This is a genomic window from Paenirhizobium cremeum, assembly GCF_047553425.1.
Taxonomy (GTDB): Bacteria; Pseudomonadota; Alphaproteobacteria; order Rhizobiales; family Rhizobiaceae; genus Allorhizobium; species Allorhizobium cremeum.
Map to the genome: position 1 here is coordinate 1,112,082 of NZ_CP180217.1, position 222,504 is coordinate 1,334,585.

Consider the following 222,504-nt stretch of genomic DNA (forward strand, 5'->3'; position numbering starts at 1 on the left):
GCGGATGCCGAGCTCGTCGAGTATCGCGCGCACCGCCGTCATCTGCCCCTGACCGCCGTCGATCAGGATCACGTCGGGCCATGCCGGGAAGGGGGCGTCCGCCGAATCCTCGGGAGGAGTCGAGCGGTCCGGTTTGCCTTCTTCCTTGAGGAGGCGCGAGAAGCGCCGTGTCATCACTTCGCGCATCATGCCGAAGTCGTCGCCGGGCGTGATGTCGGTCGAGCGGATGTTGAACTTGCGATACTGACCCTTGACGAAGCCCTCCGGCCCCGCCACCACCATGCCGCCGACGGCATTGGTGCCCATGATGTGGGAGTTGTCGTAGATCTCGATCCGGCGCGGCACATAGGAAAGACCGAAGGTCTCGGCGAAGCCAGCGAGCAGCCGCGATTGCGAGGCTGTCTCCGCCAGCTTGCGGCCGTGGGCCTCGCGCGCATTGGCGTTGACGTGGTCCACCAGATCCTTCTTCTCACCCCGTTGAGGGACGAGGATCGAGACTTTGTGTCCCGCTTTCTCGGTGAGCGCCGCTGCCAGAAGATCTTGTTCCTCGACGGTTTCGGAGAGGAGGATCTGCCGGGGGCAGGGCTTGTCGTCGTAGAACTGCGCGAGAAAGGCGTTGAGCACCTCGGCGCCGGTGAGCTGTGGATCGGCCTTGGGGAAATAGGCGCGGTTGCCCCAGTTCTGTCCGGTGCGGAAGAAGAAGACCTGAATGCAGGAAAGTCCGCCTTCGTGATGGATGGCGAAGACATCCGCTTCCTCGACGCCGGCTGGGTTGATCCCCTGGTGGCTCTGCACATGCGAAAGGCCGGCAAGACGGTCGCGGAACACGGCGGCCCGCTCGAAGTCCAGTTCTTCCGCCGCTTCGTTCATGGCCCGCGCCATGGCTTCCTTGACGTTCTGGCTCTTGCCGGAAAGAAAGTCCTTGGCCTCCTTGACCAGCCCGGCATAGCCCTCGTCGGTGATCTCGTGGGTGCACGGGGCGGAACAGCGCTTGATCTGATAGAGCAGGCACGGCCGCGTGCGCGTCTCGAACACGCTGTCGGTGCAGGTGCGCAAGAGAAACGCCCGCTGCAGCGAATTGATCGTGCGGCCGACCGCGCTCGCGGAAGCGAAGGGGCCGAAATAGTCGCCCTTGCGCGCCCTTGCGCCGCGATGCTTGTAGATCGCGGGAGCACGGCTGTCGCCGGTAATCAGGATATAGGGAAAGCTCTTGTCGTCGCGAAGCAGCACGTTAAAGCGCGGCCGCAAGCGCTTGATGAGATTCGCTTCCAGCAGCAGCGCCTCGACCTCGGTCCGAGTCGTGACGAATTCCATATGGGTGGTCTCACGCACCATGCGCGTCAGCCGGTTGGAATGAAGTCGTCCCTGCGCATAGTTGCTCACGCGCTTCTTCAGGCTGCGCGCCTTGCCGACATAAAGAACGTCGCCATCGGAATTCAGCATGCGATAGACGCCAGGGCCGTTCGGCAACTGCTTGACGAATTCGCCGATCAGTGCGGCACCTGTCAGCCCCTCATGGCTGACTGCGCCCTCGTTCCAGTCGATGACGGCTGTGGCCTGCGGAGCCTCGGGCTCGACGATGGCGTCTTCGTCGTCTTCTTCCGTTTCGTCATAGAGAATGCCGCCATCCGGCAGCTTTCCTCCGGTCATTCATTGATCTCCGTGGCGCCCGGCAAGCGCCAGGCGAGATGTTGTCCGCCATCCAGCGCAATCATTTGGCCGGTGATCGACGGCGTGTCAAAAAGAAAGCGGATCGTCCGCCCGAATTCCTCCAGCCGAGGACCCTGTTCAAGCGGCAGGGCATCGATCTGCGCCTGGAAATCGGCTTCGGTCTGGCGCACGCTCTTGAGGGTCGGACCGGGACCGATGGCGTTGACGCGCACCTTTGGAGCAAAGGCCTGCGCCATGGTGTGAGTCGCCGTCATCAGCGCCGATTTCGATAGTGTATAGGAAAAAAATCTTGGCGTCAGCGCCAGAACCCGCTGGTCGATGATGTTGACGATCAGGCCTTGGGCGTCCGCCGGCAATTGCTGGACAAGCCCGGCGGAAAGAATGGCCGGCGCACGCACATGCAGGTCGAAATGCGCCGCGAAATGCTCCGCCTCGAACCGGTCGGCGCTGTCTTCGAGAAAGACGGAGGCATTGTTGACGAGGAGGCCGATCGGCCCGAGTTCCGCCGACGCCATCCGCATCAGTTCGGTGGTTTCTTTCACATCGCGCAAATCGGCTTTCAGCGCGACGGCCTCGTGCCCTTCGGCGCGCAGCCGTGCGGCAAGAGCCTGCGCCTCCTCAATCGATCCGTTGCCATGGATTGCGATGGCAAAACCATGGCGCGCGAGGTCCTCCGCGATGGCTGCGCCAAGTCTCTTTGCGGAACCGGTTACCAGAGCGGTCTTGAGTATGCTTGCTTTCATTGTGTTCCAACCCGACTGCCTGAGCGGCTGTTGCGCATATATGTCGTTTGCCGCCACGTTGAACAGGGGCGAGGAAATTCTTTTTGTGCAGGCGCCTTAAGAAATACTTGGTTTAACTTAAGTTTAATTCGGAATTAATGGTGTATTGTCGCGTTTAGAATTTGTTATGGTTAACAAATTTTGTGTTGTCGCAAAGCAACATCCCATTTTGGTCACTGCTGCGCCACAATCATTTCATATTTTGGCTCTTTCAATTCCTCATTTCACCGCCATGTATTCCTTCGGAACGGGCAGGGATTTCTAACTATCGTTCTCGCCGCTGTTTGTAAGGATTAAGCGCGGCAGTGAACTGAAAGGAGACTAGTATGCGTACCCTCACTATGATTCTTCTGGCTTCCGCCACGAGCTTTGCTGCTATCCAGGCTGCAAGCGCCGCCGATGCCGTTGACCAGATTCCGGAGGCTCCGGCTGCTTCGGACAACTATGCCGCTCCGGCAGGCAACTGGTCCGGTGCCTATGTGGGCGGTATGGCCACCTACGACTTCGGTCGTTTCGACGGTGCAAATAACCGCGACGCCAAGGCGCTCGGCGGTGCCGTCTACGGTGGTTACAACATGCAGAACGGCCAGCTTGTCTATGGTGCTGAAGCCGATCTCGGTTACAATGGCGAAGACGGCAGTGCCGGCGCCGGCTACAAGGGCACCCAGGGCGTCAACGGCTCGATCCGCGGCCGCGTCGGTTACGACATGAATCCGTTCCTGATCTACGGCACGGCCGGTCTTGCTGTCGCGAACCACGAGCTGAAAAGCGCCACCGACAGCGACGAGCGCATTGCTGCGGGTTACACCGTCGGCGCCGGTGTCGAAGCGATGGTCACCGACAATGTCACCGCTCGCGTCGAGTATCGCTACAGCGACTACCAGAAGCGCGACTTCGACCTCGACGGCACCAACGTTTCCAAGGGCTTCGACGACCACAGCGTCAAGGTCGGTATGGGCGTCAAGTTCTGATCCCTGTCAGGATCGAACTCAGGAAAAGCCGGGCGCAAGCCCGGCTTTTTTGTTGTCTGGAATTCGTTATTCCTCAGGACTGCGGCCGCAGCGCGCCATAGTTTTCGAAGCGCTTGGCGAACTTGATCGGCCATCCGGTCAGTTCGGTATGACCGTTTTCCCATTGGCCGGGAAAACGCAGCATGAGATAGCCGAGCAGGCTTGCCATGGCGAAATGGCCGCCATGCAGCTTCTTGCCGGTCTTCGGCATGTTGTTGTCGAGATGCTCGAGGGAGCGCAGGACTTTTTCCCACTGACGGTCGATGGCGGCCTGACTGACCAGTTCCGGCGGGCGAAAACGCTTCTCGTAGACGATCGCCAGCAGGCAATCGTTGATCCCGTCGCAGAGCGCTTCCAAAACTTCCGCTTCCGTCCGTTTTTCATCCTTCTTGGGATAGAGTTGCTTGCCGGAAATGCGATGCAGGTAGTGCATGATCGCGCGGCTGTCGAAGATGGCTTCGCCTTCGTCGGTAATCAGCGTCGGGATCTTGCCGAGCGGATTGGCATGGATCAGCACTGGCGGGTCGTCGCTGGTATTGACCTTCACCTCTTCGAGATCGATCCCGAGATAGCGGGCGGCCATGCGGACCTTGGACGAATAGGGGGAGGTGGTCGAAAAAAGCAGCTTCATGTCTGATCCATTCTCTTTTGCGGTCTTTACCGCTGAGGCGGTATGGTGATGTTCCGCTGCCGGCAGCTGTTGCGGTCGACTTCGGGGCAGGTGCGGAATTCCAGATCCTTTGTCATGCAGATCTGCACTTCCTCGAACTTGCCGTCCTCGCAGGTGACGGCGATACCGAGCGGCTCCAGCCCGCGATTGGCATCGAGAAACTGCTTTTCCAGTGCCTCAGGAGATATCCTGGTTTCCTGCCCCGCATTTGACAGGGCGGGGGGCGCGTTCACCTTTTCATAGGCGGTGCGGGTGATGGAGAAATAGTCGACCTGGCCCAATCCCGAGCAGGTTCCATGCTTGCGCCATTCATGCCCGATCAGACCCATGCTCGGCATGATGTCGAGCATCGCCCGACCGATGCTCTCCGGCACCCGTTGGGGAGCATCGCTGGCGCAAGATTCCGGGTAGCCGCGTTCGAACTGTGGCCAGAGCCCATGGACGACAAGACCGTAATCCTTCGATGCATGGCACTGGTCGCGATTATTGCCGCCCGGATTGAGCGAACAGAAGGTCGGCGACCACGACAGGGCCAGTACGTAGAAATCGAACCCCGTTCCCTGCGGCAGTCGCGCCGGGGAGGGAGCCGCCGGCGGCAGCATCGTGCTCTCCTGTGGCGCCGGTGACGGGGTGGACGTGCCGGAGGGCTTGAAAGCGGTGTAGGCGAAGGCCGCCAGAGCCAGCAAGGCGAGGGCAATGAAACCTGCATACCGGGACATGGCGTTCGCCGATCGACCCGGCTCAGCGCAGCGAAGCGCAATGGGCGCCGTAGACATGCCAGGGGTCAAGGCCGCTGGCGCAGAACTCGACCGAAGGGCCGACGCCCGCGAAACCCCATGTGCTTTCGATGAGATACCAGAGCTTGCGACGCTGGCCGTCTGTTCCTGTGATTGTCGTCTGGCAGTAGCGCCGCTCGACCCTGTGCGTGTCGTCGGCCGGCTCGAAGCGGCCTTCGCGGATGCTACCGAAATCCTGAACGGCGAGATTGATCTTCAGGAAGTCGCGGTTGTTGCGGGTGAAGCGGGAGCTGACATGGCCGGCCACCTGTTCGCAGGACGGCGTTGCCGCAAGGCTCTCTGTGGCGACGCCGAGGGGCATGAAGCTTGCGAGCGACAGCGCGGCGCGGATCAGCAGACGTTTCGTCATGATGAATCTCCCCAGTGAGCCGCCACAATGTTGAGAAACATCGGTAACGTCAAGGGACCTCGCGGGTGCGTCCCGCCGGTTGTCAGGCCTGCTCCTCGCCCCTCAGCCAGAAGCAGCGCTGCGAGGCGAAGCGGTCCTTGGCCAGCACGCGCTTCAGTTCCGGCAGCGCCGCATGCAGTTCCTCTTTCAGCGTATAGGGCGGGTTGACGATGATGAGGCCGGAGCCGGAAAGGCCGGTCGTTTCGCGGTCGCTGCGGACGGAAAGCTCGGCGCACAGCATCTTCGGGATTTCCAGGTCCTTGAGCGCCTGATGGAAGGCAGCGATCGGCGCGCCTTTCTTGATCGGATACCACAGGCAATAGACGCCCGTCGAAAAACGCCGCCAGGCGCGGGAAAGACCGTCGACCAGCCGCTCATATTCTCCTTCGATCTCGAAGGGGGGATCGACCAGGACGATACCGCGCTTTTCCTTGGGCGGCAGATGGGCGCCGAGCGCCAGCCAACCGTCGAGTTCGGTCACGCGCACCTGATAATCGCCCTCGAAAAGACGCGACAGCGCGCGGCAGTCGTCCGGATGAAGTTCCATGGCGGACAGCCGGTCCTGCGGGCGGAAAAGCACCCGTGCAAGCTTCGGCGAACCGGGATAGAGCCGGATCGGACCGGCCGGATTGAGCGTGCGCACCGCATCGAGATAAGGAGCAAGGAAGGTCGCGACCGCCTCGGGCAGTTCCGCCTCGATGAGGCGGCCGATTCCGTCCTGCCATTCGCCGGTCTTCTGGGCCTCTTCCGACGAGAGATCGTAGAGCCCGATGCCCGCATGCGTATCCAGCAGGCGGAAGGCCTTGTCCTTCTGCTGCAAGTAGACGATCAGGCGCGCCAGAACCGCATGCTTCAGCACGTCGGCGAAATTGCCCGCGTGATAGATGTGGCGATAGTTCATCTGGCATCCTGATGGTTACGATGATTTGTTTGAATGGGCCTTTTGGCACCTTCGAGCTTGCAATATACAAAAGCCATGAACATCGCGAGCCCTATTCGTAAGACCGGTCACACGGTCTGTCCGCACGACTGTCCCTCCGCCTGCGCGCTCAACGTCGACGTCGAGCCGGACGGCCGCATCGGCCGCGTACGCGGGGCACCCGACAACAGCTATACTGCCGGCGTCATCTGCGCCAAGGTCGCCCGTTATGCCGAGCGGCTCTATCATCCGGGCCGGCTTCTGACGCCGAAACGGCGCAAGGGAGCAAAGGGCGCGGGCGACTGGCAGGAAGTTTCCTGGGAGGCTGCCCTCGACGAGATTGCCGATGCTTTCGTCAAGGCGGAAGCGGCGCACGGCTCAGAAGCAATCTGGCCGTATTTCTACGCTGGCACCATGGGGCAGGTGCAGCGCGACTCGATCGAACGGTTGCGCCACGCCAAGCGCTATTCCGGCTTCCTGGGCACGATCTGCACCAACATGGCCTGGACCGGCTATGTCATGGGAACCGGTGCGCTTCGCGGACCAGACCCGCGTGAGATGGCGAAAGCCGATTGCGTCGTCATCTGGGGAACGAATGCGGTGGCCACGCAGGTCAACGTCATGACCCATGCGACCCGCGCCCGAAAGGAACGCGGGGCGAAGATCGTCGTCATCGACATCTACGACAATCCGACGATGAAGCAGGCCGATCTCGGCCTGATCGTCCGTCCGGGCACGGATGCGGCACTGGCCTGTGCGCTGATGCATGTCGCCTTCCGCGACGGTTATGCCGACCGCGAATACATGGCGAAATACGCCGACGATCCCGAAGGTCTCGAGGCGCATCTCGAAAGCCGCACACCGGAATGGGCGGCAGCCATCACTGGCCTTTCCGTCGACGAGATCGAGACGCTGGCGAAGCTGGTGGGAACGACGAGAAGGACCTTCTTCCGCCTCGGTTACGGTTTTGCCCGTCAGCGCAACGGTTCGGTGGCCATGCATGCAGCGCTCTCGGTCTCGACCGTGCTCGGCCTCTGGCAATACGAAGGCGGCGGCGCCTTCCACAACAACGGGGATATCTACCGTCTGAACAAGTCGGAACTGATGGGTACTGCCTATATGGACCCGTCGATCCGAATGCTCGACCAATCGCAGATCGGCCGTCTTCTGACAGGCGATCCGGAAGCGCTGCGCCATGGCGGGCCGGTGACGGCGCTCCTGATCCAGAACACCAATCCGATGAATGTCGCGCCCGAACAGCGGCTGGTGAGACAGGGTTTCCTGCGTGACGACCTCTTCGTCGCCGTCCACGAGCAGTTCATGACGGAAACCGCCGCGGTCGCCGATATCGTGTTGCCGGCCACCATGTTTGTGGAGCATGACGATATCTATCGCGGCGGCGGCCATAGCCACATCCTCCTCGGGCCGAAGCTGGTGGAGCCGCCGGAAACGGTGCGCACCAATCTCTTCGTGATCGAGGAACTGGCGAAGCGTCTCGGCGTGTCCAACTATCCGGGCTTCGGTCTTTCCGAAGAGGAGCATATCGACCGGCTTTTGAAGGCAAGCGGACAGCCCGGCTATGACGAGTTGAAGGCCGGCCGCTGGATCGACTGTCAGCCTGATTTTCGCTCGGCCCATTTCCTCGATGGTTTCGGCCATCCGGATGGCAAGTTCCGCTTCCGGCCGGATTGGGTTGCGGGCAAGTCTCCCAACAAGCCGCCGGCAAACGTCGGCAATCTCGGCCCCGTTGCAGCCTTGCCTGCGCTTCCCGATCATGTCGACCTGATCGAGGTTGCGGACGCCGAACATCCCTTCCGCCTCGCCACGTCTCCCGCGCGCAACTTCCTGAATTCGACCTTCGCCGAAACGCCGACCTCGGTCGAGAAGGAGGGCAGGCCGGAAGTCATGGTCAACCCGCAGGATGCGGAACGGCTTTCGATTGCCGTCGGCGATATTGTTCGCATCGGCAACCGGCGCGGCGAGGTTAGGATACATGCGCGGGTCACCGAAGCGGTGAAACCGGGCGTGCTCGTGGCCGAGGGATTGTGGCCGAACAAGGCGCATCTCGACGGGGAGGGCATCAACGTGCTGACCGGCGCCGATTGCGTAGCGCCCCATGGTGGCGCGGCCTTCCACGACAACAAGGTCTGGCTCGCGAAGGACGGCGAATGAGCCGCTTCGACCGGACGGGCATCGACATCGTCAGCGACGAGACCGTCTGGAAGGGATGGAGCACCCTGCGTCGCGTCGTTTTCGACTATGGGCGCGACGGCGATACGACGCAGCTCGAATGGGAGGTCTTCGATCGGGGCGAGGCTGTTGCCGTGCTCCTGCACGACCCTCACCGGGATGCAGTGGTTCTGGTGCGGCAGTTCAGAATTCCGGTTTATCTCCAGGGAGATGCTCCGTTTCTGCTGGAAGTGCCGGCCGGCTCCATGGCGCATGGCGAGGATCCCGCTGAGACGGTCGTCCGGGAGGCCGAGGAAGAAACCGGCTTTCACATCAAGCGGGTGAGGCGACTGTTCTCGGTCTACATGTCGCCGGGAGCGGTAACGGAGAAAATCCATTTTTTCCATGCCGAGATCAGCCAGGCTGACAAGGTCTCCGAGGGTGGAGGGCTGGACGAGGAGCACGAGGATATCGAACTCGTGGACATCCCGTTCAAAAGCGCCCTTGCCATGATTGAAAGCGGAGAAATCTGCGACGCCAAGACGATCATGCTGCTGCAATGGGCGGCCCTGAACCGCGCGCGGCTTTCCGGGGAAGGCTGATCCTTCTCGCGTGAAAAAAAAGCCGCGAACGCGCAAAGATACGTTCGCGGCCAGACGGACGGCATGGCTGGCCGTCCGCGGGGGGCTGGGATTGTCAGAACTTGCCCTTCAGGCCGAAGGAGATCGAAACGGCCTGGAAATCCGCCCCGGCACCATTGGAGAAGTGCTGGTCTTCGCTTGCTCCGGTCGTGTCGACCATGCGGACGTCACCCTTGGATTCGAAGACCTTCTCGAAATTGCCGGCGACGTAGAACGCAGCATTCTGCGTCAACTCGTAGTTCACCGCGACATTGGCACCGAACATCGGAGCCGCTTCCATGGAATCGTAGAAGCGCAGGTCACGCATCCAGTGATCGTCGATATCCTCGATGCCGAAGCTCAGGCCGCCCTTGAGTCCGCCCGAAATCGTAAAGGCGCCGATCTTGTGCTCCGCATTTGCCGCCAGGAAGGCAACCGGGATCTTCTGCCGGTAGCTGATCGCCCTTTCGCCATCGGCGAAACTGCCCACGGTGTCGTGCAGGGCGGAGGTGCTGTAGATATAGGAGCCGCCGAACGCGCTCCACTTCACGTCGGAATAGCCGAAACCGACCCCGACATCGAGGGTCGTCGCGTCATCGGAGTAGACATCACGATCCACCTCGATCGAGCCGTTGAAATAGTGGTCGAGTTGCGTGTCCGGATGGGTGGAGCGATGCGTCCAGTCATCGATGGAATAGACAAGCCAATCGTAATCGACCATATGGCCGTTGCCGTTGGCGCCGATGTCGACGTTTGCCTTCACGCTCCAGTTTTTGTCGAGATTGGCGGTGGCGCCGAGGCTGTAGAGCATGACGCCCTTGCTTTCCCAGTCGAGCTGGCTGAGCTTGTGCGATCCGTCATAGACATATTCGCCGGCCTTGATATTGGCGAAGCCGATGCCCCCGTAGATGGAGAAACTCTGGTCCGGAGAAGTGAACAGATTGTCGGCCGCCATCGCCGGAGAACAGAAGACAAGACCCGCCAGCAAAGCGGCTTTGGTGCGAAGAAGAGACATGTAATTACCCCCATGCGTCGTGTTCTAATGCCGACGGACACTAAGGTTTTCCTCTTTTTCCTCAACGGGTTGAGCCGTCCATTTCTGGGGGTGCCCCGGGCCAAAAATGGGTTTATTGATCGGAGAAGTGATTTTTGAACTTCGGCGCTGGCCCGGCCGACCTCAGAAACGGCCCTTGAGACCGAACGAGACCGACCACGACTGGAAGTCGGCACCTGCCGCGTCGTCGTAATTCGCCGATGCGGAGCTGGTCGTGCTCTCGACCTTGGTATCGCCCTTGGCGTGATAGACCTTCTGGAAGTCGCCGGCCACGTAGATCGACGCCGACGGCAGAAGCTGGTAGTCGAGCGAGACATTGGCGCCGATCATCGGCGCGGGCTTCATGTCGTCATAGAAGCGCAGGTCGCGCAGCCAGTGATCGTCGATGTCGCTGATGCCGAAGGTGGCGCCGCCCTGTATGCCGCCGGCAAGGGTCAGCGCTCCGATGCGCTGCTCGGCATTGGCGGAAACGAAGGCGACGGGAATCTTCTGCCGGTAAGTGATGCCTTTTTCCCCGTCGGCGAAGTTGCCGACCGTGTCGTGCAGCGCATAGGTCGAATAGATGTAACTGCCGCCATAGGCACTCCACTGCACGTCCGAATAACCGAGGCCGCCGCCGAGCGAAAGCCGTGTCGTATCGGTCTGGTAGAGGGTTCGGTCCGCTTCGATCGTGCCGCTCAGATAGTGATCGAGCCGGGTGTCTGGATGGACGGACTGGTGAGTCCAGTCATCGATGGAATAGACCAGCCAGTCCCTGTCGACCATGTGGCCGTCGCCATCCATGCCGATGTCGAGCTTGCCTTTCAGGCGCCAGTTGTATCCGAGTTCCAACGTTGCCCCCATCTTGGCCGTTGGGACATTCTTGCTCTCCCAGTCGAGCTGGCTGAGCTTGTGGCTTCCGTCATAGACGTATTCCCCGGCCTCCAGGCTGGTGAGGCCGAAGCCGGCAAACGCGCTCACCGAACCGTCGGACGAGGAGTAGAAATTGTCCTGGGCGCGAGCGGGCAGGGCGATGGCCACTACGGCTGACGCAATCAGCGGTAAATGAGAAAAACGAATCGCCATGCCCTGCAACCCCTTGTTGTTCAAGGGGAGCCTGCATCGGAATGGTTAATGATTGGCTAGCGCAGGATATGCCGCGGCATGCCGTTCGATCAGAACGCGAGGGCGTCGGCATCCGCTTCGGCGAGGTTTGCAAGGGATGGCGCGGTGCGCACCATCTCGTATTTAACCTGCGTCACCTTCACGGCCCGGTACCAGTCGACGAGGTCGCCCCAGGGATCGTTGATCTTGGCCAGTCCCGCGATGAAAGCCGCGATGGTTCCCACTTCGGTCTGGCCGGTGACCACGAAGTAGCCGCCCAAGGCCAGGATGCCGGCGTAACCGAGCTGGGTGAGGAAATTCATGAGGAAGTTCATGGTGAACTTGATCTTGTAGACGCCCATATTGAGCGCGAAGATCTGCTCGATCCTCTTGTCCTGCACGCCATCTGTATCGACCGCCGCGCCGCGCTCGACGATGCCGGCGCTCATCTGGCGGGTGACGTCGATCTTGGCTCCGACACGGCGATTGATGGCCGATTGCATCAGCGGCACGAAACCGATCTGCGGACAGAAGACCAGCACGACCACGAGCGCCATCATCGGCTGGAGATAGATGAGATAGCCGGTGACGGTTACAAGGATGCCTGCCTGCAGCAATGGCTCAGAGATGGCGCCGCCGACAAAGCCGCCGATGGGTTCCGCCTCGGCGATGACGATTGAAAGTTCAGCCCCCTCCTTCCCGATGTCGACGGGAGCGGGATGGACCTTGTCGGAGACGAAGACGACACGGCGCAGCCACCGCACCGATCTCTCGCCGATCCAGTTGCGGTAGATGTTGAGCGCGAGTTTTACGGCTCCTTCGGCAAGCACGCAAAGCACATAAAGTGCCACCAGCGTGAGGATGGCGCTGAACGGGTGCCGGTCGGTTGCGTCGTTGACGATCCTGCGCTGGATTTCGAGCGGTACCGTGCCGAGAAGGAACAGGACTACGGACAGGATGGCGATGACAGCCTGATGCGGGCCGCTGACCTGCCAGACGAAGCGATAAAGTGAAGTCGGCACCGCGATTCCCTGCCTTCTCGATCGATGTGCAGGGAATGTTGCGTGCGCGCGCCCGGCATTTCAAGCGTCGAGGTTGCCGCAGGCGTCAGAACGCCGCGATCAGCTTGTCGTCCGGACGGGGCGTATCCTGGGGTTCCCGAACGGCATGGCCGTTTTCCATGCGAACCTTGCCTTCCGCCATCAGCTTCAAGGCGAGCGGATAAAGCCGGTGTTCCACGGTCAGAACCCGCGCAGCGAGGCTGTCCGATGTATCTCCGGTCACGACCGGAACGGCCGCCTGCGCGAGGATCGGGCCTTCGTCCATGCCTTCGGTGACGAAATGCACGGTGCAGCCGGCGATCCGCATGCCTGCGTCGATGGCGCGCTGATGGGTATGCAGGCCCGGAAAGAGTGGCAGCAGGGAAGGGTGGATATTGATGATCCGGCCTTCGAAGCGCTGGATGAAATGGCCGGACAGCAGGCGCATGTAGCCGGCAAGGCAGATGATATCCGGCGACAGGCTTTCAAGCGTCGCAAGGATTGCGGCCTCATGCTCGGCCTTGCCTGCATAGTCCCGGCGCTCGAAGACGAAGGTCGCAATGCCGCGCTCGGCAGCCTTGGCGATCCCGCCCGCCGTGGACTTGTCGGAGATGACTGCGACCACCTCAGCTGGAAAATCCTTCGCCTCGCAAGCGGCTGCAAGCGCCAGCATGTTGGAGCCGCCACCGGAAATGAAGACGACGACGCGTTTGCGCGGCATGGTCATAGGGCAAGGACACCCTGATAGCGCGTGCCGGGCTCGCCCTCGGCGCGTGCGATCATCCGCCCGAGCGGGACAACGGTCTCGCCTTCGGCTTCAAGAATGGCCGAGACGCGGCCGGCATCCGCTGCCGCGACCACGACGATCATGCCGATGCCGCAGTTGAAGGTACGCAGCATCTCGTTCTGTGCGACGCCGCCGGTCTTTGCCAGCCAGGAGAAGACTGCCGGCGGTTTGATGGCGCCAAGGTCGATTTCCGCCGCCAGATGCTTCGGCAGGACGCGCGGAATGTTTTCCGGGAAACCGCCGCCGGTGATGTGTGCCAGCGCCTTGAGCGCACCCGTCTCGCGGATCGCCTTGAGGAGCGGCTTCACATAGATGCGGGTCGGCTCCAGCAGGGCCGCGCCGAGCGTCTTGTCGGCGTCGAAGGGCGCCTTGTCGTCCCAGGACAGGCCGGAAAGGCCAACGATCTTGCGCGCCAGCGAGAAGCCGTTGGAGTGAACGCCGGAGGAAGAGAGACCGAGAATGACGTCGCCTTCCGCGATATCGCCGGCCGGCAGCAGCTTGCCGCGTTCGGCAGCGCCGACGGCAAAGCCCGCAAGGTCGTAGTCGCCGCCCGCATACATGCCGGGCATTTCGGCGGTTTCCCCGCCGATCAGCGCGCATCCTGCCTCGCGGCATCCGGCCGCGATGCCGCCGACGATCGCCGCGCCCTGTTCTGGATCGAGCTTGCCGGTTGCGAAGTAGTCGAGGAAGAGCAGCGGCTCCGCGCCCTGTACCACGAGATCGTTCACACACATGGCGACGAGGTCGATGCCGACAGTATCGTGGATGCCCGCGTCGATGGCGATCTTCAGCTTGGTGCCGACGCCGTCATTGGCCGCAACCAGGATCGGGTCGTTGAAGCCTGCGGCCTTGAGGTCGAACAGGCCGCCGAAGCCGCCGATTTCGCCATCTGCGCCGGGACGGCGCGTCGAGCGAACCGCCGGCTTGATCTTCTCGACCAGCAGGTTTCCGGCATCGATGTCGACGCCGGCGTCGCTATAGGTCAGACCGTTCTTTCCAGACTGGCTCATCCGTGCCTCCGATGGGTATCGATTATGCGGCTGGCAATTGCATGAAGAGGCTCGACATGCAAGCCGCGAGGCCGGATTCGCGATGTTTTCCGGCTGTTTTCGCAAGAGACTGATATGTAGCTGCCCTTCGTTAGCCGGCGTCTCCATCCGGTGGCCATCTTGACCTGCGCTTTGCCCATACCCTAATTCCTATGGGTCGGTCCGTCGCGTATTCGCGCGAAGGGCGAGGCCGGCGCGACGAGAGGAACGCTTCATGGTGCATCATATCAGCGGAACGGGTCTGCGGCGCCAGTTGCTGTTCTGGCTTGCTGCCCTCATCGTCTTTGTCTTTTTCCTGATGACGTTCCGGGCGATTCTCCTGCCCTTCATTGCCGGGATGGCGCTGGCCTATTTTCTCGATCCGGTGGCGGACCGGCTGGAGCGGCTCGGTCTCAGCCGCATGATGGCGACGGTGGTCATCCTCATCGCCTTCGTCTTCGTTTTCGTCCTGTCGCTGATGATTATCATCCCGATCCTGGCGAGTCAGTTCAACCAGTTCATCCAGCATGTTCCGGGCTACGTTTCCGATCTGCAGAATTTCATCGCCACGTCGAATGCCGCCTGGCTGCCGCAATGGCTGAATACCCAGATGGATACCATCAAGGGGAATTTTTCGCGCTATCTCTCGGAAGGGGTAGGTTTCATCGGCACGCTTTTCGGACAGATCTGGAATTCCGGCAAGGCGCTCGTCGATATTGCCTCGCTTCTGGTCGTGACCCCCGTCGTGGCCTTTTATCTGCTCCTCGACTGGGACAGGATGATCGCCAAGGTCGATAGCTGGATCCCTCGTAATCATGTCGCCACCGTCCGCGAGATTGCGACTGAACTCGACAATACCATTGCCGGCTTCGTGCGCGGCCAGGGATCGCTCTGCCTGATTCTCGGCGTCTATTATGCCGTCGGCCTCTCCCTGATCGGGCTGAATTTCGGCCTGCTGATCGGCTTTTTCACCGGCATGATAAGCTTCATTCCCTATGTCGGCTCGACCGTCGGCCTGCTGCTTGCGGCGGGCGTCGCCCTGGTTCAGTTCTGGCCCGATTATGTGCATCTCATCATCGTGGTGGTGTTCTTTTTCTCCGGACAGTTTATCGAAGGCAATATCCTGCAGCCGAAGCTTGTCGGCCAGAGCGTCGGCCTGCATCCCGTCTGGCTGATGTTTGCGCTGTTTGCCTTCGGCGCCCTGTTCGGCTTTGTCGGCGTTTTGGTCGCGGTGCCCGCCGCCGCCGCCATCGGCGTGCTTGTCCGTTTTGCGCTGGCACGGTATCTTGAGAGTGATTTGTATTACGGGCAAACGGCAGCCGGCGGCGAGCCGCCCGTGAAGGACGTTTCAGAGAAGTAGATGAGTGAGATCAAGAAGGTCGCGTCGCGGCGCAGTATCGCCGAACAGCTTCCGCTCGCCTTCGATCACGGCAGGGCGACGGGACGTGACGACCTGCTGGTGTCCGATCGCCTGGAGGCTGCCGTCGCCATCATCGATTCATGGCCCGACTGGCCGTCGCCGGTCGTGGTGCTGATGGGCCCCGAAGGCTCCGGAAAATCGCATCTGGTCGATATCTTCCGCCAGCAGAGCGGGGCTTTGGATATTCATCCGCTGACCGGAACCGATGCCGTGCGCAAGGCGGAGGCAGGACCGGTCGTGTTCGAGGATGCGGACCGGCAGGGTTTCGACGAGGTCGAGCTTTTCCATGTCATCAACAGCGTTCGCGAACACGGCACCAGCCTTCTGATGACCTCCCGCACCTGGCCGCCGTCGTGGAATGTCGCGCTGCCGGACCTGCGTTCGCGCCTGAAGGCCGCGACAATGGTGGAGATCGGCAGTCCCGATGAGGCATTGCTTTCTCAGGTGATGGTGAAATTGTTCGCCGACCGCCAGCTTTACGTCGATGACAAGATTGTGGGTTATATCGTGCAGCGCATGGAGCGGTCTTTTTCCGCCGCGCAGGAGATCGTCGAAAGGATCGACCGGCTGGCGCTGTCACGCCGGACCCGGATCACCCGGGCTCTCGCCGGCGAGGTTCTGAACGAACTCTATGCGGCGAACGGACCGGAGTGATTGTCACAGGACTGTCGTCAAACTGTTATAATCGGCGCGGGTAACCAGAAAGGGATGGAAGACATGGACTCTGTGGTAAGCGACGCAGCCGAGGTTGCACAAGCTGAGGCGACGGCCACGGACGATCTGCTGTCGAGTTCCGATCGCTTCATCAACCGTGAATTTTCGTGGTTGCAGTTCAATCGCCGTGTGCTCGAGGAAACCCTGAACACCGCCCATCCGCTGCTCGAGCGGGTGCGTTTCCTGTCGATTTCGTCCACCAATCTCGACGAGTTCTTCATGGTGCGCGTTGCCGGCCTTGAAGGGCAGGTTCGTCAGGGCATTACCATCAAGAGCCCGGACGGCAAGACGCCGGCTGAACAGCTCGACGAAATCCTCAAGGAAATCGACAATCTGCAGATGGAGCAGCAGGCTTCACTTGCGGTCCTGCAGCAATATCTCGCCAAGGAAGACATCCTGATCGTTCGTCCGGCGGCACTTTCCGCCGAGGATCGGACCTGGCTCGGTAGCGCGTTCGAAGAATCGATCTTTCCCGTGCTGACGCCGCTTTCGATCGATCCCGCCCATCCTTTTCCTTTCATCCCCAATCTCGGTTTTTCGATGGGGCTGCAGCTGGAAAGCAAGCGCAATCGCGAGCCGATGACGGCGCTGCTGCGCTTGCCGCCGACGCTCGACCGCTTCATCCGCCTACCCGACGAGAAGACGACCATCCGCTACATCACGCTGGAAGACGTGGTTGGCATGTTCATCCATCGCCTCTATCCCGGCTACGAGGTGACCGGCTTCGGCACCTTCCGCATCATTCGCGACAGCGATATCGAAGTCGAGGAAGAGGCCGAGGATCTGGTGCGCTTCTTCGAAACGGCGCTCAAGCGCCGCCGCCGGGGTTCGGTGATCCGTATCGAGGTCGATTCCGAGATGCCGGTCTCGCTGCGCCAGTTCGTGGTTCACGAACTGGCCGTGCCCGAAAACCGCGTTGCGGTTCTGCCGGGTCTTCTGGCGCTCAATACGCTCTCCGAAATTGCCAAGGCGCCACGCGACGACCTGCGTTTCGAAGCCTATAACGCCCGCTTCCCGGAGCGCGTGCGCGAGCATGCCGGCGACTGCCTTGCCGCCATCCGCGAAAAGGACATGGTGGTCCACCACCCCTATGAAAGCTTCGACGTCGTCGTGCAGTTCCTGCTGCAGGCCGCCCGCGATCCGGACGTGCTGGCGATCAAGCAGACGCTTTACCGTACGTCGAACGACAGCCCGATCGTGCGTGCCCTGATCGATGCCGCCGAGGCTGGCAAGTCGGTGACCGCCCTGGTCGAGCTCAAGGCCCGCTTCGATGAAGAGGCGAACATCCGCTGGGCGCGCGACCTTGAACGGGCCGGCGTGCAGGTGGTCTTCGGCTTCATCGAACTCAAGACCCACGCCAAGATGTCCATGGTGGTGCGTCGCGAGGACGGCAAGCTCAGGACCTACTGCCATCTCGGCACCGGCAACTATCACCCGGTGACGGCGAAGATCTACACGGACCTTTCCTTCTTCACCTGCAACCCGAAGATCGCCCACGACATGGCGAATGTCTTCAACTTCATCACCGGCTACGGCGAGCCGGAGGAAAGCATGAAGCTCGCGGTCTCGCCCTATACGCTGCGTCCGCGCATCCTGCGGCACATCGAGGAAGAGATCGTCCACGCCCGCAACGGCGCGCCGGCGGCCATCTGGATGAAGATGAACTCGCTTGTGGATCCGGAAATCATCGATGCGCTCTACCGCGCCAGCCGCGCAGGCGTCGAGGTCGACCTGGTCGTTCGCGGCATCTGCTGCCTGCGTCCGCAGGTGCCGGGCCTCTCGGATAATATCCGGGTCAAATCGATCGTCGGCCGCTTCCTGGAGCATAGCCGCATCTTCTGTTTCGGTAACGGCTATGGCCTGCCCTCGGAAAAGGCCCTGGTCTATATCGGCTCGGCGGACATGATGCCGCGCAACCTGGACCGTCGTGTCGAAACGCTGGTGCCGCTGACGAACCCCACCGTGCACGAGCAGGTGCTTTCACAGATTATGCTGGGCAATCTGATTGACAACCAGCAGAGCTACGAGATATTGCCCGACGGGACGTCAAGGCGGATGGAAGTGCGCCCCGGCGAGGAACCTTTTAACGCGCAGCATTATTTCATGACCAATCCGAGCCTGTCTGGACGCGGGGAATCGCTGAAATCTAGTGCGCCGAAACTGATTGCCGGTCTCATATCCGGCCGGAAACGCTAAACTGGTACTTCATGACAAGATCTGAAGCGCAGGGGCGCCTGCCCGGCATTGCCCCTGTTTCCGTTGTCGATATTGGTTCGAACTCGATCCGTCTCGTCGTCTATGAGGGCCTTTCGAGAGCCCCGACGGTGCTTTTCAACGAGAAGGTGCTGTGTGGCCTCGGCAAGGGGCTCGCTTCCAGCGGTCGCATGGACGATGAAGGTGTAACCCGCGCGCTTGCGGCCCTTCGCAGGTTCGGCGCCCTTTCCCGTCAGGCTCGCGCCACCGCCATGTATGTGCTTGCAACGGCTGCTGCCCGCGAGGCGGTCAACGGCCCGGAATTCATTCGCAGGGCGGAAGAAATTCTCGATCACAAGGTGATCGTCCTGACCGGCGAGGAAGAGGCGCGTTACTCCGCCCTCGGCATCGTCAGCGGCTTTCACGATCCCGATGGTATTGCCGGCGACCTCGGCGGCGGATCGCTCGAACTGATCGACGTCAAGGGGCGTGATCTCGGCAAGGGCATTACCCTGCCTCTTGGCGGACTGCGTCTCTCCGAGACCGTCGGCGGCTCCATTTCCAAGGCGAGGGCCCTTGCCCGCAAGCAGATCAAGGGGGCGAAGCTGCTCGAGAAGGGTGCCGGCCGAACCTTCTATGCCGTTGGCGGCACCTGGCGAAACATCGCCAAGCTGCATATGGAACTCCGCGATTATCCTCTGCACATGATGCAGGGCTACGAACTGCCCTACAGCGAGATCGTTTCCTTCCTGGAGGATGTGATTTCCGGGGCCAATTCCCGCGATCCCGCCTGGGCCTCCATCTCGAAGAGCCGCCGCTCGCTTCTTCCGTTCGGTGCCATCGCCATGCGGGAAGTGCTGGATGTCATGAAGCCGGCACGGGTTTCCTTCTCGGCACAGGGTGTTCGCGAAGGCTATCTTTATTCTCTCCTGTCGGAAGAAGATCAGGCGCAGGACCCGCTGCTGGCGGCGGCCGACGAACTTGCGATCCTGCGTGCCCGTTCACCGGAGCACGCCCGCGAGCTGGCCGAATGGACAGGCCGGATGATGCCGTATTTCGACGTTGTCGAAACCGAGGAGGAGGTGCGCTATCGCCGGGCGGCCTGCCTGCTGGCCGACATCAGCTGGCGCGCCCACCCGGACTATCGCGGACTTCAGGCGCTCAACATCATCGCCCATTCCTCGTTCGTCGGTATCACGCATCCGGGCCGCGCCTTCATCGCGCTGACCAACTACTACCGCTTCGAAGGCCTCTACGACGACGGCCGTACCGGTCCGCTGGCGACAATTGCGACCGACCGCCTTCTGGAGCGCGCCAAGCTCCTCGGCGGCATGCTGCGGGTGGTCTATCTCTTCTCCGCCTCGATGCCCGGCATCGTTCACAACCTGACGTTCCGTCGTTCCGAACGTCCGGATCTCGACCTCGAATTCGTCGTGCCGTCGGCCTACCGGGATTTTGCTGGCGAGCGCCTCGACGGCCGGCTCCAGCAGCTTTCCCGGCTCACCGGCAAGCGGATTGCTTTCGTATTCGAATGATCTTTAGCCGCGCGTATGGGCGGTTTCATCGCAGTTACAGTCAACGACAAGTCCGATCCGGACCGCTGCGCAGCCGGCACCCGCAGCCCACCAGTCCTGTCGGTGGGGGGCGGAGACTCTAGCTATGACGTAAACGTAAAAATCCAGCCTGGAATACCAAGTTCGGCTCGAGCGTCTCGTTCATGCTGCGAACCGTACGATTGACGAGACGGAAATAGAGGCCGACGGCAGGAATGCCGCCGGCCTCGTTCATTACTTGGCAGCGAGGAATTCACCGACTTCGAGCAGGACGAACTCGTTGTCGTCGGCCTTGTCCAGCGCGCGACCGGCCGAGAAGGGCAGGTTGTTGTCGTTGCCGACGATGATGTGGGTCGGATCGACCACGTCGACGTTTTCGATGGTGACGAAAGGCATGTCATAAAAGCCTTCGCCGCCGCCCTGGCGCTTCTTGTTGTCCGGATCGGAGATCTTCATCAGATCGATGTAGCCGATCTTGCGGGCGGCCTTGCCGGCGTTTTCGTCCGTCATCTCGATCTTGTAGATGCGCTTGTGCTTGGCCGGAACGGCAAAGCAGGTCGCCTCGGGCTTCTTCGGGTCGGCGCAAGCCTTGTCTGCCGTGCCGGCGCCGTTGTCGCGCTCGATGATGAGAGCGGTGGTGCCGTCGATCATGTTGAAGTCGCCGATGGCCTCGCCGCCTTCAGACAGCGGATAGAGCCACGAGCGGCCGGTCCATGCCTTCGAGGCGTCATCGAGCTCGATGATGCGCAGCGCCGTCAGGCCGTCGGCCTTCTCGACCGAACCGTCCTCAAGGTAAAGCGGGCCCTCGAGCAGGCCGTAGAGCTTGGAGCCGTCCTTCGACATCGCGAGGCCTTCATAGCCGCCCGAGCGCTTCAGGTTGAAGACCGGCATCTTGGCGGTCGGATTGGCCGGAACGACGAGGGTTGCGTTGTCGGGCGATTTCACGTCGGTCTCGCCGGCCTTGGTGGCGATAACCTCGGTCAGCTTGCCGTCCTTGGAGAATTTCAGGATGTAGGGACCGAATTCTTCACCGATCCAGAAGCCGTCGGCGACGGGCTGGATCGACTCGACGTCGAAGTCAGCGCCGGTGAGGTAACGCTGCTCGGCGCCTTCCATGACGATCGGGAAGGGGGCCTTCTTGTCGGGGTCGGACAGGAACACGGTTTCAAGACGCTCGACCTTGCCGGCATCCCAATCGAACTTGAGGTGATGCAGCATTAGCATGGAGTCGCTGGAATTGATCTTCGAGCCGAAACCGTTGTCGGAAAGGCTCCAGAAGGTGCCGTCCTCCATGGCCTTGATCCCGGAAAAACCCTGCACGGCCTGGCCGTCGAAAGGCATGGAAAGGCCGGTCGGGCGAACGCCGTCCTTGCCGGGAATTGTGCCGAGGCCTTCTGCACGCTTGCGGTCGGCGGTGGTGAACTTGCCGGACGTCTTCAGATGGGCGGGGGCATCGGCCGGAGCGGCGATGATCGTGTTGGCCGGAAGGATCGCATGGGAAACGAGCTTGGCCGGGAAGGCGACCTCGTCGGCAAAGGCCGGAGCGGCGAGGAGGAAAAGGGCTACCGATGCAAAGAGATGTTTTTTCATGGCGTCACCATTCGTAGGACGGTTAGAGACGCGGCATGCTTAAGGAGCGCCCATGTCAGCGCGATTTCCGTTCGATGAAGTTTCGGTGACTGTCCTCAGGCGCGAAGCAGCGTCAGCCAGTGGCCGGGCGTCATGCCGTAGCAATTCCTGAAATGGCGGGTGAAATGGCTCTGGTCGGCGAAGCCGGCATCGTAGGCGGCCTCCGCAATCGGCATGCCATCGCGCATCGTGCCTCTGGCCCGCTCCAGTCGCCGCATGGTGAGATAACGATGCGGGCTCGTTCCCGTCACCAGCCGGAACTGGCGGGCAAGCGAATAGCGGTTGAGGTTGGTCAGCGTTTCCAGATCTTCTGAGGAAACCTGCCCGGCACAGTTTTCCCTGAGATAGGCGCAGGCGCGTGCGACGGCCCGTTCCGCCTTGCGCGACACTGTCTGCCGGTTGCCGGCATGGCGTCCCAGGCCGTCTGCGATACGGGCCAGCAGGTCCGAGAGCGCCAGTCCATCCGGAGCATGGTCAAGATCGGCAAGCGCTTCCGCAAGAGCGCTGGCAAGCCGGTTGTCGGAAAGGACCGGGGTCGATACGAATGGCAGGGTCACGGACGGCCGGTCGCAGGCGTCGCGGATCAGTTCCGGAGGAATGTACATCATCCGGTAGCGCAGGCCGTCGTCGGTGCCTGCAGCGCCGTCATGAATCTCGTCCGGGTGGAGAACGATGATGTTTCCGGGCAGGCTGAAGCGCGACTGGCCGCGATAGGAGAAGGTCTGCACCCCGCTGACGGTCAGCCCCAGCGCATAGGTGTCATGCCGATGCGGCGCAAAGCCGTTGCCGGAAAACCGAGCCTCGATGCGCTCGATGCCGTGGGTATCGATACCGGCACGGATCGCGTCGGCCGGTCTGCACGAACGTTCAAGACCTTCACTATCAGGGACTGGTAGCCCGGCAAGCGTATCAAGAAGACCGTTTGCGGAGTGCTGCATGTTCGATACCAAATTCGTCGTTGTCCTGCGCGAGGATCTCGCCGCGTGGCAGAAGCTCAACGTTACCGCCTTTCTGACGAGCGGCATAGTCGCAAGGGAGGAGGGCATTATCGGCGAGCCCTACAGGGACGCCGCGGGCAACATCTACAATGCGCTGTGCATCCAGCCGATCGTGGTGCTCTCCTGCGATCAGGAGACATTGCGCAAGATCCACCAGCGGTCGCTTGAGCGCGAAGTGCCGACTTCGCTCTACATCGAAGAGATGTTTTCAACCGGACATGACGCCGCCAATCGGGCAGTCTTTGCCGAATTTTCGCCCGAGAATGCGAAGGTGGTGGGCATTGCGCTCCGCGCCGACAAGAAGATCGTCGACAAGATCACCAAGGGCGCCCGGATGCATGGATAAGGTCAAACAGGGCGCCGATGCCGAGAGGCAGCAGGGTGATCGCAGCGCTGACGGGCGTCGCGAACCCGAGCACCAGGGAGGTGGCGAGGCTCACCACCAGGTAAAGACCCCAGGCCAGCTTATGCCGGATCATGAGGCCGGCGATGCAGAGGGCGAGATTGACCAGCAGCAGCGAAATGGCGATAGCCGAGGCGAGCGGCGGCGGCACGAAACCGCGTCGTCTCAGGTCGACGGTGGCCAGTGCAAGCACGGCAGTGGCGAGCACAAGCCCGATCAGCTTTCTCGAGGGTAGAATGCCGGACAATCAGGCCTCCAGAGCCAGAACAGCGAAGCTCGCGAGCCAGTGTTCGCCCATATAGTCGCCGGCGACATGGGGCAGTGACGCGGTAAGGTGCCGATCAGCCGCAGCTTGCAGGACGGCACGGCGCCCATCGTCCATAGAGAGCGCACTGGCCAGCGAACGGAAGCACCATGCGCGGCTGAGGTTCAGCCCGTCCAGATGCGCGATCTTCCCGTCGGAGGGGTCCGAAACGCTGGCGGGTGAAAACAGCGTTGCCGGCTGCCCCTCCGCAAGCATCGGCAGGAATCGGCTGAACCAATCGACGAAAGCCTCCGCAGGCAGGAGGCGGCGCACGCATTCTGCCTCCGCCAGCGTCGACGACAGGAAATCGTCGCCCGACGGCTCTCCCCAGGCCGGGCAGTCCCGGTCCTTCCCATACCAGCGAAGGGCCGTTGCGCGCAGAAGATCGACGAACGCAGCGTCGTTGACCGCCTCGCCGTAATCCGCCGCAAGCCGGATCGCGAAGGCCGTGTTGAAATGCGTCCCAACCCGCACCGGATAGGTGGCGAGCGGCAGGAAGCTCTCGAAGCGGCCTGCGATGAGCCGCGAAAGCGGCCGAAGCGTTTCGGCGAAGCCGCGATCCTTCATGACCTCCAGTTCGGCGGCGAGCTTCAGCAGCCAGCCCCAGCCATAGGGACGCTCGAAACCGCGTGAGCCGGACCGTTCGAAGAGTGCGACTTCACCGGCGACAGCGTCTGTGGTCAACCGCCGTTCGAAAAGGCCGAGGATCTCAGGCGCTGACGCGAGATCGGCAAAGCGATTGAGAAGGCGGGCGAGCATCCAGTAGCCGTGCACGCAGGAATGCCAGTCATAGCTGCCGAAGAAGACCGGATGGGTCTCGCGCGGCGAACGCACATCATCGGGGCTGCCGAAGACGAAGCCGGGCTTGTGGGGATACTCCCGCTCGACATGGGAAAGCGCAATACGCGCAAACTTTTCAGCCGTCTGCAGGTTAAGTTCATGCTTCTTCGACATCGCCATCTCCCCTCGCATCGAAGGCATCGCCCCAATCCGCCCGGCGGGCCGCCTTGAAGACCGCGCCGTCGCGGCGGCTGACGGTGATCTCCGAGGCGCTGCCGTCGGCGCGACAGAGCTTAAGCCGTCCGACGCCGCCGGAAATCTTCGGCGGAGCGAGCACTCTTGCTTCAGGCGGTTCGGCGGCATGCCTTGAGGCGGCGATGAAGATGTATTTCTCGTCCTCCCATGGCACCTCTCCCTGCTTGGCGAGGCGATGCACGCGCGAGCGCGCGACGCGGCGGGAGAAATGACACCAGTCCGGCGCCTCGATGGGGCAGGCCGCGGCATGCGGACAGGGCGCCACGACATGGGCGCCGGCCTCCAGCAGCGTGGCGCGCGCCGTCAGGATACGCCGCCAGCCGGCCGGTGTTCCGGGTTCCACGATGACGATGGTATGGCCGGTCAGCGCCCAGAGCCGGGAGACCGCCGTCGGTATGGCGCTCACGGCGATCTCGTCCAGCACATAGGCAAGCGTCACGAGATCGGCGGGCGGCAGCTGCGGGATGGAACCCGTGAGATCGCCGGCAAGCCACTGGCAATCCACCTGTCCGGCCTTCGCCAGCGCATCGCCGACCGAGCGTATCGCGGCACTGGCCTCGACAAGGCTCGCCCGCCTGAGTTCCGGCCAGCAATCGGCCGCGGCCCAAAGCGCAGTGCCGGGACCTGCGCCGACATCGATCAGGCTTTCCGGGGCAAAGGAGGGCGATGCCTCCTCGACCATGGAAAGGGCGGCGCGAACGGCTGCGAAGGTGGCGGGCAGGCGGGTGGCGAGATAGGCCTTGGCGGCCAGCTCGCCATCGATGTGGAACTTGCCGTCGCGCACCTCGCGGCGATAGCGGTCGGAGAGTTTTTCGCTCGCACGCTGTAACCGCTCCAGCGGTTCGCGGGCGAGCATCTGGTCCACAGCGGCTCTGAGCGGAGCGGGGAGTTCCACGGAGGTGACCTCAGTTTCGCGCCGACCATTCGGGGCGCAACATCGACATCATGACCATATCGGCGCGGCTGCCATCGGGAAGCAGTGCGGCCTGCCGTCGGGCGCCTTCCTCGACAAAACCGCTCTTGCGGTAGACGCAAAGCGCCCTGCCATTTCCGCGAACCACCGTCAGCCAGAGGCGGAAAGCTTCCGTTTCGCGAAAGGCGAAATCGATCGTAGCGCTCACCAGCTGCGATCCGCAGCCCCGGTCCGGAACGGCCACCGCGACCCTCTTGAGACAGACATTGCCATCCCGGTTGTCGAGCTCATTGAGGATCGCGAAGCCGACCGGTGATCCGGTCACGTCTTCGCCGATCAGATAGGCGAAGGCTTCGCTTGCCATATACCGCTTGTGCTCGTCCACGCTGTAACGGCCTATGAAGTAGTCATAACCCGGCAGACGTTCGGTTTCCATGATGAAACCGACGTCGTCGGGCGATGCGCGCCGCAGCCGCAGGGCCGGCATCTGCTTAGAATTCCACCGCTTCGACGCGCCTGTCGACGAAGCGCAGCCCGACGCCGCCGGAAATCAGCTTCAGCGCCAGATCGCCGAAAAGGTCGCGACGCCAGCCCTGCAGCGCCGGAACGTCGGCCTTCTCGCCTTCGGCCGCGATCTTTTCCAGGTCTTCGCTGTTGGCGATCACCTTGGAGGCGACGCCATGCTTTTCCGAGGTCAGGCGCAGCAGCACCTTGAGAAGTTCGACTGCGGCCTGCGCTCCCTCCGGGGCGTGGCTGTGCCGCTGGACATGCGGCATATCCGATTTCGGCAATGCCAGCGCCGCATTGACCTGATCGACGATGGCCGCGCCCGATGAGGAGCGTTCCCATCCCTTGGGTATGGTGCGCAGGCGGCCGAGCGCCTCGGTATCCTTGGGCTGTTGCTGGGCGATCTCGTAGATCGCATCGTCCTTCAGAACGCGGGAGCGCGGCACGTTGCGGCCGCGGGCCTCGCGTTCGCGCCATGCGGCAACATATTGCATGACGGCGAGTTCCTGCGGCTTGCGCAGCCGCATTTTCAGCCGCTGCCAGGCATCGTCGGGGTGCAGGTCGTAGGTCTCGCGCGATTCGAGGATGGCCATTTCTTCCGTCAGCCATTCGGCGCGGCCTTCGCGCTCCAACTCGTCTTTCAGCCGCAGATAGACTTCGCGCAGATGCGTGACATCCGCCAGCGCGTATTCGAGCTGTTTGTCGGAAAGGGGGCGCCGGCTCCAGTCGGTGAAGCGCGAGGTCTTGTCGATATGGACGTTCTTCACCTTCTGCACGAGCTGGTCATAGGAGACGCTGTCGCCGAAACCGCACACCATCGCCGCCACCTGGGTGTCGAAGATCGGATGCGGGATCAGGTTGCCGAGGTGGAAGATGATTTCGATGTCCTGCCGGGCGGCATGGAAAACCTTGACCACCGACTCATCCGCCATCAGGGCGAAGAACGGCGCGAGGTCCAGACCCTTGGCCAGCGGATCGACGATCACTTCTAGATCGGGGCTGGCCATCTGGATCAGGCAAAGCTCCGGCCAGAAGGTGGTTTCCCGAAGAAATTCGGTGTCGATGGTTATGAAATCCGATTGGGCGAGCTTGTGGCAGGCTTCCTCTAATGCGGCGGTAGTGTCGATCATTTCGGCTCGGTCATGAAAAAAGGTTGCTAGCCTTAGTTCTCCTTTAGATCGGCGATGTCAATATGATCGGGCTGCTGGGGCCGCGCTTGCGACAGTTGCTCCCCGTTTTCGCCATCTGCGACGCTAAATCGTGAGGCTGGCTTGCTTTCTATTGCGGAGAGCGGCGATGTTGTCGCTGTGGACCCGCTCATAGGGCTCGAAATAGCTGATGCTTCCCTGCATCACATTGGAGGCGACGAAATCGGCAAGGCTGGTCTTGTCGAGATCGGGATCGTCGATCGTTTCCATGAGACGCATGAGGTAATCGCGGTTCGCCTGGATCAGGTCCGGCGCATAACCGCCGCCGGAAATACGTTTCTCCGAGCCGTGGTTCGGCAGTATGTGGCGGATGGGAAGCTGCGCGAGGCGATCCAGTTCCTTGATGTGACGAAGCGTATGTTCCGGCTCGGAAATATAGGTGACCGTGTCCTCCAGCGTATCGCCGGCGAGGAGGACCCCGATATCGGGCAGGAACAGCACCGTTCCGTCGGCGCTGTGGATTTCGAACTGCAGGAGTTCGACTTTTCGCTTGCCGACGTCGAGTTCGAGACGTTCGTTGAAAAGGCTGTTCGGCATGACGACAGGATCGATGGGCGGGTTTTCGGCGGCAAGAGCTGCGGCGTTATCCGCCATCGCCTGCGCCGTCAGCCGGTTGGCGATGATTTCGCAATCGGCAAAGATCGCATTGCCGGCGATGTGATCGGTGTGCCAGTGGCTGAGCACGACGCGAATACGGGAGACGCCGAGTCCTTCCAGATGACGCCTCACCGCCTGGGCATGATCCAGGGAAATATGCGTGTCGTAGACGAGTGCCTCGTTACCGGAAACGATGGCGTAACTGGCGACGCCGAGGCTGTAAGCACCATCGTCCAGCCAGTTTCTGTCAGTCGAATACAGGCGTTTGCCGGAAATACGGCCGTCGTAGTAGGCGTAGATTCCGGGATAGGGCTCAAGGGTGCGGAGCGTGGCAGCAAGGTCGGTCACGGCAGCTTCCTGCGCTGGTGTCGTTGCCAGTTGATGCCAGCGTGGCTTGTCTGCTGTCAAGTCACGGAATAGGGCCATATGGCTGGCCTGGCGGGTCAGACGACTCGCACGTAGCTGGTCATGCCCGTCTTCTGATGTTCGATGATATGGCAATGCAGCACCCAGTCGCCCGGATTGTCGGCGACGACCGCGAGCTGGACCTTTTCGTCGGGCAGCACGAGATAGGTATCTGACACCAGAGGCGAAACCGGCCCCCTGGAAGATGAGATGACCTTGAAATTCATGCCGTGGATGTGGATGGGATGCGCGTGCGGCGTCACGTTTTCCAGATTGAAGAGATAGGTCTTGCCGAGCTTCATCTCGACGAGCGGTGCCATCGGATCGGAGCTGTCGCCGGGATAGGGGACCTTGTTGATGGCCCAGAAGGAATAGCCGAGCGAACCGCAGATGGAATCCTTGGCAGCCTCCTCTGCGGTCGCGCTGAGCACGAGCGGAACCGGGGTCGCGTCGGAGAGATCGGCTTCCACGGGTGCGTTGGGTGCAAGCGGCGCCACGTCGCCGAGGCTCCGCTTCAGCGATGGGCCGACTGAGCGCAGCCGGGCGACCACCTTCGGCGTCGATGGCCGGATGTCCTCGAGTGCTGCGGTTTCGCCTTCCGTCTCCGGCATGCGCACCACGAGATCGAGCCTCTGGCCGGGAGCGACGACCGCCATGTCGAGGAGAATAGGCCGGGGAACCGGCTGCCCGTCGATGGCAGCGATCAGGGCTTCCGCGCCCACCATTTTCAGGTTGTAGATGCGGGTCACATCGGACACCAGAATGCGCAGGCGGACGAGGCCGCCGGCCGGGGCATCATAGCTCGGTTCGATCTGCCAGTTTGCCGTGCGCACCGTGCCGAAGGTGCCGGTCTTGGCCGCATCGCGCGCCTTGAACTGTTCGATGAACTGGCTGTTGCCGCCAAGCCGCCAGTCGCGAAGGTTGAGCGCCACTTCCGCGTCGAAGACCGGATCGTCGGGGTCCTCGACAATGAACATGCCGGCAAGGCCGCGGCCGATCTGTTCGAGCGTGTTGCAATGGGGATGATACCAGAATGTACCGGCATCCGGCGGGGTGAAGGCGTAGTCGAACCCGTCGCCCGGATAGACATAGGGCTGGGTCAGGAAGGGAACGCCATCCACGGCGTTGTCGATCCTAAGCCCGTGCCAGTGAACCGTGCTCGGCTCGTCGAGCCGGTTGTCGAAACGGGCGGCGAAGGGTTTTCCGCGGCGGGCTCGAAGGACGGGCGGAAGGGCATCGGCCGTATCGTCGCCGCCCAGACGATAGCTCATGACCCCCTCGGTCGCCGCCTTGCCGTCGATTTCCGCGCTGCGCCTGTAAGCTTCGAGCTTGAGCGGATCGGCGGCCGCGAGCGCGCTGGTGAGGCGAGGCAGGAACGCCATGCCCGAAGCGTATGCTCCGGCCACGGCCGATGCCTTGAGGAGAGTGCGGCGGGTCAGCAGGGCCATGAGGCGTCTCCGGCAGATGAGGTTTCGCCTCTTTTAAAGTTGAGGTGGAAAATCATCAATATCGGGCTGGCGGCCAAACTGCCGCAGGTCAGTCCTCGTCCTTTTCGGTCGGCGGTGTCGCCAGCTTGTTGAAGAAGGTCGATGTTCTCAAAAGATTGCGAAAACGGCTTCGGCGGCTGCTTGCCGGCACCCCCTCGCGGGCGCTCATGCGCTGCAGCGTGTAGACCATGAAGGCAAAGAGCACGGCGGTCGTGTAGATGAAGAGCGCCCGGGGGCCGAAGTGATCGAGCATGAAGGAAGCGAAAAGCGGGCCGATGACGGCGCCGATGGACCAGAAGAACAGCGTGCCGGCCGATACCAGCGCATGCTGGCCCGGGGCGGCATGGTCGTTGGCGTGGGCCGAGCAGAGGGAATAAAGTGGCATGCCGAAGGCGCCGAAGACGAAGATGCCGACGAAATTCAGCCACTCGTTCGTGCCGGCGACGAAGGCGAGGAAAAGACCGGCCGAGAAGGTTCCGAATGCGGAGATGAGGATGATGAATCGGCGGTCCAGCTTGTCGGAATAATGGCCGAGCGGATATTGCAGCACCACGCCCGCGAAAATGCCGACGCTCATGAAAGTGGCAATCGAGGTGATCGACATACCGATACCGTCGGCATAGATCGGCCCGAGCGAACGGAAGCTGGAATTGGTGAGGCCGACGACGATGCAGCCGACGGTCGCAAGCGGCGAGACTTTCCACAGAACGCGGAGATCGAAGCGCACGGCCTGCGGCGGCGCCGGACTGGACCGGTCGGCAAACGAGATCGGCACCAGCGACAGAGTGAGCGCCATGGAGATGATGGTGAAGAGTTCGAAGCCGCCGATGCCGACCGCCGGGATCATGTATTGCGCGAGCGTCACGGCCCCGAGATCGACGAAGCGGTAAATGGAAAGGGTGCGCGCCCGCGTGCTGTTCGTCACCCGTGCGTTGAGCCAGCTTTCGACGACGGCGAAGAGGCCGGCGAAACAGAGGCCCTGGATGAGCCGCATGGCGAACCAGCTCGTCGGATGGATGAAGAGCAGCATGGAAATGGAGGCCGCCGAGGCGATCGCCGCCAGGGCACTGAATGTCCTGATGTGCCCGATCGACCGGATGATGCGGGTCACGTAAATGCAGCCGATGGCAAAGCCGATATTGTAGCCCGTGCCGATGATGCCGATCATCGACGTGGAGAAGCCTTCCTCAAGCGCGCGAAGCGAGATGAACGTGCCTTGCAGGCCGTTGCCGCCGATCAGGATGCCTGCGGTGATGAGAAGAGGGATGAGGGGCCGGATATCGTTCATGGGACCTGCATGGATGAGCGGCCGCCTTGAGTCGCCGCCGTCACAGGATGCACCTTGTAGAGCAGAGGGTTGTGCTGTTACAGCGGAAATCTCGGCGACATATGCTCCAGCCTTGACAAATCGGACAGTCCGTGCGCTTTTCCGCCCGATTTTTATCGGTTGTCTATGGTCGCCCGCGCGCCTTTTCGGCCGTTACCTTAGTCCAGGAAAGCTCTGAAAAATGCACCGTTACCGCAGCCACACCTGCGCCGCCCTCCGCAAGCCCGATGTCGGCGCAACCGTCCGTCTCTCCGGCTGGGTCCATCGTGTCCGTGACCACGGTGGCGTTCTCTTCATCGATCTGCGCGACCATTACGGCATCACCCAGGTGGTGGCCGATCCCGACAGCCCGGCTTTCAAGCTGGCCGAAGCCGTGCGCGGCGAATGGGTGATCCGCATCGACGGCGTGGTCAAGGCCCGCACCGAGGATACCGTCAACAAGAACATGCCGACCGGCGAAATCGAGCTCTATGCACAGGAGATCGAGGTTCTCTCCGCCGCCAAGGAATTGCCGCTGCCGGTCTTCGGCGAGCCCGATTATCCCGAAGACGTGCGCCTCAAGTACCGCTTCCTCGACCTGCGCCGCGAGACGCTGCACAAAAATATCGTCAAGCGCACCCAGATTATCTCCGCCATGCGTTCCGGCATGGGCGAGGCGGGTTTCGCCGAATACACGACTCCGATCCTGACGGCCTCCTCGCCGGAAGGCGCGCGTGACTTCCTGGTGCCGAGCCGCATTCATCAGGGCAAGTTCTTTGCCCTGCCGCAGGCGCCGCAGCAGTACAAGCAGCTCCTGATGGTTGCCGGTTTCGATCGCTATTTCCAGATCGCTCCGTGCTTCCGTGACGAAGACCCGCGCGCCGACCGTCTGCCGGGCGAGTTCTACCAGCTCGACGTCGAAATGAGCTTCGTCACCCAGGAAGATGTCTGGCAGACGATGGAACCGATGATGACCCGCGTCTTCGAGCAGTTCGCCGAAGGCAAGCCGGTTACCAAGGAATGGCCGCGCATTCCGTATGACGTGGCGATCCGCAAATACGGTTCCGACAAGCCGGATCTCAGAAACCCGATCGTCATGGAATCCGTCACCGAGCATTTTGCCGGTTCGGGCTTCAAGGTCTTCGCCAACATGATCGCCTCCAACCCGAAGGTCGAGGTCTGGGCTATTCCCGCCAAGACCGGCGGCAGTCGCGCCTTCTGCGATCGCATGAATGCCTGGGCCCAGAGCCAGGGCCAGCCGGGCCTCGGCTATATCTTCTGGCGCCAGGAAGGCGCTGTTCTGGAAGGTGCCGGCCCGCTCGCCAAGAACATCGGCGAGGAGCGCACCGAAGCGATCCGCAACCAGCTCGGCCTTGACGAAGGCGACGCCTGCTTCTTCGTCGCCGGCGAGCCGTCCAAGTTCTACAAGTTTGCCGGCGAGGCCCGTAACCGCGCCGCCGACGAGCTCAACCTGATCGATCGCGACCGCTACGAGTTCTGCTGGATCGTCGACTTCCCGTTCTACGAATGGAACGAGGATGAGAAGAAGGTCGACTTCGCGCACAACCCGTTCTCCATGCCGCAGGGTGGCCTCGACGCGCTGAACAGTGAGGACCCGCTGACGATCAAGGCCTATCAGTACGATGCGGTCTGCAACGGCTTCGAAATCGCCTCGGGCTCGATCCGTAACCAGTCTCCGGAACTCATGGTCAAGGCCTTCGAACTGGTCGGTCTTTCCAAGGCCGATGTCGAGGAGCGCTTCGGCGGCATGTACCGCGCGTTCCAGTATGGTGCGCCTCCGCATGGCGGCTGCGCCTTCGGTATCGACCGCATCGTCATGCTGCTTGTCGGCGCCAAGAACCTGCGCGAAATCTCGCTGTTCCCGATGAACCAGCAGGCGCAGGATCTCCTGATGAACGCACCGTCCGAGGCCACGCCGACCCAGCTTCGCGAACTTGCGCTGCGCGTGGTGCCGCAGAAGAAGGATTGATGTGATGGCATTCCGGATTCCTGAGCGAGTCCGGGATATCGCAGTTCACGCCAGCGCCGCGGCCATTGCCGCGGCGTTGTCTTTTTATCTGGCGCGCTGGCTGTTCGGCCATCCGGAACCGATCTTCGCCGCGATCACCGCGATCATCTGCCTTGCATCCGGCATTCCCAATCATTTTCGCCAGACATTGAACATGATGGTGGGCGTGACGATCGGGATACTGGTGGGAGAACTCGCATTCCTGCTGCCGATCCCGTTTCTCGAAATCCGGATATTGCTGTGCGTCTTTCTGGGCGTGCTGATCGGCGCCCTGATAAATCTTGCACCCGTCGTTCCCATTCAAGCCGGCGCTTCGGCCTTGCTGGTGATGGTCATGGGACCCGCGACCGCAGGTCTGGTACGCTTTCTTGACGTCGCAGTGGGAGCGGCAATCGGCGCGGCTTTCGCGCTTGCGCTATTCCTGCATAACCGCGCCGCATCCTCCGATCCGGAAGGTGGCGAGCCATACGAAACGAAAGAGGCTGTCCTGAAGGACGGCCCCTGAGCTTTTCCGAGAGACTGCTTATTCTTCGTTGGCACTGACGGACACGCCGAGCAGTTGCGGAATGGTTTCCGGTGCGCCCATGCCGGCACCCATAATCATGGGGAAGGGGACCGGCTTTTCCGGTGCGGCGCTGATCGTCAGGTTCTGCGGATCGTCGAGATAGGTGTTGACGGCGGTGGAGACCTCGTTCTGCAGCGCGCCGAGCTTGGCCTGGGCGAGCATCATCGGCACCATTGCCTTGACCATCTGGGCCATCTGGTCGCCGGTGGTACCCTGTTCCTTGCCGGCAAAATCGAGGCCCCGCTTGGTGATGCCGTCGTCCTCGAAGCTGATTTCGGCGCTGACGAAAGACATCTGCTGCATGAGGCCGAGCATGGCGAGACCGGCGGCCTGCTGGGCCTGCTCGTTGTTTTCCTGGCCCTGCATCGTGCGGGCGGTTTCCTGAAGCTGCTTGACGAGGTCCATGGTGTAGCCGGAGAGGCTGAATGCCAGGTTCAGACGGCCGATATTGGCGAAATCGAAGCTGTATTCCTCGATGTCGATCGTGCCGCTTTCAAGTTCCCAACTGCCCGAGAAAGAGACGTCGCCCTCAAGGTTCTGAAGGTTCAGCGCGTCGATGGTTTCCTTGCTCTTGGCATCCTCGACAACGGAAAGATCTGCCTTGAGGCCGCTGACGCCGCCTTCGAACGAAAGCGATTTCTCGTCGTCGCCGACCGTTGTGGTGGCGGAAGCCTCGGCCATGGTGAATACCGGCTTGCCGTCGACGCTGACGTCGATCGGGCCGCTATGGGCTTCGTCATAGAGCATCATCGACTTGAGGTCGTTGCCATCGGTGCTGCCGGGCACATGCACGCCTGCAAGGTAGAGATCCTTGACCGAGATTCTGGTTTTTTCTTCGGTGAAATCCACTGCCGGGAAATCGATGCGCTCGATGTAATAGGCGCCGCCGTCTTCCTCGCTGACGCCCTTCAGCGTCAGGTCTCCGAGCGGGACCGATTTTTCCTGCGGGCCGGTCGTCGTGAACTTGGAGCCCTTGAGGGTGACCGCGCTGCCGTTGACCTCCACCGATTCGGCGGAAATCGCGCCGCTACCCGCCGCATAGGCGGCATTGATCTTTTTCAGGAGATCCTGACCGTCCAGCGCCCATGCCGGGCCGGAAAGCGTTGCGAAGGCGGCGCCAGCCAGCAGCAGCCGGGAAGTGCGGGAGAAGGTCATATGTGCATTCCTTTCGGAGAAAACGGCTCTGAGTTACGTCATTCGCGACCAACAGCATGTCTTTATATTGGCAGATTGCGAAACTTCCATCGCTTTTGCCATGACATTTTGACCTAGGTTAAAGGGTGGTGACTTTCGTCACACCTCAGCTAATCCACAACCGGATTGCGCTGATTCCTTGCCGTTTCCGGCCTTCTCGTCTAGTTGAAAGACCATGGGGACAAATCTTACTCCGCCGGATGACGGCGGCGACAACATTCAGCCGGTCGATCTCAAGGCGGCGCTCGAAGAGCGCTACCTCGCCTATGCCTTGTCGACGATCATGCACCGCGCGCTGCCCGACGTGCGCGACGGCCTAAAGCCGGTCCATCGTCGTATCATCCATGCGATGAGCGAGATGGGCATTCGCCCGAACTCGGCCTTCAAGAAATGCGCCCGTATCGTCGGCGACGTCATCGGTAAGTTCCACCCGCATGGCGACCAGTCGGTCTATGACGCGCTGGTGCGTCTCGCGCAGGATTTCTCCCAGCGCTACCCGGTCGTGGACGGACAGGGCAATTTCGGCAACATCGATGGCGATAGCGCCGCTGCCTATCGTTACACCGAAGCGCGCATGACCGATGTCGCGGCGCTGCTGCTCGAGGGCATTGATCAGGATGCCGTCGACTACCGCCCGACCTATAACGAGGAAGACGAGGAGCCGGTCGTTCTTCCCGGCGCCTTCCCGAACCTGCTCGCCAATGGTGCTTCCGGCATCGCCGTCGGCATGGCGACGTCGATCCCGCCGCACAATGCACACGAGATCTGCGACGCGGCCCTTTACCTGATTAAGAACCCTGGCGCACCCGTCGAGGAACTGCTGGCCGATCCGGCCAATCCCCAGAAGGGCGGTATCGAGGGTCCGGACTTCCCGACTGGCGGCATCATCGTCGAGAGCCGCGAAAGCATGCTGGAGACCTACCGCACGGGTCGCGGCGGCTTCCGTGTGCGTGCCCGCTGGGAGACCGAGGATCTCGGTCGCGGTGGTTACCAGATCATCGTCACGCAGATTCCGTTCCAGGTACAGAAGTCGCGGCTCATCGAGAAGATCGCCGAACTGCTGATCGCCAAGCGGCTTCCGCTTCTCGAAGACATCCGCGACGAATCCGCCGAAGACGTTCGCATCGTGCTGGTGCCGAAGAGCCGAACGGTCGACGCGACGCTGCTGATGGAATCGATGTTCAAGCTCACCGAGCTGGAAAGCCGCATTCCGCTCAACATGAACGTGCTGTCGCAGGGCAAGGTGCCCAAGGTGATGGCGCTGAACGAGGTTCTGAGCGAGTGGCTGGAACACCGCAAGGATGTTCTGGTTCGCCGTTCGCGTTTCCGCCTTGCCGCAATCGATCGCCGCCTTGAAATCCTCGGCGGCCTGCTGATCGCCTATCTCAACCTCGACGAAGTCATCCGCATCATCCGCGAGGAGGATGAGCCCAAGCCGGTGATGATCGCCCGTTGGGACCTGACCGACGTTCAGGCCGAGGCGATCCTCAACATGCGGCTGCGCAACCTGCGCAAGCTCGAGGAATTCGAGATCCGCAAGGAACACGAGGAACTCAGCAAGGAAAAGGCCGAGATCGAGGCGCTGCTCGCTTCCGACGAAAAGCAGTGGCAGACGGTCGCGTGGGAGATTGGCGAGGTCAAGAAGAAGTACGCCAAGGCAACCGAACTCGGCCGCCGCCGCACCCAGTTCGCTGACGCGCCGGACGCCGACAGTGAGGCCATCCAGCAGGCGATGATCGAAAAGGAACCGATCACCGTCGTGGTATCCGAGAAGGGCTGGATACGGGCGCTCAAGGGGCACATTTCCGATACGTCGAGCCTGACCTTCAAGGAAGGCGACGGCCTGAAAGTTGCCTTCCCGGCGCAGACCACGGACAAGATCCTGCTGGTCACGACCGGCGGCAAGGTGTTCACGCTTGGCGGCGACAAGTTGCCGGGCGGCCGTGGACACGGCGAACCCCTGCGTATCATGGTCGACATGGAGAACGATCAGGACGTGCTGACCGCCTTCGTGCACGATGGCAGTCGCAAGCTTCTCTTCTCCTCGACCGTGGGCAACGGCTTTATCGTTGCCGAGTCCGATATCGTCGCCAACACCCGCAAGGGCAAGCAGGTGATGAATGTCGGCATGCCGGACGAGGCGAAGCTGGTGGTTCCCGTCTCCGGCGACCATGTGGCCGTTGTCGGCGAGAACCGCAAGCTGCTGGTGTTCCCGCTGGTGCAGGTGCCGGAAATGACGCGTGGCAAGGGCGTTCGCCTGCAGCGTTACAAGGATGGCGGCATCTCGGACATCAAGTGTTTCGCGATCGCCGATGGGTTGACCTGGGAAGACAGCGCCGGCCGCGTCTTCAGCAAGTCGAAGGAGGAACTTGCCGAATGGATGGGCGACCGTGCCGCGGCTGGCCGCACCGTTCCGAAGGGCTTCCCTCGCAGCGGCAAGTTCTCCGGTTGAGCCGTCAGTTTATCGGTTGGGCGTGATCCCTGAGGAAGCGGATTCTGGCGTCCGGTTCCCGTGTCCTTGATCCTGGGCAAGAGCTTGTGCGGTTTATCGGCTAGACTGCCGTCGAAGAAGATGGAGGCTGGCGATGTTGAGCAGGCGAGCGATGCTGACAGGCGGGGCGGGGCTCATCGCTCTCGGAACCGGAGGAACTGTGCTTGCCCTCGGTCTCGGGAGCCGTCGGTATCAGGACTATGCTGAGAGGATTCGCGCGCCGCTCGGCGCCGATCCGCCGCTGGTCGAACTGGTGCGCCATGCGACGCTTGCCGCCAACGGCCATAACACCCAGCCATGGGTTTTCCGCCTTTCCGGCGACCGCATCTCCATCCGTCCGGATTTCTCGCGCCGTACGCCGGCGGTGGATCCTGACGACCATCATCTTTATGTGAGCCTTGGCTGCGCGCTCGAGAATCTTGTGATCGCCGCCGCGTCGGCAGACCGTGTTGCGGAGGTTGCGGTGGTGGACGAAGGGCAAAACGGCGTGGCCGTGACGCTGTCCCGTGGTGCTCCGAGCGACGAGCGGTTGAAGGAAATGGCCCCTGCAATTCCGTTGAGGCAATCGACCCGCAGCGTCTACGACGGCAGGCCGGTTGCCCCGGGGGATCTGGAAAGCCTGGCGAAAAGCGCGGCGGTCGCAGGCGTGGATACCGTTCTCGTCACGCAACGTTCGCAGGTCGACCGGGTGAGAGACCTCGTCATTGCCGGTAACGACGTCCAGATGGCGGATCGCGCTTTTATCCGAGAGCTCAAGGATTGGCTGCGCTTCAGTCCTTATGTCGCGATGCACAGGGGTGACGGCCTGTATTCGCCGGCAAGCGGCAATCCGGCATTGCCGGAATGGCTCGGGCCGGTCGCGTTCGATCTCGCTTTCAGGCCCGGTTCCGAGGCCGACAAATACAAGCGCCACATGGACAGTTCGGCCGGGGTGGCGGTCTTCTCCGCCGCCGCGGAGGGACCGGCCGGCTGGATTGCCGTTGGGCGGGCATGCCAGCGTTTCTGCCTTATGGCGACCGTGCTGGGTCTGAGGACTGCGTTCGTCAACCAGCCGGTCGAGGTCGCGGCGCTGCGAGGGGACCTTTCCGTCCTGGCAGGCCTTGGTGGACGGCGCCCTGATATCGTCCTGCGCTTCGGCTATGCGCCGGCGATGACCTATTCGCCGCGGAGGCCCGTCGAAGCGGTCATAGAAGTCTGAGGTTCGCGGGCTGCAGGCATTCGGTCCATATTCGTGCGAACGATTTTCCCATCGGCGGAACGACCACGATACCGTCGGGAGACCCGGTCCTGCGGAAGCCCGGTCGGGAAGGGGATGATGTCATGTTTTTGCCAGAGCGGCCGCCTGCTCGTCGGGGATGTAGCGTTCCCATCCCTGGTTCGTCAGGTGCTCCTGGGGCAGGAAGCGGGTCTTGTAGTCCATCTTGTTGGAACCGCGCACCCAATAGCCGAGATAGACATGCGGAAGTCCGAGCGCCTTCGCCCGGTTGACATGGTCGAGAACCATCATCGTGCCGAGAGACCGCTTTACCATGGCGGGGTTGAAGAAGGAGTAGACCATGGAGAGCCCGTCGCTCATCAGATCCGACAAGGCGACCGCCACCAGTTCTCCGCGCGGCTGGCCGCCGAGCCCGTCACCGGGCGCGCGCAGCCGATATTCGATGACGCGGGTCTGCACATGCGTATCTTCGACCATGATGGCATAGTCGAGCGCAGACATGTCGGACATGCCGCCTTCCTGATGCCGATGATCCAGGTAGGTACGAAAGAGTGAAAACTGTTCGGTCGAGGGCTGGGCGGGAAAGACGGTCGAGACGATGTCCCGGTTCGTGGCGCTCACCCGCTTGAAGGAACGGCCAGGCTCGAACTCATCGACGAGAATGCGCACCGATATGCAGGCGCGACAGGATTCGCAGGCGGGGCGATAGGCGATGTTCTGCGACCGGCGGAAGCCACCCTGCGTCAGCAGGTCGTTCATCTCGGTCGCACGCGGACCGACGAGATGGGTGAAAACCTTGCGCTCCATTTCCCCCGGCAGGTACGGGCACGGCGCCGGCGCCGTGAGGTAGAATTGCGGGGACGGAGACGTCTGGGTGTTCATCTTGGCGGTCGGATTCCTCTGGCGACCATGGTTTTCATTAGCATGGCGCAAGAATAAAAAACGTCAACTATCCGTCATCAAAGAAGAACACGCCAAACCCTGGAGGATGGCGTGTTCCGCACGTTTTGTTCGGATGAGCGCGTGTTCAGGCGGTACGGACAGCCGCCGTGCCGAGCAAAAGGTCGTGCACAAGCCGCGATTTTTCGATGAACAGGCCGGCCAGCAGAATCAGCGGCGTCAGCACCGAATTCAAAATCCAGAACAGTGCGAGGTGCGCGATCGCGGTGACGAAATCGATCTTGCGGCCATCGAGGCGGACCATGGCAACGCCCATGGCGCGCATTCCCGGCGTTGCCTGGCTCGGTCCCGCAAGGGAGAGACCGAAATAAAGGCCCGCCACGACGAAGAACAGGATCGGATAGAGCAGCCAGCCGAAGCCCAGCGTGATGATGCCGAAAAAGAAGACGAAGATGGCCGCCGGGATCCAGAGAGCCCCAACAAGCAGGTAATCGATCAGGAAAGCGAACACCCGTCGCGACAGCACGCCGCTATAGGCCCGCCAGTCGTCCGGTGCTGCATAGATCGGGTTGGTGTCGAGGCTCATGGTCGGCTCCGTTGTCATTCACCAAAGCATATGGGGACAGACGGCGGAAAAACAATGGCTCCGGCCGTCTGCCCCTGAAAGCCTCAGCCGTTCTTGGCGAGATGCCGCGCCACATCCATGGCGAAATAGGTGAGAATGCCATCGCAGCCCGCACGCTTGAAACAGAGCAGCGTTTCCAGCATGACCTTGTCGCCGTCCAGCCAGCCGTTCAGCGCCGCGGCCTTGATTTGTGCGTATTCCCCGGAAACCTGATAGGCGAAAACCGGCAGGCCGAAGGCCTCCTTCATCCGCCAGCAGATATCGAGGTAGGGAAGGCCGGGCTTGACCATCAGCATGTCTGCGCCTTCCTCGACATCGAGCGCAGCATCGCGGATCGCTTCGGTCCCGTTGGCCGGATCGATGTAGTAGCTCTTCTTGTCGCCCTTCAGCAGCCCGCCGGTCGAGATGGCCTCGCGATAGGGGCCGTAATAGCCCGAGGAAAATTTCGTCGCGTAGGACATGATGCCGACATTCTGGTGCCCGGCGGCATCCAGCCCGCGGCGAATGGCGCCGATGCGCCCGTCCATCATCTCGGAAGGAGCGATGATGTCGGAGCCGGCGTCTGCCTGCAGCACTGCGGCGCGCACCACCTGTTCGACGGTTTCGTCGTTGGCGATTTCGCTGCCGCGCAGGATGCCGTCATGGCCGTGGCTGGTGAAGGGGTCGAGTGCAACGTCGGTGATGACGCCGATATTGGGAACGGCTTTCTTGATTGCAGCCGTGGTGCGGTTGATCAGGTTGTTCGCCTCAAGGATCTGCGATCCCGTCTCGTTGCGCAGTTCCATCTCGATATTCGGAAAGGTCGCCAGCGCCGGAATGCCGAGATCGGCCGCCTCCTTCGCTGCCTCGACAGCCTTATCCACAGACATTCTGTTGACGCCCGGCATGGAGGCGACGGGCTCGACGATGCCTTCGCCGGGAACGACGAAGATCGGCCAGATGAGGTCGTCGACCGTCAGCCGGTTTTCCTGGACCATGCGTCTTGTCCAGTCGGCCTTGCGATTGCGCCGCATGCGGCGGTGCCCGGTGATCTCGTCGACCAGATGTGTCTTGTCCTGCATGGTATTGCCTCGTCTTCCTCTGCAAGGGGGAACCCTGCTGTAATCCAGCAATTGAAAAACCGCAAAGAGGCGCTTCGTCGCGCCATGACTGGCAACGACACGCCCCTTGCGCATATGCTTCGCGCATGGAGCCTGATTCTCAACATGCACCGAAAGGCAGCGTCGCGGAAATCCTGTTCGTGATCTTTTTGAGATTGATCGCGATCGCATGCCTGTGGTTCGGCCTGCAATACTGGGGGATGCTGGTCGGCTATTCGCTGGGCGGGCAGGGACGCTTCGACCTTCTGTCACTGCCGTGGAAGGTCGCGGGCGCCAGTCTCTCGGTCATCTTCCCCGTTGCGGCCCTCGGGCTTTGGCTGACCGTCTCCTGGGGGCCGGTCATCTGGGCGCTGGCGGCCGGAACGCAGATCCTCATGCACGGCCTCTGGTCCGGGGTTTTCGGCGCCAATCCGATCGTGATTGCCATGCATGCTTTGGTCGCGCTGGTCTATGTCGTGTTCCGCCTGGCGCTGTGGCTCGAAAAGCGCCACAAACAGGAGGAGATAAGGCTTGATTTACCGTAATGTCATCGCTCTTGCCGGTAAACTCTTGTTAAGCCTGCGTTTTAAGTAGAATTTTATGTGCATTGGATATGGTCACTCACAAGGCGGGAGAAAAACAAAGCCGCCAGACAAAACAGTGAGGCAGACCGACATGAACACCAAGCTCAAGCCGCAGCAGAACACCCTGGCACCGCAGGACGAGGCGATCCGTTCGCTCTACATGGAATCGCTCCATCTCGTTGAACGCCTGCACCGCCGCCTTCTCGACGTCATCAAGGACGAGTTCGACCGTCAGGGTCGCAGCGACGTCAACGCCGTTCAGGCACTTCTGCTGTTCAACATCGGCAATTCCGAATTGACCGCCGGCGAACTGCGTTCGCGCGGCTACTATCTCGGCTCCAACGTTTCCTACAACGTCAAGAAACTGGTGGATCTCGGCTTCATCAACCATCAGCGCTCGCGCATCGACCGTCGTTCGGTCCGCATCAGCCTGACGGAAAGCGGCCAGGAAATCGCCGAAACCGTTGCCAAGCTCTACGAGCGGCATATCGGCTCGATCCAGAAGGTCGGCGGTATCGGTTCCGACGAGTTCACCCAGATGAACAAGCTGCTGCAGCGTCTGGACCGCTTCTGGAACGACCAGATCTTGTATCGCCTCTAAGCAACGGGTTTGCTTGCCAGCTCTGGCCGGGATGCATTGGTTTGCTTCCCGGTCCACTCCGCTTTAAGGGCCGGATAGCGTGCGAAGATGGCCTCGAAAAGACCGTCTCGGGCGCGTTTGAGACGTCGCCTGTTGAGGAGGGGGCTGAGCGAGCGCAGCGGGATAATATTCTTCTCGCCGATCCCGTCGATGACCACGAATTCGGGTCGGCCGGAGCGGGTTTCGCTATATAGAAACTGCCGCATATGCATGTCGGAGAGCACCACGTGCATCTCCATGCAATCGTCGAAAAGGCGATTGAGCGCTTTCAGGTGCTTGAAGGCCAATGCACCGTTCTCAAACAGTTTTTCAAGCGTCGGGGCAAGTGCGTCGCCGGTACCGCCGATCTTTTCGGTCACGAGCGCTAGCCCGGCTGTCGTCGACACCAGGCCGCAGGGCACCGCAATCGGCGGCGCGCCCCGCAGGTCTTCGTTCCAGCGACGGCTGAGGATCAGGTATTGGGTGAGTTCCCGCCGAAAGCCGCGATAGACACCGAGCGGGTTTGTCCGCTTCATCAGGCTTTCGCCCTTCAGACGGGCATCTCCGGATGTCCTCGCCGGATCTATGATTTTTAGAACCACATCCTGCATGTCCGGGTGCGTGTAGACACGTTTTAGTGATCCGGCCGTCTCGAACTTGCATTCCGCGATATCGAGCCGGCTGCTAAACCTGCCGTGAAAGTCCTTGCGTGCCATGGCGTTCTTCGATCGTAATATTTTGTAACAAAACATAATATGACAGGAATACGACAGTTCGTGCAATAGCCGGAGCCACGAATTGGCCATATTGGTGTGTGAGCGCCGGACATCAAAGGACGGTCATGTATCCGTCGCGGCGCCTCAGGCCTGTATGCCGAAAACAGGCCCTGGCGTCCGTTTGTTAACCATGCCTTGCTAGAGGATGGTTTTCGTTTGAATTGAAAACGGTAGGGAAGATGTCGAAGAAATCCGGAATTGTCGACTTGTCACGCCGCGCCCTGTTGCGCGGTGCCGCAGCAGCAGGCGCAGCCGCCATCGCCGGTCAGGCCGCAGCACAGACGGCCGTCGATGAGTTGATCACCGCTCCGAGGCGCGGCAACTGGGACGACCAGTTCGATGCTCAGGCTTCCCGCGCAACGGCAGCTGTCGTGTCGAACACGCCGATGCTCAGCGCCAGCAATCTCATTAACTTCCAGCAGGCCATTGCCAACTATCAGGCCATCGTCTCCAACGGCGGCTGGCCGCAGGTCAATCCCGCGGTAAAGCTCAAGATCGGCGTCATCGACCCGTCGGTCCAGCAGCTTCGCCAGCGCCTGATGATCTCCGGCGACCTCGACCGCTCGGCCGGCATGTCGAACGCCTTCGACACCTATGTCGATGACGCGGTGAAGCGTTTTCAGGCACGCCACGGTCTGCCGGAGGACGGCGTTCTCGGCGAATTCACCCTGAAGGCCCTCAACGTTTCCGCCGACACCCGCCTGATGCAGCTGAACGTCAATCTGCAGCGCCTCCAGGACATCACCGCCAAGCCGATTGAGTATCGTTACATCGTCGTCAACATTCCCGCGGCCTATGTAGAAGCCGTCGAGGGCGATCGGGTGGCGCTTCGCAATACCGCGATTGTCGGCCGCGACACCCGCCCGTCGCCTCTGGTCAGCTCCAAGGTGTCCGACATCATCCTCAATCCGTACTGGACTGCGCCGCGCTCGATTGTCGAAAAGGACATCGTGCCGCTGATGCGTAAGGACCCGACCTATCTGGCGCGCAACAACATCCGGTTGATCGATGGCAAGGGCAATGAGGTGTCGCCAGAGAGCATCGACTGGTTCGCGCCCAAGGCGCCGAACCTGATGTTCCGCCAGGACCCAGGCAAGATCAATGCGATGTCCTCGACGAAGATCAACTTCCCGAGCCCCGAAGCCGTCTACATGCACGACACGCCGACGCAGGGCCTGTTCAACAAGCTGATGCGCTTCGAGTCCTCGGGCTGTGTGCGCGTCCAGAACGTGCGCGACCTGATTGTCTGGGTGCTGAAGAACACACCCGGCTGGAACCGCCAGGAGATCGAGCGCGTGATCGCAAGCCGCGTCAACACGCCGATCCCGGTTTCGGATGAAATCGGTGTTCACTGGGTCTACCTGACTGCCTGGTCGGCGAAGGACAACGTCGTCCAGTTCCGTGACGACATCTACGGAAAGGACGGAAACGCCCAGTTGGCCCTGCAGACCAACATCGGCGTCGAACAGGTCTCCGGTTCCGTAGAGGACGATATCCTGCCCCAATAAACGGCGCATGCATCCGCCGCCCCATGCTCGAGCGGGGCGGCGGACGCGCGTTAACGATCGCGCAGCATACCGCTATCGGGTGACGAGTTCTAATCGTTAAAAATTCATTAAAATTTTCAGTTGTGTTAACCATCAGCCGAAAATATCATCTGACTGGCCATTTGTTTGAGTTGGAGGCTGGGACCCACGATGGATATGAGTAGCTCGAGCCGGAAAGTCAGCATTCCAGCAGCAGCCCTTCAGGGCAGCCTGAGGGACTATCGGGCGCCGACAGGTCCCGATCTTGTCGGTCGCGTCGACGGTTTCTTCGAATGGCAGGATTTGCGGCGGCGAAACGAAGTGTGGCCATATGCCCGCTCGACGGAAACGGCGCCGGCAACCTTTTGCAAGGTGCGCTCCGATGCGGACCGAAGCTTCCAGGGCATCAATTTCGCTTCCCAGGATTATCTCAGCCTTTCCTCCCATCCGCGCATCAAGCAGGCGGCGATCGAGGCGGTCGAACGTTATGGCGTGCACAGCGCCGGCTCGGCCGCTCTCCTCGGCAATACGGCCAACTCGCTTGAGCTCGAAGCCAAGTTTTCGGATTTCCTCGGGGGCAGGGAGGTCGTGCTCTACCCCACCGGCTGGTCGGCCGGTTTTGCTTCCGTGCAGGGTTTCGTCCGTCCCGACGATCATGTGGTCATGGACGTGCTTGCCCATTCCTGCCTGCAGGAAGGTGCGCGCGCAGCCACCCAGAACATTCATCATTTCGCCCATCTGAATACCGGGGCGGTAATCCGGCGGCTTAGCAAGATCCGTGAGAAATTCCCGGATGCCGGCATCCTCGTGGTCACGGAAAGCCTCTTCTCGATGCATTCCGACGTGCCGGATTTCGCCGGTCTGCGCGAGGCATGCGACACGTATGGGGCGACGCTGCTGATCGACTGCGCCCACGATCTCGGCGCAATGGGCCCGGGCGGTCTCGGCAATCTCGGGGCGACCGGAATGCTTGGCGCTGCCGATGTGCTGATCGGTTCCTTCTCGAAGAGCTTTGCCTCCAACGGAGGTTTCGTTTCGGTAAAGACGCGGAGCGCGGCGGAGTACCTAAAATACTTCAGCGCCACCCAGACTTTTTCCAATGCGCTCTCGCCGGTTCAGGCCGCGGTGGTCGCAACGGCGCTCGATATCATCCGGTCCGAGGAGGGCGACGAACGGCGCCATCGTCTGATGGACAACATTCTCTATCTGCGGCGAACCGTGGAAAATACGGGGCTTCGCGCGCTCGGCGTGCCATCACCCATCGTGCCGGTCTTCGTGGGCAGCGAAGCGCTCGGACGACTGATCGCGCGCCGTCTCCCCGATTTCGGCGGCATCGCCAATCTTGTCGAATATCCGGCTGTTCCGAAGGCGGAATCGCGGTTCCGTTTCCAGGTGATGGCGGATCATACCCATGCCGATGTCGACCGCGTCGTCGTAGCATTGGGGCAGGCGCTCGATGCGGCGCGCACCGATCTCGAGCTCTGCGTGACGACGGATGAAAATCCCTTAAAATCGCCGGGTACCGCCGCCTCGGCCGCAGCTTGAGTGAAAGCTTATATGCTTTTTGTTAGGCGTACATAGCGTCAACATGCCTTTTTTGTCGTCAAACGCCGATGTTAACAGCGTTTAACGATTGAATTTACTGTTTGGAAACACATTTCACACAGAGTTGACGAGCTCTGCGGTTGAAAGGCTGTCGCATGACACTTGTTTCCCGGCTCGAGACAGCCATCGATTGGTTGACGCCGGCGCATCTGAAAGAAGATGTGCACACGCGTAAACGCGTACGCATGTTTCTCATCAGTCATATGTTCGGGCCCATCACCGGCGCGCCGATACCCATAAGCTTGTTCGTCATCGATCCGGCTCCCTCTCCGCAGGTGCCGATCCTGGCGGCCTCGATTTTCGGCTTCTGGCTCTTTCTTCCGCTGATAAAGCTGCTTCCACGCAGCTACGGCGCGCTGGCGCAGCTTTCGATCCTCAACCTGAACTTCGCCATACTCTGGGGTTCATACCACTACGGCGGGGCGAGCTCTCCCTTCCTGATGTGGTATGTCGTCATGCCGATGCTCGCCTTCTTCTATATGGGGGCGACGCTGGTGACGCGTCTCGTGGTGCTGTCCCAGCTCATGCTCGGCCTGTCGATCTTCGTGGCGGCCTATATCTTCCACGGGGAGCGTTTCCCCGACAATATACCGCTCGAAAACATGGTCTATGCAGGCATGGTTTCGGCTTTCAGCGCGACCGTCTATGCCTTCTTCATGGCCAGTTATTATGCCAGCGTCGTCGACAGCCAGTCGGAGCTCATCAAGGAGATCGCCCGCCACGAGAAGACGCTCGAAGAGCTGACCGAGGCCAAGGAGGAGATGGAGCAGGCCAACGCCGCTCTGATAAACGCCAAGAACCTTGCGGAGGCGCGCAACCGCGAACTCGAGGCGACGAGGGCGAGCCTGGAATACAATGCCCTCCATGACGCCCTGACCGGCCTCCCGAACCGGCGCTTCCTCGATCATGTACTGGCGCAATATGCCGAATCCTGCCGGCGAGACGGCAGCGGCATCGCATTGCTGCATGTAGACCTCGACCGCTTCAAGCAGATCAACGATACGCTCGGCCACACAGCGGGCGATAATATGCTGATCTATGTCGCGAAACTCATAAAGTCGGAGGTCGGTGAAGACGATTTCATCGCGCGTGTCGGCGGCGACGAGTTCGTTATCGTCAGTCACGTGACGGAGGAGAACAACGAGGCACTTTCCGCCAAAGCGGACGGACTGATCGAAAAGATACGTCAGCCCGTGCCCTATCAAGGGCATCTCTGCCGCGTCGGGGCCAGCGTCGGCATTGCCGTCGGCATGGGTGAGAAGGTCGATCCGAAGAGCCTGCTGGTCAATTCCGACATCGCGCTTTACCGGGTGAAGCAGCGGGCCAAGGGGCACAGCGAATTCTTCTCCGAGGAAATCCAGCGCGAGATCGTCGACACCAAGCGGACGGCGGACGACATCCTGCGGGGCATAGAGCAGAAGGAATTCATCAGCTTCTACCAGCCGCAATTCGATGCACGCACCCATGAGATCGTCGGTGTCGAGGCGTTGGTCCGCTGGAACCACCCCACCAAGGGGATACTGGCGCCCTCGCATTTCCTCGGCATTGCCGACGACCTGAACGTGCTCGGCACGATCGACGGCATCATTCTCGACCGGGCGATCGCCGATCTGGAGCACTGGAACACCCTCGGCCTCGCCATACCCAAGGTGGCCGTGAACGTGTCGGCCCGGCGCTTGAATGATCGGCAGTTGATCGACAATCTCCGGACGATGAAATTCAGGCCCGGCACCGTCTCGTTCGAACTGGTGGAATCGGTCTTCCTCGATGAGACCGACGAGGCGATATCCTCCAACATAGAGCAGATCAAGGAACTCGGCATCGAAATCGAAATCGACGATTTCGGCACGGGCTACGCGTCCATCGTCAGCCTGCTGAAGCTCAATCCGAAGCGGTTGAAGATTGACCGCCAGTTCGTCGCGCCGGTGCTGATTTCGCTGGAGAAGCGGCGGCTCGTGTCCTCGATCATCGATATGGGCAAATCGCTCGGCATCGAGGTGATCGCCGAAGGCATCGAGACGATGGAACAGGCGCAGATTTTGAAGGAACTCGGTTGCGACGTTTTGCAGGGCTACGCCTTTGCAAAGCCGATGACGTCCGTCGATCTGGAACGGTTCGTCGAGCAGCATCAGTGGCGCCAGGCTTCCTGATTGCCGCCTCCCTTTTCGGAAATTCTCCCGGCTCGCAGCGTCCTATCGCTCTTTGATGCGCAAATGTCGCGTCCCGTATTGCCCTTGACCATTCGTGGCGGTAAGACCCCTTGGCATCAACCCGTCAGGAGCATTCAATCATGTCGAACACAGATGCCTTCTTTTCCCGTCCGCTTGCCGAAACCGATCCGGAAATCTTCGGCGCGATCGAGAAGGAACTGGGTCGCCAACGTCACGAAATCGAGCTGATCGCCTCGGAAAATATCGTATCCCGCGCAGTCCTTGAGGCTCAGGGTTCGATCATGACGAACAAGTATGCCGAGGGTTATCCGGGCAAGCGCTATTATGGCGGCTGCCAGTTCGTGGACATCGCCGAGGAACTGGCGATCGAGCGCGCCAAGAAGCTGTTCGGCGTCAACTTCGCCAACGTCCAGCCGAATTCCGGTTCGCAGATGAACCAGGCCGTTTTCCTCGCTCTGCTGCAGCCGGGCGACACCTTCATGGGCCTCGACCTCAATTCCGGGGGCCACCTGACCCACGGTTCGCCGGTCAACATGTCCGGCAAGTGGTTCAACGTCGTCTCCTACGGCGTGCGCGAAGGTGACAACCTGCTTGACATGGATGCCGTTGCCGAAAAGGCCCGCACCCACAAGCCGAAGCTGATTATCGCAGGCGGCACCGCCTATTCCCGTATCTGGGACTGGAAGCGTTTCCGCGAGATTGCCGACGAAGTCGGCGCCTACCTGATGGTCGATATGGCCCACATTGCGGGCCTCGTCGCCGGTGGCCAGCATCCGTCGCCGTTCCCGCATTGCCATGTCGCGACCACGACCACGCACAAGTCGCTTCGTGGCCCGCGCGGCGGCATGATCTTGACCAATGACGAGGATCTGGCGAAGAAGTTCAACTCGGCCGTCTTCCCCGGCCTGCAGGGTGGACCTCTGATGCATGTCATCGCCGCCAAGGCCGTGGCCCTCGGCGAGGCCCTGCAGCCGGAGTTCAAGGATTATGCGGCCCAGATCGTCAAGAACGCCAAGGCTCTTGCCGAAACCCTGATCGCCGGCGGCGTGGATGTCGTGTCGGGCGGCACCGACAACCATCTGATGCTGGTCGATCTGCGCAAGAAGAACGCGACCGGCAAGCGGGCGGAAGCCGCCCTCGGCCGCGCCTACGTCACCTGCAACAAGAACGGCATCCCGTTCGACCCCGAAAAGCCATTCGTCACCTCCGGCGTTCGTCTCGGCACGCCGGCCGGCACGACCCGCGGCTTCAAGGAGGCCGAATTCAAGGAAATCGGCAATCTCATCATCGAAGTTCTCGATGGCCTGAAGGTTGCGAATTCCGACGAGGGCAACGCCGCAGTCGAGGCGTCCGTCCGGGAAAAGGTGGTCAAGCTGACCGGCCGCTTCCCGATGTATCCTTACATGTAAGGAAGACGCATGCGCTGCCCCTTCTGCGGTTCGGACGATACCCAGGTCAAGGATTCCCGCCCGGCGGAGGATAACACCTCCATCCGCCGGCGGCGTATTTGCCCGGATTGCGGCGGTCGCTTCACGACTTTCGAACGGGTGCAGTTGCGCGAGCTCATGGTTGTCAAGAAAACCGGTCGCAAGGTGCCCTTCGATCGCAACAAGCTCGTGCGCTCGTTCCAGATTGCGCTGCGCAAGCGGCCGGTCGACAACGATCGCATCGAGCGTGCGGTTTCCGGCATCGTCCGTAGGCTGGAAAGCTCCGGCGAGACCGAAATTTCCTCCGAAGAGATCGGTCTGCAGGTTCTCGAGGCGCTGAAGAGCCTCGATGACGTCGGTTTCGTGCGCTATGCATCCGTCTATCGCGACTTTTCCCATGCGGAAGACTTCGAGCAGGTGATCGCGGAGATCAATGCGAAGATTTCCCGCGATAGCGGCATGGAGTGATCCTTGGCCGCCGCGCCGGATGACGAGCGCTACATGGCGGCCGCGATCCGCCTGTCGCAGTGGAACCTCGGCCGCACTTCCACCAATCCTTCCGTGGGTTGCCTGATCGTCAGGGACGGCATCATCGTCGGTCGCGGCGTTACCGCCGAGGGCGGCCGGCCCCATGCCGAACCGCAGGCTCTTGCCGATGCCGGGGAAAGGGCGAGGGGAGCGACGGCTTATGTCACCCTTGAGCCCTGCTCGCATCACGGCAGGACACCGCCCTGCGCCGATGCCCTGATCGCAAGCGGTGTTGCCCGTGTCGTCGTTTCCGTGACGGACCCCGACGAACGGGTGTCGGGACGGGGACTTGCCATGCTTGAGGAGGCGGGCATTGAGGTGGCAAGCGGCGTTCTGGAAGAGGAGGGTCGCAAGGCTCTGTCCGCTTACCTCACCCGTCAGACGAAGGCGCGTCCACAAGTGATTCTGAAACTTGCCGTTTCGCAGGATGGCATGATCGGCCGCGATGGAGCGGGGCAGGTGGCGATCACCGGTCCTCTCGCTCGCGCTCAGGTACAGATGCTTCGCGCGGAGACCGACGCGATCCTCGTCGGGATCGGCACCGCAATTGCCGACGATCCGGAACTGACGGTACGCTTGCCGGGACTTGCGGACCGTTCACCCTTGCGCATCGTCCTCGATCGCAGGCTGGAATTGCCTCTCGGCTCGAAGCTGGTGAGAAGCGCCAGAGAGGTTCCGGTCGTCTCTATTGCCGGCGCGGACGACGACGAAGGCTTCTCCGGCCGGAAAAATGCCCTGCAGTCGGCCGGCGTGGAGGTCCTGCAATCGGAGGATCTCGAAGCGCTTCTGTTTGCGCTTACCGCTCGCGGTATTTCGTCGCTGCTGGTCGAGGGCGGAGCGCGCGTCGCGCGATCCTTTCTCGATCTCGGGCTGGTTGATGAGATCTGGCTCTTTCGGGGCGCCACTGTCGTCGGAACGGGCGGCATTGCGTCTCCGGTGCTTCCGTCGACCGTGCCGCCGGACTTCGTTCTCGCTCGCTCGCTCGCCTTAGGTCCTGACGGCCTGGAGATCTTTCGTCGCTCCGACGTCGAGTGAACCCTGCTCAGCGCCAGAACAGCAGGATAAGAATGATGAGCGGAATCGGAACTCCGAGTAGCCATAGCAATATGCCGCGCCCCATGTGAAATCCTCCTCTGTCAGGGCGGCAGACCGTTTCGATGGCGGCTACCGCTGGTTTGGTGACGGGTGATAAAGGTTTGAGGAAAGCCTTTTGTTCCGGCCGGCGGCCGTCAGGAGGCAGGACGGCGTGCTCTCCCGAGGGGCGGTTTCAGCTAAAAACACTTGCCATCGGCGATGCGCCGTGGTTTGACCCGTCTGACCGGCCGATGGCCGCACTCTCTTTAAAAACCGGGACCGGAATCATGGCAAAGAAGAAATCCGCACCGCATCTTCTGATCGTCGAGGCACGATTCTACGATGACATGGCAGATGCGCTGCTGGACGGCGCGACGGTTGCCTTGAAGGAAGCCGGTGCGACGTATGATATCGTCACCGTTCCGGGCGCCCTCGAAATTCCGCCGGCGATCGCCATGGCACTCGATGCTGCCGATGACGGCGGTGTCGCCTATGACGGTTTCGTTGCGCTCGGCATGGTCATTCGTGGCGAGACCTATCATTTCGATATCGTCGCCAATGAATCCTCGCGTGCTCTCATGGATCTCGCCGTGTCCGAATCGCTTGCGATCGGCAACGGCATCCTGACGGTCGAGAACGACGAGCAGGCCTGGGCCCGCGTTCGTCGTACGGATAAGGACAAGGGCGGCTTTGCCGCCCGCGCGGCGTTGACGATGATCGCGTTGAAGGAAAAACTGGGTAACTGACGAAACATGTCGAAGGAAGAAAACCAGCCGGTAAAATCCGCCAATCAGCGCGGGGCAGCCCGCCTTGCCGCGGTGCAGGCGCTCTACCAGATGGATATTGGCGGCACCGGCGTTCTGGAAGTTGTGGCCGAATACGAGGCGCATCGCCTTGGCCAGGAAATCGATGGCGATACATACCTGAAGGCCGATCCTTCATGGTTCCGTTCCATCGTGGCAGGCGTCGTGCGCGACCAGAAGGTGATCGACCCGATGATCCGCCAGGCGCTGCAGGACGACTGGGCGTTGTCGCGCATCGATAGCACCGTTCGCGCCATTCTTCGTGCCGGCACCTTCGAGCTTTTGGAGCGCAAGGACGTGCCGATTGCGGTGATCGTGACGGAGTATGTCGAAATTGCCCGCGCCTTTTTCGAGGAGGACGAACCCAAGCTCGTCAACGCTGTCCTCGACCGCATCGCCAAGCAGGTGCGCGCTCCGGCGAAGAAATAATCTGAAGGACTGACGGGAATGACCGCTGCGGAGCCTCAAGGGTTGGACGGCCAGTTGCGCTCTGCGAAACGCAATGTCTTCCTCCTGACGGCTGCCCAATCCATCCTGGGTTCGGCCGCACCCCTCAGTTTCTCGGTCGGCGGGCTTGCAGGCTTCCAGCTTCTCGGCGCCGACAAGTCGCTTGCAACCGCACCGCTGACCGGCTTCAACGTCGGTGTGGCGCTGGGGGCGATCGTCGTTGCGGCCGCCTCGCGCATTCTTGGGCGGCGCGAGAGCTTCATGCTCGGCGCGCTGATGGGGGCAACCGGCGGCGCGGTCGCGGCGCTCGCCCTGTTCCGTTCCGATTTCTGGCTTTTTGCTTTCGGCCTGCTGCTGATCGGTCTTTCCGGCGGGTTCACCCAGAAGATCCGTTTCGCCGCCGCCGATGCCTCTCCGAGTTTCTACAAGGGCAAGGCCATCTCCTGGATTCTCGCCGGCGGCATCGTGTCGGCGATTGTCGGACCGCAGCTTGCCATCTGGCTGAAGGACGTGATGGCCCCGGTCACCTTCGCCGGCGCATTCATGGGCCTCGTGCCGCTGATGTTGCTGGCGATCGTGGTTCTGGCTTTCCTGAGATTGCCGGATGCGGCGGGCAAGGTTGGTGAGAATGGCGAGCCTGCCAGACCTCTGCGTGAAATCGTCGCGACGCGGCGTTTCATCACCGGCATGATCTGCGGCATCAGTTCCTATGCCTTGATGACCTTCATGATGACCGGGGCGCCGCTTGCCATGGTCGTCGGTTGCGGCTTTTCATCCGAACTCGCAACGCTCGGCATTCAGTGGCATGTCATCGCCATGTTCGCCCCAAGCTTCTTCACCGGCATGCTGATTTCCCGCTTCGGCACCGAAAGGGTCGTGGCGGCAGGACTCGTGATTTTGATGGCCTGCGCGGTCGTCGCCCATATCGGCGTCGAACTCTGGAATTTCTGGGGCGCGCTCGTGCTGCTCGGCATCGGCTGGAATTTCGGTTTCATCGGCGCAACCGCTATCGTTGCTTCCAGTTACCGCCCGCATGAGGCCGACAAGGTTCAGGGCTTCCACGATATCATCCTGTTTGGCACCGTCGCGCTCTCCTCCTTTTCCTCGGGCAAGGTTTTCACTGCCTTCGGCTGGTCCGTCATGAACCTCGTCGTCTGGCCGGTGACCATTGTCTGCCTCGTTCTGGTGATTGTGCAGATGCGCGCCACCGCTGCCGCAAGGAAGAGTTGAACCCTTTCGGCTGCGACACCGGCGGGACTTGACGTACAGGAAAGCGCAACGCAATCTCGCCCCCAAGCCGGACGACCTCGGAGGAGGGGGCCGAGTCCGGATGTCACCGCCCGCGAGGAGTGAGGCGCGGGCAATACGGGAGGGTATTGCGAATGACAGTTTTACCAGTCGTTATTTTGTGTGGTCTTCTTTCTGTGGCCTATGCGATCTGGGCCACACGTTCCGTGCTGGCGGCCGATCAGGGCAATGCCCGCATGCAGGAGATCGCGGGCTATATCCGCGAAGGCGCTCAGGCTTACCTCGCTCGTCAATACCTGACCATCGCCATCGTGGGTGCCGTTGTCTTCATCGGTGCTTGGGTTCTGCTGTCCGCGACCGCCGCAATCGGTTTCCTGATCGGAGCGGTGCTGTCCGGTGCCGCCGGCTTTATCGGCATGCATGTCTCGGTCCGCGCCAACGTGCGCACCGCTCAGGCCGCATCACAAAGCCTTTCCGCGGGGCTCGACATCGCCTTCAAGTCCGGTGCCATCACCGGCATGCTGGTGGCCGGTCTCGCCCTTCTCGGCGTTTCCATCTATTTCTACGTGCTGACCGCGGTACTCGGCCATCAAAGCGGCTCGCGCGAGGTGATTGACGCGCTGGTCGCGCTCGGTTTCGGCGCATCGCTGATCTCGATCTTCGCCCGTCTTGGCGGCGGCATCTTCACCAAGGGCGCCGACGTCGGCGGCGATCTCGTCGGCAAGGTCGAGGCCGGCATTCCGGAGGACGATCCGCGCAATCCGGCGACCATTGCCGATAACGTCGGCGACAATGTCGGCGACTGCGCCGGAATGGCCGCCGACCTCTTCGAGACCTATGCGGTTTCCGTGGTCGCAACCATGGTTTTGGCCGCGATCTTCTTCGCCGGCACGCCGACGCTCGATATCGCCATGACTTACCCGCTCGCAATCTGCGGCGCCTGCATCGTCACCTCGATCGTCGGCACCTTCTTCGTCAAGCTCGGTACCAGCGGTTCGATCATGGGCGCTCTCTATAAGGGCCTGATCGTCACCGGGGTTCTGTCGATCCTCGGCCTCGGCGCGGCCACCTCGCTCACCGTCGGCTGGGGCTCGATCGGCAATGTCGCCGGTCTCGACATCACCGGCTGGAACCTGTTCATCTGCGGCATTCTCGGCCTTGTCGTGACCGCCCTGATCGTCGTGATTACCGAATTCTACACCGGCACCAACAAGCGGCCGGTCAATTCCATCGCCCAGGCTTCCGTAACCGGCCATGGCACCAACGTCATCCAGGGGCTCGCCGTCTCACTGGAGTCGACTGCGCTTCCGGCGATTGTCATCGTCGGCGGAATCATCGCGACCCATCAGCTTGCCGGCCTGTTCGGCACCGCAATCGCCGTCACCACCATGCTTGGCCTTGCCGGCATGATCGTGGCGCTCGACGCATTCGGTCCGGTCACCGACAATGCAGGCGGCATTGCTGAAATGTCCCATCTGCCGCCGGAAGTGCGCAAGTCCACCGACGCGCTCGACGCGGTTGGTAACACCACCAAGGCGGTGACCAAGGGCTATGCGATCGGTTCGGCAGGCCTCGGCGCGCTCGTGCTCTTCGCCGCCTATTCCAACGACCTACAGTATTTTGCCGCCAACAGCGACAAATACCCGTATTTTTCGGGCATCGGGGATATCTCCTTCAGCCTGTCCAACCCCTATGTCGTGGCCGGGCTGATTTTCGGCGGCCTTATTCCCTATCTCTTCGGTGGCATTGCCATGACCGCGGTCGGCCGTGCTGCTGGATCGATCGTTGAGGAGGTGCGCCGACAGTTCAGGGAAAAAGCCGGCATCATGCAGGGCACGGAGCGGCCGGACTACGGCCGCGCCGTCGACATGCTGACGAAGGCGGCCATTCGCGAGATGATCGTCCCTTCGCTGCTGCCGGTGCTGGCTCCGCTCGTCGTCTATTTCGGTGTGCTGCTGATCTCGGGTTCCAAGGCCTCCGCCTTCGCCGCACTCGGCGCCTCGCTGCTGGGTGTCATCGTCAACGGCCTGTTCGTGGCGATCTCCATGACCTCGGGCGGCGGTGCATGGGATAACGCCAAGAAGAGCTTCGAGGACGGTTTCGTCGACAAGGACGGAGTGAAGCACCTGAAAGGCTCCGACGCCCACAAGGCATCGGTAACCGGCGATACGGTCGGCGACCCCTACAAGGATACTGCCGGCCCGGCCGTCAATCCGGCGATCAAGATCACCAATATCGTCGCCCTGCTGCTGCTTGCGGTGCTGGCAGGCTGACGGCTTTCATTCTGCTGAAACGAAAGAAACCGCGGAACAGGCTTCCGCGGTTTCTTTTTTGTCGGTTCCTGCCGTGCGGTCAGGTGCCACCCAGCATATTCTTGATGCTGTTGGCCGCGCCGCCGCCGCCGGAAAGAATCTGTTGCAGGAAGGTGAGGTCCTTGCCGCCCGTCGGAGTGGTGCGGGAAATCATGTCGAAGACCTTGCCGTCCTTCATCGTGTAGTTCGCGCGCTGCGACACGACGCCGTCCTTGTCAAAGTAGATGGCGAGAATCTGCTGCTCCACCAGCCGCTGCTTCATGAAGGCGACCGAGCGCGTGCGCGTCTGCGATATGTAATAGAAGACTTCGCCGTCAAACGTCGCGGTCGTGGACGGCGTGCCGAGCGACAGGAGCACCTGCTCGCGGCTGGAGCCGACCGGCACGAGGTCGAGCGCGTTCTGGTCTACGACGTAGCCGTTGTGGAAGACCTCCTGGGTGGAGCAACCCGAAAGGCTCGCGACCGCCACAGCAAGGGCGACAGCAGTGCATCCGAGAACGTTCCTGTTCGATCTGAGGTACCGCATTTCCAACCGCAAGTCTCCCATGACTCTAGATATGGACGTTCGAGAAAACGTCCGCAAACCTGTTGCGCATACCATTGTGGCCTTTCCGGGGACAAACGGCCGACTGCGAAAAACTCGCATTCGCTCCGGCGGTCGGAGACCGGCGTCGCCGTGCCGGCGGGTGCAGGCAGGCAGAAACGGCATTGCAATTCACGCCTGCTTCGGTAAACCAGCTTTCGCAATCATGCAACATGAGCATGGGCAGGCGGGCTTGTTCCTGCGGTTCTTTTTGGTGGAATTGAATGGTATTCGGCTTCTTCCGGCAGAAAAAGCATAACCGGCTCATCGTCGAGCGCCAGTATGCGGCGTTGACTTCCGCCGCGCGCACGCCGTTCTTCTATTCCGACCTCGGTGTTCCCGATACCGTAATGGGCCGTTTCGAAATGCTGTCCATCGTCCTGATTCTGTTCTTTCGACGCACCGCGCGTTCGCCGCGCAGCGGCCAGGAAATCGCTCAGGAGATCGTCGATGCCTTCTTTCAGGACGTCGATCATTCGATCCGCGAACTCGGGATCGGCGACCAGGGCGTGCCCAAGCGCATGAAGAAGCTGGCCGGCATGTTCTACGGCCGCCTTGAGTCTTATACAGGCTGTCTCGACAAAGGTGCGCGCGAGGAGTTGGCGGCGGCGCTTCGGCGCAATATATACCCGGAAACGGCAGGAACTGCGCCTTCGATGCAGGGGCTTGCCGACTGGATGATCGAGGCCGAGCGGCATTTGGCCGGTCTTGGCGAGGACGTGATCGAGACCGGATCCGTCCGACTTGTGGTTCCCGGAGGAACGCACTGAGATGACGACGAACAGGAAGGATGCCGCAGGCTTTACGTATCTGGTCAAGGTGGGCCATATCTCGGCCAACCCGGTGCAGGTGCATGTGGAAGCCGATGAGCGCGAATGCGCCTGGCTCGCGCAATTGTGGAAGGTGCTGGCAGTGAACCTGCTGGCGGCGGATCTCCAGATCGCCCGCTGGAAAAAGGACGGTGTCCGCATCAAGGGGCGCGTTAAGGGTGAGATCGTCCAGGCCTGCGTGGTGACGCTCGATCCGGTTACGTCGGTGATCGATCAGGAGATCGACCAGATCTTCGTTCCGGAAGGTTCCAAGCTGGCGCGCATCGTGACCGACGAGGCCGGTGAAATGGTCCTCGATCCGGAAGGTCCGGATCTGCCGGAGACCTTTGCCGGCGATGCCATTGATGCCGGTGCTCTTGTCGCCGAATTCGCCGCCCTTGCCATCGACCCTTATCCCCGCAAGCCGGGCATCGCTTTTGAGGGCCACCGGGAGGGTTCCGCCGAAGACGACCGGCGTCCTTCGCCCTTTGCGGTGTTGAAGGACTGGAAAAAGGACTGAAGCGCCGCGGATTCCCGGCGATTTGGGTTGTGCGTGGCGGCAAAAACGGTATTTTGGCCGAAAATTTCGCCCGGCAGCGAAAAGAAGGATCAGACATAAGTGATCAGAATTTCTCTCGACGTCATGGGAGGCGACTTCGGCCCTGAAGTCGTCATTCCCGGAGCTGCCAAGGCGCTGGAGCGGCATCCCGATACGACGTTCATTCTTTTCGGTCAGCAGGAGCGCTGCATGCCATTGCTGGCGCAGTATCCGAAGCTGAAGGAAAAGTCCGTCTTCCATCATTGCGAGGTGGCGGTCGGCATGGATGAGAAGCCGAGCCAGGCGCTTCGCCGCGGCCGTTATATTTCGAGCATGTGGCGCGCCATCGAGGCCGTGAAGACCGGTCAGGCCGATGTCGTCGTTTCCGCCGGTAACACCGGCGCGCTGATGGCCATGGCCAAGTTCTGCCTGCGCACGATGGCATCCATCGAGCGTCCGGCAATCGCCGCCATCTGGCCGACGCTATCCGGTGAAAGCATCGTGCTCGACGTCGGCGCGACCATCGGCGCGGATGCGCAGCAGCTTCTCGACTTCGCCCTGATGGGTGGCGCCATGGCACGTGCCCTGTTCGAGGTGGATCGTCCGTCCGTCGGCCTGCTCAATGTCGGGGTGGAAGAGATCAAGGGACAGGAAGAGGTCAAGGAGGCCGGGCGGCTTATCCGCGAGGCGGGCCTCGACACCATCGATTATTTCGGCTTCGTCGAGGGCGACGATCTCGGCAAGGGAACGGTGGACGTGGTCGTCACCGAAGGCTTTACCGGCAACATCGCCTTGAAGACCGCGGAAGGAACGGCGCGTCAGATCGCCGAATATCTGCGCTCGGCCATGTCGCGGACCTGGCTTGCGAAGATCGGCTATCTCTTTGCGAAAGGCGCATTCGATCGCCTGCGTGAAAAGATGGACCCGCGAAAGGTGAACGGCGGCGTCTTCCTCGGCCTGAACGGCATCGTCATCAAGAGCCATGGCGGAACGGATGCCGAAGGCTTTGCTGCCGCGATCGATGTCGGCTATGACATGGCCCGCAATGGCCTGACGCAAAAGATAGAAAACGATCTGAAAAGATATCATGCCCGGCACCCCTCAGCGGCCGGTCCCGAAGCGGCATGATCCTAGGGGTAGGAAACTAATATGATCCGTGCAGTTGTTCGCGGCTTCGGGGCATCGCTTCCGAAGCGGGTGATGACCAATCGCGAATTGGAAGACCTTGTCGAAACCTCGGACGAATGGATCGTGCAGCGCACGGGCATTCGTCAGCGTCATATTGCCGGCGAAGGCGAGACGACCGCGTCGCTGGGCGCTGCCGCAGCGAAGGCCGCCTTGGACAATGCCGGCCTTGTCGCTGCCGATATCGACCTCATCATCTGTGCGACCTCCACCCCGGACAACACCTTTCCGGCAACCGCAGTCAATATCCAGAACCGGCTCGGCATCCATCACGGTTTTGCCTTCGACGTCCAGGCCGTCTGTTCGGGCTTCGTCTACGCCATGGCGACGGCCGATCTCTATATTCGCGGCGGCATGGCCAAGCGCGTCCTGGTGATCGGGGCGGAAACCTTCTCCCGCATCCTCGACTGGACGGACCGCACCACCTGCGTGCTCTTCGGTGACGGCGCAGGGGCGCTGGTGCTGGAAGCGGAAGAGGGCGAGGGCCGGACCACCGACCGCGGCGTATTGACCTCTCAGCTCCGCTCGGACGGTACGCACAAGGACAAGCTCTATGTCGACGGCGGTCCTTCGACCACGGGCACGGTCGGCCATCTCCGCATGGAAGGGCGAGAGGTCTTCAAGCACGCGGTCGGTATGATTACCGACGTGATCGAGGCGGCCTTCGACGCCACCGGCACGACCGCCGCGGATCTGGATTGGCTGGTGCCGCACCAGGCCAACCGCCGCATCATCGATGGGTCGGCGAAGAAGCTCGGCATACCGCTGGAAAAGGTTGTCGTCACCGTAGACCTGCATGGTAATACCTCCGCCGCTTCCATTCCGCTGGCGCTTGCCGTTGCCGCCGGAGACGGCCGCATCAAGAAGGGCGATCTCGTCATGCTGGAAGCGATGGGTGGTGGCTTTACCTGGGGTGCGGTGCTGCTGCGCTGGTAGGGCGAGATTCCAAATAAAGGATTTCATACAAGCGCTTGACCGTCACGCCCAAGGGCAATACTCTCACACCGCTTCAACAAGATCATTGATTTAAACGGGCGGGACACATGGCCGGAAAGACAGTGACGCGAGCGGATTTGGCGGAATCGGTCTTTCGCAAAGTTGGCCTCTCACGCACCGAATCGGCGGAACTCGTCGAAACCGTGATCGATGAGATCTGCAACGCCATCGTTCGTGGCGAGACCGTAAAGCTTTCTTCTTTTGCGACCTTCCAGGTGCGCAGCAAGAATGAACGCATCGGCCGCAATCCCAAGACGGGCGAGGAAGTGCCGATTTCGCCGCGTCGGGTGATGACGTTCAAGGCGTCCAACGTGCTGAAGCAGCGGATTCTCCGGGCGCATCTGTCCCGAAAGGCCAAGCAAAAGCCGCAAAGCCCGGTGTCGTGATCGGCTCGGCCGATTGATTGAGGCGTTCTAACCCTGATAGGGCGCTTGAATTTCTCTGCGCAAATCGTTGAAATAGCCGGCGAGTCGCGCCGACGCGCGTGTCATGGAGCATGAACATGCAGTTGGATAAGAGCCCGGATGCCTTCCGCACCATCAGCGAAGTTGCGGACGATCTCGATCTGCCGCAACATGTGCTGCGTTTCTGGGAAACGCGCTTTCCTCAGATCAAGCCGATGAAGCGCGGTGGAGGACGCCGTTATTATCGGCCGGACGATGTCGAACTGCTGAAGGGCATTCGCCATCTGCTTTACGATCAGGGTTATACGATCAAGGGCGTTCAGAAACTTCTGAAGACCAACGGCAACAAGTTCGTGATGGCGGTGGCTACCGGCGATCATGCTACCATGGAAGCGCTGATCGCGGCAAACGCCCAGAAAACGGACGAGCCGAAACTCGGCCCTCCGGACGAGGACCAGGTCGTCGGACGCCCCAAGGCGAAAGTCAGTGGCCGATTCTTCGGATTCGGTGGCGGCGACGACGACATGCCCGAAATCTCGGTCGGAAAGAGTACGGTGGGCAAGGAGGATAGGGCGTTGTTACAGGAAGCGCTTTTCGACCTCCTCGAATGCAAGCGGCTGCTCGATCAGGTCCGCTGAGGCTTCCGTCGCCTGTGCCCCGCATGGGGCTTGCACAAGCTTTACAGCCAACGCCACCGTTTCGGATTGTCGGCCGATTCGATCATCAGCCAGTGAAGGTCGACCTTGTTCACCGGCTTGATCTCGTCGTTTCTGTTGTCGAGAACGAGATCGGCCGTCGGCGTTTTGACGATGACGACCACATGCGCCTCTCCGTTTGGCGTGGTGGCCATTGCCAGGCGTATCGAGCGGGGAGGAAGCCCGCCATCGATCAACTTCTTCCGCTTCGTGACGGCATAGTCCTCGCAGTCCCCTGAACGGGGCGACAGACGCCAGGCATCGTTTCCCTTGTTGTCCTTACCGGGCAGGATCGCCTTGTTTACGCTCCTGTTGACCGAAACCAGCGCACGCTCCACCCGACTGTTCAATTGAGTCCGGTTCGCGCCGCCTTTCGTCCGGCATTCGCGCGGCGTCTCGACACAGAGTTTCACGAAGGCATAAGGCGCAATCGTCGGCGTTTTTTCCTCGAGAAAGGGAGCCGAGAGCCGGCCGCCGGCCTGGGTTTGGCTGGCCGGCCACGAGAAGAAGAACGCGACTGAGGCAATAAGGATGCAGACGGTCATGAGAGGCATCTCACGGCTCCATGGCTGTTTACCCGGCGGAACAGGTGGAACGCGGAGCACCACCAGCTTAGGCTAAAGCATCGACTCCAGAGAATGTCCCCCAATGATCGCAAAATTATGTCGCAGTGCAACATGGTTTTTGCGGCGCACTGGAAACTTGAGCACCGGAAAACGGGAGCAACCGGACGGACAAAACCCGGAGCCCTCCATATCCTTTCGAGAGGCAGGCTGTGTCCGGGTGCGATGTCCGATCATCTTTTATGGGGATACCGCCTTCCAACAGGCCCAATTTCCGGTGCGTTGTCCTTCTTTTTAATCCGGGCCTGCATTTTTCCGCTTGCGCTTCGGAGCCGGAAATCATAATGGGATCAGGCCTTAATGGCAGGTCGGGGCGTAGCGCAGCCCGGTAGCGCACTTGACTGGGGGTCAAGGGGTCGTGGGTTCGAATCCCGCCGCCCCGACCATTAAAATCTTGATTTCCCAGCAAAATATTCTTCAAATCCGGGACTGTCCGCCGACCGGACGCGCTGGCGCGACATTTTCGGTAAATTTTTCCCAATTTTGCCCTATCATTGCTGCGTTGCAGCATTATATGGACATTGTCCGCTGCCGGAGGAGCGCGAGCGCGTCGCACTCGATACGAGGAGTGCGCCTGTTCAAGGCTGTGGCGGGCGATCTTCATGGGAGTGAGAAGCCGAATAATTGAACGGAACCGCATTTCCATGCGTATGAAAATTCCCGTGCCGTTTTCCTATATAACGGCCCAGCAGAAGAAATGGCAAAGGCGCTTGAGCCGCGCCGCAGAGATCGTGACGCCGGTTGCTCCTCCTGTGAGATTGCCGCGTGTTCGCGGTCCTCGTCCGCACCTCACGGAAGTCACTGGCTTCGGCACCAATCCGGGGCATTTGCGGATGCTGGAATATGCGCCGCCGAAGGGATTGAGCCGGCCCGCGCTGGTGGTCGTCCTGCATGGCTGCCTGCAGACCGCCGAGGATTTCGACCGGGGCAGCAACTGGAGCATGCTGGCGCGGGATGGAGGCTTTGTCCTGCTTTATCCGGAGCAGCGTCAGTCCAATAATCCCAACCTGTGCTTCAACTGGTTCCGGCCGAGCGCGGTGGCGCGCGATCGTGGCGAGCTTATGTCGATTCGCCAGATGATCGAGAATGCCTGCGAGCGGCACGGGATCGACCGCGGGCGTATTTTCCTGCAGGGTCTCTCCGCTGGCGGGGCGATGGCGGCCGCCTTGCTCGCCACTTATCCCGATCTCTTTGCGGCCGGACAGATCGTTGCCGGTTTGCCCTTCGGTTCCGCCCGCGATGCCATGACAGCCCTGTCGGTGATGAAATCGGGCGCGAACCGGACACCGCAGGAATGGGGCGACCTCATTCGCGCCGTCACGCCGGAAGTCGCCTGGCGGCCGACGATCTCCATCTGGCACGGCACCGCAGACCGCGTGGTCTCGACAGCCAACGCACGCGCCGCTCTCAGTCAATGGCTTGATCTCTATGGCCTTCGGGACGAGGACGGCAGACCGGTTTCAATCGAGGGCCATCCTGCACGCCTCTGGACGGACAAGGCAGGCAGACCGCTCATCGAGTTCTGCATGATCGATGGCATGGAGCATGGTTTGCCGGTGCTGAAGAAGCCGCGCAAGGTGACGGGCGAGGGGGGGACGCCCTTCATGCTCGAAGGACGACTGAGCGCGCCCCTTCACATGACGCGCACCTTCATGGCGATCCCCTGAGGCAAGCCAGCGGGTCAATGCACGAGAGATGGCGTGGGCGATCGGCCCCGCCATCGGAAGACAATGAACGCGAAACCTCAGTTCTCTTCGATCGAAACGCCGCTGCGGCCGATGTTGAGTTCTATGCCCTTCGGCTTGGTCTCTTCCCGATAGACGTGGTAGCCGAGGCCCATGACGACGACGGCAAGTGCACCGATGATGAGATAAAGACCATTGTTCCGGTTCATGACTGCTCCTGTTTCCATTCGACAGGGCAATAATCCGAACTGCGGAAAATTGTTCCACTCAGTCGTCGTTGGCAGCGTTGAGGTCTTCCGGACGCACTCCGTCATCTTCCTCGTCCCGCGCGGCGAACCGGACACCGGCGCCGCCGGGAGGGCTGTCGCCGTCGGCAAGGAAGAGAATGCCGCATGCTTGCAGCGACTGCTTGAGAGCGTAAAGCGTCGCCTGATCGACATTTGCCGTTTCGCCCGCCTCCGTCTGCAGAATCAGGAAGGCGGATACCCCGCTTTTTTCCGAAAGCTGGTCGACGGTGATACCGAGAAGCGCCCTTGCGGCGCGGATTTGAGCGGGTGTGGTCATAAAATCAATATGGCGAAACCGCGCCCGAAATCAATTGGTTCGAAAGTGGATCAGGAAAGGACTTCGCGGTAGATGGCGAGCGTCTGATCGACCATCGCTCCCACGCCGAAAGCATGACGCCGGCCGTTGGCGCTGCCGGCGAACCGCGCGCGTATTTTGCCGTCGGAAAGCGTTTCCATGGCCGAGGCCAGATGCGCGGGATCATCGTCATTGGCAACAATGATGCCGTTTTCGCCGGGAATGACGACATTGCGCGCTCCGCCGACATCGGTAACGATCATCGGCAATCCGTTGGCCGCCGCCTCCAGCAGGACATAGGACATCGCCTCATAGCGGCTGGGCATCACCAGCACATCGAACGCCTGCATGGCTTCCGCGCCTGTGATTTCCGAGCTGATCGTGACACGGTCGGCAAGATTGGCGGCGTGGACCTCTTTGCGGACTGCCTGTTCCAGTTCGCCATGTCCGACCATGAAAAGTCGGGCATGTGGTACGCGCGCCGCAACTCCGGCAAAGGCCGCGATCATCCGTTCCGGTGCCTTCTGTGCGGAGAGCCGGCCGACGAAGCCGAAGACGAGCGCCTCCTCAGGAAGACCGAAACGCTTGCGGATGGCTTGGCCATCTCCGCTCGGCAGGTCTCCCACGCCGTTGACCACGACACGAAGCAGTTCGTCGGGAATGCCGAGGCCAAGCGCGTGGTCGTATTCGCTTTGCGAAACGCAGATCAGCCGGTCGGTGAAGAAGCGACCGAGAAGTGTCTCCACCTTTCCGAACAGCAGACGGCCCTTGGCGCCCAACGCCGGGTCCATCGTGCGAAAGGCGTGTGGGGTGTAGATGCGAGGCACATGCGGGCCTGGAAGCCGGATGCGGGTCAGCGCACCGGCCTTGGAACTGTGGCCATGGATGATGTCGAACGGGCCTTCCTCCCGTACGACCCGCACCAACGCCTTCCATGCGGAGGCATCTTCCGGTCCGACGGCACGCAGCATCGGGACGGCGATGACACGCTCAAGATCGAGGGCCTTGAGCTCCCGTACGAAGCGTTCCTCCGCCCGCACCGGCGAATAGACCGCGGTCACGCCATGTCCCTGCGCCTTCAACCCGGCGCAAAGGTCGATGAAATGACGGCCGGAACCTCCGCCGCTCGGTTCGAGAACCTGGAGGATTCGCAGCCGGGAATTCGTATCTTGCATGGTCATGGTCCGGCCGGGCGTCGGCTTGTCCGCTGATGACGCCATTCCAGCGCGCCGCAGCCCCAGACGATACCGAGCAGGAGGTAGAAGTGTCGCCAGTGATCGGTGTCGATGACGTTGCCGATCATCATGTGACCGATGACGACGATCCAGGAAATCATCAGGTAGGGCTGCCATGGGCGGTTACGAAGGAGGTAACGGAAGCCGATGGTGACGGTCCACGCCATCATCGAGATGTAGGAGACAAAGCCGAGCCAGCCGTAGCTGGTAAGGGATTTCAGCCAGATATTATGCTCGTCTTCCGGAAAGATCTTGCTGAACACCATCGGGCCGATGCCGAACGGCTGTTCCATGGCGTTCAGGAAGCCGATGCGGTGGCGGGCAAAACGGCCGAGATGCCCGCCGTCATATTCCTTGACCAGCGTCGTGCGGTCGAGGAACAGGTTGCGGACCTGCTCGAACTGCAGCGCTATTGTCACGGCGACAACCAGCGTCGCCACGGCTGCAAGCGACAGCAGCAGTATCTTCAACCGGAAGGCGCCGGTGCGCTCCTTGAGGAGCAGGATCAGCACGAGCGCCATGGCGGAAAACAGGAAGAGCGCCCATGCCGCGCGCGAGAAGGACAGGAAGACACCGAGCGCTATCACCAGAAGACCGGCGATCTTGAAGGGCGCTCCCGCAAGCCGCCCGGTCAAAAGGCCATGGATCAGATAGAGCGAAGGTGCGATCAGGAAGGGGCCGAAGACGTTGGGGTCCTGAAACGCGCCCATGGCGCGGTCATAGCGGGTAAAAGCCTCCGCGCCCGGAAAGGCGTGAAAATAGCCGAGGATACCGAGCAGGGCGGTAATCACGGCTGCGGCGACCCATGCGCGGAAGATCAGCCGCAGCCGCCTGTGGTCGTCCTCGATGATGGCCGCATAGAATACCGAGGTCAGCGCCAGGAAGGTGGAGACGGCGAGATACATCGGCCCATCGGCCAGATCCTTCATCACGGTCAGTGAAAGAATGCCGCCGACATTGAATACCAGCAGGAATGCCAGCAATGGAGCGACGGCCCGTGAGATCCTCAGCCCGAGCAGGAACCAGATCGCGACCTGGACCACCATGACGAGCTCGTAAGGGGCAGGTTCCGAAATGACGAAGCCGGACAGGAAGACGCCGAAGGCGACCATCGCTGAACCGATGATCGCCAGCGCCGCGCGCTGTGGCCTGAAAACGACAGGAGCCTGGACCTCGATCGTACTCAATACGCATTTTCCGTGTTCAGCAGACGGATAGGCGTCAGGAAGAGGATCTTCAGATCGAAGAGCAGCGACCAGTTCTCGATGTAGTAGAGGTCGTAGGCTGTCCGGTATTTGATCTTGTCGTCGCTGTCGATCTCGCCCCGCCAGCCGTTGATCTGCGCCCAGCCGGTGACGCCGGGCTTGACGCGGTGACGGGCGAAATAGCCGTCGACGACGTCCGCATAGACCCGGTCGTGGGTCGCAGCGGAGACGGCATGCGGGCGAGGGCCGACGAGCGAGAGGTCACCCCGCAGCACGTTGAAGAGCTGGGGCAGTTCGTCGATCGACGATTTGCGGATGAAGCGCCCGACTTTGGTCACTCGAGGGTCGCCCTTGGTCACTGCCTTGCGCGCCGAGGGATCGCTCATCTCCGTATACATCGAACGGAATTTCAGGACGTTGATGACTTCGTTGTTGAAGCCATGGCGCTTCTGCATGAAGAAGACCGGCCCCTTGGAGTTCAGCTTGATCGCGATGGCGGTGGCGATGAAGACCGGCCAGAGGAGCGAGAGCGCCACGAGGCTGAAGAAAATGTCGAAGGCGCGTTTTGCAACCGAGTCCCAGTCGCGGATCGGCTTGTCGAGGATGTCGAGCATCGGCACTGCGCCGACATGGGAGTAGGAACGCGGACGGAAGCGAAGGCTGTTGGAATGGGCCGCGAGACGGATATCCGTCGGCAGGACCCAAAGCAGCTTCAGAAGCTGCAGGATGCGCGCCTCGGCGCTGAGGGGCAGGGAGATAATCAGCATGTCGATGCGCGCGAGGCGGGCGAATTCGACGAGTTCGGCAACCGTGCCGAGCTTTGGATAGCCTGCGACCACATCGGGCGAACGGGCGGAACCGCGGTCATCGAAGATGCCGCAGATGCGGATGTCGTTTTCCGGCTGCTGCTCCAGTGCGCGGATCAGGTCCTTGGCGGGCTGACCGCCGCCGACGATGACAGCGCGGCGCTCCATGATGCCGTTGCGGCCCCATTTGCGGATCGCGAAGCCGACCAGATTGCGCTCGACGAGCAGGAAGGCAAGGCCGCAGCCATACCAGATGACCAGCCAGTCGCGGAAATCGAGGCCGTTCTTGCGGAAGAGGAAAAGCCCGAGAGCGACAAGGGTCAGCGCCACCGTCCAGCCGCCGACATATCGGCTTGCGGACCGCAGCGGCGTACGCAGCACGGAAATCTGATAGCTGTCCGCAATCTGAATCAACAGCACCGTGATGGCGGAACCGATCGCGCTCAAGCCCATAATGCTGAAGAAAAGTGCGGCCGGTTGAGCGGCTATGAAATAATGAACCCCGAGGCCGATGGCGAAGAGGCAGAGGAATTCGAGCAGCCTGAGCTGTCCGATGATGATCGTCGGTGAATAGTTGGACTCCTGAAACTGGCTGGCGATCTGCCGGGCCAGCGGATTGATCTCCGCGCTCTCCGAGGCGCCTGGCATGGCATCGCCCATGGCGGCGTTTTCAGAGATCTTCTTGCGCAGCGCGTCGACGTCGAACTGCTCGGACTTTTCCATCTGATTCATTTGAGGATCTCGCCTTGTGTGGCCGCAGCCTAGAGGAAAGGTCCTAAGAAACGTTTGATCGCGAACGGCAAAAACCACCCGTCGCCTTGGAAACTGCCATGTTTTGGCACAGTAATGAGGCTTGCGCCCTCATCCGCGATTTGACAGAAATCAACGTGGCGCCAAGCCGATCATGCGATGGAAAGTCTTGCGGCCGGTGGCTTCCAGAAAGGCATTTTCGCATGGAAAAGAAACACGTTTTCAACCTTGGTTATTTTCTCTTCGCTTTTTCGTTGCTGCTGATTTTCCAGGCATGGATCGGCTATCGCGACTACGCGCAGCTCTCCTATACCGAGATGCTGAATGCGGTGAACGAAGGCAGGGTTGCTGCCGTTACCCTGACCGAGACCACCGTGCAGGGCGAGTTCAAGGAGCCGCAGTCCGGCCGCAAGTATTTCGTGGCGAACCGTGTGGACCCGGCTTTTGCGGAGATCTTCGAGAAGGCGGGGGTCAAGATCACCGGCGCGACTGACGCCAACTGGCTGACCACCTTGCTCTCCTGGGTGCTGCCGGTGGTCGTATTCTTTGCCCTGTGGTCGTTTTTCTTCCGTGGGATTGCCGAGCGCCAGGGCATGGGCGGGTTAATCAACATCGGCAAGTCGAGAGCCAAGATCTATCTGGAGCGCAAGACCGGCGTGACCTTCGACGACGTGGCCGGCATCGACGAGGCAGAGGCCGAACTGGAAGAGATCGTTTCCTTCCTCAAGGACAAGGATCGCTATGGCCGGCTTGGCGCGCGCATCCCGAAGGGCATCCTGCTGGTCGGTCCTCCCGGAACCGGCAAGACGCTGATGGCGCGCGCGGTCGCCGGCGAGGCGGGTGTGCCCTTTTTCTCCATCTCGGGTTCGGAGTTCGTGGAGATGTTCGTCGGCGTGGGTGCTGCCCGCGTGCGCGATCTGTTCGAACAGGCCCGCGCTGCGGCGCCCTGCATCATCTTCATCGATGAGCTCGATGCGCTCGGTCGTGCGCGCAATTCGTTCGGCGGTTTCGGTGGTAATGACGAGAAGGAGCAGACACTCAACCAGTTGCTCGCCGAACTCGATGGCTTCGACCCGCGCGTCGGTATCGTCCTGTTGGCGGCGACCAACCGCCCGGAAATCCTGGACCCGGCCCTGATGCGCGCCGGTCGTTTCGACCGGCAGGTGGTGATCGATCGCCCGGACAGGAAGGGTCGCGTGGCTATCCTCAAGGTGCATATCAAGAACGTCATCATCGACCAGGATGTCGATATCGATGCGATTGCCGGACTGACGCCGGGCTTCACCGGCGCCGACCTCGCCAACCTCATCAATGAGGCAGCGATCCTTGCCACCCGTCGCAGCGCCGGCAAGGTGGCTATGGAGGATTTTGTCGCTGCGGTCGAGCGCGTGATTGCCGGCACGGAGCGGCGCAGCCGCATTCTCAATCCGGAGGAGCGCCGCCGCGTCGCCTATCACGAGATGGGCCATGCACTTGTCGCCTCAGCGTTGAAGACCGCCGATCCCGTGCAGAAGGTCTCGATCATTCCCCGCTCCATCGGGGCGCTCGGTTATACCTTGCAACGGCCGACCGAAGACCGCTTTCTGATTACTTCTGGCGAACTCAGGGAGCGGATGGTCGTCCTGCTGGCTGGTCGTGCAGCGGAAGACCTGATCTTCGGGGAGATTTCGACCGGCGCCGCCGACGACCTCGCCAAGGTGACGGATATCGCCCGGGAGATTGTGACCCGTTTCGGCATGGACGCCTCCGTCGGGCAGGCGGTCCTGGAGCCGCAGCGCAGCCAGTGGTTGGACGATGGCCAGATGCGCATGCGACCGAAGGATTATTCCGAGGCGACAGCGCGTGAGGTGGATCTTGCTGTGCGCTCCATGATCGATGCCGCCTACCAGCAGGCAAAGCATGTGCTGGAGGGGCGCCGTTCGGAACTGGAAAACGGCTCGAAGCTGCTGCTCGAAAAGGAGACATTGACGCCGGTTGATTTTCCGCCGCTGGCGCGCCGCAGCGGTGGCGTTGAGGTGCCGGCAGTTTGACCGGCATGGTTCAATTCAGGAAAGCGGCCTCGAGGCGCTCCCGGTAGAGGTCGGCAATCTGGTCGGCCATGGTGGATGCGGAAAACTTGGCTTTGAAAGCCGCCGCATCCGGCATGGTCGCGTGGCGCCAGCCGGGCGTGGTGATGGCTTTTGTCATGACGCGCGCCAGATCTTCTGCGTTGCCCGGTTCCACAAGCGCCTCGCTCTCCGGTCCGAGCGCTTCCGGTACACCACCGACCCTCGACGCGATCACGGATTTTCCGGCGGCGAGGGCTTCGAGCACGATATAGGGCATCGCTTCGGCGCGGGAGGGCACGACGACGATGTCGGACATGGCAAAGGCTTCCTTAACCGGCATGGCCGGCAGAAGGCCGATACGCCGGCCAAGCCCGCGCTGTTGCATCATGGCGTCGTATTTGTCGCGATCAGGACCGTCGCCGATGATGAGAGCGCTGAGCGGATGGCCGACGAGGCGCTCGGTGCGGGCGAAGGCGTCGATGAAGACATCCGGTCCCTTGAGATCGCGCAGCATGCCGGCATAGAGGAAATGCACGCCGTCGGAGCGCGGCGGAATGCGCACGAAATCGCGGTCGTTGATGCCATTATAGACCATCCTGTCGGCGCAGCGCGGCCGTCCGATCTTGCGGACATAGGTCTGTCGCTCATAGTCACAAACGAAGACGAGTGCGTCCGTCATGTGTTCGAGCATGCGTTCGGCGGCAAACACGCCGCGGCCCGCAATCGACCTGGGGTCGAAATGCAGGCTGCCCCCATGGGGCGAATAGAAGCGGGCAACGCGATACCTCTTGACCCGCAAGGCTGAGCCGATGATGCGTGCGACCGCGCCGCCCTTGGCGCCATGGCCGTGCAACACATTCGGCTGCAAGCTCCTTATTTCCTTGTAACTGGCGTAAAGCGCCGAGATGTCGCTGAGCCCGATCGAGCGCTGGATCGGCATGCGCGTCAGGCCGAGCGACAGATAGGGACGGATCTGCTCGAACATCCGGTCCTCGTGTTCGCTGCCGGTCGAACTGTCGCACAGGATGCCGACGTCGTGCCCGGCGCGCGCATGCTGTTCCGCAAGGTCGCGCACATGGCGGAAGATACCGCCTATGGGAGACCGGAAACAGTGCACGATGCGAAGGGGAATGGCTTGTGGCATCGATCAGAAGAGCCGTTCGCGAACGTAGATTGTGTCGCCGGCAAGAATGGGATCGGTGATCGGCACGCGGCCGGTCAGGATCTCTCCGTTGATTTTGCGGGTAACGTCGACATCGCGCTGGTTGGCCCGAGTCGAGAACCCGCCTGAAACCGCAATCGCATTGAGGACGGTCATTCCGGGAACATAGGCATACTGGCCCGGCTGACCGACTTCGCCCATGACGAAGATCGAGCGATAGCGGTCGATCTCGATCGAGACGTCGGGGTCGCGCAGGTAGCCGCCGCGAAGCTTCTGCGCGATCACGCCTTCCAGCTGGGGCAGGGTGGCGCCGCGGGCCGCCACCTGTCCGATGAGCGGAAAGGCGATATAGCCGGCCTGGTCGACGGTATAGGTATTTGTCAGGCTCGCCTGTTCGAAAACGGTGATCCTCAGTCGATCGCCGCTGTCGAGCCGGTAGGGTTGGATCGTGGCTTCATGGAAGACCTTGGGAGCCGGTTTATAGCTCGCGCAACCATTGAGCATGGCAAGAGCCAGCGCGGCGAGCAGCCAGACCATTCCTTTTACACCAGACGATGACATGCGCCGACGCGCCCCCGGTAGCGAATTCCGATGGTTCCGTTATCATTCCATTAGGGTTAACGCGAGGTAAAGAACGATATTGTCACGGGAGGCCGTAGGATAATTTCCGCCGGTCCAAGAATACTGCAGTTAACGCTTGGGTTACCATGTTCCTTTACTATCCGGCCGGATTCGTACCGGGAGTATGGCATGTCGAGCTTGGGCAACGGACAGCAGGACGTGGATATCGATCTCGCGCAGCTCTTTCGGGCCGTGTGGCACAAGCGCCTGCGTATTCTGGCAGTCACCGCGCTGGCAGGCGGCCTGGCCTTTGCCGGAGCGAACCTCATTTCGCCGAGCTATCGCGGCGAGGCGCGCATCCTCATCGAGCCCCGCCAGCCGACCTTCTCTGCGACCGAAAGGGCGGGTACGACGACCGAGCCTGTTCTCGACGAATTGAACATCGTCAGCCAGGTGCAGCTCCTGCAGTCTGTCGATCTGATCAAGCAGGTCGTGCGCGATCTGAAACTCTACGAACTGGAGGAGTTCGATCCGGACACCAATCCGTCCGTGGTCTCCCATCTCCTGGTCCTCGTCGGACTGAAGAAAAACCCGCTGGATCTCGCGCCCAAAGAGCGGGTGCTCAAGACATTCCAGGAGAAGCTTCAGGTCTATCAGGTTGAGAAATCGCGCGTCATCGGTATCGAGTTCACCTCCGAGGACCCCAAGCTCGCCGCCGCAGTGCCGAATGAGATTGCCAAGGTCTACAGCGCCATCCAGAGCGGCGCCAAGCTGGACAGCAACTCCGAAGCCGCACGCTGGCTGGAACCGGAAATCGCCAACCTGCGCGAAAAGGTGCAGGAGGCCGAAAAGAAGGTCGCCGACTATCGTGCTTCGGCGGGCCTGCTGCCGCTCAGCGAAACGTCGACCTTTTCCGCCCAGCAACTGAGCGACATTTCTGCCGAACTGGCGCGGGTCCGCGGTGAGCGGGCCAATGCCGAGGCAAAAGCGGAAGACGTGCGCGCGGCGCTGAAGGCCGGCCGTTCGACGGAAACGCTCGAGGCCGTTGCAAGCTCGGAGGCAATCCAGAGACTGAAAGGCACGGAATCGGAAATTCGCGCACAGATTTCCGATCTTTCGACCACCTTGCTGGAAGGGCATCCCCAGATGAAGGCGCTGCGCGCCCAGCTCGCCGGCATTCGCGAACAGATTGCCGCCGAATCCGCAAAGGTGGCAGCCGGACTGGAGAACGCGGCTGCCGTTTCCCGCGCCCGGGAGACGCAGCTCATCCAGCAGCTCAACACCGTCAAAGCCGAGTCGGCACGCGCCGGCGAGGACGAGGTCGGCCTGAAGGCCCTGGAACGCGAAGCCGCCGCCCAGCGCCAGTTGCTCGAAACCTATCTTGCCCGTTATCGTGAGGCGACGACCCGCATGGCCAAGGATGCGAGCCCGGCGGATGCCCGCTTGATCTCGCAGGCGGTCGAGCCGACGGAACCGAACTTCCCGAAGGTCCTGCCGATCACCGTCGTGGCGACACTCGCCGCTTTCATCCTGAGTGCGGTCGTCGTCATGCTGTCTGAACTCTTCAGCGGCCGGGCGCTGCGGCCGGTCGAAGGCGGCCTTCCTGCAATATCGCCCCATCAGGCGGAAATGGTGGGCATGGCGGCGGTCCCCTCGACGGGTGAGCCCGTTGTCCAGCCCCGGGCAGCTGCCGTCGAACGTTTGACCGAAACGCCGGTGCCGCAGCCGTCCGCAACAGGGTTTCGCGCGGATCTGCCGGCCAGCCTGCTTTCCGTTGCTCCCGACGAGGAACTGGCCGAGGAGATGGAACAGGCGCTCGATTTCGCCGAGGAAGAACCGGCGGATGAATTCTCGATCGAAGCCGTCGCCCGCTATCTGGTCGACGAACATGTGCGGATCGCACTGGCTATCTCTCCCTCCGGTGACGAAGGCTCGACCGCGACCGTGATGCTCGCCCGCGAGGTGGCGGAACGGGGCGTGAAGGTGGTGCTGATCGATATGACTGGTTCGGCATGTCCGACCTGGCTCATGGCATCTCGCCGGGATCTGCCGGGTATTACCGATCTCCTGTGCGGCACGGCTCCCTTCTTCGAAACGATCCACCCTGACCGCCTCTCGGATGCGGACATCGTGCCCCAGGGCAATGCGGATGTGCGGCAGGCCATGCGCGGAGCCGATCGTCTGTCGATGATTACCGATGCGCTGTCGGAGGCCTACGATCTGGTGCTGGTCGAATGCGGTCCGGCCGATGTCCAGGGCATCGCCCGCCTCAGCAGGAGCGGCGAGCATGAAATCATCCTGTCGGCACCCGACCCGGACATGACGGAACTCGCCCGCATCATGGAAGCCTTCGAGAAGGTCGGTTATACCGATCTCGTGCTGATGACCGGCAAGGGGACGGCTCCGGAGGGGCAGGGCAAGCGCGACGCTGCCTGACTTGCGGACCCTAATCGTCCGTGCCGGTTGCCTGGGCCGGCACGTTGTCGGCATGGGCCCGCAGTCTCTGGATGAACGAGTAAAGCTGCGGATTGCCCTTGATGACAGCCTTGGTGCGCACCACGCCACGCTGGGCGAAGGCGGCCAGATGGCCGGCCGCGCTGATCGGCAGCAATATATCGTGTTGCACCGTTTCGACCGTGCACCAGCGGCGCTTGTAATCCTGATCTCCAAGGCCGAAGTCGAAAAGGGCGGCTCCTTCCTCGCAGCTGCGTTCGATCATCAGCCAGAACAGCAGTTCGCCGGGACTTGCCTCCGGCACGAGACTTTCATCGATCGATCCGAACTGGCAGATCACATGATCGCCCTTGCGTGAAAGCCCGGCAATGGCGGCAATCCTGCCCCGATAATCGCCCTTGAGGCGAAGCGCATGCAGTTCCAGCGGTGTGTCGAGACTGCTGCCGTCGACCTCGAGCAGCATGTGAAAGAACGCTTGCGTCTCCGGCGCCTGAAAGGTGTTGGGCAAGCCAAGCGCCTTGAAACGGATGGCCTTCTGCTCGAAGAAGAGATTAAGGAGTGCATTCTTTTCCGTCAGCGATCGGGCGACGAAATGCTCGAAACCGCCGACCGCCTCGATCTTGCGCACCTGTCCGCGGAATTTCTTGCGTCGGCGCTTGGCGTTCAATTGCGCAAGCGTTTTTTGAAAATCCCCCGTCAGCGGCAGTTGGAAGGCGTGGTTCTGGTTCTCGATGGCGGGCAGGGCCGCAAACGGGCTTCTTTCGCCGCGCCATTCGAGCGGAATATTTTGCAGGTTGACGAGATCCGCCTTGCCGGCGAGCAGGGCGGTGATCGCTTCGGCCACTTGAGCGACATCGCTTGCGCCGGCTCCCGCCCGGAATTCGGCGGAGAACAGGCCGCTATTGATGTTGTTGTACCGGGCGGCGATGAACTGTGCGGTCCGCACCATGTTGGCGCGAACGATTTCGAGCGGCAGGATGAATGCTGCTTTTGCGCCGCGACGGCCCCTGATGATGGCGAGCGGATTGCGATGGGTCTTCGTCCAGGCATGGCACCAGTCATAACTCTGGTGAAGGGAGTTGAGCGGATCGACGTCGAGCGCGCGCCATTCCTTCTCCAGCGGCTCCATGCTCTCGTGCAATGTGATGTCGAGGGCGCTTGCGGCTGCCATCGTCCCGGCGTGCGAAAACTCCGCATGGTCCATGCGGCTCAGGCGGTCTATGGCCGCAAGGCTTTGAAATTCGACCGGCGATGTCTGCACAGCACTCTCCCGTCCGACGAGACTGGGGGGAGACTAGCCGAAGCGCACAGAAAAACGGTTAGCAAACCTGTGTCGCCGGAGCTTTTCCGCAGAGTGCGGTTATCGGTCGGTTAACCGCCGCGTTTGCCGTCATTTGCGGACGGGACCGGCCATCCATTTGATAATCAGCATGGCCGGCAGGATCCACAGGAGGCCGGACAGGAGGAAATAGAGGAGATGGACCCACCATGGCGAGGTGGCAAGCAGGCTGGAGGCTATCGTGGTGGCGACGAGCGCATAGACGACGACGAGGATGATGATGATGATCGTGCCAATGAATGAGCGCAACCGGGCCGGCATCGTCTGTCCTTTGTGTGTTCTTGCAGGTGGAGCCCTGAGGGATGTTCCCACCCACGGGTCTCAGGTCTTGTTTTGCATGGCCAAGTGATGCAAATCAACAGCATAAACGAGGATGGCGGAATGACTGACGCGACAAGCACCACTGAGATCCAGATACGTGAGGCGATGGAACGCGGCGGGCGAAACCGGCGTGCAATCCGCATATGGTTCGGAGTCGTGCTCGTCACGCTTTTTTGTCTCGTGCTGGTGGGGGGAGCCACACGGCTAACCGGTTCCGGCCTTTCCATCACCGAATGGAAACCCATTCATGGCGTCATCCCCCCGCTTTCGGCCGAGGAATGGCAGGAGGAATTCGCGCTCTACCAGCGTATTCCGCAGTACCAGCAGATCAACAAGGGCATGACGGTCGACGAGTTCAAGTCGATCTTCTGGTGGGAGTGGGCGCATCGCCTGCTGGCCCGCAGCATCGGTGTGATCTTCGCCTTGCCGCTTTTCTATTTCTGGCTGACGGGCAGGATCGAGCGTCGCCTCCGCTGGCCGCTGGTCGGACTGCTCGCGCTTGGCGGCTTCCAGGGCTTCATCGGCTGGTGGATGGTGTCGTCGGGGCTGACCAAGCTGACCAGCGTTTCCCAGTACCGGCTGGCGACGCACCTCGTGATTGCCTGTCTGATCTTCTCCGCCTGCATGTGGATCATGCGTGGTCTGTCGCCGCATAGCGGTGATGCTCCGCCAACACCCACGTCCCGACGCTGGGCGGCTGGCCTTGCATTTCTCGCGCTGTTTCAGATCTATCTCGGCGCTCTGGTGGCCGGCCTCGACGCCGGTCTTGCCTACAACACATGGCCGCTGATGGACGGAGCGGTTGTCCCGTCGGACCTCTTCATTCAGCAACCCTGGTGGATCAACCTGTTCGAGAATCCCAAGACAGTTCAGTATATCCACCGCCTCGGAGCCTATGCGTTGCTGGCCGTTGCGCTGTGGCACATGATCCAGTCGCTCCAGGCCGCACCGCAATCGACCCATGCCCGCCGCAGCGTCGTGCTCTTTGCCCTGATCGTTATCCAGGCGGCCATCGGCATAACCACGCTGCTCCTGCAGGTGCCGTTAGACGCGGCCCTTGCGCACCAGGGCGGCGCGCTCGTCGTCCTCGGCTTTGCCATTGCCCACTGGCGCGGGTTCTATGGCGAATACGCGCCAGAGACGGCGGTCGTCCTGCGCAACTGAGTGTTTCCATCCCATTTCCAACCTCGCCGGAAGGCGGGCGGAAAACTTCCGCCCGCCTTTTTCGTTCGCGCATTTTTTCCCGCTTGACGCTGTCTGCAATTAATGTCACTAATAATGACATGAATACATCAAGAGTGACAAAATATGAGAGCCCGTTGCGGGCGGAGCAGGCCCACGCGACCCGCGAGAAGATCCTTGCGGGCGTGCGGACGATGCTGGAGGCCGACCCCGACAATGCCCTCGGGTTCGACGAGCTGGCGGAGGTGAGCGGTGTGAACCGCCGCACCATCTTCCGGCATTTCCCGACCAAGGAGGATCTGCTGTCGGCCTTCTGGCAGAGCGCCAACGCCTCGCTCGGTGTGCGCTTCTGGCCGGAAAGCGAGCGGGATCTGGTGGAGTTGCCGCCGGACCTTTTCGCTTCGCTGGACGGCATCGAGGGCATCGTGCGCGCCTCCCATGCGAGCGGCGCCGGCCGGCAGATGCGCCTGCAGGCGAACGGCGAGCGGCAAGCCGCATTCCGCAAAAGCCTCTCGGATGTGACGGACAATCTGGACCCCGAACGGGCAAGGCAGCTCGAAGCGACGGTCCAGCTTCTTTTCAGCGCCACCGCCTGGCAGACCATGAAGGATTACTGGGGTCTGTCGGGAATGGAGGCTGGAAAAGCGGCCGCATGGGCGATCGGTGCCCTGCTCGATGCGGCGAGACGGGAAGGGCGCCTGTCGAAGGACGAACGGTTGGAGGAAGACGGGAATGAATGACAATTTTTCAGCGAAAGTGCATCCGGCCGCAAGCGCCGGAAAGATGTGGGTGATGGGCGACGAGGTGATGAAGCGCGGCAGGCTGGAAGGCACCGGCTTCAATGTCATCGACGTGGCCGTGCCGCCGGGCAGCGGTACGCCGCCGCACACCCATGCCTCACCGGAGATCTTTCGCATCCTGCAGGGCACGGTGACGATCTGGGCCCTGATCGACGGCAAGCCGACCGAGACCGAGGCCGTACCCGGCGACGTGGTGACCATTCCGGCCCATGCGCCGCACGCCTATCGCAACGCCTCGCAGGCGCCGGCGCTGATGATGTCGGTCGTCGACGACCGGATGATGGAATTTTTCGAGGCTGCTGCCAGCCACGAGCCGCCGGCCGGTCCGCCGACGCCCGAGGCGATCGGTCGCATCATGGCGCTCACCGAGACTTACGGCATCCATATTCTGGCAGCATAACTCCCGCACCGTTTCCGGCAGAAGGGCGGCGGGCGGCCATCCTTCCGGCGGAAACCATCAGGTCCATGTTCTGGACGGCTGCGCCGGAAGCGCCTTTGCCCAGATCATCGAGAGCGGATCTTGAGAGTGCGACCTTAGCCGAACCTGTAGCCGGAATAGGGCTTGCCGCGGAATTCACCACGGAAAATGTGTTGGCCGGCGTCCTGACCGGCGGCTCCGGCTACAACGAACAGGGGCACGAGGTGGTCGTGGTCCGGAACGTGGCAGGCCTGTGCGTCCGGGTTTCGTTCCCAGGTCGCAAGTGTTGCCGCCCGCTGGTCCGAGTCCTCGATCGCGACCACATCGCTTAGCCAGTCGTCGAAGCGGATGGCCTGCTGCTTGTGCTCGGGATTGTCGTGGAAGAACATCCGCATGTTGTGGTAGCTCATACCGGAACCGACGATCAGTACGCCTTCGTCCCGCAGCGGTTCCAGTGCTTTGCCTATCGCGACGTGACTCGGAACGTCGAGCGTGTTCTTGAGCGACATCATTACGACAGGCACGTCGGCATCGGGATAGGCGACCATCAGCGGGATGAAGACACCGTGGTCGTAGCCGCGCCTGTCATCCTCCGCAGCCGGAATGCCCGCGGCTTCGAGAAGCTGCTTTGCCCGGTGCGCCACATCGGGAGCGCCCGGGGCGGGGTAGGTGAGCTGGTAGGTTTCCGGCGGAAAGCCGTAATAGTCATAGAGCATCCCGGGACGGGGCGCCGAACTCAGGGTTGGCAGCGGTTCCCCCTCCCAATGTCCGGAAACCATTAGAATGGCCTTCGGGGTGCGGCCGACATCCTTCGGAAGCGACTTCAGGAAGTCTGCAAGATCGGCCCACGGCTTCTTGCCGTCCGGTCCTGCCGGAAACTGCATGAAGGGCCAGGGGCCTCCGCCATGGGGAATGAAATAGACTGGAAAACGGGTGTCGCTCATGTCGCGCCTCATCTTTTGATGAGCCGGAACATAGCAAGATCATCAAGTGCAAACGATCCGTCTATCAGGCGACGAATCGTTCACTTAGAGTGAACGACAAAGCTGCCGTTCGCCAATTCTTGCGAACGTTGAGCCCGTCGTTCAGGCGGAAAGCATCAGGTCCATGTTTTGGACGGCTGCGCCGGAAGCACCCTTGCCCAGATTATCGAGAACCGCGACGAGGTTGACGTGCGGACCGCCCTGCGTGCCGAACACGAAGAGCTTCATCGTGTCCTGATCGGTCAGCTCTTCGGCATCGATGCGGGCCAGCTTTGCGCTGTCCGCGAGCGAAACCACATTGACGATGTCCTGGCCGGCATAGTGCGCGACGAGGGCGGCATGGATCGTTTCGATCGTCGTGCCGTCCTTCAGGTCGTCGAGGAAAAGCGGTACCTGTACGATCATGCCCTGCGCAAAACGACCGACCGACGGCGAAAAAAGCGGCGCGCGATCGAGCAGGCCGTGGGTCTTCATCTCCGGCACATGCTTGTGCTTCAGCGTCAGCCCGTAAAGGAAGTTGTTGGCCGTGATGGCATCGGGCCGGCTCTGGTCTTCCATCTGGGCGATCATCTGCTTGCCGCCGCCGGTATAGCCCGAGACCGCATTGACCGTGACCGGATAGCCGTCCGGCAGGATGCCTGAGGCACGAAGCGGCCGGATAAGGCCGATCGCGCCGGTCGGATAGCAGCCGGGATTGGCGACGAAACGGGCGGAACGGATCTTTTCCCTCTGGGCCTTGTCCATTTCGGCAAAGCCGTAGGCCCAATCGGAAGCGACGCGGAAAGCCGTCGAGGTGTCGATGATCCGGACCTTATTGTTGCCGGAAACCATCTGCACCGCTTCCCGCGAGGCGTCGTCGGGCAGGCAGAGAATGGCGATGTCGGCGCTGTTCAGCAGGTCTTCGCGCATTGCCTGATTGCGCCGCTCCTCTTCCGGGATGGACAGCAGTTCAACGTCGCGGCGGCCGGCCATGCGGGTGCGGATCTGCAGTCCCGTGGTGCCGTGTTCGCCGTCGATGAAGATCTTCGCTGTCATTTTATCGTCCCCTGTCAGGAGGTTGGTGGAAATTGCGGAATCTGTTTCGGAGAATGCTGAATCAATGTGTCAGGTGCGTGTCGCGAGTTTCTCGGCGCGCAGGCCGAGCATATACATCGCGACCGTCGCGCCCGCAATGGCGGTGATATCGGCGTGGTCATAGGCAGGCGCCACCTCGACGATATCGGAACCGCGAATGTCGAGCGCGCCGAGCTTGCGCAGAACCGAAAGCATCTTGGCCGAGGATGGGCCGCCGGCTACCGGCGTACCTGTCCCGGGGGCGAATGCCGGGTCGAGGCAGTCGATATCGAAGGTGAGATAGCAGGGCTTTCTGCCGACGTGGGCGAGGATGCGGTCAGCGATCGTCTGCGCGCTGAGGTCTTCCACTTCGTAGCCGTGCAGGATGCGGATGCCGAAGTCCTCCGGCGCATGCGTCCGGATGCCGATCTGGATCGAATGGCTCGGATCGATCACGCCTTCACGCACGGCGCGGCAGACGAAGGAGCCGTGATCGATCCGCTTGCCATCGTCGTCCCAGGTGTCCTGATGGGCGTCGAAATGCACGAGTGCCAGCGATCCGTGCTTGGCCGCATGGGCCTTGAGAAGCGGCCAGGTGACGAAGTGGTCGCCGCCGAGACCGAGCAGGTAGGCGCCGGAAGCAATGATCTTCGCGGCCTCCTTCTCGATCATGCCGGGCGTCTTCTGGTGGTTGCCGTAGTCGAGCAGCACATCGCCGTAATCGATGACGGCCATCTTCTCGAAAAGGTCGCGAGAAAACGGGTATTGCGGGTCGTTGTCGAAGATCGCGGATGCGCGCCGGATCGCCTGCGGTCCGAAGCGGGCGCCCGGCCGGTTGGAGACGGCAGCGTCGAAGGGAATGCCGAGGACTGCGGCATCGACGTTCTTCAGCGACTTCGAGAATTTGCGACGCATGAAGGAGAGCGCGCCCGCATAGGTCGGATCTGTCGCGGCGCCGCGAACGGCTTTTGCTGTAAAGGCATTGTCGATGGATTTGCTCGCCATATCTCTCGTCTTCGTCTCTTGCCTGGAATCTGCCTGAACATAGGCGACGGCCTGCAATCAGCAAAACCGAAATGCTGGCCGGATCGCCCAAAACGAAAAAGGCGGAGCCGAAGCCCCGCCTTGATTTCCGTTTCCGGATATCCAGCGATTAACGCTTGGAGAACTGGAACGAACGACGGGCCTTGGCCTTGCCGTACTTCTTGCGTTCGACCACGCGGCTGTCGCGGGTCAGGAAGCCGCCCTTCTTCAGGACCGAGCGCAGGCCCGGCTCGAAGTAGGTGAGGGCCTTGGACAGGCCGTGGCGAACGGCGCCGGCCTGGCCGGAGAGACCACCGCCGGTGACGGTCGCAACGATGTCGAACTGACCGGTGCGGGCAGCCGCGACGATCGGCTGCTGCAGGATCATCTGCAGAACCGGACGGGCGAAATAGGTCGTGAAGTCACGGCCGTTGACGACGATCTTGCCGGAGCCCGGCTTGACCCATACGCGGGCGACAGCGTTCTTGCGCTTGCCGGTGGCGTAGGAGCGGCCGAGGGAATCGACCTTGCGGACATGCGCCGGAGCGGCGGCCTGCTCGGTGGTGCCGAGGTCCTTCAGGGAAGAGAGGTCAGCCATTATCAGGCGCTCCTTACGTTCTTGCTGTTCAGCTTGGCCACGTCGAGGGCAACCGGCTGCTGGGCTTCATGGGGATGGTTGGAACCGGCGTAAACGCGCAGGTTCTTCATCTGGCGACGGCCGAGCGGGCCGCGCGGGATCATGCGCTCGACGGCCTTCTCGATGACGCGCTCCGGGAAGCGGCCTTCGATGATCTGGCGAGCCGTACGCTCCTTGATGCCGCCCGGATAACCGGTGTGCCAGTAGTACTTCTTGTCGGCATACTTCTTGCCGGTGAAGGCGACCTTCTCGGCATTGATGACGATGACGTTGTCGCCGTCGTCGACATGGGGGGTGTAGGTGGCCTTATGCTTGCCGCGCAGGCGCATGGCGATGAGGGAGGCGAGGCGACCGACAACGAGGCCTTCGGCATCGATGATGATCCACTTCTTCTCCACCTCAGCAGGCTTCTGAACGAAGGTAGACATGGTGTTATCTTTCCGTTTTGGACCCTTGCGCCGTGAGGCGGGCGGGCGTTTCTTGTTGCTTGGTTTCATGCATGTGGTGCACGAAAAAAGAATGCGGTCCGAAGGGGCCGCAAACCTGGGCGCTGTATAAGCTGCGGCTGTACCATGGTCAATAGCCGTGCTTTCTGGATGATGTCAAAAAAAATCAGTAAAAACAATTAGTTGATTATGTGGTATTATTTTACCGCATTTTTGAGCGGTCCCGACAGCTTGGAAATCGCCTGTTTGGGGCTTGCTTAGCCGCGTGGCGGGATCGAATAGGTTGCTGTGGCCTGTGCGATCGGTTCAGGGCCGCCGTCCTGGCTCAGAAGCGCGTCGATGACGGCCAGCCGTTTGCCGAGTTTCAGGATGCGGCACCGACAGATGATCGGTTGAGGCTTTGGCAGGCGCAGGAAATTGATGTTGAGGCTGGTGGTCACGGCGAGCGCCACCGGTCCGATATGGGCGAGCACCGCGGCATAGGCGCAGACATCGGCGAGCGCGAACATGGCCGGGCCTGAGACCGTGCCGCCGGGGCGCAGATGCCGCTCAGACGGGTCGAAGGTCATTGTCACTGCGCCGGGTTCCACAGCCGTTACCGTGAACACGCGTCCATCCGTGTGGATCTGCGGAAAATCCGTCTCCAGAAAACGGTTGATTTCCGCGGCGGTCATGATCGGCTGCATGTTGGATTGTTCCTCCCTTTGTCCAAAGCCTCGATTTTCGATGGCGGAGCCGGCGGCATTTATGGCAGGCTTCCACGCATATGAAAACGAGAAGCCGGGAGGTTTGTCATGGCGGAAGTGGTGTCTTTCAAGAAGGTTGCGGGTGAGGCGGCGGAGGGGCCGGTATTGTCGGCGCTGGCGAACGGTGTGATGCGCCTGACGCTTAACAATCCGCCCGCCAATGCCCTGTCCATCGCCACGATGGAGGCCCTGATGGTTGCGCTGGAGACGGCGGGCAGCGATCCGGACGTGCGGGTCGTCGTTCTTGCCGCCTCCGGCAAGCTCTTTTCGGCCGGTCATGACCTGAAGGAAATGACGACGCACCGGGCAGACCCGGATCGCGGCCGGGCTTTCTTTGAAAAGACCATGCGGCTCTGCGCCGACCTCATGCTGAAGATCGCGCATCTGCCGAAGCCGGTGATCGCCGAGGTCGATGGACTGGCGACGGCTGCCGGCTGCCAGCTTGTGGCCTCCTGTGATCTCGCCATTTGCACCGATACCTCCACCTTCTGCACGCCGGGCGTGAACATCGGCCTTTTTTGCTCGACGCCGATGGTTGCCGTCAGTCGCGCTGCCCATCGCAAGCAGGCCATGGAAATGCTGCTGACGGGCGAAACCATCGATGCCTCCACCGCCAAGGATTTCGGCCTCGTCAACCGGATCGTGCCGAGGCAGTACCTCGCCCAGGTCGTTGACAAATATGCCTCCGTCATCGCTTCCAAGTCGCCGTTGACCCTGAAGATCGGCAAGGAGGCATTCTACCGCCAGATCGATATGTCGCTGGAAGAAGCCTACGACTATGCGGCTCGCGTAATGGTCGACAACATGCTGGCGCGCGATGCCGCCGAAGGCATCGGCGCCTTCCTCGACAAGCGGCATCCGACCTGGACCGGCGAGTGACGATTTCCCGGCGAGAACGCCATTTGGTGGATGGGGCCAATTGTTGTCCCATTCATCAATTATATATCAAAAAGATCATGATGCGAACGAATGCAACCTTAAGGTTATACTAATATTGACGCGAACAAAAAGGGTACATATGTTAAACGAACAGCGTTTAACATATGAGGATTGATATCCACTCATGCAGATCGACCGCCGTGTCTCATTGATTACCCTGGGAGTTGCAGATGTGGGGCGCAGCACCGCCTTTTATGAAAGCCTCGGCTGGATACGCTCGTCAGCGTCGCAGGAGACCATCACTTTTATTAGGCTGAAGGGCGTTGCTCTTGCCCTTTTCTCCCGTGCCTCGCTCGCGGAGGATGCAGGCGTCGAAGACACTTCGCCGGGCTTTTCCGGTGTCACGCTTGCGCATAATGTCGCCAGCCCCGCAGAGGTCGACGCCGTGATGGAATTTGCAGTTTCCTGCGGCGCCAGCCTGGTGAAAAAGCCTGAAAAAGTGTTTTGGGGCGGCTATCGCGGTTACTTCGCCGACCCCGATGGGCACCTCTGGGAAGTCGCCCACAATCCGTTCGCGCCGCTCGATGAAGACGGTCACATCGTCTTGCCGGAGTGAGATCGAGGGGAACCGGCAAATCGCTCGCATTTTTCCGATCATGGAGAGCTGTCATTAAGTGAATGCAAATATATTGGGCGCGGGAGAGACAGCGGATCGTTAGAAGGCCGTTTACGGCCGGAGGAGGTTTCCATGACGCATGTTTCCTATCCTGCAGCCTATCTCGCCGATATTCTTCATTCAGCAAAGAACATAGCCATCGTCGGCGCTTCGACGAGGGATGACCGTCCGAGCCACTGGATTGCCGGCTTCCTGCTCGGCAAGGGCTATCGGGTTTTCCCCGTCAATCCGAATCACGCCGGAGAAACGATACTTGGACAGCGGGTCTACGGGCGGCTTGCGGATATTCCCGTCGATATCGACATCGTCGATGTTTTCCGCCGTGCCGATCAGTTCGCAGCGGTCATCGATGAAGTGTTGAGGCTTCCAAACTTGCCTCGTGCAATCTGGGGACAGCTTGGCGTTCGCGACGACGAGGCCGCCGCCAGGGCGCAAGCCGCCGGCATAAAGGTCGTGATGGATCATGCGCTGGTGACTGAATACCCGCTGGTCTACGAACTGGCGCACGCGCCGCGGTCGCGCCCGGCGGCCTGAAGCATGCCGCGCAAAGTGCCGACCGGATTGCTCCAGCCGCAGCGATAAACCAGAGAGTTGAGACACTGCGGGCGTATCCGGAAGATCGCGGCACCCTTGGGCGTCGAGGATCAGAAGCGGATCCAGGGGCGGCGCAGGATGAAGCCGTTGCTGTCGTCCACCGGCTTGCAGGCGAGGACCGGGCAACGGGGATTGTCGCGCGTCGGCACATAGGCGCGCGCCGCATAGTCATGCTGTTCGCACTGGTTGTTGTCGCGGACATAGCGATCGTAAAGCGTCATGCCGGCCACCCGTTTCGACGGATAGCGCAGGATCACCGCCCCCTGGCTCAATACGGCTGCGCGAGCCGCTTCGCAGCTCATGGATAGCGAGTTATAGCGCGAGATCGCCAGCGCCGGCGATGCGATCGTCGAGGCCACCATGGCCAGTAGAACAAGCTTTTTCATCGCTCTGTCTTCCTTGCTCGGGAATGGATGGAAGGGCTTTCGTCGTTTGTGGCCATTCCGTCTTGTAGCCGGTTGCGGCCACCCCATCTATTCGTTGTTACCGATTATAGCCGACTTCGACGGACGTCGCCATGAACGAGGATGAAATGACAATCGATCACGACCGCTATGACGATGCCTACCTTGCCGGAATCCTGAAGGACACGAAGACGATAGCCCTGGTGGGGGCTTCGCCCAAACCCGATCGGCCGAGCTACGGCGTCATGCGGTTTCTGCTTTCGCGGGGGTATCGGGTGATCCCGGTCAATCCGGGGCAGAAGGGCAAGGAAATCCTCGGCCAGAAGACGGTTGCGCGGCTCGCTGACATCGATGAAGCGATCGACATGGTCGATGTGTTTCGCGCGTCGGAATATCTCGACGGAGTGATCGACGATGTGCTGGCGCTTGAAACGCGTCCGAAAGCGGTGTGGTCCCAGCTTGGCGTGAGGGATGACCGCGCAGCGGTCAAGGCGGAGGCGGAGGGGATCAAGGTCGTGATGAACCGCTGCCCGGCCATCGAAATTCCCCGCCTCAGCCTCTGAAAACCGACCGGAGCGCAATGTCGGCGGACTACGCGATCAGGAAATCCGGGTTGGCGCGAAGCGCATTGAGAGATTCGGCATTGCCGCAGTAGTGGGCGAAGGTCTCGGCTGCGGTGCCGCGCGCCAGATCCTTGCGACATTCGCTCTTGGATGCGCAGTGCGAGCAGGTGATCTGCATGTCGCGGAATTCGTTGCGCAACCGCAGTTCCACCTCGCTCGGATCGATATTCAGGGCACGCATCATTACCACCATTTCATCGGCGGCGTGCGGACCTGCCTTGGCAAGCTCGATCAATTGGTCCGGCGAGATGCCGCAGTCGTGAGCGATGCTGCGGATGGTGGAATCGTCGAGCGATGCGATCATGTCGGCTTCGGCCGCGCTTTCCCAGCTTCTGGAAAACCACTCGGTCAGCCGCGAAAAGACGGTTCTCGTTGCGTCAGTCACTGCAGTGTCCATGGGAATACCTCCATTTTGCATTAATCCTGAGCCGCCGGCCGCATGACCGCATTGACTTCGATCAATCTTGAGGGATGGCCGGTCGCGAGGCGGCGAAAAACCCGGCTGACAACCGGCGGCCAGACGCTATGATCCGCCCGACCAATCAAGGGAGGTTTCAACCATGACGACGAACAATCCGGGTTTTGCCACGCTGGCGGTTCATGCCGGGGCCCAGCCGGACCCGGCGACCGGGGCGCGAATCACGCCGATCTACCAGACCACTGCCTATGTCTTCAACGACGCCGACCACGCGGCGGCGCTGTTCGGACTGAAGCAGTTCGGTAACATCTATACCCGCATCATGAACCCGACCCAGGCGGTGCTGGAAGAGCGCATCGCCGCTCTGGAAGGCGGTACGGCGGCGCTCGCCGTCGCCTCGGGTCACGCGGCTCAGATGCTGATCTTCCACACGCTGATGCAGCCCGGCAATAATTTCGTGGCTGCAAGGAAGCTCTACGGCGGATCGATCAACCAGTTCGGCCATGCCTTCCAGAATTTCGGCTGGCAGGTCCGCTGGGCCGATCCCGCCGATCCCGCGGACTTCGCCGCGCAGATCGACGAGAACACCCGTGCGATCTTCATCGAAAGCCTTGCCAATCCTGGCGGCACCTTTGTCGATATCGCCGCGATTGCCGATGTCGCCCGCCGTCATGGCCTGCCGCTGATCGTCGACAACACGATGGCGAGCCCCTATCTCGTCCGGCCGCTCGAACACGGGGCGGATATCGTCGTCCACTCGGCCACGAAGTTCCTCGGCGGGCACGGCAATTCGATGGGTGGAGTCATCGTCGATGGCGGCACCTTCGACTGGTCGCAGTCCGACAAGTTCCCGATGCTTTCAAAGCCGCGCTCGGAATATTCCGGTATCGTGCTGCATCAGGCCTTCGGCAATTTTGCCTTCGCTATCGCCTGCCGCGTGCTCGGGCTTCGCGATCTCGGGCCGGCGATTGCCCCGATGAACGCCTTCCTGATCCTGACCGGCATCGAGACGCTGCCGCTGCGCATGCAGCGTCATTGCGAAAACGCCCTGCGGGTCGCCACATGGCTGAAGCAGCATCCGAAGGTGGCCTGGGTGAATTATGCCGGCCTGCCCGATGATCCGAACCATGCCCTGCAGCAGCGTTATTCGCCGAAGGGCGGCGGTGCGGTCTTCACCTTTGGTGTAAAGGGCGGCTATGCGGCCGGCAAGGCGCTTGTCGAGGGGCTGCAACTCTTCTCGCATCTGGCCAATATCGGCGATACGCGCTCGCTGGTGATCCATCCGGCTTCCACCACCCATGCCCAGCTTTCCGAGGAACAGCAGATTGCGGCCGGTGCCGGGCCGGATGTCGTGCGCCTGTCGGTCGGCATCGAGGACGCCGAGGACATTATCGGCGATCTCGACCAGTCGCTCGCCAGGGTCTGACCAAGGTAACCGCGCCGTGGCCTTGAGGCTGCGGCGCATCGGAGAACCAATGACGAATTTTCTGACATTCGATCTCGCAGGAATCGAGCCGGAGGAGGGTGCTCCCGCCCCCGACCGTCTGATTTCCGGCGATCCCCGTTTCACCACCTGGAACATCGAGGAGCGAGAGGGTTCGCTTTATGCCGGAATCTGGCAGGCGACGCCGGGCAAGTGGCGGATTTCCTACGACGAGTGGGAATATTTCAACGTCCTCGAAGGTCATTCGATCGTGACCGAGGATGGCGGCGAACCGGTCCATCTCAGGGCGGGCGACCGGATGATCCTGAGACCGGGCTTCAGCGGAACCTGGGAAGTCGTTGAAACGACTCGCAAGGACTACGTCATCAAACTCTGAAGTCGAGCCGGGATGGGAGCGCCGTCAGCGCAGCAGCATAGCGAGCAGCGGCGCCGCGAGGACGTTGACGAGGCCGACCAGGACCATCACCAGGCCGGCAATGGAGCCTTCCTCCGAGCCGATCTGGTGAGCCTTCGCGACGCCTGCGCCGTGGGCGCCCATGCCAAACAGGGCTCCGCGGGCAAGTGTCGAGCGGATCGGCAGGAAGCGCAGCAGGGTTTCGCCCAGCGCCGCACCGCAGACCCCCGTGACGACCACGAAGATGGCGGTCAGATCCGGTACGCCGCCGATATCCTGCGAGATGGTCATGGCAAAGGGCGTGCTGATCGAACGCGGCAGAAGGCTGAGACGCAATGCGCCGTCGATGCTGAGCAGGCTGGCAAGCGCCCAGGCCGTCAGCATCGCCGTCGCGCTGCCGACAACGACGCCGAAGGCCAGCACCGGCCAGTAGCGCCGGATCGTATGGCGTTCCTCGAAGATCGGGATCGCGAAGGCCACGGTTACCGGACCGAGCATGGCAACCAGCCAGTGGGTGGCGTGGATATATTCCGCATAATTGGCCCGCAGCAGCAGGGCGAGCGTAATCAGCGCCATCGGCGTCACGATCAGCGGCGAAAGCCAGCTTTGCTGCCAGCGCCGGTAGATCGCCTTCGAGACGATATAGAAGAAGATCGTGGCCGCCGACCAGAAGGCGGTCATCAGGGTGGGATTACCGACGAAGGGCACGGTCGCCTCCATGGGCGAGCATGAGGCGATAGCCGATATCGACGGCGATCGCGGTGGAAGCCATGACGGCAATCGTGCCGCCCAGAATGACCGCAAGAACCTTGAGGCCGAGAAGCCCGATGAACTCCTGGTGGTCGAGGACAGCAAGAACCGCCGGAACGAAGAACAACAGCATTTCCGCCAGCAGCCAGCGGGCGCCATCACGCATGCTGGACGGACGCAGTCGGCCGCTTGCCAAAAGCAACAATACCATCGCCATGCCGATGACGCCGCCGGGGATCGGTAGCGCTAGCAGGCGGGCGACGGTTTCTCCGGCCAGCCAGAAAGCCGCGATGATGGCGATCTGCACCAGCCGGTTTGAGTGCATCTGGCGGCGTATGAGCAGGGCGATGTTACGGGATGACATTTTCAGCACCTTGTGTGGTCGCTGGAAATATAGGCGTGATCGTACTATGAACAAAATGAATTGATGTCATAGAAAAAAGTCCGAATTGGAATACTTATGGAAATTCGAACGCTCCGCGCCTTCGTCGAGGTCATCCGTCAGGGCGGTTTTTCCCAGGCCGCCCGAACGGTGTTCATCACCCAGTCGGCGGTGAGCAAGGCCGTTCGACAGCTTGAGGAGGAGCTTGGTTTCGCGCTGATCGACCGGACAGGTCATAAGGTTGCGTTGACGGATGCGGGCGAGATCGTGTTTCGCCGCGCCCAGACCATGCTGACGCAGCGGGAGGATCTCCTTGCCGAACTCTCGGAGTTGCGCGGTTTGCGCCGCGGGCGCCTGCAGCTTGGCCTTCCGCCGATCGGCAGCGATGCCCTGTTCGCACCTCTCTTCGCCATCTACCGCAGCCGGCATCCGGAGGTGGAAATACAACTGGTCGAGCATGGCAGCCGCAAACTGGAGGAACTGGTCATGGCGGGGGAGGTGGAACTCGGCGCTTCGCTGCTGCCGGTCCCGGATCGTTTCGAATGGCAGGAGGTGACGCGCGAGCCGCTGCACGTCCTCATTCCGGAAGATCATCCACTTGCAAAACGGGAGGGCGTCGCCCTTCACGACCTCCAGTCCATGCCGTTCGTCCTGTTCGATGTGGGGTTCGCTCTCAACCCGATCATTCTGGATGCCTGCCGGGAGGCCGGGTTCGATCCGGTCATCGCGGCCCGCAGCGGTCAGATCAATTTCATTGTCGAACTGGTGGGGGCAGGGCTCGGGATAGGGTTTCTGCCGAGGATGATTGCAGAACGCCGCGTGCGCCCCGGCGTCACCCATGTTCCCGTGCATTCGCCGCGAATGGACTGGCACATGGCCTGGGTCTGGCGGCGCGGCGGCTATCTGTCTTTCGCGGCCAAGGCGTGGCTGGATCTTGCCCGCTCCGCAAAGGTTCCGCCGGCACCCTGAAGCCGGGGTCGCTTATATCCTGTTCCCGGTGTCCGTCCACACCTGTTCATGGCTTCGTGTCGGGTGCCTTGAAGCGAGCGGCAAAGTCCCGGGAGGCAATAACGGCCAGTGCCTCGCGGATCTCGCGCGATTGCCGTTCGCCGTAGATTTCATCGAAACGGTCTTGCGCCTTGCGCCACAGAACAGTCGCTTCCTGCTGTTTGGTTCGACCGCTCTCGGTCAGCCGCACCCGCTTGGCACGCCGATCGGCTGCGTCTGCCACAAGCTCCACATAGCCGTCGCGGATCAGGGGCTTCAGGGTGTGGCCGAGGGCCGACAAATCCATGACAAGTGCTTCGGCCAGTGTTTTCAGCGTCGGCTCTTCCGAACGGGCAATCTGCGACAACAGGGAGAATTGGGTTCCCTTGAGGCCGCTTTGCGAAATCATATCGTCATAGAGCTGCCCGAGCTGCCGGGCGGCGCGTCTTATCGCGCTGTTGGTGCAATGCATCCAGACCTCTTCATCTTTCTTCATCGTTTCGTTCTTCCTCGTTTCGTGCTGAGCGGCATCGGACTCCTATGCTCACCCGGTCCGGATGAAAAGTTTCTGCCGACACCTCTTGCATTGCGGGAGCATTGCCTCAATATAGTGGCATATGCCAGTAAATGAAACGGAGATCGACATGGCACGCAATGAAACATCGCCGGGCACCGCGCTCGTTACCGGCGCCTCTTCCGGAATTGGCGCGACCTATGCCCGCAAGCTTGCTCTGCGTGGCTATGACCTGATCCTTGTTGCACGCGATGCCGCACGGCTTGGCGCGCTGGCCCAGGAGTTGCAAGAGAGCGCCGGCATTTCCGCCGCCGTCCTGACCGCGGATCTGGAGAAGGCCGGGGATGTCGCCCGGGTCGAGGCGCGGCTACGCGAGGACGAGAATATCGCGCTGTTCGTCAATAATGCCGGCATTGGTCCGAGCGGTCCGCTTCTTTCCGGCGAGACCGCCTATCTCGACCGGATGATCGCGGTCAACGTGACCGCCGCAAACCGGCTGGCCATTGCCGCCGCCCAGGCTTTCGTTGCGCGGGGTAGGGGAAGCCTTATCAATATCGCTTCGGTGGTCGCCATCATGCCGGAATTGTTCAATGGCACATATAGCGGCAGCAAGGCGTTCGTTCTCGCCCTGACTCAGTCCTTGGCCAGCGAACTCAAGGATCATCCGGTTCGTATCCAGGCCGTGCTGCCGGGTCTTACGCGCACGGAGATTTTCGATAGGGCGGGCGGCAGCGTCGAAGCGCTCAATCCTGACATGGTCATGGAGGTGGATGACATGGTGGAGGCCGCACTGGCCGGTTTCGATGACGGCGAACTGGTTACCATCCCCTCGCTGGAAGATGCAGGATTGCTGGCGGCGCTTGGCGCTGCGCGTTCCGCGCTCGGGCCGCATCTTTCGAAGCGTCGGCCCGCTCCGCGCTATCGGGTAACCAACTGAGATCTTGCATCGATCATGATGCGGGTATATGCCCGCATCATGATCGTTTCTTCCTGTTATTGCATCAAGCTCCGGAATGCCTCGCGCCGACTGACTGCGATCTATGACGCAGCGCTGGCTTCGCTTGGAATCAATGTAACCCAATTCAGCCAGTTGCGACGCATCCGGCGTCAGCAGCCGGTTTCTTTGACCGACCTTGCGAGGCAGTCGGATCTGGATCGCTCGACCGTTGGCCGCAACGCTAAGGTTTTGGAGCGAATGGGACTGGTGGCCGCTGTCCCTGTGACGGATCATCGGGAAACTGCTTTGGCGCTGTCGGAACGGGGCGAGGCCTTGTTGAAGGATGCCATGCCGATCTGGGAAGAGGTTCAGGCTCGTATCGAGAACAGGCTCGAAGCGGATGGCCTCGACCGTATTCTCGCCGCCATCGAAGACCTTGAATAAAGCAATTCATTAATTCCCTAATTTCCTGAACGAATATGTGTGGGCATATACCCGCATATATCCGCCGCCGGCAACCAACTGTAGGAGAGCGACCTTGATTTCCGCCAAACTTGCCCGTTACCTCGCGGCGCGCGGTATCCACTATGGATGGGTTGTTGCCGGGATTACCTTCATCACCATGCTTGCGACCGCGGGCGCCATGGGGTCGGCCGGGGTGCTGATCGCGCCGCTTAGCCGTGAATTCGGCTGGACAACGGAGGAAATCTCCTCTGCCATGGCAATCCGGCTGGCGTTCTTCGGGTTGCTTGGTCCATTCGCTGCTGCCCTGATGAATCATTTCGGTATGCGCGCGGTGATCGGGGTGGCCCTTACATTGATCGGCGGGGGTATTCTCCTTTCCTTCGGTATGAAGGAGCTTTGGCAGATGGTCGTGCTGTGGGGTGTTGTCGTCGGGTTCGGCACCGGCATGACGGCACTCGTTCTCGGTGCAACCGTCGCGACCCGATGGTTCCAGGCGCGCCGGGGTGTCATCGTTGGCCTGATGACGGTGAGCAATGCGACCGGCCAGCTTGTTTTCCTGCCGCTGCTGGCAAGTCTAACGGAGGCCTATGGCTGGCGTGTCGCCCTGTCGCTGAACGTCGCCGTACTGATGCTCGCGATGATGATTGTGCTGGCGCTGATGCGCAACTATCCCGCCGACCTTGGCCTGGCGCCTTATGGCAGCCGTGAACTGCAGCCCGCGCCGATCCGCTCGGCGCGCCTTTCCTCACTCCTGATCGCGCCGATTGTTGCCCTGCGGGAAGCATCGGTGAAGCCGGCCTTCTGGATCCTGTTCTTCACCTTCTTCGTCTGCGGTCTCTCCACTAACGGCCTGATTCAGACTCACTGGATTTCGATCTGCGGCGATTATGGCGTGGCTGCGGTCAGTGCCGCCGGCATGCTGGCGCTGATCGGGATCTTCGACTTCATCGGCACGCTCGGTGCCGGCTGGCTGTCCGACCGTTTCGACAATCGCTGGCTGCTCTTCTGGTTCTACGGCCTGCGCGGCCTTTCGCTGATCTTCCTGTCTGCCTCGGGCTTCGACTATGTGACGCTTTCGATCTTTGCCGTCTTTTACGGTCTGGACTGGGTTGCCACGGTGCCGCCGACGGTCAAACTAACGGTGGAGAACTTTGGTCGCGACAAGGCCAACATCGTGTTCGGCTGGATCTTCGCTGCCCATCAGCTTGGCGCTGCAACTGCCACTTTCGGGGCAGGCTATATCAGGACGGATTACGAGACCTTCCTGCCGGCCGTCTACATCGCCGGTTTCATGTGCCTGTTGGCGGCCCTGTCGGTTCTTGCAATCGGGCGCGGCGTCCGCCGAACTGTGGTCGTTCAGCCGGCGGAATGATCGCGGCAAACCTCGCCTACCAGGCGAGGTCCAGCTGCTCCAGTCCATGGAAGTGATAGACGTCCTTCACCCGTAGCGGAGCAGTGATCCGCATACCGGGCAGCCGCTGAAACAGCAGCGGCAGTACGATGTTAAGCTCGAGACGCGCCAGCGGCGCGCCGATACAGAAATGGATGCCCGCGCCGAAGGAGAGGTTCGGCGCCTCGTCGCGCTCCGGCCGGAAGGTCAAGGGTTCCGTGAATTTCTCGGGATCGAGATTGGCGGCGGCAAGGATCATGCTCACCTTGTCGCCGCGCTTGAACGACACCCCGTCGATTTCAGCCGGCTCCAGACAATAGCGCTGGAAAATATGTACCGGAGCGCAGATGCGGAGTGTTTCCTCGACGGTTCTCTCGGTCGCCTTCTCGTCGCGGAACATCTCGGCAGGCGAAAGACCGCTTTCGAGGATGACGCGCACGGAATTGCCGATCTGGTGTACCGTCGCCTCATGGCCGGCATTCAGCAGGACGATGGTGGTCGAGATGAGCTCGTCCTCGGTCAGATACTGGCCCTTGTGCTCGGTGTGGATCATGTGGCTAAGCAGGTCGTCCTGCGGATTGGCGCGGCGCTCCGCGATCATGCCTCGCACGTACTCGGCGAACTCCTTGGCGGAGCGATTGGCCGCGTCCTCGTCGGCACGGGTGCGCTTGAACATGTACATGCCCACATAGTCGTGGGACCACTTGAGCAATTGGGGGCCCATGTCCTCGGGAATGCCGATCATGCGGGCGATCATGGTCACCGGAATGATGTCGGCGAAGGAGGAGAGCAGTTCTGTCTTGCCATCCTTTTCGAAGGCGTCGATCAGCCGGTTGGCAAGCTCCTCGATCTCCGGTTTCATCTTCTCGACGTGCCGGGAAACGAAGGCGCGGTTGACCAGCGTTCTAAGCCGGGTGTGTTCCGGCGGTTCCAGTTCCAGAAGGGAATGCGCTTCCGCGGCGTCGAAATGGCGCGTGTGGTCGGCAGGCTCGGGCATGCCGAGTTCCTCGCGGGTCGCGATGTGCAGGATCTGGCGGCCGAAACGCCGGTCCCGCAACAGCGCGTTGACTGTGTCGTAGCCGGTCACGAACCACTGCTTCTGCTCCACCCAGTAGAAGGTCGGACATTCGGCATGCAGCGCCGCGTAGACCCGGTTCGGATCGGAGTAGAAAGCCGGATTGCGGCCGTCGAGGCTGACGCGGCGTGAAGCCTTGTCGATGGAAAGGAAGGAAAGATCGGTCATGGGTGGGTTCTCTATCCAATCCGCATCGTTGCCGGAAGAGGATTGTTCAGGAACGGTAGAGATCCTGCTGTGAGGATGCCATCGTCTGCAGGCGGCGCAGCGCCGCGACTTGTCTGTCCGCCTGTTCGTCGATGGCCTGTGGCGTCGATGAGGGAACGCAGAGCACCTTCTCGCCCGTCAGGACCGCCGTACGGTTCCGTCCCCTGGCCTTTGCCTTGTAGAGGGCGCGGTCCGCGCCGCTCATCAGCCGGTCGAGATCCGTTTCTGTGGCAGGCAGCGTGGCGATGCCGATACTCACGGTGACACGCAGGATCTGTCCCCCGAAAGCGATCGGCTTTTCGGCGACGGTGCGCCGAATGGCTTCCGCCACCAGCACGGCGTCATGCATGCCGGCAAGATCGAGGAGGGCTGCGAATTCTTCGCCGCCGCTTCGACCGAAACAGGCATTGGCCGGCATGAGCGACCGGCAGGATTGGGTGAACGCCACCAGAACCGCGTCCCCGGCCTGATGGCCGCGACTGTCGTTGATCTTCTTGAAGTGATCGAGATCGAAAACCAGCAGTGCGACCTCGCGCTTCATGTCGCCGGCGCGGGCGCGAATGATTTCGAACCGGTCGATCAGGCCCCGCCGGTTCAGTGCGCCGGTCAGCGGGTCGGTTATCGCAAGCAGCCGCAACCGGTCCTCGGAACGGTCCATCAGAAGCTTGGCGATAATGGCGATGGAGCCCACGAAGCCGATGATGCCGGCGATCCCCACCAGGGCGCTGATCGAAACGTCCTTGAAGTTGGCGGGCTGCTGCAGGACGACGGCAACGGCGAAACCGAGATTGAACAGCGCCTGCGTCATCCAGATGCCGATCAGTGCGATACGGTGGCGGCCGGTGCCGAACCGCGCCGTTGCCACCGTTGCCGCCATCAGGCTGAAGCCGACCGCTGTTGCGACGTCGTACAAAGCCATTCGATGGGCGAAGCTGTCGCGCACCACGGGGAGAAGGTTGCCGGCGACCCAGATGAGGCTGGGGATGGCGGCGAAGGAGGCAAGGGGACGCTCGTCGAGGCAGCGCAATCCGGACAGCCATAGACCGAAGGCTGAAAGCGCGATGAAGTTTGCGGCCTGGATCGAAACGAAATCGGGGATCTGTCCGCGAAAGCTGACCAGCGCGATGCCAAGCGCATGCGCGGCAAACCCCAGCCCGAACATCAGATAGTGCTTTTCACCGCGGGACCGCAGCCACGCCACAAGCAGCAGCATTGCCAGCGTGCCGGCTTCTGTCGCCCAGAGGAGGAACGCCGTTTTGACATCGAGCACAGGGGTCGATCCTGAATTGGTTTTTCGAGAATATGACTTCAAAGTGATGAAGACAGGTTAATCAGTTCCTACGAAAACGGCGATGCCGTGGCCGTCCCCAGTTTTTCTGCCCCTGTATTGAACGTTACCGAACGTTCACCATATGAGCCGTTTCTTGTGAAGTGGTTCCCCAGGCGTTCGGAAAGATTAGGTAATTTGCCGCAAAAGCCTTACGCCGGCGGTTAAGACCGGCGCTTGACGATTAAGGATATCCAAACCTCGCGTCTTGAAGTCGAGGGTGCGGACACTCTATGTAGGGATTGACAGATATTACGTGATTCCCGCCGCGCATCGAGTGTTCGGGGAACAGGCTGACAAAGGACGGACATGAGAAATCCAGTTGATACCGCCATGGCTCTGGTGCCGATGGTCGTGGAACAGACCAATCGCGGCGAACGCTCCTACGACATCTTTTCCCGCCTGCTGAAGGAACGCATTATCTTCCTCACGGGTCCGGTCGAAGACACCATGGCTTCGCTCGTCTGCGCGCAATTGCTGTTTCTCGAGGCCGAGAACCCGAAGAAGGAAATCGCCCTCTACATCAATTCGCCGGGTGGCGTCGTGACTGCCGGCATGGCGATCTACGACACCATGCAGTTCATTCGCCCTGCCGTGTCGACACTCTGCGTCGGCCAGGCTGCTTCCATGGGCTCGCTTTTGCTCGCCGCCGGCGAGAAGGGCATGCGCTTTGCAACGCCGAACGCGCGCATCATGGTGCACCAGCCTTCGGGTGGTTTCCAGGGCCAGGCGTCCGACATCGAACGCCACGCTCGTGACATCATCAAGATGAAGCGTCGCCTGAACGAAGTTTACGTAAAGCATACCGGCCGCACCTATGAAGAAGTCGAGCAGACGCTCGATCGCGACCACTTCATGGAGGCCGGAGAGGCGAAGGACTGGGGTCTGATCGACAAGATCCTGACGTCGCGCCAGGAAATCGAAGGTACGCCGGCAGCCTGATGCTCCGTTGCCATATGGTCACGACGCTAAATGAAGTGAAGCGCTCGTGATCACGTAAGGGGTTTAATCTGGCTGCGAAAGCGCTAATAGTAACTATTAAGGCTGTGTTGAATTTTTATGACATAGTCTGCGGTCTGTAGGGGTTTCGTTGCCGCCGGTCTGATTTGTGGATCGAATGGACCGGCTAGTACCTCTCCGGATCGGATAAGGCCCGGGGCCGAAGGGCGATCCGCGCCGGGCGTAGAGAGTGACCGCCCTCCGTCGAGGCGGAGGAGCGGCGTGCTGGAAGGATGAAGATATGAGCAAGGTCAGCGGTAGCAACGGCGGTGACTCCAAGAATACCCTTTATTGTTCCTTCTGCGGCAAGAGCCAGCACGAGGTCCGCAAGCTGATTGCCGGCCCGACGGTATTCATCTGTGATGAATGCGTCGAATTGTGCATGGACATCATCCGCGAGGAGAACAAGAGCTCCATGGTGAAGTCCCGTGACGGCGTTCCCACGCCGCAGGACATCATCAAGATCCTCGACGAATATGTGATCGGTCAGAAGCAGGCCAAGAAGATCCTCTCCGTCGCGGTGCACAACCATTACAAGCGCCTGTCGCACGCTTCGAAGGGTGGTGACGTCGAGCTTGCGAAGTCGAACATCCTGCTCGTCGGGCCGACCGGCTGCGGCAAGACCTATCTTGCCCAGACGCTGGCCCGCATCATCGACGTTCCCTTCACCATGGCGGACGCCACGACGCTGACCGAAGCCGGCTATGTCGGTGAGGACGTCGAGAACATCATCCTGAAGCTCCTGCAGGCTGCCGACTACAATGTCGAGCGCGCTCAGCGCGGCATCGTCTATATCGACGAAGTCGACAAGATTTCCCGCAAGTCGGACAACCCCTCCATCACCCGCGACGTGTCGGGCGAGGGCGTGCAGCAGGCGCTCTTGAAGATCATGGAAGGTACGGTTGCTTCGGTTCCGCCGCAGGGTGGCCGCAAGCATCCGCAGCAGGAATTCCTGCAGGTCGATACGACGAACATCCTGTTCATCTGCGGCGGCGCATTCGCAGGTCTCGACAAGATCATCTCCGCCCGCGGCGAGAAGACTTCGATCGGCTTCGGCGCGACCGTCGCTGCCCCGGACGACCGGCGCGTCGGCGAGGTGCTGCGCGAACTGGAACCTGAGGATCTCGTCAAGTTCGGTCTGATCCCGGAATTCATCGGCCGTCTGCCGGTTCTAGCGACGCTGGAAGACCTCGATGAGGACGCTCTCATCCAGATCCTGTCCGAGCCGAAGAACGCATTGGTCAAGCAGTACCAGCGCCTGTTCGAGATGGAAGACGTGGAGCTGACCTTCCACGAGGATGCGCTTCGCGGCATCGCCCGCAAGGCGATCGTCCGCAAGACCGGCGCCCGCGGCCTGCGCTCGATCATGGAGAAGATCCTGCTCGACACCATGTTCGAACTGCCGGAACTCGAAGGTGTGCGCGAAGTCGTCATTTCGGACGATGTCGTCAACGGCAATTCGCGTCCGCTCTACATTTACGCCGATCGCCAGGAAGAAAAGGCCAACGCTTCGGCCTGACCCGCGGCCCGCGCAAGAATGAAGATGAAGGCTCGCCCTTGTGGCGGGCCTTTTTCGTTGCGCAGACCCTTTTCCAGTGTTGTTTTAGACCAATGACGCTGCCGCTACCGTAAATCGTCAAAACGCAGTTTTCGCCGGCCACGGCTTGGGTTAGAAAAGAACGAAGTGCTTCGCTCGCGGTCGACACCGCGGATCGGATCGCGGGACTGGCCGCTTGTCTCGCTTCAGACCAGGCAAACGGGTTATTTGTAGGTTCGGGCATCTGCCTGTAATATCGCTGTCACAATGCCGGTGGCGGTACAGGCATGTCAGGCTTGAATTCGCGTTCTGAGAACTCCATTTCTTGGAGGAGCAAGAAATATGCCTGTCGCCTTCGGGGTAGGGCATTAGGTTCCGGGTCCGCCCCGGGACGTCGGAAAGGAAGTGAAATGTCGAAAACGTCTGCAGCAAACGAGAGCAATATCTATCCCGTATTGCCTCTGCGCGACATCGTGGTTTTTCCACACATGATCGTGCCTCTGTTCGTCGGGCGCGAGAAGTCCATTCGCGCTCTGGAAGAGGTCATGGGCTCCGACAAGCAGATCATGCTGGCGACCCAGATCAATGCCGGTGATGACGATCCGGCTCCGTCGGCCATCTACGAGGTCGGCACGGTTGCCAACGTTCTCCAGCTTCTCAAGCTGCCGGACGGCACCGTCAAGGTGCTGATCGAAGGCCGGGCGCGCGCCCGGATCGATGGCTATACCGCACGCGAAGAGTTCTACGAAGCGACGGCCCATGTTCTCGCCGAACCGGCCGAAGACGCCGTCGAGATCGAGGCGCTCTCCCGCTCGGTCGTCTCCGAGTTCGAGAACTACGTCAAGCTGAACAAGAAGATCTCGCCGGAAGTCGTTGGCGCCGCGAGCCAGATCGAGGACTACTCGAAGCTGGCCGATACGGTCGCTTCGCACCTGTCGATCAAGATCACCGAGAAGCAGGAGATGCTCGAGACCGTCAGCGTCAAGCAGCGTCTCGAAAAGGCTCTCGGCTTCATGGAGGGCGAAATTTCCGTCCTTCAGGTCGAAAAGCGCATCCGCTCGCGCGTCAAGCGCCAGATGGAGAAGACCCAGCGCGAGTATTACCTGAACGAACAGATGAAGGCGATCCAGAAGGAGCTCGGCGACGGCGAGGATGGCCGCGACGAGATGGCCGAACTGGAAGAGCGCATCTCCAAGACCAAGCTTTCCAAGGAAGCCAAGGAAAAGGCCGAGGCCGAACTGAAGAAGCTGCGCCACATGAGCCCCATGTCGGCGGAAGCGACGGTCGTTCGCAACTACCTCGACTGGCTGCTGGGCCTGCCCTGGGGCAAGAAGTCCAAGGTCAAGGTGGACCTGAACGCCGCCGAGAAGATCCTCGACGAGGATCATTTCGGTCTCGACAAGGTCAAGGAACGCATTGTCGAATATCTCGCCGTCCAGGCTCGTGCGACCAAGATCAAGGGCCCGATTCTGTGCCTCGTCGGCCCTCCGGGCGTCGGCAAGACCTCGCTTGCGAAGTCGATCGCCAAGGCGACCGGCCGAGAATATGTGCGCATGGCGCTCGGCGGCGTTCGTGACGAAGCCGAGATCCGCGGCCACCGCCGCACCTATATCGGCTCGATGCCCGGCAAGATCGTGCAGTCGATGAAGAAGGCGAAGAAGTCCAACCCGCTCTTCCTGCTCGACGAGATCGACAAGATGGGCATGGACTTCCGCGGCGACCCGTCCTCGGCCCTGCTCGAGGTGCTGGATCCGGAACAGAACTCCACCTTCATGGACCACTATCTCGAGGTGGAATACGACCTGTCCAACGTGATGTTCGTCACCACGGCCAACACGCTCAACATTCCGGGTCCCCTGATGGACCGCATGGAGATCATCCGCATCGCCGGTTACACGGAAGATGAAAAGCGGGAGATCGCCAAGCGGCACCTGCTGCCCAAGGCGATCAAGGAGCATGCGCTGCGGCCGGAAGAGTTTTCGGTCTCCGACGATGCTCTGATGGCCGTGATCCAGCAGTATACCCGCGAGGCCGGTGTCCGTTCCTTCGAGCGCGAACTGATGAAGCTCGCCCGCAAGGCGGTCACCGAGATCATCAAGGGCAAGGTGAAGTCCGTCGCCGTGACCGCCGAGAACATACACGACTATCTCGGTGTGCCGCGCTTCCGTCATGGTGAAGCCGAAGGCGAGGATCAGGTCGGTATCGTTACCGGTCTGGCCTGGACCGAGGTCGGCGGCGAACTGCTGACGATCGAAGGCGTGATGATGCCGGGCAAGGGCCGCATGACGGTCACCGGCAACCTGAAGGACGTCATGAAGGAGTCGATTTCGGCTGCCGCCTCCTATGTCCGCTCGCGGGCCGTGGATTTCGGCATCGAACCCCCGCGGTTCGACAAGAGCGACATCCACGTGCACGTTCCGGAAGGCGCGACGCCGAAGGACGGTCCGTCCGCCGGTATCGCCATGGCAACGGCAATCGTCTCGGTGATGACCGGCATTCCGGTGTCCAAGGATGTCGCCATGACGGGTGAGGTCACGCTGCGCGGTCGCGTTCTGCCGATCGGCGGTCTCAAGGAAAAGCTGCTTGCGGCTCTCCGCGGCGGCATCAAGAAAGTTCTGATCCCGGAAGAAAACGCCAAGGATCTGGCGGACATTCCGGACAACGTGAAGAACAATCTGGAGATCGTTCCCGTCTCGCGCATGGGCGAGGTTATCAGGCATGCCCTGGTCCGCGTACCTGAACCGATTGAATGGGACGGAACGGTTGAAACTCCTGCAATCGGCACTGTGGAAGGTGCCGACGATGCGGGCGCTTCCATGGCACATTGAGGCTCTTTTGCCTTAATCTTGCCAAATTGGCACATCGAACGGAAAAAGGCTGGCAAAAATGCCAGCCTTTTTTGTGCAAACTCCCTGAAACGTCTTGTTTTCCGGGCAATTGCGGTGCTTTTCAGTTGCGTAGGGCAGATGCTTACGTATTCTCCGCCCGACTTATCCATTGAGTCGTTTCATACCAGTCAGAAAGGGTGGAAACATGAACAAGAACGAACTCGTATCCGCGGTCGCCGAAAAGGCCGGCCTCACCAAGGCCGATGCAGCTTCCGCCGTTGACGCCGTTTTCGAAACGGTTCAGGCCGAGCTGAAGAACGGCGGCGATGTTCGCCTCGCTGGCTTCGGTGCTTTCACCGTCGCTCGTCGCGAAGCCTCCAAGGGCCGCAACCCGTCGACCGGCGCTGAAGTCGATATCCCGGCTCGCAACGTTCCGAAGTTCACGGCCGGCAAGGGCCTGAAGGACGCTGTCAACAGCTGATCGGCTGGCTGTCGTTCGGCCCCAGGGCGGAACGCATAGCTCTGCAAATTAAGCCCGGCCTCGGCCGGGCTTTTCTTTTGTGTCTTGCCGGCTGTTACGACTTGCCTTGCCGATCCATTCGCCGGCGTCTCGGGGGAGGGGCGGGCGTCCCGACAAAGTGAGTCAACTGTCATGTGCGTGTCATGCACGTGACGCAAAAGCCTTCTGTTCCTTTCTCATGGAAACAGGAGGTTTCCCGATGACGTATTCTATTTCCCGCGCCGCGCTGACGGCCGCGCTGCTGGCTTCGGTCGCGGCGCCGGCCGCTGCCGACCAGGTCTTCAATCGTATTGCGTCCTTCCCCGTTGCCACCAACCTGCCGGCCGACAAGGACAAGCTTTCGACCACCTCGGCCGAGATCATCACCGCCTCGGAAGACGGTAACACACTGATCTATTCGGACAGCCCGCTCGGCGCGATCGGTTTTGTCGACATCACCGACGCCAAGGCTCCGAAGGCCGGCAGCGCCCTGATGATGGACGGCGAGCCGACCTCCGTCGCCGTCGTCGGTGCCAAGGCGCTGGTTGCCGTCAACACCTCCGAGAACAAGCAGAAACCTTCCGGCAAGCTCGCCATCGTCGACGTCGCCTCCATGAAGATCGATGCGACCTGTGATCTCGGCGGCCAGCCGGACTCCGTTGCGATCTCTCCGGACAAGACGTTTGCCGCCATCGCCATCGAGAACGAGCGTGACGAAGAGCTCGACGAGGGCAAGCTGCCGCAGATGCCGGCCGGCGATCTCGCAATCGTCTCCCTGAAGGACGGCGTTGCCGATTGCACTTCCATCAAGCACGTCGCCCTGACCGGGCTTGCCGAAATTGCGCCGGAGGACCCGGAGCCCGAATTCGTCTCGATCAACAGCCTCGGCGAAATCGGCCTGACGCTCCAGGAAAACAACCATATCGTCATCGTCGACGGCAAAACCGGCGAAGTGAAGAATCACTTCTCCGCCGGCAAGGTCGATCTCGCCGGTATCGATACCAAGTCCGATGGCGCGTTGAAGTTCACCGGCAAGAAGGAAGGCGTCCTGCGCGAGCCCGACGCCCTGAAGTGGCTGGACGACAATCGTTTCGTCGTTGCCAATGAAGGCGATTACGAAGGCGGTTCGCGCAGTTTCACCATCTTCGACAAGACCGGCAAGGTTCTTTACGAATCCGGCCCCTCGCTGGAACTCGCCATCGCCCGGATCGGTCATTTCCCGGACAAGCGCGCCAAGTCCAAGGGCGTCGAACTCGAAGGTTTGGAAGCCGCAACCTTCAACGGTCAGAAATACTTCTTCGTACTTTCCGAACGTGCTTCGATCGTAGGCGTCTACAAGGACACCGGCGCGGAGCCGGAACTCGTTCAGCTTCTGCCGTCCGGCGTCTCTCCGGAAGGCGCGGTTGCCATTCCCGGCCGTAACCTGTTCGCGACCGCCAATGAGGTTGATCTCGGTGAAGACGGTGGCCCGCGTTCGCACGTCATGGTTTATGAGCTTGCCGAGGGCACGCCGGCCTATCCGATGATCCGCTCCGAAATCGTCGACGGTGCACCCATCGGCTGGGGCGCGCTCTCCGGTCTTGTGGGCGATGCCGAGAAGGCCGGCACGCTTTATGCGGTCAATGACAGCTTCTATTCCATGCAGCCGACGATCTTCACGATCGATGCGACGCAGAAGCCTGCCGTCATCACCTCTGCCCTGCCGGTGACTCGCGGCGGCGCGGCGGCCCAGAAACTCGACATCGAAGGCATCACGCTGGACGGCAAGGGCGGCTTCTGGCTCGCTTCCGAAGGCGATCCGGCAAAGCTCATCGGTCACGGCATCTACAACGTCGACGCCAAGGGCGAAATCAAGTCCGAAATCGGCTTCCCGGTCGAACTGCTTGCGGGCCAGACCCGCTTCGGCCTCGAAGGCATCACTTCGATCGGCGAGGGCGACGACCTGACGCTGTGGATGGCCGTTCAGCGTGAATGGAAGGATGATGAGAAGGGCACCGTCAAGCTCGTCTCCTACAACCCGAAGGCCAAGGAGTGGGGCGCCGTCAGCTATCCGCTCGACAAGTCGGAAGCCGGCTGGGTCGGTCTTTCGGAAATCACCGCCCATGGCGACTACGTTTATGTGGTCGAACGTGACAACCAGGTGGGCGACAACGCCAAGCTCAAGAAGCTCTACCGCGTCGCCATCGCCGACCTGAAGCCTGCTAAGCTCGGCGACAAGCTGCCGCTGGTGAAGAAGGAAGAAGTCCACGACTTCATCCCGGACCTGATGAGCGCCACCAACGGCTACGTCGTCGACAAGCTGGAAGGCTTCACCTTCGATGCCGCCGGCAAGGCCTTCGCCGTGACCGACAATGATGGCGTCGATGACAGCTCGGGCGAGACCCTGTTCTTCCCCGTCGATCTGAAGGTCATCAACTGATCCTTCGTCCTTTCGGGACGACGCGGTCCGAGGCCGGGCGAGAAATCGCCCGGCCTTCCCCCGTTTTATCGGCGTGTTCGGCGAAGAAATTCGGCGACAGGCCCGATCAGGCGGTCGGGAGCCGAAACATGGGGTGCATGCCCCGTGTCGAGTGTTACGACTTCCGCACCCGGCACCAGTTCCTGCATGCGCCGTTGCAGGTAGATGAACACCGACTGGTCATCGGTCGCCTCGACATAAAGGCGCGGGATGCGGCCGAAGCGTTCGCTGGTGAGGAGAGGGGCCGCTGCCCGCCCGCCTTCCGGCTGCGGCGTAAGCCTGGCGGCAGCCGAAAGCGCGGCCTCGCGCGGCAGATCGTTGAGAAAATGCCGGGCTGCGGCCTCGGCCGGAACGGTGCTGACAAGCCCGTCTTTCGACCATACGAGGTGGGGCGAGATGCCGCCCGCCTCCGGATGCGCGGGGAGTGCCTGTTTCACGACCTCACCGTATCCCATGCCCGAAGGCAGCATCATGCCCGCCACATAGACGATCCCGGTGATCGCTTCCGGTATGGCCTCGCCCAGAGCCGAAGCTGCAACGCCGCCGCCGGAATGGGCGATCACCGCCACACGTGCACCGGCGGCACCGACGAGCGAACGCAGATGCGAGACATAGAGATCGAGATTGACCGCTTCCGGCGGCGTGTCGTCCACCCCGTTGCCCGGCAGATCGACCGCGATTGGCTCGAAGCCCGATGCTTCGAGTAGGGGCGAAAACCCTTCCCATACCCATGAGCCCTGCCAGGCCCCGTGAATCAGGAGAACGGGAAGCCTTCGGCTCATGCGCGGACAGCCGGCGTCGGCGCATAGGTGCGTTGGTACATGGCTTTCAGGTGGTCTTCCACCGTCGTGGCTGCATATTTCGGCTGCTCGCCCGGCCCGAGGCAGTTCGGCAGGCATTCGACCATGTGATCGGGATGGCCAACGAAGAAGAACGGGATGGAATAGCGCTCCCTGCCGCTTTCGTTGACCACGCGGTGCAGCGTCGAGCGATAGCGGTCGTTGGTCCAGCGCGAGATCATATCGCCGAGATTGACGACGAAGGTGCCGGGGATGGGATCGGCATGGACCCAGCTGTTACTTGCCGCATCATGCACCTGCAGTCCACCGGCGTCGTCCTGCATCAGCAGCGTCAGCCCGCCGAAATCCGTATGGGCGCCTGCACCCTTTTCATTGGGGGCGGCATCCTTCGGCTGGGGCGGATAGTGCAGCAGGCGCAAGGTCGCGAGCGGCTCTCGGACGAAGGCATCGAAGTGATTCTCCGGCAGGCCGAGCGATAGCGCCATGCCGCGCATGAGCCGCTCGCCGAGGTCCGTCATGGCTGCGAAATAGGCCATCATCACCGGCCGGAAGCCCGGCTGGTCGGCTGGCCATTGGTTCGGTCCACGATTGAACCGTTTGGCCACGACCCGCGGGTCGTCCATAGGAAGGTCCGGTCCGATGTAGAAGCCCTCCTTGAGATCGGCGGGGGCGCCGGCCTCAAGCGTCTGGCCGCGCATATGTTCGTAACCCCGGTTGCAGAAGGAGTGCGCCTTGTCGACGGCGAGTTTTTCCTCAATCGGCCGCTCGAAGAAGGCCTTCGCTTCCGCAAAGGCGGCATCGATCAGTCCTTGGGGAATGCCGTGGCCGGCGCAGTAAAAGAAGCCCTTGTCCAGGCAGGCCCGCCGCAGGGCTTCGCCGACGGCGGCGCGCGTCTCGGGCAAGGATGAAGAAAGGCCGGAAACGTCGATGATGGGAAGCGTGGCGGCCTCGACCGAACGCGCACCGAGTGACGATGCATTCATGATGTTCTTCCTGTTCCGTTCATGCGAGCGGCGGCGCTCACCAGAAAAGGGAGGCTAGTGCAACGCATCGATGCCTGGCAACGACGAATTTGACTATAAAATAGATAGGACCAGAAATTGCCTATGAATTGCGCAGAAGAGAAGCCGCCGTTGCGGACAACACAACATGCCTTGTGGGGGCGTCAGGCCGTGGGCTAGATTGAAGCGTGTCACTCTTTTGCGAGACAGCCGACTTGGAAGCAGACCTTTATCCCCCGGTAAAACGTTATCTTGAAGGCTTGGGCTTCGAGGTGAAAGGGGAGATAAGAAGCTGCGATATCGTGGCGATTTCACAGGATGTGACGGAGCTCGTGGTGATCGGGGAGCTGAAACGGAGCTTCACATTGGAACTCGTCCTGCAGGCGGTGGAGCGCACCGCCGTTTGCGATGAGGTCTGGCTTGCGGTGGAAGCCTCAAAAAAGGGTCGCGGTCGGGAAAGTGATGCACGCGTAAAGAAGCTGTGCCGTTTCCTGGGATTCGGCTTGCTCACCGTTGCCGCCACCGGTCGGGTGGATGTGATCGTGGAGCCGGGACCATGGAAGCCCCGGAGCAACAGGAAGCGTCGTTCGCGCATCGTCGAAGAGTTCCGTCGCCGCAGGGGCGATCCCATGGCCGGTGGTTCGACACGCATGCCGCAGATGACGGCCTATCGTCAGCAGGCTCTCGTCATTGCCGAAGCTCTCTCGGAAGGGCCGTCGCGCCCCCGCGACCTCAGGCCGATCGCTCCCGATGCCGCCAGGATATTGCTGTCCAACGTCTACGGTTGGTTCGACCGAATCGATCGCGGACTGTATGGCTTGAACGCGGTCGGCCATGCGGCGCTCGCCACATGGTCCGATAAGATCCCGCGGGAAAAGGGAAAATCCTCCGAAGCCGCCTGACCAAGGGGCACTGATTCCCCGGCTCTCCATCTCCGTCGGAGGCTGCGGGCGTCGATTTCACCATCTCTGGTGCACGTGCGGCGCGATCAGTCGATCGTACACGTCACGGGCAGCGGCCATGATATCGGCGGAAAGGGCCGGCAGACCGGAAGCAGCGGCATTGGCGCGCGCCTGCTCGCCATTGCGCGCTCCGGGAATGACCACCGTCACGGCCTCGTTCATCAGGATCCAGCGCAAGGCAAAGGCGGCCATGCTGGCGCCGGCCGGCACGAGCTTCCGGATATCCTCGACGGCCGCAAGTCCGGTCTCCAACGGCACGCCGGCAAAGGTTTCTCCGACGTCGAAGGCCTCGCCGTGGCGGTTGAAGTTGCGATGATCCTCGCTTGCGAAAGTAGTCTCGCGGGTGATCTTTCCGGACAACAGGCCGCTTGCCAGCGGAACGCGGGCGATCACGGCGATATTCCGCCGGCTTGCCTCCTTCAGGAAGAGATCCGCGGGCCGCTGCCGGAAGAGATTGAAGATGATCTGGACGGAGACCACGCCCGGATATTCGATGGCCTTGAGCGCCTCCTCGACCTTCTCCACGCTGACGCCGTAATGGGCGATCTTGCCCGCACGCTTGATGTCTTCCAGTCCCTCGAAGACTTCGGGCCGATAGTATACATCGGTCGGAGGGCAGTGAAGCTGCACGAGATCCAGGCGTTCCACCGCGAGGTTCTTCAGCGACCGATCGATGAAGGCCTCGAGATTCGCTTTTGTATATCCATCGGCGACATGCGGATTGAGTCGTCGACCGGCCTTGCTGGCCACCATTGGACGTTTTCCGCCGCGCGCCTTGAGCACATCAGCGATGATCCTCTCCGAACGGCCGCCTCCATAGACGTCCGCCGTATCGATGAAGGTGACGCCGGCATCGAGCGCCGCATTGAGTGCTGCCCGGCCTTCGGCTTCCGGGACGTCTCCCCATGACCCACCGATCTGCCAGGCTCCGAACCCGATGTCGCTGACGGTAAAGCCGGTCCTTCCGAACGCATGCTGACGCATAACCATGCCCTCCTGTCTGTTGCATTGTTGCGATTGGAGGTAGCAAGCACCGCCGGAGGTGGCAAGAAGAAGTGGGTGTGGCGCGCAAACGCTCGAATCGCATGGCCGCGATTCTTCTCGGGTGCAGGTGGATCGACAGGCGGCCAGGCGACCGACGGCGACGCAAACCGCATCGCAAACAAATCAGTCGCTGCAGCTCTTTATCGAGATTGTGTGGAAATGGTGGGCGATGAGAGACTCGAACTCCCGACATCCTCGGTGTAAACGAGGCGCTCTACCAACTGAGCTAATCGCCCTTTCGCTGAGCGGGTCAGGCCCGCCGCGTCGGTGGCCGTGATCTATGCGGATCGCGGAAAAACCGCAAGAGTGTTTATGAAGTTTTTTTGTTTTTTTTGCCGCTGCCGCAGAGGAGGGGGATGAAAAACCCGGGAATCCCGCGCTTTTTACGGCGCGCTTCAGAGGGGGTGTTTTTTCCGTCCACAGCCGGGCGGATTGCCGGCGCGGATAAAATTCGATCTGTCATGGATTTGTCTTCGATCCCGCTTGACACCAATAACCGAACCCCTTAGTTAGCCGCTCATCGAACGGGCAAGGCCGGTTCGGGAAGGGCGGAGACGCCTTTCAAGAAATGCGCGGGTGTAGCTCAGTCGGTTAGAGTGCCGGCCTGTCACGCCGGAGGTCGCGGGTTCGAGCCCCGTCACTCGCGCCATTCTTGGAAATCATCTTTCTTGCTGTCGCGGAAACGTCGCCGGTAAGGTCGGATCGGTCAACTTCCGGTCCATCTATGCGCGGGTGTAGCTCAGTCGGTTAGAGTGCCGGCCTGTCACGCCGGAGGTCGCGGGTTCGAGCCCCGTCACTCGCGCCATTTTCGTTTTCCTTCATAACTTTATGTTGCTTCGCAATGGCGCTCTATGGACTTTGTTGCGTTGCCGCTTTACACCTCGGTAAACTGCGTGATGTATCGAGTGAAAAGCCGGCGCTCGGGCTTGCACAAGCAGGCAGGCTGCGCTAACGACGGCTCGTTGCAACTCTTCTTTCGGCTTGTCGGCCCAGCGCCAAAAATGCCGCCCGGCATTCGAGACAAGCAGGGATGGATATGATGACTGAACTGCTCAGTTCCTACATTCCGATCGCTATTTTCATCGGTATTGCCCTCGTGATCGGCCTGGCGCTTCTGATCGCGCCGTTCGCCGTCGCCTTCAAGGCGCCCGACTCGGAAAAGCTGTCGGCTTACGAATGCGGCTTCAATGCTTTCGACGACGCCCGCATGAAGTTCGATATCCGGTTTTATCTGGTGTCGATCCTCTTCATCATCTTCGATCTCGAAGTCGCCTTTCTGTTCCCCTGGGCAGTCTCGTTCGGCGATCTCGGCTGGTTCGGCTTCTGGTCGATGATGGTGTTCCTTGGTGTGCTCACCATCGGCTTTATCTATGAATGGAAGAAGGGGGCGCTCGAATGGGAGTAGTCCAGTCCAACACGACGCTCGTCGCGCCTCAGGCCAAAGGGATCATCGATCCCAATACCGGCAAGCCGGTCGGCAGTGACGATGCTTTCTTTGGCGAGATCAACAACGAACTCGCCGACAAGGGCTTTCTCGTCACGTCGACGGACGAACTGATTAACTGGGCCCGTACGGGTTCGCTGATGTGGATGACCTTCGGTCTTGCCTGTTGCGCCGTTGAGATGATGCAGCTCTCCATGCCGCGTTACGACGTCGAGCGCTTCGGTTTTGCGCCGCGCGCCAGCCCGCGTCAGTCCGACGTGATGATTGTTGCCGGCACGCTGACCAACAAGATGGCGCCCGCGCTCCGCAAGGTCTACGATCAGATGCCCGAGCCGCGCTACGTCATCTCGATGGGTTCCTGCGCCAATGGCGGCGGCTACTATCACTATTCCTACTCGGTGGTGCGCGGCTGCGATCGCGTCGTGCCTGTCGATATTTATGTTCCCGGCTGTCCCCCCACGGCAGAGGCGCTGCTTTACGGCGTGCTTCTGCTGCAGAAGAAGATCCGCCGCACTGGAACGATCGAGCGCTAAGCCAAGGGACGCGACAAGATGAGTGAAGCCCTGAACGAGCTTGCATCCTACCTTTCCGAGGTGCGCGGTGCGCTCATTGTCTCTTCGGAGATCCGCTTCGGAGAACTGAACCTGACGGCGACGCCCGAAAACGTGATCGCGCTTCTGACCTTCCTGCGCGACGACGTGCAGTGCGGTTTCGTCAATCTGATCGACATCTGCGGCGTGGACTATCCGGAGCGGGAAGATCGCTTCGACGTGGTCTATCACCTGCAGTCGCCGCGCCAGAACTTGCGCATCCGCGTCAAGGTTGCGACCGGCGAAGACAAGCCGGTGCCGTCTGCCTGTTCGGTCTTCCCCGGCGCCGATTGGTTCGAGCGCGAAACCTGGGACATGTACGGCGTGCTCTTCACCGACCACCCGGATCTGCGCCGCATCCTCACGGACTACGGTTTCGAAGGGCATCCGTTGCGCAAGGACTTCCCGACCACCGGTTTTGTCGAAGTTCGTTATGACGACAACGCCAAGCGCGTCGTCTACGAACCTGTCGAACTGAAGCAGGAATTCCGGAATTTCGACTTCCTCTCGCCCTGGGAAGGCACGGATTACGTGCTGCCCGGCGATGAGAAGGCGGCTCAGTGAGAAAGCGGAAGGTTTGTTGCTATGACTGAACATAACGTCCGCAACTTCAATATCAATTTCGGTCCGCAGCACCCGGCTGCCCACGGCGTTTTGCGTCTTGTGCTGGAGCTTGACGGCGAAATCGTGGAGCGCGTCGATCCCCATATCGGGCTGCTTCACCGCGGCACCGAAAAGCTGATCGAGACCAAGACCTATCTGCAGGCTGTTCCCTATTTCGATCGCCTCGACTACGTGGCGCCGATGAACCAGGAACATGCCTATGCGCTGGCGGTCGAAAAGCTTCTGGGTGTGGAGATTCCGATCCGCGGGCAGTTGATCCGCGTTCTCTATTCGGAAATCGGCCGTATCCTGTCGCACCTCCTGAACGTGACGACGCAGGCGATGGACGTCGGTGCCTTGACGCCGCCGCTCTGGGGCTTCGAGGAACGCGAAAAGCTGATGGTCTTCTATGAGCGCGCCTGCGGCGCGCGCATGCATGCGGCCTATTTCCGGCCCGGCGGCGTCCATCAGGACCTGCCGCATCAGTTGGTCGAGGATATCGGCAATTGGTGCGATCCCTTCCTGAAGACGCTCGATGACATCGATGAGCTTCTGACCGGCAACCGCATCTTCAAGCAGCGTAACGTCGATATCGGCGTTGTGGCTCTGGAAGACGCCTGGGCCTGGGGTTTCTCGGGCGTGATGGTCCGTGGGTCCGGCGCTGCCTGGGACCTGCGCCGGGCACAGCCCTACGAGTGCTATTCCGAACTCGATTTCGAAATCCCGATCGGCAAGAACGGCGATTGCTTCGACCGTTACCTGATCCGCATGATCGAAATGCGGGAATCGGTGAAGATCATGAAGCAGTGCGTCAATCGTCTCTTGGGCGATGCGAAGACCGGTCCGGTCTCGTCGCTGGACGGCAAGGTCGTTCCGCCGAAGCGTGGCGAGATGAAGCGGTCGATGGAAGCGCTCATCCACCACTTCAAGCTCTATACCGAAGGCTATCACGTGCCGGAAGGCGAGGTTTACGCAGCCGTCGAAGCGCCGAAGGGCGAGTTCGGCGTCTACCTCGTGTCGGACGGCACCAACAAGCCGTATCGTTGCAAGATTCGCGCTCCGGGTTACGCTCACCTGCAGGCCATGGATTTCATCTGTCGCGGACATCAGCTTGCTGACGTCTCGGCGATCCTCGGCTCGCTGGATATCGTGTTCGGAGAGGTTGACCGCTGATGAAGGTGTGGCTGCTCACGGTCCTCGCCCTGGCCGGCGGCGTTCAGGCGCAGGCCCAGGAAGAGACCGTTTCTTCGAGCAGTTCGAGCACCAGCATGGCGGAGCTCATCAGGCAGGGCTACGAGATCAAGGCTTCCACCAGCAGCGGTTCGAAGCTGATTGTGTTCCTGCAGAAAGACAAGACGGCCTATGCCTGTGAATTTGCGTCCCTGACGCGTTCGCGGTGTGGATCCATAAACTGAGACAAGGGGCGAGGAAGTATGTCCGTTCGTCGACTAGCCGAAGAGCAATTCCAGCCGGCAGGCTTTTCCTTCAATGAGGAAAATGCGGCCTGGGCTGAGGCAACCATCCGCAAGTATCCCGAGGGACGTCAGCAGTCGGCAGTCATCCCGCTTCTGATGCGGGCGCAGGAGCAGGACGGCTGGGTGACGCGAGCGGCGATCGAATACGTCGCCGAGAAGCTTTCCATGCCCTATATCCGGGTGCTTGAGGTCGCGACCTTCTACACCCAGTTCCAGCTCAAGCCGGTTGGCACGCGCGCCCATGTGCAGGTCTGTGGCACCACGCCGTGCATGCTGCGCGGCGCCGAAGATCTCATCAAGGTGTGCAAGAGCAAGATCCACGCCGAACCCTTCGAGCGCAATGCCGACGGCACGCTCTCCTGGGAAGAGGTCGAGTGTCAGGGCGCCTGCGTGAACGCGCCGATGGTGATGATCTTCAAGGACAGCTACGAAGACCTGACGCCGACCCAGCTAGAGCACATCATCGACCGTTTCCAGGCCGGCAAGGGTTCCGACATCAAGCCGGGTCCGCAGATCGATCGTTTCTATTCCGCTCCGGCCGGCGGTCTCACGGCCCTGACTGACGGCGATGCCAAGCCGGCCGCGAAGCGGAAGGCCGCGCCGGTGGAAGCCGAAGCGGTGGCTGTCCCGCCGTCGAATGCGGCCAAGCCGATAACGTCGGCCGATGAGACCAATCCGGCCATCAAGAGCCCGGCCGACGGCGAAACGGCTCTCCCGGACGCAAGCCCCAAGGCTAAGCCTGCGAAGGCCGAAAATGTTGCCGCAGGCCAGCCCTCGCTGGACGATAAGAACCGCCCAGCCGGTATCGAGAAGCCCGAGACCCCTGATGATCTCAAGATGATTTCCGGCGTCGGTCCGAAGATCGAAGGTATTCTGAACGGCATCGGCATCTATACCTTTGCCCAGATCGCTGGCTGGAAGAAGGCCGAACGCGAATGGGTCGATAGTTACCTGAAGTTCTCCGGCCGCATCGAGCGTGACGACTGGGTCAAGCAGGCCAAGGCGCTCGCCAAGGGTGGCGAAGCCGAATACATCAAAGTTTTCGGCAAGAAGCCGCGGTAAAGGGGGTAGGACATGTTGAAGGATCAGGATCGTATCTTCACCAACATCTACGGCCTCAAGGACAAGTCGCTGAAAGGCGCCATGAGCCGTGGCCACTGGGATGGAACCAAGCAGATCCTCGAAAAGGGTCGCGACTGGATCATCAACGAGATCAAGGCTTCCGGTCTGCGCGGGCGCGGCGGCGCTGGCTTCCCGACAGGTCTCAAGTGGTCGTTCATGCCGAAGGAATCCGACGGCCGTCCGCATTATCTCGTCGTCAACGCCGACGAATCCGAGCCTGGCACCTGCAAGGATCGCGATATCCTGCGTCACGATCCGCATACGCTGATCGAAGGCTGCGTGATCGCTTCCTTCGCCATGGGTGCCAATCACGCCTTCATTTACGTTCGCGGCGAGTTCATGCGCGAGCGTGAAGCCCTCCAGGCGGCCATCGACGAATGCTACGAGGCAGGCCTGCTCGGCAAGAACAACAAGCTCGGCTACGATATCGACGTCATCGTCCATCATGGCGCCGGCGCCTACATCTGCGGCGAGGAAACCGCACTGCTCGAGAGCCTTGAGGGTAAGAAGGGTCAGCCGCGCCTCAAGCCTCCGTTCCCGGCGAATATGGGTCTCTACGGCTGCCCGACCACGGTCAACAACGTCGAATCGATCGCCGTTACCCCGACGATCCTGCGTCGCGGTGCAGGCTGGTTCTCTTCGTTCGGCCGCCCGAACAACGTCGGCACCAAGCTTTTCATGATCTCGGGTCACGTCAACACGCCGTGCACCGTCGAGGAAAGCATGGGCATTTCATTCCGTGAAATGATCGAGAAGCATGGCGGCGGCATCCGCGGCGGCTGGGACAATCTCCTTGCCGTCATCCCCGGCGGCGCATCCTGCCCGGTCGTCAAGGGCGAGGACATGATGGACGTCACGCTCGATTTCGACGGCCTTCGCGACGTGAAGTCGTCCTTCGGCACCGGCGGCATGATCGTCATGGACAAGTCGACCGACATCATCAAGGCCATCTGGCGCATCGCGGCCTTCTTCAAGCATGAGAGCTGCGGCCAGTGCACGCCGTGCCGTGAAGGCACCGGCTGGATGATGCGCGTCATGGAGCGCATGGTGAAGGGTAACGCGCAGAAGCGCGAAATCGACATGCTGTTCCAGGTGACCAAGCAGGTCGAGGGTCACACCATCTGTGCGCTCGGCGATGCAGCGGCATGGCCGATCCAGGGTCTCATCCGGAATTTCCGTCCGGAGATCGAGGCCCGCATCGATCAGTACACCCGCAACGCCATGGCGCATGGCGTTGTCATGGAAGCGGCCGAATAAGGAAGGGCGGCAATGGCCAAGGCATCGGACAAGACTGGAGAAGGGAATGCCGCAGATCCGGCTGACTTCAGCCGTGTCGCCGATGTTCTCAAGGACATGCCGCATGTTCCGCTGCATCCGCTGATGGCCCATCCGGCTGCGGCGCTTGCGGCCGCAACCGCAATCGGTTTCGGTCTGGCCACGCACATGACGAGCGTGTTCCTCGGCTCCCTTCAGGGGGCGGTGGAGGCGACCAACAAGCTGGCTCGCAAGCTTGAGGAGGAAAAGCTTGCCGGCGAGGCGGAGCCAGCCGCTCCTTCCGAGCCAACCGGCGCTGTCGCAGAGGCTGTCGAGCCCGCTGCGGTGGCACGGAAGACCCGTAAGGCTCCGGTCAAGCAGGTTGAGGCGAAAGCGGCTCCCGCTCCGAAGGCACGCAAGGTGGCGGCCGAGGTGGCGAAGGCTGAAAAGCCTGAAACCGTCGAGCCGGTCGCGAAGGCGCCGAAGGCAGGACGGTCCACCAGCAAGGCTGACGATCTGAAGAAGATCGAAGGCATCGGCCCGAAGCTGGAGCAGGTCCTGAACGAAAAGGGCATTCGCCGCTTCGCGCAACTGGCGGCGCTCGATGTCGCGGCGCTTGATGCGCTGGACAGGGAAATCGGCCTGGGTGGCCGGGCGGTGCGCGATGACTGGTCGGGCCAGGCGCGCAAGCTCGCAGGCGCAAAGAATTGAGGGTTGCGGGACACCCTTCGTGAGGGTGTCTCGAAGTCCGGAGAGAATGAGCAATATCCGGCTCCGGAAAATGGAGCGGGAAAGGAAATAAACGGCGGGACGCCAGTCGAGATTGGATGGTCCCGCTTGCCGGAGCGAAAGCTGCGGTGCAATGCGCACTATGCGTGAGGCAGGAAGGCGAATATGGCAAAGCTGAAAGTCGACGGTAAAGAGATCGAGGTCCCGGATCATTTCACGCTGTTGCAGGCGTGCGAGGAAGCCGGCGCCGAGGTTCCGCGCTTTTGTTTTCATGAGCGGCTGTCGGTCGCCGGCAACTGCCGTATGTGCCTCGTCGAGGTGAAGGGCGGTCCGCCGAAGCCGGCTGCATCCTGCGCCATGGGCGTGCGCGATATCCGCGGCGGCCCGAACGGCGAACTGCCGGAAGTCTTCACCAACACGCCGATGGTCAAGAAGGCCCGCGAAGGCGTGATGGAATTCCTGCTGATCAACCATCCGCTGGATTGCCCGATCTGCGACCAGGGCGGCGAATGCGACCTGCAGGACCAGGCCATGGCCTTCGGTATCGACTCGTCGCGCTACGCGGAAAACAAGCGCGCGGTCGAGGACAAGTATATTGGCCCGCTGGTCAAGACCGTGATGAACCGCTGCATTCATTGCACGCGCTGCGTTCGCTTCACCACGGAGGTCGCCGGCATCGCCGAACTCGGTCTGATCGGTCGCGGCGAGGATGCCGAAATCACCACCTATCTCGAGCAGGCCATGACATCGGAGTTGCAGGGCAACGTCGTCGACCTTTGCCCGGTCGGAGCGCTGACTTCGAAGCCCTTCGCCTTCACGGCCCGTCCGTGGGAACTCAACAAGACCGAATCGATCGACGTCATGGACGCGCTCGGTTCGGCGATCCGCGTCGATACCCGTGGCCGCGAAGTCATGCGCATCCTGCCGCGTGTCAACGAGGCCATCAATGAAGAGTGGATCTCCGACAAGAGCCGCTTCATTTGGGACGGTCTGAAGACCCAGCGTCTCGATCGCCCCTATGTTCGCCGAGACGGTCGCCTGCAGCCGGCCACCTGGGCAGAAGCCTTCGCCGCCATCAAGTCGGCCGTGGCAGCCACGTCCGGCTCGAAGATCGGCGCCATCGCCGGCGATCTCGCCTCCGTCGAGGAAATGTATGCGCTGAAGGCACTCCTCAACGCGCTCGGTTCGGTCAATACCGACTGTCGCCAGGATGGGACGGCAGTCGATCCGTCGCTCGGTCGCGCAAGCTACCTCTTCAACGCAACGATCGAAGGCATTGAAGCTGCCGACGCGATCCTCATCGTCGGTGCCAACCCGCGCTACGAGGCTGCGGTGCTCAACGCCCGCATCCGCAAGCGCTGGCGCCGCGGCGGCCTGCCGATCGGCGTGATCGGCGAAGGCGGCGAACTGCGTTACCCTTACGAATATCTCGGTGCGGGCACCGAGACGCTGGCAGACCTCGTCGCCGGCAAGAACGGCTTCGTCGAAAAGCTGAAGGCAGCCAAGACGCCGCTCATCATCGTAGGGCAGGGGGCTCTGACGGGCGCTGAGGGCTCGGCTGTTCTCGCCAATGTCGCGAAGCTTGCTGAAGCTGTCGGCGCGCTGAGCGAGGAGTGGAACGGCTTTGCCATGCTCCACACCGCCGCTTCCCGTGTCGGTGGTCTCGATCTCGGCTTCGTTCCGGGCGAAGGCGGGCTCGCCGCAGCCGACATGCTCGCTTCCGCCGACGTGCTCTTCCTTCTCGGCGCCGACGAACTCGATTTCACCCGCAAGGCTGCGAAGTTCACCGTCTATATCGGCAGCCACGGCGACAACGGCGCGCACCATGCCGATGTCATCCTTCCGGGCGCGACCTATACCGAAAAGTCGGGCACCTGGGTCAACACCGAAGGACGTGTGCAGATGGGCAACCGCGCAGGCTTCGCGCCGGGCGATGCCCGCGAGGACTGGGCGATCATCCGCGCGCTTTCCGACGTGCTCGGCAAGAAGCTTCCCTTCGATTCGCTGACTGCGCTTCGTGCAAAGCTCTATGCGGAATACCCGCACTTCGCCGGTCTCGACGAGATCGTTCCGGGTGCCGGCGACGAAATTGCCGCAATTGCGAAAAAAGCCGGGCAGATGGCCAAATCCGTGTTTGCGTCGCCGGTCAAAGACTTCTATTTGACGAACCCGATTGCACGTGCGTCGGCCGTCATGGCCGAGTGCTCGGCATTGGCCCGCAACAACTTCAAGGCTGCGGCAGAGTAAGGGCAGGGGATCATGGACAACTTCGTTTCCACTTATGTCTGGCCGGCGGCCATCATGATCGGCCAGTCGCTGCTGCTCCTGGTCTGCCTGCTGGTGTTCATTGCATATATCCTGCTCGCCGACCGCAAGATCTGGGCGGCCGTTCAGCTGCGTCGCGGCCCGAACGTCGTCGGTCCCTGGGGGCTGTTCCAGTCCTTCGCCGACCTTCTGAAGTTCGTGTTCAAGGAGCCGGTCATTCCGGCGGGCTCCAACAAGGGTGTCTTCCTTCTTGCACCGCTCGTCGCCGTGACGCTGGCTCTGGCCACCTGGGCCGTGGTCCCGCTCGCGGACGGCTGGGTGATCGCCAACATCAATGTCGGCATTCTCTACGTCTTCGCGATTTCCTCGCTCGAAGTCTATGGCATCATCATGGGCGGCTGGGCTTCGAATTCGAAATATCCGTTCCTTGGCGCGCTTCGTTCGGCGGCACAGATGGTGTCCTATGAGGTCTCGATCGGTTTCGTCATCGTCACCGTTCTGCTCTGCGTCGGTTCGCTCAATCTCTCGGACATCGTCTACGCGCAGAAGGACGGTCTCGGCACCATGCTCGGACTGCCGAACTCCTTCCTCGACTGGCATTGGCTGGCGCTCTTCCCGATGTTCGTCGTGTTCTTCATTTCGGCGCTCGCCGAGACGAACCGTCCGCCCTTCGACCTGCCGGAAGCGGAATCGGAACTGGTGGCCGGTTTCATGGTCGAATACGGCTCTACCCCGTACATGATGTTCATGCTCGGCGAATATGCCGCCATCGTGCTGATGTGCTCGCTGACCACCATCCTGTTCCTCGGAGGCTGGCTGCCGCCGGTCGACGTATGGTTCCTGAACTGGGTCCCGGGCGTCATCTGGTTCGTGCTGAAGGCTTCGCTGGTGTTCTTCATGTTCGCCATGGTCAAGGCCTTCGTGCCGCGCTACCGCTACGACCAGCTCATGCGTCTCGGCTGGAAGGTCTTCCTTCCGCTGTCGCTCGCCATGGTGGTCATCGTTGCATTCGTGCTGAAGCTGATGGGATGGGCATGATGATGAGCAATGCGGCATTGTTCGGCGCGGTGCTCGGTTTGGCCGTAGCCATTTTTGCGAACCTAGTTGTGTTTCCATGGGTGGCACGGGCGAGGGAAAAGCGTTTCGCTGAGTTTTATTCGGCAATGCCTGCCGATAAGTCACTGGCACGAAGGAAGTGGAGCTTATTAGCTCTCAAATTGCAGTATCGCGTCGTGATGCCGCTCCTCTTCGCAGGGATCGGATACATGTTTGGAAATAAGCTCCTGGGAGCGAATTGATGGCAAGTCTCGTACAATCAATAAATTCGCTCTTCCTGAAAGAGTTCGTCGGCGCTTTCTTCCTGTCGATGCGCTACTTCTTCCGCCAGAAGGCGACCATCAACTATCCTTTCGAAAAGGGTCCGGTCTCTCCGCGTTTTCGCGGCGAGCATGCGCTGCGTCGCTATCCGAACGGTGAGGAACGCTGCATCGCCTGCAAGCTTTGCGAGGCGATCTGTCCCGCCCAGGCGATCACCATCGAAGCCGGCCCGCGCCGCAATGACGGCACCCGCCGCACGGTGCGTTACGACATCGACATGGTGAAGTGCATCTATTGCGGTTTCTGCCAGGAAGCCTGCCCGGTCGATGCAATCGTCGAAGGGCCGAACTTCGAGTTCGCGACCGAAACCCGCGAAGAGCTTTACTTCGACAAGCAGCGGCTGCTGGATAACGGCGATCGCTGGGAACGGGAAATCGCGCGCAATATCGCGCTGGATGCACCCTACCGCTGACAGGCGGAATGACGACGCCTTGGCGGGAACCCGATGGGGCGCCGCCACGGCACAGATTTTAAACGGAGCGCGCCGGTGGGGATGCCGGTGGCGCTTTATCGGGCGAAGGGCAGGGGCCCTCGTCCGGGGGAAGATGAAAAGGCACCAACATGGGTCTTCAGGCTCTCTTTTTCTATCTCTTCGCCTTTGTCGCGGTGGCTTCCGCGTTCATGGTCATTTCGGCACGGAACCCGGTTCACTCGGTGCTGTTCCTGATCCTGACCTTCGTGAACGCTTCGGGGCTCTTCCTGCTGACGGGGGCTGAGTTCCTCGCCATGATCCTGCTGGTCGTTTATGTCGGCGCGGTCGCGGTTCTCTTCCTTTTCGTGGTGATGATGCTCGACATCGATTTCGCCGAATTGCGGTCGGGTGTGCTGAAATATGCTCCGATTGGTTCGCTGATCGGACTGGTTGTCGCAGCCGAACTGGTCATCGTGATCGGCGGTACCGCGATTTCGCCGGCAGCCAAGGAAGCGATCACCATGCCGATCCCGGCACTGACGGAGCGCACCAACACCGCCGCGCTCGGCGACGTGCTCTACACCAATTACGTTTATTTCTTCCAGATCGCCGGCCTGGTGCTGCTGGTGGCCATGATCGGCGCCATCGTGCTGACGCTTCGCCACCGCGAAAACATCAAGCGGCAGGATATCTCCCGCCAGGTTGCCCGCACGCCTGAGACCGCCGTCAAGGTGGTCAAGGTCAAGCCGGGTCAGGGCGTCTGAGGCAAGAGAGGTCAAGGAAACAATATTATGGAAATCGGTCTTTCCCACTACCTGACGGTCAGTGCCATCCTCTTCACGCTCGGCGTCTTCGGCATCTTCCTGAACCGCAAGAACGTCATCATCATCCTGATGTCGGTCGAGCTTATCCTGCTCGCGGTCAACATCAACATGGTGGCCTTCTCCTCCTTCCTGAACGACATGGTCGGCCAGGTCTTCGCCCTGTTCATCCTGACGGTGGCGGCCGCGGAAGCCGCGATCGGCCTCGCAATCCTCGTCGTCTTCTATCGCAACCGCGGCTCGATCGCCGTTGAAGACATCAACATGATGAAGGGCTGATACGGCTATGCTTCTCTATAAGGCTATCGTCTTTCTTCCGCTGATCGGAGCGATCATCGCCGGTCTGTTCGGCCGCCAGATCGGCGCCAAGGCTTCGGAATACATTACCAGCGGCCTGATGGTGATCGTCGCGATCCTGTCATGGACCGTCTTTTTCAACGTGGCGCTTGCCCATGGCGAAGGCCATGAGGTCATCAAGGTTTCGGTGCTGCGCTGGATCCAATCCGGCGGCATCGACGTCGAATGGTCGCTGCGTATCGACACGCTGACCGCCGTCATGCTGGTCGTCGTCAACACGGTGTCGACGCTGGTGCACATCTATTCGATGGGCTACATGCACCACGATCCGCATCGGCCGCGCTTCTTCTCCTATCTGTCGCTCTTCACCTTCGCCATGCTGATGCTGGTGACCTCCGACAACCTGCTGCAGATGTTCTTCGGCTGGGAAGGCGTGGGTCTCGCCTCGTACCTGCTGATCGGCTTCTGGTTCAAGAAGCCCTCGGCCAATGCAGCCGCGATGAAGGCCTTCATCGTCAACCGCGTCGGCGACTTCGGCTTCATCCTCGGCATTTCGGGTGTCTTCGTGCTGTTCGGCTCGATCAATTTCGAGACCATCTTCGCAGCCGCGCAGACCTATCTGCCGCATGAGGGTGCGGAAGCCGGCGAAGCCGTCATCAATCTCTTCGGCATGAACCTCGACAAGGGACACGCCATCACTGCCATCTGCCTGCTGCTCTTCATGGGCGCCATGGGTAAGTCGGCCCAGTTCCTGCTGCACACCTGGCTGCCGGACGCGATGGAGGGCCCGACTCCGGTTTCGGCGCTTATCCATGCCGCAACCATGGTCACCGCCGGTGTCTTCCTCGTCGCCCGCATGTCGCCGCTCTTCGAACTGTCGCCGGATGCGTTGACTGTCGTCACCCTGATCGGTGCGATCACCGCCTTCTTCGCTGCAACCGTTGGTCTCGTGCAGAACGACATCAAGCGCGTCATCGCCTATTCGACCTGCTCGCAGCTCGGCTATATGTTCGTGGCGCTCGGGGTAGGAGCCTATGGTGCGGCCGTGTTCCACCTGTTCACGCACGCCTTCTTCAAGGCTCTCCTGTTCCTTTGCGCCGGCTCGGTTATCCACGCCGTCGATGGCGAGCAGGACATGCGTTACATGGGCGGCCTGCGCCCGCACATCAAGGTGACCTTCCTGATGATGCTGATCGGTACGCTCGCCATCACCGGCGTCGGCATTCCGTTCACGCCGGTCGGCTTCGCCGGGTTCTTCTCGAAGGACGTCATCATCGAGGCGACTTACGCTTCGCATTCCCCGCTCTCGGGTTTCGCCTTCACCCTTCTGGTGGTCGCTGCCCTGTTCACCAGCTTCTATTCCTGGCGTCTGATGTTCTTGACCTTCTTCGGCAAGCCGCGCGCTTCCGCCGACGTCATGCATCATGTGCATGAATCGCCGCAGGTCATGCTGGTGCCGCTCTACATTCTGGCAGTCGGTGCGGTTCTCGCGGGCTGGATCTTCGAAGGCCGCTTCTATGGCGAGGAGTATCTTGAATTCTGGAAGGGCGCGCTGTTCACCGCGGAACACAACGAACTCCTGCACGAGTTCCACCACGTGCCGGCCTGGGTTGCTCTCAGCCCGTTCATCGCGATGGTTCTTGGCTTCGTGACCGCCTGGTACATGTACATCAAGTCGCCTTCGACGCCGAAGAAACTGGCCGAACAGCATCGTGTTCTCTACCAGTTCCTGCTCAACAAGTGGTACTTCGACGAACTCTACGACTTCCTCTTCGTTCGCTCCGCCAAGGCTCTTGGCCGCTTCCTCTGGAAGAAGGGTGACATCGGGATCATCGACACCTATGGCCCGAACGGCGTTGCAGCCGGCGTCGCCGACGTAACCCAGAAGGTCGTCCGCCTGCAGTCGGGTTACCTCTATCACTATGCCTTTGCGATGCTGATCGGTATCGCAGCCCTCGTTACCTGGATGATGCTCGGGAGTTCCTTCTGATGACCGATTGGCCCATTCTCTCGACGGTCACCTTTCTGCCGCTCGTCGGCGTTGTGCTCCTCCTCCTGACACGTCAGGATTCTGCCCAGGGTCGCCGCAATATCCTCAATGTGTCGCTGCTGACGACGGTGTTCACCTTCGTGGTGTCGCTCTTCGTCTGGATCGGGTTCGACAATTCGAACCCGGGTTTCCAGATGGTCGAAAAGCATGAATGGCTTAACACCGGCATCGCCTATCATGTCGGCGTCGACGGCATTTCGATGCTCTTCGTCATCCTGACCACGCTGCTGATGCCCTTCTGCATCCTCGCAAGCTGGCTCTCGGTCGAAAAGCGCATCAAGGAATACATGATTGCCTTCCTGCTGCTCGAAACGCTGATGATCGGCGTCTTCGTTTCGCTGGATATCGTTCTCTTCTATGTGTTCTTCGAAGCAGGCCTAATCCCGATGTTCATCATCATCGGTGTCTGGGGCGGCAAGGATCGCGTCTACGCATCCTACAAGTTCTTCCTCTACACGCTGCTCGGCTCGGTGCTGATGCTGCTCGCCATCATGGCGATGTACTGGGATGCCGGCACGACCGACATCACGCAGCTCCTCAGCCATAAGTTCCCGGCCGGCATGCAGACATGGCTTTGGCTGGCCTTCTTTGCGTCTTTCGCCGTGAAGATGCCGATGTGGCCGGTTCATACCTGGCTTCCGGATGCGCACGTTCAGGCCCCGACCGCAGGCTCGATGATCCTGGCCGGCATTCTCCTGAAGCTCGGCGGCTACGGCCTGTTGCGCTTCTCTGTGCCGATGTTCCCGCTGGCTTCGGATTATTTCGCGCCGCTGGTCTTCACCCTGTCGGTCATCGCCATCGTCTACACCTCGCTGGTGGCGCTGATGCAGGAGGACATGAAGAAGGTCATCGCCTACTCCTCCGTGGCGCATATGGGCTATGTGACCATGGGCACCTTTGCGGTCAACACCCAGGGCGTTCAGGGCGCGATCTTCCAGATGATTAGCCACGGCTTCGTCTCCGCCGCGCTGTTCTTCTGCGTCGGCGTGATCTACGACCGTCTCCATACCCGTGACATCGCGGCCTATGGCGGGCTCGTCAACAACATGCCGAAATATGCCGTCGCCTTCATGATCTTCACCATGGCGAATGTCGGTCTTCCGGGAACCTCCGGTTTCATCGGCGAATTCCTGACCCTGATCGGCGTCTTCCGCGCCAACACCTGGGTCGCCCTCTTCGCCGCCACCGGGGTCATCCTTTCGGCCGGCTATTCGCTCTGGCTCTATCGCCGGGTCGTGTTTGGTGCGCTCGAAAAAGACAGCCTCAAGGCGATGCTGGATCTCTCGCTCCGCGAGAAACTCATCCTCTACCCGCTGATCGCGCTCACCATCTTCTTCGGCGTCTATCCGGCTCCGATCTTCGATGCGACGGCTGCGTCGGTGGAGCTTCTGGTGAACAACTATTCCACGGCTATCGAGGCGGCACGTAACGTGGCGCTTGCAGTGAACTGACGACAGGATCCCTTGGACATGACCGCTGAAACACTCCTTGCAAGTCTGCATCTGGTCACGCCGGAACTGATCCTCGCGGTTGGTGCGCTGGCGTTGCTGATGATCGGCGTCTTCGCTGGCGAAAAGTCGGCGACGACGGTAACGGGCCTTGCCGTGGCATTGCTCATCATCTCCGGTGTCTGGCTGGTCTTGGTGCCGGCAGAAGGTTCCGCCTTCGGCGGCGCCTATGTCGCAGACGGCTATGCCCGTTTCATGAAGGTGCTGGCGCTGATCGGCTCGATTACTGCGATGATTATGGCTGTCGGCCATGCGCGCTTCGATCATCTCGACAAGTTCGAATTCCCGGTTCTCCTGGTGCTCGCGACCCTCGGCGTCATGCTGATGATCTCGGCCAACAACTTGATTTCGCTCTATCTGTCGCTCGAACTGCAGTCGCTGGCGCTTTACGTGGTCGCCGCCATCAACCGGGACAGCCTGCGCTCGACGGAAGCCGGCCTGAAGTATTTCGTTCTCGGCGCCCTGTCCTCCGGCATGCTGCTCTACGGCATGTCGCTGATCTACGGCTTCACCGGCAATATCGGCTTCGTGGAAATCGCCGGGGTGCTGGCGGGCGGTGGCGCTTCGCTCGGCGTTATCTTCGGCCTCGTGTTCCTGCTCGCGGGCCTGGCATTCAAGATTTCCGCCGTGCCGTTCCACATGTGGACGCCGGATGTCTATGAAGGCGCACCGACTCCGGTGACGGCATTCCTCGCCGCGGCGCCCAAGGTCGGTGCCATGGCGATCCTGGTGCGCATCGTGATCGATGCCTTCCAGCCGATCTTCGACCAGTGGCAGCAGATCATCGTTTTCATCTCGATTGCGTCCATGCTGCTCGGCTCCTTCGCCGCCATCGGCCAGCGCAACATCAAGCGACTGATGGCCTATTCGTCGATCGGTCACATGGGTTATGCGTTGGTTGGCCTTGCTGCCGGCAATGACACCGGCGTCAGCGGTGTCGTTATCTACATGATGATCTACCTTGTCATGACGCTCGGCACCTTCGCCTGCATCATGGCGATGCGCCGCAAGGAAGGCGGCAATGTCGAGAATATCGAAGATCTTGCGGGCCTTTCCACCACCAAGCCGTTCATGGCCGTTGTGATGACCGCGCTCATGTTCTCGCTGGCCGGCATCCCGCCGCTTGCGGGCTTCTTCGGAAAGTATTTCGTCTTCATCGCCGCCATCGAGGCCAAGCTCTATGCGCTTGCCATCATCGGCGTGCTCGCTTCGGTCGTCGGTTGCTATTACTACCTTCGCGTCGTGAAGGTGATGTGGTTCGACGAGGCCAAGGGCGAATTCACTCGCATCGCCGGCGAGCTTCGCCTCGTCTTCGGTCTCTCCGGTCTGTTCGTCGTCGGCTATGTTCTCTTCGGCGGTCCGCTCGGCACGGCCGCGGAAGCGGCAGCCAAGACGCTCTTTAATTGAGCGTGGTCGGTAACGGAGGCCGGATCTCGCTCGACGATTTCCGGCATGAGGCCCTCGGCGCCGTCGCGTCGACCAATACGGAATGTCTCGCCCGCGCTCGCGCGGGCGATTTCGGTTTTCTCTGGATCACGGCCGAAAGCCAGACCGGTGGCCGCGGGCGCCGCGGGCGTCCCTGGATGTCTGAACCCGGCAACCTCTATGCGTCGCTGCTCCTGATCGATCCGGCGCCGGTCGAGCGACTGCCTTCACTGCCGCTTGCCGTTGCTCTTGCCGTGCATGGGGCGATCCGCCATGTGCTGCCTGCGGGTGCGCTGCCGCTCGAGGTCAAGTGGCCGAACGACATACTCATTGGCCGGCAGAAGACCTGCGGCATTCTGCTGGAAGGCGAGCGTCTTGCCGATGGCCGGCAGGCGTTGGTGATCGGCATCGGCATCAATATCGCCAACAAGCCGGATGCGCCGGCCTATCCGGTGACCTGCCTTGCGGAACATGGCGCTGCCGTCGCGCCAGAAGTCCTGTTTGCCCATCTCTTCTCGGAAATGGCGGAGGTTCTCTCCATCTGGGACAGGGGCAGGGGGATCGGCGAGATTGTCGAATTGTGGCGCAAGGTCGCTTGTGGCATCGGTGAAAAAATTACGGTGAACCTGCCGGACCGTTCGATTTCCGGCCATTTTGCCGGAATCGATGATAAGGGAATGTTGATCCTCGACCGTGGCCCAGAGGGGCGCATGGCGATCGCCGCCGGCGATGTTTTTTTCGGGTGAGATGGAACTAGAAGAGTAATGGCGAAGAACGAAGAATTGGTATTTCTGCCCCTGGGCGGTGTTGGCGAAATCGGCATGAACCTGGCGCTCTACGGCTACGGCACGCCGTCGAACCGGCAGTGGATCATGGTCGATTGCGGCGTCACCTTTCCCGGTCCGGAACTGCCCGGTGTCGATCTCGTCCTGCCCGATGTCGGCTATATCGAAGCCGAGAAGAAGAACCTCAAGGCGATCATCATCACCCACGCCCATGAAGACCACTACGGTGGCCTGAACGACATCTGGCCCGGTCTCAACGTCCCGGTCTATGCCTCCGGCTTTACCGCCGGCATGCTGGAGGCCAAGCGCGACTACGAAGGCACGCGCGCCGAAATCCCGGTGACGCCGTTCAAGGCGGGCGATGTCATCAATGTCGGCCCGTTCTCCATCGAAGCCATCGGCGTCAACCATTCCATTCCCGAACCGATGTCGCTGGTGATCCGAACCCCGCTCGGCAATGTCGTCCATACCGGCGACTGGAAGATCGATCACAATCCGTCGCTCGGTCCGCTAACGGATGAGGCCCGGTTCCGCGCCATCGGCGACGAGGGGGTTCTTGCCCTGCTGTGCGACAGCACCAACTCCATGCGCGATGGCGTCTCCCCATCGGAAGAGGAAGTGTCCGAGGGCCTGCGCAAGATCATCGAGACCGCCGAGGGCCGGGTGGCCATCACCACCTTTTCATCCAATGTCGGCCGTATCCGGTCCATCGCCCAGGCTGCGGAAGCTGCCGGTCGCGAGGTGCTGCTGCTCGGCAGTTCTTTGAAGCGGGTCGTCGCGGTCGCGGACGATCTGGGGCTGATGGAGGGTCTCAAGCCCTTCATCGCGGAGGACGAGTTCGGTTTCATTCCCCGCGACAAGATCGTCATTATCCTGACCGGCAGCCAGGGCGAGGCCCGCGCCGCGCTGGCCAAGATAGCCCGCGACGAGATGCGCCATGTGGCTCTGACGGCAGGCGATACCGTCGTCTTCTCCTCGCGCACCATTCCCGGCAACGAAAAGGCCATTCTCGAGATCAAGAACGGTCTGGTGGAGCAGGGCATCCACATCGTCACCGACAGCGAGGCGCTTGTGCATGTATCCGGCCATCCGCGTCGCAACGAACTCCAGCAGATGTATGAATGGACGAGGCCGCAGATCCTCGTGCCCGTCCACGGCGAGGCCGCGCACCTGATGGCCCAGATGGAACTCGGCCTTCAGTCCGGCATCAAGACCGTGCCGCGTGTGCGCAACGGCGATATCCTGCGCCTCGCTCCCGGACCGGCGGAGGTCATCGATCAGGCGCCCTTCGGCCGCGTCTACAAGGATGGAAAGCTGGTCGGCGATCTCGATGAGATGGGCATATCCAACCGGCGAAAGCTCTCCTATGTCGGCCATGTGGCGGTCAACGTGCTGCTCGACAGCCGTTACGAGTTCATGGGCGATCCCGACGTCGTTCCTTTCGGCTTGCCGGAATACGACGACGAGGGCGAGGCCATGGAGGACACGCTTTATGATGCCGTTCTCGGTGCCGTCGAAAGTATTCCGAGGGCGCGCCGCAAGGACCTCGAAACCCTGCGCGAAGCGGTCCGCCGCGCTGTCCGCGCCGCCGCCAACGAGGCCTGGGGCAAGAAGCCTGTTGTCACCGTATTCGTGACCAAAGTCTGAGTGACGGGCGGCCGCGCGCTGGTATAGGTTCGCGCCGCTCACTTTCAGGAGATTGCCATGCTCGGACGAGTAAACCACGTCGCCATCGCCGTACCGGATCTCGGAGCCGCGACCGCATCCTACAGGGACACGCTCGGCGCCAGGGTCTCGGAACCGCAGTCCCTGCCGGAACACGGCGTGACGGTTGTCTTCGTCGAACTGCCGAATACCAAGATCGAATTGCTGGAGCCTCTGGGCGCGGACTCCCCGATTGCAGCCTTCCTCGCCAAGAACCCGGCCGGCGGCATGCATCACATCTGCTACGAGGTCGAGGACATCCTGGCGGCCCGGGACAAGCTGGCAAGCGGCGGCGCCCGCGTTCTGGGCAGTGGCGAACCGAAGACCGGCGCTCACGGCAAGCCGGTTCTGTTCCTGCATCCCAAGGACTTCCACGGCACCCTGATCGAGCTTGAACAGGTCTGAAGTCAGCCGTTCCGTTTGCCCGCCGGCCGGAGCTGGCTTATATCTTGCCTGTTGCCGGCGGACATGATGCGCCCCGGCTGAAAACGGGAATCATATCGATGCAATTCGTTTCGGCCTTCGCCGTCTACTTCGTCATCTGGTGGATTACGCTCTTTGCCATCCTGCCGATCGGCATGAAGACACAGGCCGAGGTCGAAGAGGTGGTTCCCGGCAGCGTCGAAAGCGCGCCGGCGCGCTTCCGGGGCGGCAGGGTCGTCTTCTGGACGACGCTCGTGTCGGGCCTGATCTTTGGTGGCTGGTATGCCGCATCGACCTGGTTCGGGATCGGCATCGACAGCCTACCGAACATCGTACCCAAATTCGATTGACCCGATTGAGGCCCGGCATCCGGCGCAGTCGAGCCGCGATGTCGCGCAAAGGCAAAAAAAAACAAGGTCCGAAGACCTTGTTCTAATTTTCGCGTGATCCTTCACCAATTAAGGGGCAGCGAACAAGCGCGCCTAAGATCTGATCCTCCCAAGACTTGACCGCGAAATAGACAAGAATTTAAGCTCCTTGCCTCTTTTGTGAGCTAAACTAGCCCAAGAAGTGCGCCTTGTCACCACATTTTTTGCAAATTTGCTACAGTTACCAAAAAAAATCCCCAACCGCGTAAATGTCGCAGCTTCGACATAAAACGCGTGCTTCGCCATCGTCTCCACAGTGCCGCAAATGTGTTCGGGCGAGGCTCCCCGACACCGGTGGACGCCTTGCCGGATGCGGGTTTTCTTCGCGAAAGGAAACCGCTATGTACGCTTCGGGAAGCACCCTCGTAATCGCTGATTCCGCCGATCTGGCGGGAAAACCAACGTCTGGAACCCTGTTATGCGTCTGTCGCGCTACTTCTTGCCGATCCTGAAGGAAAATCCGAAGGAAGCCGAAATCGTCTCCCACCGTCTCATGCTGCGTGCCGGCATGATCCGCCAGCAGTCCCAGGGCATCTATTCCTGGCTTCCGCTCGGCAAGCGCGTGCTCGACAAGGTCAACGGCATTATCCGCGAGGAACAGAACAGGGCCGGCGCCATCGAGATCCTGATGCCGACGCTGCAATCTGCCGAACTCTGGCAGGAAAGCGGTCGTTACGACGACTATGGCAAGGAAATGCTGCGCATCAAGGACCGGCAGGAGCGCCCCATGCTCTACGGTCCGACCAACGAGGAAATGGTGACCGACATCTTCCGGTCCTACGTCAAGTCCTACAAGGATCTGCCGCTCAACCTCTATCATATCCAGCTGAAGTTCCGCGACGAGATCCGCCCGCGTTTCGGCACCATGCGTTCGCGCGAATTCATGATGAAGGATGCCTATTCCTTCGACCTGACGATGGACGAAGCGGTTCATTCCTACAACAAGATGTTCGCCGCCTATCTCCGCACCTTCTCAAGGCTCGGTCTGCGGGCGATCCCGATGCGCGCCGATACCGGCCCGATCGGCGGCAATCACAGCCACGAATTCATCATTCTCGCCGATACCGGCGAATCGGAAGTCTTCTGCCACAAGAATTTCGTCAATTTCGACATTCCCTCGGAAGACACCGATTTCGACGATGTCGCCGGTCTGAAGAAGATCTTCGACCAGTGGACCTCGGTGTATGCCGCGACGTCGGAAATGCACGACGAGGCCGCATTCAATGCCATTCCCGAGACCGATCGCCTCTCTGCGCGCGGTATCGAGGTCGGCCACATCTTCTACTTCGGCACAAAATATTCCGAGCCGATGGGCGCCAAGGTGCAGGGTCCCGACGGCAAGGAACACACTGTCCACATGGGATCCTATGGCATCGGCCCGACCCGCCTTGTTCCCGCCATCATCGAAGCATCGCATGACGAGAACGGAATCATCTGGCCGGCCTCGGTCGCTCCGTTCGACGCGGTGGTTATCAACATGAAAGCCGGTGACGAACAGTGCGACGCGGCCTGCGAGCGGCTCTACCAGGCGCTTTCCAATGCCGGCAAGGATGTGCTCTATGACGACACGGACGACCGCGCGGGCACGAAGTTCGCCACAGCCGACTTGATCGGTGTGCCGACCCAGGTGATCGCCGGCCCGCGCTCGGTCGCCAATGGCGAAATCGAGCTCAAGGATCGCAAGACCGGTGCGCGCGAGACGATGACGGTCGAGGCGGCCATCAACAAACTGGTCGGCTGACGGCCGGGGCGAGGAGACCAAATGAAGAGTGCAGTCGCCGGCAACGCGACGGAAGCGGCCGAGCAGGGATCTGTCGGCCGGCCGTTCTCCGCCTTCGAGCGAATGGTTGCCTGGCGCTACCTGCGCGCCCGCCGGAAGGAGGCCTTCATTTCGGTGATCGCCGGCTTCTCTTTTGTCGGCATCATGCTCGGCGTCGCGACGCTCATCATCGTCATGGCGGTGATGAACGGTTTTCGGACAGAGCTGATCTCCCGCATCCTCGGCATCAACGGTCACATGATCGTGCAGCCTGTGGATGGCCCACTCGAGAATTATGCCGATCTCGCCCAGAAATTTTCCGCCATTCCGGGCGTGACCATGGCTCTGCCGCTGGTCGAGGGACAGACGCTCGCCTCCGGCCGCGCGGGCGCCGGAACTGGCGCGCTCGTGCGCGGCATCCGGCCGGACGACCTGACCAAGCTTTCCGAGGTTTCCGGCAATATCCGCCAGGGCGATCTGGTTGGTTTCGCTGCCGGGCAGGGCGTCCTGATCGGCTCGCGCATGGCCTCGGAACTCGGCGTCGGGGCAGGCGACACGATCACGCTCGTCTCCCCGGAAGGCGATGTCACCCCGCTCGGGGTCAACCCACGGGTCAAGTCCTATCCGATTTCCGGCGTCTTCGAGATCGGCATGTCGGAATACGACTCCTCGATCATCTACATGCCGCTCGAGGAATCCCAGCTTTATTTCAATGCCGAAGGCATCGTTCAGTCGATCGAGCTGTTCGTGTCCGATCCGGATGCCATCGACGAACTGCGCCCGAAGATCGAGGAGGCCGCCGGTCGCCAGATTTTCATCACCGACTGGCGCCAGCGCAACCAGACCTTCTTCTCCGCCCTGCAGGTGGAGCGCAATGTGATGTTCATGATCCTGACGCTGATCGTGCTCGTCGCCGCGCTCAACATCATCTCGGGCCTCATCATGCTGGTGAAGGACAAGTCCAGCGACATCGCCATCCTGCGCACCATGGGGGCGACGTCCAGTGCGGTGATGCGGATTTTCTTCATGACGGGAGCCGCCATCGGTACGGCGGGTACTTTTGCCGGCGTGCTGCTCGGTGTGCTCGTCTGTCTCAATATCGAATCCATCAGGCAGTTCTTTTCCTGGGTCTCCGGCACGGTCCTCTTCGATCCGGAGCTCTATTTCCTCAGCCAGCTGCCGGCCGACATGAATGTCGGCGAGACGGTTTCCGTCGTCGTCATGGCGCTCAGCCTTTCCTTCCTGGCGACGATCTTCCCGGCCTGGCGCGCCTCGCGCCTCGATCCGGTCCAGGCCCTCCGCTACGAATAAGGAAACGTCCGATGGCCTCCAAGACTGTTCTTTCGCTTTCCGGCATCGACCGCCATTACGGCCAGGGGGACACCCTGCTCGGCATCCTGAAAGGGGCGGATTTCAATCTTCGTAGCGGCGAGACCGTGGCCCTGGTGGCGCCGTCTGGAACCGGCAAGTCTACGCTCCTGCATGTGGCGGGTCTGCTCGAACATCCTGATGCGGGCGAGGTCACCATCGGCGGCGTTGCCTGCCAGGGGCTCTCCGATGACCGCCGCACGGCGATCCGCCGCAATTCGGTCGGCTTCGTCTACCAGTTCCATCACCTCCTGCCGGAATTCTCCGCCCTGGAGAATATCATGATGCCGCAACTGATCGCGGGACTTTCGAAGCAGGAGGCGCGCGAACGCGCGTCGCAGCTCCTCGATTACATGCGTATCGGTCACAGGGCCGATCACCGGCCGGCCGAATTATCCGGCGGCGAGCAGCAGCGCGTGGCGATTGCCCGCGCGGTGGCCAACGCACCGTTGGTCCTGCTGGCCGACGAGCCCACCGGCAATCTCGATCCGGAGACGGCATCCTACGTCTTCTCAGCGCTGGAGGCGCTGGTGCGCCAGTCGGGGCTCGCCGCCCTGATCGCCACGCACAATCATGAACTGGCGGCTCGGATGGACCGCTGCGTGACCCTGATCGACGGAAAGGTCGCGGATTACAGCGCCTGACGCAGGCCCCGCCGCCGGCTCGCTCTCTCTCTTTTTACATGGACCCGGCCTGATCGATCGGTCACGGCCCCGCGTGGCCGCAGATCTCTTCCTTTACGTCGCTGAGCGACCGTCATGACGTCGGCCGTCTTCCGGAACTCTGTTCCTGTTGCATTCGGCCGTCAGCTTTTTTTTGGTTGACATGTGAACATATGTGGAACAAAATAAAAACATAAAGAGTAGGAGAGAGCCATGACTGAAATTCTTCGTGATGTCGCCGCATTCGCCTCCATTACTATGTTCGTCGCCAGCATGTCGGTGTTTCTGATGGCGCTTTGACCATCGCACCATTTCTGTAGAGATCGCCGAGGCTTCGCCGAACCGGTCTGGACTTCACGGCTCGGTCGGTCGAAAATCGGACCGAGTCTTGGTAAGTTGAGGATCGGACAGAGATGGGTGATATGGCCGCCGCGGAAGCAGGTACGGGCGTCGTAAAAGGCGGTCCTGGCTTCGTCCACCTGAGGGTGCATTCGGCCTATTCCCTGCTCGAAGGCGCTCTGCCGCTCAAGAAGATCCTGGGCAAGGCCGTCTCGGATGACCAGCCCGCCATCGCGATCACGGACACCAACAATCTCTTCGTTGCGCTCGAATTTTCGCAAAAAGCGGTCGGGGACGGCATTCAGCCGATCATCGGCTGCCAGTTGTCGATCGACATGGAGGATGCCGACGGCGAAAAGCGCGTCGGTCATGGCGCAGGCTATCCGGCCATCGTGTTGCTTGCGGCCGACTCCGAAGGCGCGGAACGTCTCGTCGATCTTGTGAGTCGCGCCTATCTCGGCGGGGATTCAAGCCAGGCGGTACATATATCGGTCTCCTGGCTGGACGAGCTTGGGACCGGCGGCCTGATAGCCCTGACGGGCGCCGCCAAGGGGCCGGTGGATATGGCCTTGAAGGATGGGCATCGGCCATTGGCGGAAGCGCGGCTTTCGACTCTGAAGCGGCTGTTCGGCGACCGGCTTTATGTCGAATTGCAGCGCCATGGCGACTATGATCGCGGTCACGAGCGTCGCATGGTGTCGCTTGCCTACGCGCACGATCTTCCGCTCGTGGCAACGAACGAGGCCTTCTTTCCGACCCGGGCCGATTACGAGGCGCACGACGCCCTGATGGCGGTTGCCCATAACGCGATCGTGTCGGACGATAGCCGTTTCCGCCTGACGCCGGATCACTACCTCAAGAGCCGCAAGGAGATGTGCGAACTGTTCGCCGATCTGCCGGAGGCGCTCGACAATACGATCGAGATTGCCCGGCGATGCTCGTTCATCCTCGATACGCGCAAGCCCATCCTGCCGCGCTTCGCCGGTGTCGGCTCCGATGCGGAGGAGGCCGAAAGGGCAGAGGCCGAGGAGTTGCGGCGCCAGGCGGTCGAAGGCCTCGAACACCGCCTGTCCGCGCTCGGCATGGCCGCCGGCTTCGAGGAAAAGGATTATCGCGAACGGCTTGAGTTCGAGCTCTCGATCATCGAGCGCATGAAGTTTCCGGGTTACTTCCTGATCGTTTCGGACTTCATCAAATGGGCGAAGCAGCATGACATTCCGGTCGGCCCCGGCCGTGGTTCGGGCGCGGGGTCGCTCGTTGCCTATGCGCTGACCATTACCGACGTCGATCCGCTGCGCTTTTCGCTGCTGTTCGAGCGCTTCCTCAATCCCGAACGCGTCTCGATGCCGGACTTCGATATCGATTTCTGCCAGGACCGCCGCGAAGAAGTGATCCGCTACGTGCAGCGGAAATACGGGCGCGAGCAGGTGGCGCAGATCATTACCTTCGGTTCGTTGCAGGCGCGCGCCGCGCTTCGCGACGTCGGCCGCGTGCTCGAAATGCCCTACGGTCAGGTCGACAAGATCTGCAAGCTCGTGCCCAACAATCCGGCGAACCCGACGCCGCTTTCCAAGGCGATCGAGGAGGAGCCGAAGCTGCAGGAGGCTGCCGCCGAGGAACCGGTCGTTGCCCGCCTCCTCGACATCGCGCAGAAGATCGAGGGTCTTTATCGCCACGCTTCGACCCATGCAGCCGGCATCGTGATCGGCGACCGGCCGCTGTCGAAACTCGTGCCGATGTATCGCGATCCGCGTTCCGACATGCCGGTCACCCAGTTCAACATGAAGTGGGTCGAACAGGCGGGCCTGGTCAAGTTCGACTTCCTCGGCCTGAAGACGCTGACGGTTCTGAAAACGGCCGTCGATTTCGTCCGCCGCCGCGGCATCGAGGTCGATCTCTCGGCGATCCCGCTCGATGACAAGAAGACCTACGAGATGCTGTCGCGCGGCGAGACGGTCGGCGTGTTCCAGGTGGAAAGTGCCGGCATGCGCAAGGCGCTGATCGGCATGCGCCCCGACTGCATCGAGGACATCATCGCGCTCGTGGCGCTCTACCGTCCGGGACCGATGGAGAACATCCCGGTCTATAACGCCCGCAAGCACGGCGAGGAGGAGATCGAGTCCGTCCATCCGAAGATCGATTACCTGCTCAAGGAAACGCAGGGCGTTATCGTCTACCAGGAACAGGTCATGCAGATCGCCCAGGTGCTGTCGGGCTATTCGCTCGGCGAAGCCGACCTTCTGCGCCGCGCCATGGGCAAGAAGATTAAGGAGGAGATGGACAAGCAGCGCGCCCGCTTCGTCGACGGCGCCGTCGAGAACGGCGTGTCGAAGAACCAGGCGGATGTCATCTTCGACCTGCTCGCGAAGTTTGCGAACTACGGTTTCAACAAGTCGCATGCCGCCGCCTACGCCATCGTTTCCTACCAGACGGCCTATCTCAAGGCGCATTATCCGGTGGAATTCCTCGCCGCGACCATGACTTACGATATGGCCAACAGCGAGAAGCTGAACGACTTCAGGCAGGATGCAGGCCGGCTCGGCATTGCCGTCATCCCGCCATCGGTGCAGACGTCCTACCGTCGTTTCGAGGTCGGCGAGAACCGGATCTATTACGCCCTGGCCGCCATCAAGGGGGTCGGTGATTCCGCCGCGGAGCACATCGTCGAGGTCAGGGGCGACAAGCCCTTTGCTTCCATCGAGGATTTCTGCCTGCGCATCGATCCGAAGCAAATCAACCGGCGCGTCTTCGAAAGCCTGATATCGGCAGGCGCCTTCGATTGTTTCGGTCATGACCGCGCCCAACTGGTCAACGGTCTCGACCGCATCCTCGGTTATGCCCAGCGCGCCCAGGAGAATGCTGTCAGCGGCCAGTCCGACATGTTCGGTTCAGGTGGCGCGAGCGGACCGGAGCGCATCTCGTTTCCGGCCTACAATGCCTGGCTGCCCTCGGAAAAGTTGCTGCGCGAATTCCAGGTCCTGGGTTTCTATCTGACGGCCCACCCGCTCGATTCCTATCGGTCGCTGCTCGAGAAGATGCGCGTGCAGACCTTCGCCGATTTCTCCCAGTCCGTGCGTCAGGGCGCGACGGCGGGACGGCTGGCGGGGACTGTCATCTCCCGCCAGGAGCGCAAGACCCGCACCGGTAACAAGATGGGCATTGTCACGCTGTCGGATTCTTCCGGTCAGTACGAAGCCGTGCTTTTCTCCGAGGGGTTGAATCAGTACCGGGATCTTCTCGAGGCGGGCAAATCGCTGGTCATCACGGTCCAGGCCGACGAACGCCCAGAGGGTATCGGTCTGCGCATCCAGACGGCGCAGTCGCTCGAGGAAAAATCCGTGCAGATGCAGAAGACGCTGCGTGTCTATGTGCGCGACAGCGGACCACTGAAGACGGTAGCGGCGCATCTCAACACGCGCGGCGACGGCCTCGTCTCCTTTATTGTCATCAAGGAGGACGGCAAGCGGGAGATCGAGGTTGAACTGAACGAGAAATACCGGATATCCCCGGAGATCGCGGCGGCCATGCGGGCCGCCCCCGGCGTGGTGGATGTCGAACTGGTCTGACCGATAGCCGGGGGCCCATACGGACACGCAAGGGTCCCGACGGGCACGGTCAGCCGGCCTCCGAGTCCTTTCCGACTTTCACGACGATCTGTCTTTTCCGTGCGGGTCGCTACCTCAACCTTTTCGGGCGAGATGGGTGATCGTGATGAAATCGGTTCCTGGGCCGGTTTCCGGGCTGATACCGTTGTCGGAAATGGTGATCGAACTGCCTTCGCTCAGCATTTCCTCGATGCGCCGACGGATGTCGTCGGGAATCTGGATGCGATCGAGGGCGCTCGCCGCATCGTGGATGGCGGTATCGCCGGCGGGAGCCGTGATGCCGAGACGCTTCATCATTTTCGGCGGCAGATCGTTTTCGAGCGTGACCGCATGCCATTCCGCCTTGCCCGAGAGCCGGTTGACGTCGGTCGCCTCGATGAAATGCGTACCGAGCGCGATTTCGGGATCGCTGATACCGATGGGAGCCTCGAAGACGGGCTTGAAATCCCGCCGCACCATGATCTGGCCCCTGGGCGGCTCGCCGCGGCCGGCGCTTTTGTAGAGCGCCTCGACGAATTCCGGCGTGATGAGTTCGCCCCTCGTCGAAAGTCCTTTCCAGCGCTTGAAGCCATTGACCGCCGAGATCGTCAGTTCGCCGATATGGCCGTCCGGCAGGCCTGCATCGAAACCGAGTTCGCGCAGAAGCGTCTGGGCGTCGAGAACCGTTTCGCGCATGCCGCGGCGCGTGATGAGTATCCGCAGCGGCGAGGATTGCTCTTCCAGTACGACCTTGGCGGACGCGCCGGCTTTTGGCAGAACGTCAGCCATCGCCACCTGCACGGGTTTTAGCGAGGCGTCGATGGTGGTCGGCCGCAGCTCTGCATCCGACAGAAGCATGCCGTCCGGGGCGGGTATGCGCGGTGAAAACAGCGTTCGGTGGCTGATGCTCACGGGTTGCACGGGTTCGTCGGTGATGATGACATGCGCGCCCCGCTCGGTCATGGAGAACAGCGCCTTGGCGAAGGCGGCAGGCAGGCGCACGCAGCCATGGGATGCGGGATAATTCGGCACGCTGTTCGATTCATGCAGCGCCACGCCGGACCAGGTGATGCGCTGCATCCACGGCATCGGCGCGTTCGAATAGAGGTTGGATTCGTGATATTTGCGCTTCTCGAGGATCGAGAAGATGCCGGATGGGGTCGTATGCCCTTGCTTCCCGGTCGAGACCCTCGACGTCGCCACGACCTGTCCGCCGTCATAGACGACGAGCGACTGATCGCTCTTGGAAACGAAGATCTGCAGGGTGCCGCCATTTCCCGCCAGGGCCGGAGAGGTGAGCGCGGTCGCACAAAGAAGGCCGATGGAAACGGCAAGGGACTTGAACATACGAAACGATCCCATACGCAATACAGTTCCGGCTAAAATAATTGCCGAAGTTTAAGGAAAGTTTGAAGGGGTCGCGGCCATCACAACCTTGTGTTCCGGCACGCCGCTGGCGCGCTCATCCTGCCCGGGGGTCTGCAAGATCGGCTCGCGACAACTCGATCTTCCCGTCGAAACGCATTGTTCGGGCGAATGAGCTGAGCCGTTCTACTGCAATGCTTAATTTGGTGCGGTTTTTCTATGCCGGGCGGCCGGCGACAGGAGCTGGGGGCTTGCGAGAACAAGAAGAAGCGCGGCAAGCGGCATGGAGAAGCCGTAGCCGAGATGCTTGAAGCCCAGGGCGCCGACGAGGCCTCCGAGGAAGAACATCGCGACCACGCGCAGCAGGATCCTGAGCTTGCGCATATCGGGCTGAACGCGCGGCAGCGCCGATTGCCGGCCGAAAAGACGGTAGGTGAGCTTGCCGAGTTCGATCCCGATGTCGGTTACCATGCCGGTCATATGCGTGGTGCGGATGCGGGCGCCCGAAATTTTTGTGATCGTGGCGTTCTGCAGGCCCATGATGAAGCAAAGCAGGGCCGTCACCCATATCCCGGCCTGCGGAATATGGCCGATCACCGGGCCGATGGCCCCGAAATTCAAAAGCAGGACGGCCTCGAATGCAATCGGATAGGCATATTGCTTGCGCCGGGCATTCCTCCGCCCCCAGTTGATGAGGATCGCCGAACCGCCGGCACCCGCCGTGAAGCTGAAAAGCATTATCAGCCCGGCGCCGACCAGCGTGAAAAGGCCGAGCGCCAGATTGTCGGCAACCGCCGAGATAACCCCGGACATGTGCGAGGTATATTGCCCGATCGCGAGAAAACCGCCGGCATTGGTTGCGCCCGCCACGAAAGCCAGCAAGGCTCCGAGGAGAAGATCGCTCGGCCCGGTGCGGCTATGGGCGGTGACGGTTCTGAAAATGCGAATTGGCAGGTGGCGATGCGGTGGCTGGCTCATGGGATCAGGTTGCCGACTCAGGCTTGTCGATGAAATGCGGAAGATCGCTGCCAAGATATACGACGGCGGCCCGTGCAGGAAATTCAAGTTTTGCCGTTTGTCATCCGTACAACGAAATGGAAGCGTTTTCCCGAGCCGGTGCCGATGTGCGTCAAGGCTGTGCGGCAAGCCCCATGCCGTTGCCGGCAGGCAGAGCTGGCATTACTTGTTGCCGCGGTCGAAGGTGTAGCCTGTCTGCACCGTGCCTTTTCCGAACTTGTCGCGAAGCTTGTCCATGGCGGCTTCCGCCTTGGCGCGTCGGCCGGCCTGTGCGTCGATCAGGTCGGGCGGGTCGGCGGTCGCGGCATCGGTAAGGTCCGTCACGCCGATGCCGATCAGGCGGTAGCGCGTGCCATCCGTTTCCTTTTCGAGCAGTGAGAGGCCGGTCCGGAAAATTCTGTCGGCAAGCTGTGTCGGATCGTCCAGCCGCCGGTTGCGCGTCCGGCCTTTGAAATCCGCTGTCTTGAGTTTCAACACAACGGTCTGGCCGGCAATCCCGCTTTTCTTCAGTCGCCAGGCGACCTTCTCGGACAAGGAGCGCAGGTGAACGACAAGATCGTCGTGGCGCCAGATATCTTCGAAGAACGTCGTCTCGGCCGAAACGCTCTTGGCTGGCTCGTTGAGATGGACCTCACGGTCGTCGATGCCGCGCGAGAGGCGGGAAAGCCTTTGGCCGATGGTGCCGTAGCGGCGCATCAGATCGGTTTCGTCCATCTCCTGCAACTGGCCGATGGTGCGGATGCCGTCCTTCTCCAGCGTCGCGGCAAAGGCTTTTCCGACGCCCCAGATCGTGGTGACGGGTCTCGGGGCTAGGAAGGAGAGCGCCTCTTCCTGGCCGATCACCGAGAAGCCACGCGGTTTCTGCAGGTCGGAAGCGACCTTGGCCAGGAACTTGCAATAGGAAAGGCCGATGGAAACGGTGATGCCGATTTCCCGCTCGACCTTGCGGGCGAAACGGGCGAGCACGCGCGCCGGCGGATCGTGATGCAGCCGCTCCGTACCCTTGAGTTCAAGGAAGGCCTCATCAATCGAGAGCGGCTGGACGAGCGGCGTCAGCTCCTCCATCATTGAGCGGATCTGTCGCCCCACACGGACATACTTCTCCATGTCCGGCTTGATGACCACCGCCTGCGGGCAGGCTTCCAGTGCCTTGAACATCGGCATGGCCGAGCGGACGCCATGGATACGCGCAATGTAGCAGCAGGTGGAAACGACGCCGCGCTTGCCGCCGCCGACGATGACGGGCTTGTCCGCAAGCTCTGGATTGTCGCGCTTTTCCACCGACGCATAAAACGCATCGCAGTCGATATGGGCAAGTGTCAGCCGATAGAGTTCCCGGTGGTAGAGAAGCCGCGGACTGCCGCAGGCTTTGCAACGCCTCAATCCTTCCGGCTGCCCGCGCAGGCAGTCGCGACAGAAGCCCGGAAAATCTGCATTGTCGGTCATCATTGCGAGAACAAAGGTTGAACATCGAAAGATTAGGCGCTAGCCTCCATCCTGACAAGTGAGGAGAGCGGTCTATGCAGCGGGATTTCTTCGCCCGAGCTTTGACACCGGATTTCTGGCCGGATTTCGAAAAGGTGATGGGACCCCAGGGGGCATGCTATGGCTGCTGGTGCACATATTTCCGGATGCCCGCGCCCGAGCGTCAGAAGGCCTCGGCCGATGAGAAGAAGGCTTTCATTCGCGCTCGGGTTGGACGGGAGCCGCCTCCCGGTATCATCGGCTACATCGATGGAGAACCCTTCGGATGGGTGCAGGTCGGGCCGAGGGCGGATGTACCGAACTGGAATTCACCGAGAACCGTGTCCCGCCCGCTGGAGGAGGCGGATGCGAAAGATCCCCGGGTATGGGCCGTTAGCTGCTTCATGATGACCAGCAAGAGGAGGGGGCAGGGTCTGAGCCATGCCTTGCTCGGCGCTGCCGTCGACTTCGCCAGGAAGAGCGGCGCCCGTCTTTTGGAGGCCTGTCCCATGCAGCGGGCCAAGCAGTCGAAATCGGTCAGTCTGTTTGTCGGGCCGGCCAATATCTTCGCAGCCGCAGGCTTTCGGGAGGTGGCCCTGCGTAAGGCCGGACGTCCGCTGATGCGGCTCGTGCTTGCCGACCCGGATCAGCCGGCGATGTGAGCGGCGACGAGGCTGCCTGCTTCCGCCCAGTCGCGCGCCTTGCGGACATGCTCGCCGGCGGCGGGGGCGAATTTGTGGATCTCGACCGGAGGGGGAAGATGGACGAGAAGGCATTCAGGCACATGCTCGCCGACAGAATGCAGATTGGACACCATGTCGTCGATGAAGGCGAGGGGGAGGGTTCGTCTTTTGTGAAGGCGTTCGACCAGGGGGCCCTTGGCTTCATCTGCCGCAATCATGGGATAGCGAAGGTCAAATCGGTCGAGCAGCCGTCTGCGGGCGGCGGCGTGTTTCGGCGGCATGGCGGTGAGAAACACGAGATCGGCCTGCCGGCTGATCCGGCCGAGCGCCCCGACGGCTTCGGCAAACGGCGTTTGCCACGCTTCCTGGTCGGCAAAGAAGGCCTCGATCAGGGCGGTTACCACATCGTTCTCGAGAACGGTGTCATCAGCGGCGCTGACAATGTTGCCATGCAGCCGGAAGGAGCGGGGGATGAGGCGATGCCCACGGCTCTCGAGAAAGGTCTGGAAGGGGGTGACGAACTCAAGCACGACGTCGTCCACGTCGCAGACGACGAGCGGGCGGTCGGTGAGCGCTATGCCGTCGAGATCCGGTGCCATTCAGTATTCTCCCGAGCCGAGGGTTGGGCCGGTATAGTGCTGCGAGGCGCGGACCACGTCCTCCGGTGCCGTTCCCGTCGCTTCGCAGAAGGCGAGCAGCGTCGGTTCATGCGTCATCAGGAAATCCAGCATGCCGGCAAGGAAGGCCGGGTCCTTGATCGACTGGCGCAACTGATCGGGCCGCGTTCCGGACAGCGCAAGGAAACGCCCGAGCATGTCCGGTTCGCCCGCGAGCCATGTCAGCACCGAGACTGCCGTTTCTTCGGCGGGAACGCCTATATTACTGTTTTTCATCGTTGCTTTCCGTATTGCCCCGGCGAGTTACCTATTTCTCAACCAAATCACCTTAGCATGTCGGGATACGGAAAGTGCAGACTGCTATCGGGAATTGACCGCCGGCGGGGCGCTGGAAGGGATCGAAGGACTGGTTTATGCCCAAGAAGGTAATGATTGTCGAAGACAACGAGCTGAACATGAAGCTCTTCCGCGATCTTATCGAGGCCTCCGGTTACGAGACGATCCAGACCCGCAACGGCATGGAAGCGCTCGATCTCGCCCGCAAGCACCGGCCCGACCTGATCCTGATGGACATCCAGCTTCCGGAGGTTTCGGGGCTTGAGGTCACGAAATGGCTGAAAGAGGACCCGGAACTGCATGTGATCCCGGTCATTGCGGTCACGGCCTTTGCCATGAAAGGTGACGAGGAGCGCATTCGTCAGGGCGGTTGCGAGGCCTATGTCTCGAAGCCCATCTCGGTGCCGAAGTTCATTGAGACGATCAAGACCTATCTCGGTGACGCTTGAGGGGATGGTGAAGGATGACTGCGAGAATTCTTGTCGTCGATGACATCCCCGCCAACGTGAAATTGTTGGAGGCGCGGCTTCTTGCCGAATATTTCGACGTGCTGACCGCCGACAATGGACGCGACGCCCTCGATATCTGCGAGCGCACTCAGGTCGACGTCATTCTTCTCGATATCATGATGCCGGAAATGGACGGCTTCGAAGTCTGTGAACGGTTGAAGGCCAGCCCCCGAACCGCGCATATTCCGGTCGTCATGGTAACTGCGCTCGACCAGCCCTCCGATCGTGTGCGCGGCCTGAAGGCGGGCGCTGACGATTTCCTGACGAAACCCGTCAACGACCTGCAACTCATCTCCCGCGTCAAGAGCCTGGTGCGGCTGAAGACGCTCAGCGACGAACTCAGGATGCGTGCGGAAACCGCGCACGACATCGGCATGTTCGACCCCGTCCGCTTGAGTGACGGCCGGCTGGAAGAACAGGCGCAGATCCTGCTGGTCGACAGCCGCGCCGCCTCCCAGGAACGCATCATCAAGACCCTGAAGCCGATCGCGGTCGTCAGCGCGATGTCCGATCCCCAGGCTGCGGTCTTCGAAGCGGCGGAGAATTCCTTCGATCTGGTGATCGTCAACGGCAATCTGGAGGACTACGATCCGTTGCGCCTTTGCTCGCAACTGCGGTCCCTGGAGCGCACCCGCTTCATTCCGCTGTTGCTGATTACCGAGCATGGCGACGAACCTACGGTTATCCGGGCGCTCGATCTGGGCATCAACGACTATATCATGCGCCCCCTGGACCCGAACGAACTTGTCGCGCGCTGCCTGACGCAGATCCGCCGGAAGCGTTTCAATGACAGGCTGCGAAACAGCGTCAAGCAGACGATCGAGCTTGCCGTCACCGACGGGCTGACGGGCCTTCACAACCGTCGTTATCTCGACAATCACCTCAAGATGCTTTTTGCACGGGCCAAGGCGCGTGGCCGTCCGCTTTCCATCTGCATGACCGATATCGACCGCTTCAAGCAGGTCAATGACGGTTATGGCCACGATGCGGGGGACGAGGTGTTGAAGGAGTTTGCCTCCCGCATCCGTTCAACCGTCCGCGGTGCCGATCTCGCCTGTCGTTACGGCGGAGAAGAGTTCGTGGTGGTCATGCCAGACACGCCGCCGGATATTGCCGCGATGATCGCCGAGCGTTTGCGCGGCATCATCGAATCCAGGTCCTTCGCCCTGAAGTCGGCTGAAGGAAGCCTCGACGTTACGGCATCCATGGGCATCGCCTCGCTGGGGCAGGGGATCGAGACGCCCGAACAACTGCTGAAGCAGGCCGACCGCGCGCTCTATCAGGCCAAGGCTGGCGGCCGCAATCGCGTCGTAACGTCGGCAGCCGCCTGAGAACCAGCCTCGCACTCCAATTTAAGCGGTTTCGATCCGTCGAGGGCTGTCAACCTCCCGTATTGGGGGATTGCGTCCGCGTTTTCCTTGAACCACTATCTTGAAAAGCAATGTGTCGCGCGATTTCCAGCCTTGGTCATCGCAAGGAAAATGACGCCGGTACAGTATCCGATGCCGACTCGATAAGCTCGCTTACTGGTTGTTTTTAAATTTCAGCTTTCTCGTAAGTCTTTCTCACGATTTTTTATGCATTTCGGAGTTTCTCCGGCATTTATTTGTGCTGGGAAATCGGTGCCATGTATCTGTATGGCGCTTCGAAACTGTGTCGTCGTGGCACGACAATGCGTTTTTTCTCAGATTTGCCCGAAAGTATTTTGGCTGAATATCGATGTGATCGGGAATATACCTATGTATTCGCCTTAATAAGAATAGTGCCGTTAGTGATGATTTTAACCATAGCGGTAACTCCAATTTAAAAGAGTTAAGAAAATGTTGATTTTTCGTCCGATTTGGAGGAAGTTGTCCTTAACAAGGAAAACGCCTCTGAAGAGGCAAGCGATACCCCATGATGCTCAGGTCCGCCGCATCTCCTGGGTCGTGGGGTCGGTCGGTTGACATGCAATATCAAAACGGTTCCTCGTGCCGTTTTTGCATGTTGACCGGCCCCCAATACGAAAGGCACCGCAGCCGATGAGGCGCGGTGCCTTTTTTGTTGGGCCGGATTTATTCCGGGGCAAATCTCGCGTGCCGGGCAGGCCCAGTTCATGTCCCGGTCCTGAAACGAAAAAAGCGCGTTGTCAGACAACGCGCCCGTTCCGCTGAAACCTGTCGGATCAAGTCTTACTTGATCTTGGTTTCCTTGAATTCGACGTGCTTCTTCGCGACCGGGTCGTACTTCGTCTTCGTCATTTTTTCCGTCATCGTACGGCTGTTCTTCGTGGTGACGTAAAAGAAGCCCGTGTCGGCCGTCGACAGCAGCTTGATCTTGATGGTTGTAGCCTTGGCCATGGTCGTCCTGCCTTTAATAAACGAAGCCGTGGACGACCGAGGTCCACGGCAAATCTGGCGCGAAACTACAAATCGCGCCCGAAAAGTCAAGTCCGTTTGGGTTTAAAAAACAATCTGCCCAGAGAAACAAGTACATAGAGAGCGAAGAAGCCTGCAATCGACCAGGCGAATCCGTGACTGCCCGAAATATCGATGGCAACGCCGATGGCTTGAGGCCCCGCAACCGTTCCAACCGCATAGCAGAAGACGAAAGCCGCATTGGCGGCCGCGAGGTCGGAGCCGGTGAGTCGCGAACCCAGGTGGCTGAGGCCGACCGTGTAGAGACCCGAGACGCTGCCGCCCCAGAAGAACAGGACGACGGCCATCAGCAGCCAGCTCTGTGACAGCCAGGGAAGCGCCAGCGAACCGGCAAGACCGACTGCGGCCATGACGCCGAGCAGGACGCGGCGATCCTTCATATGGTCGGACAGCATGCCGAGCGGGATCTGGAAGACCATGTTGCCGATACCCATCACCGTTAGCAGTAGCGCGGCTTGCGACTCGGTGAAGCCGGACCGCGTTGCGTAGATGGGAAACAGTGAAAGGCCGCCGGCTTCCACCGCGCCAAAGACGAAGACGGCTGCCGTCGCAGTGGGTACGAGGAAAATGTAGCGGAAAAAATGCCGCTCCGGCTTTGCGTCAAGGGCAGGGCTTTCCCCGCGCGCGATGAAGATCGGAACCGCCGCAGCCAGGATCGCGACGGCGGCCACCATGAACGGCAGCACGCCCTCGCTGCCGATCAGCGAGAAGAGCAGGGGACCGGTGGCGAAGCCGACAGAGAGGACCGTGGCATAGATGCCGAGCACGAGGCCTCGCCGTCGTGGAGGTGCCGCGGCATTAATCCAGAATTCGGAGAGGATGAAGAGCGTGGTAGTTGCGCCATGAAAGGCAAGCCGCAACGGAAACCACATCCAGAACTGTTCGGCGTAATAGAAGCCGAGGCCGCTCAGCGCCGAGATGAGAACCGCCCAGAGCATGGTCTTGGCGACGCCATAGCTGTGGGCAAGCTTCATGGTCACCGGTGCGGCGGCCATGGCCGCGATGCCCGCCATGGCGGAATTGAGCCCGATCATCGTGGACGAAATCCCGCGCTTTTCGAGAATGATCGAAAGCAGCGGCAGTCCGAGACCGATGGCGATGCCGACCGAGGAAATGGAGACAACAGCAGCGATAAGAGAGGGCCAGTGGATCTCTTCGCGATGGCAGTTGTCGCCGTTGGACGGCTTTGTCATGAGGTGGCCCTTAAATCGTATCGTGGAAGAATCGCCCACGCCGGGAGAAGTAGAACGGTCCGTCGCTTCCAAAAGGTAAAGACGGATCGTCTTTCATCTGCAGTTTGACATCTTCCAGGATCGTCCTGGTGATGGCTGGCATGTTCAGACCGGAAACATCGTGCATGTCAAGCCATTGCAGGTCATGCAGCTCGGCGGAATCGCGGATTGCGCTAGGGTCCACCTCGGCTTCGTCGCAGAACGTCAGGAAAAAGCGGGTATCGAACCGCCGGATATTGCCGGGCGGCGTGATGGCGCGCGCCACATAACGAAGGGTGCCGAGGTCGGCGCTGAAACGGCCATGCCTGTTGCCGCCTTCATCGATGCGCCCGATGACGAGCCCGGTCTCTTCGTCGAGTTCCCGCAGCGCCGCCAGCGCCAGCGCGCGGCATCGATCGGCAAGCCGGGGATCGGAGGCTCCCCCCGCAAGCCTTGTCAGGACTGCAGGCTGCAGGTCGCGCAGGAAGGGCAGGTTGCGATCCTGTCGGTCGCGCCGGCCGCCGGGAAAGACGTAGAGGTCCGGCATGAAGGCGTGTTTGCTGCCGCGCCTGCCGACGAGAACCCGGGGGCGGCTGCCGGCCCGGTCGATGAGGATCAGCGAGGCGGCATCCCTCGGACGCAGCCTCGCATTAGAGGCCGAAGCCTTGTCCTGTGCCTCGAAGGGATGCGATGTCATGAACCGGTCTTCTGGCCAAATTCTCCCGGCTCGCCGGCATCGTCTCCGAACCCATGCATTCGCAGCGCCCATTGCAGGCCGATGACTCCGCCTTTGATCGGCTGGATCGTCAGAAGCGACGTGATGATGGCAATCGGCACCCAGATCGCCAAGTGCACCCAGTCGGATGCAGGAAAGACGAGATCGGTCATCATGAAACCGCCGAGCAGAACGTGGCCGAGCACGATGATGACGAGATAGGGCGGCAGGTCGTCGGCGCGATGGTGGAATATCTCCTCGCCGCAGGCCGCGCAGGTATCGACTGGTTTCAGATAGGCGCGGAACAACTTGCCGCTACCGCAGGCCGGGCATGTGTTGAGAAGGCCGCGCCTGATCGACTGCCAGAGCGGGCGTTCGGGCCGTGCCTCTTCGCCGAAGCGCATCGCCTCCTGCGTGTTTCCTGCCGTCATCCTCTCTCCCTCCATTTATTACCTCCGTGGCCGGTTGGGCCGTGTACCGGGCTTCCTCGCGGCGGCGCGCCGCGTCGATTTATGGAAGGAGCGGACCGCAACGGGCATGGGCCGGCCTTCGCTCAGCATTTCAAAGCGCAGGGCGCCGGCCAGAGGAATGGCCTCCACCAGCCTTACCTCGACGGCATCTCCGAGGCGGTAGCCGAGGCCCGTCCTCTCGCCGGAAAGCGCCTGATGCGCTTCGTCGTAGATGTAGTAGTCACGCCCGAGCGTCGAGACGGGAATGAAACCGTCCGCACCGAACTGCGGCAGGGCGATGAAAAGACCGGCCTTGGTGACGCCCGAGACCTGGCCTGCGAACTCGTCGCCGATCCGGCCGGCGAGATGATGGGCGATCAGGCGGTTGATGGTGTCCCGCTCGGCCGCCATCGCACGCCGTTCGAAGGTCGAAATCTCCGCCGCGATATCGTCGAGAGCTGCCTCTTCTTCGGGTGTGATGCCGCCTTCGCCGAGGCCGAGCGACCCTACCAGCGCCCGATGCACGATCAGGTCGGCGTAGCGACGGATCGGCGAGGTGAAATGGGCGTATTTCATCAGGTTCAGGCCGAAATGGCCGATATTTTCCGGGCTGTAGATCGCCTGGCTCTGGGAGCGCAGCACCATCTCGTTGACCATCGTCTGGTGCGGCGTGTCGAGCGCTCTCGCAAGGATGCCGTTGAACGAGTTGGAGCGCAGGTTGCCCTTGGCGAGCGACAAGCCGATCGTGCCGAGAAACTCGCGCAGCGCCTCCTGCTTGGAGAGCGCCGGCGCGTCGTGGACGCGGTAGACCAGCGGCTGACGTTTTTTCTCCAGCGTCTCGGCGGCGGCGACGTTCGCCTGGATCATCATCTCCTCGATCAGCTTGTGGGCATCGAGTCTGTCCGGCACATGCACCCGGTCGACGGTGCCGTCTTCCTTAAGGATGATCTTGCGTTCCGGCATGTCGAGTTCCAGCGGCTGGCGGCGATCGCGCCCACGCTTCAGGATCGCGTAGGCGTGCCACAGCGGCTTGAGGATCGGTTCCAGCAGCGGTCCCGTCTTGTCGTCGGGCTTGCCGTCGATGGCAGCCTGCGCCTGCTGGTAGGACAGCTTGGCGGCGCTCTTCATCATGATCCGGTGGAAGGTATGCCCCGCTTTGCGTCCTTCCTTCGAGAACACCATGCGGACGGCAAGCGCCGGCCGGTCGACGCCTTCGCGCAGCGAGCAGAGATCGTTGGAAATCCGCTCCGGCAGCATCGGTACGACCCGATCAGGGAAGTAGACCGAGTTGCCGCGCTTCAGCGCCTCCCGGTCGAGCGCCGATTTCGGCCGTACGTACCAGGAAACGTCGGCGATCGCGACCGTGACGATCACGCCGTCCGGATTGTCGGGCGAGGGGTCAGGCTCCGCATAGACCGCGTCGTCGTGGTCCTTGGCGTCCGCCGGGTCGATGGTAATCAGCGGCAGGTCGCGCCAGTCCTCGCGATGCGACATGGTCGCGGGGTTGGCAGCCTCGGCTTCGGCAATGACCGATTGCGGGAGGATATATGGAATGCCGTGCGCATGTATGGCGATCATCGAAATCGCCTTTTCAGTGGCGACCGAACCGATCACCGAGAGCACGCGGGCGCGGGTCAGGCCGAAACGGCCGGAACGCAGGACTTCCACTTCGACGAGGTCGCCATCCTTGGCGTCGCCGAGATCGGCCCCGTCGATCTGCAGTTCCTCGCCGCGCCGGTCGATCGGCATAAGCCGTCCGCCGTTCGTGCCCGGCATCTCGCGATAGACGCCGAGCAGGGCGTTGCGGTGCTTGTCGAGGACCTTGATGATCCGGGCCGTGTAGGCGGGACCTGCCCGATCCTTTGACGGGAATATCTTGGCGAGCACCCGGTCTCCGAGGCCGCCGACCGGCGCCTTGCCCTTGGCGCGGTCGGTGCTCGACTGGCGAATGGCGACGGCCGGCGCGACGCCCAGTTCTTCGTTCCATTCAGCCGGGCGACCGATCAGCTCGCCGTCCTTGTCGCGCGTGGTGATGTCGAGAACGGTGACGGGCGGCAGCGCTCCGGGACGGGCTAGCGACTTGCGGCTTTTCTGCAGAAGGCCGTCGTCTTCCATTGCGCGCAGCAGGTCCTTGAGCTCGACGCGCGCCTCTCCCTTCAGGCCGAACGCCTTGGCGATCTCGCGCTTGGAAGCGCGGTCGGGATTGTCGGCGATGAATTCCAGCAACACTTCACGCGGCGGCACGGCCCCATGGATGATGGGTTGCTTGCCGTTCTTGGCCACGCCGGCTGCCTTCTCCGCGCGCCGCTCCCGCCGGTTGCGGGGAGCGGTGTCAGTGTCGGGATCGCGCGGTGGTCTTTTCAATTTCAGCTCTTCTTCGTCTTCGGTGCCGCCTTCGCCTTGGGCTTGGCGGCGGATTTCTTCTTGGGCGCGGCCTCGTCGGCATCCGCAGCCTTGGCCTTCGCTGCCTTGGCGGGAGCCTTCTTGGCCTTGGCCGGCTTGCCGCCGTCCTTGGCGGCCCGCTCGGCAATCAGCGCAAGCGCCTCTTCCATCGTCACGGACTGTGGGTCCTTGCCCTTCGGCAGCGTGGCGTTGACCTTGCCCCAGTTAATATAGGGACCATAGCGGCCATCGCGAACAGTAATTGCACCGCCATCCGGATGTTCGCCGATTTCTTTGAGCGCGGCAGGTGTGCCCCGCCCGCGGGCGCCGGCCCCCTTGCTCTGCTTTTCGGCGAGAACGGTGACGGCGCGGTTGAGGCCGATCGACAGAACGTCCTCGATGCTTTCCAGATTGGCGTAGGTGCCGTCATGCAGCACGAAGGGTCCGTAGCGGCCGAGACCGGCCGAAATCATCTTGCCGGTTTCCGGATGCGCTCCGACGTCGCGGGGCAGGGACAAGAGCGCCAGCGCCTTCTCGAAATCGACGGTCGCCGGCGTCCAGCCCTTGGGCAGCGACGAGCGCTTCGCATCCTTCCCGTCGCCACGCTGGACATAAGGTCCGAAACGGCCGCTCCGAAGCGTGATTTCTTCGTCCGTAACGGGGTCCTTGCCGAGCGCCTTCGGTTCGTTCGCGCCCGCGGCCTCGGCCTCCCCGCCGTTTTCGGAGGAAAGCTGACGGGTATAGTTGCACTCCGGATAGTTCGAGCAGCCGACGAAGGCGCCGTACTTGCCGAGCTTCAGCGACAACTGGCCGGTGCCGCAGACCTGGCATATGCGCGGATCGGAACCGTCCTCGCGCTTCGGGAAGACGAGCGGCGCCAGGGCCTCGTTCAGCGCATCGAGCACATTGGTGACGCGCAGTTCCTTGGTGTCCTCGATCTGGGCGAAGAAATCCTGCCAGAAGTCGCGCAGCACCTGTTTCCAGTCGAGTTCGCCGGCGGAAATCTTGTCGAGTTTTTCCTCGAGATCGGCGGTGAAATCGTATTCCACATACTTGGTGAAGAAGCTTTCGAGGAAAGCCGTCACCAGCCGGCCCTTGGCCTGCGGAATGAGCTTGCGCTTGTCGATCGTCACATAGTCGCGGTCGCGCAACGTGGCGAGCGTCGCCGCATAGGTCGAAGGGCGGCCGATGCCGAGCTCTTCCATCTTCTTGATGAGCGAGGCTTCCGAATAGCGCGGCGGCGGTTCGGTGAAGTGCTGGCTGGCGTTGACCTTCTGCTTGGCCAGCGCCTCGCGGGCGTTGATCTCGGGCAGGCGGCCGTCCTCGTCGTCGTCTCCGCCTTCGCCGTCTTCCCGCTGGTCCACATAGGCCGCGATGAAGCCGTCGAAACGGATGACAGAGCCGACGGCGCGAAGGCCGGCCTTCTCGCCGTCGCGGGTAGCAAGGATCTCGACCGTGGTCCGCTCGATCTCCGCCGATGCCATCTGGCTGGCGATGCCGCGCTTCCAGATGAGATCGTAGAGCTTCAGCTGGTCGGCGTCGAGGAAGCGGCGCACCTGATCGGGCGACCGGTTGAAATCGGTCGGACGGATGGCTTCGTGGGCTTCCTGTGCGTTCTTCGCCTTGGTGGAATAGAAGCGAGGCTTGTCCGGTATGTAACGCGCGCCGAACTGTTCGGCGACGGCGGCGCGGGCGGCATCGATGGCTTCGGGCGCCATCTGCACGCCATCCGTACGCATGTAGGTGATGAGACCCACCGTCTCCCCGCCGATGTCTATGCCTTCATAGAGCTTCTGGGCGACCTGCATGGTGCGCGAAGCGGAGAAACCGAGCTTCGACGATGCTGCCTGCTGCAGGGTCGACGTGGTAAAGGGCGGGCCGGGATTGCGCTTGACCGGCTTGGCCTCGACGCTGTCGACGGCGTAGCGAGCGCCCTCCAGCATCTCCTTGATCCGGCCGGCATCTGTGCCGTTGGTAATGGAGTTGCGCTGGATGCGCTTGCCGTCGGCGGAAACGAGCTTCGCTTCGAACTCGTCGCCGCGGGGCGTTTTCAGGAGCGCCGAAATGTTCCAGTACTCTTCCGCGACGAAGAGCTCGATCTCGTTTTCGCGGTCGCAGACGAGGCGAAGCGCCACCGACTGGACGCGGCCTGCGGATCGGGCGCCGGGCAGTTTGCGCCACAAAACAGGGGACAGGTTGAAGCCGACGAGATAGTCGAGGGCGCGGCGGGCGAGATAGGCATCGACCAAGGGTATGTCGATGTCACGAGGATGCGCCATCGCGTCGAGAACGGCCTTCTTGGTGATCGCGTTGAAGACGACGCGCTTCACCGGCTTGTCGCCCAGAACCCGTTTCTTCTTCAGCAGGTCGAGCACATGCCAGGAGATCGCTTCTCCCTCGCGATCCGGGTCGGTTGCAAGAATGAGGCCGTCGGACGATTTGACCGCGTCGGCAATGTCCTTCATGCGTTTCTGTGAGGCGCTGTCTACCTCCCAGAGCATTTCGAAATCTTCCTCGGGTCGAACGGAACCGTCCTTCGCCGGCAAGTCGCGCACGTGGCCGAACGAGGCCAGCACCTTGTATCCGGAGCCGAGATACTTGTTGATCGTCTTGGCCTTGGCGGGAGATTCTACGACTACGACATTCATTGTTTTTCTCTGCACCTCGATCAGTGCTTCCAATCCGGCGGCGTTCTTGCAGCCTGGCTTCGGGAACCCGTCCCGAAACCGGTTCCCCGAAATGGACAGGGATTCGGTCGCGGTCAAGGGGTAACGGACATTTTCTGCAGTATGCAACGCAATACAACCTATTGGAGATTAACTTGTGATTGCAATTTAGGATAAATGGGCTATCGTTTTCCGCAGATGTTTTGAGGGGGTGTTCGGTCGGCTCCGGACACAAATTGCGAGCTATGGAATGGTTTCGAAAATAAACGGTGCGGGCCGCGCGGACACGCGGGAGAACATAGCCTATATCAGGCAGATGCTCGGTGAGTTGCGCTCGGTCGCCGAGAGCGAGGGCGCGGAAATGCTCTGCTATCTCATCGAAATGGCTTATGTCGAGGCGGGCGACGTGCAGGCCGGCCGCCGTTCGCTGTCAATCCATCATGGAAATGGAAACAAGGCCACCGGCATGCCGGTGTAGGCGCCCGGCGATGTCGAGTTCGAGAAGCACCAGATAAACGGACTGCGCGGGCAATCCCGTGTGGCGGATGATGTCGTCCACCTCCACCGGTGTCGGCCCGAGCGCATCTATGATCCGTGTCCGGTCGGTTTCGCTGGGCGGCGGCGTCATCGGTCGCTCATGTTCTCCGCCGTCCGGTTCGTTTGCTTCCGGTTGGGAGAAGAGGTCGATCGCCGAAATCGGAGCGAGCGCTTCCAGGACATCCCCGGCGCGGGTCGTCACCGTGGCACCATCCTTCAGCAAACCGTTGGTGCCCTCGCAGCGCGGGTCGAGCGGCGAGCCGGGGACGGCAAAGACCAGCCGGCCGAACTCGCCGGCGAGCCTCGCCGTAATCAACGAGCCCGACCGGGCGGCGGCCTCGATCACGACAACGCCGAGCGAGACACCGGCAATCAGCCGGTTGCGACGGGGAAAGTCCCGCGCCCGGGCCTCCCAGCCGAAGGGCATTTCCGAAATCGCAAGACCTCGGCCGTCGCAGATTTCCCGGAAGAGATCGAGGTTTTCGGGAGGGTAGGGCTGGTCGAGGCCGCCGGCCATGGCGGCAATCGTTCCGGTATCGAGACTGGCGCGATGGGCGGCCGTATCTATGCCGCGGGCCAGGCCGGATATGATGGAATATCCGGTACGCCCGATCTCACGGGCCATCATGGCTGCAAATTTAGCACCGCTGATCGAGGCATTGCGTGAGCCGACGATACCGACGCTCGGCAGTGTCGCCGTCGCAAGATCGCCTTTAACGGCCAGCAGAGGAGGCGCCCCGTCGATCTGCCGCAATGCGGGAGGATAGTCGGGTTCGCCGATGCCGAGAAAGCGGGCGCCGAAACGTGCCGCAGTCTCGAGTTCCCTGAGAGCTTCGCTTTCGGAGGCGATCCGGATCGCGCGGGTCGATCCCCCGCGTCGGGAGAGTTCCGGCAGGGCTTCGATGGCGGTTTCCGCCGAACCGAAATGATTGATGAGGTCGCGGAAGGTGGCCGGGCCGACATTGTCGCTGCGAATCAGCCGAAGCCAGGCGATCCTTTGCCGGTCGGTGAGCGCAATCCCTTTTCGTCTTGCGCCGCCTGCCGGCATGCAGTCATCCCTTCTGCCCGATCTTGCTTTCCGTCCCGGCGATCAGCCGCTCGATATTCGGTTTGTGCCGCCAGTAGGTGATGACGGTCATGGCCGAGGTGACGAGAGAAGCTTCATGTGCGCCTAGTATCCACAGGACAACCGGAATGACAAGGGTTGCAACCAGAGCGGATAGTGAAGAGTAGCGGGAGAGATAGGCGATCGACAGCCAGACGATGGCGAACACCACGACCATCAGCGGCGCGACCCCGAGCAGGGTGCCGATATAGGTTGCGACACCCTTGCCGCCCTTGAAGCCGAGCCAGACCGGGAAGAGATGGCCGATGAAGGCGGCGAAGCCTGCCAGCAACCCGGCATTCTGGCCGAACACGGCCTGCGCGATCACGGCGGCGGCCGTCGCCTTCAGTGCGTCGAGCAGGAGCGTCGCGGCGGCAAGTTTCTTGTTGCCGGTTCTGAGCACATTGGTCGCGCCAATATTGCCCGAGCCGATCGAGCGCAGGTCGCCGAGGCCGGCCATGCGCGTCAGCACAAGGCCGAAGGGAATGGAGCCTAAGAGATAGCCGAGGCTGAGCACGGCGATGAGCGCCGGCCAGCCGATGGCGAGATAGTTCACTTCGGGCACGATTTTTCTCCCCCTTCGCTTACATCGTTAGAGCGAATGCACGCACTTGCCGGCGACATAGGTCGCAACCGCCCGGCCCGAGAAACGGGCGTCCTCGAACGGCGTGTTCTTGGAGCGCGACAGGAGCAGGTCCTTCGCCACCAGCCACGGCTCATCGAGATCGACGAGGGCGATGTCGGCATTGGCGCCGGGCTTCAGCGTACCCGCGTCGAGCCCGAAAATCTGAGCGGGACGGGTCGACATGGCGTCGATCAACCGCATCAGCGGAACCTGGCCATTGTGATGGAGGCGCAGTGCCGCAGACAGCATGGTCTCGAGCCCGATGGCGCCATCTTCCGCCTCCCCGAAGGGCAGACGCTTGGTATCGACACCCTGCGGATCATGCGACGAGACGATAATGTCGATCTTGCCTTCGGCCAGTGCCTGAACCATGCCCATCCGGTCATCCTCGGAACGAAGCGGCGGATAGAGCTTGAAGAAGGTGCGGTATTCGCCGATGTCGTTTTCGTTGAGTGTCAGATGATTGATGGAGACTGCGCAGGTGACGTTCGCGCCGCGCTTGCGGGCCGCCTCGATGGCCTCGACCGATTCCGGCACGGAGATCTGCGCCGCATGGTAATTCGCCCGGCTCAGGCCGGCGATCCTGAGATCGCGTTCCAGCGGAATGATCTCGGTTTCCTTCGGCACGCCCGACAGTCCGAGCCAGCTCGCCAGAAGTCCTTCGTTCATCACGCCGTTCGCCGCGAGATATTTCTCCCGCGTTTCGAGCGCGATGATGGCGCCGAACTCCCGCGAATAGGTCATGGCTCGGCGCAGCACCTGCGTATCGTACAGGCCGTGGCGGCCATTGGTGAAGACGACGGCGCCGGCTTCCCGCAAAAGGCCCATCTCCGTCATCTCGTTGCTGGTGAGCCCCTTGGTCAGGGCCGCTGCCGGATAGACGTTGACGACGGCCTTGTCGCGAGCGGTCTTGCGGACGAATTCCACCAGCGCGATGTCGTCGATCACGGGATCGGTCTCGGGCATCATGATGAAGGAGGTGACGCCGCCGGCGGCGGCCGCGCGGCTGGCCGATGCGATGGTTTCGCGGTGTTCCGAGCCCGGCTCTCCGACGAAGACGCGGGCGTCGACAAGACCCGGAATGGCGGTGAGGCCGGCGCAGTCGCGGACGTCCGCACCGGTGGGGATGCCCTGGTTCTGCGCGTCGTTGCTCGCTGCCGCGATGCGGCCGTCTGCATCGACGATGATCGTGCCGGTTTCGTCGAGATCGCGCGAAGGATCGACGATCCGGACATTCTTCAAGACGAGAGGCCTGCTCATGCGCCCATTCCTTCCGTGCGCGGACCCTGGTTCTGGGAAACGAGCAGCGCTTCCATGACGGCCATGCGGACGGCGACGCCCATTTCGACCTGTTGTTCGATCACGCTCTGGGGGCCATCCGCGACTTCCGAGGCGATCTCGACCCCGCGGTTCATGGGGCCGGGATGCATGACCAGCGCATCTTCCTTCGCCGCCTTAAGTTTCTCGGCGTCGAGGCCGTAGAAATGGAAGTATTCGCGCACCGAAGGCACGAAGGCGCCGGACATGCGTTCGCGCTGCAGGCGCAGCATCATCACGACGTCTGCGTCCTTCAGGCCTTCTTTCATGTCGTGATAGACCTCGACCCCCATGTCGGCGATCCCGGTGGGCAGCAGGGTTGCAGGAGCGACGACCCTAACCCTGGCGCCCATGGCGTTCAGCAGCAGAATGTTGGAGCGCGCGACCCGCGAATGCAGCACGTCGCCGCAGATGGCAACGATGATGCGGGAGAGCTTGCCCTTGGCGCGCCGGATGGTCAGCGCGTCGAGCAGCGCCTGCGTCGGATGCTCGTGCTGTCCGTCACCGGCGTTCACCACCGAGCAGGCGACCTTCTGGGCAAGGAGCGCTGCAGCGCCGCCCGAGGAATGCCTGACCACCAGAACATCCGGCCGCATGGCGTTGAGCGTCATCGCCGTATCGATCAGGGTCTCGCCCTTTTTGACGGAGGAATTGCCGACCGACATGTTCATCACGTCGGCGCCGAGGCGTTTTCCTGCCAGCTCGAACGAGGACTGCGTCCGGGTAGAGGCTTCGAAGAAGAGATTGATCTGGGTAAGGCCGCGGAGCGTGGAAGTCTTTTTCTCGCGCTGGCGGCTGATTTTGACGGCTTCGTCGGCCTTGTCGAGCAGATAGGTTATATCCTGTTCGGTAAGGCCCTTGATGCCAAGAAGATGGCGGTGGGGAAAGAAGACCATGGACGTCCTCCTGAGATGTCACGCGGTCTATAAAGATTGCCGGGCCAGGGGGCAAGCATATGCTATGTGGATAGTGAAGCCCTCCCCATGTTAAACGAGCGCTTTTCCGCTAGAAGATCGGCATGACCCCAATGAACCGGACTGAAGAAAAACTCGCTGCCCTGAACCAGCCGAAGCCCTGGTCCGGTGTGAATGCCTATCGTTCCGATCCGCTGCTCGTCGATCTGACGGCCGGTTTGCCGCGCAGCCTTCGCGAGGAATATGACGTCATCGGCAAATATGTGACCTCGCATGAGGCGCAGGAACTCGCCCGCATGGCAAACCAGAGCCCGCCGGTGCTGCGCACCCATGGCGTGCGCGGCGAGCGGCTCGACGTGGTCGAGTTCCACCCCGCCTGGCATGCGCTGATGCGGCGCTCCATGTCCGTCGGCCTGCATTCCTCCGTCTGGGAAAACCTGCCGGATGCCCGCGGCCACGAACACAAGGCCCGCGCCACCCGCTTCTTTCTCACCGCCCAGCTCGAAACCGGCCATCTCGGAGCGTTGACGACCACCAGCGCATCGGTTGCCGCTCTCGTGGCCGCGCCGCATATACAAAAGGAATGGGCACCGAAGATCCTGTCACGGAAGTATGATTCGTCGAACAAGCCACCGTTGCAGAAGACGGCCGTGACGCTCGGCATCGGCATGACGGAAAAGCAGGCCGGCACCGATGTGCGGGCGATATCTACTTCCGGCGAACGGGTGGGCGAGGGGATCTATCGCCTTTCCGGTCACAAGTGGTTCATGTCCGCGCCGATGAGCGACGGCTTCGTCATGCTGGGCCAGACCAAGGATGGCATGGGGTGCTTCCTCGTGCCGCGTCTGCTGGAGGACGGTTCCTCCAACGGGCTCGAATTCCAGCGACTGAAGGACAAGATCGGCAACCGTTCGAATGCAACGGCGGAAGTCGAGTTCTCGGATGCGTTCGGCTATCTGCTTGGCACGCCGGGCGATGGTATCCGCACCATTCTCGACATGGTGACGCTGACCCGGCTCGACTGCGCACTGGCCTCGGCCGGCATCATGCGCGCCTCGATGGCGGAAGCCGTGCATCATGTCCGGGGGCGTTCGGCCTTTGGCAAGAAACTGATCGATCAGCCGATCATGACGCGCGTGCTGGCCGATATGGCTCTTGACGTCGCCGCCGCTACGACGCTTGCCTTCAAGCTTGCCGACACCTTCGACCGCGCCCGGGAAAACCCTGTTGACGCGGCTTATGCCCGCGTCATGACGCCGGTGGTGAAATACTGGATCTGCAAGATCGCGCCGGCGCTGATCTACGAGGCGATGGAATGCATCGGCGGCAGCGGATACATTGAGGAACGGCCGATCGCCCGTCATTATCGGGAGGCACCGGCGGCGGCGCTCTGGGAAGGCTCGGGCAATGTCATGGCGCTGGACGTCCTGCGCGTTCTCGAGCGTGGCAAGGATCTGATCGACACGCTCTTTGCGGGCTTCGAGCGGGATCTCGGCCCCTCCGGCAAGAAGACCGTCGAAGTCCTGCGCGCGGCGACCGCTCTTGCCGAACGCGACGAAGGGGCGGCACGCCTGCTGATCGAACAGATGGCGCTGGTTGCTTCGGCGGCCGAACTCTACCGGCTGGGCGCCGGCAAGATCGCCGACGCCTTCCTCGAATCACGGCTCGCGGGCGGCTGGCGTCATACCTACGGCGTGCTCGATGCCCGTTTCGACGCGCGCTACGTCCTCGATCTTCTCTACCCGGCAGCGACCTGATCGCCTTCCAGGCCAACTGAGCGTTCTGATCTTGAGTCCATGGTAAGCCGGGGGTAGTCTCCCCGGTGTCGATGCGTATGCGCCGTGTCCGGCCCCCGTCGCGCGCCTTTTCCCCCGATGATCCGATCGCAATCGCCTGTTGCCGTGCCGGCGAAGGAGACATTCATGAATCATGTTCTGAACGAAGGCGAATATCGCCTTGAAAACATTGCTGCCCGCCGCGACGATCTCGTCATGATCTCCGGCTGCTCCGGCGGGGGCAAGTCGACATTGCTCGAAGAATTGTCGCGGCGCGGCTTTGCCACATGCGAGGAACCGGGGCGACAGGTGGTCCGCGAACAGCTTTTCATCGACGGTGACGCGCTGCCATGGACGAACCTTTCCCTCTTTGTCGAACTGACCGTCTCGCGTTCGATCAATTTCATGACGGAAGCGAGCCGCAGGGGAGGGCGAACCTTCTTCGATCGCGGGATCGTCGATCAGATTGCCGGGTTGGAACAGGCTGGGCATGCCGTTCCCCCGACATACCTCCGGGCAGTGGAAAGCCTGCGCTACCGTCGCCCGGTCTTTCTGCTGCCGCCATGGCCGGAGATCTACAGGAACGATGCCGAGCGGCGCCACGATCTCACCGCCGCCATTGAGGCATTTCACCATCTGGAGAATGCCTACCGTCGCTTCGGCTACGATCTGGTCGAGGTGCCGAGAATGGATGTCAGGCAACGGGCGGACTTCATTCTTTCCATGCTCCCGTAACGGGAAGGAGGGTGCGAGTTCGCCATGCCCACACTCTGCTTTCCCCTGTAACGACCGGTGGATTTCCGGCTTTCCTGATGGACGCTCTTGCGTTATCCCCAGGCGCCGTTAACCTTAACAAATGGTTTACGTTGCGTCGCTCCGGTTAAGGGGTCAGTTTCCGGACAGGGACAGGCCGGACCAGCGGGGCGCGACAGAGCGGAATGACAAGAGTGACTTTGGTTTTGGTCATGATGGCGTTTTTCGCGGTGCTTGCGCTGGATATCGCCGTTCCGGCCATGGTTCTGAGCGCAATGGCTCTGCTGCGGTGGACCGTGTGCTACTGGCCGTCGCCACGGCTGTATGAGGAGAGGGCGGCATGAAGACCTTCCTGATTCTGTGGGCTGCCCCCATCGTTCTGCTCGGTAGCTGGTACGGGCTTTCCTACTACGACATGAGCTTCGGTATCTTTATGCTCACCCGGCAGGCGCATGATCTTGTCTTCCAGGTCTACGGCCAGATCCTCGGCATTCCGCCGGAAACCATTCCGCCGCTGGTCGCGCGCGCCATCGCCTTCGACAGCCTGCTGGTTTTCGCCATTATCGGCTTTCGTCGCCGCAGGAAGATCCTCGCATGGTGGAAGGCGCGTCAGGTCTCTTCAGCTCGTGAGGATTTGCGCAGTGTCGACAACCTGTCGAGTGCGCCCTGAAGGATGAAGCTTGCTGCAGCCGAGTCGATCCGCTCGCTGCGCTTGGCCCTGGAAACGTCCATTTCCAGAAGCGCCCGTTCCGCTGCCACCGTCGATAGCCGTTCGTCCCAGTAGACGAAGGGAATATCGGTCTTTTCCGACATCGAACGCACGAAGGCGCGAGTGGCCTGGACGCGCGGTCCGGCCGAGCCGTCCATGTTCATCGGCAGTCCGATGACAAAGGCGGCGATCTTTTCCCTGACGGCGAAATCGATCAGGATTTCCGCGTCCTTCGTGAATTTTGTCCGCTTGATTACAGGACGTGGGCTTGCGAAACGAAGACCGATATCCGACATGGCAAGACCGATGGTCTTGGTCCCGAGATCCAGTCCGGCGACCGGTCGTCCGGGTGGAAGGGTTTCGGCGAGTTCCTCGATTGTCAGTGTCGTCATCGCCTTTTCCTTGCCGCGCGCCGCGGTCGCTACTTTCCGTCACGGCCATATGCCATATTTTTATCCGACGAAACAATTTCGCCTTCCTGTCCCCCAAAGGAGAATTCCATGAAAATCACCTGGCTCGGCCATTCCGCCTTCCGTCTGGATACGGCCAAGGCAAGCATCCTCATCGATCCGTTCCTCACGGGAAACCCGGGTTTCGCCGGTCTCGACCTCAAGGATGCAACGGCTGGCGTCACCCATATCCTTCTGACCCACGGTCATGGGGACCATGTCGGTGATGCCATTCGTCTGGCCAATGAAACCGGCGCAACCGTGCTCGCCAATGCCGACCTTGCCGCCTGGCTCGGTTCCAAGGGCGTTTCGAAGATCGAGGCGGGCAATACCGGCGGCACGGTCGCCTTCGACGGCTTTACCGTGACCTTCACCAATGCTCTGCATTCCTCCGCCCAGATCACCGAGGACGGCGTTTCCCACGCGCTCGGCAATGCCAACGGCCTGATGCTGCACATCGATGACGAGCCCTCGCTGCTGCACATGGGCGATACCGACATCTTCTCGGACATGAAGCTCATCAACGAACTGCACCAGCCGGATATCGGTCTCGTGCCGATCGGCGACCGCTTCACCATGGGTGGCGCCGTTGCTGCGCTCGCCTGCCAGCGCTTCTTCGATTTCCACACGGCAATTCCCTGCCACTACGGTTCCTTCCCGATCATCGACCGGACGCCGGAGAAATTCGTGGCCGGCATGGAGGGAACGAAGACGAAGGTGGAGACGCCGAAGCCCGGCCATAGCCTTGAAGTCTGAGAAATCCCCGTTGCGCCATGGCCTGCCGGCCATTATAGCGAAGGAAACATAAGACCTGGAGAATACCGATGTCCGTTGATCTCAAGACCGTCAAGCGTGTGGCACATCTGGCCCGCATCGCCCTCAACGAGGAAGAAGCACAGCGCATGATGGGAGAGCTCAACGGCATCCTCGGCTTCGTCGAACAGCTTTCCGAGGTTGACGTGACGGGCGTCGAACCGATGACGTCGGTGACTCCCATGGCGATGAAGAAGCGCTCCGACGTGGTGAACGACGGCGACAAGGCCGAGGACATCGTCGCCAACGCGCCGGAAACGGATCGCAACTTCTTCCTGGTGCCGAAGGTCGTCGAATAGGCCTTTGCGCTTCGCGACAACCGCATCCGCCCTGCATTCCATCTCTGGCCGCTTCCCGAGCGCCGCTATTTTGAAGTGAACCGACATCATGAGCGAACTGACCAGCCTCACCATTGCCGAAGCCCGCGCCAAGCTGGCCGCGAAGGAGATCAAGGCCCTCGAACTGACCGAGGCCTACATTCAGGCGATCGAGGCGGCCAATGACGTCATCAATGCCTATGTCACCGTCACGCCGGAAAAGGCGCGCGAGATGGCCAAGGCTTCCGACGAACGCATTGCGGCCGGCAAGGCTGGCGCGCTGGAAGGCATTCCGCTCGGCATCAAGGATCTTTTTGCCACCAGGGATATCCACACCCAGGCCTGCTCCGACATCCTGAACCGTTTCAAGCCGAAATACGAATCGACCGTGACCCAGAACCTCTGGGATGACGGCGCGGTCATGCTCGGCAAGCTCAACATGGACGAGTTCGCCATGGGCTCTTCCAACGAGACCTCTCACTACGGGCCGGTGGTCAATCCGTGGAGGGCGAAGGACTCGAACGAGAAGCTGGTTCCCGGCGGCTCGTCCGGCGGTTCGGCCGCTGCCGTTGCAGCACAGCTCTGCGCCGGCGCCACTGCAACCGACACAGGCGGTTCGATCCGCCAGCCGGCCGCCTTTACCGGCACCGTCGGCATCAAGCCGACCTATGGCCGCTGCTCGCGTTGGGGCGTCGTTGCCTTCGCATCCTCGCTCGACCAGGCCGGCCCGCTCGCCCGTGACGTGCGCGATGCCGCGATCCTGCTGAAATCCATGGCCTCGACCGATGCCAAGGACACGACGTCCGTCGACCTGCCGGTGCCGGATTACGAAGCCGCTCTCGGCCAGTCGTTGAAGGGCATGAAGATCGGTATCCCGAAGGAATACCGCGTCGAGGGCATGCCGGACGAGATCGAGACGCTCTGGCAGCAGGGCATCGCTTGGCTGAAGGAGGCCGGTGCCGAGATCGTCGATATCTCCCTGCCGCACACCAAATACGCGCTTCCCGCCTATTACATCGTCGCTCCCGCCGAGGCCTCTTCGAACCTGGCGCGTTACGACGGCGTGCGCTACGGCCTGCGTGTCGACGGCAAGGATATTGCCGACATGTACGAGAAGACCCGCGCCGAAGGCTTCGGCACCGAGGTCAAGCGCCGCATCATGATCGGCACCTATGTGCTTTCGGCCGGCTACTACGATGCCTATTACCTGCAGGCCCAGAAGGTCCGCACGCTCATCAAGCGCGACTTCGAACTTGCCTTCCATGCGGGTGTCGACGCGATCCTGACGCCGGCAACCCCGTCTTCCGCCTTTGCCATCGGCGACAAGGAACTCGCCGCCGATCCGGTGAAGATGTATCTGAACGACATCTTCACGGTAACGGTCAACATGGCGGGTCTGCCGGGCCTTTCCGTTCCGGCCGGTCTCGACTCGAAGGGCCTGCCGCTCGGCCTCCAACTCATCGGAAAGCCTTTCGAGGAAGAAACGCTGTTCCGGACTGCTCACGTCATCGAACAGGCGGCCGGAAAGTTCAGCCCGGCCAAGTGGTGGTAATCGACCGATCCTCCGTTCTGAAAGAATTGCGGCGCCGGAAGGCGCCGCTTTGGTTTCGTCACCTGTTGTCGGGCTGTGACCTGACCAGCACGAGACCACGTTCGGTGATGCGGTAGGGTTTGCCGCCTTGCGACTTGATCGCCTTCTTCTGCTTGAGCTTGCGAAAGGCGATGACGTCGAGGCCGCTGAACACCCAGCCTTCGCGGGTGAAGAGCTGGATCTTCTCGATTCTGCGGTTGTCGTCCCGGATAAGTTCTATGCGCCCGCCCTGAGCGAGCAGGTGCAGGATGCGCTGTTCGGCGCGGGAAATGTCCATGGTCGTGTGATTCCGTAAAGGCGCTCTTTCGCGAGCGCACACAAAAACGATCCGGCGCCATCAGGCGTCGGGGCTTCGTTTTCGGGCCCTTGCGCGCGTATCGGCAGCGATCGCGGGCAGGGCCTTTACCGGGACTCGGACGAACCGAACATCAACACTCCATAAGTTGCATCGTGAAGATGCTTATCGGGATGGCGCAGGTCAAGCCGGTCGGCTTCCGTGGCGCTTCTTTTCCGCTTCTGCGGCTCGCCGGCCACACTATTCGTGACATTAATACATTGAATGATTAGCTAATTAACTAAATAGAGAAATCCAAGATTGCAGGGAGGGGTGGCGACGCCGCCGGGTTGCGGACTGGAAAATCCCGCGTTGCAATGCTCTACTGAGTGAGGAAGGGTGGGACGTGGATGTTTACGATACGCAATGCACGCCGCGACGAGGCCGATCTCCTGGCGCTGATCGGATTTCGGGCCTGGGAGAAGGCGATGATCCCTGTCGGCGAGAGCAGGGCCATGGTCGATAACGCCCGAACGGCCTTCCTGAATTTCACCCGCTCCGAATGGCTGACCATTTCCGTCATTGAGAAGAGCGGAGTTCCCGCCGGCTGGGCCGCGCGCGAGGAACTGGACGAGAATATCACGGATCTGTGGATCGATCCGGAACATCAGCGTCAGGGGCTGGGCTCTGCGCTTCTGGAGGAGGTGGAGCGCGAGATCGTGCGCCAGGGGTTCGCCCGGGCAAGCCTTCAGACCCATGCGAGGAATCAGGAAGCTGTCGATTTCTTCGAGAAGCATGGCTATGCCGTGCACTGGCTGACAACCGCCTACAATCCGAAGCTCGATCGCGACGTTCAATCGGTCGGCATGTCCAAGCAACTCGTGGCCGTCGAGCCGCGCGGATACGGACAGGAGTTTTAGCTGCGGCCCAGCAATCGATGCAGGGCTTCCGCCGCCGCGCCGCTTTCGCGGGCGACAAGCGCGACGGACAGGGCGAACATCTGCAGGATGAAGAATGCCGGCAGGGCTACCGGAAACGGCGATTTGCGCGTCTTGTGGCGAAGCAGTCTCTGGGCGAGCAGCGCCCCGATGCCGCCACCGAGAAAGGCGAGCGCGAGCAGTGTCGTTTCCCGCACTCGCCAGTCGCCGGTGCCGGCCGCCCGCTTGTCCCACCAATAGATGCAGAATACGGCGCCATTGTAGAGCGCGGCGACGGCAAGCAATATCGGGATCGTTTCGTTGGTCATCCGTCGATGCTGCCTGAGGCCGATTAATGTTCGGTGTGTCCGGGCCGGCTTCATCTGTTCCCCGCAGGCCGGAGAAGCCTTGCGCCACCGCCACATTTGTTCTACCTCACGGGCTTGAAAACTCCACATGACACGAGCATCCGATGACCCTAGTTGACACGCGCACGCCCGATCCGAAACGCCTCATTCCCGGTGCCACCGGCGACTGGGAAGTGATCGTTGGCATGGAGGTCCACGCCCAGGTGACGAGCAATTCGAAGCTCTTCTCCGGCGCCTCGACCACCTTCGGCAATGCGCCGAATTCCAACGTGTCGCTGGTGGATGCAGCCATGCCCGGTATGCTGCCCGTCATCAACGAGGAATGCGTCAAGCAGGCGGTTCGCACCGGCCTTGGCCTCAAGGCGCAGATCAACAAGCGTTCGATCTTCGACCGCAAGAACTACTTCTATCCGGACCTGCCGCAGGGCTACCAGATCTCCCAGTTCAAGGACCCGATCGTCGGCGAGGGCAAGATCACCATTTCGCTCGGACCGGACCGTCAGGGCCAGTTCGAGGACATCGAGATCGGCATCGAGCGCCTGCATCTGGAACAGGATGCCGGAAAGTCGATGCACGACCAGCATCCGACCATGTCCTATGTCGACCTCAACCGCTCGGGCGTCGCGCTGATGGAAATCGTGTCCAAGCCCGACATGCGCTCCTCGGACGAGGCCAAGGCCTACATGACCAAGCTCCGCTCGATCGTCCGCTACCTCGGCACCTGCGACGGCAACATGGACGAAGGCTCCATGCGTGCCGACGTCAACGTCTCCGTGCGCAAGCCGGGCGGCGAGTTCGGTACGCGCTGCGAGATCAAGAACGTCAACTCCATCCGCTTCATCGGTCAGGCCATCGAATACGAGGCGCGCCGCCAGATCGCCATCCTGGAAGACGGCGGTGTGATCGAGCAGGAGACCCGCCTCTTCGATCCCAACAAGGGCGAGACGCGCTCCATGCGCTCCAAGGAGGATGCGCACGATTATCGCTACTTCCCCGATCCGGATCTGCTGCCGCTCGAATTCGACGACGCCTTCATCGAGGAACTGAAGAAGGATCTCCCGGAACTGCCCGACGACAAGAAGGCCCGTTTCGTGCGCGAACTCGGCCTGTCGATCTACGATGCCTCCGTTCTGGTCTCGGAAAAGGCGATCGCCGACTATTTCGAGGAAGTCGCGGCCGGCCGTGACGGCAAGACGGCTGCGAACTGGGTCATCAACGACCTGCTCGGAGCGCTGAACCGTACCGGCAAGAGCATCGAGGAAACGCCGGTATCTCCGGCCCAACTCGGCGCGATCATCGACCTCATCAAGGCCGAGACCATCTCCGGCAAGATCGCCAAGGATCTCTTCGAGATCGTGTTGGCCGAGGGCGGCGATCCTGTCGAGATCGTGGAAACCCGCGGCATGAAGCAGGTGACCGATACCGGCGCCATCGAAAAGGCCGTCGACGAGATCATTGCCGCCAACCCGGATCAGGTCGAGAAGGTCAAGGCCAAGCCGACGCTCGCCGGCTGGTTCGTCGGACAGGTGATGAAGGCGACCGGCGGCAAGGCCAACCCGCAGGCCGTGCAGGCGCTGGTCAAGGTCAAGCTCGGCATCGAGGAGTAATCCCTTGTATTTCGTTCGCACCGCGAGCGAGCGTGACGTCGGGCAGGTGAGAACCCTGCTCGACGAAACTTTTCATGTGACCTACGATCCGTTCTACGGTGCCGACAGGGTGCGGCAGATGGTCGATGGCTGGCATTCCGCAAACGCCATTCGCGCGCGCATCGGCAAGCCTGGGGCGGAATTTCTCGTCGCCGATAGCGGCCGGGAGATCGGCGGCCTCGGCTATGCCGCCATGTATCCCAAGATGGCGAAGACCGTCATGCTGCATCAGCTCTATGTTCGGCCGTCCTGTCAGAACGAGGGGATCGGCCGCGACATCTTCGCGGAGTTGGAGACCTGCTTTCCCGAAGCTGAGATCATGCGGGTCGAGGTGGCGTTGCCGAATGTCCGGGCAATGTCCTTCTACGAGCGTCTCGGCTTTTCCGAGGTCGACCGCATGGAGGAGTGGGGCGCACCGAATTCCGGCCTGCCAGCGATCATCATGGAAAAACGGCTGGAGTTCTGATCCAGCCCGCACGACTGTTTTCCGGTGGCGCCTAGGGGCTTCGCGGGCGAAAATTGTCGTGCAAAATCCGTTGTCGTCACACAACCGTCCCGTAGCGCTCTATAGCTTCGCGAAAAACGGACGGGAAAGGAAGACCGCATGCAGGCGCCGGATATCACGATCAGGGAAGCAGATAGGCATGATGTGGCCGCCATTGCCGCCATCCTGGCGGCAGATACCCTCGGTGGCCATGGGGACACGACGGACCCGGCCGCGCTTCCGGGCTATCTTGCCGCCTTCGACCGCATTGCCGCTTCCCCCTGCGAGACGCTCTATGTCGCCGAGCGGAACGGGGAGGTTGTCGCGACCTGCCAGACGCTGGCCACCACCACGCTGTCCGGCCGCGGCGGTACGTCGATGATCGTCGAAACGGTCTTCACTCGCCCGGATTGCCGGGGGCAGGGCATCGGGGCGATGATGATCCATCACTGCGTCGATCGGGCAAGACGTCAGGGCATGCGCCGCGTGCAACTGACCTCCAATGCGGCGCGCAAGGATGCCCATCGTTTCTACGAACGGCTTGGTTTTACCCAGAGCCATCTCGGCTTCAAACTGCAGCTGAAATGACCTTTCGTGCCTCGCGAATCACTAGACAACGGCGCTGCAAGGCTGCATAAGCGGAAGACGTTTTTAGCAAGCGCCTTGCCCGTCGGCAAAGCCCAAGGAAAAGACATGAAGCAGCTTCTGTTGGAACTTTTCACCTGGTGGAACGGTCAGACCATGGGAACGCGTTTCTTCACCTGGCGCCATGGCAAGCGCGTCGGCGAAGACGAGTTGGGAAATGTCTACTACGAGGGTGGTACCACGTCTTTCGGCCTTCCGCGCCGCTGGGTCATCTACAAGGGCTATGCCGACGCTTCCAAGATTCCGACCGGTTGGCATGGTTGGATGCACTACCGCACCGACGTGCCGCCGACCAAGGAAGACTACAAGGCTCGTGAATGGCAGAAGCCGCACCGTCCGAACCAGACCGGCACCGCTCTTGCCTATCGTCCGCCGGGCTCTCTCGCCGTCCCGGGCGAGCGTCCGCGTGTCACCGGCGACTATGACGCCTGGACGCCCGGCAACTGACACCCGATTTGGCCACAATTGGACTCTAGGGCCAAGGTTACGTGGCCCTTTTTCTTTATGGGTCGTCGGAAAACGAGAAGCGGGAGATTGGTGGATATGAAGCGTTCCGGGTTGGGCTCGGCCACTGGTGTCATCTGCGCGGCGGTCATGGCCGTCGGCGTCGTTGCTCTGGTCGGAAACGAGCCCGCGAGAGCGGCCCGCATCACCAATCCCGTGGCTGAATTCGCCGGCATCGACAAGATTACCGGACGCATCACGTCCTTCGACGTCTATATCGACGAGACCGTGCAGTTCGGTGCCCTTCAGGTCACGCCCAAGGTCTGTTATTCGCGCGACGAGACCGAGGCGCAGAAGATCGATGCCTTCGTCGAGGTCGATGAAATCACCCTGGACCGCAAGATACGCCGCATCTTTTCCGGCTGGATGTTCGCCGACAGTCCGGCGCTCAACGCCGTCGAACACGCGATCTATGACGTCTGGCTGACCGGCTGCAAGCAGGCTTCGGACGTTCCGGCACCGCCAAAGACCAACTGAGCAGTTGCCCGAGGCCGGATTGGCGCGCTGGTACCGTCAGAAGGGCAGGGTCTCCGACTGCATCGCCTTGTCCAGCAGTTTCAGATAGTCTTCCTTCGGCACATCGATCGCGCCGAATGTCTTCAGGTGTTCGGTGGTGAACTGGGTATCGAGCAGGGTAAATCCACGCGCCTTCAATCGCTCGACCAGATAGACCAGGCAAATCTTCGAGGCATTCGTCCGGCGTGAGAACATGCTCTCGCCGAAAAAGGCCGAGCCCAGGGATACGCCGTAGAGGCCTCCGACCAGTTCATCGCCTTCAAAGGCTTCGACCGAATGGGCATGGCCCAGCCGATGGAGTGCGCCATAGAGTTCGCGGATTGTCTGGTTGATCCATGTGCTTGGGCGGTCTTCGACCTCCTCCGCGCATTTGGCGATCACGGTGTCGAAGGCCGTGTCGAAGCGGATGTCGAAGGGTTTCTGGCGGATGGCCTTGGCGAGGCTTTTGGAAACATGGAACTGCTCCAGCGGCAGGATGCCGCGCAGTTCCGGCTCGACCCAGAAGATCTCCGGATCGTCGGCCGCGTCCGACATGGGGAAGAGGCCGATGGAATAGGCGCGCAGCAGAAGTTCGGGGGTTATCCTCTGATCCCTGCTGCGGCGCCCTGCCATTCTTCTTTCACCTCATGCGGAGGTCCTGGCCAGATAATCTTCCAGCCAGTGGATGTCGTAATCGCCGTTCGCGATGTCCTGGTTGGCCACCAGGTCCTGGAAGAGCGGCAATGTGGTCTTGATTCCGTCCACGACGAATTCGTCGAGCACACGGCGCAGACGCATCATGCATTCGACACGGGTCCGTCCATGCACGATCAGCTTGCCGATCAGGCTGTCGTAATAGGGCGGAATCTTGTAGCCGGCATAGGCGCCGGAATCGACGCGAACGCCGAGCCCGCCGGGAGCATGGAAATGCGTGATCGTGCCCGGTGAAGGGACGAACGTGCGCGGGTCCTCGGCGTTGATGCGGCACTCGATCGCATGGCCGGAGAAGGTGATCTCGTCCTGCGTGACGGAGAGGCCCGCGCCGGAGGCGACGCGGATCTGCTCATGCACCAGGTCGATGCCGGTGATGGCCTCGGTGATCGGATGTTCCACCTGCAGGCGGGTGTTCATTTCGATGAAATAGAACTCGCCGTTTTCATAGAGGAACTCGATCGTGCCGGCGCCCCGGTACTTCATCTTCTTCATGGCGTCGGCGCAGATCTTGCCGATCTTCATGCGTTGCTCGACGTTGAGCGCCGGGGAATTCGCCTCTTCCCAGACCTTCTGGTGGCGGCGCTGCAGCGAGCAGTCGCGTTCGCCCAGATGGATCGCATTGCCTTCGCCGTCACCGACCACCTGGACTTCGATATGACGCGGCTTGCCGAGGTATTTCTCCATGTAGACCGCTGGGTTGCCGAAGGCTGCAGCCGCTTCCGTCCGTGCCGTATTGAAGGCCTCTTCCAGCTCGCCCTCGGTCTTGGCGACCTTCATGCCGCGGCCGCCGCCGCCTGCGGTTGCCTTGATGAGGACCGGGAAGCCGATCTTGCGGGCGGTTTCCAGGACATTTTCCGGCGTGACCTCGCCATCGGAGCCTGGAACGACGGGAATACCGAGTTCCACGGCCGTCTGCTTGGCCGTGATCTTGTCACCCATCAGGCGGATATGTTCGGCAGTCGGCCCGATGAAGGTGATGCCATGGGCTTCTAGGATGTCGGCGAACTTGGCGTTCTCGGACAGGAAGCCGTAGCCGGGATGCACGGCGTCAGCGCCGGTGATTTCGCAGGCTGCGACGATCTGATGGATGTTCAGATAGCTGTCGCGCGACGGTGGCGGGCCAATGCACACGCTTTCGTCGGCCAGGCGGACATGCATCGCATCGGCGTCGGCCGTGGAGTGAACGGCAACGGTGGCGATGCCGAGTTCCTTGCAGGCACGCAGGACGCGCAGCGCGATTTCGCCGCGATTGGCTATGAGGATCTTGGAAATGGTGCTCATCGGCTTACTCGACGACGACCAGCGGCTCGCCATATTCGACCGGGCGACCATCTTCCACGAGGATCTCTACGACCTTGCCGGAGCGCGGTGCAGGGATCTGGTTCATGGTCTTCATGGCTTCGATAATCAGGAGGGTCTGGCCTTCCTTGACGATCGAGCCGACTTCGACGAAGGGACGGGCACCTGGTGCCGGGGCGAGATAGGCGGTGCCCACCATCGGAGCCGTCACGGCATTGGCAAGGTTGCGGGCCGGTTCGGCGACAGCTGCAGCTGTGGCAGCCGCAACGGGGGCGGCAGCCGGAGCCGCGACTTGGTACGACGGCATCTGCGGCATTGCCATCATCTGCGGTGCTGCCCGCGATACGCGGATGCGCAGGTCTTCCTGCTCGACTTCGATCTCGCTGAGATCCGTCTCGTTGAGGATGTTGGCCAGATCACGGATCAGAGCCTGATCGATTCCCGATTTCTTTTCAGCCATGGAATGGGGTCCTGTATTCTTGTTATTGCGTGATGTTCTTCAGCGCGTGCAGCGCCAGGATATAGCTATGGGGGCCGAAGCCGCAGATCATGCCCTTCGCGGCGGGCGCTATCATCGATTTATGGCGGAATTCCTCGCGCGCATGGATGTTGGAGATATGGACCTCCACCACCGGTATCGAAACGGCCCGGATCGCATCGTGGAGCGCGATCGATGTGTGGCCGTAGGCGCCGGGATTGATGGCGATGCCTGCGGCCTTGTCTCCGGCTTCGTGAATCCAGTCGACGAGTACGCCTTCATGGTTCGATTGCCGGAAATCGACGGCGAAGCCGAGTTCATTTCCGGCCGTCTTGCAGTCCGTCTCGATATCGGCAAGCGTCTTGCCGCCGTAGATCCCGGGCTCCCGCTTGCCGAGGGCATTGAGATTAGGGCCGTTCAGGACGTAAATGATCTTGCTCATAAGCGGTTCCGTCGACTTTCAACCGCCTCCTATAGACTGGCAGACCCGCAAGGGAAAGCCCCTTCCGGGCAAACGACGGAGCGTTCCCCCGGAAAACACGGGATGCAAGCGGAGAAGGCGGCGTTGACGCCCGTCAGCAGGTGGCCTTGCCGCAGGTGCGGACATTGGCAAGCTTCTGTTCGATCGCCTCGGAGCCGATGGCGCCGAACACGGCCTCGTTGCCGACGATGTAGGACGGTGTGCCGGTGATGCCGAGGCTGGTGGCCAGCTGGTAGGCTTCTTTCACCTGGTCGTCATTGGGGCTTGCCGCCATCTTTGCGCGGATCTGCTCCTCGCTCACGCCGAGCGAGGCGGCGACATCGAGGGCGGCCTGTTCGTCCGCGCGTCCCTTGCCACCGAGGAGAGCGCGGTGGAAGTCGCCGTATTTTTCAGGCGCGATCTGGCGGAAAGCGTAGGAGACCTTGTGCGCGGCAAGCGAATCCGGTCCGAGAATCGGGAATTCCTTGAGCACGAAACGCACATTCTTGTCCTTCGACAGGATGTCGTCCATGTCGGACAGCGCCCGCTTGCAGTAACCGCAGTTGTAGTCGAAGAACTCGACCACAGTCACGTCGCCCTTCGGATTGCCGAGCGAGATGTCATGCTCGGAGGAGAACAGCGCATCCTTGTTGTCGCCGACGGCGGCCGAGGCCTGCTGCTGGCGCGCCTCGTACTGCTTCTTTTCGAGAGCGTCCTGCACGTCCAGCATGATTTCCGGATTGGCGATCAGGTATTCCTTGATGAATTCGCCGATTTCCTTCTTCTCGGCGTCATCGAGTGCGAGCGCGGCTGTCGGCAGTATCGCCGGCAGGATGACGAGCGCCGTCGCGGCGAGCTTCCTGAACGTCAGGGTCATGTCTTTCCTCTTGATCCTTTTCCGCCGCAGCGGTGTCTGGCTGTCGGAGCGCTTGTCGGGGGAGCGCTGCGTTGTGCAATAGCGTAGCGGCGGCCCATGGCAAGGGAAATCGGAAAAATGGCCGCAGCGTCGCGCTCTCGCCATTGTGAACACCGGAATAATGCGGCAAATGTCTGGCGCGCAGAAGAAAGAGTTGAAGACGTGATTTCCATTTCCAGACGCAGTGCAGTCGAACCCTTCCATGCCATGGATGTCCTTGCCGAGGCGACAAGACGGCGCCAGGCCGGTGCGCCTGTCATCTCCATGGCTGTCGGCCAGCCGGGCCATCCGGCGCCCCAGACAGCGCTGGCCGCGGCCCGCGAGGCGCTTGCCCACGGACGTATCGGCTACACGGACGCGCTCGGCCTCCTCGAACTCAGGGAAAAGCTGGCCGGTTACTACCGGCGTCGCCACGGCGTCTCGCTCGATCCCTCCCGGATCGCCGTCACGACGGGGTCCTCGGCGGGCTTCAATCTCGCCTTTCTGACGCTCTTCGACGCGGGCGATGCGGTCGCGATCGCAAGGCCCGGCTATCCTGCCTATCGGGCCATCCTTTCGGCGCTTGGCCTCAAGGTGGTGGAAGTTCCGGTCAATGCCGGCACCGGCTTCACTCTGACGCCGGAAAGCCTGGAGGCGGCCCAGAGGGAAGCCGGGCTGCGCCTCAAGGGCGTTCTGCTCGCAAGCCCTGCCAACCCCACGGGCACGGTGACCAGCCCCGCGCAATTGCGCGCGGTCTACGATTATTGCAAGGGGCAGGGTATCAGCCTGATCTCCGACGAGATCTATCACGGCCTCACCTATGCCGGCGAAGAAGCGACGGCGCTCGAATTCGGCAATGAGGCCATCATCATCAACTCCTTCTCGAAATATTACTGCATGACCGGTTGGCGGATCGGCTGGATGGTCCTTCCGGAAGAGGCAGTCAGGCCGATGGAGTGCCTGGCGCAAAGCCTCTATATCTCCGCGCCGGAGCTCTCTCAGGTGGCCGCGATTGCCGCCCTGGAGGCCGGGGAGGAATTGGAGCATTACAAGGCGAGTTGTGCCGCAAATCGCGAGTTTCTGCTGAAGCGCCTGCCCGAACTCGGCATGCCCTTGCTTTCGCCGATGGATGGCGCCTTCTACGCTTACGTCGACGTGTCCCGCTTCACCAATGACAGCATGGCTTTTGCGCGCCGTATGCTGGCGGAAATCGATGTAGCGGCGACGCCCGGCATGGATTTCGACCCCCTCGACGGCCATCTTGCGCTGCGCATGTCCTATGCCGGAACCATGACTGAAATGGTCGAGGCCACCGACCGTATCGCCCGCTGGATTGCCTAAAAGAGTCAGCATTCAAGGCGTTACCGCCGTTTCCGGACTCATTTTGTGAGGCTGTTTTGCTAGCACAAGCCTGAATAAAGAAAAGGCCCCGCATTGCGGGGCCTTTTTTGTTCTGTTCATTCGCCGACGTCGGCTCAGAAGAAGCCGCGCTTCTGCCACCAGCCGCCCTTTTTCGGCTTCGGCGGCTCTTCGCCATCTTCGGACGACTTTTGGGACGTTACGACCGGTTCGGAGGAGGTCAGGTTCGATCCGCGATTGGCGCGAGCCGGCTTGGCTTCATCCGGGATCTCGGCCGTCTCCGCGGCGTCTTCCTGGGGCTCTTCCGCCGCTTCTACCGGAACATCCGCGGTGGCTTCCTGCTCTTCCACGATTTCCGGCAAGGGAGCGGGCGTTTCCGCCGCAATGACCGGCTCCTCGACAGGGGAGGCGGTGACCTTGGCCTTGCGGCTCCGGCGCGGCTTCGGCGCCACCGGCTCCTCGGCGGATTCGACTGCCGCCATGGCAGCGGGCTCCTCGGCCGCGCTCTGCTCGGCGATGTCCTCGATCAGTGCGGCTTCGGTGTCGGAATCGTCGGCCTCGCCTTCGTCATCCGTTTCGCCGGATGCCTCGGCGCCTTCCTCGCCCGGACGGTTGCGACGACCGCCGCGCTTGCCGCGACGGCGGCGCTTGCGCTTCTGGCTATCGTCACCGGAGGTTTCGCCATTGGCGTCGGTGGCCTCGACGGCTGCGTCGGACGCACCTTCCTCGTCGCCTTCATCCTCGGCGCCATCGCCTTCGTCGGAAAGGCCGTCCTCATCGCCATCGCCGGCCGATGCCGCAAGGTTTCCCTGGCCCTGGCCGTTCTTGTTACGGCGGCGGCGACGGCGCTTGCGCTTGCGGCCGCCCTGCTGCTCTTCGCCGTTCCCGTTGGTCGAGGGCTGCGCTGCCGAAGCGGCTGCAACGACTTCCTCTTCCTCTTCGTCCTCCGGTTCCGGCACGTATTCGTCTTCCTCCGGCTCCGGCAGAAGCTGCATCAGGCTTTCGATCCTGACCGGATTGGCGACGGCTTCGCCGCGGTCGATGGCGAAATGCTGGTGCCCGACCGATTCGTCGGAATCGATGGTGATCGTCACCCCGAACCGGCGCTCGTAATCGACGATCGTGCCGCGCTTCTGGTTGAGCAGGTAGAGAGCGGTTTCCGGCGTCGTGCGCACGGTAATGTCGTGGGTCGTGCTTTTGAGCAGGAACTCCTCGACACCGCGGAGCACATGCAGGGCAACCGACGACTGGGAGCGGATGAGACCGGTGCCGCCGCAATGCGGGCAAAGCTGGGTCGTCGATTCGAGAACCGAAGCGCGGATACGCTGGCGCGACATTTCGAGCAGGCCGAAATGCGAGATCCGGCCGACCTGAATGCGGGCGCGGTCGTTCTTGAGGCAGTCCTTGAGCTTCTTCTCGACGGCGCGGTTGTTGCGCTTTTCTTCCATGTCGATGAAGTCGATGACGATCAGACCGGCAAGGTCGCGCAGGCGAAGCTGCCGCGCCACTTCTTCCGCCGCTTCAAGATTCGTCTGCAGCGCGGTGTCTTCGATCGAGTATTCCCGCGTCGAGCGGCCGGAGTTGACGTCGATCGCAACCAGCGCTTCGGTCTGGTTGATGATGATGTAACCGCCGGATTTCAGTGTCACCTGCGGCTGCAGCATGCGGTCGAGCTGGGCTTCGATGCCGGAGCGCGAGAAGATCGGGTGAAGATCGCGATAGGGCTGAACCACCTTGGCATGGCTCGGCATCAGCATCTTCATGAAGTCTTTCGCTTCGCGATAGCCTTCCTCGCCGGCGACGATGATCTCGCTGATATCCTTGTTGTAGAGGTCGCGAATCGAACGCTTGATGAGCGATCCTTCTTCATAGACGAGGCAGGGAGCCGTCGAATTGAGCGTCAGGGTACGGACGTTTTCCCAAAGACGCATCAGATATTCGAAGTCGCGCTTGATCTCGACGCGGGTACGGTTTGCGCCGGCGGTGCGGAGAATGACGCCCATGCCCTGCGGCACGTCCAGCTCGCGGGCGATTTCCTTGAGGCGCTTGCGGTCCTGCGGATTGGTGATCTTGCGGGAAATGCCACCGCCGCGTGCCGTGTTCGGCATCAGCACGGAATAACGGCCGGCCAACGACAGGTAGGTGGTCAGCGCCGCACCCTTGTTGCCGCGCTCTTCCTTGGCGACCTGCACCAGCAGGATCTGCCGGCGCTTGATGACTTCCTGAATGCGGTATTGCTTGCGCGGCTTGCGTATGACGCGGTCCGGAACCTCTTCCATCGCGTCTTCGGCGCCGACGGATTCGATCTCTTCCTTCTCCTCGACGTGATCGTCGTCATCGTCGTCGAAATCGTCGTCGCGGCCCCGGCGGCCATCCGCATCCTCGGAGATTTCGTCCATGTCGACCATCGCCGCCATGGTGTCGCTGCCGCCTTCGTCTTCGGAGGCGGCTTCGGCAGCCTGCGCTTCCGGCTCGGCAGTCTTCTTGGCGCGCGGCTTGCGGGTGCGCTTCGGCTTCGCCTTGGGCTCCGGCGCTTCCTCGGCAACGGCTTCCGCCGCAACCTCTTCCGTCTTGATGTCGGACTGTTCGTTATCGGCGGCCGTAGCGGCTTCTATCGTTTCGATGACCGAAGCAATGCCGGTATCGGGCTGGTCCTGGGTGGAAAGATCGACCGGAGCCGGCAAAGGCTCGTCGCCCTCGACGTCGTTTTCCTTGCGATGCTCCTCTGCCTCGGCGTGGAGGAGGGCCTGCCTGTCGGCGAGCGGGATCTGGTAGTAGTCCGGATGGATTTCTGCAAAGGCCAGGAAGCCGTGGCGATTGCCGCCGTAATCGACAAAGGCCGCCTGGAGCGAGGGTTCGACCCGGGTCACCTTGGCGAGATAGATATTGCCTCTGATCTGCTTCTTGTGTTGTGACTCGAAATCGAATTCTTCAATGCGGTTACCGCGTACGACAACAACGCGCGTCTCTTCTTCGTGAGACGCGTCTATTAACATTTTGTCTGCCATTTAAGCTGTGCTCCTCGGCGCTGCCGAAAAGGAGATCACCCGCTCGCTGTACTATGGTGCGGATGGTGCTTTGCGGGCTTTGCGCCGGATATAAAGGTCTCCGTCCGGAGGAGTGTGCTGCGAGCAATTGAACGGCTTTCGGGAGACTGAGGTGTCCCGGCTCGCCCAATTTGTTCAATCCCTGCTGCAACGACATTAATGACCGAACGAAAACGACAATGACATAGGCCCCTCGGGACCGGATGAGTGCTCTGGTGAAGAGCTTTTGGTGGAAACCACCTGTTACAGGTGCCGGCCGGGCCGGCGTGTTGAACCAGTTTCAGGACAAAAGTGCAGAAACGGCGGATGAATGTCCGGCTAACCAGGCGCCAAGTCCTTGCAAGGTTGGCAGCCGCTGCGGCGATTCTATCCCGTGGGCACTCTTAACCCTCATGTGCGTTGTATGTTTTCTCTGTCACAATAGCAAGGGGAAACGGAATTATGCCATAATATCGATTGATTAGCGGGCAAGACTGCCAACCGGTCGATTCTATACCTGGATACGGCCACGCGCATTGCTGGGGACAATGGCGGCGGACGGTCGGAAACCCGGTTGAACGCCGGTCGATTTTGATGGTTTACAAGGTTGTGGCGGATCGCGGCGGCATGGTGATCCGCGGCGATCGTGACGGGGAAACGGATTGTCAGTCATTCGAACCTTTGCAGGCCGGTTCCTGCCCGCTTTCGGTCCAGGTCGGGCCGGGTTCCTCAGGGGCTTACGGCTGGCTGCCGTCGTGGCGCTTTTTGCCGGTGCCGGGGCCGATGCGATGGCCGTACAGGCCGGGCAGGGCGATCCTTTGCTCGCCTATGCCGCACGCATTGCCGGCGACCGTGCCCGCACCCGAATCGTCATCGATTTCGATCGCAAGCCCGATGTCGAGGTTCGCTATATGGCGAAGCCGGACAGGATCGTGGTCGACATGCCGGCAACCGCGTTTACTTTCCCGAATGCGGACCTGAAACCGACCGGCCTTTTCCGCGATATCCGTTTCGGCGCGATGGATGCGAATTCCGCGCGTCTGGTGCTGACGGCTGAGCGACCGGCGAAGCTTGCGGCCGCGGAGATCAAGGAAGACGAGGGCGGCAACGGTTACCGGTTGGTGCTCGACGCGGAAATGGTGTCGCAACCGGATTTCGATGCTCTCGTCGCCTCCCAGTCCTGGGCGGTCGGGGCAACGGCCAAGGCGGACCTGCGCGGCGATCGCGTCGCGGCTCCCGATCCTGCGGAAGATGACGATTTCGTGATCGCGATCGACGCGGGACACGGCGGCATCGATGCGGGGGCCGCCGGCGCAGAGACGAAGACGCCCGAAAAGGAGATCACGCTTGCCTTCGCAAGGGCGCTGGCGGAGCGGCTGAAGAACGAAAAGGGGATCAAGGCGTTTCTGACACGCGAGGGCGACGAGTTTCTGTCGCTGTCGGAGCGCGTCACCATCGCCCGCCAGCATAAGGCCGATCTGCTGATTTCCTTTCATGCCGACACGCTGCGCCAGAGCGGCATTCGCGGCGCCACGGTCTACACGATTTCCGATACGGCTTCCGACCACATGGCCGCGGCGCTGGCGGAGCGAGAAAACCTCTCCGATGCGGTCGCCGGCGTCGATCTGACGAGTGAGCCGACCGAGGTCACCGATATCCTGCTCGATTTGACGCGGCGCGAGACACAGGCGTTCTCCGTCTCGCTGGCGAATGCCGTCATCGGCTCTTTCGAGGGGCAGGTGCAGCTTATCAACAATCCGCATCGCTCCGCCGGTTTCAGGGTTTTGCAGGCTCACGATGTCCCCTCGATCCTGCTGGAACTCGGGTTTCTTTCCAACAAGGATGATGAGAAGTTGTTGCTCGATCCCCAGTGGCGCGAGAAGATCGCGACATTGCTGGCCGATGCGATCAGGCGCTATCGGGCGCCGGTCGTCGCCAATGGCGGCTAGGTCCGCCATCCTGTGGGTGAAACGGGGGGAAGGGGATGCGGCCCTATTTTCCTCACAATCGGGCCGTTACTCGCAAATGAAGCGGCGATTGCCTTGATGCGCAGGAATCAATGCTTGTCGCTGTGTCTTGCCAAGCTGGGCACGACGTGCAAAACGCCACGGCATGTGCGATGCTTGCCATTGCGCTCCGAACCGAAGTCATCGCGGTAGCTCGAATATGATCAGACTGATTGGATATTTCTTCGGACTGGCATCCGTTCTCGCCCTTGGCGTCGCGGCTGCCGCTGCCATTTATCTGGCCGGCGTGACGAAGGATCTTCCCGACTATGAAGTCCTGTCGAGCTATGCGCCACCGGTGACAACGCGATTCCATGCCGGTAACGGCGCCCTCATGGCGGAATATGCGCGCGAGCGGCGGCTGTTCTTGCCGATCCAGGCGATTCCGGACCGCGTCAAGGCGGCCTTCCTTTCCGCCGAGGACAAGAACTTCTACAATCACCCGGGCGTCGACATCTACGGTCTCGGTCGCGCCATCCTCGTCAACCTGCAGAATTTCGGCTCAGGCCGCCGCCCCGTTGGCGCTTCGACGATCACCCAGCAGGTCGCCAAGAACTTCCTCCTGTCGGCGGACCAGACGATCGACCGCAAGGTGAAGGAAGCCATTCTGTCCTTCCGCATCGAGCAGACCTATTCGAAGGACAAGATCCTCGAACTTTATCTGAACGAGATCTTCTTCGGCATGAATGCCTACGGCATCGCCGGCGCGGCTCTGACCTATTTCGACAAGTCGGTGACGGAGCTGACGATCGCCGAAACCGCCTATCTCGCCTCCCTGCCCAAGGGACCGTCCAACTATCATCCGTTCCGCCACACCGAAGCCGCTCTCGAGCGCCGCAACTGGGTCATCGATCGCATGGTGGAGAACGGTTTCGTCTCCCATGACGACGGCGAGGAAGCCAAGAAGCAGCCGCTCGGCGTCACGCTGCGCCGTTCCGGCTCTTACCTGTTTGCCTCGGATTATTTCTCCGAGGAAGTGCGCCGCCAGATCATCGAGAAATACGGCGACAAGGCGCTCTACGAGGGCGGTCTGTCGGTGCGGACCTCGCTCGATCCGAAAATTCAGATCGCCGCACGCAAGGCGTTGCAGGACGGTCTGCTGAGCTATGACGAACGGCGCGGTTATCGCGGCCCCGTCAAGACTATCGATATGGCCGGCGACTGGGGCGTGGAACTGTCCAAGATCGATGGCCTGAGCGATGTCCCGGAATGGAAACTCGCCGTCGTCCTCGAGACTTCCGCGTCGCGGGTCGACATCGGCCTGCAGCCGGCCAAGGCGGCCGACGGCAAGGTTGGAGCCGACCGCCAGACGGGCCGTATTGCCGCCGAGGACATGGACTGGGCCTATCGCTCGGCAACCGGCGACCGCAAGACGGCCAAGTCGCCGGAAGGTGTCCTGAAACCGGGCGACGTCGTTTATGTCGAAGCTCTCGGGGATGCCAAGCCGGGCAGCTATCGGCTGCGCCAGCCGCCGAAAGTTCAGGGCGGACTTGTCGCCATGGATCCCCATACCGGCCGCGTGCTCGCCATGGTCGGCGGCTTCTCCTATGCCCAGTCGGAATTCAACCGCGCGACCCAGGCCATGCGTCAGCCGGGCTCCTCCTTCAAGCCGTTCGTCTATGCCGCCGCGCTGGACAATGGCTATACTCCGGCTTCCGTTATCATGGACGCGCCGATCGAGTTCGTGTCCGGCGGCCAGGTCTGGAGACCGCAGAACTACGGTGGCGGTTCTGCCGGCCCCTCGACGCTTCGTCTCGGCATCGAGAAGTCGCGTAACCTGATGACGGTTCGCCTTGCCAATGACATGGGCATGAACCTCGTTGCTGAATATGCGGAGCGCTTCGGCATCTACGACAAGATGAACCCGGTTCTCGCCATGTCGCTCGGTTCCGGCGAAACGACGGTGCTGCGCATGGTGTCGGCCTATGCCGTGCTGGCCAACGGCGGCAAGCAGATCAAGCCGACGCTCATCGACCGTATCCAGGACCGCTACGGCAAGACGATCTTCCGTCACGAAGAGCGCACCTGCGAGGGCTGCAATGCGGACGAGTGGCAGAACCAGGAAGAGCCGACCGTTGTCGATAACCGCGAGCAGGTCCTCGATCCGATGACCGCCTATCAGATTACCTCCATCATGGAGGGCGTCATTCAGCGGGGCACGGCTGCCGGCAAGATCAAGCTCGACCGTCCGGTGGCCGGCAAGACCGGAACGACCAACGACGAAAAGGACGCCTGGTTCGTCGGGTATACTCCGGATCTGGTGGCTGGCCTTTATATCGGCTTCGACAATCCTGCACCGCTCGGCCGTGGCGCGACCGGCGGCTCGATGTCCGCTCCGATTTTCAACGAATTCATGCAGGTAGCCGTCGCCGGCACGCCGCCGGGCATGTTCCACATTCCGGAAGGCATGAGCCTTATCCCGATCAACCGGAAGACCGGGATGCTGGCCGCGGAAGGCGATCCCGACACCATCGTCGAAGCCTTCAAGCCGGGCACCGGCCCCGCCGACACCTTCTCCGTCATCGGCATGGACGGTTATGTCGCGCCGGAAGAGATCCTCAGGGATTCGCCACAGGCCAACCAGGCCGTAACCTCCGGTTCCGGCGGCCTGTTCTGATCCGTCTCCAGATCCTGAATGCCGAGGCCGCCTCTTTACATCGGGGGCGGCCGACACTATTCACCCCTCAGCAATTCGATCCGAGGTGAAATCAAGCGAAATGCGTGCAGAAATCGAGAATGTAGTCGACGAAATCAAGCAGGCCATAAGCCTGCTGAGGAGGCATCTTTGACTGGGACCAGGCGATAAGACGACTGGACTGGTTGAACAACAAGGCAGAGGACCCGAACCTCTGGAACGATGCCCAGGAAGCGCAGAAGCTCATGCGCGAGCGCCAACAGCTCGATGAGAGCATCGCAGGCGTGAAACGTCTTGAACAGCAGATGAAGGACAACATCGAGCTGATCGAGATGGGCGAGGAAGAGGGTGACGAATCGATTGTCACCGAGGCCGAGCAGGCGCTGAAGGCGTTGAAGGCTGAATCCGGCCGCCTGCAGGTCGAGGCCATGCTATCCGGCGAAGCCGACGGCAACGACACCTATCTGGAAGTTCATTCCGGCGCCGGTGGCACGGAGTCCCAGGACTGGGCCAACATGCTGCTGCGCATGTACATCCGCTGGGCGGAAAAGCAGGGCTTCAAGGTCGAGGTGCTGGAAGTGCATGACGGCGAAGAAGCCGGCATCAAGTCCGCGACGATCCTCATCAAGGGCCACAATGCCTATGGCTGGGCGAAGACCGAGTCCGGTGTTCATCGTCTCGTGCGCATCTCACCTTATGACTCGAACGCGCGTCGGCACACGTCCTTCTCGTCGGTCTGGGTCTATCCGGTCGTCGATGACTCGATCACCATCGAGATCAACGAAAGCGATTGCCGCATCGATACCTATCGTTCGTCGGGCGCCGGCGGTCAGCACGTCAACACGACCGATTCGGCGGTGCGTATCACGCACATTCCGACCGGTATTGTTGTCGCCTGCCAACAGGAGCGTTCGCAGCACAAGAACCGCGCCAAGGCCTGGGAAATGCTGCGTGCCCGCATGTACGAGGCCGAATTGATGAAGCGGGAAGCGGCCGCCAATGCCGAAGCCGCGTCCAAGACGGATATCGGCTGGGGTCACCAGATCCGCTCCTACGTTCTGCAGCCCTATCAGCTCGTCAAGGACCTGCGCACCGGCGTCGAAAGCACCGATCCGGATACCGTGCTGAACGGCGATCTGAACGAATTCATGGAAGCTGCCCTTGCGCACCGCATCAGTGGCAAGGCCGATGCCGTCGCCGACGTTGACTGACGGGGATGTGTTGCCTAACGAAGATAAGGGACGGCGGGGTTTGGGCCCCGCCGTTTCCGTTTATGGCCGTTCTTCCGCAGGCCTTGTCGTCTCGGCTTCCGTGGCCGGGCTCCTGAGCGTAACGGTCGCGAGCAGCAATACCGTAAGGGAACATGTTGCGATGGTTGCGACCATCGGCAGCGCCGTGCCGTCGAAGAACAGGCTCGCGATGCCGATCACGCTCGACGCCGTGACGAATTGCAGCGTGCCCATCAGGGCTGATGCCGTCCCGGCGATGCGGCCATGAGCCTCGAGTGCGAGGACGGCCGATGTCGGAATAACCATGCCGAGAAAACCGTAGGCCACGAAAAGCAGGGCCGCCATCAGCGGAAGGCTGCCGAAGCCGAATTCGAACATCACGAAGAGCAGTGTCGCCGCAAGCGCAAAACCGCTGACCGCGAATCGGATCAGTCGCTGCAGGCCGAAACGGCGGGACAGGCGGCCGTTCATCTGCGAGGCGCTGATGAAGGAGATGGCATTCAGCGAGAACAGCACGCTGTAATATCCCGGCGTCAGGCCGTAATGCTCGATCAGGATGAAGGACGAGTTGGCCACATAGATCATGTAGCTCGACATGCCGAAGGAGGCGATCAGAACGAGGCCGAGATAATAGGGGTCGCGCAGCAGGACGCCGTAGGAGGAAAGCGCACTGCCGAGACTGCTCTCGCTGCGGGCTTCTGGCGAGCGTGTTTCCGGCAGAAGCAGAGCGGCAAGGATCATGCCCAGCGCCGCGGTTGCGACCATGACCCAAAAAATGATGCGCCAGCTGCCGAAAGCCGTAATCATGCTGCCGGCGAGCGGTGCCAGGATGGGAGATACGCTGAAGACCAGCATCAGCCGCGACATCAGATGGGCGGCGGCGACGCCGGTGAAGAGGTCGCGGACAATCGCCCGGCAAAGGACGGTGCCGGCACAGGCGCCGACGCCCTGCAGGGCCCGGAAACCGATCAGCCACTCGACCGATGGCGAGAGCGCGCAGCCGATTGCGCCGATGGCGAAGAGTGAAAGGCCGAAGAATAGCGGCTTCTTGCGGCCGATCATGTCGGAAACCGGTCCGTAGACGAGTTGCGACAGTCCCATCGCGACGAAGAAGGAAATGAGGCTCGCCTGCACGGCTCCACTGTCAGCATTGAGACCGACGCCGATTTCCGGCAGTGACGGCAGATACATGTCGATTGCGAAAAGCCCGATCGCCGTCAGCAATCCAAGGACGATGGGGAGTGAGGCCGGGTGTTGAGTGGAGGGAGGGGATTTCTGGAGCATGAAAAAACCTTTGCGTCGCCGGGGCATTTGCCGCGGAGGGGGAGAAGGACGGAAAAGTGTTTGACAATGGGCGCGGAAAGGCCGCGCAATGAAGTGAACTTTTATGTAAAAAATATTGGACACAATTGTCCAATTAGTCAAGCCCCTCTATGGTGAGGCATGGATCAGATGCATCACGCCCCGAATCTCCCGCAAAGCATGGACACAGGCAGCCGCACCAAGCGTGATGCCATCATAGATGCCGCTGCCGCGATCTTTTCCGAAAGCGGCTATTCGGGCGCGAGCATCGATGCGATCGCTGCCCGCGCGAATGTGTCCCGCCAGACGGTTTACAATCAGATCGGTGACAAGGAAAAAGTCTTCCGGGCGGTCGTGACGGATATCACCCAGCGTTCCAGCGCGGGTTTCTTCGCCGTTCTCGAGACTTTTCCCGATACGCCGAAGGATCTTGAGGCCGATCTTTGCGCCTTCGCCACCCGTCTCCTGAAGGTTGCCGTGTGCGAGCCGAGCGGGCGATGGCTGTTGCGCCTGCTGTCACTCGAAGGCGCGCGCCATCCCGAGCTTTTCACCACATGGCGTGAATACGGGCCGGGCCGTAAGCATCCGGCAATGGCCGCCCGCTTCGCTCAGCTCGCCCATGGCGGTTATCTCGATGTCGAGGACCCGTCGCTGGCCGCCCGCCAATTCATGGCGCTGGTGATGTCGGATGTGCGCGCCGACCTGCAGCTCGGCATCCCGATACCGGAGAGCGAACTGGCCGGATTGGCGAAAAACGCCGTCCATACCTTCCTCAGGGCTTTCGGCAAACGTTGAGGCGGTCCTCACGACGTGACCTCCCGGTCAGTTCGTCTCGCGCTCGACCCTGATATCGCCGAATTCGTCGATCAGCACGGTCCAGCCTTCCGGCTCCAACTGCTGGGGATCGGTCTTCAGATAGACCGTCGCGAAGAGGCCGGGCTGGCGAGTGACGCCGGTCGAATCCTCCGGCCGGATATCGGTGACATAGGCTTTGATCGCCGAAAACTCCTCCAGTTCCACGCTTTCCAGCACCTTCGGCCCGCTATCGGTCAGGAGGATCTGCTGCAGGTAGATCTTCGCCGTCCGGTCCGGCTGGCGAATGGCGACGAGTTTGTAGTAGCCGCGCTGTGGCTCTGCCTTTTCGGAGGTCTGCGGCGCCGGCTGTTCTTCCGGCGCAGGCGAGGTCGCGCCATTGCCGCCAACGTCGGGTGCGCTCTCGATCTCCGCGTCGCCTTCCCAGAAGCCACCGCTGATGACGAAGGTGGCGGTCACCGGCAGCTGGTCGATATCGTCCGCCTTCGCGCCGGTGCTGGAGAGGAGCAGGGCCGCAAGCCCGATTCGGAGAAACTGGGAACGGGGCATGGGATCTCCCTCAGTTCGAAAACTGTTCGGCGAGGATGCGGTCGGACCACGATCTGTCTGGATCGGACAGGATGCGGGCGGTGGTGTCCTGGGACTGGGCGATCTGCACGCGCACGACCGACTTCACTTCCGTATGATCGGCAACGGCATTGACCGGCCGCTTCTCGGCCTCCAGCACGATGATATCGACGCTCACCTTGTTCGGCAGCAGCGCGCCGCGCCAGCGGCGGGGACGAAAGGCGCTGACCGGGGTGAGCGCCAGAAGCGGCGCTTCCAGCGGCAGGATGGGGCCATGGGCGGAAAGATTGTATGCGGTCGAACCGGCAGGCGTCGCCACCATCACGCCGTCGCAGATCAGCTCCTCCAGTCGCACCTGGCCGTCGATGATGACCTTCAGCTTGGCGGCCTGGTAGGATTGGCGCAGCAGGGAGACTTCGTTGATCGCGAGCGCGATCGACGTCGTCCCGTCGGCATTGGTCGTCGTCATTTTCAGGGGATGGAAGTCGTTCTCGACCGCCGCGGCGATCCGCTCGCACAGGTTTTCGGTCGAATAGTCGTTCATCAGGAAACCGACCGAGCCGCGGTTCATGCCGTAGACAAGCTTGCCGGAATTCATCGTCTCGTGCAGCGTTTGCAGCATGAAGCCGTCGCCGCCGAGCGCCACGACGACATCGGCTTGCCTCGGTTCGACATTGCCGTAGAGGCGAATCAACTCCTCGCGGGAGGCCTGGGCCTCGTCGGTATTGGAGGCAAGGAAGGAAAGCGAGCGGAACGAGCGAGACATGGACGGCCCTTTGAATGTGCGCCTGTCGTACATGATAAAGGCCGGCAGCGACAAGGCGTTTCGCGCCGTCGGCGGTTCCGTCCATCCGGGCCGCGGCGCCGGACGCATCGTCGCGCCCGTTCACCATGCCGCCTAACCATCACGAGAATTTTTCCTTTACCGCGGATCGATTTGCCCTTATTGACGGCCATCAATGCCCTTGTAGCTCAGTTGGTAGAGCACCTGATTTGTAATCAGGGGGTCGCGGGTTCGAACCCTGCCGGGGGCACCAAAAATCTCTGAACAATTCAATTGGTTGTTGTCGTTGTGTGAAATTGCCTTCGATCGAAGGCCTCATGTTGCATTCGTTTCCTTGGTTATCCGGTAAACGCTTGCAGTTCCGGCAAATCCCTGCGACATGGTTTGCAGCATGGAGCCTTCATATAGTGGCGCGACGACCCAATCCTGTCGCGCATCCGAGGCGTGTATGAGCCAGAATATCACCTTCACCGGTTTTGAACCAGCACTCCCACCTGACGAGATCAGCATCAATGCATCAGTTCACCGTCAATGGAGCACGATACTTGAGCTTTGGCGGCGGGGATATCACGCGGAGACATCGATCGAGCAGCTGGAGACCTATCTGGAATTCCACCGCGTACAGATATTTGAGAACAGGACCTCGGACGGAAAGTATGATTGGCCGCGCGACTGGTTGGCGGCGAAGAGCTATCACGACAGCCAGACTGACTTCGTGCGCAATCGCCGCGCCTTCAATGACGGCCTTCGTACTATGTGGACTGAGTGGTACGAGCGCAGTGTTGGTTCGCTTTTGCAGCTATCTATGGAGGCTCTCCGGAGCATGATCCTCGTTAATGGCGCTGCAATTCTCGCATGTCTGACACTACTTTCAGGCCAGATAGAGAAGCCGAGCGCATCAGCCGTGCTCGCCGCGAAAATAATGCTCTTCTGCGCAATTTTCAGCATGTGCTTGATAGCTGGAGGACATTTGATTGCGTCTATGAGAATGCTCGACGTTACCAGTCGCGTAAGGGGCGCGCTTGTTGGCCACATCCGTCATCGACGGCTCTATGCGATCAGTCGCTATCTTCGTAGGTATTTGGATCCCACCACAGAGTGGGCTAATGGTCTTATCTATGCATCGATTTTTGTGTTCGCATTCAGCTCGCTAATCTGTGCGCTGATCGTGGTTTTCGGCTCAGCCAAGTAGCCCAGACGGGCCAGGTTCAAATCCAAGTGGTTTTCCATATAAAGACGCCCACAGGGTGACACCCCGCACTTCTGAGGTGGGGCTCCGTCAGCCTGTCGAACGCCCGCCTGCATGCCTGCTATTGCTCGGAAGAGAGAGTTGTCGCAACTGGTGAAACGTAATCCCCAACCCAGATGCCATGGGAGCAATCGCGCGGTTTGGTCCGAGGATCTTCCCGCGCCGTATCACCTGATGCTCATTTCAAGCACCGTTGACCAAAACTGGTTCGTACTTTCTCCCGCTAGTGGACCTGTTCCATCATTTGTCCTCAGATTCACGCCTCGTTTTCGTGACTGCGCTCCGGATTATTCTCCCGCCGCGCGCTGGACAGCCGGGCTTCGCGCCGATAAGCCGGCGGAAGACCAAACAGGAGAAATGCCATGGAAGTCAGGGATTCAAACGGAACGGTGCTCAACGAGGGCGACAACGTCACGCTCATCAAGGATCTCAAGGTCAAGGGCACGTCCGAGACGCTGAAGCGCGGCACCATGATCAAGGGCATCCACCTGACCGACGATCCGGCCGAAGTCGAATGCCGCCATGCCAAGATCAAGGGTCTGGTGTTGCGCACCGAGTTCCTCAAGAAGGCCTGACGGCCGGGTTCCGGCTTTCTTATCAACAGAAAATTGCGTTTCGGCAGTGAATCGCAATTTACAGGCGGCATTCTTGGGCGTTTAGTGAAGCACGGCATTTTATGACGGAGCTTCATGATGATCTTCGGAATGACGCCTTTCACCCTCTTTCACGTATTGTTGAGCCTCGTCGGCATTGCGACGGGGCTTGTCGTTCTGCGTGGCTGGCTGACATCGAACCGCATGTCCCGCTGGACGTCGGCGTTTCTCATCAGCACCCTGGCTACCGTGCTAACCGGCTTTCTATTCCCGTTCACCGGTTTTACGCCGGCAATCGGGGTAGGCGTTATCGTGATCGTGACGCTCGTTGCGGCAATCGTCGCGCTCTACCGGTTTCATCTGGCCGGTCGCTGGCGTGTCATCTTCGTCGTCTGTTCGACGATTTCGCTTTATTTCAACGTCTTCGTCCTTGTCGCGCAGGCCTTCGCCAAGGTTCCGGCGCTGAATGCACTGGCGCCCACAGGCTCGGAGCCGCCGTTTGCCGCCGCGCAGGGCCTTGTGCTCCTTGCCTTTCTTGCCGCCGGCTATCTGGCGGTCACTCGTTTCCATCCGGCGGCGGCCTGACCTCCTGGCGGGCAGGGTAGGTCAGTCTTCCTCCTTGTCCGCCCGGACGGCTTCATGCATCTCCCGGATGAAGTCGGGCAGGGCGCTTTGCACCCGGTTCCAGCTTGGCATGAAGGGCGTGCTGTTCGGATTGTCGAGAAAGGCGTTGCCGGCCTCGACGAGATTTGCGGCAAACAGTTCGACAGCCAGTTCCTCGCGGTGCCGGTCGGTGGTCAGCCCGTTCATTCGAGCGTCGTTGTGGTAGATTTCCACGAGATCGAGGGCATTGCGGAAATAAGTCGCTTTCAGCGTGCGCAGGCTCTCCTGGCTGAAGACGACCCCATCGGTGGCAAGCTTGCGCAGAAGCGCTTTGGCGATGTCGGTCGACATGCGCGAGAGCCCGGCGGAGGCATCTTCCGCCGAAAGAGGCTGGTGCTTGTGATCGTAGCTGTCTGCGATGTCGACCTGGCAGATGGCGTTGTTCGAAAAGCTGCGCCAGAGTTCGGACAGTACGCCGATTTCGAGCCCCCAGTCCGAGGGGATGCGAATATCCGGAAGAAGATGCGTGCGCATGGCGAATTCGCCGGCGAGCGGATAACGGAAAGCCTTGAGATAGTCGATATAGGGATGATGTCCGATCACCCGTTCGAGGCTGAGGAGCAGCGGCGTGACGAGCAGTCGTGTCACCCGTCCGCTCAGCGAATGATCGGCAATGCGCGGATAGTAGCCCTTCGAAAAGACGTAAGGGAAACTCGGATTGGTGACGGGGTAGACAAGCCGGGCCAGCATCTCGCGGGAATAGGTGACGATATCGGCATCGTGCAGCGCGACGACCCCGGAATTGCGGGCACCGAGCACATATCCCATGCAATACCAGACATTGCGGCCCTTGCCCGGCTGGTCTGGAGCGAGATCGGCTTCGGCCAATTGCGCGTCGATCGCGCGAAGCCGCGGGCCGTCGTGCCAGAGAATCGAATGGACTTGCGGCAGGCGGGAAAAATAGCTCTTGGCGTGGGCAAACTGTTCGCGGTCGGCCTGGTCGAGGCCGATCACGACTTCCGAGATATAGGGAACCTGCGAAATCTCGCTGACGATATGGTCGAGGGCCGGCGCCTCGAGTTCGGAATAGAGGGAGGGGATGACCAGGGTGACGGGACGATTGGCCGCGTAGATCGCGAGTTCCCGTTCCATGCGTTCGATCGAGCGCTCACGCAGATTATGCAGGGTGGCAACCACCCCGTTCTGATGGAAATCCGCCATATCTAATCCTTTCTGAAAAAGGCACGGTTGCGGCCGTGCGTCTAAAACCCCGTTTCAACGAGTTGGTGGATCATGTGGTTCCAGCCTGCGGGACCCGCCTTGGGCGAGCGCAGGATGAAGCCGCGTCTTTCCCGTTCCGTGACGGGAAGTGCTTCATGTGATGGATTGGCGATGATGACACCGATATCCGCCGCTTCGAGCATGGCAAGGTCGTTCGGCGCGTCGCCGAGCGCGATCGAATGGGCGTCTTCGTCGCTGACCTGCCGGTAATGGGCGACAATGGTGGCCATGCGTTCGGCTTTCGATGTGTCCGGCATCAGGGTTAGGAAGCGACCGCCCTGAACCGCCCGATACCCCGCGGTCTCGACGAGCCGGGTGAACGCGGCCTTCTGGCGGGCGTCTCCGGAAAAAAGCCCCGGCTCCGAAAAACGGCGCTGCCGCGCCAGCCGCGCTGCGGAAAGCGGCAGACCGGTTTTGCGGGCCACCTCTTCGTCGCTCCAGTCGCCGAACCCGTTGAAGAGGCCGGTGAGGTCTTCAGGCAGGTCATGAAGAAACGCCCGCAAGGATTCGTAATGATTCGCGGCCTCGGCTTCATGACCGGGCAGGTTGGCGATCCCGGCGCCGTTCTCGACGATCATCGGATGGTCTATGCCGATCGCCTCCGCGATCGGGCGCATTTCCGCTTCCGTCTTGCTGCTCGCAAGAATGAGCGGAATCCCCCGTTCGGCCAGCAGGCGAAGTGCGGGTCTCGCCGGCTCGAAGGAATAACTGTCGTGGTCGAGCAGCGTTCCGTCGAGGTCGGTGAAGACGACGATCATGCCTTCCGCTTCATAAGGTGCTGGCGGGTGGCATAGAGTGCTATCGCCGCCGCGTTCGATACGTTGAGCGATTTGATCGCGCCCGGCATGTCGAGACGGGCAAGCGCGCTGACGGTATCGCGGGTTTTCTGGCGAAGGCCCTTGCCTTCGGAGCCGAGCACCAGCGCGATCCGGTCGCCGGAAAGGGTTTCCTCCATCGGGGCAGGCCCTTCCGAATCAAGGCCGACGGAGAAGAAACCGAGCTTGTGCAGTTCTTCCAGCGCATCGGCAAGATTGGTGATCTGGATATAGGGAATGAGCTCCAGCGCGCCCGAGGCCGATTTCGCCAGTACGCCGGATTCCGTCGGGCTGTGCCGCATCGTGGTGATGACCGCGCCGGCACCGAAGGCGACGGCCGAACGCATGATGGCGCCGACATTGTGCGGATCGGTCACTTGGTCGAGAACCAGAAGAAGAGGACTGTCCTTCAGCGCCTCCAGCCTGCGGACTGGCAGGGGGCGCGTCTCCAGCATCACGCCCTGGTGGATGGCATCGGGCCCGAGCATCTTGTCGAGATCCTGGGGGCTGACGATTTCCACAGGAAAGCCGAGTTCCTCGACCGGTCCGATATCCAGTCGCGCCAGCGCGTTCTGCGTGACCGAGAGCTTGATTAGCTTGCGCTCGGGATTGTCGATCGCTGCCCGCACAGTGTGCAGGCCGTAAAGCTGCACCTGGTCCGGCGAAAGCTGCGGCGGCGTCCAGTCGCCGGCCGCCTTGCGGCGTTTCGGCTGCAAAGGGGTTGGAATTTCGCCCCTTTCGCGCTTGGCGTCGCGCACCTGGCGGCGCAGGGTTGCATAGTGGCTGTCGCGGGCGGATTTGTCGTTTTTCGGATCTTTTGCCATGCGTCCTTATAACGGCAGGAGATCGCGGGCGATAGACCCGCGCCGGCGACGCCCGTCCACAGGCCCGATGAAAAAATTCGAAAATTTTCGTCCTTCATCGTGTTGACATGAGCGGGAAGGGCGGTCATATACCCGCCGCAGATCACGGGGCAAACGCCTCGCAGATCTCGACTGAAAAGCTTGGTCGCTGATCCGGACGAAAAACTGGAGAGATGCCCGAGTGGTTAAAGGGGACGGACTGTAAATCCGTTGGCTTCGCCTACGTTGGTTCAAATCCAACTCTCTCCACCATTCGTTCTCGGATCGAACACCGCGGGTATAGCTCAATGGTAGAGCAGCAGCCTTCCAAGCTGAATACGCGGGTTCGATTCCCGCTACCCGCTCCAGTTCCCTCATTTCGCTAAGTTGTTGTTTTTCTGGCGCCTGCCAGTGCATCGCCCCATGGCGATCTTTGTCTCGGGCACGCGCATCGCCGCAGCTTCCCGGTGATTCGATGGCGCCTCCAAGCGAAAACAATTAAGTCTTGCGCAATTCCCGCGAAAGCCTTAAACGGCGGGACCAAACCGGTTCGCCGGGGCAACCCATTTCGATCATAGGAAGCATTCAAATGGCAAAGAGTAAGTTTGAGCGCACGAAGCCGCACGTTAACATTGGCACGATCGGCCACGTTGACCATGGCAAGACGTCTCTGACGGCAGCGATCACGAAGTTTTTCGGTGAGTTCAAGGCCTATGACCAGATTGACGCGGCTCCGGAAGAAAAGGCGCGCGGCATCACGATCTCGACGGCGCACGTTGAGTACGAGACGGCCAACCGTCACTACGCCCACGTTGACTGCCCCGGCCACGCCGACTACGTCAAGAACATGATTACGGGTGCTGCGCAGATGGACGGCGCGATCCTGGTATGCTCGGCAGCCGACGGTCCGATGCCGCAGACCCGCGAGCACATCCTGCTGGCCCGTCAGGTCGGCGTTCCGGCGATCGTGGTGTTCCTGAACAAGGTCGACCAGGTCGACGACGCGGAACTTCTGGAGCTTGTCGAGCTTGAAGTTCGCGAACTTCTGTCGTCCTACGACTTCCCGGGCGACGACATCCCGGTCATCAAGGGCTCTGCTCTTGCTGCTCTGGAAGACTCGAACAAGGAAATCGGCGAGAACGCGATCCGCGCGCTGATGGAAGCCGTCGACGCCTACATCCCGACGCCGGAACGCCCGATCGACCAGCCGTTCCTGATGCCGATCGAAGACGTGTTCTCGATCTCTGGCCGTGGTACGGTTGTGACGGGCCGCGTCGAGCGCGGTATCATCAAGGTCGGTGAAGAAGTCGAGATCGTCGGCATCCGTCCGACCATCAAGTCGACCTGCACGGGCGTTGAAATGTTCCGCAAGCTTCTGGACCAGGGCCAGGCCGGCGACAACATCGGCGCGCTGCTTCGCGGTGTGGACCGCAACGGCGTCGAGCGTGGCCAGATCCTGTGCAAGCCGGGCTCTGTGAAGCCGCACAAGAAGTTCAAGGCCGAAGCCTACATCCTGACGAAGGAAGAAGGCGGCCGTCATACGCCGTTCTTCACGAACTACCGTCCGCAGTTCTACTTCCGCACGACGGACGTGACGGGCATCGTGACGCTTCCGGAAGGCACGGAAATGGTCATGCCGGGCGACAACGTGACCGTTGACGTCGAGCTGATCGTTCCGATCGCGATGGAAGAAAAGCTGCGCTTCGCGATCCGCGAAGGCGGCCGCACCGTCGGCGCCGGCATCGTCGCCTCCATCATCGAGTGATGATGGACGGGGGCGATGGCGTAAGCTGCCGACGGCACTAGAACTGTTCAAATGGCGCGCAAGCGCGATTTGAACGTCGGCGCCGGCATCGTCGCCTCCATCATCGAGTAATTGCTGTCCTTCACGGGATTGCAGGAAACCCCGCTGGAAACAGCGGGGTTTTTCGTTTGAGGGTAGATTGAGAGGGGCGAGGTGAACTATGAGCGAAGTGGTAATCAGCCGATTTTCGGAAGGGGACGTGCAGGGCGTGGTCGATGTCATTCTGCCGATCCAGCGTGAGGAGTTCGGCATTCCGATCACCGCCGCCGATCAGCCTGACCTGCGCGATATTCCCGGCTTCTATCAGGTCGGAAGCGGCGATTTCTGGGTCGCCAAGGTCGCGGGCACCGTGGTTGGTACGATTGGCCTCAAGGACATTGGCGAGGGGCAGGCGGCGCTTCGCAAGATGTTCGTCGCCGAGGCATGGCGCGGCCGGGAGTTCGGCGTGGCGGCGGCGCTGCTGAAGGGGCTGCTCGCCGAGGCGACGGCCAGAGGCATCAGAGAGGTCTATCTGGGGACGACGGCGAAGTTTCTCGCGGCGCACCGCTTCTACGAAAAGAACGGGTTCGTCGAGGTCGGCGCCGATACCCTGCCGGACCGTTTTCCACGCATGGCCGTGGATACCAAATTCTACAGGATTACGTTGACTTAGGCTATTGCGCCTGAACTCCGCCTCCTGCATCGGTGGAAAGGGCGTGGCGGTCGGCCTCCGGAAACGGCGCGTGACGAAAATTCGCCGCAGGCGATTGGGAAAAAACAAAAACCTGCTTGCCATTCTCGTCGAGGCACCTTAAAGAGCGCCAAGCTCGCAAGCGGCGGTGCGGAATCGCAGCTTGTGGGGAACGGCTTAGGGGTATAGCTCAGTTGGTAGAGCGGCGGTCTCCAAAACCGCAGGTCGGGGGTTCGAGCCCCTCTGCCCCTGCCATGTCCGGTTCGGCGCTAGCATTTCAGCGACGATAGGCTCCGGGCGGGTATTGGCCAAAATGTCGCTAAAGGTCGAATTCCCTCTTGTTAAATTGGGAATCGGCCTTTATGTAGGGTTCAAACAGACACGCGGTGCGTGGGGCTGATTAGTTCGGCTTTACGCGCCGTAAATGCGTGGGCATTAAATGGCATCCAAGGCAAATCCATTCGCGTTTCTGCAGCAGGTGCGCTCCGAGACGTCCAAGGTGACGTGGCCGTCGCGCCGCGAAACCATGATTTCGACCGCTATGGTTCTAGCCATGGTCGTTTTTGCCTCGCTGTTTTTCTTTGCCGCCGACCAGTTGATCGGTTGGCTGCTCAGACTCGTTCTGAGCCTCGGCAATTAATTTAGGGCGGAGACGAACATGGCGGCGCGTTGGTATATCGTCCACGCTTATTCCAATTTTGAAAAGAAGGTGGCGGAATCCATCGAGGAGAAGGCTAGGCAGAAGGGCCTTGAGCATCTCTTTGAAAAGATCCTGGTGCCGACCGAGAAGGTGGTTGAGGTCCGTCGCGGCCGCAAGGTGGACAGCGAGCGCAAGTTCTTCCCCGGCTATGTGCTGGTGCGGGCGAACCTGACGGACGAAGCCTACCATCTGATCAAGAATACTCCGAAGGTGACGGGTTTCCTCGGTTCCGACAATAAGCCGGTTCCGATTCCGGATTATGAAGCCGAGCGCATTCTTGGCCAGGTCCAGGAAGGTGTCGAGCGGCCCAAGTCGTCCGTTTCCTTCGAGATCGGCGAACAGGTCCGCGTTTCCGACGGTCCTTTTGCCTCGTTCAACGGCATTGTTCAGGATGTCGACGAAGAGCGGTCGCGTCTCAAGGTCGAGGTTTCGATCTTCGGTCGTGCGACCCCCGTCGAGCTGGAATACGGTCAGGTCGAAAAGGTCTGATCGGAAGAGGGGAGGTAACTCCCCGATCCGCGTGGGAGGATGGCGGCCTGAAGCCGGGTCGTCCAGACGTACCACGCAACCGCAGCCGCCGGCATTGCCGGCATAGGTGGGCCGGGTAACCGGTCCGAGTAGAAAGGCAGAGAGAAATGGCTAAGAAAGTTGCAGGCCAGCTCAAGCTGCAGGTCAAGGCAGGATCGGCTAACCCGTCCCCGCCGATTGGTCCTGCGCTCGGTCAGCGTGGCATTAACATCATGGAATTCTGCAAGGCGTTCAATGCCGCCACGCAGGAAATGGAAAAGGGTATGCCGATCCCGGTCGTCATCACCTATTACCAGGACAAGTCCTTCACCTTCGCAATGAAGCAGCCGCCGGTTACCTACTGGCTGAAGAAGGAAGCAAAGATCACCTCCGGCTCCAAGACGCCGGGCAAGGGTGCGAAGGTCGGTACCATCACCAAGGCTCAGGTCCGTGCGATCGCCGAAGGCAAGATGAAAGACCTGAACGCTGCCGACATCGAAGGCGCAATGGCAATGGTCGAGGGCTCTGCCCGCTCCATGGGCCTGGAAGTGGTAGGTTGATCATGGCTAAGCTCGCAAAGCGCATTCAGAAGATCCGCGAAGGCGTTGATCCGACCAAGCTCGTTGCCCTGACCGACGCTATCGTCATGGTCAAGGAACGCGCCGTCGCCAAGTTCGACGAAACCATCGAAATCGCCATGAACCTCGGCGTCGATCCGCGTCATGCCGACCAGATGGTCCGTGGCGTTGTCAATCTGCCGAACGGCACCGGCCGTGACGTTCGCGTCGCCGTTTTCGCCCGCGGCGCCAAGGCTGACGAAGCCAAGGCCGCCGGTGCGGATATCGTTGGCGCCGAAGACCTGGTCGAAATCGTTCAGGGCGGCAAAATCGACTTCGATCGCTGCATCGCCACCCCGGACATGATGCCGCTCGTCGGTCGTCTCGGTAAGGTTCTCGGCCCGCGCGGCATGATGCCGAACCCGAAGGTCGGCACGGTCACCATGGACGTCACGGGCGCCGTCAAGGCATCCAAGGGCGGCGCCGTCGAGTTCCGTGTCGAAAAGGCCGGTATCATTCATGCCGGTATCGGCAAGGCTTCCTTCGACGCCAAGGCGCTCGAAGAAAACATCAAGGCCTTCGCTGACGCCGTCATCAAGGCGAAGCCGGCTGGCGCCAAGGGTAACTACGTCAAGCGCGTGGCTATCTCCTCGACCATGGGTCCGGGCGTCAAGATCGACCCGGCCACGGTTACGGCCTGATTTTTCTCCGGAATCCCTCGGGATTCCGGACTTAAAGAATTCCCGGTCCTTCGGGGCCGGGAGTATCCGGGGAAACCCGGATTTCCTGTCCGAGATTGCTGGTGGCTTCGGCCTTAATATATGCCGGCATGAGACGGGTAAGACCCGAGATTTTTCTAAGGCGCGTCAGGCGCCGCTGAAGTGTCGGTTCGAGCCTAGTGTGCCTTGTGCCTGGAGCCTTCGGGTGACAGTGCGAGGGGACAGGATCCTCAAGCGTCGCTTGGGATCTGACGAGTTTGGATCCCTTGAGGCAAAAGGCAAACCCGATGGGGCCTGCAGGATTGCGGTCCCGTCAACTGGAGACAGACAGTGGAAAGAGCGGAAAAGCGCGAATTCGTCACGGAGCTGAACGAAGTCTTCAAGGCTTCCGGTTCGGTTGTCGTGGCCCACTATGCTGGTGTCACGGTTGCGCAGATGAACGATTTTCGTTCGAAGATGCGCGCTGCTGGCGGCACCGTCAAAGTCGCGAAGAACCGCCTGGCCAAAATCGCTCTTCAGGGCACGGAGTCGGAAGGGATGAGCAATCTCTTCAAGGGACAGACGCTGATTGCATTCAGCAATGACCCGATCACGGCTCCCAAGGTCGTCATGGAATTCGCTAAGACCAACGACAAGCTCGTTGTCCTCGGCGGTGCCATGGGTTCGACCACGCTGAACGCTGAAGGCGTCAAGTCGCTTGCGACCCTGCCTTCGCTGGACGAACTGCGTGCAAAGCTGCTGGGTATGATTCAGACCCCGGCTACCCGCATTGCAGGCGTTGTCCAGGCTCCGGCCGGTCAGCTGGCTCGCGTTTTCGCGGCCTATGCCAAGAAGGACGAAGCCGCTTAAGGCGGTTTTTCGCTGTTCATAACCAAACCAGTTCGAACCGAACACAAAAGGAACTAGTAAAATGGCTGATCTCGCAAAGATCGTAGAAGACCTCTCTGCTCTCACCGTGCTGGAAGCTGCTGAGCTTTCCAAGCTGCTCGAAGAAAAGTGGGGCGTTTCGGCTGCTGCTCCGGTAGCTGTTGCTGCCGTTGCTGCCGGCGGCGGTGCTGCTGCTGCTGCTGAAGAAGAAAAGACCGAGTTCGACGTTATCCTCGTTGACGCTGGCGCCAACAAGATCAACGTCATCAAGGAAGTCCGCGGCATCACCGGCCTCGGCCTCAAGGAAGCCAAGGACCTGGTCGAAGGCGCTCCGAAGGCTGTCAAGGAAGGCGTGTCCAAGGGCGAAGCTGCTGACCTCAAGAAGAAGCTTGAGGAAGCCGGCGCCAAGGTCGACGTCAAGTAATATCGGAAATGGCGGTTGGGAGAGGGCGGTTTCGCTCTCTCCCCTGCTGCTTGTTCCTCTGAAACTATTACCCAAAAGCCGGTAAAACGGCTTTTGGGTAATGGGTTCTTCAAGAGGATGGTCTCCCCCGAACTCTCCGGCAATCCGGCCGCAGTTTTCGGAACGCGAGACGAGATTGAACAATCCATTGATTGACGGAGCCGCCTGGCCAGCGCGTTCCGTCCGTTGCAGGCCCGGTTGCAAATTGACAAGGAGCGACGATGGCTCAGACCCTTTCGTTTAATGGTCGCAGGCGCGTACGCAAGTTTTTCGGAAAAATCCCTGAAGTCGCCGAGATGCCGAACCTGATCGAGGTTCAGAAGGCGTCTTATGATCAGTTCCTCATGGTCGACGAGCCGCAGGGCGGCCGGCCCGACGAGGGACTGCAAGCCGTTTTCAAGTCCGTATTCCCGATTACCGACTTTTCGGGCGCCTCCATGCTCGAATTCGTCTCTTACGAATTCGAACCGCCGAAGTTCGACGTTGACGAGTGCCGTCAGCGCGACCTGACCTATGCCGCGCCGCTGAAGGTGACCCTGCGCCTGATCGTGTTTGATATCGACGAGGATACCGGTGCCCGTTCGATCAAGGACATCAAGGAACAGTCGGTCTACATGGGCGACATGCCGCTGATGACCAACAACGGTACCTTCATCGTCAACGGTACCGAACGCGTCATCGTGTCCCAGATGCACCGCTCTCCGGGCGTGTTCTTCGACCACGACAAGGGCAAGAGCCATTCCTCGGGCAAGCTGCTGTTTGCCGCCCGCGTCATTCCTTATCGCGGTTCCTGGCTCGACATCGAATTCGACGCCAAGGACATCGTTCACGCCCGTATCGACCGTCGCCGCAAGATCCCCGTGACCTCGCTGCTGATGGCGCTCGGCATGGACGGTGAGGAAATCCTCTCGACCTTCTATACCAAGTCGACCTATGTCCGCGACGGCAAGGGCTGGCGCATTCCCTTCCAGCCGGAAACGCTGAAGGGCGCCAAGACCATTTCCGAAATGGTTGACGCCGACACCGGCGAAGTCGTGGTCGAGGCCGGCAAGAAGCTGACCCCGCGCCTGCTGCGCCAGTTGACTGACAAGGGCCTGAAGGCCTTGAAGGCCACCGACGACGACCTCTATGGCAACTATCTCGCCGAGGACATGGTCAACATGTCGACCGGTGAGATCTACATGGAAGCCGGCGACGAAATCGACGAGAAGAGCCTGCCGGTTCTGCTCGATGCGGGCTTCGATGAAATCCCGGTTCTCGGCATCGACCACATCAATGTCGGCGCCTACATCCGCAACACGCTTGCTGCGGACAAGAACGAGAACCGCCAGGACGCGCTGTTCGATATCTACCGCGTCATGCGTCCGGGCGAGCCGCCGACCATGGAATCCGCGGAAGCCATGTTCAACTCGCTGTTCTTCGACGCAGAGCGTTACGATCTTTCGGCCGTCGGCCGTGTCAAGATGAACATGCGTCTCGACCTCAGCGTCGAGGACACGGTTCGCATCCTGCGCAAGGAAGACATCCTGGCCGTGGTCAAGATGCTGGTCGAGTTGCGCGACGGCAAGGGCGAGATCGACGACATCGACAACCTCGGCAACCGTCGTGTCCGTTCCGTCGGCGAACTGATGGAAAACCAGTATCGCCTCGGCCTGCTGCGCATGGAGCGCGCGATCAAGGAACGCATGTCCTCGATCGAGATCGACACCGTCATGCCGCAGGACCTGATCAACGCCAAGCCGGCTGCCGCCGCAGTCCGCGAGTTCTTCGGTTCCTCGCAGCTGTCGCAGTTCATGGACCAGGTGAACCCGCTCTCGGAAATCACCCACAAGCGCCGTCTTTCGGCTCTTGGCCCGGGTGGTCTGACCCGCGAGCGCGCCGGCTTCGAAGTCCGCGACGTTCACCCGACCCATTACGGCCGTATTTGCCCGATCGAGACGCCTGAGGGACCGAACATCGGTCTTATCAACTCGCTCGCCACCTTCGCCCGCGTCAACAAGTACGGCTTCATCGAAAGCCCGTACCGCAAGATCGTGGACGGCAAGGTAACGACGGACGTTGTCTATCTTTCGGCCATGGAAGAAGCGAAGTACTACGTCGCGCAGGCCAACTCCGAGCTCACCTCCGACGGCCAGTTCGTCGAAGAGTTCGTCGTTTGCCGTCATGCCGGCGAAGTTATGCTTGCTCCGCGTGACAACATCAACCTGATGGACGTTTCGCCGAAGCAGCTCGTCTCCGTCGCGGCCGCTCTCATTCCGTTCCTGGAAAACGACGACGCCAACCGCGCTCTCATGGGCTCGAACATGCAGCGTCAGGCCGTGCCGCTCCTGCGGGCGGAAGCTCCGTTCGTCGGTACCGGCATGGAACCGATCGTCGCGCGCGATTCCGGCGCGGCCATCGCGGCCCGCCGCGGCGGTGTGGTCGACCAGATCGATGCGACCCGTATCGTTATCCGCGCCACGGAGGATCTCGATCCCTCGAAGTCCGGCGTCGATATCTATCGTCTGATGAAGTTCCAGCGTTCGAACCAGAACACCTGCGTCAACCAGCGTCCGCTGGTGTCCGTCGGTGACGTCATCAACAAGGGTGACATCATCGCCGACGGTCCGTCGACCGATCTGGGCGACCTGGCGCTCGGCCGCAACGCGCTCGTCGCGTTCATGCCGTGGAACGGCTACAACTACGAAGACTCGATCCTGCTCTCCGAGCGCATCGTAGCCGACGACGTGTTCACCTCCATTCACATCGAGGAATTCGAAGTGATGGCCCGTGACACGAAGCTTGGTCCGGAAGAAATCACCCGCGATATTCCGAACGTTTCGGAAGAGGCGCTGAAGAATCTCGACGAAGCCGGCATCGTCTACATCGGTGCGGAAGTTCAGCCGGGCGACATTCTCGTCGGCAAGATCACGCCGAAGGGCGAAAGCCCGATGACGCCGGAAGAAAAGCTTCTGCGTGCCATCTTCGGCGAAAAGGCGTCCGACGTGCGCGACACGTCCATGCGCATGCCGCCGGGCACCTTCGGCACGGTCGTGGAAGTCCGCGTGTTCAACCGCCATGGCGTCGAAAAGGACGAACGTGCGATGGCGATCGAGCGCGAGGAGATCGAGCGTCTCGCCAAGGACCGTGACGACGAACAGGCGATCCTCGACCGTAACGTCTACGGCCGCCTGCTCGACATGCTGCGCGGGCAGGTATCGGTTGCCGGTCCGAAAGGCTTCAAGAAGGGCGTCGAGCTTTCGAACGCCGTCGTTTCGGAATATCCGCGCTCGCAGTGGTGGATGTTCGCCGTCGAGGACGAAAAGGTCCAGGGCGAGATCGAAGCGCTTCGCAGCCAGTACGACGAATCGAAGTCGCGTCTCGAACAGCGCTTCATGGACAAGGTCGAGAAGGTCCAGCGCGGTGACGAAATGCCTCCGGGCGTGATGAAGATGGTCAAGGTCTTCATCGCCGTTAAGCGCAAGATCCAGCCGGGTGACAAGATGGCCGGCCGTCACGGCAACAAGGGCGTGGTTTCGCGCATCCTGCCGATCGAGGACATGCCGTTCCTCGAGGACGGTACCCATGTCGACGTGGTGCTGAACCCGCTCGGCGTGCCGTCGCGCATGAACGTCGGCCAGATCCTCGAGACGCACCTCGCCTGGGCTTGCGCCGGCATGGGCAAGCGCATCGGCCAGATGCTCGAGGAGTACAAGCAGTCGAACGACATCACCGAGCTCAAGAAGGAGCTGACGGAAGTCTATGCGAGCCAGGCGAAGGACGAGGTCTCCTTGTTCGACGACGAGTCGCTGGTCCGTCTTGCCGAGCAGTCGAAGCGCGGTGTTTCGATTGCGACGCCGGTCTTCGACGGTGCGCATGAGCCCGACGTCGCGTCCATGCTGACGCGCGCCGGCCTGCATTCGTCGGGTCAGTCGGTGCTGTACGATGGTCGTACCGGCGAGCCCTTCGACCGTAAGGTGACCGTGGGCTACATGTACATGATCAAGCTCAACCACCTGGTCGACGACAAGATCCACGCCCGTTCGATCGGTCCTTACTCGCTCGTTACCCAGCAGCCGCTGGGCGGCAAGGCGCAGTTCGGCGGTCAGCGCTTCGGGGAAATGGAAGTCTGGGCACTGGAAGCCTACGGCGCCGCCTACACCCTGCAGGAAATGCTGACGGTGAAGTCGGACGACGTGGCCGGCCGCACCAAGGTCTACGAAGCGATCGTCCGTGGCGACGATACCTTCGAGGCCGGCATTCCGGAGAGCTTCAACGTTCTCGTCAAGGAAATGCGGTCGCTGGGTCTCAGCGTCGAGCTTGAGAACTCCAAGGTCGAGAACTCGCCCGAGGCCAGCCTGCCCGACGCGGCGGAGTGACGTTTTGACAAGGCGTGCGCTGTCATGAGGCAGCGCACGTATCCCGCCCCGGCAGGATCGTCTTTCGGCCAGGGCAGGGAGTTTCGCCGCATTTCGCGGTTATTGTCATTCTAAGGCCTGATGCGGTGGCCCGGGAATTCGCCGCTTTCAGTGCCAAGCAAGGGCACATCGCCCGTTAAGGAGATAGGCATGAACCAAGAGGTCATGAACCTTTTCAACCCGCAGGTGCCGGCACAGCACTTCGATTCCATCCGGATCTCGATCGCGAGCCCGGAAAAGATCCTGTCTTGGTCCTATGGCGAGATCAAGAAGCCCGAGACCATCAACTACCGCACGTTCAAGCCCGAGCGTGACGGCCTGTTCTGCGCGCGCATCTTCGGACCGATCAAGGACTACGAGTGCCTGTGCGGCAAGTACAAGCGCATGAAGTACAAGGGCATCATCTGCGAAAAGTGCGGCGTCGAAGTCACGCTGTCGCGCGTTCGCCGCGAGCGCATGGGCCACATCGAGCTTGCAGCGCCCGTCGCCCACATCTGGTTCCTGAAGTCGCTTCCCTCGCGCATTTCGACGCTGCTCGACATGACGCTGAAGGATGTCGAGCGCGTTCTCTATTTCGAGAATTACATCGTGACCGAGCCGGGCCTGACCTCGCTCAAGGAAAACCAGCTTCTCAGCGAAGAAGAATACATGATGGCCGTCGACGAGTTCGGCGAGGACCAGTTCACCGCCATGATCGGTGCTGAAGCCATCTATGAAATGCTCGCTTCGATGAACCTCGAGAAGATCGCCGGCGATCTGCGCTCCGAGCTTGCCGACACGACGTCGGATCTCAAGCAGAAGAAGCTGATGAAGCGCCTGAAGATCGTCGAGAACTTCATGGAATCCGGCAACCGTCCGGAATGGATGATTATGAAGGTCGTCCCGGTCATCCCGCCGGACCTGCGCCCGCTGGTTCCGCTCGATGGCGGCCGTTTCGCGACGTCGGACCTGAACGATCTCTATCGCCGCGTCATCAACCGTAACAACCGTCTGAAGCGCCTGATCGAACTGCGCGCTCCGGGCATCATCATCCGCAACGAAAAGCGCATGCTGCAGGAATCTGTGGACGCGCTCTTCGACAACGGCCGCCGTGGCCGCGTCATCACCGGCGCCAATAAGCGTCCGCTGAAGTCGCTGTCCGACATGCTCAAGGGCAAGCAGGGCCGCTTCCGCCAGAACCTGCTCGGCAAGCGCGTCGACTATTCCGGCCGTTCGGTCATCGTGACCGGTCCGGAGCTGAAGCTGCACCAGTGCGGCCTGCCGAAGAAGATGGCGCTCGAACTGTTCAAGCCGTTCATCTATGCCCGCCTCGACGCCAAGGGTTACTCCTCGACCGTCAAGCAGGCCAAGAAGCTGGTCGAAAAGGAAAAGCCGGAAGTCTGGGATATCCTCGACGAGGTCATCCGCGAGCATCCGGTTCTCCTGAACCGCGCGCCGACGCTGCACCGCCTGGGCATCCAGGCCTTCGAACCGACCCTGGTCGAAGGCAAGGCCATCCAGCTGCATCCGCTCGTCTGCACGGCCTTCAACGCCGACTTCGACGGCGACCAGATGGCCGTTCACGTGCCGCTGTCGCTCGAAGCCCAGCTTGAAGCCCGCGTGCTGATGATGTCGACGAACAACATCCTGCATCCGGCAAACGGTGCACCGATCATCGTTCCGTCGCAGGACATGGTTCTCGGCCTCTATTATCTGTCGATCATGAACCAGAACGAGCCGGGCGAGGGCATGGCCTTCTCCGACATGGGCGAACTGCACCATGCTCTGGAAAACAAGGTCGTCACGCTGCACGCCAAGATCAAGGGCCGCTTCAAGACCGTGGACGCCGAAGGCAACCCGGTTTCGAAGATCTACGACACCACTCCGGGTCGTCTGATTATCGGTGAGCTGCTGCCGAAGAACGTCAACGTTCCCTTCGACATCTGCAATCAGGAAATGACCAAGAAGAACATCTCCAAGATGATCGACACGGTCTATCGTCATTGCGGCCAGAAGGACACGGTCATCTTCTGCGACCGCATCATGCAGCTCGGTTTCGCTCACGCCTGCCGCGCCGGCATTTCGTTCGGCAAGGACGACATGGTCATTCCGGACACCAAGGTTAAGATCGTCGGCGATACCGAAGCCCTGGTGAAGGAATACGAACAGCAGTACAACGACGGCCTGATCACCCAGGGCGAGAAGTACAACAAGGTCGTTGACGCCTGGGGCAAGGCAACCGAAAAGGTCGCTGAAGAAATGATGGCCCGCATTAAGGCCGTCGAATTCGATCCGGAAACGGGTCGCCAGAAGCCGATGAACTCGATCTACATGATGTCCCACTCGGGTGCCCGTGGTTCTCCGAACCAGATGCGCCAGCTGGGCGGCATGCGTGGCCTCATGGCCAAGCCGTCGGGTGAAATCATCGAGACGCCGATCATCTCGAACTTCAAGGAAGGCCTGACCGTGAACGAGTACTTCAACTCGACTCACGGCGCCCGTAAGGGTCTGGCAGATACCGCCCTGAAGACTGCGAACTCGGGTTACCTGACCCGTCGTCTCGTCGACGTGGCCCAGGACTGCATCGTCAACTCGCCGGATTGCGGCACCGACAAGGGCCTCACCATGACGGCGATCGTCGATGCCGGTCAGGTCGTGGCGTCGCTCGGCGCCCGCATCCTCGGCCGCACCGCGCTCGACAACATCGACAACCCGATTACCGGCGAACGCATTGTCGATGCTGGCCGGATGATCGTCGAGGCCGATGTCGCCGAGATCGAGAAGGCGGGTATCCAGTCGGTTCGTATCCGTTCGGCACTGACCTGCGAAATCCAGACGGGCGTCTGCTCGGTCTGCTACGGCCGCGACCTGGCTCGTGGTACGCCGGTCAACATGGGCGAAGCCGTCGGCGTTATCGCCGCGCAGTCGATCGGTGAACCGGGCACGCAGCTCACCATGCGTACCTTCCACCTTGGCGGTACCGCCAACGTGGTCGACCAGTCGTTCCTTGAAGCATCGTACGAAGGTACGATCGCGATCAAGAACCGCAACCTGTTGCGCAATTCCGAGGGCAATCTCATTGCCATGGGCCGCAACATGGCGATCACCATCCTGGACGAACGCGGTGTCGAGCGCTCGTCGCAGCGTGTCGCCTACGGTTCGAAGGTCTTCGTGGATGACGGCGACAAGGTTCGTCGCGGTCAGCGTCTCGCAGAGTGGGATGCCTACACCCGTCCGATGATGACGGAAGTCGAGGGTATCGTGCACTTCGAGGATGTCGTCGACGGTCTCTCCGTTTCGGAAGCGACCGACGAGTCGACCGGCATCACCAAGCGTCAGGTCATCGACTGGCGTTCGACCCCGCGTGGTTCGGACCTCAAGCCGGCCATCGTCATCAAGGATGCCGCTGGCAATGTGCTGAAGCTTGCCCGTGGCGGCGAAGCCCGGTTCCAGCTCTCGGTCGACGCGATCCTGTCGGTCGAACCCGGCCAGAAGGTCTCCCAGGGTGACGTTCTGGCCCGTTCGCCGCTCGAAAGCGCCAAGACCAAGGACATCACCGGTGGTCTGCCGCGCGTTGCCGAACTGTTCGAGGCTCGCCGTCCGAAGGATCACGCCATCATCGCAGAGATCGATGGTACGATCCGCCTCGGCCGCGACTACAAGAACAAGCGTCGCGTCATCATCGAGCCGGCGGAAGACGGTGTCGAGCCTGTCGAGTACCTGATCCCGAAGGGCAAGCCCTTCCACCTTCAGGACGGCGACTATATCGAAAAGGGTGATTACATCCTCGACGGTAACCCGGCTCCGCACGACATCCTGGCGATCAAGGGCGTCGAGGCACTCGCCTCGTACCTGGTCAACGAAATCCAGGAAGTCTACCGACTGCAGGGCGTTGTCATCAACGACAAGCACATCGAGGTGATCGTTCGCCAGATGCTGCAGAAGGTCGAGATCACCGAGTCCGGCGACAGCCAGTACATCGTGGGCGACAATGTCGACCGCATCGAACTGGACGAGGTCAACGAGCGCCTGATCGAGGAAGGCAAGAAGCCGGCTTACGGCGAGCCCGTTCTCCTCGGCATCACCAAGGCCTCGCTGCAGACCCCGTCGTTCATTTCGGCCGCATCCTTCCAGGAAACCACCAAGGTTCTCACGGAAGCTGCGATCGCCGGCAAGACCGACACGCTGCAGGGCCTGAAGGAAAACGTCATTGTCGGCCGTCTGATCCCGGCCGGTACGGGCGGCACCATGACCCAGATCCGCCGCATCGCGACGGCTCGCGACGACCTCATTCTCGAGGAACGCCGCAAGGGTACGGGTGCGGATATCGCCACTCCGATGCTGCAGGATCTCGCTTCGGCCGAGAACGCTCCGGCTGCGGAATAAGGCAATACGGGCGGTGCGATTTTGTCGCACCGCGCAGTTGACGATTGAAAGGCGTCCGGGCCCTCCGGGCGCCTTTTTTCATTGCACCCCATATCTGCCGGATCTAAGCATTGATCGAGCGCAAAGCTGCGATTTAGAATTATTCTAATATGTTCTCCGTTCACAACGAACGGAGGCTATGATGAAAAAGCTACTGACTTCGGTCGCAGTGTTGCTTCTTGCAACCTCGGCATTTTCCGCCGATCCGGTCCCGGCGGATCTCAGGGAAACTGCGCTTGCGACTTTCAAACCCTTGCCGTCCACCACGCCGGCGGTGGCCAATAATGCGATAACGCCCGAGAAGATCGCACTCGGCAAGGCGCTGTTCTTCGACCCGCGCATGTCGGCGTCAGGCGTCTTTTCCTGCAATTCCTGCCATAACCTTGCGACAGGCGGCGACGACAACTTGGAGACGTCAATCGGCCACGGTTGGCAGAAGGGACCACGCAACGCACCGACCGCGCTCAACGCCGTCTTCAATATCGCGCAGTTCTGGGACGGCCGTGCCGAAGACCTGAAGGCGCAGGCCAAGGGGCCGGTACAGGCCGGCGTCGAAATGGCGAATACGCCGGGCCAGGTCGTGGCGACGCTGAAATCGATGCCGCAATATGTCGCGTGGTTCAAGGCGGCCTTCCCCGGAGAGGAGGACCCTGTGACCTTCGACAATTTTGCCAAGGCGATCGAGGCCTTCGAAGCGACATTGATTACGCCGGCACCCTTTGACGCCTGGCTGAACGGGGACGACGGCGCCATCAGTACCGAGCAGAAACAGGGTCTGGCGCTCTTCATGGACAAGGGGTGCTCGTCCTGCCATTCGGGCATCAATGTCGGCGGGGAGGGCTATTTCCCCTTCGGCCTGATCGAAAAGCCCGGTGCGGACGTGCTGCCCGAAAATGACAAGGGCCGCTTCGCCGTCACCAATACGGCTGACGATTCCTACGTCTTCCGTGCGGCGCCGCTGCGCAACGTCGCCCTGACCGCACCCTATTTCCATTCCGGCAAGGTCTGGAACCTCAGGCAGGCGGTCGCCGTCATGGGCACCGCGCAATTGGGTGAGGAATTGAACGACGAGGAAGTCACCCTGATCGTTGCCTTCCTCGACTCGTTGACCGGCAAGATGCCGGAAGTCACCTATCCGGTGCTGCCGGCGGAAACGGATACCACGCCGAAGCCGAGCGGCGAGGTGGACAGGAAATAGGCGGAAGCTCAGTACAAAAAGAGGAGGGCCGCCGGCTCCCGGCAGCCCTCCTTGTCTTGTTGCCGGATGGAATTAGTTGAAGCGGATGATTGCCACTTCGCCCTCGAGCGCGCCCTGATAGGCGGAGGCATGGGGCTCTTCGTCCGGCGGCGCGGTCACCATGCCGATCTGGTCGAGATCGGCTTCGAGGAAACCTTCTTCCGCCAGCGCGTTGAGAGCGGCGCGCACTGCGGAATCATCGTCGGCCGCCGTCAGCATGATATGCAGGTCGATGCCTTCGCCGCCTTCGGTTTCATAGGCCTTGGCGATGATGATGAACACCATCGGATCGTCGAAATTGTTGTCGTTATCGGGCGTGGTGATCATGGTGTCGGTCTTTTCCGGCCTGGTTGATTCCCTCGGATTCGAATCGAGGGGAAGGAGAGGGGGCGCGCCGTACGGCTTTGGCCAATATCTAGGGTGTTTCAGGCGATTGCCCAAGCCAATTTATTGCAGGCGGTCCGTTTTTGGTGCAGAAGAGGACCCGGCCGGCCGCCAGGGCCCGCGATCCGGCATTAATTTGCGATAAAGACTTGACGGAACCGGGTGAAAACAGTAGTACGCCCGCCATCGGAGCCTATGTGAGGTTAGGCTTTTCGGAACGTCTCGTTCTGAAGTTCGCCTCAAACAGGGTCCTTTTCGCACGTTGACGTACACAAATGCTGCACGCAAGACGCGCTTGACGTGCGTCCTCTGCCTTTTGTGGTCCATCCGCGAAAAGCGGGTCGGGCCACATTTTGCGCATGACGAAAATTGTGCGATCGCTGCCGGCAACGGCTAAACAGGGTCCGCGAGGGCTTGAGAGACAAGATTTTGCAAGGGATGGGTATATGCCTACCGTAAACCAGCTTATCCGCAAGCCGCGTCAGGCACAGGTAAAGCGCAACAAGGTTCCTGCTCTGCAGGAAAATCCGCAGAAGCGCGGCGTTTGCACCCGCGTCTACACCACGACCCCGAAGAAGCCGAACTCGGCTCTGCGTAAGGTCGCCAAGATCCGCCTGACCAATGGCTTCGAAGTCATCGGCTACATCCCGGGCGAAGGCCACAACCTGCAGGAACACTCCGTCGTCATGATCCGTGGCGGCCGTGTAAAGGACTTGCCGGGTGTGCGTTACCACATCATCCGCGGCGTTCTCGATACCCAGGGTGTCAAGAACCGCAAGCAGCGCCGTTCGAAGTACGGTGCAAAGCGTCCGAAGTAATTCGGATTTTTGATTTTTTTCCGGCGCTGCGCGAGGTTCTCCGCGTGATAAAGCGTCCTAACTGTTGAGAGACAAACCAGTATGTCCCGTCGCCATAGTGCAGAGAAGCGTGAGATCAACCCGGATCCGAAGTTCGGCGATCTCGTTGTCACCAAGTTCATGAACGCCATCATGCTTCACGGCAAGAAGTCCGTGGCTGAAAGCATCGTTTACGGTGCGTTTGATGCCGTTCAGGGCAAGCTGAAGCAGGAGCCGCTCGGCGTGTTCCATCAGGCGCTCGATAACATCGCGCCGCACGTCGAAGTTCGTTCCCGCCGCGTCGGTGGTGCAACCTATCAGGTTCCGGTTGACGTACGTCCGGAGCGTCGCCAGGCTCTTGCAATCCGTTGGCTGATCGCTGCCGCCCGCAAGCGCAACGAGACCACCATGATCGATCGCCTCTGCGGCGAACTCATGGATGCCGCCAACAACCGTGGCTCCGCCGTCAAGAAGCGTGAAGACACGCACAAGATGGCCGACGCGAACCGCGCCTTCTCGCATTACCGCTGGTAATCCAACGATCGAATATTGAAAGGCAGTCCGTATGGCTCGCGAATATAAAATCGAAGACTACCGCAATTTCGGCATCATGGCCCACATCGATGCCGGCAAGACCACGACCACCGAGCGTATCCTTTACTACACCGGTAAGTCTCACAAGATCGGCGAAGTGCACGACGGCGCTGCTACCATGGACTGGATGGAGCAGGAGCAGGAACGCGGCATCACCATCACGTCCGCTGCCACCACGACCTTCTGGAAGGGTCGCGACGGCAAGACCCGCCGCTTCAACATCATCGACACCCCCGGCCACGTTGACTTCACCATCGAAGTCGAGCGTTCGCTGCGCGTGCTCGACGGTGCGATTGCTCTGCTCGACGCCAACGCCGGCGTTGAGCCGCAGACGGAAACCGTCTGGCGTCAGGCCGAGAAGTATCATGTTCCGCGCATGATCTTCTGCAACAAGATGGACAAGACCGGTGCGGACTTCTACCGCTCCGTCGAGATGATTAAGACCCGCCTCGGCGCCACCGCCGTCGTCATGCAGCTGCCGATCGGCGCTGAAAGCGACTTCAAGGGCGTTGTCGACCTGATCGAGATGAACGCACTGATCTGGCGCGACGAGTCTCTCGGCGCCCAGTGGGATGTCGTCGAGATCCCGGCTGACCTGAAGGAAAAGGCTGAAGAATATCGCGAAAAGCTGATCGAGACGGTTGTCGAGATCGACGAAGAAGCGATGGAAGCCTATCTGAACGGCGACATGCCTGACAACGACAAGATCCGCGAACTCGTTCGTCGCGGCACGATCGACGTCAAGTTCCACCCGATGTTCTGCGGTACCGCCTTCAAGAACAAGGGCGTTCAGCCGCTGCTCGACGCCGTCGTCGACTATCTGCCGTCGCCGCTCGACATTCCGGCGATCAAGGGCATCGACGCCAAGACGGAAGCCGAAATCGAGCGTCACGCTGATGACAACGAGCCGCTTTCCATGCTCGCGTTCAAGATCATGAACGACCCCTTCGTCGGTTCGCTGACCTTCGCCCGTATCTACTCGGGCAAGCTCGAAAAGGGCGCTTCGGTCATGAACACGGTCAAGGACAAGCGCGAGCGCGTCGGCCGCATGCTGCAGATGCACTCCAACAGCCGTGAAGACATCGAAGAAGCCTTCGCAGGCGACATCGTTGCTCTCGCCGGCCTCAAGGAAACCACGACGGGTGACACGCTCTGCGATCCGCTGAAGCCGGTTATCCTTGAGCGCATGGAATTCCCGGAGCCGGTTATCCAGATCGCGATCGAACCGAAGTCCAAGGGCGACCAGGAAAAGATGGGCCTCGCGCTCAACCGCCTGGCGGCCGAAGACCCGTCCTTCCGCGTCAAGACCGACCAGGAATCCGGCCAGACCATCATTGCCGGCATGGGCGAACTTCACCTCGACATCATCGTCGACCGCATGCGTCGCGAGTTCAAGGTTGAAGCCAACGTCGGTGCTCCGCAGGTTGCCTACCGCGAAACCATCACGCGCCAGACGGAAAAGGACTACACCCACAAGAAGCAGTCGGGTGGTACCGGTCAGTTCGCTCGCGTCAAGATCATCTTCGAACCGAACCCGGAAGGCGACGACTTCAAGTTCGAATCGAAGATCGTCGGCGGTGCCGTTCCGAAGGAATACATCCCGGGCGTTCAGAAGGGTATCGAAAGCGTCCTGTCTTCGGGTCCGCTGGCTGGCTTCCCGATGCTCGGCGTCAAGGCGACGCTGGTTGACGGTGCCTTCCACGATGTTGACTCGTCGGTTCTGGCCTTCGAAATCGCTTCCCGCGCATGCTTCCGTGAAGCTGCCCGCGAAGCCGGTGCCCAGCTCCTCGAGCCGATGATGAAGGTCGAAGTCGTCACGCCGGAAGACTATGTCGGTGACGTGATCGGCGACCTCAACTCCCGCCGTGGTCAGATCCAAGGTCAGGAAAGCCGCGGCATCGCCGTGGTCATCAACGCCCACGTGCCGCTGGCGAACATGTTCAAGTACGTCGATAACCTGCGCTCGATGTCGCAGGGTCGCGCCCAGTACTCGATGGTGTTCGACCACTATGCGCCTGTGCCGTCCAACGTGGCCCAGGAAATCCAGGCGAAGTATTCCGGTCAGAAGTGACCGGAATACGTTAGGACCTCGCAATAACAACGGAATTCTTCCCTCAAGGGAAAACAGGAAAACGGAGAGCCGAAAATGGCAAAGAGTAAGTTTGAGCGCACGAAGCCGCACGTTAACATTGGCACGATCGGCCACGTTGACCATGGCAAGACGTCTCTGACGGCAGCGATCACGAAGTTTTTCGGTGAGTTCAAGGCCTATGACCAGATTGACGCGGCTCCGGAAGAAAAGGCCCGCGGCATCACGATCTCGACGGCGCACGTTGAGTACGAGACGGCCAACCGTCACTACGCCCACGTTGACTGCCCCGGCCACGCCGACTACGTCAAGAACATGATTACGGGTGCTGCGCAGATGGACGGCGCGATCCTGGTATGCTCGGCAGCCGACGGCCCGATGCCGCAGACCCGCGAGCACATCCTGCTGGCCCGTCAGGTCGGCGTTCCGGCGATCGTGGTGTTCCTGAACAAGGTCGACCAGGTCGACGACGCGGAACTTCTGGAGCTTGTCGAGCTTGAAGTTCGCGAACTTCTGTCGTCCTACGACTTCCCGGGCGACGACATCCCGGTCATCAAGGGCTCTGCTCTTGCTGCTCTGGAAGACTCGAACAAGGAAATCGGCGAGAACGCGATCCGCGCGCTGATGGAAGCCGTCGACGCCTACATCCCGACGCCGGAACGCCCGATCGACCAGCCGTTCCTGATGCCGATCGAAGACGTGTTCTCGATCTCTGGCCGTGGTACGGTTGTGACGGGCCGCGTCGAGCGCGGTATCATCAAGGTCGGTGAAGAAGTCGAGATCGTCGGCATCCGTCCGACCATCAAGTCGACCTGCACGGGCGTTGAAATGTTCCGCAAGCTTCTGGACCAGGGCCAGGCCGGCGACAACATCGGCGCGCTGCTTCGCGGTGTGGACCGCAACGGCGTCGAGCGTGGCCAGATCCTGTGCAAGCCGGGCTCTGTGAAGCCGCACAAGAAGTTCAAGGCCGAAGCCTACATCCTGACGAAGGAAGAAGGCGGCCGTCATACGCCGTTCTTCACGAACTACCGTCCGCAGTTCTACTTCCGCACGACGGACGTGACGGGCATCGTGACGCTTCCGGAAGGCACGGAAATGGTCATGCCGGGCGACAACGTGACCGTTGACGTCGAGCTGATCGTTCCGATCGCGATGGAAGAAAAGCTGCGCTTCGCGATCCGCGAAGGCGGCCGCACCGTCGGCGCCGGTATCGTCGCCTCCATCATCGAGTGATTGAATGCGGAGCGGCGGGAAATCGCCGCTCCGTTTCTCAATATTCGGTTGACGAATCTCCGCCGGCATTGTATGTGCCGGCCACGAAGAAAACGGACGGTGTTATCGTCGTCCGTTTTTCGCTGCGTTGAGTCGATCTCGCGAAGATCGAGACCTGGCAGGTTTCTGAGAATAGCAAGTGACAGGGGCGCCCCCGCGGTGTCCCTGTGATTTTTGATAATCCGGGGCCGGCCAGTAATTGGTAATTCACTGTCTCTGCGTATGCGGGACGCAAGAAAACGAACAAGGACAAGTCGAATGAACGGCCAGAATATCCGCATCCGCCTGAAGGCGTTTGATCACCGGGTTCTCGATGCCTCCACGCGGGAGATTGTTTCGACCGCAAAGCGCACCGGTGCAAGCGTTCGCGGCCCGGTACCGCTTCCGACTCGCATTGAAAAATTTACTGTTAACCGTTCGCCTCACGTCGACAAGAAGAGCCGCGAACAGTTCGAGATGCGCACCCATAAGCGTCTTCTCGATATCGTTGATCCGACCCCGCAGACCGTTGACGCTCTGATGAAGCTCGATCTGGCCGCCGGCGTAGACGTCGAGATCAAGCTTTAAGAAGGAATTCCGGCGAGAGCCGAAATAACAAGGAAGGTACGTGGCAAGACCTGCCAACGACTTCTCGAAACGGGAAACCTGATGGTCCGGAAGGGCCTGAACGGAATCCTTAAACAAAGAGGCAAGGGAAGGGGCTTTCGGGCTCTGACTCGACTCTCAAGAGGAATGAACCAATGCGTTCAGGTGTGATTGCACAGAAAGTGGGAATGACCCGCGTCTACAACGACGCCGGCGAGCATATCCCGGTAACAGTTCTGCGGCTGGATAACGTACAGGTCGTTGCCCAGCGCACCGTCGAGAAGAACGGCTATACGGCCGTGCAGCTCGGCGCCGGTCAGGCGAAGGTCAAGAATACTTCGAAGGCCATGCGCGGCAACTTCGCTGCTGCCAGCGTTGAGCCGAAGGCGAAGCTCGTCGAGTTTCGCGTATCGGAAGACAATCTGATCGATGTCGGCTCCCAGCTTACCGCAAGCCATTTTGCGGCTGGCCAGCTGGTTGACGTCACCGGCACGACGATCGGTAAGGGTTTTGCCGGTGCGATGAAGCGCCACAATTTCGGTGGTCTGCGCGCAACCCACGGCGTTTCGGTTTCGCACCGTTCGCACGGTTCGACCGGTAACAACCAGGATCCGGGCAAGGTCTGGAAGGGCAAGCGCATGGCTGGCCACATGGGCCAGACCCGCGTCACTACTCAGAATCTCGAAGTCGTTTCGACCGATGAAGATCGTGGTCTGATCCTTGTGAAGGGCGCTGTTCCCGGTTCGAAGGGTTCCTGGATCATCGTGCGCGACGCCGTGAAGTCGGCGAAGTAAGGAGCCAAACCAATGGAATTGAACGTCAAGACCCTCGAGGGCAAGGACGCCGGCAAGGTTTCTCTGTCGGATGCGATTTTCGGCCTTGAGCCGCGCGAAGACATTATTGCCCGTGTGATCCGTTGGCAGCTGGCAAACAAGCGCCAGGGCACCCACAAGATCAAGACCCGTGGCGAAGTCTCCCGCACCGGCTCCAAGATGTACAAGCAGAAGGGTACGGGCCGCGCTCGTCACCATTCGGCTCGCGCTCCGCAGTTCCGCGGCGGTGGCAAGGCTCATGGCCCGGTTGTCCGCAGCCATGCCCACGACCTGCCGAAGAAGGTTCGCGCTCTCGCTCTGCGTCACGCGCTCTCGGCCAAGCTGAAGTCTGAGGACCTCATCATCGTCGACCAGCTCGTCGCTGCGGAAGCAAAGACCAAGGCGCTGATCGGCAGCTTCGCTTCGCTCGGCCTCACCAATGCTCTCCTGATCGGCGGCGCCGAGATCGATGGCAATTTCAAGCTCGCTGCCGCAAACATCCCGAACGTCGATGTTCTGCCGGTTCAGGGCATCAACGTTTACGACATCCTGCGTCGCGGCAAGCTCGTGCTTTCCAAGGCTGCGGTTGAAGCTCTGGAGGAGCGGTTCAAATGACTGATCTTCGCCACTACGACGTGATCGTCTCTCCGTCGATCACTGAAAAGTCGACCCTGGTATCCGAACAGAACCAGGTCGTCTTCAACGTCGCCAAGGGTGCGACCAAGCCTGAAATCAAGGCTGCGGTCGAAGCGCTCTTCGGTGTCAAGGTCACCGCCGTGAACACGCTGCTGCGCAAGGGCAAGATCAAGCGTTTCCGCGGCTTCGCCGGCAAGCAGAAGGACGTCAAGAAGGCGATCGTAACGCTCGCCGAAGGTCAGTCCATCGACGTGTCGACGGGCGTCTGAGGTAGGGAACAAGAAAATGGCATTGAAAAGTTTCAATCCGATCACTCCGAGCCAGCGTCAGCTCGTCATCGTCGACCGTTCGGGCCTTTACAAGGGCAAGCCGGTCAAGGCGCTGACGGAAGGTCTCTCGAAGAGCGGCGGCCGTAACAACCTCGGTCGCATCACTGCTCGCTTTATCGGCGGCGGTCACAAGCGCTCCTACCGTCTCGTTGACTTCAAGCGTCGCAAGTTCGATGTCGAAGGCACCGTTGAGCGTCTGGAATACGACCCGAACCGCACTGCCTTCATCGCGCTGGTCACCTATGCCGATGGCGAACAGGCCTACATCCTCGCTCCGCAGCGCCTTGCTGCCGGCGATAAGGTCATCGCCTCCGAAAAGGCCGTCGATGTGAAGCCCGGCAACACCATGCCGCTGCAGTACATCCCGGTCGGCTCGATCGTTCACAACGTCGAGATGAAGCCGGGCAAGGGTGGTCAGATCGCCCGTTCGGCCGGTACCTACGTACAGCTCGTCGGCCGCGATGCCGGCATGGCGATCCTGCGCCTGAACTCGGGTGAACAGCGCCTCGTGCCGGGCTCCTGCCTGGCCACCGTCGGTGCCGTATCCAACCCGGATCACGCCAACATCAACGACGGCAAGGCCGGTCGTACCCGCTGGCGCGGCAAGACCCCGCATAACCGCGGCGTCGTCATGAACCCGGTCGACCACCCGCACGGCGGTGGTGAAGGCCGCACCTCCGGTGGCCGTCATCCGGTTTCCCCGTGGGGCAAGCCGACGAAGGGCAAGCGCACCCGTTCGAACAAGTCGACCGACAAGTTCATCATGCGCTCGCGCCACCTGAAGAAGAAGTAAGAGAGGTTAGTCAGAAATGGCTCGTTCAGTATGGAAAGGCCCGTTCGTCGACGGCTATCTTCTCAAGAAGGCTGAGAAGGTTCGTGAAGGCGGTCGTAACGAAGTAATCAAGATGTGGAGCCGTCGCTCCACCATCCTGCCGCAGTTCGTCGGTCTCACCTTCGGTGTCTACAACGGCAGCAAGCATGTTCCGGTCAGCGTCAACGAAGACATGGTCGGACACAAGTTCGGTGAATTCGCTCCCACCCGGACCTACTACGGTCACGGTGCGGACAAGAAGGCGAAGAGGAAGTAATCATGGGCAAGGCAAAAGCCGAACGCCGGCTGAAGGACAACGAGGCGCAGGCCGTTGCGCGCACGCTCCGCGTCAGCCCCCAGAAGCTCAACCTGGTTGCCGCGCTGATCCGCGGCAAGAAGGTCGACCGCGCTCTGGCCGATCTCGAATTCTCGCGCAAGCGCATCGCCGGCTCCGTCAAGAAGACGCTGGAATCGGCAATCGCAAACGCCGAGAACAACCACGACCTCGACGTTGACCAGCTCATCGTGGCGGAAGCCTATGTCGGCAAGTCGATCGTCATGAAGCGTTTCCACGCTCGTGGCCGCGGCCGCGCATCGCGCATCGAAAAGCCGTTCTCGCACCTCACCATCGTGGTGCGCGAAGTCGAAGCCAAAGGGGAGGCCGCATAATGGGTCAGAAAATCAATCCGATCGGTTTCCGTCTGGGCATCAACCGCACGTGGGACAGCCGCTGGTTCGCCGATAACGCCGAATACGGCAAGCTGCTTCACGAGGATCTGAAGATCCGCGCTTACCTGATGGAAGAGCTGAAGCAGGCTGGCATCGCCAAGGTGGTCATCGAGCGTCCGCACAAGAAGTGCCGCGTCACGATCCATTCGGCTCGTCCGGGTCTCATCATCGGCAAGAAGGGCGCAGACATCGAGAAGCTCCGCAAGAAGCTTTCCGAAATGACGAGCTCCGAAACGCACCTCAACATCGTTGAAGTGCGCAAGCCGGAAGTCGATGCAACCCTGGTTGCCCAGTCGATCGCCCAGCAGCTCGAGCGCCGTATCGCTTTCCGTCGCGCGATGAAGCGCGCCGTTCAGTCGGCCATGCGTCTTGGCGCCGAAGGCATCAAGATCACCTGCGCCGGCCGTCTCGGCGGTGCGGAAATCGCTCGTACCGAATGGTACCGCGAAGGCCGCGTTCCGCTGCACACGCTGCGTGCGGACATCGACTACGGTACGGCTGAAGCCGAAACCGCTTACGGTATCTGCGGCGTGAAGGTCTGGATCTTCAAGGGCGAAATCCTTGAGCACGATCCGATGGCTTCCGAGCGTCGTGCACTTGAGGGTGACGCGCAGGGTCCGGCAAGCCGTGAACGTGGCGAACGTCGCCGCGAGAACGCTTGATTGTCGCTGGCGAAAGATAAGTTCGGAGAAACAAGAAAATGTTGCAGCCAAAGCGTACAAAATACCGCAAGCAGTTCAAGGGCCGCATCAAGGGTGTTGCCAAGGGCGGTTTCGACCTGGCATTCGGCGAGTTCGGTCTTAAGTCTCTTGAGCCGAACCGCGTCAACGCTCGCGAAATCGAAGCTGCTCGTCGTGCAATCACGCGTTACATGAAGCGCGCCGGTCGCGTCTGGATCCGGGTATTCCCCGATGTTCCGGTAACGGCAAAGCCTACCGAAGTCCGTATGGGTAAGGGTAAGGGCTCCGTCGAATACTGGGCATGCAAGGTCAAGCCCGGCCGCATGATGTTCGAGATCGACGGTGTTTCCGAGGAGATCGCCCGCGAGGCGCTTCGTCTCGGCTCGGCCAAGCTCTCGGTCAAGACGCGCTTCGTACAGCGCATTGCAGAGTAAGGATCAAGCCCATGAAAGCCGCAGACGTTCGCGCCATGAGCGCCGATCAGTTGAATGACGAGCTTGCCAAGCTGAAGAAGGAGCAGTTCAACCTGCGCTTCCAGAAGGCGACTGGCCAGCTCGAGAAGTCGTCGCGAATCAACGAAGTCCGCAAGGATATCGCCCGCGTCAAAACCATCGCCCGCCAGAAGGCGGCAGAAGCCAAGGCCTAAGGACCAGAAGAACATGCCTAAACGCATTCTGCAGGGCGTTGTCGTCAGCGACAAGAACGAAAAGACTGTCGTTGTACGTGTCGAGCGCCGTTTTGCTCATCCGCTGCTTCAGAAGACCGTTCGCCGGTCGAAGAAGTACAAGGCGCACGACGAGAACAACCAGTACAAGGTAGGTGACGTGGTTTCCATCGAGGAATGCGCACCGATCTCCAAGGACAAGCGCTGGACGGTTATTGCCGCCCAGGCTTAATTTTCACAGAGTTTTGCGCGAGGGCTTGAACCTTGCGCAAAAACCTGTATGAAGCAGGCCATTGGCGCAGGAACGCTCCGGCAACGGGCGTTCTTTTGCTTTGAGCGCACGGAAGGTCCCTTGAGGGGAAACCACCCTGGCAACATCTTTCCGCGCGACAATCGAAATTTATCATAAGCCGGGATAGGGGGCCGCTGTGCCCAACCGTTCCGGTTACAACAAGAAGGCGACCTGACATGATTCAGATGCAGACTAACCTCGACGTGGCGGATAATTCCGGCGCACGTCGTGTCATGTGCATCAAGGTGCTGGGCGGCTCCAAGCGCAAGTACGCTTCGATCGGCGACATCATCGTCGTCTCGATCAAGGAAGCCATTCCGCGCGGCCGCGTCAAGAAGGGCGATGTAATGAAGGCGGTTGTTGTGCGTACCGCCAAGGACATCCGTCGTCCCGACGGCAGCGTCATCCGCTTCGATAACAACGCTGCCGTTCTTATCGACAACAAGAAAGAGCCGATCGGCACCCGTATCTTCGGACCGGTTCCGCGCGAACTTCGCGCCAAGAACCACATGAAGATCATCTCGCTGGCTCCGGAAGTTCTGTAAGGGAGCGACGACGATGCAAAAGATTCGTAAGGGCGACAAGGTCGTCGTACTGACCGGCAAGGACAAGGGTCGTTCCGGTGAAGTTATCCAGGTTATGCCGAAGGAAGACCGTGCGGTCGTCCGTGGCATCAACGTCGTGAAGCGCCACCAGCGCCAGACGCAGAACCAGGAAGCCGGCATCATCAGCAAGGAAGCTTCGATTCATCTGTCGAACCTCGCGATTGCTGACAAGGACGGCAAGCCGACCCGCGTCGGTTTCAAGGTTGTCGATGGCAAGAAGGTTCGTGTGGCCAAGCGTTCGGGAGATGTGATCGATGGCTGAGGCAAAGTATGAGCCGCGGCTCAAGAAGGACTACGTTTCCCGGATTCGCGCCGCTATGCAGGAGAAGTTCTCCTACGCTAACGAGATGCAGATCCCCAAGCTGGAAAAGATCGTGATCAACATGGGTGTGGGCGAAGCCACCGGCGACTCGAAGAAGCCGACCGTTGCTGCCGCCGACCTGGCTGCCATTGCTGGTCAGAAGCCGGTCATCACCCGTGCGCGCAACTCCATCGCTGGCTTTAAGGTCCGCGAAGGCATGCCGATCGGTGCAAAGGTCACCCTGCGTGGCGCCCGGATGTATGAATTTCTGGATCGCCTGGTCAACATCGCGCTGCCGCGCGTTCGCGACTTCCGTGGCCTGAACCCGAAGAGCTTTGACGGCCGTGGCAACTTCGCCATGGGCATCAAGGAGCACATTGTGTTCCCTGAGATCAACTACGACAAGGTTGATCAGATGTGGGGCATGGACATCATCGTTTGCACGACGGCAAACACGGACGACGAAGCACGGGCTCTTCTGAAAGAGTTCAACTTCCCGTTCCGTCAGTAACCGTAACGACGAGCGTAGAAGAGGAACTTCGATATGGCGAAGACAAGCGCAGTTGAAAAGAACAAGCGCCGCCGCAAGACAGTTGCCCAGCAGGCCGCCAAGCGCGCCGCGCTGAAGGCAACGATCATGAACCAGTCTCTTCCGATTGAAGAGCGGTTCAAGGCAACCCTGAAGCTGGCAGACCTGCCGCGCGATGGCTCCAAGACCCGCATTCGCAACCGTTGCGAAGTGACCGGTCGTCCGCGTGCGTTCTACCGCAAGCTCAAGATGTCGCGTATCGCGCTTCGCGAGCTGGGCAACCTCGGCAAGGTGCCGGGCGTTGTGAAGTCGAGCTGGTAAGGAGACGGGCAAATGACGATGACTGATCCGTTGGGCGATATGCTCACCCGTATCCGTAACGGCGCCGCCCGCCGCAAGAGCTCGGTATCCACTCCGGCCTCCAAGCTGCGTGCACGCGTTCTCGATGTCCTGCAGGCCGAGGGTTATATCCGCGGCTACTCCCAGGTCGATTATGGCAATGGCAAGTCCGAGCTGCAGATCGAACTGAAGTACTACGAAGGTGCTTCGGTCATCCGCGAGATCGGCCGTGTCTCCAAGCCGGGCCGCCGGGTCTATGTCTCGGTGAAGTCCATCCCGCAGGTCGCGAACGGCCTCGGCATCACCATCCTTTCGACTCCGAAGGGTGTGATGGCCGATCACCAGGCTCGCGAACAGAACGTTGGTGGTGAGGTTCTCTGCTCCGTCTTCTAAGACAGGGCAGGGATCTCCAGAACGAACAGACAGGATTAAACAATGTCTCGTATCGGTAAGAAGCCCGTTCCGGTTCCTGCAGGGATCACGGCCACCGTTGATGGCCAGAAGGTTACTGCCAAGGGCCCGAAGGGCGAACTTTTCTTCGTCGCAAATGACGAGATCTCCGTGAAGCTCGAAGACAACGCCGTTGTCGTCCAGCCGCGCAACGCTACCAAGGATGCTCGTTCCAAGTGGGGCATGTCCCGCACCATGGTCGAGAACATCTTCAAGGGCGTCAAGGACGGTTACGAGCGCAAGCTCGAAATCAACGGCGTCGGTTACCGTGCCGCCATGCAGGGCAAGAACCTGCAGCTCGCGCTCGGCTTCAGCCACGACGTGGTTTATGAGCCGCCGGTCGGCATCACCATCGCCGTTCCGAAGCCGACGGAAATCGTGGTTTCCGGCATCAACAAGCAGCAGGTCGGTCAGGTCGCTGCCGAGATCCGCGAATATCGCGGCCCCGAGCCCTACAAGGGCAAGGGCGTCAAGTATGCCGAAGAGCGGATTGTCCGCAAAGAAGGCAAGAAGAAGTAAGGAACGCGCGAAATGGCAAGCAGGAAAGAAGCACTTGTACGTCGTGCCAATCGCGTACGGCGTCAGATCAAGGCGGTGGCCAATGGCCGTCCGCGTCTGTCGGTACATCGCTCGTCGAAGAACATCTACGCTCAGGTCATCGACGATGTCGCTGGTCGTACGCTCGCTGCCGCATCGACCCTCGATACGGATCTGCGTTCTTCGCTGAAGACCGGTGCGGACGTTGCAGCCGCAGCAGCCGTCGGCAAGCTCGTTGCAGAGCGCGCCGCCAAGGCTGGCGTCAAGGAAGTTGTATTCGACCGTGGCGCCTTCATCTATCACGGCCGTATCAAGGCCCTGGCGGAAGCAGCTCGCGAAGGCGGCCTGAACTTCTGATCTCGAATATCCGTCCGGGCCTGCCCGGGCGGATTTCCGGCGTTTGCCGGTTTCCCGGATTTCGCTGCTGACCCCGGAAAAGGGGCAGGGCGGAATTTTTCGTAATCTGCCGATTGCACCCGGAAAAGAAAAA

At 61.1% G+C, this 222,504-nt stretch carries 221 protein-coding genes and 8 tRNA genes (1 of these 229 cut by a window edge); 143 read left to right on the top strand and 86 right to left on the bottom strand.

Annotated elements, in window-relative coordinates; translation table 11 throughout:
* Both uvrC and ACLBKR_RS05515 read right to left on the bottom strand, forming a co-directional pair.
* A protein-coding gene (uvrC, locus tag ACLBKR_RS05510) for an excinuclease ABC subunit UvrC (protein WP_113338724.1) crosses the window boundary here: on the bottom strand, positions 1-1,650 show its 5' portion. It extends 378 nt beyond the left edge of the window; only the first 1,650 of its 2,028 coding nucleotides appear in the window; the start codon lies at positions 1,648-1,650; its stop codon lies beyond the left edge, outside the window.
* A complete protein-coding gene (locus tag ACLBKR_RS05515; protein WP_414900932.1) occupies positions 1,647-2,414 on the bottom strand; it encodes an SDR family oxidoreductase in 768 nt (255 codons plus the stop codon). Before ACLBKR_RS05515 ends, uvrC begins: the two co-directional genes overlap by 4 nt.
* Before the next feature lie 365 nt (positions 2,415-2,779).
* Here ACLBKR_RS05515 and ACLBKR_RS05520 point away from each other — a divergent pair, with 365 nt between their 5' ends.
* A complete protein-coding gene (locus ACLBKR_RS05520) occupies positions 2,780-3,424 on the top strand; it encodes an outer membrane protein (protein ID WP_112827255.1) in 645 nt (214 codons plus the stop codon).
* A 73-nt stretch (positions 3,425-3,497) separates the two neighbouring features.
* On the opposite strand, the gene ACLBKR_RS05525 is transcribed toward ACLBKR_RS05520, so the two are convergent.
* The 4 genes from ACLBKR_RS05525 to ACLBKR_RS05540 form a co-directional block, all read right to left on the bottom strand.
* Positions 3,498-4,094, bottom strand: coding sequence for a glutathione S-transferase (locus tag ACLBKR_RS05525; protein ID WP_414900935.1), 597 nt, complete (start codon positions 4,092-4,094; stop codon positions 3,498-3,500).
* Between the two features lie 26 nt (positions 4,095-4,120).
* Complete coding sequence (locus ACLBKR_RS05530; RefSeq protein WP_414900937.1) at positions 4,121-4,852, bottom strand: ribonuclease T2 family protein; 732 nt, start codon at positions 4,850-4,852, stop codon at positions 4,121-4,123.
* A gap of 22 nt (positions 4,853-4,874) precedes the next feature.
* Positions 4,875-5,279: a hypothetical protein gene (locus tag ACLBKR_RS05535; protein ID WP_112827252.1), complete on the bottom strand. Its 405-nt coding sequence runs from the start codon at positions 5,277-5,279 to the stop codon at positions 4,875-4,877.
* An 82-nt stretch (positions 5,280-5,361) separates the two neighbouring features.
* Positions 5,362-6,219 (bottom strand): 23S rRNA (adenine(2030)-N(6))-methyltransferase RlmJ, encoded by an 858-nt coding sequence (locus tag ACLBKR_RS05540; protein WP_112827251.1) that lies wholly within the window; start codon positions 6,217-6,219, stop codon positions 5,362-5,364.
* A 75-nt stretch (positions 6,220-6,294) separates the two neighbouring features.
* Here ACLBKR_RS05540 and ACLBKR_RS05545 point away from each other — a divergent pair, with 75 nt between their 5' ends.
* Both ACLBKR_RS05545 and ACLBKR_RS05550 read left to right on the top strand, forming a co-directional pair.
* A complete protein-coding gene (locus tag ACLBKR_RS05545) occupies positions 6,295-8,409 on the top strand; it encodes a molybdopterin-containing oxidoreductase family protein (RefSeq protein ID WP_414900940.1) in 2,115 nt (704 codons plus the stop codon).
* The gene (locus tag ACLBKR_RS05550; RefSeq protein WP_113437956.1) at positions 8,406-9,008 is read left to right on the top strand and encodes an NUDIX domain-containing protein; all 603 of its coding nucleotides are present in this window, start codon (positions 8,406-8,408) and stop codon (positions 9,006-9,008) included. The genes ACLBKR_RS05545 and ACLBKR_RS05550 overlap by 4 nt, the downstream gene beginning before the upstream one ends.
* Before the next feature lie 94 nt (positions 9,009-9,102).
* On the opposite strand, the gene ACLBKR_RS05555 is transcribed toward ACLBKR_RS05550, so the two are convergent.
* The 5 genes from ACLBKR_RS05555 to purM all read right to left on the bottom strand — a co-directional run bounded on the left by ACLBKR_RS05555 (position 9,103) and on the right by purM (position 14,000).
* On the bottom strand, positions 9,103-10,041 hold the full coding sequence (locus tag ACLBKR_RS05555) for an omptin family outer membrane protease (RefSeq protein ID WP_113426029.1): 939 nt from the start codon (positions 10,039-10,041) through the stop codon (positions 9,103-9,105).
* Positions 10,042-10,203: 162 nt separating this feature from the next.
* Positions 10,204-11,145 (bottom strand): omptin family outer membrane protease, encoded by a 942-nt coding sequence (locus ACLBKR_RS05560; RefSeq protein ID WP_113444146.1) that lies wholly within the window; start codon positions 11,143-11,145, stop codon positions 10,204-10,206.
* Positions 11,146-11,234: 89 nt separating this feature from the next.
* Entirely contained in the window at positions 11,235-12,185 is a 951-nt protein-coding gene (locus tag ACLBKR_RS05565) for an ABC transporter ATP-binding protein (protein WP_414900942.1), read from the bottom strand.
* Between the two features lie 85 nt (positions 12,186-12,270).
* Positions 12,271-12,930, bottom strand: a complete 660-nt coding sequence (gene purN / locus ACLBKR_RS05570) for a phosphoribosylglycinamide formyltransferase (protein ID WP_113437958.1) — start codon at positions 12,928-12,930, stop codon at positions 12,271-12,273.
* Complete coding sequence (purM, locus tag ACLBKR_RS05575; RefSeq protein WP_113444079.1) at positions 12,927-14,000, bottom strand: phosphoribosylformylglycinamidine cyclo-ligase; 1,074 nt, start codon at positions 13,998-14,000, stop codon at positions 12,927-12,929. Before purM ends, purN begins: the two co-directional genes overlap by 4 nt.
* Positions 14,001-14,253: 253 nt before the next feature.
* Here purM and ACLBKR_RS05580 point away from each other — a divergent pair, with 253 nt between their 5' ends.
* The 4 genes from ACLBKR_RS05580 to ppx all read left to right on the top strand — a co-directional run bounded on the left by ACLBKR_RS05580 (position 14,254) and on the right by ppx (position 19,880).
* Positions 14,254-15,378 (top strand): AI-2E family transporter, encoded by a 1,125-nt coding sequence (locus ACLBKR_RS05580; RefSeq protein ID WP_112827243.1) that lies wholly within the window; start codon positions 14,254-14,256, stop codon positions 15,376-15,378.
* Entirely contained in the window at positions 15,379-16,092 is a 714-nt protein-coding gene (gene hdaA, locus ACLBKR_RS05585; protein WP_112827242.1) for a DnaA regulatory inactivator HdaA, read from the top strand.
* A 63-nt stretch (positions 16,093-16,155) separates the two neighbouring features.
* Positions 16,156-18,348, top strand: a complete 2,193-nt coding sequence (locus ACLBKR_RS05590; RefSeq protein ID WP_112827465.1) for an RNA degradosome polyphosphate kinase — start codon at positions 16,156-16,158, stop codon at positions 18,346-18,348.
* A gap of 11 nt (positions 18,349-18,359) precedes the next feature.
* Positions 18,360-19,880, top strand: a complete 1,521-nt coding sequence (ppx, locus tag ACLBKR_RS05595) for an exopolyphosphatase (protein WP_113338736.1) — start codon at positions 18,360-18,362, stop codon at positions 19,878-19,880.
* A gap of 252 nt (positions 19,881-20,132) precedes the next feature.
* On the opposite strand, the gene ACLBKR_RS05600 is transcribed toward ppx, so the two are convergent.
* Both ACLBKR_RS05600 and ACLBKR_RS05605 read right to left on the bottom strand, forming a co-directional pair.
* The gene (locus tag ACLBKR_RS05600) at positions 20,133-21,488 is read right to left on the bottom strand and encodes an esterase-like activity of phytase family protein (protein ID WP_113338737.1); all 1,356 of its coding nucleotides are present in this window, start codon (positions 21,486-21,488) and stop codon (positions 20,133-20,135) included.
* A gap of 95 nt (positions 21,489-21,583) precedes the next feature.
* Complete coding sequence (locus tag ACLBKR_RS05605; RefSeq protein WP_113338738.1) at positions 21,584-22,465, bottom strand: AraC family transcriptional regulator; 882 nt, start codon at positions 22,463-22,465, stop codon at positions 21,584-21,586.
* Between ACLBKR_RS05605 and ACLBKR_RS05610 the strand changes: the two genes are divergently transcribed.
* Positions 22,464-22,871 (top strand): DUF2000 family protein, encoded by a 408-nt coding sequence (locus tag ACLBKR_RS05610; RefSeq protein ID WP_112827238.1) that lies wholly within the window; start codon positions 22,464-22,466, stop codon positions 22,869-22,871. The two genes, ACLBKR_RS05605 and ACLBKR_RS05610, sit on opposite strands and share 2 nt — an antisense overlap.
* Here the strand turns inward: ACLBKR_RS05610 and ACLBKR_RS05615 are convergent.
* The 8 genes from ACLBKR_RS05615 to ACLBKR_RS05650 all read right to left on the bottom strand — a co-directional run bounded on the left by ACLBKR_RS05615 (position 22,843) and on the right by ACLBKR_RS05650 (position 30,672).
* Complete coding sequence (locus ACLBKR_RS05615; RefSeq protein WP_113338739.1) at positions 22,843-23,175, bottom strand: hypothetical protein; 333 nt, start codon at positions 23,173-23,175, stop codon at positions 22,843-22,845. The two genes, ACLBKR_RS05610 and ACLBKR_RS05615, sit on opposite strands and share 29 nt — an antisense overlap.
* Positions 23,176-24,192, bottom strand: coding sequence for a DUF2891 domain-containing protein (locus ACLBKR_RS05620; RefSeq protein WP_113338740.1), 1,017 nt, complete (start codon positions 24,190-24,192; stop codon positions 23,176-23,178).
* Positions 24,170-25,162 (bottom strand): small ribosomal subunit Rsm22 family protein, encoded by a 993-nt coding sequence (locus tag ACLBKR_RS05625; protein ID WP_113486707.1) that lies wholly within the window; start codon positions 25,160-25,162, stop codon positions 24,170-24,172. The genes ACLBKR_RS05620 and ACLBKR_RS05625 overlap by 23 nt, the downstream gene beginning before the upstream one ends.
* A 10-nt stretch (positions 25,163-25,172) precedes the next feature.
* A complete protein-coding gene (locus tag ACLBKR_RS05630) occupies positions 25,173-25,667 on the bottom strand; it encodes a GNAT family N-acetyltransferase (protein ID WP_113486709.1) in 495 nt (164 codons plus the stop codon).
* A gap of 4 nt (positions 25,668-25,671) precedes the next feature.
* Complete coding sequence (rnd, locus tag ACLBKR_RS05635; protein ID WP_113486711.1) at positions 25,672-26,817, bottom strand: ribonuclease D; 1,146 nt, start codon at positions 26,815-26,817, stop codon at positions 25,672-25,674.
* Between the two features lie 123 nt (positions 26,818-26,940).
* A complete protein-coding gene (locus tag ACLBKR_RS05640; RefSeq protein ID WP_414900950.1) occupies positions 26,941-27,840 on the bottom strand; it encodes an MBL fold metallo-hydrolase in 900 nt (299 codons plus the stop codon).
* A 95-nt stretch (positions 27,841-27,935) separates the two neighbouring features.
* The gene (locus tag ACLBKR_RS05645; RefSeq protein WP_113486715.1) at positions 27,936-29,345 is read right to left on the bottom strand and encodes a multicopper oxidase family protein; all 1,410 of its coding nucleotides are present in this window, start codon (positions 29,343-29,345) and stop codon (positions 27,936-27,938) included.
* An 88-nt stretch (positions 29,346-29,433) separates the two neighbouring features.
* Complete coding sequence (locus ACLBKR_RS05650; RefSeq protein ID WP_113338745.1) at positions 29,434-30,672, bottom strand: MFS transporter; 1,239 nt, start codon at positions 30,670-30,672, stop codon at positions 29,434-29,436.
* Positions 30,673-30,892: 220 nt separating this feature from the next.
* On the opposite strand from ACLBKR_RS05650, the gene aspS reads away from it, so the two are divergent.
* A complete protein-coding gene (aspS, locus tag ACLBKR_RS05655; protein WP_414900953.1) occupies positions 30,893-32,680 on the top strand; it encodes an aspartate--tRNA ligase in 1,788 nt (595 codons plus the stop codon).
* A 4-nt stretch (positions 32,681-32,684) separates the two neighbouring features.
* Entirely contained in the window at positions 32,685-33,224 is a 540-nt protein-coding gene (locus ACLBKR_RS05660) for an FUSC family protein (protein ID WP_113448754.1), read from the top strand.
* 18 nt (positions 33,225-33,242) lie between these two features.
* Here ACLBKR_RS05660 and ACLBKR_RS05665 read toward each other — a convergent pair whose 3' ends face one another.
* Positions 33,243-34,439, bottom strand: coding sequence for a hypothetical protein (locus ACLBKR_RS05665; RefSeq protein WP_113444073.1), 1,197 nt, complete (start codon positions 34,437-34,439; stop codon positions 33,243-33,245).
* Positions 34,440-34,653: 214 nt separating this feature from the next.
* On the opposite strand from ACLBKR_RS05665, the gene parC reads away from it, so the two are divergent.
* Positions 34,654-36,930, top strand: a complete 2,277-nt coding sequence (gene parC / locus ACLBKR_RS05670) for a DNA topoisomerase IV subunit A (RefSeq protein WP_113448753.1) — start codon at positions 34,654-34,656, stop codon at positions 36,928-36,930.
* 133 nt (positions 36,931-37,063) lie between these two features.
* The gene (locus tag ACLBKR_RS05675; protein ID WP_414900956.1) at positions 37,064-38,167 is read left to right on the top strand and encodes an Acg family FMN-binding oxidoreductase; all 1,104 of its coding nucleotides are present in this window, start codon (positions 37,064-37,066) and stop codon (positions 38,165-38,167) included.
* A gap of 120 nt (positions 38,168-38,287) precedes the next feature.
* Here the strand turns inward: ACLBKR_RS05675 and ACLBKR_RS05680 are convergent, their stop codons facing one another.
* The 3 genes from ACLBKR_RS05680 to hemB form a co-directional block, all read right to left on the bottom strand.
* Positions 38,288-39,067 (bottom strand): arginyltransferase, encoded by a 780-nt coding sequence (locus tag ACLBKR_RS05680; RefSeq protein ID WP_112827225.1) that lies wholly within the window; start codon positions 39,065-39,067, stop codon positions 38,288-38,290.
* Positions 39,068-39,212: 145 nt separating this feature from the next.
* Entirely contained in the window at positions 39,213-39,671 is a 459-nt protein-coding gene (locus ACLBKR_RS05685; RefSeq protein ID WP_113448752.1) for an RDD family protein, read from the bottom strand.
* Positions 39,672-39,754: 83 nt separating this feature from the next.
* Positions 39,755-40,771, bottom strand: coding sequence for a porphobilinogen synthase (hemB, locus tag ACLBKR_RS05690; RefSeq protein ID WP_112827223.1), 1,017 nt, complete (start codon positions 40,769-40,771; stop codon positions 39,755-39,757).
* A 125-nt stretch (positions 40,772-40,896) separates the two neighbouring features.
* On the opposite strand from hemB, the gene ACLBKR_RS05695 reads away from it, so the two are divergent.
* On the top strand, positions 40,897-41,334 hold the full coding sequence (locus ACLBKR_RS05695; protein WP_112827222.1) for a DUF6163 family protein: 438 nt from the start codon (positions 40,897-40,899) through the stop codon (positions 41,332-41,334).
* 130 nt (positions 41,335-41,464) lie between these two features.
* Positions 41,465-41,974 carry a transcriptional regulator LdtR gene (ldtR, locus tag ACLBKR_RS05700; protein WP_112827463.1) on the top strand — a complete coding sequence of 170 codons (510 nt, stop codon included), beginning with the start codon at positions 41,465-41,467 and terminating at the stop codon, positions 41,972-41,974.
* Here the strand turns inward: ldtR and ACLBKR_RS05705 are convergent.
* Positions 41,971-42,774, bottom strand: a complete 804-nt coding sequence (locus ACLBKR_RS05705) for a YrbL family protein (protein ID WP_162757768.1) — start codon at positions 42,772-42,774, stop codon at positions 41,971-41,973. The genes ldtR and ACLBKR_RS05705 overlap by 4 nt on opposite strands.
* A 173-nt stretch (positions 42,775-42,947) precedes the next feature.
* Between ACLBKR_RS05705 and ACLBKR_RS05710 the strand changes: the two genes are divergently transcribed.
* The 10 genes from ACLBKR_RS05710 (at position 42,948) to ACLBKR_RS05755 (ending at position 55,870) form a co-directional block, all read left to right on the top strand.
* Positions 42,948-44,276: a L,D-transpeptidase family protein gene (locus tag ACLBKR_RS05710; protein ID WP_112827220.1), complete on the top strand. Its 1,329-nt coding sequence runs from the start codon at positions 42,948-42,950 to the stop codon at positions 44,274-44,276.
* Between the two features lie 189 nt (positions 44,277-44,465).
* On the top strand, positions 44,466-45,839 hold the full coding sequence (locus ACLBKR_RS05715; RefSeq protein ID WP_414900961.1) for an aminotransferase class I/II-fold pyridoxal phosphate-dependent enzyme: 1,374 nt from the start codon (positions 44,466-44,468) through the stop codon (positions 45,837-45,839).
* Positions 45,840-46,084: 245 nt separating this feature from the next.
* A complete protein-coding gene (locus ACLBKR_RS05720; protein ID WP_414900963.1) occupies positions 46,085-48,049 on the top strand; it encodes a putative bifunctional diguanylate cyclase/phosphodiesterase in 1,965 nt (654 codons plus the stop codon).
* Positions 48,050-48,189: 140 nt separating this feature from the next.
* Positions 48,190-49,479, top strand: a complete 1,290-nt coding sequence (gene glyA / locus ACLBKR_RS05725) for a serine hydroxymethyltransferase (protein WP_113338750.1) — start codon at positions 48,190-48,192, stop codon at positions 49,477-49,479.
* A gap of 9 nt (positions 49,480-49,488) precedes the next feature.
* Positions 49,489-49,965, top strand: coding sequence for a transcriptional regulator NrdR (gene nrdR / locus ACLBKR_RS05730; protein WP_112827217.1), 477 nt, complete (start codon positions 49,489-49,491; stop codon positions 49,963-49,965).
* Between the two features lie 33 nt (positions 49,966-49,998).
* Complete coding sequence (gene ribD / locus ACLBKR_RS05735) at positions 49,999-51,060, top strand: bifunctional diaminohydroxyphosphoribosylaminopyrimidine deaminase/5-amino-6-(5-phosphoribosylamino)uracil reductase RibD (RefSeq protein WP_162748262.1); 1,062 nt, start codon at positions 49,999-50,001, stop codon at positions 51,058-51,060.
* A 326-nt stretch (positions 51,061-51,386) separates the two neighbouring features.
* The gene (gene ribH / locus ACLBKR_RS05740) at positions 51,387-51,845 is read left to right on the top strand and encodes a 6,7-dimethyl-8-ribityllumazine synthase (protein WP_112827215.1); all 459 of its coding nucleotides are present in this window, start codon (positions 51,387-51,389) and stop codon (positions 51,843-51,845) included.
* Positions 51,846-51,851: 6 nt separating this feature from the next.
* Positions 51,852-52,331 (top strand): transcription antitermination factor NusB, encoded by a 480-nt coding sequence (gene nusB / locus ACLBKR_RS05745; protein ID WP_112827214.1) that lies wholly within the window; start codon positions 51,852-51,854, stop codon positions 52,329-52,331.
* A gap of 18 nt (positions 52,332-52,349) precedes the next feature.
* Positions 52,350-53,579 carry an MFS transporter gene (locus ACLBKR_RS05750; RefSeq protein WP_112827213.1) on the top strand — a complete coding sequence of 410 codons (1,230 nt, stop codon included), beginning with the start codon at positions 52,350-52,352 and terminating at the stop codon, positions 53,577-53,579.
* Between the two features lie 152 nt (positions 53,580-53,731).
* Entirely contained in the window at positions 53,732-55,870 is a 2,139-nt protein-coding gene (locus ACLBKR_RS05755) for a sodium-translocating pyrophosphatase (protein ID WP_414900968.1), read from the top strand.
* A 79-nt stretch (positions 55,871-55,949) separates the two neighbouring features.
* Here ACLBKR_RS05755 and ACLBKR_RS05760 read toward each other — a convergent pair whose 3' ends face one another.
* Complete coding sequence (locus tag ACLBKR_RS05760; protein WP_112827211.1) at positions 55,950-56,447, bottom strand: outer membrane protein assembly factor BamE; 498 nt, start codon at positions 56,445-56,447, stop codon at positions 55,950-55,952.
* 269 nt (positions 56,448-56,716) lie between these two features.
* On the opposite strand from ACLBKR_RS05760, the gene ACLBKR_RS05765 reads away from it, so the two are divergent.
* The 6 genes from ACLBKR_RS05765 (at position 56,717) to ACLBKR_RS05790 (ending at position 61,062) form a co-directional block, all read left to right on the top strand.
* The gene (locus ACLBKR_RS05765; RefSeq protein WP_113456940.1) at positions 56,717-57,262 is read left to right on the top strand and encodes a ubiquinol-cytochrome C chaperone family protein; all 546 of its coding nucleotides are present in this window, start codon (positions 56,717-56,719) and stop codon (positions 57,260-57,262) included.
* A gap of 1 nt (position 57,263) precedes the next feature.
* A complete protein-coding gene (locus tag ACLBKR_RS05770) occupies positions 57,264-57,821 on the top strand; it encodes a DUF177 domain-containing protein (protein WP_113426002.1) in 558 nt (185 codons plus the stop codon).
* Positions 57,822-57,920: 99 nt separating this feature from the next.
* A complete protein-coding gene (plsX, locus tag ACLBKR_RS05775) occupies positions 57,921-58,967 on the top strand; it encodes a phosphate acyltransferase PlsX (RefSeq protein ID WP_112827208.1) in 1,047 nt (348 codons plus the stop codon).
* A gap of 21 nt (positions 58,968-58,988) precedes the next feature.
* Positions 58,989-59,960 (top strand): beta-ketoacyl-ACP synthase III, encoded by a 972-nt coding sequence (locus ACLBKR_RS05780; RefSeq protein WP_112827207.1) that lies wholly within the window; start codon positions 58,989-58,991, stop codon positions 59,958-59,960.
* Positions 59,961-60,067: 107 nt separating this feature from the next.
* Positions 60,068-60,406 carry an integration host factor subunit alpha gene (locus ACLBKR_RS05785; protein ID WP_112827206.1) on the top strand — a complete coding sequence of 113 codons (339 nt, stop codon included), beginning with the start codon at positions 60,068-60,070 and terminating at the stop codon, positions 60,404-60,406.
* Positions 60,407-60,528: 122 nt separating this feature from the next.
* On the top strand, positions 60,529-61,062 hold the full coding sequence (locus ACLBKR_RS05790) for a MerR family transcriptional regulator (RefSeq protein WP_113338833.1): 534 nt from the start codon (positions 60,529-60,531) through the stop codon (positions 61,060-61,062).
* Between the two features lie 41 nt (positions 61,063-61,103).
* Here the strand turns inward: ACLBKR_RS05790 and ACLBKR_RS05795 are convergent, their stop codons facing one another.
* Positions 61,104-61,673, bottom strand: coding sequence for a transglutaminase-like cysteine peptidase (locus ACLBKR_RS05795; protein ID WP_112827205.1), 570 nt, complete (start codon positions 61,671-61,673; stop codon positions 61,104-61,106).
* A 378-nt stretch (positions 61,674-62,051) separates the two neighbouring features.
* Between ACLBKR_RS05795 and ACLBKR_RS05800 the strand changes: the two genes are divergently transcribed.
* Together ACLBKR_RS05800 and ACLBKR_RS05805 are read left to right on the top strand one after the other, a co-directional pair.
* Positions 62,052-62,128: transfer RNA gene (locus ACLBKR_RS05800), tRNA-Pro, on the top strand.
* Positions 62,129-62,386: 258 nt separating this feature from the next.
* Positions 62,387-63,409 carry an alpha/beta hydrolase family esterase gene (locus tag ACLBKR_RS05805; RefSeq protein WP_113338756.1) on the top strand — a complete coding sequence of 341 codons (1,023 nt, stop codon included), beginning with the start codon at positions 62,387-62,389 and terminating at the stop codon, positions 63,407-63,409.
* Positions 63,410-63,486: 77 nt separating this feature from the next.
* On the opposite strand, the gene ACLBKR_RS05810 is transcribed toward ACLBKR_RS05805, so the two are convergent.
* The 5 genes from ACLBKR_RS05810 to ACLBKR_RS05830 are packed head-to-tail and all read right to left on the bottom strand — an operon-like array spanning position 63,487 to position 67,987.
* Entirely contained in the window at positions 63,487-63,636 is a 150-nt protein-coding gene (locus ACLBKR_RS05810; RefSeq protein ID WP_414900973.1) for a hypothetical protein, read from the bottom strand.
* 58 nt (positions 63,637-63,694) lie between these two features.
* Complete coding sequence (locus ACLBKR_RS05815; RefSeq protein ID WP_112827203.1) at positions 63,695-63,991, bottom strand: helix-turn-helix domain-containing protein; 297 nt, start codon at positions 63,989-63,991, stop codon at positions 63,695-63,697.
* A gap of 50 nt (positions 63,992-64,041) precedes the next feature.
* Entirely contained in the window at positions 64,042-65,184 is a 1,143-nt protein-coding gene (locus ACLBKR_RS05820) for a glycosyltransferase (protein ID WP_414900975.1), read from the bottom strand.
* 2 nt (positions 65,185-65,186) lie between these two features.
* Positions 65,187-66,431, bottom strand: a complete 1,245-nt coding sequence (locus ACLBKR_RS05825) for an O-antigen ligase family protein (RefSeq protein ID WP_112827201.1) — start codon at positions 66,429-66,431, stop codon at positions 65,187-65,189.
* Positions 66,428-67,987: an undecaprenyl-phosphate glucose phosphotransferase gene (locus tag ACLBKR_RS05830; protein WP_112827200.1), complete on the bottom strand. Its 1,560-nt coding sequence runs from the start codon at positions 67,985-67,987 to the stop codon at positions 66,428-66,430. Before ACLBKR_RS05830 ends, ACLBKR_RS05825 begins: the two co-directional genes overlap by 4 nt.
* A gap of 221 nt (positions 67,988-68,208) precedes the next feature.
* On the opposite strand from ACLBKR_RS05830, the gene ftsH reads away from it, so the two are divergent.
* Complete coding sequence (ftsH, locus tag ACLBKR_RS05835; protein ID WP_113448745.1) at positions 68,209-70,035, top strand: ATP-dependent zinc metalloprotease FtsH; 1,827 nt, start codon at positions 68,209-68,211, stop codon at positions 70,033-70,035.
* Between the two features lie 10 nt (positions 70,036-70,045).
* On the opposite strand, the gene ACLBKR_RS05840 is transcribed toward ftsH, so the two are convergent.
* Both ACLBKR_RS05840 and ACLBKR_RS05845 read right to left on the bottom strand, forming a co-directional pair.
* Positions 70,046-71,197 (bottom strand): glycosyltransferase family 4 protein, encoded by a 1,152-nt coding sequence (locus ACLBKR_RS05840; RefSeq protein WP_113448744.1) that lies wholly within the window; start codon positions 71,195-71,197, stop codon positions 70,046-70,048.
* Positions 71,198-71,200: 3 nt separating this feature from the next.
* Positions 71,201-71,752, bottom strand: a complete 552-nt coding sequence (locus ACLBKR_RS05845) for a polysaccharide biosynthesis/export family protein (RefSeq protein ID WP_414900978.1) — start codon at positions 71,750-71,752, stop codon at positions 71,201-71,203.
* Between the two features lie 213 nt (positions 71,753-71,965).
* On the opposite strand from ACLBKR_RS05845, the gene ACLBKR_RS05850 reads away from it, so the two are divergent.
* Positions 71,966-74,212, top strand: coding sequence for an exopolysaccharide transport family protein (locus tag ACLBKR_RS05850; RefSeq protein ID WP_113448742.1), 2,247 nt, complete (start codon positions 71,966-71,968; stop codon positions 74,210-74,212).
* Positions 74,213-74,222: 10 nt separating this feature from the next.
* On the opposite strand, the gene ACLBKR_RS05855 is transcribed toward ACLBKR_RS05850, so the two are convergent.
* Together ACLBKR_RS05855 and ACLBKR_RS05860 are read right to left on the bottom strand one after the other, a co-directional pair.
* The gene (locus ACLBKR_RS05855) at positions 74,223-75,491 is read right to left on the bottom strand and encodes a GNAT family N-acetyltransferase (RefSeq protein WP_414900981.1); all 1,269 of its coding nucleotides are present in this window, start codon (positions 75,489-75,491) and stop codon (positions 74,223-74,225) included.
* 129 nt (positions 75,492-75,620) lie between these two features.
* Positions 75,621-75,830: a DUF2842 domain-containing protein gene (locus ACLBKR_RS05860; RefSeq protein ID WP_112827195.1), complete on the bottom strand. Its 210-nt coding sequence runs from the start codon at positions 75,828-75,830 to the stop codon at positions 75,621-75,623.
* A gap of 120 nt (positions 75,831-75,950) precedes the next feature.
* On the opposite strand from ACLBKR_RS05860, the gene ACLBKR_RS05865 reads away from it, so the two are divergent.
* The 3 genes from ACLBKR_RS05865 to ACLBKR_RS05875 all read left to right on the top strand — a co-directional run bounded on the left by ACLBKR_RS05865 (position 75,951) and on the right by ACLBKR_RS05875 (position 78,272).
* Positions 75,951-77,054 carry a COX15/CtaA family protein gene (locus ACLBKR_RS05865; RefSeq protein ID WP_113486739.1) on the top strand — a complete coding sequence of 368 codons (1,104 nt, stop codon included), beginning with the start codon at positions 75,951-75,953 and terminating at the stop codon, positions 77,052-77,054.
* A 134-nt stretch (positions 77,055-77,188) separates the two neighbouring features.
* Positions 77,189-77,812 carry a TetR/AcrR family transcriptional regulator gene (locus tag ACLBKR_RS05870; RefSeq protein ID WP_162759185.1) on the top strand — a complete coding sequence of 208 codons (624 nt, stop codon included), beginning with the start codon at positions 77,189-77,191 and terminating at the stop codon, positions 77,810-77,812.
* Entirely contained in the window at positions 77,805-78,272 is a 468-nt protein-coding gene (locus ACLBKR_RS05875) for a cupin domain-containing protein (protein ID WP_162708121.1), read from the top strand. Before ACLBKR_RS05870 ends, ACLBKR_RS05875 begins: the two co-directional genes overlap by 8 nt.
* A gap of 134 nt (positions 78,273-78,406) precedes the next feature.
* Here ACLBKR_RS05875 and ACLBKR_RS05880 read toward each other — a convergent pair whose 3' ends face one another.
* From ACLBKR_RS05880 to ACLBKR_RS05905, 6 genes are all read right to left on the bottom strand, one after another.
* The gene (locus ACLBKR_RS05880) at positions 78,407-79,234 is read right to left on the bottom strand and encodes a DODA-type extradiol aromatic ring-opening family dioxygenase (RefSeq protein ID WP_113486745.1); all 828 of its coding nucleotides are present in this window, start codon (positions 79,232-79,234) and stop codon (positions 78,407-78,409) included.
* Positions 79,235-79,375: 141 nt separating this feature from the next.
* Complete coding sequence (argC, locus tag ACLBKR_RS05885) at positions 79,376-80,308, bottom strand: N-acetyl-gamma-glutamyl-phosphate reductase (RefSeq protein WP_113486747.1); 933 nt, start codon at positions 80,306-80,308, stop codon at positions 79,376-79,378.
* Positions 80,309-80,377: 69 nt separating this feature from the next.
* Positions 80,378-81,331, bottom strand: coding sequence for an agmatinase (speB, locus tag ACLBKR_RS05890; protein ID WP_113486749.1), 954 nt, complete (start codon positions 81,329-81,331; stop codon positions 80,378-80,380).
* Positions 81,332-81,479: 148 nt separating this feature from the next.
* The gene (gene rpsI, locus ACLBKR_RS05895) at positions 81,480-81,947 is read right to left on the bottom strand and encodes a 30S ribosomal protein S9 (RefSeq protein ID WP_113437973.1); all 468 of its coding nucleotides are present in this window, start codon (positions 81,945-81,947) and stop codon (positions 81,480-81,482) included.
* A 2-nt stretch (positions 81,948-81,949) separates the two neighbouring features.
* Complete coding sequence (gene rplM, locus ACLBKR_RS05900; protein ID WP_112827186.1) at positions 81,950-82,414, bottom strand: 50S ribosomal protein L13; 465 nt, start codon at positions 82,412-82,414, stop codon at positions 81,950-81,952.
* A 275-nt stretch (positions 82,415-82,689) separates the two neighbouring features.
* On the bottom strand, positions 82,690-83,118 hold the full coding sequence (locus tag ACLBKR_RS05905; protein WP_113448733.1) for a PaaI family thioesterase: 429 nt from the start codon (positions 83,116-83,118) through the stop codon (positions 82,690-82,692).
* A gap of 108 nt (positions 83,119-83,226) precedes the next feature.
* On the opposite strand from ACLBKR_RS05905, the gene ACLBKR_RS05910 reads away from it, so the two are divergent.
* The 3 genes from ACLBKR_RS05910 to ACLBKR_RS05920 all read left to right on the top strand — a co-directional run bounded on the left by ACLBKR_RS05910 (position 83,227) and on the right by ACLBKR_RS05920 (position 85,267).
* A complete protein-coding gene (locus tag ACLBKR_RS05910) occupies positions 83,227-84,057 on the top strand; it encodes an enoyl-CoA hydratase (RefSeq protein ID WP_113486751.1) in 831 nt (276 codons plus the stop codon).
* Between the two features lie 184 nt (positions 84,058-84,241).
* Complete coding sequence (locus tag ACLBKR_RS05915) at positions 84,242-84,673, top strand: VOC family protein (RefSeq protein WP_113444057.1); 432 nt, start codon at positions 84,242-84,244, stop codon at positions 84,671-84,673.
* A 132-nt stretch (positions 84,674-84,805) separates the two neighbouring features.
* Positions 84,806-85,267, top strand: a complete 462-nt coding sequence (locus tag ACLBKR_RS05920) for a CoA-binding protein (protein ID WP_113486753.1) — start codon at positions 84,806-84,808, stop codon at positions 85,265-85,267.
* A 110-nt stretch (positions 85,268-85,377) separates the two neighbouring features.
* On the opposite strand, the gene ACLBKR_RS05925 is transcribed toward ACLBKR_RS05920, so the two are convergent.
* Positions 85,378-85,713 carry a hypothetical protein gene (locus tag ACLBKR_RS05925; protein WP_113486755.1) on the bottom strand — a complete coding sequence of 112 codons (336 nt, stop codon included), beginning with the start codon at positions 85,711-85,713 and terminating at the stop codon, positions 85,378-85,380.
* A 152-nt stretch (positions 85,714-85,865) separates the two neighbouring features.
* Here ACLBKR_RS05925 and ACLBKR_RS05930 point away from each other — a divergent pair, with 152 nt between their 5' ends.
* Entirely contained in the window at positions 85,866-86,294 is a 429-nt protein-coding gene (locus ACLBKR_RS05930) for a CoA-binding protein (protein WP_113448829.1), read from the top strand.
* A 28-nt stretch (positions 86,295-86,322) separates the two neighbouring features.
* Here ACLBKR_RS05930 and ACLBKR_RS05935 read toward each other — a convergent pair whose 3' ends face one another.
* Complete coding sequence (locus ACLBKR_RS05935) at positions 86,323-86,751, bottom strand: DUF6455 family protein (RefSeq protein WP_113425992.1); 429 nt, start codon at positions 86,749-86,751, stop codon at positions 86,323-86,325.
* A gap of 163 nt (positions 86,752-86,914) precedes the next feature.
* Between ACLBKR_RS05935 and ACLBKR_RS05940 the strand changes: the two genes are divergently transcribed.
* Together ACLBKR_RS05940 and ACLBKR_RS05945 are read left to right on the top strand one after the other, a co-directional pair.
* Entirely contained in the window at positions 86,915-88,198 is a 1,284-nt protein-coding gene (locus ACLBKR_RS05940; protein ID WP_112827179.1) for an O-acetylhomoserine aminocarboxypropyltransferase, read from the top strand.
* Between the two features lie 49 nt (positions 88,199-88,247).
* The gene (locus tag ACLBKR_RS05945) at positions 88,248-88,592 is read left to right on the top strand and encodes a cupin domain-containing protein (RefSeq protein ID WP_113425991.1); all 345 of its coding nucleotides are present in this window, start codon (positions 88,248-88,250) and stop codon (positions 88,590-88,592) included.
* 24 nt (positions 88,593-88,616) lie between these two features.
* On the opposite strand, the gene ACLBKR_RS05950 is transcribed toward ACLBKR_RS05945, so the two are convergent.
* Positions 88,617-89,330 (bottom strand): LrgB family protein, encoded by a 714-nt coding sequence (locus ACLBKR_RS05950; protein WP_113438986.1) that lies wholly within the window; start codon positions 89,328-89,330, stop codon positions 88,617-88,619.
* Positions 89,302-89,724: a CidA/LrgA family protein gene (locus ACLBKR_RS05955; RefSeq protein ID WP_113438985.1), complete on the bottom strand. Its 423-nt coding sequence runs from the start codon at positions 89,722-89,724 to the stop codon at positions 89,302-89,304. Before ACLBKR_RS05955 ends, ACLBKR_RS05950 begins: the two co-directional genes overlap by 29 nt.
* A 96-nt stretch (positions 89,725-89,820) precedes the next feature.
* On the opposite strand from ACLBKR_RS05955, the gene ACLBKR_RS05960 reads away from it, so the two are divergent.
* On the top strand, positions 89,821-90,711 hold the full coding sequence (locus ACLBKR_RS05960; protein ID WP_113425988.1) for a LysR family transcriptional regulator: 891 nt from the start codon (positions 89,821-89,823) through the stop codon (positions 90,709-90,711).
* 46 nt (positions 90,712-90,757) lie between these two features.
* On the opposite strand, the gene ACLBKR_RS05965 is transcribed toward ACLBKR_RS05960, so the two are convergent.
* Positions 90,758-91,225, bottom strand: coding sequence for a MarR family winged helix-turn-helix transcriptional regulator (locus tag ACLBKR_RS05965; protein ID WP_113486758.1), 468 nt, complete (start codon positions 91,223-91,225; stop codon positions 90,758-90,760).
* A gap of 148 nt (positions 91,226-91,373) precedes the next feature.
* On the opposite strand from ACLBKR_RS05965, the gene ACLBKR_RS05970 reads away from it, so the two are divergent.
* From ACLBKR_RS05970 to ACLBKR_RS05980, 3 genes are all read left to right on the top strand, one after another.
* Positions 91,374-92,180 (top strand): SDR family NAD(P)-dependent oxidoreductase, encoded by an 807-nt coding sequence (locus ACLBKR_RS05970; protein WP_112827173.1) that lies wholly within the window; start codon positions 91,374-91,376, stop codon positions 92,178-92,180.
* Positions 92,181-92,222: 42 nt separating this feature from the next.
* A complete protein-coding gene (locus tag ACLBKR_RS05975; RefSeq protein WP_113486806.1) occupies positions 92,223-92,624 on the top strand; it encodes a MarR family transcriptional regulator in 402 nt (133 codons plus the stop codon).
* 94 nt (positions 92,625-92,718) lie between these two features.
* A complete protein-coding gene (locus tag ACLBKR_RS05980) occupies positions 92,719-94,017 on the top strand; it encodes an MFS transporter (protein WP_113486760.1) in 1,299 nt (432 codons plus the stop codon).
* Between the two features lie 16 nt (positions 94,018-94,033).
* Here the strand turns inward: ACLBKR_RS05980 and ACLBKR_RS05985 are convergent, their stop codons facing one another.
* Both ACLBKR_RS05985 and ACLBKR_RS05990 read right to left on the bottom strand, forming a co-directional pair.
* Complete coding sequence (locus tag ACLBKR_RS05985) at positions 94,034-95,278, bottom strand: cytochrome P450 (protein ID WP_113486762.1); 1,245 nt, start codon at positions 95,276-95,278, stop codon at positions 94,034-94,036.
* 46 nt (positions 95,279-95,324) lie between these two features.
* Positions 95,325-96,587 (bottom strand): GGDEF domain-containing protein, encoded by a 1,263-nt coding sequence (locus tag ACLBKR_RS05990; RefSeq protein ID WP_113448724.1) that lies wholly within the window; start codon positions 96,585-96,587, stop codon positions 95,325-95,327.
* A 366-nt stretch (positions 96,588-96,953) separates the two neighbouring features.
* On the opposite strand from ACLBKR_RS05990, the gene clpP reads away from it, so the two are divergent.
* The 5 genes from clpP to ACLBKR_RS06015 all read left to right on the top strand — a co-directional run bounded on the left by clpP (position 96,954) and on the right by ACLBKR_RS06015 (position 104,926).
* Positions 96,954-97,586, top strand: a complete 633-nt coding sequence (clpP, locus tag ACLBKR_RS05995) for an ATP-dependent Clp endopeptidase proteolytic subunit ClpP (protein ID WP_112827169.1) — start codon at positions 96,954-96,956, stop codon at positions 97,584-97,586.
* 298 nt (positions 97,587-97,884) lie between these two features.
* Positions 97,885-99,162: an ATP-dependent Clp protease ATP-binding subunit ClpX gene (gene clpX / locus ACLBKR_RS06000; RefSeq protein WP_112827168.1), complete on the top strand. Its 1,278-nt coding sequence runs from the start codon at positions 97,885-97,887 to the stop codon at positions 99,160-99,162.
* Between the two features lie 428 nt (positions 99,163-99,590).
* Positions 99,591-102,008 carry an endopeptidase La gene (gene lon / locus ACLBKR_RS06005; RefSeq protein ID WP_112827167.1) on the top strand — a complete coding sequence of 806 codons (2,418 nt, stop codon included), beginning with the start codon at positions 99,591-99,593 and terminating at the stop codon, positions 102,006-102,008.
* Between the two features lie 205 nt (positions 102,009-102,213).
* Positions 102,214-102,489 carry a DNA-binding protein HupB gene (gene hupB, locus ACLBKR_RS06010; RefSeq protein ID WP_099057464.1) on the top strand — a complete coding sequence of 92 codons (276 nt, stop codon included), beginning with the start codon at positions 102,214-102,216 and terminating at the stop codon, positions 102,487-102,489.
* Positions 102,490-102,727: 238 nt separating this feature from the next.
* Positions 102,728-104,926 (top strand): esterase-like activity of phytase family protein, encoded by a 2,199-nt coding sequence (locus tag ACLBKR_RS06015; RefSeq protein WP_113448723.1) that lies wholly within the window; start codon positions 102,728-102,730, stop codon positions 104,924-104,926.
* Positions 104,927-104,991: 65 nt separating this feature from the next.
* On the opposite strand, the gene ACLBKR_RS06020 is transcribed toward ACLBKR_RS06015, so the two are convergent.
* Together ACLBKR_RS06020 and ACLBKR_RS06025 are read right to left on the bottom strand one after the other, a co-directional pair.
* On the bottom strand, positions 104,992-105,747 hold the full coding sequence (locus ACLBKR_RS06020; RefSeq protein ID WP_113448722.1) for an alpha/beta fold hydrolase: 756 nt from the start codon (positions 105,745-105,747) through the stop codon (positions 104,992-104,994).
* Complete coding sequence (locus ACLBKR_RS06025) at positions 105,744-106,748, bottom strand: isopenicillin N synthase family dioxygenase (protein WP_414900995.1); 1,005 nt, start codon at positions 106,746-106,748, stop codon at positions 105,744-105,746. Before ACLBKR_RS06025 ends, ACLBKR_RS06020 begins: the two co-directional genes overlap by 4 nt.
* 233 nt (positions 106,749-106,981) lie before the next feature.
* On the opposite strand from ACLBKR_RS06025, the gene ACLBKR_RS06030 reads away from it, so the two are divergent.
* Positions 106,982-107,668 carry a DUF2161 family putative PD-(D/E)XK-type phosphodiesterase gene (locus ACLBKR_RS06030; RefSeq protein ID WP_113456937.1) on the top strand — a complete coding sequence of 229 codons (687 nt, stop codon included), beginning with the start codon at positions 106,982-106,984 and terminating at the stop codon, positions 107,666-107,668.
* A gap of 57 nt (positions 107,669-107,725) precedes the next feature.
* Here ACLBKR_RS06030 and ACLBKR_RS06035 read toward each other — a convergent pair whose 3' ends face one another.
* The 3 genes from ACLBKR_RS06035 to ACLBKR_RS06045 all read right to left on the bottom strand — a co-directional run bounded on the left by ACLBKR_RS06035 (position 107,726) and on the right by ACLBKR_RS06045 (position 109,235).
* Positions 107,726-108,712 carry an aldo/keto reductase gene (locus tag ACLBKR_RS06035; RefSeq protein ID WP_414900997.1) on the bottom strand — a complete coding sequence of 329 codons (987 nt, stop codon included), beginning with the start codon at positions 108,710-108,712 and terminating at the stop codon, positions 107,726-107,728.
* A 220-nt stretch (positions 108,713-108,932) separates the two neighbouring features.
* A tRNA-Val gene (locus tag ACLBKR_RS06040) sits at positions 108,933-109,008 on the bottom strand.
* A gap of 74 nt (positions 109,009-109,082) precedes the next feature.
* Positions 109,083-109,235, bottom strand: a complete 153-nt coding sequence (locus tag ACLBKR_RS06045) for a hypothetical protein (protein WP_162748258.1) — start codon at positions 109,233-109,235, stop codon at positions 109,083-109,085.
* Positions 109,236-109,344: 109 nt separating this feature from the next.
* Here ACLBKR_RS06045 and ACLBKR_RS06050 point away from each other — a divergent pair.
* The 27 genes from ACLBKR_RS06050 to dnaE all read left to right on the top strand — a co-directional run bounded on the left by ACLBKR_RS06050 (position 109,345) and on the right by dnaE (position 137,178).
* Positions 109,345-109,421 (top strand) — tRNA-Asp (locus tag ACLBKR_RS06050).
* Positions 109,422-109,500: 79 nt separating this feature from the next.
* Positions 109,501-109,577 (top strand) — tRNA-Asp (locus tag ACLBKR_RS06055).
* Between the two features lie 234 nt (positions 109,578-109,811).
* Complete coding sequence (locus ACLBKR_RS06060) at positions 109,812-110,177, top strand: NADH-quinone oxidoreductase subunit A (RefSeq protein ID WP_112828943.1); 366 nt, start codon at positions 109,812-109,814, stop codon at positions 110,175-110,177.
* The gene (locus ACLBKR_RS06065) at positions 110,168-110,749 is read left to right on the top strand and encodes a NuoB/complex I 20 kDa subunit family protein (protein ID WP_112828932.1); all 582 of its coding nucleotides are present in this window, start codon (positions 110,168-110,170) and stop codon (positions 110,747-110,749) included. The genes ACLBKR_RS06060 and ACLBKR_RS06065 overlap by 10 nt, the downstream gene beginning before the upstream one ends.
* 18 nt (positions 110,750-110,767) lie before the next feature.
* Positions 110,768-111,370: an NADH-quinone oxidoreductase subunit C gene (locus ACLBKR_RS06070; RefSeq protein WP_112828931.1), complete on the top strand. Its 603-nt coding sequence runs from the start codon at positions 110,768-110,770 to the stop codon at positions 111,368-111,370.
* Between the two features lie 21 nt (positions 111,371-111,391).
* The gene (locus tag ACLBKR_RS06075) at positions 111,392-112,582 is read left to right on the top strand and encodes an NADH-quinone oxidoreductase subunit D (protein WP_112828930.1); all 1,191 of its coding nucleotides are present in this window, start codon (positions 111,392-111,394) and stop codon (positions 112,580-112,582) included.
* Positions 112,582-112,824, top strand: a complete 243-nt coding sequence (locus tag ACLBKR_RS06080) for a hypothetical protein (RefSeq protein ID WP_112828929.1) — start codon at positions 112,582-112,584, stop codon at positions 112,822-112,824. The genes ACLBKR_RS06075 and ACLBKR_RS06080 overlap by 1 nt, the downstream gene beginning before the upstream one ends.
* Positions 112,825-112,842: 18 nt before the next feature.
* A complete protein-coding gene (locus ACLBKR_RS06085) occupies positions 112,843-113,946 on the top strand; it encodes an NADH-quinone oxidoreductase subunit E (protein WP_113448718.1) in 1,104 nt (367 codons plus the stop codon).
* A gap of 12 nt (positions 113,947-113,958) precedes the next feature.
* Entirely contained in the window at positions 113,959-115,263 is a 1,305-nt protein-coding gene (gene nuoF / locus ACLBKR_RS06090) for an NADH-quinone oxidoreductase subunit NuoF (protein ID WP_112828927.1), read from the top strand.
* Between the two features lie 12 nt (positions 115,264-115,275).
* Positions 115,276-115,971, top strand: coding sequence for a helix-hairpin-helix domain-containing protein (locus ACLBKR_RS06095; RefSeq protein ID WP_113448717.1), 696 nt, complete (start codon positions 115,276-115,278; stop codon positions 115,969-115,971).
* Between the two features lie 183 nt (positions 115,972-116,154).
* Positions 116,155-118,236: an NADH-quinone oxidoreductase subunit NuoG gene (nuoG, locus tag ACLBKR_RS06100; RefSeq protein ID WP_112828925.1), complete on the top strand. Its 2,082-nt coding sequence runs from the start codon at positions 116,155-116,157 to the stop codon at positions 118,234-118,236.
* Positions 118,237-118,248: 12 nt separating this feature from the next.
* On the top strand, positions 118,249-119,292 hold the full coding sequence (nuoH, locus tag ACLBKR_RS06105; protein ID WP_112828924.1) for an NADH-quinone oxidoreductase subunit NuoH: 1,044 nt from the start codon (positions 118,249-118,251) through the stop codon (positions 119,290-119,292).
* Positions 119,289-119,552: a hypothetical protein gene (locus ACLBKR_RS06110; RefSeq protein ID WP_162757231.1), complete on the top strand. Its 264-nt coding sequence runs from the start codon at positions 119,289-119,291 to the stop codon at positions 119,550-119,552. The genes nuoH and ACLBKR_RS06110 overlap by 4 nt, the downstream gene beginning before the upstream one ends.
* Positions 119,552-120,043, top strand: coding sequence for an NADH-quinone oxidoreductase subunit NuoI (nuoI, locus tag ACLBKR_RS06115; protein WP_113338784.1), 492 nt, complete (start codon positions 119,552-119,554; stop codon positions 120,041-120,043). The genes ACLBKR_RS06110 and nuoI overlap by 1 nt, the downstream gene beginning before the upstream one ends.
* Positions 120,044-120,192: 149 nt before the next feature.
* Positions 120,193-120,807, top strand: coding sequence for an NADH-quinone oxidoreductase subunit J (locus ACLBKR_RS06120; RefSeq protein ID WP_112828922.1), 615 nt, complete (start codon positions 120,193-120,195; stop codon positions 120,805-120,807).
* Positions 120,808-120,834: 27 nt separating this feature from the next.
* The gene (nuoK, locus tag ACLBKR_RS06125) at positions 120,835-121,143 is read left to right on the top strand and encodes an NADH-quinone oxidoreductase subunit NuoK (RefSeq protein ID WP_099057480.1); all 309 of its coding nucleotides are present in this window, start codon (positions 120,835-120,837) and stop codon (positions 121,141-121,143) included.
* A 7-nt stretch (positions 121,144-121,150) separates the two neighbouring features.
* Positions 121,151-123,151: an NADH-quinone oxidoreductase subunit L gene (gene nuoL / locus ACLBKR_RS06130; protein ID WP_112828921.1), complete on the top strand. Its 2,001-nt coding sequence runs from the start codon at positions 121,151-121,153 to the stop codon at positions 123,149-123,151.
* Complete coding sequence (locus ACLBKR_RS06135; protein WP_112828920.1) at positions 123,151-124,662, top strand: NADH-quinone oxidoreductase subunit M; 1,512 nt, start codon at positions 123,151-123,153, stop codon at positions 124,660-124,662. Before nuoL ends, ACLBKR_RS06135 begins: the two co-directional genes overlap by 1 nt.
* Before the next feature lie 18 nt (positions 124,663-124,680).
* A complete protein-coding gene (gene nuoN, locus ACLBKR_RS06140; protein WP_113444042.1) occupies positions 124,681-126,126 on the top strand; it encodes an NADH-quinone oxidoreductase subunit NuoN in 1,446 nt (481 codons plus the stop codon).
* 2 nt (positions 126,127-126,128) lie between these two features.
* Entirely contained in the window at positions 126,129-126,890 is a 762-nt protein-coding gene (locus tag ACLBKR_RS06145; RefSeq protein WP_113444041.1) for a biotin--[acetyl-CoA-carboxylase] ligase, read from the top strand.
* An 18-nt stretch (positions 126,891-126,908) separates the two neighbouring features.
* Positions 126,909-128,576: a ribonuclease J gene (locus ACLBKR_RS06150; protein WP_113444040.1), complete on the top strand. Its 1,668-nt coding sequence runs from the start codon at positions 126,909-126,911 to the stop codon at positions 128,574-128,576.
* 57 nt (positions 128,577-128,633) lie between these two features.
* Positions 128,634-129,038: a methylmalonyl-CoA epimerase gene (gene mce, locus ACLBKR_RS06155; protein ID WP_112828916.1), complete on the top strand. Its 405-nt coding sequence runs from the start codon at positions 128,634-128,636 to the stop codon at positions 129,036-129,038.
* A gap of 98 nt (positions 129,039-129,136) precedes the next feature.
* Complete coding sequence (locus ACLBKR_RS06160; protein ID WP_112828915.1) at positions 129,137-129,406, top strand: DUF1467 family protein; 270 nt, start codon at positions 129,137-129,139, stop codon at positions 129,404-129,406.
* Between the two features lie 496 nt (positions 129,407-129,902).
* The gene (proS, locus tag ACLBKR_RS06165) at positions 129,903-131,225 is read left to right on the top strand and encodes a proline--tRNA ligase (protein WP_112828914.1); all 1,323 of its coding nucleotides are present in this window, start codon (positions 129,903-129,905) and stop codon (positions 131,223-131,225) included.
* Positions 131,226-131,246: 21 nt separating this feature from the next.
* Positions 131,247-132,554 (top strand): lipoprotein-releasing ABC transporter permease subunit, encoded by a 1,308-nt coding sequence (locus tag ACLBKR_RS06170; RefSeq protein WP_113338789.1) that lies wholly within the window; start codon positions 131,247-131,249, stop codon positions 132,552-132,554.
* Positions 132,555-132,565: 11 nt separating this feature from the next.
* Positions 132,566-133,255, top strand: a complete 690-nt coding sequence (locus tag ACLBKR_RS06175) for an ABC transporter ATP-binding protein (RefSeq protein WP_113444039.1) — start codon at positions 132,566-132,568, stop codon at positions 133,253-133,255.
* A gap of 440 nt (positions 133,256-133,695) precedes the next feature.
* Entirely contained in the window at positions 133,696-137,178 is a 3,483-nt protein-coding gene (gene dnaE / locus ACLBKR_RS06180) for a DNA polymerase III subunit alpha (RefSeq protein ID WP_113444141.1), read from the top strand.
* 114 nt (positions 137,179-137,292) lie between these two features.
* Here dnaE and ACLBKR_RS06185 read toward each other — a convergent pair whose 3' ends face one another.
* From ACLBKR_RS06185 to ACLBKR_RS06195, 3 genes are all read right to left on the bottom strand, one after another.
* On the bottom strand, positions 137,293-138,543 hold the full coding sequence (locus tag ACLBKR_RS06185) for a L,D-transpeptidase family protein (RefSeq protein WP_113444038.1): 1,251 nt from the start codon (positions 138,541-138,543) through the stop codon (positions 137,293-137,295).
* A gap of 216 nt (positions 138,544-138,759) precedes the next feature.
* The gene (locus ACLBKR_RS06190; protein WP_414901010.1) at positions 138,760-139,707 is read right to left on the bottom strand and encodes a YoaK family protein; all 948 of its coding nucleotides are present in this window, start codon (positions 139,705-139,707) and stop codon (positions 138,760-138,762) included.
* A 33-nt stretch (positions 139,708-139,740) separates the two neighbouring features.
* On the bottom strand, positions 139,741-141,027 hold the full coding sequence (locus ACLBKR_RS06195; protein ID WP_112828909.1) for a DNA polymerase IV: 1,287 nt from the start codon (positions 141,025-141,027) through the stop codon (positions 139,741-139,743).
* Between the two features lie 71 nt (positions 141,028-141,098).
* Here ACLBKR_RS06195 and ACLBKR_RS06200 point away from each other — a divergent pair, with 71 nt between their 5' ends.
* A complete protein-coding gene (locus ACLBKR_RS06200) occupies positions 141,099-141,704 on the top strand; it encodes a GNAT family N-acetyltransferase (RefSeq protein ID WP_113448712.1) in 606 nt (201 codons plus the stop codon).
* Here the strand turns inward: ACLBKR_RS06200 and ACLBKR_RS06205 are convergent.
* Both ACLBKR_RS06205 and ACLBKR_RS06210 read right to left on the bottom strand, forming a co-directional pair.
* Positions 141,689-142,324 carry a hypothetical protein gene (locus ACLBKR_RS06205; protein WP_112828907.1) on the bottom strand — a complete coding sequence of 212 codons (636 nt, stop codon included), beginning with the start codon at positions 142,322-142,324 and terminating at the stop codon, positions 141,689-141,691. The genes ACLBKR_RS06200 and ACLBKR_RS06205 overlap by 16 nt on opposite strands.
* Positions 142,325-142,618 carry a DUF3572 domain-containing protein gene (locus tag ACLBKR_RS06210; RefSeq protein WP_414901013.1) on the bottom strand — a complete coding sequence of 98 codons (294 nt, stop codon included), beginning with the start codon at positions 142,616-142,618 and terminating at the stop codon, positions 142,325-142,327.
* Between the two features lie 137 nt (positions 142,619-142,755).
* Between ACLBKR_RS06210 and ACLBKR_RS06215 the strand changes: the two genes are divergently transcribed.
* Both ACLBKR_RS06215 and ACLBKR_RS06220 read left to right on the top strand, forming a co-directional pair.
* Positions 142,756-143,127, top strand: a complete 372-nt coding sequence (locus ACLBKR_RS06215; protein WP_099057498.1) for a response regulator — start codon at positions 142,756-142,758, stop codon at positions 143,125-143,127.
* Between the two features lie 14 nt (positions 143,128-143,141).
* The gene (locus ACLBKR_RS06220) at positions 143,142-144,518 is read left to right on the top strand and encodes a PleD family two-component system response regulator (RefSeq protein ID WP_112828905.1); all 1,377 of its coding nucleotides are present in this window, start codon (positions 143,142-143,144) and stop codon (positions 144,516-144,518) included.
* 840 nt (positions 144,519-145,358) lie between these two features.
* Here ACLBKR_RS06220 and rpmG read toward each other — a convergent pair.
* From rpmG to topA, 6 genes are all read right to left on the bottom strand, one after another.
* A complete protein-coding gene (gene rpmG / locus ACLBKR_RS06225) occupies positions 145,359-145,526 on the bottom strand; it encodes a 50S ribosomal protein L33 (protein WP_006727600.1) in 168 nt (55 codons plus the stop codon).
* An 86-nt stretch (positions 145,527-145,612) separates the two neighbouring features.
* Positions 145,613-146,797 carry an MFS transporter gene (locus ACLBKR_RS06230; RefSeq protein ID WP_113338796.1) on the bottom strand — a complete coding sequence of 395 codons (1,185 nt, stop codon included), beginning with the start codon at positions 146,795-146,797 and terminating at the stop codon, positions 145,613-145,615.
* 10 nt (positions 146,798-146,807) lie between these two features.
* On the bottom strand, positions 146,808-147,512 hold the full coding sequence (locus ACLBKR_RS06235) for an NUDIX hydrolase (RefSeq protein ID WP_414901016.1): 705 nt from the start codon (positions 147,510-147,512) through the stop codon (positions 146,808-146,810).
* Positions 147,509-147,961, bottom strand: coding sequence for a DUF983 domain-containing protein (locus tag ACLBKR_RS06240; protein ID WP_113338798.1), 453 nt, complete (start codon positions 147,959-147,961; stop codon positions 147,509-147,511). Before ACLBKR_RS06240 ends, ACLBKR_RS06235 begins: the two co-directional genes overlap by 4 nt.
* 18 nt (positions 147,962-147,979) lie before the next feature.
* Positions 147,980-150,262 carry a ribonuclease R gene (gene rnr / locus ACLBKR_RS06245; RefSeq protein ID WP_414901744.1) on the bottom strand — a complete coding sequence of 761 codons (2,283 nt, stop codon included), beginning with the start codon at positions 150,260-150,262 and terminating at the stop codon, positions 147,980-147,982.
* An 83-nt stretch (positions 150,263-150,345) separates the two neighbouring features.
* Complete coding sequence (gene topA / locus ACLBKR_RS06250) at positions 150,346-153,009, bottom strand: type I DNA topoisomerase (RefSeq protein ID WP_414901019.1); 2,664 nt, start codon at positions 153,007-153,009, stop codon at positions 150,346-150,348.
* 268 nt (positions 153,010-153,277) lie between these two features.
* On the opposite strand from topA, the gene ACLBKR_RS06255 reads away from it, so the two are divergent.
* On the top strand, positions 153,278-153,505 hold the full coding sequence (locus ACLBKR_RS06255) for a hypothetical protein (RefSeq protein WP_112828900.1): 228 nt from the start codon (positions 153,278-153,280) through the stop codon (positions 153,503-153,505).
* Here ACLBKR_RS06255 and dprA read toward each other — a convergent pair.
* From dprA to ACLBKR_RS06275, 4 genes are read right to left on the bottom strand one after another with little or no spacing between them, the layout of a single operon-like run.
* On the bottom strand, positions 153,458-154,612 hold the full coding sequence (dprA, locus tag ACLBKR_RS06260) for a DNA-processing protein DprA (RefSeq protein WP_112828899.1): 1,155 nt from the start codon (positions 154,610-154,612) through the stop codon (positions 153,458-153,460). The genes ACLBKR_RS06255 and dprA overlap by 48 nt on opposite strands.
* 4 nt (positions 154,613-154,616) lie before the next feature.
* Complete coding sequence (gene plsY / locus ACLBKR_RS06265; protein ID WP_113425970.1) at positions 154,617-155,234, bottom strand: glycerol-3-phosphate 1-O-acyltransferase PlsY; 618 nt, start codon at positions 155,232-155,234, stop codon at positions 154,617-154,619.
* Positions 155,235-155,261: 27 nt separating this feature from the next.
* On the bottom strand, positions 155,262-156,554 hold the full coding sequence (locus ACLBKR_RS06270; protein ID WP_113450868.1) for a dihydroorotase: 1,293 nt from the start codon (positions 156,552-156,554) through the stop codon (positions 155,262-155,264).
* Complete coding sequence (locus ACLBKR_RS06275; RefSeq protein WP_112828896.1) at positions 156,551-157,507, bottom strand: aspartate carbamoyltransferase catalytic subunit; 957 nt, start codon at positions 157,505-157,507, stop codon at positions 156,551-156,553. Before ACLBKR_RS06275 ends, ACLBKR_RS06270 begins: the two co-directional genes overlap by 4 nt.
* A gap of 122 nt (positions 157,508-157,629) precedes the next feature.
* Between ACLBKR_RS06275 and ACLBKR_RS06280 the strand changes: the two genes are divergently transcribed.
* The 4 genes from ACLBKR_RS06280 to ACLBKR_RS06295 all read left to right on the top strand — a co-directional run bounded on the left by ACLBKR_RS06280 (position 157,630) and on the right by ACLBKR_RS06295 (position 160,723).
* The gene (locus tag ACLBKR_RS06280) at positions 157,630-159,282 is read left to right on the top strand and encodes an acyl-CoA dehydrogenase family protein (RefSeq protein WP_113486778.1); all 1,653 of its coding nucleotides are present in this window, start codon (positions 157,630-157,632) and stop codon (positions 159,280-159,282) included.
* Between the two features lie 165 nt (positions 159,283-159,447).
* Positions 159,448-160,035, top strand: a complete 588-nt coding sequence (locus ACLBKR_RS06285) for an AAA family ATPase (protein WP_113448706.1) — start codon at positions 159,448-159,450, stop codon at positions 160,033-160,035.
* Between the two features lie 212 nt (positions 160,036-160,247).
* Complete coding sequence (locus ACLBKR_RS06290; RefSeq protein WP_162708226.1) at positions 160,248-160,397, top strand: hypothetical protein; 150 nt, start codon at positions 160,248-160,250, stop codon at positions 160,395-160,397.
* Complete coding sequence (locus ACLBKR_RS06295; RefSeq protein WP_113338805.1) at positions 160,394-160,723, top strand: DUF6105 family protein; 330 nt, start codon at positions 160,394-160,396, stop codon at positions 160,721-160,723. Before ACLBKR_RS06290 ends, ACLBKR_RS06295 begins: the two co-directional genes overlap by 4 nt.
* Here ACLBKR_RS06295 and ruvX read toward each other — a convergent pair.
* Positions 160,663-161,154 (bottom strand): Holliday junction resolvase RuvX, encoded by a 492-nt coding sequence (gene ruvX / locus ACLBKR_RS06300; RefSeq protein ID WP_113338806.1) that lies wholly within the window; start codon positions 161,152-161,154, stop codon positions 160,663-160,665. The two genes, ACLBKR_RS06295 and ruvX, sit on opposite strands and share 61 nt — an antisense overlap.
* A 108-nt stretch (positions 161,155-161,262) precedes the next feature.
* On the opposite strand from ruvX, the gene ACLBKR_RS06305 reads away from it, so the two are divergent.
* The 3 genes from ACLBKR_RS06305 to gatA all read left to right on the top strand — a co-directional run bounded on the left by ACLBKR_RS06305 (position 161,263) and on the right by gatA (position 163,893).
* Positions 161,263-161,967 (top strand): metal-dependent hydrolase, encoded by a 705-nt coding sequence (locus tag ACLBKR_RS06305; RefSeq protein ID WP_112828891.1) that lies wholly within the window; start codon positions 161,263-161,265, stop codon positions 161,965-161,967.
* A gap of 68 nt (positions 161,968-162,035) precedes the next feature.
* Positions 162,036-162,323 carry an Asp-tRNA(Asn)/Glu-tRNA(Gln) amidotransferase subunit GatC gene (gene gatC / locus ACLBKR_RS06310; RefSeq protein ID WP_112828890.1) on the top strand — a complete coding sequence of 96 codons (288 nt, stop codon included), beginning with the start codon at positions 162,036-162,038 and terminating at the stop codon, positions 162,321-162,323.
* An 88-nt stretch (positions 162,324-162,411) separates the two neighbouring features.
* Entirely contained in the window at positions 162,412-163,893 is a 1,482-nt protein-coding gene (gatA, locus tag ACLBKR_RS06315) for an Asp-tRNA(Asn)/Glu-tRNA(Gln) amidotransferase subunit GatA (RefSeq protein WP_112828889.1), read from the top strand.
* A gap of 58 nt (positions 163,894-163,951) precedes the next feature.
* Here gatA and ACLBKR_RS06320 read toward each other — a convergent pair whose 3' ends face one another.
* Positions 163,952-164,209, bottom strand: a complete 258-nt coding sequence (locus ACLBKR_RS06320) for a YjhX family toxin (protein WP_112828888.1) — start codon at positions 164,207-164,209, stop codon at positions 163,952-163,954.
* 407 nt (positions 164,210-164,616) lie between these two features.
* On the opposite strand from ACLBKR_RS06320, the gene ACLBKR_RS06325 reads away from it, so the two are divergent.
* Positions 164,617-165,126 carry a GNAT family N-acetyltransferase gene (locus tag ACLBKR_RS06325; protein ID WP_112828887.1) on the top strand — a complete coding sequence of 170 codons (510 nt, stop codon included), beginning with the start codon at positions 164,617-164,619 and terminating at the stop codon, positions 165,124-165,126.
* Here ACLBKR_RS06325 and ACLBKR_RS06330 read toward each other — a convergent pair.
* Positions 165,123-165,452 (bottom strand): DUF1294 domain-containing protein, encoded by a 330-nt coding sequence (locus ACLBKR_RS06330; protein ID WP_113486780.1) that lies wholly within the window; start codon positions 165,450-165,452, stop codon positions 165,123-165,125. The two genes, ACLBKR_RS06325 and ACLBKR_RS06330, sit on opposite strands and share 4 nt — an antisense overlap.
* Before the next feature lie 143 nt (positions 165,453-165,595).
* Between ACLBKR_RS06330 and gatB the strand changes: the two genes are divergently transcribed.
* The 5 genes from gatB (at position 165,596) to ACLBKR_RS06355 (ending at position 169,247) form a co-directional block, all read left to right on the top strand.
* On the top strand, positions 165,596-167,098 hold the full coding sequence (gene gatB / locus ACLBKR_RS06335) for an Asp-tRNA(Asn)/Glu-tRNA(Gln) amidotransferase subunit GatB (RefSeq protein WP_113466740.1): 1,503 nt from the start codon (positions 165,596-165,598) through the stop codon (positions 167,096-167,098).
* Between the two features lie 4 nt (positions 167,099-167,102).
* Positions 167,103-167,603 (top strand): GNAT family N-acetyltransferase, encoded by a 501-nt coding sequence (locus tag ACLBKR_RS06340; protein WP_113466741.1) that lies wholly within the window; start codon positions 167,103-167,105, stop codon positions 167,601-167,603.
* A 138-nt stretch (positions 167,604-167,741) separates the two neighbouring features.
* Entirely contained in the window at positions 167,742-168,209 is a 468-nt protein-coding gene (locus ACLBKR_RS06345) for a GNAT family N-acetyltransferase (RefSeq protein WP_113486782.1), read from the top strand.
* Positions 168,210-168,314: 105 nt separating this feature from the next.
* A complete protein-coding gene (locus ACLBKR_RS06350) occupies positions 168,315-168,713 on the top strand; it encodes an NADH:ubiquinone oxidoreductase subunit NDUFA12 (RefSeq protein ID WP_112828882.1) in 399 nt (132 codons plus the stop codon).
* A gap of 147 nt (positions 168,714-168,860) precedes the next feature.
* Positions 168,861-169,247 carry a DUF2155 domain-containing protein gene (locus ACLBKR_RS06355; RefSeq protein ID WP_244710968.1) on the top strand — a complete coding sequence of 129 codons (387 nt, stop codon included), beginning with the start codon at positions 168,861-168,863 and terminating at the stop codon, positions 169,245-169,247.
* A 36-nt stretch (positions 169,248-169,283) separates the two neighbouring features.
* Here the strand turns inward: ACLBKR_RS06355 and aat are convergent, their stop codons facing one another.
* The 5 genes from aat to ACLBKR_RS06380 form a co-directional block, all read right to left on the bottom strand.
* On the bottom strand, positions 169,284-169,898 hold the full coding sequence (gene aat / locus ACLBKR_RS06360; RefSeq protein WP_112828880.1) for a leucyl/phenylalanyl-tRNA--protein transferase: 615 nt from the start codon (positions 169,896-169,898) through the stop codon (positions 169,284-169,286).
* A 12-nt stretch (positions 169,899-169,910) separates the two neighbouring features.
* Positions 169,911-171,260, bottom strand: a complete 1,350-nt coding sequence (accC, locus tag ACLBKR_RS06365) for an acetyl-CoA carboxylase biotin carboxylase subunit (RefSeq protein ID WP_112828879.1) — start codon at positions 171,258-171,260, stop codon at positions 169,911-169,913.
* Between the two features lie 4 nt (positions 171,261-171,264).
* Positions 171,265-171,738, bottom strand: a complete 474-nt coding sequence (gene accB, locus ACLBKR_RS06370; RefSeq protein WP_112828878.1) for an acetyl-CoA carboxylase biotin carboxyl carrier protein — start codon at positions 171,736-171,738, stop codon at positions 171,265-171,267.
* A gap of 22 nt (positions 171,739-171,760) precedes the next feature.
* Positions 171,761-172,198 (bottom strand): type II 3-dehydroquinate dehydratase, encoded by a 438-nt coding sequence (gene aroQ, locus ACLBKR_RS06375; protein ID WP_113486784.1) that lies wholly within the window; start codon positions 172,196-172,198, stop codon positions 171,761-171,763.
* A 133-nt stretch (positions 172,199-172,331) separates the two neighbouring features.
* Positions 172,332-173,093 carry a DsbA family protein gene (locus ACLBKR_RS06380; RefSeq protein WP_112828876.1) on the bottom strand — a complete coding sequence of 254 codons (762 nt, stop codon included), beginning with the start codon at positions 173,091-173,093 and terminating at the stop codon, positions 172,332-172,334.
* A gap of 201 nt (positions 173,094-173,294) precedes the next feature.
* Between ACLBKR_RS06380 and ACLBKR_RS06385 the strand changes: the two genes are divergently transcribed.
* Positions 173,295-174,452 carry an aminotransferase class I/II-fold pyridoxal phosphate-dependent enzyme gene (locus tag ACLBKR_RS06385; protein ID WP_113486786.1) on the top strand — a complete coding sequence of 386 codons (1,158 nt, stop codon included), beginning with the start codon at positions 173,295-173,297 and terminating at the stop codon, positions 174,450-174,452.
* Positions 174,453-174,586: 134 nt separating this feature from the next.
* Here ACLBKR_RS06385 and ACLBKR_RS06390 read toward each other — a convergent pair whose 3' ends face one another.
* Positions 174,587-177,478: an Rne/Rng family ribonuclease gene (locus ACLBKR_RS06390; RefSeq protein WP_414901031.1), complete on the bottom strand. Its 2,892-nt coding sequence runs from the start codon at positions 177,476-177,478 to the stop codon at positions 174,587-174,589.
* 806 nt (positions 177,479-178,284) lie between these two features.
* Here ACLBKR_RS06390 and ACLBKR_RS06395 point away from each other — a divergent pair.
* The 3 genes from ACLBKR_RS06395 (at position 178,285) to prfB (ending at position 183,348) form a co-directional block, all read left to right on the top strand.
* On the top strand, positions 178,285-179,445 hold the full coding sequence (locus ACLBKR_RS06395; protein WP_112828940.1) for an N-acetylmuramoyl-L-alanine amidase: 1,161 nt from the start codon (positions 178,285-178,287) through the stop codon (positions 179,443-179,445).
* A gap of 217 nt (positions 179,446-179,662) precedes the next feature.
* Positions 179,663-182,119 carry a penicillin-binding protein 1A gene (locus ACLBKR_RS06400; RefSeq protein ID WP_113438974.1) on the top strand — a complete coding sequence of 819 codons (2,457 nt, stop codon included), beginning with the start codon at positions 179,663-179,665 and terminating at the stop codon, positions 182,117-182,119.
* Between the two features lie 100 nt (positions 182,120-182,219).
* Positions 182,220-183,348 (top strand): peptide chain release factor 2 gene (gene prfB / locus ACLBKR_RS06405; RefSeq protein WP_162708228.1). Its coding sequence is split into 2 segments (ribosomal slippage): positions 182,220-182,288 and positions 182,290-183,348, totalling 1,128 coding nucleotides; the frame shifts between segments, so codons are not numbered across the junction.
* Between the two features lie 60 nt (positions 183,349-183,408).
* Here prfB and ACLBKR_RS06410 read toward each other — a convergent pair.
* Positions 183,409-184,650 (bottom strand): multidrug effflux MFS transporter, encoded by a 1,242-nt coding sequence (locus ACLBKR_RS06410; RefSeq protein ID WP_113448701.1) that lies wholly within the window; start codon positions 184,648-184,650, stop codon positions 183,409-183,411.
* Between the two features lie 198 nt (positions 184,651-184,848).
* Between ACLBKR_RS06410 and ACLBKR_RS06415 the strand changes: the two genes are divergently transcribed.
* Positions 184,849-185,463 (top strand): TetR/AcrR family transcriptional regulator, encoded by a 615-nt coding sequence (locus ACLBKR_RS06415; protein WP_414901034.1) that lies wholly within the window; start codon positions 184,849-184,851, stop codon positions 185,461-185,463.
* A gap of 27 nt (positions 185,464-185,490) precedes the next feature.
* Here ACLBKR_RS06415 and ACLBKR_RS06420 read toward each other — a convergent pair whose 3' ends face one another.
* Both ACLBKR_RS06420 and ACLBKR_RS06425 read right to left on the bottom strand, forming a co-directional pair.
* Positions 185,491-186,030, bottom strand: a complete 540-nt coding sequence (locus ACLBKR_RS06420) for a hypothetical protein (protein WP_113425960.1) — start codon at positions 186,028-186,030, stop codon at positions 185,491-185,493.
* Between the two features lie 10 nt (positions 186,031-186,040).
* Complete coding sequence (locus ACLBKR_RS06425) at positions 186,041-186,814, bottom strand: NAD kinase (protein WP_112828869.1); 774 nt, start codon at positions 186,812-186,814, stop codon at positions 186,041-186,043.
* Between ACLBKR_RS06425 and ACLBKR_RS06430 the strand changes: the two genes are divergently transcribed.
* The 5 genes from ACLBKR_RS06430 (at position 186,813) to ACLBKR_RS06450 (ending at position 189,259) form a co-directional block, all read left to right on the top strand.
* Entirely contained in the window at positions 186,813-186,950 is a 138-nt protein-coding gene (locus ACLBKR_RS06430) for a hypothetical protein (RefSeq protein ID WP_414901037.1), read from the top strand. The genes ACLBKR_RS06425 and ACLBKR_RS06430 overlap by 2 nt on opposite strands.
* 59 nt (positions 186,951-187,009) lie before the next feature.
* Positions 187,010-187,085: transfer RNA gene (locus ACLBKR_RS06435), tRNA-Thr, on the top strand.
* Positions 187,086-187,280: 195 nt separating this feature from the next.
* Entirely contained in the window at positions 187,281-188,024 is a 744-nt protein-coding gene (locus ACLBKR_RS06440) for a hypothetical protein (protein ID WP_414901039.1), read from the top strand.
* Positions 188,025-188,443: 419 nt separating this feature from the next.
* A complete protein-coding gene (locus tag ACLBKR_RS06445; RefSeq protein WP_099057536.1) occupies positions 188,444-188,656 on the top strand; it encodes an alkylphosphonate utilization protein in 213 nt (70 codons plus the stop codon).
* Between the two features lie 114 nt (positions 188,657-188,770).
* Positions 188,771-189,259: a hypothetical protein gene (locus ACLBKR_RS06450; protein ID WP_414901041.1), complete on the top strand. Its 489-nt coding sequence runs from the start codon at positions 188,771-188,773 to the stop codon at positions 189,257-189,259.
* Positions 189,260-189,280: 21 nt separating this feature from the next.
* On the opposite strand, the gene ACLBKR_RS06455 is transcribed toward ACLBKR_RS06450, so the two are convergent.
* Genes ACLBKR_RS06455 through rlmB form a run of 3 tightly spaced genes read right to left on the bottom strand, consistent with a single transcriptional unit; the run spans position 189,281 to position 192,197 of the window.
* Positions 189,281-190,498: a glycosyl transferase gene (locus ACLBKR_RS06455; RefSeq protein ID WP_414901043.1), complete on the bottom strand. Its 1,218-nt coding sequence runs from the start codon at positions 190,496-190,498 to the stop codon at positions 189,281-189,283.
* A gap of 41 nt (positions 190,499-190,539) precedes the next feature.
* Positions 190,540-191,316: an HAD-IIB family hydrolase gene (locus ACLBKR_RS06460; protein WP_113438008.1), complete on the bottom strand. Its 777-nt coding sequence runs from the start codon at positions 191,314-191,316 to the stop codon at positions 190,540-190,542.
* Positions 191,313-192,197 (bottom strand): 23S rRNA (guanosine(2251)-2'-O)-methyltransferase RlmB, encoded by an 885-nt coding sequence (gene rlmB / locus ACLBKR_RS06465; RefSeq protein ID WP_113438009.1) that lies wholly within the window; start codon positions 192,195-192,197, stop codon positions 191,313-191,315. Before rlmB ends, ACLBKR_RS06460 begins: the two co-directional genes overlap by 4 nt.
* A 206-nt stretch (positions 192,198-192,403) precedes the next feature.
* Between rlmB and ACLBKR_RS06470 the strand changes: the two genes are divergently transcribed.
* The 14 genes from ACLBKR_RS06470 (at position 192,404) to ACLBKR_RS06535 (ending at position 208,501) form a co-directional block, all read left to right on the top strand.
* Positions 192,404-192,488, top strand: a tRNA-Tyr gene (locus ACLBKR_RS06470).
* Between the two features lie 21 nt (positions 192,489-192,509).
* A tRNA-Gly gene (locus ACLBKR_RS06475) sits at positions 192,510-192,583 on the top strand.
* A gap of 221 nt (positions 192,584-192,804) precedes the next feature.
* Complete coding sequence (gene tuf, locus ACLBKR_RS06480) at positions 192,805-193,980, top strand: elongation factor Tu (RefSeq protein WP_113438755.1); 1,176 nt, start codon at positions 192,805-192,807, stop codon at positions 193,978-193,980.
* A 199-nt stretch (positions 193,981-194,179) separates the two neighbouring features.
* Positions 194,180-194,671 (top strand): GNAT family N-acetyltransferase, encoded by a 492-nt coding sequence (locus tag ACLBKR_RS06485; protein ID WP_113426807.1) that lies wholly within the window; start codon positions 194,180-194,182, stop codon positions 194,669-194,671.
* A gap of 197 nt (positions 194,672-194,868) precedes the next feature.
* Positions 194,869-194,944 (top strand) — tRNA-Trp (locus ACLBKR_RS06490).
* 184 nt (positions 194,945-195,128) lie between these two features.
* Positions 195,129-195,329: a preprotein translocase subunit SecE gene (secE, locus tag ACLBKR_RS06495; RefSeq protein WP_112831869.1), complete on the top strand. Its 201-nt coding sequence runs from the start codon at positions 195,129-195,131 to the stop codon at positions 195,327-195,329.
* Positions 195,330-195,347: 18 nt separating this feature from the next.
* The gene (nusG, locus tag ACLBKR_RS06500; protein ID WP_112831868.1) at positions 195,348-195,878 is read left to right on the top strand and encodes a transcription termination/antitermination protein NusG; all 531 of its coding nucleotides are present in this window, start codon (positions 195,348-195,350) and stop codon (positions 195,876-195,878) included.
* A 146-nt stretch (positions 195,879-196,024) separates the two neighbouring features.
* Positions 196,025-196,456 (top strand): 50S ribosomal protein L11, encoded by a 432-nt coding sequence (gene rplK, locus ACLBKR_RS06505; protein ID WP_112831867.1) that lies wholly within the window; start codon positions 196,025-196,027, stop codon positions 196,454-196,456.
* Between the two features lie 2 nt (positions 196,457-196,458).
* The gene (rplA, locus tag ACLBKR_RS06510; protein WP_112831866.1) at positions 196,459-197,154 is read left to right on the top strand and encodes a 50S ribosomal protein L1; all 696 of its coding nucleotides are present in this window, start codon (positions 196,459-196,461) and stop codon (positions 197,152-197,154) included.
* 348 nt (positions 197,155-197,502) lie between these two features.
* Positions 197,503-198,021 carry a 50S ribosomal protein L10 gene (rplJ, locus tag ACLBKR_RS06515; RefSeq protein ID WP_112831865.1) on the top strand — a complete coding sequence of 173 codons (519 nt, stop codon included), beginning with the start codon at positions 197,503-197,505 and terminating at the stop codon, positions 198,019-198,021.
* A 61-nt stretch (positions 198,022-198,082) separates the two neighbouring features.
* Positions 198,083-198,463, top strand: coding sequence for a 50S ribosomal protein L7/L12 (gene rplL / locus ACLBKR_RS06520; RefSeq protein ID WP_112831864.1), 381 nt, complete (start codon positions 198,083-198,085; stop codon positions 198,461-198,463).
* Between the two features lie 260 nt (positions 198,464-198,723).
* On the top strand, positions 198,724-202,860 hold the full coding sequence (gene rpoB / locus ACLBKR_RS06525; RefSeq protein WP_112831863.1) for a DNA-directed RNA polymerase subunit beta: 4,137 nt from the start codon (positions 198,724-198,726) through the stop codon (positions 202,858-202,860).
* A gap of 189 nt (positions 202,861-203,049) precedes the next feature.
* Positions 203,050-207,264: a DNA-directed RNA polymerase subunit beta' gene (gene rpoC / locus ACLBKR_RS06530; RefSeq protein WP_112831862.1), complete on the top strand. Its 4,215-nt coding sequence runs from the start codon at positions 203,050-203,052 to the stop codon at positions 207,262-207,264.
* A 181-nt stretch (positions 207,265-207,445) separates the two neighbouring features.
* A complete protein-coding gene (locus tag ACLBKR_RS06535) occupies positions 207,446-208,501 on the top strand; it encodes a cytochrome-c peroxidase (RefSeq protein WP_113426806.1) in 1,056 nt (351 codons plus the stop codon).
* Positions 208,502-208,573: 72 nt separating this feature from the next.
* Here the strand turns inward: ACLBKR_RS06535 and ACLBKR_RS06540 are convergent, their stop codons facing one another.
* Positions 208,574-208,867, bottom strand: coding sequence for a transcriptional regulator (locus ACLBKR_RS06540; RefSeq protein WP_112831860.1), 294 nt, complete (start codon positions 208,865-208,867; stop codon positions 208,574-208,576).
* 503 nt (positions 208,868-209,370) lie between these two features.
* On the opposite strand from ACLBKR_RS06540, the gene rpsL reads away from it, so the two are divergent.
* The 22 genes from rpsL (at position 209,371) to rplR (ending at position 222,371) form a co-directional block, all read left to right on the top strand.
* On the top strand, positions 209,371-209,742 hold the full coding sequence (gene rpsL, locus ACLBKR_RS06545; protein WP_003507760.1) for a 30S ribosomal protein S12: 372 nt from the start codon (positions 209,371-209,373) through the stop codon (positions 209,740-209,742).
* An 81-nt stretch (positions 209,743-209,823) separates the two neighbouring features.
* Positions 209,824-210,294 (top strand): 30S ribosomal protein S7, encoded by a 471-nt coding sequence (rpsG, locus tag ACLBKR_RS06550; RefSeq protein ID WP_112831859.1) that lies wholly within the window; start codon positions 209,824-209,826, stop codon positions 210,292-210,294.
* 31 nt (positions 210,295-210,325) lie between these two features.
* Positions 210,326-212,425 (top strand): elongation factor G, encoded by a 2,100-nt coding sequence (gene fusA / locus ACLBKR_RS06555; protein ID WP_112831858.1) that lies wholly within the window; start codon positions 210,326-210,328, stop codon positions 212,423-212,425.
* Positions 212,426-212,500: 75 nt separating this feature from the next.
* On the top strand, positions 212,501-213,676 hold the full coding sequence (gene tuf / locus ACLBKR_RS06560) for an elongation factor Tu (RefSeq protein WP_113438755.1): 1,176 nt from the start codon (positions 212,501-212,503) through the stop codon (positions 213,674-213,676).
* 297 nt (positions 213,677-213,973) lie between these two features.
* The gene (gene rpsJ / locus ACLBKR_RS06565; RefSeq protein WP_006728688.1) at positions 213,974-214,282 is read left to right on the top strand and encodes a 30S ribosomal protein S10; all 309 of its coding nucleotides are present in this window, start codon (positions 213,974-213,976) and stop codon (positions 214,280-214,282) included.
* A 173-nt stretch (positions 214,283-214,455) separates the two neighbouring features.
* The gene (gene rplC / locus ACLBKR_RS06570) at positions 214,456-215,094 is read left to right on the top strand and encodes a 50S ribosomal protein L3 (protein WP_112830283.1); all 639 of its coding nucleotides are present in this window, start codon (positions 214,456-214,458) and stop codon (positions 215,092-215,094) included.
* A gap of 12 nt (positions 215,095-215,106) precedes the next feature.
* Positions 215,107-215,727, top strand: coding sequence for a 50S ribosomal protein L4 (gene rplD, locus ACLBKR_RS06575; RefSeq protein WP_112830282.1), 621 nt, complete (start codon positions 215,107-215,109; stop codon positions 215,725-215,727).
* Complete coding sequence (locus ACLBKR_RS06580; RefSeq protein ID WP_112830281.1) at positions 215,724-216,017, top strand: 50S ribosomal protein L23; 294 nt, start codon at positions 215,724-215,726, stop codon at positions 216,015-216,017. The genes rplD and ACLBKR_RS06580 overlap by 4 nt, the downstream gene beginning before the upstream one ends.
* Positions 216,018-216,033: 16 nt before the next feature.
* The gene (gene rplB / locus ACLBKR_RS06585) at positions 216,034-216,870 is read left to right on the top strand and encodes a 50S ribosomal protein L2 (protein WP_112830280.1); all 837 of its coding nucleotides are present in this window, start codon (positions 216,034-216,036) and stop codon (positions 216,868-216,870) included.
* Between the two features lie 16 nt (positions 216,871-216,886).
* Entirely contained in the window at positions 216,887-217,165 is a 279-nt protein-coding gene (rpsS, locus tag ACLBKR_RS06590) for a 30S ribosomal protein S19 (RefSeq protein ID WP_112830279.1), read from the top strand.
* 2 nt (positions 217,166-217,167) lie between these two features.
* The gene (gene rplV / locus ACLBKR_RS06595) at positions 217,168-217,557 is read left to right on the top strand and encodes a 50S ribosomal protein L22 (protein ID WP_112830278.1); all 390 of its coding nucleotides are present in this window, start codon (positions 217,168-217,170) and stop codon (positions 217,555-217,557) included.
* Positions 217,557-218,279 carry a 30S ribosomal protein S3 gene (rpsC, locus tag ACLBKR_RS06600; protein WP_099057561.1) on the top strand — a complete coding sequence of 241 codons (723 nt, stop codon included), beginning with the start codon at positions 217,557-217,559 and terminating at the stop codon, positions 218,277-218,279. Before rplV ends, rpsC begins: the two co-directional genes overlap by 1 nt.
* Positions 218,280-218,317: 38 nt before the next feature.
* A complete protein-coding gene (rplP, locus tag ACLBKR_RS06605) occupies positions 218,318-218,731 on the top strand; it encodes a 50S ribosomal protein L16 (protein WP_009109534.1) in 414 nt (137 codons plus the stop codon).
* Between the two features lie 11 nt (positions 218,732-218,742).
* The gene (gene rpmC / locus ACLBKR_RS06610; RefSeq protein ID WP_099057562.1) at positions 218,743-218,943 is read left to right on the top strand and encodes a 50S ribosomal protein L29; all 201 of its coding nucleotides are present in this window, start codon (positions 218,743-218,745) and stop codon (positions 218,941-218,943) included.
* Between the two features lie 13 nt (positions 218,944-218,956).
* The gene (gene rpsQ, locus ACLBKR_RS06615) at positions 218,957-219,193 is read left to right on the top strand and encodes a 30S ribosomal protein S17 (protein WP_046792687.1); all 237 of its coding nucleotides are present in this window, start codon (positions 218,957-218,959) and stop codon (positions 219,191-219,193) included.
* A gap of 236 nt (positions 219,194-219,429) precedes the next feature.
* The gene (gene rplN / locus ACLBKR_RS06620) at positions 219,430-219,798 is read left to right on the top strand and encodes a 50S ribosomal protein L14 (RefSeq protein WP_007770138.1); all 369 of its coding nucleotides are present in this window, start codon (positions 219,430-219,432) and stop codon (positions 219,796-219,798) included.
* A gap of 13 nt (positions 219,799-219,811) precedes the next feature.
* Positions 219,812-220,120, top strand: a complete 309-nt coding sequence (gene rplX, locus ACLBKR_RS06625; RefSeq protein ID WP_112830277.1) for a 50S ribosomal protein L24 — start codon at positions 219,812-219,814, stop codon at positions 220,118-220,120.
* Positions 220,113-220,670 carry a 50S ribosomal protein L5 gene (gene rplE / locus ACLBKR_RS06630; RefSeq protein ID WP_112830276.1) on the top strand — a complete coding sequence of 186 codons (558 nt, stop codon included), beginning with the start codon at positions 220,113-220,115 and terminating at the stop codon, positions 220,668-220,670. Before rplX ends, rplE begins: the two co-directional genes overlap by 8 nt.
* Before the next feature lie 33 nt (positions 220,671-220,703).
* Positions 220,704-221,009, top strand: coding sequence for a 30S ribosomal protein S14 (gene rpsN / locus ACLBKR_RS06635; RefSeq protein WP_112830275.1), 306 nt, complete (start codon positions 220,704-220,706; stop codon positions 221,007-221,009).
* A gap of 12 nt (positions 221,010-221,021) precedes the next feature.
* Complete coding sequence (rpsH, locus tag ACLBKR_RS06640; RefSeq protein WP_112830274.1) at positions 221,022-221,420, top strand: 30S ribosomal protein S8; 399 nt, start codon at positions 221,022-221,024, stop codon at positions 221,418-221,420.
* 42 nt (positions 221,421-221,462) lie between these two features.
* The gene (gene rplF / locus ACLBKR_RS06645) at positions 221,463-221,996 is read left to right on the top strand and encodes a 50S ribosomal protein L6 (RefSeq protein ID WP_112830273.1); all 534 of its coding nucleotides are present in this window, start codon (positions 221,463-221,465) and stop codon (positions 221,994-221,996) included.
* A gap of 12 nt (positions 221,997-222,008) precedes the next feature.
* The gene (rplR, locus tag ACLBKR_RS06650) at positions 222,009-222,371 is read left to right on the top strand and encodes a 50S ribosomal protein L18 (protein ID WP_112830272.1); all 363 of its coding nucleotides are present in this window, start codon (positions 222,009-222,011) and stop codon (positions 222,369-222,371) included.
* Positions 222,372-222,504 lie beyond the last annotated feature (133 nt).

Bases quoted from the DNA above. Each gene is read 5' to 3' on its own strand.
- clpX (WP_112827168.1), top strand. From the start codon at position 97,885: ATGAGCAAGGTCAGCGGTAGCAACGGCGGTGACTCCAAGAATACCCTT.
- mce (WP_112828916.1), top strand. From the start codon at position 128,634: ATGCTCGGACGAGTAAACCACGTCGCCATCGCCGTACCGGATCTCGGA.
- ACLBKR_RS06380 (WP_112828876.1), bottom strand. From the start codon at position 173,093: ATGACCCTGACGTTCAGGAAGCTCGCCGCGACGGCGCTCGTCATCCTG.
- ACLBKR_RS05865 (WP_113486739.1), top strand. From the start codon at position 75,951: ATGACTGACGCGACAAGCACCACTGAGATCCAGATACGTGAGGCGATG.
- rpmG (WP_006727600.1), bottom strand. From the start codon at position 145,526: ATGGCCAAGGCTACAACCATCAAGATCAAGCTGCTGTCGACGGCCGAC.
- ACLBKR_RS05525 (WP_414900935.1), bottom strand. From the start codon at position 4,094: ATGAAGCTGCTTTTTTCGACCACCTCCCCCTATTCGTCCAAGGTCCGC.
- ACLBKR_RS06535 (WP_113426806.1), top strand. From the start codon at position 207,446: ATGAAAAAGCTACTGACTTCGGTCGCAGTGTTGCTTCTTGCAACCTCG.
- aat (WP_112828880.1), bottom strand. From the start codon at position 169,898: ATGGCAGGGCGCCGCAGCAGGGATCAGAGGATAACCCCCGAACTTCTG.
- rplF (WP_112830273.1), top strand. From the start codon at position 221,463: ATGTCTCGTATCGGTAAGAAGCCCGTTCCGGTTCCTGCAGGGATCACG.
- ACLBKR_RS05910 (WP_113486751.1), top strand. From the start codon at position 83,227: ATGGCGGAAGTGGTGTCTTTCAAGAAGGTTGCGGGTGAGGCGGCGGAG.
- ACLBKR_RS06075 (WP_112828930.1), top strand. From the start codon at position 111,392: ATGACTGAACATAACGTCCGCAACTTCAATATCAATTTCGGTCCGCAG.
- rpsJ (WP_006728688.1), top strand. From the start codon at position 213,974: ATGAACGGCCAGAATATCCGCATCCGCCTGAAGGCGTTTGATCACCGG.
- ACLBKR_RS06200 (WP_113448712.1), top strand. From the start codon at position 141,099: ATGCAGCGGGATTTCTTCGCCCGAGCTTTGACACCGGATTTCTGGCCG.
- fusA (WP_112831858.1), top strand. From the start codon at position 210,326: ATGGCTCGCGAATATAAAATCGAAGACTACCGCAATTTCGGCATCATG.
- ribH (WP_112827215.1), top strand. From the start codon at position 51,387: ATGGCAAAGAAGAAATCCGCACCGCATCTTCTGATCGTCGAGGCACGA.
- ACLBKR_RS05815 (WP_112827203.1), bottom strand. From the start codon at position 63,991: ATGACCACACCCGCTCAAATCCGCGCCGCAAGGGCGCTTCTCGGTATC.
- ACLBKR_RS06275 (WP_112828896.1), bottom strand. From the start codon at position 157,507: ATGGTCTTCTTTCCCCACCGCCATCTTCTTGGCATCAAGGGCCTTACC.
- hemB (WP_112827223.1), bottom strand. From the start codon at position 40,771: ATGCAGGACAAGACACATCTGGTCGACGAGATCACCGGGCACCGCCGC.
- rpsS (WP_112830279.1), top strand. From the start codon at position 216,887: ATGGCTCGTTCAGTATGGAAAGGCCCGTTCGTCGACGGCTATCTTCTC.
- ACLBKR_RS06060 (WP_112828943.1), top strand. From the start codon at position 109,812: ATGACTGAACTGCTCAGTTCCTACATTCCGATCGCTATTTTCATCGGT.
- ACLBKR_RS06215 (WP_099057498.1), top strand. From the start codon at position 142,756: ATGCCCAAGAAGGTAATGATTGTCGAAGACAACGAGCTGAACATGAAG.
- ACLBKR_RS06580 (WP_112830281.1), top strand. From the start codon at position 215,724: ATGACTGATCTTCGCCACTACGACGTGATCGTCTCTCCGTCGATCACT.
- ACLBKR_RS06210 (WP_414901013.1), bottom strand. From the start codon at position 142,618: ATGAAAAACAGTAATATAGGCGTTCCCGCCGAAGAAACGGCAGTCTCG.
- ACLBKR_RS06410 (WP_113448701.1), bottom strand. From the start codon at position 184,650: ATGCTCCAGAAATCCCCTCCCTCCACTCAACACCCGGCCTCACTCCCC.
- gatC (WP_112828890.1), top strand. From the start codon at position 162,036: ATGTCCGTTGATCTCAAGACCGTCAAGCGTGTGGCACATCTGGCCCGC.
- ACLBKR_RS05680 (WP_112827225.1), bottom strand. From the start codon at position 39,067: ATGAACACCCAGACGTCTCCGTCCCCGCAATTCTACCTCACGGCGCCG.
- nuoI (WP_113338784.1), top strand. From the start codon at position 119,552: ATGGCAAGTCTCGTACAATCAATAAATTCGCTCTTCCTGAAAGAGTTC.
- ACLBKR_RS06285 (WP_113448706.1), top strand. From the start codon at position 159,448: ATGAATCATGTTCTGAACGAAGGCGAATATCGCCTTGAAAACATTGCT.
- ACLBKR_RS06355 (WP_244710968.1), top strand. From the start codon at position 168,861: ATGGCCGTCGGCGTCGTTGCTCTGGTCGGAAACGAGCCCGCGAGAGCG.
- ACLBKR_RS05905 (WP_113448733.1), bottom strand. From the start codon at position 83,118: ATGCAGCCGATCATGACCGCCGCGGAAATCAACCGTTTTCTGGAGACG.
- ACLBKR_RS05610 (WP_112827238.1), top strand. From the start codon at position 22,464: ATGTTCGATACCAAATTCGTCGTTGTCCTGCGCGAGGATCTCGCCGCG.
- ACLBKR_RS06430 (WP_414901037.1), top strand. From the start codon at position 186,813: ATGGACGGCCCTTTGAATGTGCGCCTGTCGTACATGATAAAGGCCGGC.
- ACLBKR_RS06415 (WP_414901034.1), top strand. From the start codon at position 184,849: ATGGACACAGGCAGCCGCACCAAGCGTGATGCCATCATAGATGCCGCT.
- rplM (WP_112827186.1), bottom strand. From the start codon at position 82,414: ATGTCTACCTTCGTTCAGAAGCCTGCTGAGGTGGAGAAGAAGTGGATC.
- gatB (WP_113466740.1), top strand. From the start codon at position 165,596: ATGACCCTAGTTGACACGCGCACGCCCGATCCGAAACGCCTCATTCCC.
- nuoH (WP_112828924.1), top strand. From the start codon at position 118,249: ATGGACAACTTCGTTTCCACTTATGTCTGGCCGGCGGCCATCATGATC.
- ACLBKR_RS06450 (WP_414901041.1), top strand. From the start codon at position 188,771: ATGATGATCTTCGGAATGACGCCTTTCACCCTCTTTCACGTATTGTTG.
- ACLBKR_RS05650 (WP_113338745.1), bottom strand. From the start codon at position 30,672: ATGAACGATATCCGGCCCCTCATCCCTCTTCTCATCACCGCAGGCATC.
- ACLBKR_RS05720 (WP_414900963.1), top strand. From the start codon at position 46,085: ATGTTTCTCATCAGTCATATGTTCGGGCCCATCACCGGCGCGCCGATA.
- purN (WP_113437958.1), bottom strand. From the start codon at position 12,930: ATGACCATGCCGCGCAAACGCGTCGTCGTCTTCATTTCCGGTGGCGGC.
- ACLBKR_RS05715 (WP_414900961.1), top strand. From the start codon at position 44,466: ATGGATATGAGTAGCTCGAGCCGGAAAGTCAGCATTCCAGCAGCAGCC.
- ACLBKR_RS06445 (WP_099057536.1), top strand. From the start codon at position 188,444: ATGGAAGTCAGGGATTCAAACGGAACGGTGCTCAACGAGGGCGACAAC.
- ACLBKR_RS06240 (WP_113338798.1), bottom strand. From the start codon at position 147,961: ATGACGGCAGGAAACACGCAGGAGGCGATGCGCTTCGGCGAAGAGGCA.
- accC (WP_112828879.1), bottom strand. From the start codon at position 171,260: ATGAGCACCATTTCCAAGATCCTCATAGCCAATCGCGGCGAAATCGCG.
- rlmB (WP_113438009.1), bottom strand. From the start codon at position 192,197: ATGGCAAAAGATCCGAAAAACGACAAATCCGCCCGCGACAGCCACTAT.
- nrdR (WP_112827217.1), top strand. From the start codon at position 49,489: ATGCGCTGCCCCTTCTGCGGTTCGGACGATACCCAGGTCAAGGATTCC.
- proS (WP_112828914.1), top strand. From the start codon at position 129,903: ATGCGTCTGTCGCGCTACTTCTTGCCGATCCTGAAGGAAAATCCGAAG.
- ACLBKR_RS06135 (WP_112828920.1), top strand. From the start codon at position 123,151: ATGACCGATTGGCCCATTCTCTCGACGGTCACCTTTCTGCCGCTCGTC.
- ACLBKR_RS05955 (WP_113438985.1), bottom strand. From the start codon at position 89,724: ATGTCATCCCGTAACATCGCCCTGCTCATACGCCGCCAGATGCACTCA.
- ACLBKR_RS06025 (WP_414900995.1), bottom strand. From the start codon at position 106,748: ATGAATGCATCGTCACTCGGTGCGCGTTCGGTCGAGGCCGCCACGCTT.
- rplV (WP_112830278.1), top strand. From the start codon at position 217,168: ATGGGCAAGGCAAAAGCCGAACGCCGGCTGAAGGACAACGAGGCGCAG.
- ACLBKR_RS06230 (WP_113338796.1), bottom strand. From the start codon at position 146,797: ATGACAAAGCCGTCCAACGGCGACAACTGCCATCGCGAAGAGATCCAC.
- ACLBKR_RS06070 (WP_112828931.1), top strand. From the start codon at position 110,768: ATGAGTGAAGCCCTGAACGAGCTTGCATCCTACCTTTCCGAGGTGCGC.
- ACLBKR_RS06540 (WP_112831860.1), bottom strand. From the start codon at position 208,867: ATGATCACCACGCCCGATAACGACAACAATTTCGACGATCCGATGGTG.
- ACLBKR_RS06255 (WP_112828900.1), top strand. From the start codon at position 153,278: ATGGTTTCGAAAATAAACGGTGCGGGCCGCGCGGACACGCGGGAGAAC.
- ACLBKR_RS05660 (WP_113448754.1), top strand. From the start codon at position 32,685: ATGGCATTCCGGATTCCTGAGCGAGTCCGGGATATCGCAGTTCACGCC.
- gatA (WP_112828889.1), top strand. From the start codon at position 162,412: ATGAGCGAACTGACCAGCCTCACCATTGCCGAAGCCCGCGCCAAGCTG.
- rplP (WP_009109534.1), top strand. From the start codon at position 218,318: ATGTTGCAGCCAAAGCGTACAAAATACCGCAAGCAGTTCAAGGGCCGC.
- clpP (WP_112827169.1), top strand. From the start codon at position 96,954: ATGAGAAATCCAGTTGATACCGCCATGGCTCTGGTGCCGATGGTCGTG.
- rpsN (WP_112830275.1), top strand. From the start codon at position 220,704: ATGGCGAAGACAAGCGCAGTTGAAAAGAACAAGCGCCGCCGCAAGACA.
- ACLBKR_RS06220 (WP_112828905.1), top strand. From the start codon at position 143,142: ATGACTGCGAGAATTCTTGTCGTCGATGACATCCCCGCCAACGTGAAA.
- ACLBKR_RS05920 (WP_113486753.1), top strand. From the start codon at position 84,806: ATGACGCATGTTTCCTATCCTGCAGCCTATCTCGCCGATATTCTTCAT.
- rpsG (WP_112831859.1), top strand. From the start codon at position 209,824: ATGTCCCGTCGCCATAGTGCAGAGAAGCGTGAGATCAACCCGGATCCG.
- rpoB (WP_112831863.1), top strand. From the start codon at position 198,724: ATGGCTCAGACCCTTTCGTTTAATGGTCGCAGGCGCGTACGCAAGTTT.
- ACLBKR_RS06320 (WP_112828888.1), bottom strand. From the start codon at position 164,209: ATGGACATTTCCCGCGCCGAACAGCGCATCCTGCACCTGCTCGCTCAG.
- nuoG (WP_112828925.1), top strand. From the start codon at position 116,155: ATGGCAAAGCTGAAAGTCGACGGTAAAGAGATCGAGGTCCCGGATCAT.
- ACLBKR_RS05540 (WP_112827251.1), bottom strand. From the start codon at position 6,219: ATGAACTATCGCCACATCTATCACGCGGGCAATTTCGCCGACGTGCTG.
- ACLBKR_RS06015 (WP_113448723.1), top strand. From the start codon at position 102,728: ATGACGTATTCTATTTCCCGCGCCGCGCTGACGGCCGCGCTGCTGGCT.
- nuoK (WP_099057480.1), top strand. From the start codon at position 120,835: ATGGAAATCGGTCTTTCCCACTACCTGACGGTCAGTGCCATCCTCTTC.
- ACLBKR_RS05630 (WP_113486709.1), bottom strand. From the start codon at position 25,667: ATGCCGGCCCTGCGGCTGCGGCGCGCATCGCCCGACGACGTCGGTTTC.
- ACLBKR_RS05850 (WP_113448742.1), top strand. From the start codon at position 71,966: ATGTCGAGCTTGGGCAACGGACAGCAGGACGTGGATATCGATCTCGCG.
- hupB (WP_099057464.1), top strand. From the start codon at position 102,214: ATGAACAAGAACGAACTCGTATCCGCGGTCGCCGAAAAGGCCGGCCTC.
- ACLBKR_RS05985 (WP_113486762.1), bottom strand. From the start codon at position 95,278: ATGACCGATCTTTCCTTCCTTTCCATCGACAAGGCTTCACGCCGCGTC.
- ACLBKR_RS05880 (WP_113486745.1), bottom strand. From the start codon at position 79,234: ATGAGCGACACCCGTTTTCCAGTCTATTTCATTCCCCATGGCGGAGGC.
- ACLBKR_RS05710 (WP_112827220.1), top strand. From the start codon at position 42,948: ATGTCGAAGAAATCCGGAATTGTCGACTTGTCACGCCGCGCCCTGTTG.
- argC (WP_113486747.1), bottom strand. From the start codon at position 80,308: ATGACAGCGAAGATCTTCATCGACGGCGAACACGGCACCACGGGACTG.
- glyA (WP_113338750.1), top strand. From the start codon at position 48,190: ATGTCGAACACAGATGCCTTCTTTTCCCGTCCGCTTGCCGAAACCGAT.
- ftsH (WP_113448745.1), top strand. From the start codon at position 68,209: ATGGAAAAGAAACACGTTTTCAACCTTGGTTATTTTCTCTTCGCTTTT.
- ppx (WP_113338736.1), top strand. From the start codon at position 18,360: ATGACAAGATCTGAAGCGCAGGGGCGCCTGCCCGGCATTGCCCCTGTT.
- ACLBKR_RS05620 (WP_113338740.1), bottom strand. From the start codon at position 24,192: ATGGCGATGTCGAAGAAGCATGAACTTAACCTGCAGACGGCTGAAAAG.
- ACLBKR_RS05935 (WP_113425992.1), bottom strand. From the start codon at position 86,751: ATGGACACTGCAGTGACTGACGCAACGAGAACCGTCTTTTCGCGGCTG.
- hdaA (WP_112827242.1), top strand. From the start codon at position 15,379: ATGAGTGAGATCAAGAAGGTCGCGTCGCGGCGCAGTATCGCCGAACAG.
- rplB (WP_112830280.1), top strand. From the start codon at position 216,034: ATGGCATTGAAAAGTTTCAATCCGATCACTCCGAGCCAGCGTCAGCTC.
- parC (WP_113448753.1), top strand. From the start codon at position 34,654: ATGGGGACAAATCTTACTCCGCCGGATGACGGCGGCGACAACATTCAG.
- accB (WP_112828878.1), bottom strand. From the start codon at position 171,738: ATGGCTGAAAAGAAATCGGGAATCGATCAGGCTCTGATCCGTGATCTG.
- rplD (WP_112830282.1), top strand. From the start codon at position 215,107: ATGGAATTGAACGTCAAGACCCTCGAGGGCAAGGACGCCGGCAAGGTT.
- ACLBKR_RS05875 (WP_162708121.1), top strand. From the start codon at position 77,805: ATGAATGACAATTTTTCAGCGAAAGTGCATCCGGCCGCAAGCGCCGGA.
- ACLBKR_RS05785 (WP_112827206.1), top strand. From the start codon at position 60,068: ATGGCCGGAAAGACAGTGACGCGAGCGGATTTGGCGGAATCGGTCTTT.
- secE (WP_112831869.1), top strand. From the start codon at position 195,129: ATGGCATCCAAGGCAAATCCATTCGCGTTTCTGCAGCAGGTGCGCTCC.
- ACLBKR_RS05945 (WP_113425991.1), top strand. From the start codon at position 88,248: ATGACGAATTTTCTGACATTCGATCTCGCAGGAATCGAGCCGGAGGAG.
- ACLBKR_RS06095 (WP_113448717.1), top strand. From the start codon at position 115,276: ATGGCCAAGGCATCGGACAAGACTGGAGAAGGGAATGCCGCAGATCCG.
- ACLBKR_RS06150 (WP_113444040.1), top strand. From the start codon at position 126,909: ATGGCGAAGAACGAAGAATTGGTATTTCTGCCCCTGGGCGGTGTTGGC.
- ACLBKR_RS06120 (WP_112828922.1), top strand. From the start codon at position 120,193: ATGGGTCTTCAGGCTCTCTTTTTCTATCTCTTCGCCTTTGTCGCGGTG.
- ACLBKR_RS06160 (WP_112828915.1), top strand. From the start codon at position 129,137: ATGCAATTCGTTTCGGCCTTCGCCGTCTACTTCGTCATCTGGTGGATT.
- ACLBKR_RS06045 (WP_162748258.1), bottom strand. From the start codon at position 109,235: ATGACAGATCGAATTTTATCCGCGCCGGCAATCCGCCCGGCTGTGGAC.
- lon (WP_112827167.1), top strand. From the start codon at position 99,591: ATGTCGAAAACGTCTGCAGCAAACGAGAGCAATATCTATCCCGTATTG.
- ACLBKR_RS05770 (WP_113426002.1), top strand. From the start codon at position 57,264: ATGACGACGAACAGGAAGGATGCCGCAGGCTTTACGTATCTGGTCAAG.
- ACLBKR_RS05970 (WP_112827173.1), top strand. From the start codon at position 91,374: ATGGCACGCAATGAAACATCGCCGGGCACCGCGCTCGTTACCGGCGCC.
- dprA (WP_112828899.1), bottom strand. From the start codon at position 154,612: ATGCCGGCAGGCGGCGCAAGACGAAAAGGGATTGCGCTCACCGACCGG.
- speB (WP_113486749.1), bottom strand. From the start codon at position 81,331: ATGGCGAGCAAATCCATCGACAATGCCTTTACAGCAAAAGCCGTTCGC.
- ACLBKR_RS05645 (WP_113486715.1), bottom strand. From the start codon at position 29,345: ATGGCCCTGCTGACCCGCCGCACTCTCCTCAAGGCATCGGCCGTGGCC.
- ACLBKR_RS06280 (WP_113486778.1), top strand. From the start codon at position 157,630: ATGACCCCAATGAACCGGACTGAAGAAAAACTCGCTGCCCTGAACCAG.
- ACLBKR_RS05780 (WP_112827207.1), top strand. From the start codon at position 58,989: ATGATCCGTGCAGTTGTTCGCGGCTTCGGGGCATCGCTTCCGAAGCGG.
- ACLBKR_RS05960 (WP_113425988.1), top strand. From the start codon at position 89,821: ATGGAAATTCGAACGCTCCGCGCCTTCGTCGAGGTCATCCGTCAGGGC.
- ACLBKR_RS05560 (WP_113444146.1), bottom strand. From the start codon at position 11,145: ATGGCGATTCGTTTTTCTCATTTACCGCTGATTGCGTCAGCCGTAGTG.
- rpsH (WP_112830274.1), top strand. From the start codon at position 221,022: ATGACGATGACTGATCCGTTGGGCGATATGCTCACCCGTATCCGTAAC.
- ACLBKR_RS06020 (WP_113448722.1), bottom strand. From the start codon at position 105,747: ATGAGCCGAAGGCTTCCCGTTCTCCTGATTCACGGGGCCTGGCAGGGC.
- ribD (WP_162748262.1), top strand. From the start codon at position 49,999: ATGGCGGCCGCGATCCGCCTGTCGCAGTGGAACCTCGGCCGCACTTCC.
- ACLBKR_RS05545 (WP_414900940.1), top strand. From the start codon at position 6,295: ATGAACATCGCGAGCCCTATTCGTAAGACCGGTCACACGGTCTGTCCG.
- ACLBKR_RS06295 (WP_113338805.1), top strand. From the start codon at position 160,394: ATGAAGACCTTCCTGATTCTGTGGGCTGCCCCCATCGTTCTGCTCGGT.
- ACLBKR_RS05965 (WP_113486758.1), bottom strand. From the start codon at position 91,225: ATGAAGAAAGATGAAGAGGTCTGGATGCATTGCACCAACAGCGCGATA.
- ACLBKR_RS06485 (WP_113426807.1), top strand. From the start codon at position 194,180: ATGAGCGAAGTGGTAATCAGCCGATTTTCGGAAGGGGACGTGCAGGGC.
- rplL (WP_112831864.1), top strand. From the start codon at position 198,083: ATGGCTGATCTCGCAAAGATCGTAGAAGACCTCTCTGCTCTCACCGTG.
- rplK (WP_112831867.1), top strand. From the start codon at position 196,025: ATGGCTAAGAAAGTTGCAGGCCAGCTCAAGCTGCAGGTCAAGGCAGGA.
- ACLBKR_RS05605 (WP_113338738.1), bottom strand. From the start codon at position 22,465: ATGCAGCACTCCGCAAACGGTCTTCTTGATACGCTTGCCGGGCTACCA.
- ACLBKR_RS05820 (WP_414900975.1), bottom strand. From the start codon at position 65,184: ATGCAAGATACGAATTCCCGGCTGCGAATCCTCCAGGTTCTCGAACCG.
- ldtR (WP_112827463.1), top strand. From the start codon at position 41,465: ATGAACACCAAGCTCAAGCCGCAGCAGAACACCCTGGCACCGCAGGAC.
- ACLBKR_RS06195 (WP_112828909.1), bottom strand. From the start codon at position 141,027: ATGATGACCGACAATGCAGATTTTCCGGGCTTCTGTCGCGACTGCCTG.
- rpsL (WP_003507760.1), top strand. From the start codon at position 209,371: ATGCCTACCGTAAACCAGCTTATCCGCAAGCCGCGTCAGGCACAGGTA.
- ACLBKR_RS05600 (WP_113338737.1), bottom strand. From the start codon at position 21,488: ATGAAAAAACATCTCTTTGCATCGGTAGCCCTTTTCCTCCTCGCCGCT.
- ACLBKR_RS06440 (WP_414901039.1), top strand. From the start codon at position 187,281: ATGAGCCAGAATATCACCTTCACCGGTTTTGAACCAGCACTCCCACCT.
- purM (WP_113444079.1), bottom strand. From the start codon at position 14,000: ATGAGCCAGTCTGGAAAGAACGGTCTGACCTATAGCGACGCCGGCGTC.
- ACLBKR_RS06065 (WP_112828932.1), top strand. From the start codon at position 110,168: ATGGGAGTAGTCCAGTCCAACACGACGCTCGTCGCGCCTCAGGCCAAA.
- ACLBKR_RS05755 (WP_414900968.1), top strand. From the start codon at position 53,732: ATGACAGTTTTACCAGTCGTTATTTTGTGTGGTCTTCTTTCTGTGGCC.
- ACLBKR_RS06420 (WP_113425960.1), bottom strand. From the start codon at position 186,030: ATGCCCCGTTCCCAGTTTCTCCGAATCGGGCTTGCGGCCCTGCTCCTC.
- ACLBKR_RS06085 (WP_113448718.1), top strand. From the start codon at position 112,843: ATGTCCGTTCGTCGACTAGCCGAAGAGCAATTCCAGCCGGCAGGCTTT.
- nusG (WP_112831868.1), top strand. From the start codon at position 195,348: ATGGCGGCGCGTTGGTATATCGTCCACGCTTATTCCAATTTTGAAAAG.
- ACLBKR_RS05685 (WP_113448752.1), bottom strand. From the start codon at position 39,671: ATGAGCCTCGACACCAACCCGATCTATGCAGCACCGGACGACTGGCGG.
- ACLBKR_RS06110 (WP_162757231.1), top strand. From the start codon at position 119,289: ATGATGATGAGCAATGCGGCATTGTTCGGCGCGGTGCTCGGTTTGGCC.
- ACLBKR_RS06305 (WP_112828891.1), top strand. From the start codon at position 161,263: ATGAAAATCACCTGGCTCGGCCATTCCGCCTTCCGTCTGGATACGGCC.
- ACLBKR_RS06080 (WP_112828929.1), top strand. From the start codon at position 112,582: ATGAAGGTGTGGCTGCTCACGGTCCTCGCCCTGGCCGGCGGCGTTCAG.
- ACLBKR_RS05520 (WP_112827255.1), top strand. From the start codon at position 2,780: ATGCGTACCCTCACTATGATTCTTCTGGCTTCCGCCACGAGCTTTGCT.
- ACLBKR_RS05795 (WP_112827205.1), bottom strand. From the start codon at position 61,673: ATGCCTCTCATGACCGTCTGCATCCTTATTGCCTCAGTCGCGTTCTTC.
- ACLBKR_RS05940 (WP_112827179.1), top strand. From the start codon at position 86,915: ATGACGACGAACAATCCGGGTTTTGCCACGCTGGCGGTTCATGCCGGG.
- rpmC (WP_099057562.1), top strand. From the start codon at position 218,743: ATGAAAGCCGCAGACGTTCGCGCCATGAGCGCCGATCAGTTGAATGAC.
- nuoN (WP_113444042.1), top strand. From the start codon at position 124,681: ATGACCGCTGAAACACTCCTTGCAAGTCTGCATCTGGTCACGCCGGAA.
- ACLBKR_RS06185 (WP_113444038.1), bottom strand. From the start codon at position 138,543: ATGTTCAAGTCCCTTGCCGTTTCCATCGGCCTTCTTTGTGCGACCGCG.
- ACLBKR_RS06325 (WP_112828887.1), top strand. From the start codon at position 164,617: ATGTTTACGATACGCAATGCACGCCGCGACGAGGCCGATCTCCTGGCG.
- ACLBKR_RS05550 (WP_113437956.1), top strand. From the start codon at position 8,406: ATGAGCCGCTTCGACCGGACGGGCATCGACATCGTCAGCGACGAGACC.
- ACLBKR_RS05555 (WP_113426029.1), bottom strand. From the start codon at position 10,041: ATGTCTCTTCTTCGCACCAAAGCCGCTTTGCTGGCGGGTCTTGTCTTC.
- rpsQ (WP_046792687.1), top strand. From the start codon at position 218,957: ATGCCTAAACGCATTCTGCAGGGCGTTGTCGTCAGCGACAAGAACGAA.
- rnd (WP_113486711.1), bottom strand. From the start codon at position 26,817: ATGATCGACACTACCGCCGCATTAGAGGAAGCCTGCCACAAGCTCGCC.
- ACLBKR_RS06035 (WP_414900997.1), bottom strand. From the start codon at position 108,712: ATGCGTCAGCATGCGTTCGGAAGGACCGGCTTTACCGTCAGCGACATC.
- ACLBKR_RS06455 (WP_414901043.1), bottom strand. From the start codon at position 190,498: ATGGCGGATTTCCATCAGAACGGGGTGGTTGCCACCCTGCATAATCTG.
- ACLBKR_RS05675 (WP_414900956.1), top strand. From the start codon at position 37,064: ATGTTGAGCAGGCGAGCGATGCTGACAGGCGGGGCGGGGCTCATCGCT.
- rpoC (WP_112831862.1), top strand. From the start codon at position 203,050: ATGAACCAAGAGGTCATGAACCTTTTCAACCCGCAGGTGCCGGCACAG.
- rpsC (WP_099057561.1), top strand. From the start codon at position 217,557: ATGGGTCAGAAAATCAATCCGATCGGTTTCCGTCTGGGCATCAACCGC.
- ACLBKR_RS05925 (WP_113486755.1), bottom strand. From the start codon at position 85,713: ATGAAAAAGCTTGTTCTACTGGCCATGGTGGCCTCGACGATCGCATCG.
- ACLBKR_RS06345 (WP_113486782.1), top strand. From the start codon at position 167,742: ATGCAGGCGCCGGATATCACGATCAGGGAAGCAGATAGGCATGATGTG.
- ACLBKR_RS05580 (WP_112827243.1), top strand. From the start codon at position 14,254: ATGGTGCATCATATCAGCGGAACGGGTCTGCGGCGCCAGTTGCTGTTC.
- ACLBKR_RS05845 (WP_414900978.1), bottom strand. From the start codon at position 71,752: ATGGTCTGGCTGCTCGCCGCGCTGGCTCTTGCCATGCTCAATGGTTGC.
- rplA (WP_112831866.1), top strand. From the start codon at position 196,459: ATGGCTAAGCTCGCAAAGCGCATTCAGAAGATCCGCGAAGGCGTTGAT.
- ACLBKR_RS05765 (WP_113456940.1), top strand. From the start codon at position 56,717: ATGGTATTCGGCTTCTTCCGGCAGAAAAAGCATAACCGGCTCATCGTC.
- ACLBKR_RS05530 (WP_414900937.1), bottom strand. From the start codon at position 4,852: ATGTCCCGGTATGCAGGTTTCATTGCCCTCGCCTTGCTGGCTCTGGCG.
- ACLBKR_RS05535 (WP_112827252.1), bottom strand. From the start codon at position 5,279: ATGACGAAACGTCTGCTGATCCGCGCCGCGCTGTCGCTCGCAAGCTTC.
- rplE (WP_112830276.1), top strand. From the start codon at position 220,113: ATGGCTGAGGCAAAGTATGAGCCGCGGCTCAAGAAGGACTACGTTTCC.
- nuoF (WP_112828927.1), top strand. From the start codon at position 113,959: ATGTTGAAGGATCAGGATCGTATCTTCACCAACATCTACGGCCTCAAG.
- aroQ (WP_113486784.1), bottom strand. From the start codon at position 172,198: ATGAGCAAGATCATTTACGTCCTGAACGGCCCTAATCTCAATGCCCTC.
- ACLBKR_RS05515 (WP_414900932.1), bottom strand. From the start codon at position 2,414: ATGAAAGCAAGCATACTCAAGACCGCTCTGGTAACCGGTTCCGCAAAG.
- rpsI (WP_113437973.1), bottom strand. From the start codon at position 81,947: ATGGCTGACCTCTCTTCCCTGAAGGACCTCGGCACCACCGAGCAGGCC.
- rplX (WP_112830277.1), top strand. From the start codon at position 219,812: ATGCAAAAGATTCGTAAGGGCGACAAGGTCGTCGTACTGACCGGCAAG.
- ACLBKR_RS05915 (WP_113444057.1), top strand. From the start codon at position 84,242: ATGCAGATCGACCGCCGTGTCTCATTGATTACCCTGGGAGTTGCAGAT.
- rplN (WP_007770138.1), top strand. From the start codon at position 219,430: ATGATTCAGATGCAGACTAACCTCGACGTGGCGGATAATTCCGGCGCA.
- ACLBKR_RS06390 (WP_414901031.1), bottom strand. From the start codon at position 177,478: ATGGCAGACAAAATGTTAATAGACGCGTCTCACGAAGAAGAGACGCGC.
- ACLBKR_RS05805 (WP_113338756.1), top strand. From the start codon at position 62,387: ATGCGTATGAAAATTCCCGTGCCGTTTTCCTATATAACGGCCCAGCAG.
- nuoL (WP_112828921.1), top strand. From the start codon at position 121,151: ATGCTTCTCTATAAGGCTATCGTCTTTCTTCCGCTGATCGGAGCGATC.
- ACLBKR_RS05860 (WP_112827195.1), bottom strand. From the start codon at position 75,830: ATGCCGGCCCGGTTGCGCTCATTCATTGGCACGATCATCATCATCATC.
- ACLBKR_RS06235 (WP_414901016.1), bottom strand. From the start codon at position 147,512: ATGACATCGCATCCCTTCGAGGCACAGGACAAGGCTTCGGCCTCTAAT.
- ACLBKR_RS05840 (WP_113448744.1), bottom strand. From the start codon at position 71,197: ATGCCACAAGCCATTCCCCTTCGCATCGTGCACTGTTTCCGGTCTCCC.
- topA (WP_414901019.1), bottom strand. From the start codon at position 153,009: ATGAATGTCGTAGTCGTAGAATCTCCCGCCAAGGCCAAGACGATCAAC.
- ACLBKR_RS06350 (WP_112828882.1), top strand. From the start codon at position 168,315: ATGAAGCAGCTTCTGTTGGAACTTTTCACCTGGTGGAACGGTCAGACC.
- ACLBKR_RS06425 (WP_112828869.1), bottom strand. From the start codon at position 186,814: ATGTCTCGCTCGTTCCGCTCGCTTTCCTTCCTTGCCTCCAATACCGAC.
- aspS (WP_414900953.1), top strand. From the start codon at position 30,893: ATGCACCGTTACCGCAGCCACACCTGCGCCGCCCTCCGCAAGCCCGAT.
- ACLBKR_RS05590 (WP_112827465.1), top strand. From the start codon at position 16,156: ATGGACTCTGTGGTAAGCGACGCAGCCGAGGTTGCACAAGCTGAGGCG.
- ACLBKR_RS05695 (WP_112827222.1), top strand. From the start codon at position 40,897: ATGGAGCCTGATTCTCAACATGCACCGAAAGGCAGCGTCGCGGAAATC.
- ACLBKR_RS06330 (WP_113486780.1), bottom strand. From the start codon at position 165,452: ATGACCAACGAAACGATCCCGATATTGCTTGCCGTCGCCGCGCTCTAC.
- ACLBKR_RS06400 (WP_113438974.1), top strand. From the start codon at position 179,663: ATGATCAGACTGATTGGATATTTCTTCGGACTGGCATCCGTTCTCGCC.
- ACLBKR_RS05810 (WP_414900973.1), bottom strand. From the start codon at position 63,636: ATGAACCGGAACAATGGTCTTTATCTCATCATCGGTGCACTTGCCGTC.
- ACLBKR_RS05665 (WP_113444073.1), bottom strand. From the start codon at position 34,439: ATGACCTTCTCCCGCACTTCCCGGCTGCTGCTGGCTGGCGCCGCCTTC.
- ACLBKR_RS06205 (WP_112828907.1), bottom strand. From the start codon at position 142,324: ATGGCACCGGATCTCGACGGCATAGCGCTCACCGACCGCCCGCTCGTC.
- tuf (WP_113438755.1), top strand. From the start codon at position 192,805: ATGGCAAAGAGTAAGTTTGAGCGCACGAAGCCGCACGTTAACATTGGC.
- ACLBKR_RS05830 (WP_112827200.1), bottom strand. From the start codon at position 67,987: ATGAATCAGATGGAAAAGTCCGAGCAGTTCGACGTCGACGCGCTGCGC.
- rplC (WP_112830283.1), top strand. From the start codon at position 214,456: ATGCGTTCAGGTGTGATTGCACAGAAAGTGGGAATGACCCGCGTCTAC.
- ACLBKR_RS06460 (WP_113438008.1), bottom strand. From the start codon at position 191,316: ATGATCGTCGTCTTCACCGACCTCGACGGAACGCTGCTCGACCACGAC.
- tuf (WP_113438755.1), top strand. From the start codon at position 212,501: ATGGCAAAGAGTAAGTTTGAGCGCACGAAGCCGCACGTTAACATTGGC.
- ruvX (WP_113338806.1), bottom strand. From the start codon at position 161,154: ATGACGACACTGACAATCGAGGAACTCGCCGAAACCCTTCCACCCGGA.
- ACLBKR_RS06270 (WP_113450868.1), bottom strand. From the start codon at position 156,554: ATGAGCAGGCCTCTCGTCTTGAAGAATGTCCGGATCGTCGATCCTTCG.
- ACLBKR_RS06395 (WP_112828940.1), top strand. From the start codon at position 178,285: ATGGCCGTACAGGCCGGGCAGGGCGATCCTTTGCTCGCCTATGCCGCA.
- ACLBKR_RS05950 (WP_113438986.1), bottom strand. From the start codon at position 89,330: ATGGAGGCGACCGTGCCCTTCGTCGGTAATCCCACCCTGATGACCGCC.
- rplR (WP_112830272.1), top strand. From the start codon at position 222,009: ATGGCAAGCAGGAAAGAAGCACTTGTACGTCGTGCCAATCGCGTACGG.
- nusB (WP_112827214.1), top strand. From the start codon at position 51,852: ATGTCGAAGGAAGAAAACCAGCCGGTAAAATCCGCCAATCAGCGCGGG.
- ACLBKR_RS05750 (WP_112827213.1), top strand. From the start codon at position 52,350: ATGACCGCTGCGGAGCCTCAAGGGTTGGACGGCCAGTTGCGCTCTGCG.
- ACLBKR_RS06175 (WP_113444039.1), top strand. From the start codon at position 132,566: ATGGCCTCCAAGACTGTTCTTTCGCTTTCCGGCATCGACCGCCATTAC.
- ACLBKR_RS06170 (WP_113338789.1), top strand. From the start codon at position 131,247: ATGAAGAGTGCAGTCGCCGGCAACGCGACGGAAGCGGCCGAGCAGGGA.
- dnaE (WP_113444141.1), top strand. From the start codon at position 133,696: ATGGCCGCCGCGGAAGCAGGTACGGGCGTCGTAAAAGGCGGTCCTGGC.